General features: G+C 63.8%; 170 protein-coding genes and 1 tRNA gene (2 of these 171 only partly in view). 84 read left to right on the top strand and 87 right to left on the bottom strand.

The annotated features are described in order from the left end of the window. Positions 1 to 4,284: the 5' portion of a LamG-like jellyroll fold domain-containing protein gene (locus SALLO_RS0105205; RefSeq protein WP_022835263.1), read on the bottom strand. It extends 5,070 nt beyond the left edge of the window; only the first 4,284 of its 9,354 coding nucleotides appear in the window; it begins with the start codon at positions 4,282 to 4,284; the stop codon falls past the left edge of the window. 421 nt (positions 4,285 to 4,705) lie between these two features. Beyond that, a complete protein-coding gene (locus SALLO_RS0105200) occupies positions 4,706 to 8,752 on the bottom strand; it encodes a hybrid sensor histidine kinase/response regulator transcription factor (RefSeq protein ID WP_169577888.1) in 4,047 nt (1,348 codons plus the stop codon). Positions 8,753 to 9,323: 571 nt separating this feature from the next. Here SALLO_RS0105200 and SALLO_RS15370 point away from each other — a divergent pair. Then, positions 9,324 to 10,559: a glycosyltransferase family 4 protein gene (locus tag SALLO_RS15370; protein WP_228702775.1), complete on the top strand. Its 1,236-nt coding sequence runs from the start codon at positions 9,324 to 9,326 to the stop codon at positions 10,557 to 10,559. Between the two features lie 43 nt (positions 10,560 to 10,602). Then, a complete protein-coding gene (locus SALLO_RS15365; RefSeq protein WP_051141302.1) occupies positions 10,603 to 11,745 on the top strand; it encodes a glycosyltransferase family 4 protein in 1,143 nt (380 codons plus the stop codon). 60 nt (positions 11,746 to 11,805) lie between these two features. Here SALLO_RS15365 and SALLO_RS15360 read toward each other — a convergent pair whose 3' ends face one another. Together SALLO_RS15360 and lipA are read right to left on the bottom strand one after the other, a co-directional pair. Continuing rightward, on the bottom strand, positions 11,806 to 12,396 hold the full coding sequence (locus SALLO_RS15360; protein ID WP_022835260.1) for a Uma2 family endonuclease: 591 nt from the start codon (positions 12,394 to 12,396) through the stop codon (positions 11,806 to 11,808). A 32-nt stretch (positions 12,397 to 12,428) separates the two neighbouring features. Continuing rightward, on the bottom strand, positions 12,429 to 13,415 hold the full coding sequence (lipA, locus tag SALLO_RS0105180) for a lipoyl synthase (RefSeq protein WP_022835259.1): 987 nt from the start codon (positions 13,413 to 13,415) through the stop codon (positions 12,429 to 12,431). A gap of 154 nt (positions 13,416 to 13,569) precedes the next feature. Between lipA and lat the strand changes: the two genes are divergently transcribed. Next, on the top strand, positions 13,570 to 14,955 hold the full coding sequence (lat, locus tag SALLO_RS15355) for an L-lysine 6-transaminase (protein ID WP_022835258.1): 1,386 nt from the start codon (positions 13,570 to 13,572) through the stop codon (positions 14,953 to 14,955). Between the two features lie 99 nt (positions 14,956 to 15,054). On the opposite strand, the gene SALLO_RS0105170 is transcribed toward lat, so the two are convergent. The 6 genes from SALLO_RS0105170 to SALLO_RS0105145 form a co-directional block, all read right to left on the bottom strand. Then, on the bottom strand, positions 15,055 to 16,992 hold the full coding sequence (locus tag SALLO_RS0105170; protein WP_022835257.1) for a DNA gyrase/topoisomerase IV subunit B: 1,938 nt from the start codon (positions 16,990 to 16,992) through the stop codon (positions 15,055 to 15,057). Between the two features lie 56 nt (positions 16,993 to 17,048). Continuing rightward, complete coding sequence (locus SALLO_RS17675; protein WP_084696171.1) at positions 17,049 to 17,990, bottom strand: DUF2726 domain-containing protein; 942 nt, start codon at positions 17,988 to 17,990, stop codon at positions 17,049 to 17,051. Continuing rightward, positions 17,971 to 20,310: a DNA gyrase/topoisomerase IV subunit A gene (locus tag SALLO_RS0105160; protein ID WP_022835255.1), complete on the bottom strand. Its 2,340-nt coding sequence runs from the start codon at positions 20,308 to 20,310 to the stop codon at positions 17,971 to 17,973. The genes SALLO_RS17675 and SALLO_RS0105160 overlap by 20 nt, the downstream gene beginning before the upstream one ends. Before the next feature lie 107 nt (positions 20,311 to 20,417). Further along, positions 20,418 to 21,347 carry a DUF5996 family protein gene (locus SALLO_RS0105155; protein ID WP_211214079.1) on the bottom strand — a complete coding sequence of 310 codons (930 nt, stop codon included), beginning with the start codon at positions 21,345 to 21,347 and terminating at the stop codon, positions 20,418 to 20,420. 5 nt (positions 21,348 to 21,352) lie between these two features. Continuing rightward, entirely contained in the window at positions 21,353 to 24,496 is a 3,144-nt protein-coding gene (locus SALLO_RS15345; protein ID WP_022835253.1) for an efflux RND transporter permease subunit, read from the bottom strand. 42 nt (positions 24,497 to 24,538) lie between these two features. Further along, positions 24,539 to 25,606: an efflux RND transporter periplasmic adaptor subunit gene (locus tag SALLO_RS0105145; RefSeq protein WP_022835252.1), complete on the bottom strand. Its 1,068-nt coding sequence runs from the start codon at positions 25,604 to 25,606 to the stop codon at positions 24,539 to 24,541. A gap of 239 nt (positions 25,607 to 25,845) precedes the next feature. Here SALLO_RS0105145 and SALLO_RS15340 point away from each other — a divergent pair, with 239 nt between their 5' ends. Together SALLO_RS15340 and SALLO_RS0105135 are read left to right on the top strand one after the other, a co-directional pair. Next, the gene (locus tag SALLO_RS15340; RefSeq protein WP_022835251.1) at positions 25,846 to 27,117 is read left to right on the top strand and encodes an RNA-guided endonuclease InsQ/TnpB family protein; all 1,272 of its coding nucleotides are present in this window, start codon (positions 25,846 to 25,848) and stop codon (positions 27,115 to 27,117) included. 307 nt (positions 27,118 to 27,424) lie between these two features. Further along, positions 27,425 to 28,024, top strand: coding sequence for an AP2 domain-containing protein (locus SALLO_RS0105135; RefSeq protein WP_022835250.1), 600 nt, complete (start codon positions 27,425 to 27,427; stop codon positions 28,022 to 28,024). Positions 28,025 to 28,143: 119 nt separating this feature from the next. Here SALLO_RS0105135 and SALLO_RS15335 read toward each other — a convergent pair whose 3' ends face one another. Beyond that, the gene (locus SALLO_RS15335) at positions 28,144 to 28,599 is read right to left on the bottom strand and encodes a hypothetical protein (protein WP_051141301.1); all 456 of its coding nucleotides are present in this window, start codon (positions 28,597 to 28,599) and stop codon (positions 28,144 to 28,146) included. A gap of 185 nt (positions 28,600 to 28,784) precedes the next feature. Between SALLO_RS15335 and SALLO_RS18115 the strand changes: the two genes are divergently transcribed. The 5 genes from SALLO_RS18115 (at position 28,785) to SALLO_RS0105105 (ending at position 32,396) form a co-directional block, all read left to right on the top strand. Beyond that, a complete protein-coding gene (locus SALLO_RS18115; protein ID WP_022835248.1) occupies positions 28,785 to 29,063 on the top strand; it encodes a PLD nuclease N-terminal domain-containing protein in 279 nt (92 codons plus the stop codon). 72 nt (positions 29,064 to 29,135) lie between these two features. Continuing rightward, complete coding sequence (locus tag SALLO_RS0105120; RefSeq protein WP_022835247.1) at positions 29,136 to 29,846, top strand: hypothetical protein; 711 nt, start codon at positions 29,136 to 29,138, stop codon at positions 29,844 to 29,846. Then, a complete protein-coding gene (locus SALLO_RS0105115; protein WP_022835246.1) occupies positions 29,843 to 30,202 on the top strand; it encodes a CHY zinc finger protein in 360 nt (119 codons plus the stop codon). Before SALLO_RS0105120 ends, SALLO_RS0105115 begins: the two co-directional genes overlap by 4 nt. After that, positions 30,183 to 30,848, top strand: a complete 666-nt coding sequence (locus SALLO_RS0105110; protein ID WP_022835245.1) for a haloacid dehalogenase type II — start codon at positions 30,183 to 30,185, stop codon at positions 30,846 to 30,848. The genes SALLO_RS0105115 and SALLO_RS0105110 overlap by 20 nt, the downstream gene beginning before the upstream one ends. 99 nt (positions 30,849 to 30,947) lie before the next feature. Then, entirely contained in the window at positions 30,948 to 32,396 is a 1,449-nt protein-coding gene (locus tag SALLO_RS0105105; RefSeq protein WP_022835244.1) for a DASH family cryptochrome, read from the top strand. Positions 32,397 to 32,435: 39 nt separating this feature from the next. Here the strand turns inward: SALLO_RS0105105 and SALLO_RS0105100 are convergent, their stop codons facing one another. The 4 genes from SALLO_RS0105100 to SALLO_RS0105085 form a co-directional block, all read right to left on the bottom strand. Beyond that, positions 32,436 to 32,903 carry a redoxin domain-containing protein gene (locus tag SALLO_RS0105100; protein WP_022835243.1) on the bottom strand — a complete coding sequence of 156 codons (468 nt, stop codon included), beginning with the start codon at positions 32,901 to 32,903 and terminating at the stop codon, positions 32,436 to 32,438. Positions 32,904 to 32,922: 19 nt separating this feature from the next. Beyond that, a complete protein-coding gene (locus SALLO_RS0105095) occupies positions 32,923 to 34,161 on the bottom strand; it encodes an ABC transporter permease (protein ID WP_022835242.1) in 1,239 nt (412 codons plus the stop codon). A 63-nt stretch (positions 34,162 to 34,224) separates the two neighbouring features. Then, positions 34,225 to 35,139, bottom strand: coding sequence for a S66 peptidase family protein (locus SALLO_RS0105090; RefSeq protein WP_022835241.1), 915 nt, complete (start codon positions 35,137 to 35,139; stop codon positions 34,225 to 34,227). Between the two features lie 100 nt (positions 35,140 to 35,239). Continuing rightward, positions 35,240 to 35,542, bottom strand: coding sequence for a hypothetical protein (locus tag SALLO_RS0105085; RefSeq protein WP_028566926.1), 303 nt, complete (start codon positions 35,540 to 35,542; stop codon positions 35,240 to 35,242). Between the two features lie 411 nt (positions 35,543 to 35,953). Here SALLO_RS0105085 and SALLO_RS0105080 point away from each other — a divergent pair, with 411 nt between their 5' ends. The 6 genes from SALLO_RS0105080 to ppdK all read left to right on the top strand — a co-directional run bounded on the left by SALLO_RS0105080 (position 35,954) and on the right by ppdK (position 54,748). Beyond that, a complete protein-coding gene (locus SALLO_RS0105080) occupies positions 35,954 to 37,120 on the top strand; it encodes an FAD-dependent oxidoreductase (RefSeq protein ID WP_084696169.1) in 1,167 nt (388 codons plus the stop codon). A gap of 175 nt (positions 37,121 to 37,295) precedes the next feature. After that, entirely contained in the window at positions 37,296 to 37,667 is a 372-nt protein-coding gene (locus SALLO_RS0105075; protein ID WP_028566925.1) for a helix-turn-helix domain-containing protein, read from the top strand. A 124-nt stretch (positions 37,668 to 37,791) separates the two neighbouring features. Beyond that, positions 37,792 to 48,276, top strand: coding sequence for a LamG-like jellyroll fold domain-containing protein (locus SALLO_RS0105070; RefSeq protein ID WP_169577887.1), 10,485 nt, complete (start codon positions 37,792 to 37,794; stop codon positions 48,274 to 48,276). A 44-nt stretch (positions 48,277 to 48,320) separates the two neighbouring features. After that, a complete protein-coding gene (locus SALLO_RS0105065) occupies positions 48,321 to 48,740 on the top strand; it encodes a fibronectin type III domain-containing protein (RefSeq protein WP_022835236.1) in 420 nt (139 codons plus the stop codon). 48 nt (positions 48,741 to 48,788) lie between these two features. Next, positions 48,789 to 51,764: an FG-GAP-like repeat-containing protein gene (locus tag SALLO_RS0105060; RefSeq protein WP_022835235.1), complete on the top strand. Its 2,976-nt coding sequence runs from the start codon at positions 48,789 to 48,791 to the stop codon at positions 51,762 to 51,764. Between the two features lie 332 nt (positions 51,765 to 52,096). After that, positions 52,097 to 54,748: a pyruvate, phosphate dikinase gene (gene ppdK / locus SALLO_RS0105055; RefSeq protein ID WP_022835234.1), complete on the top strand. Its 2,652-nt coding sequence runs from the start codon at positions 52,097 to 52,099 to the stop codon at positions 54,746 to 54,748. 61 nt (positions 54,749 to 54,809) lie between these two features. Here ppdK and SALLO_RS18820 read toward each other — a convergent pair whose 3' ends face one another. The 4 genes from SALLO_RS18820 to SALLO_RS15325 all read right to left on the bottom strand — a co-directional run bounded on the left by SALLO_RS18820 (position 54,810) and on the right by SALLO_RS15325 (position 64,379). Next, positions 54,810 to 58,724 (bottom strand): ATP-binding protein, encoded by a 3,915-nt coding sequence (locus tag SALLO_RS18820; RefSeq protein ID WP_022835233.1) that lies wholly within the window; start codon positions 58,722 to 58,724, stop codon positions 54,810 to 54,812. An 815-nt stretch (positions 58,725 to 59,539) separates the two neighbouring features. Continuing rightward, the gene (locus tag SALLO_RS0105045; protein ID WP_022835232.1) at positions 59,540 to 60,451 is read right to left on the bottom strand and encodes a hydroxymethylglutaryl-CoA lyase; all 912 of its coding nucleotides are present in this window, start codon (positions 60,449 to 60,451) and stop codon (positions 59,540 to 59,542) included. A 176-nt stretch (positions 60,452 to 60,627) separates the two neighbouring features. Further along, complete coding sequence (locus tag SALLO_RS15330; protein ID WP_169577886.1) at positions 60,628 to 62,790, bottom strand: insulinase family protein; 2,163 nt, start codon at positions 62,788 to 62,790, stop codon at positions 60,628 to 60,630. 53 nt (positions 62,791 to 62,843) lie between these two features. Beyond that, positions 62,844 to 64,379 (bottom strand): M16 family metallopeptidase, encoded by a 1,536-nt coding sequence (locus tag SALLO_RS15325; protein ID WP_228702773.1) that lies wholly within the window; start codon positions 64,377 to 64,379, stop codon positions 62,844 to 62,846. 179 nt (positions 64,380 to 64,558) lie between these two features. Between SALLO_RS15325 and SALLO_RS0105030 the strand changes: the two genes are divergently transcribed. Both SALLO_RS0105030 and SALLO_RS0105025 read left to right on the top strand, forming a co-directional pair. Next, positions 64,559 to 64,852 (top strand): DUF493 domain-containing protein, encoded by a 294-nt coding sequence (locus tag SALLO_RS0105030; RefSeq protein WP_022835229.1) that lies wholly within the window; start codon positions 64,559 to 64,561, stop codon positions 64,850 to 64,852. Positions 64,853 to 64,891: 39 nt separating this feature from the next. Continuing rightward, positions 64,892 to 66,637, top strand: coding sequence for a sensor histidine kinase (locus SALLO_RS0105025; RefSeq protein ID WP_084696166.1), 1,746 nt, complete (start codon positions 64,892 to 64,894; stop codon positions 66,635 to 66,637). A 25-nt stretch (positions 66,638 to 66,662) separates the two neighbouring features. On the opposite strand, the gene SALLO_RS0105020 is transcribed toward SALLO_RS0105025, so the two are convergent. After that, positions 66,663 to 66,947 (bottom strand): hypothetical protein, encoded by a 285-nt coding sequence (locus SALLO_RS0105020; protein WP_022835227.1) that lies wholly within the window; start codon positions 66,945 to 66,947, stop codon positions 66,663 to 66,665. 277 nt (positions 66,948 to 67,224) lie between these two features. Here SALLO_RS0105020 and SALLO_RS0105015 point away from each other — a divergent pair, with 277 nt between their 5' ends. Continuing rightward, positions 67,225 to 67,434 (top strand): hypothetical protein, encoded by a 210-nt coding sequence (locus SALLO_RS0105015; protein WP_022835226.1) that lies wholly within the window; start codon positions 67,225 to 67,227, stop codon positions 67,432 to 67,434. 77 nt (positions 67,435 to 67,511) lie between these two features. Here the strand turns inward: SALLO_RS0105015 and SALLO_RS15320 are convergent, their stop codons facing one another. Further along, positions 67,512 to 69,566: a TonB-dependent receptor family protein gene (locus SALLO_RS15320; RefSeq protein ID WP_084696165.1), complete on the bottom strand. Its 2,055-nt coding sequence runs from the start codon at positions 69,564 to 69,566 to the stop codon at positions 67,512 to 67,514. Between the two features lie 497 nt (positions 69,567 to 70,063). On the opposite strand from SALLO_RS15320, the gene trpE reads away from it, so the two are divergent. From trpE to trpC, 6 genes are all read left to right on the top strand, one after another. Beyond that, positions 70,064 to 71,572 (top strand): anthranilate synthase component I, encoded by a 1,509-nt coding sequence (gene trpE, locus SALLO_RS0105000; RefSeq protein WP_022835223.1) that lies wholly within the window; start codon positions 70,064 to 70,066, stop codon positions 71,570 to 71,572. A gap of 90 nt (positions 71,573 to 71,662) precedes the next feature. Then, positions 71,663 to 72,130, top strand: a complete 468-nt coding sequence (locus SALLO_RS0104995; protein WP_022835222.1) for a hypothetical protein — start codon at positions 71,663 to 71,665, stop codon at positions 72,128 to 72,130. 41 nt (positions 72,131 to 72,171) lie between these two features. Next, positions 72,172 to 73,218, top strand: coding sequence for a tryptophan--tRNA ligase (trpS, locus tag SALLO_RS0104990; protein ID WP_022835221.1), 1,047 nt, complete (start codon positions 72,172 to 72,174; stop codon positions 73,216 to 73,218). A gap of 50 nt (positions 73,219 to 73,268) precedes the next feature. After that, positions 73,269 to 73,976 carry an anthranilate synthase component II gene (locus tag SALLO_RS15315; RefSeq protein WP_022835220.1) on the top strand — a complete coding sequence of 236 codons (708 nt, stop codon included), beginning with the start codon at positions 73,269 to 73,271 and terminating at the stop codon, positions 73,974 to 73,976. A gap of 24 nt (positions 73,977 to 74,000) precedes the next feature. Then, positions 74,001 to 75,035 (top strand): anthranilate phosphoribosyltransferase, encoded by a 1,035-nt coding sequence (gene trpD, locus SALLO_RS0104980; RefSeq protein ID WP_022835219.1) that lies wholly within the window; start codon positions 74,001 to 74,003, stop codon positions 75,033 to 75,035. Between the two features lie 47 nt (positions 75,036 to 75,082). After that, positions 75,083 to 75,895 (top strand): indole-3-glycerol phosphate synthase TrpC, encoded by an 813-nt coding sequence (gene trpC, locus SALLO_RS0104975; protein ID WP_022835218.1) that lies wholly within the window; start codon positions 75,083 to 75,085, stop codon positions 75,893 to 75,895. Positions 75,896 to 75,922: 27 nt separating this feature from the next. Here trpC and porD read toward each other — a convergent pair whose 3' ends face one another. The 4 genes from porD to SALLO_RS0104955 form a co-directional block, all read right to left on the bottom strand. Next, a complete protein-coding gene (porD, locus tag SALLO_RS0104970; protein ID WP_022835217.1) occupies positions 75,923 to 76,843 on the bottom strand; it encodes a type IX secretion system protein PorD in 921 nt (306 codons plus the stop codon). Between the two features lie 66 nt (positions 76,844 to 76,909). Further along, positions 76,910 to 77,884 (bottom strand): universal stress protein, encoded by a 975-nt coding sequence (locus tag SALLO_RS0104965; RefSeq protein ID WP_022835216.1) that lies wholly within the window; start codon positions 77,882 to 77,884, stop codon positions 76,910 to 76,912. Positions 77,885 to 78,019: 135 nt separating this feature from the next. Continuing rightward, on the bottom strand, positions 78,020 to 79,258 hold the full coding sequence (locus SALLO_RS0104960; protein WP_028566919.1) for a hypothetical protein: 1,239 nt from the start codon (positions 79,256 to 79,258) through the stop codon (positions 78,020 to 78,022). A 95-nt stretch (positions 79,259 to 79,353) separates the two neighbouring features. Continuing rightward, positions 79,354 to 80,289 (bottom strand): tetratricopeptide repeat protein, encoded by a 936-nt coding sequence (locus SALLO_RS0104955; RefSeq protein WP_022835214.1) that lies wholly within the window; start codon positions 80,287 to 80,289, stop codon positions 79,354 to 79,356. Between the two features lie 274 nt (positions 80,290 to 80,563). Here SALLO_RS0104955 and SALLO_RS17665 point away from each other — a divergent pair, with 274 nt between their 5' ends. From SALLO_RS17665 to SALLO_RS0104935, 4 genes are all read left to right on the top strand, one after another. Then, on the top strand, positions 80,564 to 81,142 hold the full coding sequence (locus SALLO_RS17665) for a DUF3177 family protein (RefSeq protein ID WP_022835213.1): 579 nt from the start codon (positions 80,564 to 80,566) through the stop codon (positions 81,140 to 81,142). A gap of 153 nt (positions 81,143 to 81,295) precedes the next feature. After that, positions 81,296 to 81,796 carry a MarR family winged helix-turn-helix transcriptional regulator gene (locus tag SALLO_RS0104945; protein WP_022835212.1) on the top strand — a complete coding sequence of 167 codons (501 nt, stop codon included), beginning with the start codon at positions 81,296 to 81,298 and terminating at the stop codon, positions 81,794 to 81,796. Between the two features lie 101 nt (positions 81,797 to 81,897). Next, positions 81,898 to 82,263: a nuclear transport factor 2 family protein gene (locus SALLO_RS0104940; RefSeq protein ID WP_022835211.1), complete on the top strand. Its 366-nt coding sequence runs from the start codon at positions 81,898 to 81,900 to the stop codon at positions 82,261 to 82,263. 250 nt (positions 82,264 to 82,513) lie between these two features. Continuing rightward, complete coding sequence (locus SALLO_RS0104935) at positions 82,514 to 85,033, top strand: heme lyase CcmF/NrfE family subunit (RefSeq protein ID WP_022835210.1); 2,520 nt, start codon at positions 82,514 to 82,516, stop codon at positions 85,031 to 85,033. A gap of 54 nt (positions 85,034 to 85,087) precedes the next feature. Here the strand turns inward: SALLO_RS0104935 and SALLO_RS0104930 are convergent, their stop codons facing one another. Next, complete coding sequence (locus SALLO_RS0104930) at positions 85,088 to 85,477, bottom strand: phage integrase N-terminal SAM-like domain-containing protein (RefSeq protein WP_022835209.1); 390 nt, start codon at positions 85,475 to 85,477, stop codon at positions 85,088 to 85,090. Positions 85,478 to 85,704: 227 nt separating this feature from the next. Between SALLO_RS0104930 and SALLO_RS15305 the strand changes: the two genes are divergently transcribed. Beyond that, positions 85,705 to 87,039 (top strand): dicarboxylate/amino acid:cation symporter, encoded by a 1,335-nt coding sequence (locus SALLO_RS15305; protein WP_022835208.1) that lies wholly within the window; start codon positions 85,705 to 85,707, stop codon positions 87,037 to 87,039. Positions 87,040 to 87,105: 66 nt separating this feature from the next. Here SALLO_RS15305 and aroA read toward each other — a convergent pair whose 3' ends face one another. The 10 genes from aroA to SALLO_RS0104875 form a co-directional block, all read right to left on the bottom strand. Next, positions 87,106 to 88,389: a 3-phosphoshikimate 1-carboxyvinyltransferase gene (gene aroA / locus SALLO_RS0104920; protein WP_022835207.1), complete on the bottom strand. Its 1,284-nt coding sequence runs from the start codon at positions 88,387 to 88,389 to the stop codon at positions 87,106 to 87,108. Positions 88,390 to 88,440: 51 nt separating this feature from the next. Further along, a complete protein-coding gene (gene glgB / locus SALLO_RS0104915; RefSeq protein WP_022835206.1) occupies positions 88,441 to 90,309 on the bottom strand; it encodes a 1,4-alpha-glucan branching protein GlgB in 1,869 nt (622 codons plus the stop codon). A 916-nt stretch (positions 90,310 to 91,225) separates the two neighbouring features. Further along, positions 91,226 to 92,590, bottom strand: coding sequence for a di-heme oxidoreductase family protein (locus tag SALLO_RS0104910; protein ID WP_051141299.1), 1,365 nt, complete (start codon positions 92,588 to 92,590; stop codon positions 91,226 to 91,228). A 95-nt stretch (positions 92,591 to 92,685) separates the two neighbouring features. Continuing rightward, positions 92,686 to 93,756, bottom strand: a complete 1,071-nt coding sequence (locus tag SALLO_RS15300; protein ID WP_051141298.1) for an imelysin family protein — start codon at positions 93,754 to 93,756, stop codon at positions 92,686 to 92,688. A 69-nt stretch (positions 93,757 to 93,825) separates the two neighbouring features. Continuing rightward, on the bottom strand, positions 93,826 to 95,085 hold the full coding sequence (locus tag SALLO_RS15295) for an autotransporter outer membrane beta-barrel domain-containing protein (protein WP_157621274.1): 1,260 nt from the start codon (positions 95,083 to 95,085) through the stop codon (positions 93,826 to 93,828). Between the two features lie 217 nt (positions 95,086 to 95,302). Beyond that, the gene (locus SALLO_RS0104895; protein ID WP_022835202.1) at positions 95,303 to 96,985 is read right to left on the bottom strand and encodes a sodium:solute symporter family protein; all 1,683 of its coding nucleotides are present in this window, start codon (positions 96,983 to 96,985) and stop codon (positions 95,303 to 95,305) included. 51 nt (positions 96,986 to 97,036) lie between these two features. Continuing rightward, positions 97,037 to 97,336 (bottom strand): DUF4212 domain-containing protein, encoded by a 300-nt coding sequence (locus tag SALLO_RS0104890; RefSeq protein WP_022835201.1) that lies wholly within the window; start codon positions 97,334 to 97,336, stop codon positions 97,037 to 97,039. A 108-nt stretch (positions 97,337 to 97,444) separates the two neighbouring features. Further along, entirely contained in the window at positions 97,445 to 98,632 is a 1,188-nt protein-coding gene (locus tag SALLO_RS0104885; protein ID WP_022835200.1) for a hypothetical protein, read from the bottom strand. Positions 98,633 to 98,831: 199 nt separating this feature from the next. Beyond that, the gene (gene acs / locus SALLO_RS0104880; protein WP_022835199.1) at positions 98,832 to 100,832 is read right to left on the bottom strand and encodes an acetate--CoA ligase; all 2,001 of its coding nucleotides are present in this window, start codon (positions 100,830 to 100,832) and stop codon (positions 98,832 to 98,834) included. Between the two features lie 351 nt (positions 100,833 to 101,183). Next, positions 101,184 to 102,221 carry a saccharopine dehydrogenase family protein gene (locus SALLO_RS0104875; protein ID WP_028566917.1) on the bottom strand — a complete coding sequence of 346 codons (1,038 nt, stop codon included), beginning with the start codon at positions 102,219 to 102,221 and terminating at the stop codon, positions 101,184 to 101,186. Between the two features lie 137 nt (positions 102,222 to 102,358). On the opposite strand from SALLO_RS0104875, the gene SALLO_RS0104870 reads away from it, so the two are divergent. Further along, positions 102,359 to 103,768, top strand: a complete 1,410-nt coding sequence (locus SALLO_RS0104870; protein ID WP_022835198.1) for an aminopeptidase P family protein — start codon at positions 102,359 to 102,361, stop codon at positions 103,766 to 103,768. A 2-nt stretch (positions 103,769 to 103,770) separates the two neighbouring features. Next, positions 103,771 to 104,433: a Dph6-related ATP pyrophosphatase gene (locus SALLO_RS0104865; protein WP_040605723.1), complete on the top strand. Its 663-nt coding sequence runs from the start codon at positions 103,771 to 103,773 to the stop codon at positions 104,431 to 104,433. A gap of 28 nt (positions 104,434 to 104,461) precedes the next feature. Here SALLO_RS0104865 and SALLO_RS0104860 read toward each other — a convergent pair whose 3' ends face one another. Then, positions 104,462 to 105,457, bottom strand: coding sequence for a TIGR00341 family protein (locus SALLO_RS0104860; RefSeq protein WP_022835196.1), 996 nt, complete (start codon positions 105,455 to 105,457; stop codon positions 104,462 to 104,464). A 27-nt stretch (positions 105,458 to 105,484) separates the two neighbouring features. Next, entirely contained in the window at positions 105,485 to 105,733 is a 249-nt protein-coding gene (locus tag SALLO_RS0104855) for a hypothetical protein (protein WP_022835195.1), read from the bottom strand. Between the two features lie 87 nt (positions 105,734 to 105,820). On the opposite strand from SALLO_RS0104855, the gene SALLO_RS0104850 reads away from it, so the two are divergent. After that, on the top strand, positions 105,821 to 106,342 hold the full coding sequence (locus tag SALLO_RS0104850; protein ID WP_022835194.1) for a class IV adenylate cyclase: 522 nt from the start codon (positions 105,821 to 105,823) through the stop codon (positions 106,340 to 106,342). A 67-nt stretch (positions 106,343 to 106,409) separates the two neighbouring features. Here the strand turns inward: SALLO_RS0104850 and fbp are convergent, their stop codons facing one another. Beyond that, positions 106,410 to 107,528 carry a class 1 fructose-bisphosphatase gene (gene fbp / locus SALLO_RS0104845; protein WP_022835193.1) on the bottom strand — a complete coding sequence of 373 codons (1,119 nt, stop codon included), beginning with the start codon at positions 107,526 to 107,528 and terminating at the stop codon, positions 106,410 to 106,412. A gap of 684 nt (positions 107,529 to 108,212) precedes the next feature. On the opposite strand from fbp, the gene pruA reads away from it, so the two are divergent. Further along, positions 108,213 to 109,853, top strand: coding sequence for an L-glutamate gamma-semialdehyde dehydrogenase (gene pruA / locus SALLO_RS0104840; protein WP_022835192.1), 1,641 nt, complete (start codon positions 108,213 to 108,215; stop codon positions 109,851 to 109,853). 38 nt (positions 109,854 to 109,891) lie between these two features. Next, positions 109,892 to 110,743, top strand: a complete 852-nt coding sequence (locus tag SALLO_RS0104835) for a SirB1 family protein (protein WP_022835191.1) — start codon at positions 109,892 to 109,894, stop codon at positions 110,741 to 110,743. A 50-nt stretch (positions 110,744 to 110,793) separates the two neighbouring features. Here SALLO_RS0104835 and SALLO_RS0104830 read toward each other — a convergent pair whose 3' ends face one another. The 3 genes from SALLO_RS0104830 to SALLO_RS0104820 all read right to left on the bottom strand — a co-directional run bounded on the left by SALLO_RS0104830 (position 110,794) and on the right by SALLO_RS0104820 (position 115,077). Then, complete coding sequence (locus SALLO_RS0104830) at positions 110,794 to 111,060, bottom strand: hypothetical protein (protein ID WP_022835190.1); 267 nt, start codon at positions 111,058 to 111,060, stop codon at positions 110,794 to 110,796. A gap of 118 nt (positions 111,061 to 111,178) precedes the next feature. After that, positions 111,179 to 113,416 (bottom strand): RelA/SpoT family protein, encoded by a 2,238-nt coding sequence (locus tag SALLO_RS0104825; protein WP_022835189.1) that lies wholly within the window; start codon positions 113,414 to 113,416, stop codon positions 111,179 to 111,181. Between the two features lie 176 nt (positions 113,417 to 113,592). Continuing rightward, complete coding sequence (locus SALLO_RS0104820) at positions 113,593 to 115,077, bottom strand: hypothetical protein (protein WP_157621271.1); 1,485 nt, start codon at positions 115,075 to 115,077, stop codon at positions 113,593 to 113,595. A gap of 216 nt (positions 115,078 to 115,293) precedes the next feature. Here SALLO_RS0104820 and proS point away from each other — a divergent pair, with 216 nt between their 5' ends. Further along, positions 115,294 to 116,766 (top strand): proline--tRNA ligase, encoded by a 1,473-nt coding sequence (proS, locus tag SALLO_RS0104815; protein ID WP_022835187.1) that lies wholly within the window; start codon positions 115,294 to 115,296, stop codon positions 116,764 to 116,766. A 52-nt stretch (positions 116,767 to 116,818) separates the two neighbouring features. Here proS and SALLO_RS0104810 read toward each other — a convergent pair whose 3' ends face one another. Both SALLO_RS0104810 and SALLO_RS0104805 read right to left on the bottom strand, forming a co-directional pair. Continuing rightward, positions 116,819 to 117,868, bottom strand: a complete 1,050-nt coding sequence (locus tag SALLO_RS0104810; protein WP_028566915.1) for an LLM class flavin-dependent oxidoreductase — start codon at positions 117,866 to 117,868, stop codon at positions 116,819 to 116,821. Between the two features lie 29 nt (positions 117,869 to 117,897). Beyond that, positions 117,898 to 118,674 (bottom strand): arylesterase, encoded by a 777-nt coding sequence (locus SALLO_RS0104805; protein WP_028566914.1) that lies wholly within the window; start codon positions 118,672 to 118,674, stop codon positions 117,898 to 117,900. Positions 118,675 to 118,750: 76 nt separating this feature from the next. Between SALLO_RS0104805 and SALLO_RS0104800 the strand changes: the two genes are divergently transcribed. After that, complete coding sequence (locus SALLO_RS0104800) at positions 118,751 to 119,443, top strand: ABC transporter ATP-binding protein (protein WP_022835184.1); 693 nt, start codon at positions 118,751 to 118,753, stop codon at positions 119,441 to 119,443. 1 nt (position 119,444) lies between these two features. On the opposite strand, the gene SALLO_RS0104795 is transcribed toward SALLO_RS0104800, so the two are convergent. The 6 genes from SALLO_RS0104795 to SALLO_RS17660 all read right to left on the bottom strand — a co-directional run bounded on the left by SALLO_RS0104795 (position 119,445) and on the right by SALLO_RS17660 (position 129,440). After that, complete coding sequence (locus SALLO_RS0104795) at positions 119,445 to 120,407, bottom strand: homoserine kinase (protein WP_022835183.1); 963 nt, start codon at positions 120,405 to 120,407, stop codon at positions 119,445 to 119,447. A 130-nt stretch (positions 120,408 to 120,537) separates the two neighbouring features. After that, complete coding sequence (locus SALLO_RS0104790; protein WP_157621268.1) at positions 120,538 to 121,497, bottom strand: hypothetical protein; 960 nt, start codon at positions 121,495 to 121,497, stop codon at positions 120,538 to 120,540. Positions 121,498 to 121,676: 179 nt separating this feature from the next. Then, positions 121,677 to 123,476, bottom strand: a complete 1,800-nt coding sequence (locus tag SALLO_RS0104785; RefSeq protein ID WP_022835181.1) for an AAA family ATPase — start codon at positions 123,474 to 123,476, stop codon at positions 121,677 to 121,679. 262 nt (positions 123,477 to 123,738) lie between these two features. Then, the gene (locus SALLO_RS18400; RefSeq protein ID WP_157621265.1) at positions 123,739 to 124,095 is read right to left on the bottom strand and encodes a hypothetical protein; all 357 of its coding nucleotides are present in this window, start codon (positions 124,093 to 124,095) and stop codon (positions 123,739 to 123,741) included. Between the two features lie 2 nt (positions 124,096 to 124,097). After that, on the bottom strand, positions 124,098 to 125,954 hold the full coding sequence (locus SALLO_RS0104780; protein ID WP_028566912.1) for a dynamin family protein: 1,857 nt from the start codon (positions 125,952 to 125,954) through the stop codon (positions 124,098 to 124,100). 39 nt (positions 125,955 to 125,993) lie between these two features. Further along, a complete protein-coding gene (locus SALLO_RS17660; protein WP_022835179.1) occupies positions 125,994 to 129,440 on the bottom strand; it encodes a beta-alanine-activating enzyme beta-propeller domain-containing protein in 3,447 nt (1,148 codons plus the stop codon). A gap of 188 nt (positions 129,441 to 129,628) precedes the next feature. On the opposite strand from SALLO_RS17660, the gene SALLO_RS0104770 reads away from it, so the two are divergent. After that, a complete protein-coding gene (locus tag SALLO_RS0104770) occupies positions 129,629 to 129,949 on the top strand; it encodes a hypothetical protein (protein ID WP_022835178.1) in 321 nt (106 codons plus the stop codon). Positions 129,950 to 130,129: 180 nt separating this feature from the next. On the opposite strand, the gene SALLO_RS0104765 is transcribed toward SALLO_RS0104770, so the two are convergent. Next, positions 130,130 to 130,202 (bottom strand) — tRNA-Lys (locus tag SALLO_RS0104765). A gap of 180 nt (positions 130,203 to 130,382) precedes the next feature. Between SALLO_RS0104765 and SALLO_RS15285 the strand changes: the two genes are divergently transcribed. Continuing rightward, entirely contained in the window at positions 130,383 to 131,681 is a 1,299-nt protein-coding gene (locus tag SALLO_RS15285) for an amidohydrolase (RefSeq protein WP_022835177.1), read from the top strand. 301 nt (positions 131,682 to 131,982) lie between these two features. On the opposite strand, the gene SALLO_RS0104755 is transcribed toward SALLO_RS15285, so the two are convergent. From SALLO_RS0104755 to SALLO_RS0104745, 3 genes are all read right to left on the bottom strand, one after another. Beyond that, positions 131,983 to 134,133, bottom strand: coding sequence for a vWA domain-containing protein (locus SALLO_RS0104755; protein WP_022835176.1), 2,151 nt, complete (start codon positions 134,131 to 134,133; stop codon positions 131,983 to 131,985). A gap of 98 nt (positions 134,134 to 134,231) precedes the next feature. Further along, the gene (locus tag SALLO_RS0104750) at positions 134,232 to 136,136 is read right to left on the bottom strand and encodes an AMP-dependent synthetase/ligase (RefSeq protein ID WP_022835175.1); all 1,905 of its coding nucleotides are present in this window, start codon (positions 136,134 to 136,136) and stop codon (positions 134,232 to 134,234) included. 48 nt (positions 136,137 to 136,184) lie between these two features. After that, positions 136,185 to 136,829 (bottom strand): TetR/AcrR family transcriptional regulator, encoded by a 645-nt coding sequence (locus tag SALLO_RS0104745; RefSeq protein ID WP_022835174.1) that lies wholly within the window; start codon positions 136,827 to 136,829, stop codon positions 136,185 to 136,187. Between the two features lie 282 nt (positions 136,830 to 137,111). Between SALLO_RS0104745 and SALLO_RS0104740 the strand changes: the two genes are divergently transcribed. Continuing rightward, entirely contained in the window at positions 137,112 to 138,056 is a 945-nt protein-coding gene (locus tag SALLO_RS0104740; protein WP_022835173.1) for a VWA domain-containing protein, read from the top strand. Between the two features lie 53 nt (positions 138,057 to 138,109). Beyond that, the gene (locus SALLO_RS18110) at positions 138,110 to 139,114 is read left to right on the top strand and encodes a VWA domain-containing protein (RefSeq protein WP_169577885.1); all 1,005 of its coding nucleotides are present in this window, start codon (positions 138,110 to 138,112) and stop codon (positions 139,112 to 139,114) included. Positions 139,115 to 140,203: 1,089 nt separating this feature from the next. On the opposite strand, the gene SALLO_RS15275 is transcribed toward SALLO_RS18110, so the two are convergent. The 8 genes from SALLO_RS15275 to SALLO_RS15260 all read right to left on the bottom strand — a co-directional run bounded on the left by SALLO_RS15275 (position 140,204) and on the right by SALLO_RS15260 (position 149,266). Then, positions 140,204 to 142,567, bottom strand: a complete 2,364-nt coding sequence (locus tag SALLO_RS15275) for a T9SS type A sorting domain-containing protein (RefSeq protein ID WP_022835170.1) — start codon at positions 142,565 to 142,567, stop codon at positions 140,204 to 140,206. Between the two features lie 22 nt (positions 142,568 to 142,589). Then, complete coding sequence (gene purE / locus SALLO_RS0104720; RefSeq protein ID WP_022835169.1) at positions 142,590 to 143,105, bottom strand: 5-(carboxyamino)imidazole ribonucleotide mutase; 516 nt, start codon at positions 143,103 to 143,105, stop codon at positions 142,590 to 142,592. Between the two features lie 15 nt (positions 143,106 to 143,120). Further along, positions 143,121 to 144,269: a 5-(carboxyamino)imidazole ribonucleotide synthase gene (locus SALLO_RS0104715; protein WP_022835168.1), complete on the bottom strand. Its 1,149-nt coding sequence runs from the start codon at positions 144,267 to 144,269 to the stop codon at positions 143,121 to 143,123. Continuing rightward, positions 144,266 to 145,033 (bottom strand): hypothetical protein, encoded by a 768-nt coding sequence (locus tag SALLO_RS0104710; protein WP_157621262.1) that lies wholly within the window; start codon positions 145,031 to 145,033, stop codon positions 144,266 to 144,268. The genes SALLO_RS0104715 and SALLO_RS0104710 overlap by 4 nt, the downstream gene beginning before the upstream one ends. Before the next feature lie 22 nt (positions 145,034 to 145,055). Next, entirely contained in the window at positions 145,056 to 145,847 is a 792-nt protein-coding gene (locus tag SALLO_RS15270) for a 2-phosphosulfolactate phosphatase (RefSeq protein ID WP_022835166.1), read from the bottom strand. 39 nt (positions 145,848 to 145,886) lie between these two features. Continuing rightward, the gene (gcvT, locus tag SALLO_RS0104700) at positions 145,887 to 147,002 is read right to left on the bottom strand and encodes a glycine cleavage system aminomethyltransferase GcvT (protein ID WP_028566908.1); all 1,116 of its coding nucleotides are present in this window, start codon (positions 147,000 to 147,002) and stop codon (positions 145,887 to 145,889) included. Positions 147,003 to 147,216: 214 nt separating this feature from the next. After that, positions 147,217 to 148,038 (bottom strand): mechanosensitive ion channel family protein, encoded by an 822-nt coding sequence (locus tag SALLO_RS15265; protein ID WP_040605721.1) that lies wholly within the window; start codon positions 148,036 to 148,038, stop codon positions 147,217 to 147,219. A 166-nt stretch (positions 148,039 to 148,204) separates the two neighbouring features. Then, positions 148,205 to 149,266 (bottom strand): metal-dependent hydrolase, encoded by a 1,062-nt coding sequence (locus SALLO_RS15260; RefSeq protein ID WP_022835163.1) that lies wholly within the window; start codon positions 149,264 to 149,266, stop codon positions 148,205 to 148,207. Positions 149,267 to 149,450: 184 nt separating this feature from the next. Here SALLO_RS15260 and SALLO_RS0104685 point away from each other — a divergent pair, with 184 nt between their 5' ends. Continuing rightward, on the top strand, positions 149,451 to 149,891 hold the full coding sequence (locus SALLO_RS0104685) for a hypothetical protein (RefSeq protein ID WP_022835162.1): 441 nt from the start codon (positions 149,451 to 149,453) through the stop codon (positions 149,889 to 149,891). A gap of 27 nt (positions 149,892 to 149,918) precedes the next feature. Here the strand turns inward: SALLO_RS0104685 and gpmI are convergent, their stop codons facing one another. Then, positions 149,919 to 151,454 carry a 2,3-bisphosphoglycerate-independent phosphoglycerate mutase gene (gene gpmI, locus SALLO_RS0104680; RefSeq protein ID WP_022835161.1) on the bottom strand — a complete coding sequence of 512 codons (1,536 nt, stop codon included), beginning with the start codon at positions 151,452 to 151,454 and terminating at the stop codon, positions 149,919 to 149,921. Between the two features lie 63 nt (positions 151,455 to 151,517). Beyond that, positions 151,518 to 151,862: a ferredoxin FdxA gene (gene fdxA, locus SALLO_RS0104675; protein ID WP_022835160.1), complete on the bottom strand. Its 345-nt coding sequence runs from the start codon at positions 151,860 to 151,862 to the stop codon at positions 151,518 to 151,520. A 136-nt stretch (positions 151,863 to 151,998) separates the two neighbouring features. Here fdxA and SALLO_RS0104670 point away from each other — a divergent pair, with 136 nt between their 5' ends. Then, on the top strand, positions 151,999 to 152,415 hold the full coding sequence (locus SALLO_RS0104670) for a methylglyoxal synthase (RefSeq protein WP_028566907.1): 417 nt from the start codon (positions 151,999 to 152,001) through the stop codon (positions 152,413 to 152,415). A gap of 47 nt (positions 152,416 to 152,462) precedes the next feature. Then, positions 152,463 to 153,656 (top strand): murein transglycosylase A, encoded by a 1,194-nt coding sequence (gene mltA, locus SALLO_RS15255; protein ID WP_022835159.1) that lies wholly within the window; start codon positions 152,463 to 152,465, stop codon positions 153,654 to 153,656. A gap of 117 nt (positions 153,657 to 153,773) precedes the next feature. On the opposite strand, the gene SALLO_RS0104660 is transcribed toward mltA, so the two are convergent. The 3 genes from SALLO_RS0104660 to SALLO_RS15250 form a co-directional block, all read right to left on the bottom strand. Further along, a complete protein-coding gene (locus tag SALLO_RS0104660; RefSeq protein ID WP_022835158.1) occupies positions 153,774 to 155,513 on the bottom strand; it encodes a molybdopterin-dependent oxidoreductase in 1,740 nt (579 codons plus the stop codon). A gap of 84 nt (positions 155,514 to 155,597) precedes the next feature. After that, entirely contained in the window at positions 155,598 to 156,632 is a 1,035-nt protein-coding gene (nuoH, locus tag SALLO_RS0104655; RefSeq protein ID WP_028566906.1) for an NADH-quinone oxidoreductase subunit NuoH, read from the bottom strand. Between the two features lie 170 nt (positions 156,633 to 156,802). After that, on the bottom strand, positions 156,803 to 158,074 hold the full coding sequence (locus SALLO_RS15250; protein WP_022835156.1) for a class II D-tagatose-bisphosphate aldolase non-catalytic subunit: 1,272 nt from the start codon (positions 158,072 to 158,074) through the stop codon (positions 156,803 to 156,805). A gap of 410 nt (positions 158,075 to 158,484) precedes the next feature. Between SALLO_RS15250 and SALLO_RS0104645 the strand changes: the two genes are divergently transcribed. The 3 genes from SALLO_RS0104645 to SALLO_RS17655 all read left to right on the top strand — a co-directional run bounded on the left by SALLO_RS0104645 (position 158,485) and on the right by SALLO_RS17655 (position 162,443). Then, positions 158,485 to 159,129 carry a CBS and ACT domain-containing protein gene (locus SALLO_RS0104645; RefSeq protein WP_267283236.1) on the top strand — a complete coding sequence of 215 codons (645 nt, stop codon included), beginning with the start codon at positions 158,485 to 158,487 and terminating at the stop codon, positions 159,127 to 159,129. A 54-nt stretch (positions 159,130 to 159,183) separates the two neighbouring features. Next, positions 159,184 to 160,311, top strand: a complete 1,128-nt coding sequence (locus tag SALLO_RS0104640) for an acetoin utilization protein AcuC (RefSeq protein ID WP_028566905.1) — start codon at positions 159,184 to 159,186, stop codon at positions 160,309 to 160,311. 191 nt (positions 160,312 to 160,502) lie between these two features. Next, positions 160,503 to 162,443 (top strand): sensor histidine kinase, encoded by a 1,941-nt coding sequence (locus SALLO_RS17655; protein ID WP_022835153.1) that lies wholly within the window; start codon positions 160,503 to 160,505, stop codon positions 162,441 to 162,443. A 37-nt stretch (positions 162,444 to 162,480) separates the two neighbouring features. Here the strand turns inward: SALLO_RS17655 and SALLO_RS0104630 are convergent, their stop codons facing one another. From SALLO_RS0104630 to SALLO_RS0104615, 3 genes are all read right to left on the bottom strand, one after another. Next, positions 162,481 to 163,116 (bottom strand): LexA family protein, encoded by a 636-nt coding sequence (locus SALLO_RS0104630; RefSeq protein ID WP_022835152.1) that lies wholly within the window; start codon positions 163,114 to 163,116, stop codon positions 162,481 to 162,483. Positions 163,117 to 164,098: 982 nt separating this feature from the next. Next, positions 164,099 to 166,627: a M14 family metallopeptidase gene (locus tag SALLO_RS0104620; RefSeq protein ID WP_022835151.1), complete on the bottom strand. Its 2,529-nt coding sequence runs from the start codon at positions 166,625 to 166,627 to the stop codon at positions 164,099 to 164,101. A gap of 78 nt (positions 166,628 to 166,705) precedes the next feature. After that, a complete protein-coding gene (locus SALLO_RS0104615) occupies positions 166,706 to 168,133 on the bottom strand; it encodes a hypothetical protein (protein WP_022835150.1) in 1,428 nt (475 codons plus the stop codon). A 251-nt stretch (positions 168,134 to 168,384) separates the two neighbouring features. Between SALLO_RS0104615 and SALLO_RS18600 the strand changes: the two genes are divergently transcribed. After that, complete coding sequence (locus SALLO_RS18600) at positions 168,385 to 168,666, top strand: polyhydroxyalkanoic acid system family protein (RefSeq protein ID WP_022835149.1); 282 nt, start codon at positions 168,385 to 168,387, stop codon at positions 168,664 to 168,666. Positions 168,667 to 169,301: 635 nt separating this feature from the next. On the opposite strand, the gene pckA is transcribed toward SALLO_RS18600, so the two are convergent. Then, complete coding sequence (gene pckA, locus SALLO_RS0104605; RefSeq protein ID WP_022835148.1) at positions 169,302 to 170,912, bottom strand: phosphoenolpyruvate carboxykinase (ATP); 1,611 nt, start codon at positions 170,910 to 170,912, stop codon at positions 169,302 to 169,304. Positions 170,913 to 171,186: 274 nt separating this feature from the next. Between pckA and SALLO_RS15240 the strand changes: the two genes are divergently transcribed. Further along, positions 171,187 to 172,068: a UbiA prenyltransferase family protein gene (locus tag SALLO_RS15240; RefSeq protein ID WP_022835147.1), complete on the top strand. Its 882-nt coding sequence runs from the start codon at positions 171,187 to 171,189 to the stop codon at positions 172,066 to 172,068. A 52-nt stretch (positions 172,069 to 172,120) separates the two neighbouring features. On the opposite strand, the gene SALLO_RS0104595 is transcribed toward SALLO_RS15240, so the two are convergent. Continuing rightward, positions 172,121 to 172,477, bottom strand: a complete 357-nt coding sequence (locus SALLO_RS0104595) for a hypothetical protein (protein WP_157621259.1) — start codon at positions 172,475 to 172,477, stop codon at positions 172,121 to 172,123. Between the two features lie 235 nt (positions 172,478 to 172,712). Between SALLO_RS0104595 and SALLO_RS0104590 the strand changes: the two genes are divergently transcribed. The 12 genes from SALLO_RS0104590 (at position 172,713) to SALLO_RS15230 (ending at position 189,284) form a co-directional block, all read left to right on the top strand. Then, a complete protein-coding gene (locus SALLO_RS0104590) occupies positions 172,713 to 174,233 on the top strand; it encodes an asparagine--tRNA ligase (RefSeq protein ID WP_022835145.1) in 1,521 nt (506 codons plus the stop codon). Between the two features lie 95 nt (positions 174,234 to 174,328). Beyond that, positions 174,329 to 175,336, top strand: a complete 1,008-nt coding sequence (locus SALLO_RS0104585) for an ROK family protein (RefSeq protein WP_022835144.1) — start codon at positions 174,329 to 174,331, stop codon at positions 175,334 to 175,336. Positions 175,337 to 175,484: 148 nt separating this feature from the next. Further along, positions 175,485 to 176,783: a ribosome biogenesis GTPase Der gene (gene der, locus SALLO_RS0104580; RefSeq protein WP_022835143.1), complete on the top strand. Its 1,299-nt coding sequence runs from the start codon at positions 175,485 to 175,487 to the stop codon at positions 176,781 to 176,783. Between the two features lie 236 nt (positions 176,784 to 177,019). Continuing rightward, on the top strand, positions 177,020 to 177,898 hold the full coding sequence (locus tag SALLO_RS15235; protein ID WP_169577884.1) for a glycosyltransferase: 879 nt from the start codon (positions 177,020 to 177,022) through the stop codon (positions 177,896 to 177,898). 490 nt (positions 177,899 to 178,388) lie between these two features. Next, positions 178,389 to 179,153, top strand: coding sequence for a glycogen/starch synthase (locus SALLO_RS0104570; protein WP_022835141.1), 765 nt, complete (start codon positions 178,389 to 178,391; stop codon positions 179,151 to 179,153). A gap of 304 nt (positions 179,154 to 179,457) precedes the next feature. Next, entirely contained in the window at positions 179,458 to 180,750 is a 1,293-nt protein-coding gene (locus tag SALLO_RS0104565; RefSeq protein ID WP_157621256.1) for a DUF4270 family protein, read from the top strand. 48 nt (positions 180,751 to 180,798) lie between these two features. Then, entirely contained in the window at positions 180,799 to 182,112 is a 1,314-nt protein-coding gene (locus SALLO_RS0104560) for a hypothetical protein (RefSeq protein ID WP_228702772.1), read from the top strand. A 70-nt stretch (positions 182,113 to 182,182) separates the two neighbouring features. Continuing rightward, complete coding sequence (locus SALLO_RS0104555; RefSeq protein ID WP_022835138.1) at positions 182,183 to 183,544, top strand: tetratricopeptide repeat protein; 1,362 nt, start codon at positions 182,183 to 182,185, stop codon at positions 183,542 to 183,544. Between the two features lie 183 nt (positions 183,545 to 183,727). After that, the gene (eno, locus tag SALLO_RS0104550; RefSeq protein WP_022835137.1) at positions 183,728 to 185,014 is read left to right on the top strand and encodes a phosphopyruvate hydratase; all 1,287 of its coding nucleotides are present in this window, start codon (positions 183,728 to 183,730) and stop codon (positions 185,012 to 185,014) included. Positions 185,015 to 185,043: 29 nt separating this feature from the next. Continuing rightward, positions 185,044 to 185,355, top strand: a complete 312-nt coding sequence (locus tag SALLO_RS0104545; protein ID WP_022835136.1) for an FtsB family cell division protein — start codon at positions 185,044 to 185,046, stop codon at positions 185,353 to 185,355. A gap of 27 nt (positions 185,356 to 185,382) precedes the next feature. Next, the gene (locus SALLO_RS0104540; RefSeq protein ID WP_022835135.1) at positions 185,383 to 186,354 is read left to right on the top strand and encodes an ROK family protein; all 972 of its coding nucleotides are present in this window, start codon (positions 185,383 to 185,385) and stop codon (positions 186,352 to 186,354) included. 8 nt (positions 186,355 to 186,362) lie between these two features. Next, positions 186,363 to 189,284, top strand: a complete 2,922-nt coding sequence (locus SALLO_RS15230; protein WP_157621253.1) for a putative LPS assembly protein LptD — start codon at positions 186,363 to 186,365, stop codon at positions 189,282 to 189,284. Here SALLO_RS15230 and SALLO_RS0104530 read toward each other — a convergent pair. Both SALLO_RS0104530 and SALLO_RS0104525 read right to left on the bottom strand, forming a co-directional pair. After that, entirely contained in the window at positions 189,281 to 190,582 is a 1,302-nt protein-coding gene (locus SALLO_RS0104530; RefSeq protein WP_022835133.1) for a glycerate kinase type-2 family protein, read from the bottom strand. The genes SALLO_RS15230 and SALLO_RS0104530 overlap by 4 nt on opposite strands. 27 nt (positions 190,583 to 190,609) lie before the next feature. Continuing rightward, positions 190,610 to 191,419, bottom strand: coding sequence for a tetratricopeptide repeat protein (locus tag SALLO_RS0104525; RefSeq protein WP_022835132.1), 810 nt, complete (start codon positions 191,417 to 191,419; stop codon positions 190,610 to 190,612). A 170-nt stretch (positions 191,420 to 191,589) separates the two neighbouring features. Between SALLO_RS0104525 and SALLO_RS15225 the strand changes: the two genes are divergently transcribed. The 12 genes from SALLO_RS15225 (at position 191,590) to SALLO_RS15205 (ending at position 203,765) form a co-directional block, all read left to right on the top strand. Next, positions 191,590 to 192,057, top strand: a complete 468-nt coding sequence (locus SALLO_RS15225; protein WP_022835131.1) for a hypothetical protein — start codon at positions 191,590 to 191,592, stop codon at positions 192,055 to 192,057. 110 nt (positions 192,058 to 192,167) lie between these two features. Continuing rightward, the gene (yihA, locus tag SALLO_RS0104515) at positions 192,168 to 192,758 is read left to right on the top strand and encodes a ribosome biogenesis GTP-binding protein YihA/YsxC (protein ID WP_028566901.1); all 591 of its coding nucleotides are present in this window, start codon (positions 192,168 to 192,170) and stop codon (positions 192,756 to 192,758) included. Further along, complete coding sequence (locus SALLO_RS15220; protein WP_084696158.1) at positions 192,751 to 194,631, top strand: Ig-like domain-containing protein; 1,881 nt, start codon at positions 192,751 to 192,753, stop codon at positions 194,629 to 194,631. The genes yihA and SALLO_RS15220 overlap by 8 nt, the downstream gene beginning before the upstream one ends. Beyond that, positions 194,585 to 196,195 (top strand): bifunctional ADP-dependent NAD(P)H-hydrate dehydratase/NAD(P)H-hydrate epimerase, encoded by a 1,611-nt coding sequence (locus tag SALLO_RS0104505; RefSeq protein WP_022835128.1) that lies wholly within the window; start codon positions 194,585 to 194,587, stop codon positions 196,193 to 196,195. The genes SALLO_RS15220 and SALLO_RS0104505 overlap by 47 nt, the downstream gene beginning before the upstream one ends. Further along, complete coding sequence (locus tag SALLO_RS18880; RefSeq protein WP_022835127.1) at positions 196,174 to 196,593, top strand: VanZ family protein; 420 nt, start codon at positions 196,174 to 196,176, stop codon at positions 196,591 to 196,593. Before SALLO_RS0104505 ends, SALLO_RS18880 begins: the two co-directional genes overlap by 22 nt. A gap of 104 nt (positions 196,594 to 196,697) precedes the next feature. After that, positions 196,698 to 197,360, top strand: a complete 663-nt coding sequence (locus SALLO_RS0104495) for an energy transducer TonB (protein WP_022835126.1) — start codon at positions 196,698 to 196,700, stop codon at positions 197,358 to 197,360. 336 nt (positions 197,361 to 197,696) lie between these two features. Beyond that, entirely contained in the window at positions 197,697 to 198,359 is a 663-nt protein-coding gene (locus SALLO_RS0104490) for an energy transducer TonB (protein WP_022835125.1), read from the top strand. A gap of 185 nt (positions 198,360 to 198,544) precedes the next feature. Continuing rightward, positions 198,545 to 198,928: an HU family DNA-binding protein gene (locus tag SALLO_RS0104485; RefSeq protein ID WP_022835124.1), complete on the top strand. Its 384-nt coding sequence runs from the start codon at positions 198,545 to 198,547 to the stop codon at positions 198,926 to 198,928. A gap of 26 nt (positions 198,929 to 198,954) precedes the next feature. Beyond that, positions 198,955 to 199,377, top strand: coding sequence for a Holliday junction resolvase RuvX (ruvX, locus tag SALLO_RS0104480; protein WP_022835123.1), 423 nt, complete (start codon positions 198,955 to 198,957; stop codon positions 199,375 to 199,377). A gap of 50 nt (positions 199,378 to 199,427) precedes the next feature. Next, positions 199,428 to 200,096: a 16S rRNA (cytidine(1402)-2'-O)-methyltransferase gene (gene rsmI, locus SALLO_RS0104475; protein WP_022835122.1), complete on the top strand. Its 669-nt coding sequence runs from the start codon at positions 199,428 to 199,430 to the stop codon at positions 200,094 to 200,096. Positions 200,097 to 200,125: 29 nt separating this feature from the next. Next, complete coding sequence (locus SALLO_RS15210) at positions 200,126 to 200,773, top strand: TlpA family protein disulfide reductase (RefSeq protein ID WP_157621250.1); 648 nt, start codon at positions 200,126 to 200,128, stop codon at positions 200,771 to 200,773. Positions 200,774 to 200,840: 67 nt separating this feature from the next. Beyond that, positions 200,841 to 203,765 carry a glycosyltransferase family 117 protein gene (locus tag SALLO_RS15205; RefSeq protein ID WP_022835120.1) on the top strand — a complete coding sequence of 975 codons (2,925 nt, stop codon included), beginning with the start codon at positions 200,841 to 200,843 and terminating at the stop codon, positions 203,763 to 203,765. 99 nt (positions 203,766 to 203,864) lie between these two features. Here SALLO_RS15205 and SALLO_RS0104460 read toward each other — a convergent pair whose 3' ends face one another. Continuing rightward, entirely contained in the window at positions 203,865 to 204,863 is a 999-nt protein-coding gene (locus tag SALLO_RS0104460; RefSeq protein WP_022835119.1) for a sugar phosphate nucleotidyltransferase, read from the bottom strand. A 252-nt stretch (positions 204,864 to 205,115) separates the two neighbouring features. Between SALLO_RS0104460 and SALLO_RS0104455 the strand changes: the two genes are divergently transcribed. From SALLO_RS0104455 to SALLO_RS15200, 3 genes are all read left to right on the top strand, one after another. Next, positions 205,116 to 205,799: an OmpA family protein gene (locus SALLO_RS0104455; RefSeq protein WP_022835118.1), complete on the top strand. Its 684-nt coding sequence runs from the start codon at positions 205,116 to 205,118 to the stop codon at positions 205,797 to 205,799. Between the two features lie 133 nt (positions 205,800 to 205,932). Next, positions 205,933 to 206,814 (top strand): tetratricopeptide repeat protein, encoded by an 882-nt coding sequence (locus tag SALLO_RS0104450; protein ID WP_169577883.1) that lies wholly within the window; start codon positions 205,933 to 205,935, stop codon positions 206,812 to 206,814. A gap of 298 nt (positions 206,815 to 207,112) precedes the next feature. After that, the gene (locus SALLO_RS15200) at positions 207,113 to 209,212 is read left to right on the top strand and encodes an acyl-CoA dehydrogenase family protein (RefSeq protein WP_022835116.1); all 2,100 of its coding nucleotides are present in this window, start codon (positions 207,113 to 207,115) and stop codon (positions 209,210 to 209,212) included. Positions 209,213 to 209,306: 94 nt separating this feature from the next. On the opposite strand, the gene ggt is transcribed toward SALLO_RS15200, so the two are convergent. Next, on the bottom strand, positions 209,307 to 211,058 hold the full coding sequence (ggt, locus tag SALLO_RS0104440) for a gamma-glutamyltransferase (protein ID WP_040605987.1): 1,752 nt from the start codon (positions 211,056 to 211,058) through the stop codon (positions 209,307 to 209,309). Positions 211,059 to 211,163: 105 nt separating this feature from the next. Then, positions 211,164 to 212,234: a M42 family metallopeptidase gene (locus SALLO_RS0104435; protein ID WP_022835114.1), complete on the bottom strand. Its 1,071-nt coding sequence runs from the start codon at positions 212,232 to 212,234 to the stop codon at positions 211,164 to 211,166. A gap of 245 nt (positions 212,235 to 212,479) precedes the next feature. Between SALLO_RS0104435 and SALLO_RS0104430 the strand changes: the two genes are divergently transcribed. Continuing rightward, positions 212,480 to 213,190, top strand: coding sequence for a response regulator transcription factor (locus SALLO_RS0104430; protein ID WP_022835113.1), 711 nt, complete (start codon positions 212,480 to 212,482; stop codon positions 213,188 to 213,190). Between the two features lie 67 nt (positions 213,191 to 213,257). Here the strand turns inward: SALLO_RS0104430 and SALLO_RS18875 are convergent, their stop codons facing one another. Both SALLO_RS18875 and SALLO_RS18095 read right to left on the bottom strand, forming a co-directional pair. Continuing rightward, the gene (locus SALLO_RS18875; RefSeq protein WP_407689957.1) at positions 213,258 to 213,449 is read right to left on the bottom strand and encodes a HepT-like ribonuclease domain-containing protein; all 192 of its coding nucleotides are present in this window, start codon (positions 213,447 to 213,449) and stop codon (positions 213,258 to 213,260) included. Positions 213,450 to 213,574: 125 nt separating this feature from the next. Then, positions 213,575 to 213,901 (bottom strand): nucleotidyltransferase family protein, encoded by a 327-nt coding sequence (locus SALLO_RS18095; RefSeq protein WP_169577882.1) that lies wholly within the window; start codon positions 213,899 to 213,901, stop codon positions 213,575 to 213,577. A 251-nt stretch (positions 213,902 to 214,152) separates the two neighbouring features. On the opposite strand from SALLO_RS18095, the gene murA reads away from it, so the two are divergent. From murA to SALLO_RS0104390, 6 genes are read left to right on the top strand one after another with little or no spacing between them, the layout of a single operon-like run. Then, entirely contained in the window at positions 214,153 to 215,469 is a 1,317-nt protein-coding gene (murA, locus tag SALLO_RS0104415; RefSeq protein WP_022835111.1) for a UDP-N-acetylglucosamine 1-carboxyvinyltransferase, read from the top strand. A gap of 41 nt (positions 215,470 to 215,510) precedes the next feature. Beyond that, positions 215,511 to 216,161, top strand: a complete 651-nt coding sequence (locus tag SALLO_RS0104410; RefSeq protein ID WP_022835110.1) for a phosphoribosylanthranilate isomerase — start codon at positions 215,511 to 215,513, stop codon at positions 216,159 to 216,161. Between the two features lie 29 nt (positions 216,162 to 216,190). After that, complete coding sequence (gene trpB / locus SALLO_RS0104405) at positions 216,191 to 217,399, top strand: tryptophan synthase subunit beta (RefSeq protein ID WP_022835109.1); 1,209 nt, start codon at positions 216,191 to 216,193, stop codon at positions 217,397 to 217,399. 23 nt (positions 217,400 to 217,422) lie between these two features. Further along, a complete protein-coding gene (gene trpA, locus SALLO_RS0104400; RefSeq protein ID WP_022835108.1) occupies positions 217,423 to 218,253 on the top strand; it encodes a tryptophan synthase subunit alpha in 831 nt (276 codons plus the stop codon). A gap of 32 nt (positions 218,254 to 218,285) precedes the next feature. Further along, positions 218,286 to 219,419 carry a DUF4837 family protein gene (locus SALLO_RS0104395; protein ID WP_022835107.1) on the top strand — a complete coding sequence of 378 codons (1,134 nt, stop codon included), beginning with the start codon at positions 218,286 to 218,288 and terminating at the stop codon, positions 219,417 to 219,419. Beyond that, positions 219,416 to 219,784: a DUF4296 domain-containing protein gene (locus SALLO_RS0104390; protein ID WP_084696155.1), complete on the top strand. Its 369-nt coding sequence runs from the start codon at positions 219,416 to 219,418 to the stop codon at positions 219,782 to 219,784. The genes SALLO_RS0104395 and SALLO_RS0104390 overlap by 4 nt, the downstream gene beginning before the upstream one ends. Before the next feature lie 28 nt (positions 219,785 to 219,812). Here SALLO_RS0104390 and surE read toward each other — a convergent pair whose 3' ends face one another. The 8 genes from surE to SALLO_RS0104350 all read right to left on the bottom strand — a co-directional run bounded on the left by surE (position 219,813) and on the right by SALLO_RS0104350 (position 229,314). Beyond that, on the bottom strand, positions 219,813 to 220,637 hold the full coding sequence (surE, locus tag SALLO_RS15190; protein ID WP_022835105.1) for a 5'/3'-nucleotidase SurE: 825 nt from the start codon (positions 220,635 to 220,637) through the stop codon (positions 219,813 to 219,815). A gap of 7 nt (positions 220,638 to 220,644) precedes the next feature. After that, positions 220,645 to 221,478 (bottom strand): 3-methyl-2-oxobutanoate hydroxymethyltransferase, encoded by an 834-nt coding sequence (gene panB / locus SALLO_RS0104380; RefSeq protein WP_022835104.1) that lies wholly within the window; start codon positions 221,476 to 221,478, stop codon positions 220,645 to 220,647. A 238-nt stretch (positions 221,479 to 221,716) separates the two neighbouring features. After that, positions 221,717 to 222,298 carry an OmpH family outer membrane protein gene (locus tag SALLO_RS15185; RefSeq protein ID WP_022835103.1) on the bottom strand — a complete coding sequence of 194 codons (582 nt, stop codon included), beginning with the start codon at positions 222,296 to 222,298 and terminating at the stop codon, positions 221,717 to 221,719. Positions 222,299 to 222,387: 89 nt separating this feature from the next. Then, positions 222,388 to 222,963: an OmpH family outer membrane protein gene (locus tag SALLO_RS15180; RefSeq protein WP_022835102.1), complete on the bottom strand. Its 576-nt coding sequence runs from the start codon at positions 222,961 to 222,963 to the stop codon at positions 222,388 to 222,390. A gap of 47 nt (positions 222,964 to 223,010) precedes the next feature. Next, on the bottom strand, positions 223,011 to 225,476 hold the full coding sequence (bamA, locus tag SALLO_RS0104365; RefSeq protein ID WP_028566896.1) for an outer membrane protein assembly factor BamA: 2,466 nt from the start codon (positions 225,474 to 225,476) through the stop codon (positions 223,011 to 223,013). Between the two features lie 197 nt (positions 225,477 to 225,673). Continuing rightward, entirely contained in the window at positions 225,674 to 226,483 is an 810-nt protein-coding gene (locus SALLO_RS0104360; RefSeq protein WP_022835100.1) for an isoprenyl transferase, read from the bottom strand. Positions 226,484 to 226,650: 167 nt separating this feature from the next. Continuing rightward, entirely contained in the window at positions 226,651 to 228,081 is a 1,431-nt protein-coding gene (gene rseP, locus SALLO_RS0104355) for an RIP metalloprotease RseP (protein ID WP_022835099.1), read from the bottom strand. Between the two features lie 60 nt (positions 228,082 to 228,141). Continuing rightward, positions 228,142 to 229,314, bottom strand: a complete 1,173-nt coding sequence (locus tag SALLO_RS0104350; protein WP_051141409.1) for a 1-deoxy-D-xylulose-5-phosphate reductoisomerase — start codon at positions 229,312 to 229,314, stop codon at positions 228,142 to 228,144. A gap of 424 nt (positions 229,315 to 229,738) precedes the next feature. Between SALLO_RS0104350 and SALLO_RS15175 the strand changes: the two genes are divergently transcribed. Continuing rightward, positions 229,739 to 230,686 carry the 5' portion of a tetratricopeptide repeat protein gene (locus SALLO_RS15175; RefSeq protein WP_022835097.1) on the top strand. It continues 903 nt past the right edge of the window, so only the first 948 of its 1,851 coding nucleotides appear in the window; the start codon lies at positions 229,739 to 229,741; the stop codon falls past the right edge of the window.

Below are 230,686 nucleotides of genomic sequence, written 5' to 3'. Positions count from 1 at the left end.
GAGGTCAACGGCGTCCGACGGGGGCGTGAGGGCAGCGCCAAGCACGGCGAGGTTGGTAGTGCCGTTGTATGTACTGGTGACCTCCAGCGTGGCGCTCGCGCCCGAGGCCAGCGCGCCCAGCGTCCAGGTGCCGTTCGCGGCGTCGTAGCTGCCGCTGGACGGGGCACTAACGGCGGACGGGTCGGCGAGGCCGGTGATGGCGGTGAGCGCAACGGCCGTCCCGGCGGGCGCGGCGTCGGGGCCGGTGTTGGTGACGGTGACGGTAAACGCGGCGTCATCGCCGATGCGCACGTCCTGCGAGGCGGGCGCGAGGCTCACGGCCAGGTCGGCTTTGGGAAATTCGGCCAGGGCGTACTGCCCGGTGGGCGCGGGGCCGGTGTGGGTGAAGGTCTGTGCGGCAGGGTCTTTCGTCCAGCCGGAGGCGATGTCCCACGGATCGCCCGGGCGCTCGCGGTGCAGCAGGTTCACGGGCGTGGTGAGTGGACCGGCAGTGCCCACGTGGCTGTAGTCGAGCGTGAGGGTGGCGCTGGGGCTTGCGTCCTTTGGCGCATCGACGCCCCACACCAGATCGGAGCGCTCGGAGATGAAGTCGGGCAGGGCGCTGAAGTCGTCGCCCGCGTCGCTGCCGTCGCGCACCGCACCGTCCTCGGCCCCGTAGCGGTAGAGCTGCACCGGATCGCCGGAGACGACCGACGCGGAAAGCGCGCTGCCGGACGGGCCCACGGTTGCGTCTGAGGACGGCGTGGCCAGGGCGCTCTGCTGGCCGAGGGGGGCGCTGCTGAAGGCAGGCCGCCCGGCACCACCCTGGAGCGTGCCCTGTGCCGTGCCAGCGTTTGAGGTCACGGTAGAGCCGCTGCCGTCGAAGCGGTAGCTGAGCGTGAGGTCCTCGCGCCCCGGATCCCCTTCTCCGATGGTCTGGTGCATGCGGGCGCGGATCTCGCGTTGCGTGAGCGCCGCCGACCAGATGCGGAGCTGGTCGATCTGCCCGCCGAAGTAGTGGGTGTTGTTGATCACCCCGGCGACTCCGTTGTCCGAATCCGCGCTTTTGCCAACCCACACCTCCCGGTTACTAGGCAGGCCGTCCGAGGCCGTTCCGTCCGGCGTCCCGTTCACGTAGTAGGTCCACTGTCCGCCTGAGTAGACGAAGGCCACGTGATACCACTGATTGGGTGTCAACTGCGTGTTTGCCGTAGCCCCGTAGGCACCCGCTTTTAATGCACCGCTATCATCGAGACCGATATATTCAGTAGCGGTGACTGCATCGTCTTCGTCGAAGTTGTTCAAACCCACAATTGGAACAGCGCCATCACTTGAGGCGGGTTCGTGGGCGGCCCCGTCCCACCGGATCCATGCTTCCACGGTGACGGGCTGCGAGGTGTCGAGGTCCAGCTCGCTGCTGGTTCGTCCGGTGGAAACGTGCTCGCTCTCCGCTGAACCGTTGAGCGTAAGGCTGCGCCCGCTGCCGTAGGAGAGCGCGGTCCCGGCGCTGTTGTTGGTCGCATCGGTGTCGGAGGCGTTGATTGCTCCCTGCAAAAAGTGAACGTCTGTTCCGGTGGCGGCGGTGCCCTCCAGCGTGAGTGTGGCCGAGGCGCCGCTGTTCAGGGCATCGAGCGTCCACGTGTCGTCGCTAAAGGGGCCGCCGGTGGCGCTGAGGCTGCCCAGCCCGGTGGGGGTAAACGAAACGGTGACGCCGGAAGGCACTGCGTCCGGGCCATTGTTGGTGACCGTGGCGGTAAACGTATCGGGCTGCCCCTCCGGCACGTCCTCCTGGTCGGCGGTGAGGGTGAGCGCAAGATCGGCGGTGGGGAACGAGGCCACGGCGTACTCGCCCGCCGGAGCGCTACTGGCGGTGAAGGTTTTGGCGGCGGCGTCGCGGGTCCAGCCGTCGGCCACCTCCCAGTCGTCGCCGGGACCGGTGCGGTAGAGCAGCCCCACGGGCGCGGAGACGCCCACGTTGCCGTAGTCGATGGTGGTCGATCCGGCGTCTTCGATCAGGCCCCACGTGAGGTTCGCCCGCTCGGTGGGCTCGGTCAGGATCTCCGTACTGAAGGCCTCGCCGGGGTCGCCGTCGGTGCGCGCCGGGCCGCCGAGGCGTCCGTAGCGGTACGCGGCGACATTGGAGACAAGCTGCGCGCCCGCCGGGCCCACCGTGGTGCCCTGCTCAATGCCGATGGGGGCTGTGCTGAAGGCCGTGGGGCCACCGCTCGTGTACGTGCCACTTCGCCGCCCGGCGTAGTCGTAGGCCGTGCCGCCCGCCGCGTCAAAGCGGTAGCTGGCCAGCAGGCCGTTGGCTTTCGATTCGGTGACGTCGAGGCGGCGGTGGCGGCGGGTAAGGTCCTGAATTTCGCCGTCGGAAAGCGCGCGGGTGTAGAAGCGCACGTTGTCCACGCTCCCCGGGATGCCTGCGACCAGGTTGGTTTCGATCGTGACGGGCTCATCGTTGAGGTCTGGCTCTCCAATCCCAGGTAAGGTTCCGGAAGCATCGCTCTGCTCGCCGTCTACGTAGACCCGTACCTCACCAGCCTGCTCGTCGTACACCCCGGTGATATGATGCCACGCTCCATCGGTGGCTGGATTATCTTCAAACTTCCAAGATGCCACTTCGCCATACACCTCAAACAGTCCCCCCCGTAATCGGAAAAGCGAAGGTTCAGTGCCTTTTCGAACAATAGCATCGCCTTTCATCCACGCCGAAATGGTAAAGCTGGAGGCAAAGTCGAAGGCCGACTCGTCGGGCAGCTCCACGGTAGCGAAGCCGCCCAGGGCGCGGCCCGGGCCGTAGGCGTCGATCACCGGTACGGGCTGGTCAGTGTCGCCGTCGGTGCCGTCGATGGTGAGGGTGACGGGGCCGGTGGTCGCGGCCTGCGGCACGGTGGCCTCCAGGCGCTGGGCGCTGACGCTGGTGAAGTCGGGCGCGTCCGTCCCATTGACGGCCACGGCGGTGACCTGGTCGAGGCGCTGGCCGGTGATGACGAGCGTTTCGCCGGGGGCTACGGCACCGGTGGCCGCGCTGAAGAACTGGTGGTCCGTCTCGAACGCCCCGGCATCCGGGAAGCTGCGCTGCACGCGGGCATCGGCCCCGGCATCCAGCGGAAGCGGTTCGGTGGTGTTGCCGTCGTCGTCGAGGTCCTCGCTGTCAGCCGGCAGAAAAGACGGGTCGCCCGCTCCGATGGCGCTGCTCTGCGGGCCGGGACGCAGGCCGCTCAGGTCCAGGTTACTGCTCACGGTGTTCTGGCAGGTGGCCCCGCTGGGGCAGCCGGAGGTGAGGATGCCGTTCTGTACGGTTACGCCGCTGCCGGAGAGCACGTCGCCCGCCCCGGTTTGCTCCTCATAATCGAAGCGATTAATCGAGTTCTGCAGAAACGTCACGTGAATGAGCGTGGCCGAACCGCTGTTGACGGACAGGCCACTGTTACCGTCGCCAACGATGTCATCTCGATGTAAACCCGAAGTGGGAGAATCGCCATCACTTGGGTCGGCACTGGGAGCAGAGCCGCCCGCGCTATTGCCCCAAAACACGGCGTTGATGAACGTGGGGCTACCCCCACCATCTACAGAAACCCCACCACCCTCGGCAAGAGCATGATTGCCCTTAATGGTAACCCCGCGAAACGTGGCACTGCAGCCGTCGCAGAACAGCCCTCCGCCCCTGCTATTCCGAGCGGCAGCATCGGTTGCCCGATAGTCCGGTACCGTGGCAAAGCCGCCGGTAATGGTCACCCCGTCGATGACCGTGGCCGCCGTAATGCCGCTGCCCAGCCGCACCACATTCTTGCTGTTCGCTCCATCAATGAACGTGTTTGGGGTCGTGGACGTGTTAACGATGTCTCTAAAATTGATGTGATCGGTGGCGGTGGCCGTTTCCGGGATGCCATCCGAGTCTTCGGTGGGGGCAAAGGCCCGGTCGCCTCTGCCGTCAATGTCGCCGGAGAGGACGACCTCGTGGGCGTCGGGGTCGCGGTCGGCCAGGCGGGTTTCGGTGGCCTCGCCCTCAAAGCCGCCGTAGAGCTTGAGGCCGTCTTTGGAGGCGGGGATGGTGAAGGAGGCGTCGCGGTTGAGCGGGTCGCCGGTGGGTTTGTAGATGCCTTCGGCGATCCAGATCTGGTCGCCCGCCGCGGCGTTGTCGATGGCCGTCTGCAGGTTGGTGTAGGCATCGGCCCAGGACGAGCCGTCGCCTGCGCCGCTTGCGCTGCCGTCCACGTAGATGACCTGCTGGGCGTGGGCGGGGGCACTGAGGCCCACAACGAGCAGCGCGAACAGCGCAGCGAAAATCCGTTTCAGCATATCGTTTAAAGAAGGGATGCGCATCATCCAAAAGTACTGATGAGAAATGTGCCGTTGGGTGCAAGCGAGCAGAGCGAAGGGTACCCGGTTATGTTGCCGGATTGTACGGCCTGCGATATGGGTACATCTAGGCACGCGTGGCAGTCCCGGTTCGCAATGCTCGTATACGGCGCACAACCTATAAGAGCGCTGCGTGAGCTGTTTGCATATTTGTGTCAGATGTTTGCATATTTGTGTCACGGCGTGCCAGGCAGCGTTTAGCGCCGATACGGAGGGGTGTTTGCTTTGTATTCACGTTTTTGTTACATTGCTGTGGTGCTGTTTCGGGCCGTTCGGCTGTCCGTTCGGTGAAATGCAGCAATCCCCAACGCTCGGAGCTGGGACTGAGGTGGCCGTTCCGAGCGAATCTGAGCCGGTTTTCTCATCCCTCTTCCACTGAAGGGGCGGCGTAGTCGGTGGGGGCCTGGTTGAAGTGATCGGTAAACTGCCGGGAGAAATGCGAGAGGCTACTGAAGCCCACGGCGTAGGCTACTTCCGAGACGCTTCCAGCGCCGTCTTGCAGAAGTGCAGCCCCGCGTTCCAGGCGCATCGTACGGATGAGCTCAGCAGGGGAGGGAGCCTCGGCGTTACGGGCACGGCGGTAGAGCGTAGAGCGACTAACGCCCAGTGCATCGGCCAGCGCGTTCGTACCGAAGGCGGGATCGGGCAGGCGCTGGGCGATTATGGCACGCATCTGGGCCTCAAACGATGCCGGTTCGTTGTCTTGTGCAGGGCGGGGGCCGTTTGACGTCGTGCTTGCATCATCCGTTGCGGGGGGCGCAGGTGCGCTTGTGCGGTTGTGCGGCGAGTCTTGAAGGTCCTGTAGCAATTGACGGCGCAGCCGCTCCTGGTAGGCGAGTGCGCCGCGTACGCGCATCTCCAGTACCTTCGGGTCGAATGGCTTTACGATATAGTCGGTGGCACCGGCGGCAAGGCCCTCTACCTCGTCGGCCACTTCGGCCCGTGCGGTGAGCATGATGATGGGGAGGGCGGCCGTGGCGGGGGCGTCGCGCAAGCGTTTGGTCATGGCCAACCCATCCATCGCGGGCATCATCACATCGGCCAGAATGACGTCGGGAAGGTGCTCGCGAGCGGCAGCGAGCCCTTCGGTGCCCGAGGTGGCTTCTTCGATGCGAAAGGATGGTTGCAAGACAGAGCGAACGTAGGCCCGCAGATCGGCGTTATCGTCGACGACCAGCACGAGGGGCGTGTCTGCCGGATGCTGCGTCGTGGATGCGGTAGAAGAAGACGTGGGCGCGGGGCTCTCCGCGGGTGCTTTGTCCTCTGCAGTGGCCTTGGGGCCGGGAGCCGACAGCGTGGGCGCGTCGGGCGACGCCTCTGCAGGTGCAGCAACTTGTTCTTCGGAAAGGTGGGCATCGCCCCGTGGCAGAACGACGGTGAAGGTGCTGCCCACGTGGGGTGTGCTGTCTACAGCAATGGTGCCGCCGTGCAGCTGCACCAATGTTTGGGTGAGGGCCAGCCCGATGCCCGCGCCTTCCTGGGGGCGGGTAGCTGCATCGTCGGCCTGCGTAAAACGGTCGAAGATGTGGGCTTGCTTGTCTGCTGGAATGCCGATGCCGGTGTCTTGCACGCGAAGCGTTACCGCCTCGGTGGTGTGGCCGACGTGCACGACAATGCGGCCGCCGGGTGGGGTAAACTTGATGGCGTTCGACAGCAGATTGCCCAAGAGCTGGTCGAACAAAGCCGGATCGAGGTACACAGGGGGCGCATCCGTTGGGGGCTGTGTGGCATCAACCGTGAGCGTTAGCTGTTGGCGTTCGGCGAGCGGCGCAAACGCCTGCGTGATGTCCGCTACGGTGGCATTTACGTCGGTAGGCTGGGCACGCAGCTGCAGCGTGCCAGCGTCGTGACGGGCAAGATCCAGAAGCTGCTGCACCATGTGGAGCAGCCGGTGGGCGTTGCGTTCGGCCATGGCGAGCTGCTCGGCGGCATCGGCCGGTGATAGCGCGGGCGCCTGCTCCAGCAGGTGCGCACGCACCCGTTCCACCGGCCCCAAGATGAGGGTGAGTGGCGTGCGGAACTCGTGGCTGAGGTTTGCAAAGAAGCGCGACTTTGCCTCATCGAGGGCACGTAGCGCGTCGGCCTGCTCGGCCAGTTGGCTGGTTTGCCGTTCCAGTTGTGCCTTTTGGGTGGACAGGGCATCGCGCTGCGCGCGCACTTCTGCCGTGCGCTCGCGGATGGTAGCCTCCAACACGCGCTGGCGCTGCTCCAGGTGCCGGGTGCGCCACATGACGAGTCCGCTCATCAGCAGCATCGCCAGCAGGGCGTAGCCGGCGTAGGCGCTCCACGTGCGGTACCAGGGCGGCGAAATGGTGAACGTGAGGCGTGCCGTGTGCCCAATTACGTTGTACAGGTTGCGGGCTTGCACCTGCAGGGTGAACGTGCCGGGCGGGAGGCTGGTGAAGTCGGCCCGGGGCTCGGCGGTCCAGGGCGTCCACGTGTCGTTTATGCCGGAGAGCTTCCACCGGTACTGGCGGGCGGCCGATCGGTTGAAGAGGACGCCGGTGATTTGCTCGTAGCTCGTGGCGCCAAAGAGGAAGCGTAGCCGCTGGTTAAACGGCAGTACCAAGCGGCGAGCGGGGGCTGGCGCGTCGCCCGCCCACACCAACGAGTCGCCAGGCAGCACGACGCCGCGCAACAGCGTGCGAAAGGGGGCGGCGTGATCGCCATAAGCGCGAAGGCGGCGGTCGTAGTGCATGAGGGTGTTGGCCGTGGCAAACCACACGGTATGTGCCGAGGTGGGGCTGATGCGGTGCACATCGCCGAGGTCTGCCATCCGCCGGAAGGCGCGCGCATGCCACGTTACGGCATTGGGCCATCCGCGGGCGACGCCCAGCTTGTGCCCGCCAAAGTCCATCCACACCTGCTGCTGCGGACCGGCGGCGACGGGCCAGCCCTGGCGTACGCTGTCGCGGTACACGGCCGCGAAGCGCCGGTCGGGTACGAAGCGGGTACCGGTGTAGCGGTACAGCCCGTCGCGCGTGATGAATCGCACCGAGTCGCCGATGGTGGTCGTGTAGTTGAACGTGGTGGCGGGGAGGCCGTTGGTCGTGTCGAAGGCTGCGTGGTAGGTGGCGCCGCTCGGGCGCATACGGAAGCGGTGAACGCCGCGATGTCCGGTGCCCACCCACACGTGGCCGCGGGCATCGGGGGAAAGCGTAAACGGAACCGCCGGTACCGTGCCGAGGGTGTCGGCGAGCTGCCAGCGTCCTTGGCGGTGGCGCAGGCGCAGCACCGTCCCGTCGCGGGCGCCGGCATAGGCAACGGTGGAGCGATGGGGGGCGGCCGCGAGCGAATACACGCTTGCACCCATCACGCGCCGCGTTGCGGAGCCTTCAATGACAAAGAGGCCGTTGGACTGTGCCGCAAGTACACCGTGGGCGGTAGGCAGCAGGTGATACGTGACACCGGCAGGCGTCAACCGCTTCGCCTGCGCCGACCATCCGTTCCATACGCCTTCGGTTGTGCCCACCCGGAGGCCCGTCGCCGTCTGCACCACGTCGCGGGGTTGCGCCTCGGGATGCGGCAGGCCGGCGGCTTTGGTGAGCGGGCTGGGCCATGCCACGCGTGCGAGTCCGTTGGTGGTGGCCACCCACAGCGCGCCGCGCGCGCTCATGTGCAGCGCTTCGATGCGTGCGCGGCCCTTTGGACCGAAGGCACGAAGGCGGTGCTGCCGGCCGCCGGGCCCGTGCAGGTACAGAACCTCGTCCGTCGCAACGGCCCAAACGCCGCCGGGCGCCTGCACCACATCCTGAATGGACGATGCGCCGGCCGCGTGGGGCGGTGTGCGGTGCGCGAGGGCGCTGCGCGTGAGGGTGTGCCACGTACCCGCTTCGGTTACGATCCAGCAGCCATCAGCACCGGCAGGACCTGCGGCAGCCACCGGGCTTGGCAACTGGGCCGTGGCCACCGAGGCGGCAGAGGGGGCGCGTGCGGCGGGGCGGAGCCGTCCCGCCGCGGTTTGCAGATAGGCCGTATCGCGGCAGCGAAAGAGGCGCTGCGTCGTTGAGTCGCCCACCACCTTCATCTGCTGGCCATCCCAGTGCAGCACCCCACGGGCCGTGCGGAACCACGCGCCGCGGGATGTAGCAACCACGTCGCGCACGTTGCCCACCGGCCGCTGCGCATCGGGGACGTGCGCGATGAGGGGTTGGTAGGTGCGCTTGCCTTTTGCATTGAGGCGGTAGGCCCCAAGCGTGTTGCGGGCGCCAGCGTACAGCGCGCCATCCGGGCCAAGGGCCAGATCCCAGGGCGTGGTCTGATTGCCGGTCGGTAGGTCGCGCCAGCGCGCGCCGTCGTACTGGCGCACCCCATAGCTTGTCGCCGCATACAGCAGACCGCGGCGGTCCTGCGCCATGTCCCATACCGCGCCGTTGCCGCCATACGCCGCCGGGGCAATCGTGCGCACGATGGGCTGGAGCGGGCCGCGGGCGGGGGCCGGTTGGGCCGCGGCTGCCAACCCCGCCCCCGAAAGCAAAACGGCCCCCAGTACGCAGCAAAATGCTGCCGCTTGGTGCGTCCAGCATGTCGCTTTACAACTCATCCCTGGGGGCTACTCAAGTCCTGTTCTCACGCATGCCCGAAAGGCCCAGCGCCTGCAAGCGCGTCACCAATGTAGAAAGACCTTGTAGAAATGAAAAGGGGCGTTAGGAGCTAAGAGGCGCGCAGCAAGGCAACAGCAGTGGACACTTCGCTCCGTACGACCCGCATGCGGTTCGGTTATGTCGCGTAACAGCAGTACGGGGCCCGTACGCCCTCCCCCGTCCTTCATGCGAAATGCACGCTAACTGTGTTACGTTCGAACGGTCGGATGCGACTTACACAGCAAGCACAAACACGCTTTTGTTTACTTACCGCACCACATTGGAAAAGCCCCGTAACCTTCTCATAAGATTGTGTGGGCTTCGGATCTATGATTCCGTCCAATGCTTCATCGCGTGAGTGCTAGGTTTTGCTACTTGCTGTAAAATAAGATGCCCATGGCCCGTGTCCACCCGCTTACATCTTCCTCCACGGCAACTTATCAGCCGCCCAAGCGCGTGGCTTTGTTTGCTGGCGCCTACAACCACATTGCCGATGGCGTCTCGCTCACGCTCAACCGGCTGGTGGATTACCTAGAGCGCCACGGAACGGAGGTGCGGGTTTTTGCGCCCACCTCGTCGAATCCTCAGATTACGGATCACGCCGGTACGCTCGTGCCGGTACGCTCGGTGCGCCTGCCGGGGCGCTCGGACTATCGCTTGTCCCTCGGCATTACCCCGTCGGTACGCGATGCCCTGCAGGACTTTGCGCCGACGCTGTTTCATGTGGCCACGCCCGACCTGCTGGGCCGCCACGCGCTTCACCTGGCCGATGCGTGGAATGTGCCGGTGGTGGGCTCGTACCACACGCACTTTAGCTCGTACCTCAAGTACTATCATCTGAACCTGCTGGAGGACGCCCTGTGGGGCTACTTGCGGCGTTTTTACGAGCGGTGCGAAGCCGTCTACGTCCCGTCGACCGCCATGATGAACATCTTGCGCTCGCACGGCATCACCAACAACCTGAAGCTGTGGCAGCGCGGCGTGGATACCGATCGCTTTACGCCGCAGAAGCGCTCGATGGAGTGGCGCCGCTCGCACGGCTTTGGCGATGACGAGGTGGTGGTTACGTTTGTGAGCCGTTTGGTGCTAGAGAAGGGCCTCGACGTGTACGCCGATGTCATTGAGCGCCTGGAGCAGCGCGGCATCTCGCACCGCAGTCTTATTGTGGGCGACGGGCCGGCCCGCGAGGCGCTCGAAGAACGCCTCGACAACACCGTCTTTACGGGGTATCTGGAGGGCGACGCGCTGGCAACGGCTTACGCGTCTTCCGATGTCTTCCTGTTTCCAAGCGATACGGAAACGTTTGGGAACGTCACCCTGGAGGCGATGGCTTCTGGTGTGCCCACGGTGTGCGCCAATGCGGTGGGAAGCCGCGACTTGGTAAAGGACGGCACGACTGGGCGCCTGTGCACGCCCGGCGATGTGGACGCATTCACCGAAGCGGTGGCCCGCCTCGCTGTGGATGACGACCTGCGGATGCGTTACGGCGCTGCTGCCCATGAGCGGGCGCAGGAGTTTCGCTGGGATGCCATCTTAGGACTTATGGATGCGTACTACGACGAGGTGCTGGGCCGTACGCCGGATGCCTCGCCCGAGCCCGCGGAGTACGCTGCGTCGCCGCTGGCTGCATAGCGGCACGGCGCTTCTCACCTCCTTCAACGCAAGTCGTTTGCCTGTGCGTCTCCTCTTTGTCTCGCACTCGCTGCCGCCCGCCGATCGCCCCTTGGCGAACCTGGGCGGGATGCAGCGTGTGGCGCTCAAGCTGCACGAAGCCCTCGACGCTCGTCCCGCTTCCGCAGCGTTTTCGTACGACCACTGCCTGCTGCGCTGCTCCTGGGATGTGATCCATCGCAAGGTGCCCTTCTTTTTGCTGCGCACGGCGTGGCGCATCGTTCGCAAGGCCCGCGCGGGGCAGGTCGATGTGGTGCTGTTTTCGTCGATGGTAACCGCCAGCTTAGCGGTGCTCCTGCAAGGGGTGCTGCGTCGCCACGGCGTGCAAAGCGCGGCCATCGTGCATGGGCTGGATGTCACCACGCCTTTTCCGCCGTACCAGTGGTTTGTGCCCAAGGTGTTCAACGCGCTGGATGCGGTCTTGCCGGTGAGCCGAGCCACCGGGGCGGCGTGCCTAGAGCGCGGACTGTCCGAGGAGAAGCTGCACGTGGTGCCCAACGGCATCGACCTGAACCGCTTCCCGCCACCGGCCCCGCCCGCCGAGATGCGTGCGCATCTTACGCAGGCCATGGGGCATGCAGCCCATCCGCTGCCCGACGATGCGCTCTTGCTTTGCAGCGTAGGGCGGCAGGTCAAGCGCAAAGGGACGGCGTGGTTTGTGCGCCACGTAATGCCGCGTTTGCCCAATAACGTACACTACTGGATCGCGGGCGACGGGCCGCAAGATGACGCCATCGACGCGGCTATTCAAGCCCACGACTTGCATCCGCAGGTTCGTCGTCTGGGGCGCATTTCCAACGAAAATCTGACCCGGCTCTACCGCGGCGCCGATCTGTTTGTGATGCCCAACGTGCCGGTGCCCGGCGACATGGAAGGTTTTGGCATTGTGATGCTGGAGGCCGGCCAAAACGGATGTCCGGTGGTGGCGGCGCGGCTGGAGGGCATCCAAGACGTTATCGCGGAAGACGTGAACGGCCATCTGGTGGCGCCGAAGGATGCCGAAGCGTTTGAGGCTGCCATCCTGCGGTACCATCGCCAGCCGGAGCGCCTGCGCGCCGCATCGGAGCGTGCGGTGCGCTATACCCGCGAGCACTTCGGGTGGGCGGCCGTCGCCGAACGCTACCTCAAGACGCTGCGCAGCCTCTGAGCCGGGCCCTGCACAACGTCACACGACGCCTGATGGGCGCATCGCGTGTCCAAGGCCGCCTCAACGACTCGTCGCCGCGCCCAAGATGTCAGCCGTAGGAAGGGCCTCGACCCATGGCCTGCACGACAGCACCGCTTGGTCGTCGTGTGTCGTATGGACGCGGTAGGTGCCGTCGTCGGCGGGCTGCTGATAGACGTGGACGACCGATGCTGTGAGATCGACGAGCCAATACGTTGGAAGGCCCGCGGCCGCGTACAGGGAGCCTTTTACGTCGCGATCAAACGCGAGCGTCGTGTCGGCCACCTCAACAACGAGCGGGACGTCGCCCGGCTGGGGGTGCTGCGTGGCGTATCCATCGGCGCGCGGACGGAGGAGGGCGAGGTCGGGTTCGGGCTCGGAGGTCTCATCGAGCTGAATCGGGCTTCGCACGCGCACGATGGCCCGGTCGCCCACGGCATCCAGGAGCAGACGGGTGAGCCGATCGACGCACGCAGCATGCTGGCTTCCAATGGGCGACATAACGTAAATCTGGCCATTGAGCAGCTCAATGGGGTCGTCCTCACCAAACAGCCCGGCGCGCGCCATCGCATGGTACTCTGCCACCGTAAAGCGGCGCGGACGCGGCGGGGCCTCTTGGCGTCTGCTGTTCATGGCCGAGGGGTAGGCGTCTTGTTCGATTCGGCTTACACGTGGCGCTCGGCGTGGTAGCTGGAGCGCGTGAGCGGGCTGCTCTCTACGTGATCAATCCCTTTGGCTTCGCCCACTTCTTTGTAGTGCGCAAAGGTATCGGGTGTCACCCACTTCTCCACGGGCAGGTGCATGTTGGTGGGCTGCATGTACTGCCCGATGGTCATCACGTCAAGGCCGATGTCCACAAAGTCGTCCATGAGGGCAAAGACTTCTTCTTCGGTTTCGCCCAGGCCCACCATGATGCCGCTTTTGGTGCGTAGGCCCTCGTCCTTGGCCCATTCCAGCACGTCGAGCGAGCGCTGGTAGTCGGCCTGCGGGCGCACGCGGCGGTACAAGCTGGGCACCGTTTCCATGTTGTGATTGAATACGTCGGGGCGGGCGTCAAACACGGTCTGGCACGCCTCGCGGCTTCCGCGGAAGTCGGGCGTGAGCACTTCTACCGTGCACCCAAGCGCGTGCAGCCGCTCGATGACGTCAGCAAAGATGGGCGCGCCGCCATCGGCCCGCTCGTCGCGGTTTACGCTGGTGATGACGGCATGGTCGATGCCCATCAGCTCCACCGCTTCCGCCACGCGCCGCGGCTCGTCCCAGTCCAACCCATCCTGCGGGCGTCCGGTCTTTACGGCGCAGAAGCCGCAGGAGCGGGTGCAGACGTTTCCTAGAATCATGAAGGTGGCCGTGCCGGCGGTCCAGCACTCGCCCATGTTGGGGCAGTTGGCACTCTCGCACACCGTGTGCAGGTCGTATTCCTCGACCAGCTCGCGGATGCGTTTGTACTTTTTGCCGTGCGGGAGCTTCACGCGCAGCCAGTCGGGGCGGTTGCCGCGCTGGTTCTGGTTCGTGTTCTCCACGACGGGCAGTTCAAAGAAACCGGGGTCTCCATCGCCCGTTGAGCCCAGCGCCTCTTGCTCGACACGCTTAAGCTGAAGATCGTCGGGCGTTTTTGGTTTCTGGTCTTGTACGGAAGGGGTAGTAGGCATACGCCAGCAAGGTGTGTGTACATCAGGACGTGACCGACATTCCGTCGGACATTTTCTGCGCTCCTAGCGTACGATACGACCGGACGGGCGTTCCTCCTGCGCGAGGCACCGCCCACGCGAAATTCTGCTCATTCAATGGTTTGGAAGCCCTTACATGCCGTCTCCATCTTCTGCCTCCATTGCCGATACCGTCACCCCCAACCGCGTGCGCGACGTGCTGTCGAAGCACCTGCTTACCAAAGGCATGATGCCGATGGTGCTTGACATGGATGAAAGCCAGGGCGTGCGCCTGCGCGATGCCGACTCGGGCCGCTCGTACGTGGATCTGTTTGGCTTTTACGCGTCGAATCCGCTGGGCATGAACCACCCGAAGCTCACGCAGGACGACGGCTTTAAGGCGCGCCTGATGGATGCGGCCCTCAACAAGGTGACGAACTCCGATGTGATGACGCAGCACATGGGACGCTTTGTGGAGACGTTCGACCGCGTGGGGATTCCGGAGTATCTGCCGTACACGTTCTTCATCTCGGGGGGCGCGCTGGCAATCGAGAACGCCCTGAAGGCGGCGTTCGATTGGAAGGTGCGCAAGAATTTTGCAAAGGGCTACCGGCGCGAAGTGGGCCACGAGGTGCTGCACCTCGACCAGGCGTTTCATGGACGCAGCGGCTACACGCTGTCGCTGACCAACACCGCCGATCCGCGCAAGACGATGCACTTTCCCACCTTCGACTGGCCGCGCATCACCAACCCCAAGGTGCGGTTTCCGCTCGACGAAGACGAGGTGGAGCGCGTGGGCGCCCACGAGGAGCGCGCGCTGCAGCAGGCCAAGCGCTTCTTCCACGAACGGAAAGACCGCATTGCGGCGGTCATCCTGGAGCCCATTCAGGGGGAAGGGGGCGACAACCACTTCCGTCCATCGTTCTTGCATCGCCTGAAGGCCCTGGCCCACGAGAACGATGCGCTGCTCGTCTTTGATGAGGTGCAAAGCGGCGTGGGCATCACCGGACAGTTTTGGGCCCACCAGGCGCTGGGCGTAAAGCCCGACATCCTGGCTTTTGGGAAAAAGACGCAGGTGTGCGGCATCCTGGCCGGGCGCAAGCTCGATGAGGTCGACGACCACGTGTTTCAGGTGCCCAGCCGCATCAATTCTACCTGGGGCGGCAATCTCGTGGATATGGTGCGCTTCGATCGCATCCTGGAGATCATAGAAGAAGACGATCTCGTTGCCCACGCGGGGGCGGCCGGCGATCATCTGCACGAGGCGTTGCACGAGCTAGCGGCGCAGTATCCGGCCGTAACAAACGTGCGCGGCCGTGGGCTGATGTGCGCGTTCGACCTGCCCTCGACGGAGCATCGCGATGCCGTGAAGCAGCACACCTTCAAGGCCGGGGCCATCGTGCTGGGTTGCGGGGAGCGCTCCATTCGGTTCCGCTCGCCGCTCACCATCACCCCCGAGGAAATTGACGAGGGCGTGGCGTGCATCAAGGAAGGCCTCGACGCGGCAGCTGAAGCGCACGATATGCGCGCGGCCCACGCGTAAGCCCAGCTGCATGCTACATACCGACATCCGCGCCGCGCCGTCCGCCGCTTCAGGGGACGGCGCGGTGCATATGTAGGCGTGAGGGCTCGCAGCGCGCCGCTATACGTCGAGGTCGTCGGCCTCGGTGGCGTGCTGCATGATGAAGTTGTAGCGCGCCGAGGTGTCGCGGCCCATCAGCTCGCTGATGGTTTGTTCGGTGACGAGGCGCTCAGTGTCGGGAATGGAGACTTCCAGCAGGCGGCGCGTGTCGGGGGCCAGGGTCGTCTCGTTCAAGGTTTTGGGCATCATCTCGCCCAGGCCCTTGAACCGCTGGATGTCGATCTTGAGGTTGCGGCCGTCGGCTTCCAGCTCCTCAACGATGCGCAGCTTGTCGGCATCGTCGAGGGCCCAGTACGTCTCTTTGGCCGCGTCGATGCGGTAGAGCGGCGGCTGCGCGATGTACACAAAGCCGCCGTCAATGAGCGGGCGCATGTAGCGGTAAAAGAAGGTAAGCAGCAGCGTGGCGATGTGGTGCCCGTCGCTGTCGGCATCCATGAGCAGGATGACCTTGTGATAGCGCAGGTGCGAGAGGTCGAGCGCATCGCCCAGGCCGCAGCCCAGGGCCTGCACGATGTTGGACAGTTCCTTGTTGTTTTGGACGCGCTTGAGGGTGGCCTGCTCGGCGTTGAGCACCTTGCCGCGCAGGGGCAACACCGCCTGCGTGGCGCGGTCGCGGCCCTGTTTGGCCGAGCCACCGGCCGAGTCGCCCTCCACGATGAACAGCTCGCACTCGCTGGGCGTGCTGCTGGAGCAGTCCGCAAGCTTGCCGGGCAGGTTGAGGCGGCGCGAGGCGCGGCTGCTGCTGCGGGCCCGGCTGGCGGCCGAGCGGCTGGCGCGGCGGGCCTTGGCGGCCTGAATCACGCGGGCCGCGATGGCCTCGCCCGTCGACGTGTGGGTGTTGAGGTGCTGCTCCAGCTCGGTGCGGAGTGCGCCCGACACCAGCCCGCGCGCCTCCGGGTTGTTCAGCTTGTCCTTCGTTTGCCCCTGAAACTGCGGGTCGACCAGAAACAGGTTCACGATGGCCACAAGGCCCTCGCGCGTATCGTCGGCCGTAATGTCGAGGCGGTGCGGCACCAGGTCGTGCGTATCCATGTAGCTTCGCACAACGGTACGGATGGCGCCGCGCAGCCCCTGCTCGTGCGTGCCACCGTCTTGTGTCGGAATACCGTTCACAAACGTGTGGATCTGCTCCTTGGGCGCGTCGGTCCACTGCAATGCGACCTCCAGGCGCCCCGCGCCGTCCAGGTCGTCGGTGCGCATCACGAACAGGTCGTCGTGGATGGCCGATACGTTGAGGCTCTCCACCATCGTCTCCAGGTACTCCGCGATGCCGCCTTCGTGGTGAAAGACGTGCCGGGCATCGTTCGTCTCATCGGTGAAGACGATCTTGAGGTCGCGGTTCAGGTAGGTCTTTACCTCCAGCGTCTCCTGAATGCGCGCCGGGTCGAACGTAACCGTCTCAAAGATGTCGGGATCGGGGCGGAAGAAAATCGTGGTGCCCGTACCGCGGGTGCTTTCTTTGATGACCTCCAGGTCGGTAATCGGCAGCCCGCGCTGGTACGTCTGCTGGTAGGTGGCGCCGTTGCGCTTCACGGTCGCAATCATCTCGGACGAAAGCGCATTGACCACCGAGGCGCCCACACCGTGTAGGCCGCCGGAGGTGATGTAGTTGCTGCCGTCAAACTTACCGCCGGCATGCAGCGTCGTCAGAATGACCTGAAGGGCGGGGATGTCTTTCTCCGGATGGTTGTCTACCGGAATGCCGCGGCCGTTATCTGTTACGCTAATGCTTTGGCCATCGGCATGGAGCGTGACGTCAATCTGCGAGGCGTAGCCGTTGGTGGCTTCGTCGACGGCGTTGTCCACGATTTCCCACAGCATGTGGTGCAGGCCGGGGCGGCCGGTGCCGCCGATGTACATGCCGGGGCGTTTGCGAACGGGTTCGAGGCCCTCAAGGACCTGAATGCTTTCGCCGGTATACGTGCTTGGATCGGGCATAAAGGGAAATTGGGTGCAGCGTTGGTGCAACAGACATTGGGGGGTACGGGGGCGCGCTACGGATCGGGGCGCGCGGGTGCAAAGGCGATGGGGGCGCCGTCGCTGTGCGCAAGGTAACGAAGCACGCGCGCAAAGTCATGCACCGTCGCCCGCGCGGTATGCGGGCGCAGCCGATAGAGTGCGTGACCCGCACACGCCACAATCCGATCCTTGACGCGGTCGTTCTGCCGGCGAGCGGGGGCATTGTGGCGCGGGCTGTCGAGCTCAAAGAACGCCACGGGGCGGTAATCGTCGGCCGGGTCGCACAGCACGCAGTCGACCAGTCCCTTAAAGAAGAACGCACGCTCGTCGTTCGTTAGTTGCGGACCGATGCGGTCGAGGTCGAGCACGCTGTGCAGCGCAACGTTGGGATACGGCGCAAATGTCGGAAAGACGCGGCGCAGGGCTTGGAAGAACGCGCGCTCCTGCCGCGAGCGAAACAGGCTGAGGGAGGCGTCGCGTCCGGAGTGCGGCGCAACAACCGTCACCGCCATCCGGTCGCTCCATGGATGCTGAAACGTTTCGGTAGGCGGCGGTTGGGCCGGCGGGGCCTCCGCGTGTGCGTCGTGCGCGACAGGGTCATTCAAAACCGCCGCGCACACGTCGGCTGTGGGGGCAAAGCGGGCGTAGTGCCGGGCCGCCTCGGGGCGGCCTTGGGCGCGGTGACGCTCCACCAGCGCCGCCACCGCCGTGGTAAAGCGGGCGTCGGAAAGGGCGATGCGGTGGCTGCTGTGCAGGAGCACGAGCAGCTCAAGGGCTTCGGCCGAGACGGATGCCCCGTTGCCGAGCGCCGTAAAGAAGGCATCGGTGGCGGTTTCTACGGCCCACGCCCAGCGGGCATCGGGCGCGTCATCACGCGCGTGCAGCAGCCGCCAGGCGTCCACCCAGCGGGCGGCCTGTGCGTACTGCACCAGCGTCTCGGGGGGCTCGGTGGCCGTGTTAGGCATCGGGGAAGGCATCCACCACGGGCGGTTGATGAACGGTAGCAAAGTAGCCCCGCTTGATGACGAGGGTGCCTTTCGTGCCGCGGTTGGTGACGTCGAACTTCGTGGTGCGCACAATCTCTTCGCGCCCGTTGTTGGTCTCTACGGTCAGTCCGTCGCGGGCGGCGTCGGAGAGCGTAACGCCCAGCACCCGGTCGCCCGCCTCCAGGCGAATTGCCATGACGCCCTTGGCGGGGCCCTTGTACACGCTCACCTGGTGCACCGGAAAGATGAGGGCACGGCCGTTGTGCGAGGCCATGCACACGTGTTCGTGGCCGCGGGCCATGCAGGCACGTAGCACGTCGTCGCCCTCTTCGAGGCGCATGTACATGCGGCCCGCCCGCGTCGACGGCTCCTTGAAGCCGTCCAGCGTAAAGCGCGTCGCCTGTCCCTGCTTGGTGAAGGCCACCACGTACGGCTCGTCGGGGGCGTCGTCGTGCTCCTCGGCGGCCGCGTCAAACAGCACGCCCTGCTCGGTGGGCGCGGGCGGCACGGGGTTGGGCAGCAGGCGGTCGTCGAAGCTCATCACGCCCACCACGCGCTCGCCGTCGTCGAACGAAAACAGCTTTTGCACCGGATCGCCGTAGCCGGTCGTGCTCGGAATATCGGCGATGCGGGTGGTGTAGCACGTGCCAAAGTTGGTAAAGAAGCCCACGGTGGCGCGGGTGGAGCCGGGCTGTACCCAGCCCACGGCGTCGCCGTCGCGCACGCGGATCGAGTCGACGCTCGTGTACGAGCCTTGGCGCTTCACCCAGCCGTCGCGCGTGACGATGACGAAGACGTCCTCGTCGATGATGTAGTCCTCTTCGGTGTATTCCACGCGGGCGTCGGGGCCGGCAATCTCGGTGCGGCGCGCGTCGGCGTATTGGTCGCGCACGGCGCGCAGCTCCTCCTTCACCAGGCGCCACCGTTCGTCCTCGTCGGCCAGGAGCCCGCGGATGCGCTCGGCCTCGGTGCGCTTCTCGTCGAGCTCGCCGCGGATGGAGGCAATTTCGAGTTGCGAGAGCCGGTACAGCTTGGTCTCCAGCACCGCCTCCACCTGTTCGTCATCCAGCGGAAAGCGGTCGGACAGGGCGCGGGCAGCGTCTTGCTTGTCTTGGGCGGAGCGCACAATTTCAACAGCGGCGTCGAGCGCATCAAAAATGGTCTCGAACCCTTCCAGCAGGTGAATGCGCGTCTCCAGCTTGTTCAGATCGTACGCCAGGCGGCGCGTGACGACCTTCAGGCGGAAGTCCAGAAAGTGCCGCAGGATCTGGTACAGATCCACCTGCTCGGGCTGCGGCGCATCGCTGTCCTCGGTAGGCACCAAGCACGTCAGGTTTACGTGGAAGCGGTGCTGCAGCTTCGTGTGCTTAAAGAGGTACGCCATGGCCGCCTCGCCGTCGGCGCCGCGCTTTAGCTCCAGCACGATGCGCACATCGTCGGTCGACTCGTCGCGGACGTTCGAAAGCTGGGGCACGTCCTCGGCCGCAATGTGCTCCGCAATCGACTCCACGATGCTGCTCTTGTCCACCCCGTACGGCACCGAGTCGATGATAATGCGCGACTTGCCCTTCGCGTGGTAGGCCCCGCGCATCTCGATGGTGCCGCGCCCGGTGGTGTAAATGTCCAGCAGCTCCTCTTCGGTGTTCAGGATGCGCCCGCCGGTTGGAAAATCGGGGCCCTGGATGTGGTTGCGCACCAGCGTGTCGACCCGCGCATTGGGCGAGTCGACCATGTAAAGCGCCGCGTTGATCACCTCACGCAGGTTGTGCGGCGGAATGTTGGTGGCCATGCCCACCGCAATACCGCTCGCGCCGTTCACCAGCAAGTTGGGGAACTTGGCCGGCAGCACCACGGGCTCAAAGAGCGTCCCGTCAAACGTGGGGCGGAAGTCGACCGTATCGCTGCGGATTTCGTCGAGGAGGTCTACCGCCAGCGGGCGCAGCTTGGCCTCGGTGTAGCGCATCGCCGCGGGGTTGTCGCCATCGAGCGAGCCAAAGTTGCCGTGCCCATCCACCAGCGGCGCGCGCAGGCTAAACGACTGCGCCATGCGCACCATCGCATCGTAGATGGCGCTGTCGCCGTGCGGGTGATATTTGCCCATAGTTTCACCCACGATGGTCGCGCTCTTGCGGTGCCGCTTCTCCGGGTAGAGCCGGAGGTTGTTGTACATGGCATACAAAATGCGGCGCTGCACGGGCTTCAGCCCGTCGCGGATGTCGGGCAGGGCACGGCTTGTAATGACCGACAGGGCGTAGTTAAGATACCGCTTGCGGGCGGTTTCGTGCAGCGGGATGCTCTTGGTTACGGGCATACGCGGGGCTCTTAAACTCGACAATTCACCGCACACAACATATGCACACGTGGGCGCCTTGTCAACGAGCATTCCGTCAAATGTGCACCGCGAGCGGCGTGTACTGCCTACGAGGCGTGGGGCGGAGGCGGTGCGGTGCGCTCTAGCGCGGCGCGGTTCCAGTCGCCCGTGTCGGCGGCCGCGGCATAGGTGCTGCGCAGAAATGCGATGAGCGTAGAATCGGGATCGGGCGCGGTGCGGACGGCCTCATACGGCAGGATGAACTCGCCCAGGTCTTCGTGATAGAACGCCGCGTCGGGCGTCACCGGGGCGTCGGCAAAGCCGTCGGGCGTGGGGTAGGCGTACGAATAGAACGCGGCTTCGCCCAGGCCGCTGCCGGGCCAGAAGCCCGCGCTGGAGAGCTCGTGCGAGTAGGCCTCTTCCATCACCCAGTCGGGGCAGTTGGGGATGCCGCCGGGATGCGTGGGCGCTGTACGGCCCGAGAAGCGTGTGACGGCCAAGTCAAATGCGCCCCAAAAGAAGTGCACGGGGCTCACTTTTCCGATGAAGGGGGCCCGAAAGGCCGTAAACACGCGCTGGGCGTGCACAAGGGCGTGCCAAAAGCGATGGATGGCGTCGGGGTCGTATGCGGCGTGGGTCGTATCGTCGGGAAATGGAATGACGTCCTCCATCTCGACGGGCCGCGGATGTATCGACACGTCGATGCCGGCGTCGTGCAGCAGCGCCATGGTTTGTTCGTAGAACGCCGCCACCGGCTGGGCCGTCAGCGCAAACGCGCGTTGCGTGCCGGTGCTCGTTTCCAGCCGCAGCGCATGGTCGACAAAATCGAAGTCGAGCGCAAACGTCGCGCCGTTGTGGGGAATGGGCGAGGTGGTCAGCCCGCGCGGGGTGACGTACAGCGCCACGCCCCATGAGTGGTTGATCCAGGGGGCGCAGGCGAGGCGCACCTTGCCCACCACCTGCGACCACAGGTGTACGGTGGTGCAGGTCGGTTCCCAGTCATCGTACGAAGGAAGGACCGGCCAGGAAGCAGGCATGGGCATCAGGAGTCTTGTTGCGCGGCGGCGGTCGACGGATGAAGCGATGCGGCCTCGTTGGAGGCGCCATCGCCGGTGGTGGCGAGCACGGGCCCCGCATCGGGGTGGGTAATGTACGTGTACAGGGCGGGAATCACAAAGAGCGTAAGGCCGGTGCCAATCAGCAAGCCGCCAATGACGGCCAGCCCCATCGGCACGCGGCTCTCGGCGCCCGCGCCCAGGGCCAGCGCAATCGGCAGCACGCCCAACACGGTCGATAGCACCGTCATCAGGATTGGACGAAAGCGGGCCACGGCGGCCTCTTCGATGGCCTCTCGGATGGAGCGGCCGGCGGCCTTCCGCTGGTTGGCAAACTCCACGATCAGGATGCCATTTTTTGCCACGAGGCCCACCAGCATCACGATGCCAATCTGGCTAAAGATGTTGATGGACTGGTTGAAGTACCAGAGGAACAGCAGCGCCCCGGTGAGCGCAAGCGGCACGGTAAGCAAGATGGTGAACGGGTCGCGGAAGCTCTCAAACTGCCCGGCCAGCACCAGGTAGATGAGCACGATGGCCAGGCCAAACACGTACAGAAGGCGGTTTGAGGTCTCCTGAAAGTCGCGTGAGGGGCCGTCAAGCGCCGTCGAGAACGAGTTGTCGAGCACATCCTGTGCGATTGCGTCCATCGCGTTGATGCCGTCGGCGATGGTGCGCCTCGGCGTCAGTTGGGCCGAGATGGTGGCCGACATGTAGCGGTTGAACCGGTAGAGCTGTGGGGGCGTGGAGCCTTCCGTGACGGTCACGAGGTTGTCGAGCAAGACGGGTTCCCCGCTCGCCGAGCGCACGTAGAGCGTCTTGAGGTCGAGCGGCTCGTTGCGGCTTTCGTCTTGCACCTGCGCGATGACCTCGCGCTGCTCGCCATTGCGGATGAAGTAGCCCACGCGCTGCTCGCTGAGCGCCAGTTGCAAGGTTTCGGCTACGTCGAGCGGCGAGACGCCGATGTTGTTGGCCCGGTTGCGGTCGATGCGCACTTGCAGTTCGGGCTTGTTGAACTTCAAGTTGGTTTGGACGAACGCAAACGCTGGATCTTCTTGTGCGCGGCGCAGAAAGGTGGGCAGCACCCGCCGCAGCGCTTCTACGTTGGGCGCTTGCAGCACGTATTGCACCGGCAAGCCGTCGCTGAAGCCCACCGAGATGGTTTGCTCCTGCGATATAAAGGTTTGCGAGCCCTCCAGCCGGCTCACCACTTGTTGGAGCCGATCGGCGTACTGCATCTGGGTGGAGTCGCGCTGTGCCGGCGGCACCAGTTGCACGCGCATGAATCCGGAGTTGACCGAGCTAGAGGCGCCGAAGCCCGGCGAGGTGACCGAGATAACCGCGTCGAGGTTCTCCGGGCCAATGACGTCTTGCAGCGTGCCATACAGCCGGCCCATAAACCGATCCATGTAGGCAAAGGTGGCCCCCTCGCGGGCCGTGGTAAACAGCCGCAGGCTGCTGCGGTCTTCCAGCGGGGCCAGCTGCTTCGGCAGCGTCACGTACAGCACGCCAATCAGCGCCACCGAGCCCGCCATGATGGCAAACGCCACCCACCGCCGCTCCATAAAGGCCTGCAGCCATCGCTTGTAGCCCTGCGTGAGCCACTGAAAGAACGGCTCGGTAACGCGGTACACCCACGACGACGATTCCTCATGGGGCTTCAGGAAGCGCGAGCAGAGCATGGGCGTTAGGGTGAGCGCCACAAACGTCGAGATGATCACCGCACCAGCAATCACCAGCCCAAACTCCTGAAAGAGTTGCCCGGTAAGGCCGCCCAAGAAGATGATCGGCAAAAAGACCGACACCAGGGCAATGGACGTGGCCAGCACCGCGAAGAAAATCTCGCGTGTGCCTTGAATGCCCGCTTCGATAGGGTCGAGGCCATCCTCAATTTTGGCGTAGATATTCTCCAGCACCACAATGGCGTCATCCACCACAAGGCCAATGCCCAGCACGATGGCCAACAGCGTGAGCACGTTGATGGAGAAGTCGAAGGCGTACATCACGAAGAACGCGCCCACCAGCGCCACGGGAATCGTGACCAGCGGGATGAGGGTGGAGCGCACGTCGCGCAGGAACGCAAAGATGATGAGCACCACCAGGATGAACGCGATCAGGATGGTTTGCTGCACCTCGTTGATGCTTTTGCGGATCTGCGAGGTGACGTCAAAGCCAATGCCCAGGCTGATGTCGGCTGGCAGGTCCTGCTTGATGTCCTCGACCCGCTGGTAAAACTCGTCGACGATGTCGATGTAGTTGGAGCCAGGAAGCGGGCGCAGCACCACGCCCACCATGGGCACGCCGTCGCGCTTGAGGACCGTACGCATGTTTTGCGGCCCAATCTCGGCGCGGCCCACGTCCTCCAGCCGTACAATCTGCCCGCTGGGGCTTTGCTTCAGGATGAGGTTGTTGAAGTCCTCCACCGTTTGCAGGCGGCTGAGCGTGCGCACCGTGAGCTCGATCGTTTCGCCCTCGATGCGGCCCGAGGGCAGCTCAACGTTGGCGGTTTGGAGCGCGCGGCGCACGTCGCCCGGTACCAGTCCGTAGCCCGCGAGGCGCTGCGGGTCGAGCCACAGGCGCATGGCGTAGGTTTTATCGCCCCAGATGTCGACACGGCTCACGCCCGCGATGGTCTGCAAGCGCTCTTTGAAGCGGTTGTCGGCAATCTCGGTGAGCTGCATGAGGTTGCGCTCGCCGCTCTTGATGTTCAGAAACACAATGGGCGGCGCGTCGGCATCCGACTTCGAGACGGTGGGCGGCTCCACGTCCTGCGGCAACTGGCCAAGCGCGCGCGACACCCGGTCGCGTACGTCGTTCGCCGCCCGCTCTAAGTCGGCCGACAGATCAAATTCCACCGTAATGGTAGAGCGCCCCTCGCGGCTCACCGACGTGATGGTGCGGATGCCATCGACGCCATTGATTTGCTCTTCGAGGGGTTCGGTAATCTGCGAGTCGATGACTTCGGCGTTGGCCCCGCGGTAGTTGGTAACGACGCTGATGATGGGCGGGTCGACGGCCGGGTACTCGCGGACGCCGAGGAAGTAAAACCCGACGGCGCCAAAGATGAGAATGACCAGCGAGAATACGGTGGAAAGCACCGGGCGCTCGATGCTGAGCTTGTAAAGCGTCATGACGGTTCGGGGCAGGAGGTGAGGGGCGAGGCGGCTGCGCAGTTACTCGACGCGCTCAACGCGCACGGGCAGGCCGCCGCGCAGGCGCTGCAGCCCCGAGGTAATGACGGTGTCGCCGGCGGCAAGGCCCTCCGTAATTTGCACGGCAGAGTCGCCCCGCACGCCCAGCGTTACGTTGCGCGGCTGCGCCACGCCCCGTTCAAGCACGAACACCTGCTGCGTACCCAGCTCCGGTAGCACGGCAAACGTGGGGACGGTGAGGGCGTCGCGCGTGGCTTGCAGGGGCACGGTGATGTCGGCAAACGCGCCGGGGCGGAGGCGGCGGGCCGGATTGGCGAGGCGGGCGCGCAAGGGCAGGGTGCGCGTTTCGGGGTCGATGGTGGAGGCCTGGGCGTAAATAGTGGCCGTATGCACCGTGTCGCCGCCCCGCACGCGAAACCGAATGGGCTGGCCCGGGGCCACGCGCCCGGCGTACTGCTCGGGCACCGAAAAGTCCAGCTTTAGCGGGTTGAGATCGTGCAGCATGGCCACCGTCGTTTGCGGGGTGAGGTAGCTGCCTTCACTTACGTATCGCAGACCCACCGTGCCGCCAAACGGCGCGCGCACCTTCGTTTTAGCAATTTGGGCATCCAGGAGCGCTTGCTCTGCCTCCAGCACCTGCACGCGGGTCAGCGTCTCGTCGTAGGTTTCCTGACTCACGCCGCCCTGCTGCAGCAACTGCGCTTGCCGCTGTGCTTGCTCGCGGGCCAGGGATAGCTCATGAGACAGGCGCTCACGCTGTGCTTCCAGCTCGGCGCTGTTGATGGTGAAGAGCAGCTGCCCGGCCGCCACGCGATCCCCCTCGGCAAAGCGGAGTGAAGTGATCTTCCCGCTTGTCTCGGCCGTTAGCGCCACGGATTCATTCGCGCGCAGCGTGCCGGTCGTTTCAATGCGCTCGGTTACCGTCGTCGGCGTTACAACGGTGACGTCGACGCCGAGGGGGGGCGCTGCGCCGCGGTTGCTCGATGCGGCGTCACCAGACGCGCTGATTTTAGGCCAAGCCAGCAGCCCCATCACGCCAAGTGCCACAACCCAGCCGGCGATCTGCTTGCCCGTCGAAGATGTCATCATGCGTACATCGTGATCAATTGCAAAGATACGGCTTGCTAACTCTCGGCCTTCCGCACAGTTCAGGCCGCAAACCCGCAAATGCACATTGTTACGTTCCCTTATAGTACTGGGAGAGCGCGAGAGGGCTGCAAAACGCCCGCTTTTAAGCGGGTGATACGCGGACCCTCTCGCTGTGAGTACGCGAGTTCGCATGCGAGCGCACGGAGCTTTACAGGCGTATCGTCATTTAGGCAAATACCATGCGATACAACACCGCCTACAAATTTCGATTCTATCCGACCGCCGAGCAGAAGGCGGCGCTGGCCGAGGTGTTCGGCCACACCCGCTACGTCTGGAACTGGGCGCTTGACCTCCGCACGCAGAGCTACTACGACGAAGGGAAATCGCTCACCTACACGGCGACCTCGAAGCGTCTGACTGCGCACAAGAAGGAAAAGGAGTGGCTTCGCAATGTGTCGAGCGTCGCCCTTCAACAGAAGCTCCGCGACCTGGAGCAAGCGTTTCAGAACTTCTTCGACGGCAGAGCGGGCTACCCCAACTTCAAGCGAAAGCACGGAAAGCAAACGGCCCGCTTCGCCTCGAATGCCTTCACGCTTGACGGCAAGCGCTTGAGCGTGTCGAAGGTGCCCGGCACGCTGAACGTGCGGTGGAGCCGGGATCTGTCCGACAGTTGCAACGTCACGTCGGTTACGCTCACCAAAGACCCGGCGGGGCGCTACTTCGTGAGTTTGACCTGCACCGAGGAAAAGAAGCCGCTGCCGGAGACGGATCGTACCGTCGGCATCGACCTCGGCATCACCGATGTGGTCGTCACCTCCGATGGCTTCAAGAGCGGCAATCCGAAGTATCTGGAGGACGACCTGTATCGCCTTCGCAAAGCACAACGCCGCCTCTCTCGTAAAGAGAAAGGCAGCCAGAACTGGAAGAAGCAGAAACGTAAAGTCGCGCGTCTGCACGCGAAGATTGCGGACAAACGAAACGACTTCCTTCACAAGCTCTCCCGCAAACTCGTTGACGAAAACCAAGTCATCGCGCTGGAGAGCCTGAACGTGAAGGGAATGCAGCGACGCGAAGCGAGTGCTGTTTCAGTGCAGAACCGATCCCTGAGCCGCAGTATTGCCGACACCGGGTGGTCTACGCTCGTTCGATACATTGAGTACAAAGCCGAATGGGCAGGCCGTACGGTCGTGAAGATTGACCGTTGGTTTCCATCCACGAAGCGGTGTTCCGCCTGCGGGCACGTCGGAGGGACCAAGCCGCTGTCGGTTCGGCATTGGCAATGTGAGGAGTGCGGCGCATGTCATGATCGGGACGTGAATGCTGCGAAAAACATTTGTACCGTCGGGCTGGCGGGAGCGCAGAAATTTCTGCGCGAGGACTGTGAAGGACGCGGTAAGCCCCACAAAGCCTTTGTGCGAAGTGGGCACGGTCCGGTGAAGCAGTACGTCTTTTGCGTGAGCAAGAATCCTCGCCCTTTAGGGCGGGGAGAAGTCAATTTGGTCTGTTGTTGAAGCGGACGAGCGGGTGCGCGCTTGCATTTCTGAAATGTTTCCCGCACATTAGGAGTGGTTCATTGCGCGTCCTTGTTTAAGCGCGCAACCGTACACCATTAACGGCCCGCGCCGCGCACAAACGTCTCTGCTGCTTGTCCAACGCACCGTTGCAACACGCGACTGAACGAAGGCCATAGCATTTCGCTAGATCTTCGGCAGATGATGGCCCTATCTTTTTGGACCACCACGCGGTGCACGCGCAGAATCGCCCGGCAAATGGCCGTTCCCCACCAAATCGAATCGATTGTTACAACATACAACCGCAATGCCTGACAAACCGAAGAACGTTTTCCGGATTGACATTGAGCCCACCGAGGAGGCCCCGGATCGTCATCCCACCCACGGGTGGCAAGTGCGCATCAAGCGCCAGAAGAAACAGCACACCAAGTACTTCTCGGACAAGCGCTTTGGCGGGACCGATGAGGCGCTGGAGGCGGCCGTGGCCTACCGCGATGAGTTGCTGGATGAACTGCCCGATCCGCTCGATCCGGTGAAGCGCTCGGCCGAGGCCCGCTCCAAAACAGGCGTTATCGGACTCAACTTTTGCTGGAAAGACGACGGCAGCGGCACACCCAAGCCCTACGTGCAACTGAGCTGGCTGGAAGAGGATGGCACGCGCCGTTCGGCGGCCTACTCCGTGCGCAAGTGGAACCTGCGCCGCGCCGTGTGGAAGGCGTGCGTCCGGCTCCACAAGGCGCGCCAGGAGCACAACACCGGCGAGCTGGAGGAAGTAAATGCGATGTTCCAGACGGCCTACCCCAACATCCGCGAGAGCTACATGGAGGGCCCGGACGGCAACGGGCTCGACGATAGCGCGGAAACGCCCGATGCCGATGTGGCTGATGCGGTGCCCGCAGGCGCGTAACGACCTGCGGTGTAGACGCTTTGCAGTGTGCAAGCGGGCCGCTCCATCAGGGCGGCCCGCTTTATTGTAGACCATTGTCGTTTAGGCGCTATCTGATGAGACAGCGTGTAGCGCCACACTCAGTTCTGGCGGGCGCGCACCAGCTCGAAGCACGTGCCCGGATCGGGCGACCCTTCGACGGTGTAGCCGCGCAAGGTGCCGTCGTCATCCGCCATGAGGGCCAGCGCCTCGGTGTTTGGGTCGTACGTTTGAAGCTTGGTGGTAAACCACGCGGCCAGAGGGCCCGTCACGCGGTCGTCGAGCCACGCCCCATGATCGGGCGCATACATCAGCTTGCGCGTGTCCATCGTATGCTCCACATCCGCGGTGGCCGGATCGGTGGCAGCCACGACCACCGCGCCAATGCCAATCTTCTTGAATCCGTAGAAGGACGCCGCCGCAATGTCCATCCAGTGCCCCGTGATGAAGTCGTGGTGGGCGCGCTCCAGGCGGTCCTCGGCCGGTTGATGGTCGGGCATGCCCACGGTAATGAACTGGCCCTGATCGTTGATGACGGTGCTGGTGCGGTCAGCCATGCGTACATGGTTTATTGTACGGGTGCGTTCAATCTGCCATACGCGCGGCGCGCCTTCTGGTGCAGCGCACGGGCGGCGCCTTCGTAACAAACCCGTGTCTTTGCGCGGCCCCCGGTTGTACCCATTTGGGGGGCGCGTGCGTATTGGTGGGTGAACGGTTGTCCAATCACTTGCTACAGAATATTATGAACCGCTTGTATCGCGTTGCACCTGCCCCCCTCATCGCCGCCTGCACCACCTTGCTCCTGCTGCTTACGGGCTGTGGGCCGAATCTCTTTCGGCGAATGGCGTCGCCGCGCTGGGGGTTCTTCGGAACGATCATCATCATCTTGGACATCATCGCCTTAATTGACTTGCTGGGCGACAAGAAGCGCGAGACGGGCGACAAGATTCTTTGGACGCTCCTCATCGTGTTCATGCCGCTGTTGGGCTGCCTGCTGTACTACTGGGTGGGCCGCGAGTAGGGCCATGCCCCGAACGATGACGGGCCTAAGGCGTGCGCTGGTAGACCTTCCGGTGCACGCCTCTTGTTTTGTATGCTGCTACGTCTCGGACTTCTTTGCCTTGCGGGATGGCTGGTGGGGTGCGGCACGGCCCGCCTGACGCCCGCGCAACAACAGGCCGCCTACGCGGCTGCGATTCGGGATGCCAAAACGGCCGCGTTTGCGGAGGTGACGACGCAGCTCACGCCCATCACCCCGGCGCATGCCCCGCTGCGGTGGCGCACCATCGACGGCGCGCGGCATGTGCAGGTGGTTACGTGGACCGATACGCTTGCCGGCCGCGGCCTCCTGCGCCTGCAGGAAACGGTGTGGGTGACGCCGGTGCCGGTTCTTCAGCAGATGTGCCGCGCGTTTGACCGAACGGGCCCGGCGCTCGCCGATCGGCTGCGGCAGGTGCTTGGCCTTCCGCCCCATGCGCCCTACACGCGCTTCGTAACCCTGTGGGTGCGCCCGCACGACCTGGTGCGCCCGTGCCCCGATCCTGAAATTAACGATCGGGAGTGCCTGCCCAATTCGCCGCGGCCGTCGTCTGTGCTCACGGTGTCGTCTGCGCACACGCAATGGATGGATGCCACCGCGCGTGCGTCATACCACTCGGACGGCTATCCGTGGACGCGCCTCGGCTACACGTACGATTGGCATCCGGGCACCGACGAGGTGGGCGTGAGCGAGTTTGTCATTCATCCGGGGGCCACCGTGCGTATTGCCAACCGCGTTTCCACTGCTCGCTACTGCATGCCATGACCCGATCCATTCACCGCCACACGGTGCACGGCGTCGCCGTCGATGCGGAGACCCGATGCGCGCACTACCACGCGGCCGTCGACCGGATTGCGATTCGCTTTCCGTGCTGCGGCCGGTTCTATCCCTGCCTTGCCTGCCACGCGGCCTGTGCCGATCATGCGGCTGAGCGCTGGCCGGCTGATGCGCGCGACACGCCCGCCGTACTGTGCGGCGCCTGCGGCACCGTACTCACCATTGCAGCGTACCTGCACACCAACCATCGCTGTCCCCATTGCCACGCGGCGTTCAACCCCGGCTGCGCGGCGCACTATGATCGCTACTTTGCCCCGCTGCCCAATGCCGACCGCCGTTTTTGATGTCAACGAAACACTGCTCGACCTGCGCGTGCTCGATGCTCCCTTTCAGGACGCGCTGGGGGCCGCCGATGCCCGCGCGCAGTGGTTTCAGCAGCTGCTGGAGCTGGCGTTCACCTGCGTAGCCACCGATGCCTACACCGACTTCGGCACGTTGGCCCGCGCGGCCCTGCGTATGTGTGCCGATCGTGAGCGGGTGACGCTCGACCGGGCGGCGATGGATCGGCTGCTGGGGCGCTTACGGCGCTTGCCGCCTCATGCCGAGGTGCCGGCGGCGCTCCAGAGCCTCCATGCGGCCGGGTGGCAGCTTCTTGCGCTGAGCAACGGCACGCCCGAGGCGCTGCAGGCACAGCTGCGCCATGCCGGCCTCGCCCCGCTCTTCGCGGGCATCGTGTCGGTGGATGAGGCGCGGCAGCTCAAGCCGGGGCCCAAGCCGTACCGGCTGGTTACGGAGCGTTACGCGATTGACCCGGCGGCCGCGTACTTTGTGGCGGCCCACGTGTGGGACCTGGCCGGTGCGCGGCGCGCGGGCTACCAAACGGTGTTCGTACAGCGCGCGGGGAAGGTGCCCAACCCGCTCGATGCATCGCACGCGCTGGCCGCGCCTTCGCTCATGTCCCTCGCGGAGGCGCTGCTCGACCGCTCCTGATGCTGTAACGCCGGTGTAAGGAAGCGGGCCGCGGGCGAACGGCTGCACGGGCCTCGCGTCGGAACTGTACACTGCTCCTGTCCACGCGCTCGCCTCGTCATGCCCACCACTGCCCTCGTCTGGTTTCGCAACGACCTTCGCCTTCGCGACCACGAGGCGCTTGCGTATGCGGCCCGGCGCCACGACCGCCTGCTGCCCGTCTACTGCCTGGCCCCCCGTCTCTTGGAAACCACGCGGTGGGGCGTTGCCAAAACCGGTGCCTTCCGCCTTCGCTTTTTGCTGGAAAGCCTCGCCGACTTGCGCGCCTCGCTGCGCGGGCGCGGTAGCGACCTCCTCGTGCGTCAGGGCGCGCCGGCAACCGTCATCAAGGACTTGGTTACGACGCACGCCGTGGACGAAGTGTGCTTCATTGAAGAAGTGGGCACCGAAGAGTCCGCCGCCGAACAGGCCGTTGAAGACGCCCTGAAGGATACCGACGCGTCGCCCGCGTTCTTCTGGGGCAAAACGCTCTACCACCTCGACGATCTGCCCATCGACGGCCCGGCAGATGTCGACGACGTGTTTACGCCCTTCCGCAAGCGCCTCGAAAAGCAGAGCAGCGTGCGGGCAACCTTCGCGGCCCCCGATGCGCTTCCGCCCCTGCCCGATGCGGCACAAGCCGGGCCACTGCCCACGCTGCCCGACCTGGGCGTCTCGCCCGACGCGGCAACGCCCGATCCGCGCGGCGTGCTCCCCTTCAAAGGCGGCGAAACGGCCGGACTTGAGCGCCTGCGCACGTACTTGTGGGCCAAGGATTGCTTGCGCTCGTACAAAAAGACGCGAAACGGTCTGCTGGGCGCCAACTACTCGTCCAAGTTTTCGGCCTGGCTGGCCCACGGCTGCCTCTCGCCGCGCACGATCTACGAGGAAGTCAAGCGGTACGAGGACGAGCGTACATCCAACAAGTCGACCTACTGGATGATCTTCGAGCTCATCTGGCGCGACTTCTTCACGTTTGTGGGGTGGAAATATGGCGAACGGCTGTTTTACCGCTCCGGCCCCATGGATCGTGCAATCGACTGGACGACCCACGAGCCGTCGTTTGAGCGCTGGGCCACCGGCACCACGGGCATTCCGTTCATCGATGCCAACATGCGCGAGCTCAACACCACGGGATTCATGTCGAACCGCGGGCGCCAAAACGTGGCCAGCATGCTTGCCAAAAGCCTGCGGCTGGATTGGCGGATGGGCGCAGCGTACTTCGAGTCGAAGCTGGTGGATTATGACGTGACCAGCAACTGGGGCAACTGGGCCTACAACGCCGGGGTGGGACACGACCCGCGCGACCGGTACTTCAACATCGTGAAGCAGGCGCATCGCTATGACGGCGACGGCGCGTACGTGCGCCACTGGCTACCGGAGCTGGCCGACGTGCCCGACGAGAAGATCCATGAGCCGCAAACTATGAACACCGACGAGCAAAAAGCCGCCGGGTGCATCATCGGCACCGACTACCCGAACCCGATGGTCGACCTGGAGCAAACGTACGAACGCCTCCGCTCCGCATAACCGGAGCGAAGGCGCCCGTTTTACGGGATGGACCGTGCGCTACAGGTCGCGCAGGGCGTCTTTAATCGCATCGAAGTCGGGCTGGTTGCCGGCATTATCGAGCACCTCGGCGTAGCGAATGACGCCATCGCCATCAATCACGTACGCCGCCCGCTTGCTGATGCGGTCGAGCTGCATGGGCGTGAAGTCGTTGTCGTACTTCGCATCGTACGACGCGCTCACGCTTCCGTCATGGTCGCTGAGCAGCGGATACGAGAGGTCGTTGACGCGCCGAAACTCATCCAAAACGAACGGCGAGTCGGTCGAGATGCCCAGCACCTGCGCGTCACCGAAGGCATCGAGGTCGTTGTTCACGGTGTTCAGTTCCGTGGTGCAGACGCTGGTAAACGCGCCGGGAAAGAACAGGAGCACGACGGGCTGTCCCTCAAAATCTGAGAGCTGCACCGGCTCCATCTCGGTGGAGTACAGGGTGAAGGTGGGGGCGGGGGTGCCAGTGGAAAGGGCCATAAGGACGCATGAAGAGGCATTAACGGAATCGGATGGCGCGTACCGGCTCGATGCGTGAGGCCACGCGCGCCGGTACGTAGGCCGCGAGCGCACACAGCGTGCACGCCACAACCGCAACGATAACAAAGTCCCACGGGTTGAGTTCGATGGGCGCGGTGGTCATGTAGTAGGCCTCGGCCGGGAGGGGAATGAGCTGAAAGTGCTTTTGCGCGAGGCCCAGCCCCAGCGCGATGAGCGCCCCCAGCGCGGTGCCCACGCCACCCATCAGCAAGCCCAACGACAGAAAGAGCCGCCGCACCATGCGCGCCGAGGCGCCCAGGCTTTGCAAGACGCCAATCTCGCGGGTTTTCTCCAGCATCATCATCAAGAGCGTACCCACGATGTTGAACGCCGCCACGATGACGATGACGCCAATCACCAGCGGGATGATGCCCTCTTGGAGGTTCACCCACGCGAAGAGTCCAGAGAAGCGCTCGAACACGGTGCGCGCCGCGATGGGAAAGCCGAGGTCGCGTTCGATGCGCGCGGCCACCGAGTCGGCCTGCATAGGATCGGTCAGCTCCAGGTCGAACCGCGAGACGGCCGTGGCGGGCAGCCGCGCCAGGTCGCGGGCGGCCGGTAGCGACGTAAAGGTGTACGTGTCGTCGATGGTAGTGAGCGACGTCTCGTAGATGCCAGTTACCTGAAATTGCTTCACGCGGGGCCGTCCCATGGTGCCCGCCGCGACGTTGCGCGGCAGGGCAAACGCCGTCACGGACCTCCCCACCCGAAGCCCCAGGCGCTCGGCGAGCGAAGCCCCCACCACAAGCCCCGGCGCGCCCGTTGCGGTATCGGTAGCAAAGCGCCCTCGCACGATGCGTTGGGTGAGATACGGCGGCGGTGCCTCCACGCCCAGCACAATCACGCCGTCAACGGCGGTTGACGATTTGCGGAGCAGCACGAACGTCTCTACCACGGGGCGCACGCGCGCAACAGCCGGGAGCGCCTTCAGCTGCGATTCGCGCTCGGGCGCACGGGTCAGGGGTTCGTTTTGGATGTAGTGCGCCACCTCGACGTCGGCCCCGATGCCCATAATCTTGGATCGAATCTCCTGGCTGAAGCCGCGCACCACCGAGAGGGCCAGTAGCAGCGCCGCGACGCCGACGGCGATGCCGCCAACGGCCACGTAGGTGATGAAGCGCAAGAAGCTGCGTCCTTCCGACCGGCCCTCCGCGCCCCACAGGTACCGAAGCGCAACAAATCGCTCAAAGCGTGCCATGCAGCCAAACCAACGAATGGGGAAAGCGAACAGAAGCGCCAACGAAGCGGCTGGGCGTTCGGTTCAGGCCGCCCGGAGCGTCACCGCGCGGTCGGTCACGCGAAGCGCCACCGGCAGGCCGATGGGCAGGACGGTGCGGGGCATCAGGTGGCCGTAGCGAAGGTGCGTGGCCACCGGGTACGGACGGGCCGCGAAGTAGTCGCGAAAGATAGCGGTGAGGGTTGCCCGCGCGGCCTCCGTGTCTGCATGCTCCGGCAGCCGGAAGCGCCCCAGCACGACGCCCGCCAGTCCATCGAGGAGCCCGGCCAGGGCACAATGCGCAAGCATACGATCGACCCGATAGGGCGCCTCGGCCACGTCTTCAAGGACGAGGATCGCACCATCGAGCGAGGGCAAGTAGGGCGTGCCGATGAGGCGCGAGAGCACCGAGAGGTTGCCGCCCAGTAGCGGACCGGTCGCCGCGCCGGTGCGCAGGGGCACCGGGCCATCGTCGCTCGTTGCGGCGGTCCAGTCATGTGGATCATTCAGCGTAGCGTCGAGCGCGGCCTGCATGGGGGCATCCACCAGCGGCCACTCGGTAACCACGGGGCCCGAGAGGCCCACCCACCCCAATCGCTGATAGAGCGCCAGGTGCAGCGCCGTGATGTCGCTGTAGCCAATCACCCACGTGGGCGTGGCCGCGTCGTACGCCAGGTGCGGAAGCAAGCGCATGGCACCGTAGCCGCCCCGGACGCAAAAGATGGCGCGAATCGACGGGTCGCACAGCGCCGCATTTACGGCCTCCGTGCGTTCCACATCGGCGGCCGCGAGAAAATCGAGCGGGGCCGGGGCAGCGTTGGGCCCGTAGGCGGTGCGCACGTCGTAGCGCGCGCGAAGGGCCCGCAGGCCGGTGCGGTAGCGGTCGACGTTGCGGGGCGGGCTCGCCGGGGCCACCACAGCCACCGGGTCGCCCGGACGAAGGGGCGGCGGAGTACGCACGTGCGAGGTTGCTTGGTAGGAGGAAGGAGGTAGAACACACGAAGCCCCTGGCAACACCAGCGGCTTCGCGGTAGACAGAGTCTAAATGACAGCGCCGCGTTTAGCTGTCGCGCTCCGGGTCGAGGAAGATCGCCACCTTGTACAGGCGCTCACCGGCCTCGTTGGTGTCGTACGACCGCGACCGGACGATGTAACGTCCTTCCATGTGGCGGTTCATGTAGGCGCGAATGCCTTGCACCTCAGTGGAGGTGAGCGGCTCGCCTTCAATCTCCTCTACAAGAACGGCATCGCTGTCGCCATCAATGTTTTCCTCGGCTAAATCGAGGATGGGCGAATACTTGCTTCTACGTCGGCTGTGTCGGTTGATGGTACGCAAAGCCTCGCTTTTGGATACAACTTTCATTACAAGTAGTTATTTATCAGTGGGAAAATATACAGCCCATGGAATTGTTGGGCTGGATGGGTGTTCCTCCGCTTTCTGTAAAAGTATAAACGGCGTATGACAAAGAACGAGTGACTACATGAAGCCGTGTAGCGCGTGCATAACATCTGCAACAGAAAGGCTGTCATGATTGGTCGAAGCGCTTTCGCGATACAACATCGAAGCTATCCGCTTAAAAATTCGTGTAGGCGCGCACGCAGCATCACGGCTCTTTGCACCAACATCGTCATGGATGCTGATAAAATGAAGATTGAATTGAGTCAATTCGGAATGCCTGTGCAGGTGCACTGTATCTTTGCATCCATAAAATCGTAGCATTGTTGGCGCACGTTAGAAAGTAAACAGGCGTATAAACAGGACAGCACGCGGCGCATGAGATCTGTTGCAATTTTAGGAGGAGGCGTCAGTGGCCTTACGACCGGTGTGTTGCTGCAAGCAATGGGCTACGCGACCACGATATACGCCCGTACCCGCGCTGACCGGCCGGGGGATGCGCGGCCGCCGCGGGTGGCTAGTCTGTACCCGGCGGCCTCCGTGATTCCGCATACCGTTGCCATCGACCACGTTGCGGCGCATCTACGCGTTGCACAGAAGTTTTTTGCAGCGTTGTGCACCGATCCGTCGTTTGGCGTGCGCGTGCAGGATCACTACGAGGTGTACGAGGCGCCGGTGGCGTTGCCCGCGTACGCTGAGGCGCTTCGGCACCTCCGGGCGTTTCCCCGCGACGGCCGCGGCCTCCCGGAAGCGCCGCGCCGTCCCGGAGCGGCGCACATCTTTGGGTGGGCCTTCCGGGTGTTCTTTGCGGAGGCACCGGTGTACGTCGCACGTCTTGGACGGCTCTACCAAACACTCGGCGGTCGCGTCGTCCCGCAAGACCTGACGCGCGCCTCCCTCGATGCCCTGCCGGCTGATATCATGGTGAACACGCTGGGCGCCGGGGCGCCGCAACTCTTTGACGATCCCGCTCCGCTGCAGCTCATCCGGGGCGTGCTGGTACGCGTGCCTCCGGGCACCGGGCGGCGCTGCTCGTACAACTACACTCCGTCGCCCGCGCAGTACCGCGGGGCCGATGGGGCCGCCGGCGGGCTGTACTTCTACCCGCGCGGCGATGCCTGGCTGCTGGGCGGCACCAAGACCGCTGCTCCGTGGACGCCCTCGGGGTGGAGCGGGCCGTCGTTGCCCCCACCCACGCGCATCGTTGATGGCCTGGAGGTGCCCGCGGCGGTGCTCGACCTCAACGCAACCCTGGTGGAGCAGCTCACCGGCCACCGGGTGGCGCTCCACGACGCCCGCACAACCGTCGGCTATCGGTTCCATCGGACGCCGCTGCGCCTGGCGCGCGACACGTGGACCGATGGGCGTCCCGTGCTTCACAACTACGGCCACGGCGGGGCAGGCGTCACGCTATCGTGGAGCTGCGCGCGGCAGCTGGCGCACTGGGTAGATGAGCTGCAGCCGCCTTCTGCCGAGCCGCCTGCGCATCCGTGGGCGCAGCGGCTGCGGACCTGCACGCGTCGCACCTCGCCTGTAGACGCATAAACCTAATCGGCCCACAGGCGCCCTGCGGGCGGTTGAAACGTGCCGTGACACGCTCACGCAAAAGATTGGGACGCTCACGCAACGCAAGACAAACGAGCGCACGCTATCCTTACAGCGACGTCATCCAATGGCGTCATGGATCGTTTGCTTGCTCACGTTTCCCACACCCTTCGTCATGACGACGTCGCGTCCCGCCCGTCAGCATCCCTCCCTTTTTCGCCAGCGCCTTGAACACGCCATTCAGCATCACCTCGATGTGCCCACCTTTGGCGTGCAAGAGCTTGCGCATCATCTCGCCATGAGTCGGAGCACACTGTATCGTCGCGTGCAGGCCTACTACGACGTGTCGCCCTGTGCGCTCATCCGCGCCCGCCGCATGCAGGCCGCACGGGCGTTGTTGCGCACCGAGCAGTCGGTTACGCAAATCGCCTTTGCCGTCGGATACAGCAGCGTGCAAAGCTTCAGCACGCAATTTCGCGACTACCACGACCGCGCGCCCACCGAGCATGCCGCCGCGTGCTCTTCCGAACGGGTGCTGGTAGCTTAAAAAAGTTGACACATCACTTGAAGTACCACCGCTTCGTGGTGGTTATGCTACACGAGCTGGCGGATCGGCCGATCCGCCAATCTTGAAGACAAAAGACGTAATCATGATTGCATCTACGAGTCGCATGCTATTTCGTCGTTTTGTTGCAGGTTTTTTGGTGGCGCTTGCCGTGTGGGGCGGTACCGCGCTTTCGGCGGCCGCACAGTCGGGAGCGCAGGCGCTTGTACTGGACGGCACCGACGATCAGGTCGTGCTGTCTCAGTCTGCTGCGTTTGACTTCACGGGTAGCTTTACCGTTGCGTTTTGGCTGAAAGCCGACGGTTTTGCCACGCCCAACGTGCCCATTGTGGCCAAAGGAAGTGGAAGTTGGGCGATCCGGCAGTCCGGAGCCGAAGGCACGCTCGTATTTGTGAGCACGCACGGCGGCTCAACGTCGCGCTTAGAAGGCCGCACGCCGGTAGACGACGGGCAGTGGCATCACATCGCCGTGGTGTACAACGCCGCGACGGGCGACAAGACGTTGTATGTGGATGGCAGGCGTGATGGCACGGCCACAGCTATGGGGCCGCTGGCGCAAAACACGGCCCCGGTGCGCCTTGGCGCCGCGGCAGCACCGCCCACCGCTACGCTCGCCGCCCAGCTTGACGACATCCGCTTTTGGTCGGCCGCCCGCTCGCGCGATCGCATCCGGCACAGCCTGTGGCACCCGCTGGAGGGTGACGAAGCAAACCTGCTTGCTTACTATCCGGCCAACACGCTGCCCACCGCCAGTGGAGCGACCGTGCTGGCCGACCGAGGCCCCAGCGGACTGGACGGCACCGTGCAGGGCGACGCCCGCGTGCAGCCCGCGCCAACGCCGCAGGCCCTTCAGCCCGTGGTGGCCAGCGACGCGCTGTACGAAGACCGGGTGGAGCTGCGGTGGCCCGATCCGGCAACGATTGTCCCTGCAGCCGCGCTGTTGCGTGTTACCCGAAACGGCACCGTATTGGCGTACCGCTCCACCGGCGATAGCACGTACGTCGACGACACGGGCGCCTCGGACGTAGCCTACGCGTATTGCCTGGACGTCACCATTGACGGCCAAACCTATACCTACGCTTGCGACGACGGCACACGCTCGTTTCGACCGGCAGCAAACGTGCGCGCCTCCGACGAGATGTTCACCGATCAGATTGCGCTGACGTGGCGCGATGCGTCGCAAGTGGAAGCGGGCTACCGGGTGTACCGCGACGGGCAGCAGGTGGCCGTGCTCGAGGCCAACGTGCAGCAGTACGCCGATACAAGCAGCGCGTTGGCGCCCCTGCGCGACCATCGCTACTGCGTGGCACCGTACGATGACGATGGCGAAGGACAGCGCGTCTGCGATGCCGGTCGGCTGGCCGAGGTGGTGCCGGTCGCTTCGGTGGAAGCCACTACGGGCACGTACAGCGACCGCGTCGTGGTGACGTGGCAGGATCCGGGGCCGGGCACGTCGGGCTACGTGATTACGCGCAACGACACGTCCATAGCCACGCTCAACGATCCGTCCCAGCAGCAATTTGTAGACCGAGCGAGCGTGCCCGGCGCAACGGCTACCTACTGCGTGCAGCGCGTGGAGGGGACGATCACCTCGCGGCCCCTCTGTGCTTCGGGCAGCGCCGGCACCCTGGCAGCGCCCACCGCGGTGCAGGCCACCGACGCGACCTACGACGACCGGGTGGCCCTGCAGTGGACCGACGCCGCCACCGCCGAGGCCCGCTATCTGATCTACCGGCAACCGGGCCTCCCCACCGCCACGCCCGACACCGCCGCCATGACGCGCGTCGCTACCCTTGCCTCCGACGCCGCTGCCTACACCGACCGCGCCGCCGTACCCGGACAGGTGTACACGTACTGTGCCGTAGCGGCCACCAACGGCAATGCTCGCACCCAGCTGACGGGCACCGATCCGGTCGGCCGCACCGTAGACGCCTGCGACACCGGCCGCCGGAGCGTGGTGCTGGCACCCACCAACGTGGCAGCCACCGACTCCGTGGCCGAAGACCGGGTCCGCATCACGTGGAACGATCCTGCCACGCGCTCCTCCTTCTATCGCATTTATCGCCGCAACGCCGGGGCGTCGACCCTTCAGGCCATTGCGACGCCCTCGAAGCAAACCCGCACGTACGTCGATGAGAACGCTCCGCCCAACGCGCGCCACGAATATTGCGTGTCGGCCTTTACCGAACAGGGCAACGAATCGGCGCGGACGTGTACGTTTGGCAGCCGCGAGGTGAACAAGCCCACCGGCGTAACGGCCACCGACAACGAGCGCGAAGACCGCGTGCGGGTGGAGTGGGCCGACAACTCGCGCGTGGAGGCGGGCTACGGCATCTACCGGCGGCCCATCACGGCCGAGGGGCAGCCCACAACGCCCGACTCGACGCTCGTGCATACCACGCTGCGCAACGAGCAGGTGCTCATCGACACCACCGGCGTGCCCGGCCAGCGGTACCGCTACAGCGTCGTGACGGCCATCGCCTTTGCCGGCGACACGCTCGCAACCAGCGCGGGCGCCGATGCCGGGATGCGGACGCTGCAGCCGCCCACGGCCGTCGAGGCCAGCGACGGCACCTCCGAGACCGAGGTGGTGGTTACGTGGACAGATCAGTCGGCGGCGGAGGACGGCTATCGCATCACGCGCATCGCGGCCGACGGGACGGAGGCCGTCGCGGGCCAGGTGCCCGACAACGTCACGGCCTTTTCCGACACCACCGGCCTGCTGGGCGTTACGTACACGTATCAGGTGGTTGCCTTCGATGACGACGGCACCTCCACCGCGGATAGCGACGAAGGCGCCACCATGATTCTGCCGCCGGGCTCGGTCACGGCCTCCACGAGCTACACCGATCGGGTGACCATCACCTGGGTCGACCAATCCACCCGGGAGGATGCATACCGCGTGCTGCGCGATGGCGAGGCGCTTACCACCCTGGCCGCCAACCAAACCACGTACACCGATGCCAGTCTTGCAGCGGGCGCCGTAGCATCCTATTGTGTTGAGACGCTGAGCGCCAGCGGCGAGGCCTCCGAGCGCATGTGTGATGAAGGGGAACGCCTAGGAAGTGGCAGCGGCATTACGCAAGCCCAAACCGTTGCGCTCGCCAATCAAATTCAAGGCGGCGACACCGACTTCAACGAGTATTTTGGCAACGACTTGGATGCCACCGATGAGTATCTGGGCATTGGCCATCGGGGGCAGCGTGAAGACTTGACCGGCACCGCGCACATCTACAAACGTACGGGCGGCACCTGGGAAGAGATGGGCGAGCTAGGCGCCGTGAGTCCCAATTCGTACGGACGCTTTGGCCTGGATCTTGGCATTGGTAATGGTGCGATCGTCGTGGGCGAATCAAAAGTGAACGAGATCGTGCAGTTCACGCCGACCGACGATGGGTGGGGCAACCCCGACCTCATCGTAGACGACGATTACGACAACGGCGTTGGAGACGAGATGGATATAGCCGTTGACGATAGCTTGGCCATTCTGGCGTATGGCGGCTTCAACGGAACGATTGTGATTCGTAATTTGAAAAGTGGAGACACTGTAGACCTATTTAATGGGACGCTTTTTCAGACCGAAGACACCGGTACCCCATGGGAGGAAACGGCCGTTGCCATTCTGGGGACCCGCGTGCTGATTGGCGACACCGACCGCAATTTTGTATATTATCACGAGCGCGCGCCGGATGGAACGTGGCCTCAACAGTTTTCGGTCTCTGGTAATGCACAGGGCTTCGATGAATCGTTTGGGGGCAGCGTAGCCCTCACGGAACGTCACGTCATTGTCGGTGCGCCCAACGCGAGCGGCGGCGACGGGCGGGTGTACATCTTTAACCGCCAAAGTGAACTCGTGCAGACGCTACAGCCGGCAGGGGACGGCACTAACAACGCACAATTTGGCACGGATCTCCACGCCGAGCCTAGCGGGTTGTTGCTTGTGGGCGCCCCGGGGCAGGCCGCGGGCGGCCGGGCCCATCTCTTTCAACTCGACGCCCGCGGCATCTACGGGCGGTCCATCATCTTTCAGGCCGAGGGCGACCCCGCAGGCGACGGCTTTGGGCGGACGGTAACCTTTGGGGCGGGCGATGTGATCATCGGCGCGCCCGATGCCAATTCCGAGACGGGGGCCGTGTACGTGTCGAGCCTCGCCGCCCCGCCCGAGGGCGTGGTGGCCTCCGACGGGGCCTACCGCAACCGCGTGAGCCTGTCGTGGAGCGACGCCTCGGCCGATGAAGACGGCTACCGCATCTACCGCGACGGCACGCTCATCGCGACCACCGGGCCGAACGAAACGAGTTACCGCGATACCGATGCCGCCCCGGGCAATACCTACGCGTACTGCGTAACGGCCTACGAGACGGAAGTGGGCTTCGAGACGGATCGCATTTGCAACCGCGGCTGGCGCGCCCCCGACGGGGCCATTTCGGGGCGTACCCAACTACAAGACGGCAGCGCCTTTGCCGGCGTTAACATATGCCTCTCGCCCAGTCCTAACGGGGCGCTCGTGCTGGACGGGGCCGGCGGGTATGTGGCCATCCAGGATCTTGCCGGCAACCTGCCTCCGGCCTTTACGCTGTCTGCCTGGGTGAAGCCTGCTTTGGGTGGATCCGCCAAAGATGCGGTGTGGGGCCTGAACACAAACGAGGGCGGAAACAAGTTCACCCTCCGGTACAACCACGACACGCAACGCTTTGAGCATTACGACACCGACAATCAAACGCAGGCCAGCGCTGACACGTTTGCGCCGAACGCCTGGCACCACGTAGCGCTTTCCGTTGCGGCCGACGGCACCGGACAGCTGATCGTCAATGGCACCCTGCAGGCATCGTTTATGATTTCGTCATCAGTGCGGCCGGACGCCAACGACCTATTCTCGCTGGGCCAAGAGTACGATGAAGCCGGCGGAGAGCGTCAGGCAAGCGACTTTTTTGCCGGGCAGATTGACGACGTGCGGCTGTGGCATACAAATCGTACGGCGGCGCAGGTAGAGGCCCACCGGTTTGAGCCGCTAGACGGCACCGAGGACGATCTAATGGCGTATTGGCCGCTCGACGAGCGCGGCGGTACGGCCGGGGCCAATGTGGCCAGCGACGACGGCGCGTTCTATGCCGTGTACCAAAACGGCGCCGGACCAGCCGAGCAGGGCGCGCCGCTCAACGCGTGCGTCCGCACCGGGGCCGACGGCACCTACAGCATCAGCGACTTGCGGTATGGCGACGGCATCACGTTCGCCGTCATTCCGCAGAAACCCCCGCACGTCTTTCAGCCCACGCGCACCAGCGTCACCCTCAGCCCGCAGACGCCGGTCCAAAACCAGGTCCGCTTCACTGACCAAACCAGCCTGCCGGTATCAGGCACCATCCAGTACGCCGGTACGCAGTGTCCGGCGACGGGCGTGAACATGCTTGTGGACGGCGAGCAGGAAGCATCCACCGACACGCAGGGCGCATTTACTGTGGGCGTCATTCCGGGCACGCACACGCTGCGGCCCGTGCTGGATGATAACGCCAGCGGAACGCACACCTTCACGCCCGAGCAGCAAACGCTCGACGTGACGGGCGCCCGCACCGACGTCAACTTTGAAGACACCACCACCCGCCGCTTGACGGTGGACGTGCACGGCGGCTGCGGTTTTTCGGTAGGCATCGCGGAGCTCAAGATTCGCTCCACCAACGGCTGTTACACGCGCACCGTAGAGACCAATGCGCAAGGCGTGTTCACGGCCGAGCTGCCGCCGCAGGAGTACACGGTGCAGGTGACGGGCGTGCGCGACGTGCCCGACCCCAGCCAGAAGGTGGCCATCGAGAAGTTCTTTGCCCAGCGTGGCGCCATCAACGTCGACCTTGCGCCGGCCGACACCACGGTGGAGCTCATCTACCGGGCGCCCATTCAGGTGGCCGTTAAGGAGTGGCCCGAGGCGGCTAGTTGCAGCAACGTGAGCGTGCCGGTGGTGAAGCGCAATCAGGAGCTGAACCTGCGCATCCAGGTGGCCGAAGACTACGGCAACGGCAACTTGTGCCCCGTAGAAGACGCATCGGTGACGGTTTACGACGAGCTGGCCGACCGCGGCGACGACCCCGTCACGGCCACCACCGATTCCACCGGTGCCATTTCGTACCACACCTTCGGACGCTCGCCCAACCTGATTGCCGGGCGCGTGGTGAACGGGATCGACCGCTCGTACCAGAAGTCGCTGTCGGTAACCGCTGAAGTGTCCACCCGCCGCGATGCCACCACCCGGTGGGCCATTGTGGAGGGCCTGCGGGCGCGCGAAGGCACGCAGTTCATCACGCGGGCTGTAGAGCTGCCGGTGGCTGTGCTGCGCGACCCGCCGGGCGATGGGTCGTACAGCTACCTCTCGGAAGGCACCGAGGTATGCAGCAGCACCTGGACGGAGTCGGGCCTAGCACTTTCAAACGCTACTGCTGTAACGGCGGGCGTAAACACCGAGGTGCAGGTGGGCTGGTGGGGCTTTTATGCCGACGTCGAGGTCCTTGCCGTGGGCGGTGTAGGCGTGACGGTGTCGCAGAGCAGCACCAACGGCGAACGCTTCTCAGTGTGTCAGACGACCACCGAGCGCCTGCAAACGTCTGCCGCGCCGGGCGCCACGGGCCGGTCGGCCGATGTGTTCATGGGGGCGGGCATCAACTTCGTATTTGCCACCTCCGATGTGCTCAAGGTGCTGGGCGAAGACAAGGCCGCATGCGAAATCAGAAAGTCGCAGACTGTCTCCTTCCAGCCCGACTCTATTTCAACGACCTATGCCTACACCCGCCAACACATTGAGGAGACGCTCATCCCCGAGCTGCAAGACCTGAAGACCGACGATCGTGAGGGTCGCCTCGATTACGACGATGTGATTGCGCTGTGGGAAAATATCCTGTACGAGAGCGATCGGCTGGCCAGCGAGGCCGAGCTTATCGAAAACAGAAGCTTTAGCAGCGGCAACAGCTTTCAGTACGAAGAAACGCGCACGCAGCGCAGCGCCACCTACTCGTCGGTGTTCACCTCGGTGGCTACGCGCATCTTTGCCGAAGTGGGGGTGCTGAAACCAGCTGTAGCGACTTTGGCCACCGAGACGGTGATTACGCCGTCGGATGCGTCCGGCAGCGAGCAGAGCAACCAGCAACAGCGCACGTGGGGCTACGTGCTGAGCGACGACGACGCGGGGGATTCGTACACCGTGGACATCAAGAAAGACCCGCGCTACGGAACGCCCGTCTTTCAGACGCGCTCGGGCACCAGCTCGTGTCCGTTTGAGCCGGCCCGCGAGCCGTTCGATACGTTCTCGTCCTTCGCAGCCGATCGGGCCGCATGGTCGGCGTTTGAGGGCGACGTGCTGACCACCCGCCGCGACAAGGTGGAGCTGAACGTAAGCAACGGCATCAGCCGGCAAGTGAGCGTGGCGCCAGACGAGGCGGCCACGTTTGGGCTGACGCTCGTCAACGACAGCCCGTCCGATGAAACGCGCTCCTACGCGGTGCGCCTCCTGAACGAATCGAATCCGAAGGGGGCCATCGTGAAGGCCAACGGCGCGGCCATCAGCGGCGGCAGCGGGTTGCCCTTTGAGGTGGGCCCCGGGAAGGCGCGCAACCTCACCTTGACCGTAGAGCGCGGCGCGCGCGGCTTCCGCTACGATTCGCTGGCCGTAATGGCGTATCCGCCGTGCGATCTGGCGGCCGGCGGCGAGGTGCCCAGCACCGACACCGTCTATGTCAGCGTCACCTTTCAGCCGCCCAGTTCGCCCATTGCGCTGGAGAGCCCCGCGCCGGGCTTTGCCATCAACCGGGCCACAAAAGACGCGCCCTTCGACGTGAGCTTCTCCGGCTTCTCCGTTGACACCACCGACACCGGCCATCGCCTCTCCGAGGTTGGCGTCTTCATTCGTCCGGCCATCGACCTGAACGGCGGGTTTCCGCCCCTGCAAACAACAGCCAACGGCGACAGCTCGGCCGCCGACAGCCTACGCGGGCCGCGCTATTTGAAAGGAGAAGCTGCTCGCGCGCTCTTCCGCCGCATCGAGAATGGAGCCGCCGCAAAGGCCACACAAGGCGTTGAAGCGCTGGAAGATTGGTCGCAGACGCTGCTTGTGGCGACGCGGCAAAACATTCTGCAGCTCAACGACTGCGCCAACGAAGCGTGCGACCTGAGCGACATTACGACCTACTTTGAGCGCACGCAATACCGCGGTCCGGATGGGGTGTACGAGATTGCGGCCTACACCAAAACGACCAACGCGGAAGGCACCGTGACCGGTGCGTACGTGGCCGAGCCGCGACGGATTATTGTGGACACGAAGCGCCCGCGGGTGCATGGCACGCCCGAGCCGGCCGATGGTCTGCTGACAGCCGGCGACGATATAGCCGTCACGTTCGACGAAACCGTGGCCTGCGCTACGGTGCGCGCCAACGAGAACGTGACCCTGGCCTACGCCGATTCGACGGTGGGCGGGCGCATTCCCATCACGCCCACCTGCGACGGCCGCGTGCTCTACCTGCAACCCCGCGATCCGGAAGCCCTCGCCCAGGCCGAAGACCAGCGCCTCGTTGCGACGGTGACGGCTGCGTTGACAGAGGACGGCGGCGTGCAGCGCGATTCCGCGGGTCCGCTGAGCCTGACCGATCGGGCGGGCAACCCCCTGCCGGCGTCGGTGGATTGGCGGTTTACCGTTCAGCAGCGCGGCCTTACGTGGACGCCCGCGGCCGATACGCTGCGCCTTGTGCGCGGGACGACGGGACAAGTAAGCACGCGCCTCACCAACTTCCGCACCCAGCTGGTTGATTACGGACTGACTGCCTCGGGGGACGCTCTGACAATCGAAGGGCCGACCGCAGCCCCCGATCCGCTGGCGCCTGGCGCGTCCCGGACCGTTACCATCAACGTAGCGGCCGACCGCCGACCCGGCACGTACATCGATACGGTGCGCGTAACCGGCGTAGGAGCCCGCGCCGCCTTGTATCGCCTCACGACAATCATTGAACGGCCCGAGCCCGCCGTGCGCACGCCGCAGCAGGTATGGGCGCAATCGACGCCTCAGCAGCACGTGGATCTGCGCTGGACGCCAGGGGACAAAGGCGCGGCGCGGTATCAGGTGTACCGCGGCTCGAATGCTCGCTTTGACACCACCGGCGCCCGCGTGGCGACGGTGCGGGGGCAGCGGTCGCAGTACGTCGACAGCACCGCACAGGTGGGCGCGACGCATTACTACCGCCTCGTGGCCCGCGCGGCCACCGGCGAGATGAGCGCGCCCTCCGAGGCGGCCTCCATCTTCCTCTACCCGCGCACCGTGGCGGCCCACACGCAGCGGTCGTTTGCGGGCGGCGACGATCCGCAGGACTTCCGCCTCGTCGCGCTGCCGGGCGCCGTACAACAGCGCCTCACCGAAGCCCTTAACGGAACGCCCGGCGACGACTGGACGGCCTACGCCGACCGTGGCACGTCCGAGGATCCGTTCGTCGAAATTGACGCTGCCTCCGATCGGGCGTTTACGCCCGGCCGCGGCTACTGGCTGCGCCAGCGCGAGGCCTGGACCGTCGACAAAACGGTGCAGACCGTTGACCTCCGGGGCGATACCGTCGCGGTCATTGATGTGCACGACGGATGGAATATCATCGCCAACCCGCTGGACAAAGACGTGGCGTGGGCGGCGGTGGAACAGGCCAACGCTGCCAACCTGCAGGCGCTCTGGCGCTTCGCGGGGCGCTACACACGAGCGCAAACCTTTGCCTCGGCAACCACCGGCGAGGCGTTCTACTTCCTGAATGACCGGGGACTGGATTCGCTGGTGGTGCCGTATCCCGGCGCGCCCTTTGTGCAGCAGACGTCCAGCGAAAAATCGACGTCCAAAGCCAGCGCCGCCCGCACGTTGACCCTGGCCACCTTTTACGACGGCACGCACACGGGGCAGGCCACCATTCAGCTGGCCCCCGACGCCCGCGTGGGCCGCGACGCGCTCGATCAGGTGGCGCCGCCCGCCCGGTTTGAGGGGCCGCGCCTGCGCCTGCCGGTGGCCGATCCGCCGTCGCCGCGGCAGCGCTGGTTGGCTCATGAGGCGCGCCCCGCGGGTACCGACGGGCAACGCGTAAACCTCACGCTTCACGCCCCGGCCGGATCGCACGTGCGCATCGACGCCCGCACGGTGAATGCCCTCGACGTACCCGCCGTGCGCCTCGTGGAGCGCGCCACCGGACGCATGATCGACCTGACGCAGCGCCAAAGCTTTACGCTGCAGGTGGAGCACGCCCAAACGCCGCTTGTGCTGCTGATGGGCACGACGGCATTTGTGGAAGAGGCCTGGTCGTCCATTGTGCCGCCTACGGTGCGCCTGCGCGCCAACTACCCGAATCCGTTTCGGACGCAGACGACCATCGAGTACGCCGTGCCCAAAGCGGGCCCCGTGCGGCTGGATGTGTACGATCTGCTTGGACGGCGCGTGGCGACGCTCGTCAATGCCACGCAGAAGGCGGGCTGGCACCGCGTGCGCTGGAACGCGACCGCCGGGCGCCAGCGCCTCGCGAGTGGCGTCTACTTTGGCCGCCTGCGCGTGGGCGGCGAGGTGCGCACGCACAAGATGGTCATCGTGCGCTAAACCGGGCCGCTCCGCTGCTTTCCAACCAACCGCCTACGCCTCGTATGTACCGACTATCTCGCCAGGTATCGCTGATCCTGAGCATCGTGCTCGTTGGTAGTCTTGCCGGATGCGATAACCAGACGCCGCGCGCGCCGCTGCCCGCCCCCCAACAACTTACGGCCACGCCCACCGACGGCACCATCGTGCTTCGGTGGACCGCCGGCGGCCCGGCCCCCGATCGGTACGGCTACATCGTGTACCGCGATACCGTGGCCATCGTCGCGCCACCGGCGGTTGCGCAGCGGCTGGATGGGATTCGCGCCGATTCGTTGGCGCCGGACACCCTCGCGTTTGTGGATCGCAGCCCGACGCCCGGTACGGTGTACCATTACCGCGTGACGGCGGTGCGGGCCTCGGGGGAGGAGAGTCCCCCGTCGTCGCAGGTGCGCGCCACCGTCTTTCCAGCGCCGGTGCGTCCGTAGTGCCGCTGCGCCCCCACGTTGTCCTCTGTCCCGATACGTCCTCGTCTCATGCGTCTTCGCATCTTGCTTTTCACCATCGCCGGGTTGCTCGCGTGCCTACCGAGCCGTGCGCAGGTGGCGTCGCGCACCGTCACGTCCTCCATTGAGGAACCGCGGGCCCTTGCCGCGGCCGACCTCACGGGCGACGGCCGCGCAGAGATCCTCACCGCGGCGCAAGGCACCGATACGGTTGCCTGGTACGAAGCCACGGCCGATAGCACCTTCACGCGGCACGTTTTATCCGATGCAATGCAAGGGGCGGCCTCGGTGACGACGCCCGACCTTGACGCCGACGGCGACCGCGACGTGCTGGCTACAGCGTACGATACCGGAACGGTTTATTGGTTTGAGAATCGAGGCGCGGGGGCGACGCCGCGCTTCACGGGCGCACAACCGGTAGGGACGGGGCTGCTTGGCGCGATCGATGCCCGCGCGGCGGATGTGGACGGCGACGGCGATCGGGACATGGTGGCCGCAGGCTTTTTGAGCGATCAGGTGGTGTGGTACCCGCAGCAGGCCGACGGGTCGTTTGGGGCGCCGGACACCCTCGCCACCGACCTTGACGGCGCGCGCCGCGTGCTTGCGCTGCACAACTCGGAAGCAGCGCGTCCGACGATTTTTGTGTTGGCGCAGCGTGCCCAAACGCTCGTGGCACTGCAGCCGACTGCTGCGGGCGGCGTTCAGCCGGTGCGTGTGACGACCTTCCCCGAGCGGCCGCGCGATGTGCACGCCGCAGATATCGACGGCGACGGCACGACCGACCTGCTGGTCGCGCACGACACGGCCATCGTGTGGCTACGGAACACCGTCCAGGGCTTTGAGGCTCCGCAGGCCATCATGCCTATTCAGGGCGGATATGCCGTGGCGGCTTCGGATTTGGATGCGGACGGCGATGCGGAGGTGCTGGCGGCTGCAAATACCGGCGATGTCATCTGGTGGGTCGAGAATCGGTTGCGCCAGGATGGCACCTTTGCGGCGCCCGATGCGGTGGGAGGCCCTGCCGATGGCGCCGTGGCGGTAACAACCGCACGGGTGAATGCCGATGCGGCCCCCGACGTGGTGTCGGCGGCGTGGTGGGCGCGTACCGTGCGCGTGGATTACAGCCAGGGGTTGGGCGTGCCGCGGCCGCCGCGGGACGTTACGGCGGCGCCGATACGCGAACAATCCGTGGAGGTCGCGTGGGCCCCGTCGCCCGCGCCTGACGTGCAGGCGTATGCGATCTACCGCTCCGCTACGCCTTTTGGGGATGCTGTAGCCAATGAGCCGGTGGGCACGGCACCGGCAGCGGCTACGTCGTACACCGACACAGGCCTGAGCGCCTCCACGACGTATCACTACCGCGTCGCCGCCATCGATCGCGAGGGACGCCTCGGGCCGCCCTCCGACACCGCCCAGGCCCGTCCCCGGCCGGTGGCGCCGCGCGCGCCCACCCTCACATCCGTCCGCGTGGCAGACGCCACGGCCACCGCGCGGTGGCGTGCGAGCACCGCGCCCGACGTGGTGGGCTATCACGTGTACCGCGCCCGTCAGCCGTTTGAGACGGCATCTGCGGCGCTTCGTGTGACCGAGGCACCGGTTGCGCAGCGTCAGTTTGCCGATGCGTCGTTGGAAACCGGCGGAACGCTCTACTACCGCGCGGCCGCCGTCGACACCGCCGGACTGCAAGGTCCGTTGTCAAACACTGTGCGTGCGTTCTACTACCCGGCGCGCGTCAGCATCAACGCCGTGCGCACCTTTGGCGAGGCGCGCGCAGTGACCGACTACCATCTCGTGGCGCTGCCGGGCCGCACCGACGTTCCGTTGCGCACCACCGTGCCGGGCACGCCCACCGTCGACTGGCAGGCGTACTGGGAGCCGGGGGCGCAGCGCGACTCGCTAGTTGCGTTTGATGAGGGCGCGGCCGACCGGTTTGTGTTTGCGCCGGGCCGCGGCTTCTGGCTGATTGGAACCGTGCCGTGGCGCGTGGAGGCGCAGGTGCCCACGGTGCCGCTGCGGGGCGATTCGGCGGCCGTCATTCCGGTGCACGCCGGGTGGAACATCATTTCAAATCCGTTGGAGAAAGATGTGCTGTGGGCCGATGTGGCGCGGGCCAATGGCGGCGCCCTGCAGCCGCTGTGGCGCTTCGACGCGGGCTTTCAGCAAGCATCGTTGTTTCAGTCGGCGCGGGGCGGGGAAGGCTACTACTTCTTGAATACCACCGGCCGCGATTCGCTGCGCATTCCCTACCCCGGCGCGCCGACTCCGCCCATCGCGAATGCCGAAGCTCCTACGCTGGCGCTGACCGTGCGCGACGGCGACGGGCACGCCTCAACGGTGCGCGTACGCTTCCGCCCCGACGCCCGCGCAGGCACCGACCGCTTCGATCAGTTTGCGCCGACAACGCGCTTCGAGGCCGTCAGCTTGCGCGTGCCGATGCCCGAGGCGCCGCATCCGGAGGCTACGGCCCTGGCCACAACGGTGCAGCCGACGCCCGACGAGGGAGGGCGCATTCCGCTCACGTTGCACGCGGCCCCCGGTACGCGCGTGCAGCTCACCCTCAGCGGTCCGTTGCGTCAAGCGACAACGCCCGCCGTGCTGCACCATCCGGCCACCGGCGCGCGCTACGCGCTGGGCAGCAAGCCACAGGCGATTTCGGTGACAAAGCCGCGCACCGCGCTCGCGTTGCTCTTGGGGCCTGCGGCAAAACAGACATCGACAGCCGCACCGCCCGCTACGGCAACGCTCCGTCCGCCGTATCCCAACCCGGTGCGCGAGCACACGACCCTCGCGTATGCCCTCCCCACGGCCCAGCGCGTGCAACTGCAGGTGTACGATGTGCTGGGCCGCCGCGTGGCCACGCTCGTCGACGCGCGTCAGGCGGCGGGACGACATGAGGTGCAGTGGGCGCCGGAAGCAGACGCTCAGGCGTTGCCTAGTGGGGTCTATTTCGTGCGGTTGCAAACCAACGGCGCCGCGTACACACGTAAGCTTGTGCTCGTGCGCTAAGGCCTGGTCTGTCAGGGAGCATGGCCATCATCGCGGGCTGCCGTCACGCAGATGTTGCCTGCGTGGCGGACGAGGGGCCGGTGATGAGTGGCCGTCGGGGTGTTGTTTATCAAGAAACCGCCGTTCGCTTCGATCCCCACGCGGTTGTCAGGGCAGCCCCCACCCGAGATGTCCGGACTACAGGACCAAACGTACGTTCGTGTAAGGCGTTATTAGTCCCACGGCGTTTGTGCTGCAATTCTCAAGGCTGTGTGGATGAGACGTTGCCTCCGTTGCGCGGCCAAACGACGTGTTTTGCATGGCCGGTCCTTCCGAACCAAGCGCTCCATGGTATGCCCCACGACTCAGATACGACGTTCGTTTACCGCTTTGGCGATGGCTCCGCTGAAGGCAGCAAAGAGATGAAAGCGCTGCTGGGCGGAAAAGGCGCCAACCTCAACGAGATGAGCGCCCTCGGCCTGCCCGTCCCGCCGGGCTTCACCATCACCACCGAGGCGTGCCACTACTACAACGACCACGACGGCGACTGGCCGCGTGGCATGCAGGACGAAGTGGAAGGCGGCATCGCGCACCTCGAAACGCTCATGGACCGCACGCTGGGCGACGCCGAGGCGCCGCTGCTCGTCTCCGTGCGGAGCGGCGCAGCCGTTTCGATGCCTGGCATGATGGATTCGGTGCTCAACCTGGGCCTGAACGATGACACCGTAGCGGGCCTCGCCCGCGCCACCGGCAATGCGCGCTTCGCCTACGACGCCTATCGTCGCCTCATCGACATGTTTGGCGACGTGGTGGCCGGCGTGCCGCACCGCCGGTTCGAAGACGTGATGACCGAGCTGAAAGACGAGCGCGGCGCCGCGAACGACCTCGACCTCACGGCCGATGACCTCCGCACACTCGTCGATCGCTACCGCGCCCTCTTCGAAGACGAGACGGGCGAACCATTTCCCAGCGACCCGCGCGAACAGCTGCGCCGCGCCATCGACGCGGTGTTCGACTCGTGGCGCAACGAGCGCGCCGTCAAGTACCGCAAGATCAACAACATCACAGGGCTGCGCGGCACGGCCGTCAACGTGCAGGCGATGGTGTACGGCAACATGGGCGAGCAGAGCGGCACGGGCGTCTGCTTCACCCGCAACCCTGCCACCGGCGAGAATAAGCTCTTCGGTGAGTTCCTGCCGAACGCACAGGGCGAAGACGTCGTGGCTGGCATTCGCACCCCGCGCGACATCCAGGAGCTGCAAGACCTCATGCCGGCGATATATGACGAGCTGCAGGAGGTCCGCCGCACGCTCGAAGCGCACTACGGCGATATGCAGGACCTGGAGTTCACCATTCAGGACGGCACGCTCTACATCCTCCAGACGCGCGACGGCAAACGCACCGGACCCGCCGCCATCAAAATTGCCGTGGATATGGTGGATGAAGAACTCATCGACCGCCGGCGCGCCGTGGCGCACCTCGTTGAGCCCCGCCATCTCGACCAGCTATTGCATCCGCACTTCGACGAGGACGCCGACTACGAGGACGACGTCCTGGGCACCGGGCTGCCCGCGTCCCCCGGCGCGGCCGTCGGCAGGGCCGTCTTCTCGGCTGACGATGCCGAAGCAGCAGCCAAGAATGGAGAAGACGTGATCCTCGTCCGCACCGAGACGAGCCCCGAGGACGTGGGCGGGATGGATGCGGCGCAGGGCATCATCACGTCGCGCGGCGGCATGACCTCCCACGCGGCCGTCGTGGCCCGCGGCTGGGGCAAGCCCTGCGTAGCCGGCTGCGACGCCCTCACCGTCTACGAAGACGAGAAGCGGTTCACGAACGGTTCGGTCACCATCCACGCGGGCGACTGGATCTCGATGGATGGCGCGACGGGCGCGGTCATCCGCGGCAAGGTGCCGCTCGTGGAGCCCGAGATGACGGGCGCCTTCTCCACCTTCATGGCCTGGGTCGATGAATTCCGCACGCTGGGCGTGCGCGCCAATGCCGACACGGCGGACGACGCCCAGCAGGCCCTCGACTTTGGCGCGGCGGGCATCGGGCTCTGCCGCACCGAGCACATGTTCTTCGGCGATGAACGCATCCTCGCCATGCGCGAGATGATCCTGGCCGACACGGAGGACGCCCGGCGCGACGCCCTCGACGCCCTGCGTCCCCACCAGCGCAGCGACTTCGCAGATATCTTCCGCGTGATGGACGGCCACCCCGTCACCATCCGCCTGCTCGATCCGCCGCTGCACGAATTCCTACCGAACGACGCCGCGGGCCAGAAGAAGCTGGCCGAGCGCGCCGGCGTCTCGGTCGATGCCGTGCGCGAAAAGGTCGAGGCGCTCGAAGAGTTCAACCCGATGCTGGGCCACCGCGGCTGCCGCCTCGGCATCACCGTGCCGGCGCTCACGGAGATGCAGACGCGCGCCATCATCGAGGCCGCGCTCGACGTGCAGGCCGACGGCATCTCGGTACATCCCGAAATTATGGTACCGCTCGTCAGCACGCGGGCCGAGTTTGACGACCAGCGCCGCGTCATCGAGCGCACCATCCAGACCGTCTTCGACGAGCGCGAGGCGTCTGTCGACGTGCACATCGGCACGATGATCGAGGTGCCGCGCGCCGCCCTTCAGGCCGAATCGATTGGCGCGGCCGCTGACTTCTTCTCGTTCGGCACGAACGACCTGACGCAGATGACATTCGGCTACAGCCGCGATGACGCCGGGTCCTTTCTGCCTTCTTACGTGGATGAAGGGCTGCTGCCGGAGGATCCGTTTCAGGCGCTCGACCAGGAGGGCGTGGGCGAACTCGTGCGGCTGGGGACAGAGCGTGGCCGCACGGCCAATCCCGAGCTTCCGGTCGGCATCTGCGGCGAGCACGGGGGCGAGCCCTCCTCGATTGCCTTCTGCTACGAGGCAGGCCTCGACTACGTCTCCTGTTCGCCCTTCCGCGTGCCCATTGCCCGATTGGCCGCCGCGCAGGCCGCGATTAAAGCGGACGCGTAACGCCGAGTACCCCGCGCCGACGGCTACTCAACCTCACGGAATCGACAGTGCAGCGGGGCCGCTACGACGCGGCATCTGTAGCGGCCGCCTGCAGCTCCGACGGCGGATAGCCGAAGCGTTCGCGGAATCGGTTGGTGAAGTGGGCGACGCTCTTAAAGCCCACGCCGTACGCCACCTCGCTGATGGTGCCCTCGTCGTTGCGTAACAAGGCGCGCGCCGCGTCGAGGCGCATCTCCCAGATGAGTGCGCTGGGCGACTGCTCGGTGTAATCCTTGAGCTCGCGGTACAGCTTCGAGCGGCTCACGCCCACCGCCTCGGCTAGGGCGCGCACGCCGAACGATTCGTCGCTGATGTGGTCGCGGATGGCCGCGCGCACCGTATCCAAAAAGTTGGGGGCTTGCGGAGGCGGGCCCGGGTGCCCGTCGGATGAAAAGAGATGCGCCGGTTGCTCTTGTTGAAAGCGGTTGCGCAGGCGCATGCGCTGGTCGATGAGGTTCTGAATGCGGGCGCGGAGCTCCTTGGGTTCAAAAGGCTTGGTGAGGTACGCGTCGGCGCCGGTGGCCAGTCCGTCTAGCTTGTCGGGTAGCGTAGCGCGGGCCGTGAGGAGAATGACCGGGATGAAGTCGAGGGCCGGGTCGTCGCGGAGCGTGGCGAGCAGTTCGGTACCGTCCATGGTGGGCATCATCACATCGGCCACGATGCAGTCGGGCGGCTGGGCACGGGCATGCGCCAGGGCCCGCGCGCCATCCGGTGCGGTCATCACGCGGTAGGCCGGCGTCAGCACGCGGCGCACATAGGTACGGATGTCGGCGTTGTCGTCGACGACCAGAACGAGCGGGCGCGCGTCGTCTGCGGCAGCGGCCGCGTCATCAGGGGCCGACGCAGCCGTGGCGTCGTGTGATGCGGCCGGAAGGGATTGGGGCGTGGTGCGCAGCGGGGCAGACGTGCGCGCGGCGGCCTCGGGGCGCCAGGTCACATCGGGGCGGCCAACCAGTGCGGTGGCATCGGCCGGGAGCGCCAGGGTAAACGTAGCGCCGTCGCCGGGTGTGCTCTCCACGGTGAGGGTACCCCCGTGGCGCTCGGCCAGGGCGCGGGCCAACGAGAGGCCCAGGCCGCTGCTTGCACCGGCCGAGCGCCCCTCAACCTGGTGGAAGCGCTCAAAGATGTGTTCCTGCGCTGCAGCCGGAATCCCGGGCCCGGTGTCGGCTACGGCTATGCAAACGGCGCCGTCGTGCACAGCGGTTGAGAGCGTAACGGTGCCACCGGCCGGGGTGTGCTTAAACGCATTGCTGAGCAGGTTCGTCACGATGGTTTCCAACTGCTCGGGGTCCGCCAGCACCGGGGCATCGACGAGGGTGCGGCGGAAGGTGAGGCTGCGCCGCTCGGCCAATCCCACAAACGACTGCGCCAGCGTAGACAAAAAGGGGTGCAGGCCGATGCGCTGCATGCGCAGATCGAGCGTGTTGGCTTCCAGCCGGGCAATATCGAGCAGCTGATTGACGAGCGTGAGGAGGCGGCGGTTGTGGTGGAGAATTTGCTGCAGGTCGCTCTGGAGTTGATCCGGCAGGTCGTCGGCCGCGCGCCACGTGTCGAGCAGCCCCAGCGTTACGGTGAGGGGCGTGCGAAACTCGTGGCTGATGTTGGTGAAGAAGCGCGATTGGGTCGTGTTGAGCGATGCGATGGCGTCTTTCTGCTCGGCCACGGCGGCAAGGGCATCGGCGGTGCGTTGCTTCTCGGCGCGTAGCGCTTCGGTTTGGGCGTCCACGGTGCGTTCCAGCGCGGCCTGCCGCTGCTGCAACCGGCGGGTGCGCCAGCGGACGGCGCCGTAGCCCAGGCCAACCGCGGCGCCCACAGCCCCCAGAAGCCAGGCGGCCCACGCAAGCGGCGTGCGGTACCAGGGCGTCTCCACGACGATGGGCAGGGTGGCAATGGCCGAGCGGCGGCCCGCGGCGGTGCGTGCCTGAATGGCTATCGCGTGGCGGCCCGGACGCAGCCGCGCATAGGTGACCGACGGCCGAGCCGACCACTCCGACCACCGGGCGGTGGGGCCAGGCCGCGTGCGGTATTCCACGCGGGCCGTGTGCGAAAAGAGCGGCAGCGCGAACGATACACGCACGTTTTGCGTGGCGGGTGCGAGTTGCGGCACCGGTCCCGCCGGGCCGCCATAAACCAGCGAGTCGTCGGGCGCTACAGTGATGCTGCGCACGATGGGAGGCGGCAGCGCGTCTGGTGCGGAGGTGGGCCACGGGAAGGCGCGAAAGCGGCGGCGGTTGACGTGAATAAGCGCGCCCGGTTCGTTCACGGCCACCCACAGCCCGCGCGCCCCGATGGCCAGATCGTAAACCACCGACGGACGCGTAGCAGCCACCGGACGCCCGGGCTGCCAGCCGGTCGCCGTACGGCGGAGGGGGCGCAAGATGGATGCATCACGGCGCGCGTTCATGTCGGCCGCGCGTCCCCACAACCAGTCCGTCGGACCCCGCTGCAGCGACGTGACAAACTGATCCGAACGGGCCCAGCGCGGAAGCAGCGTAGAATCGGGGCGGAAGCGTTGCGTGGCGGCGTCAAAGCGATAGAGGCCCTGGCGCGTGGCGAAATAGACGGTGTCGCGGATGCTGTGCAGCGTCAGATCGATAAGCACCGGCAAGCCGTCATCGAGCCCCCAGCGCGTCACGCGCGGATTTTCGCGTTCGGGGTGCTCGATGCGGAGGGCGCCGTTGGCAAAGGTGGACGCCCACAAGGTGCCGCCGGCTGTTTCGACCACGTGCGTGACAGACGCATCGTGGGTTCCGGGCAGCATGCGGTCGAGCGTCCAGCGTCCGTCGCGCACGACCAACCGCCCCACACCGCCATTCCGAAAGCCGACGTAGGCGTACCGTGCGGAGGGGGCCGGGAGCGTAAGCGTACGCACCACCTGTTCTGCTTTATCGGCTGTAGACAGCACGCGATACGATTCCTCAGGGGTATACACGTAAAGGCCGGTTTGCAGCGCGACGAGCAGCCCTTGCGGCGTAGGTTGTATATCACTACACGTGACAGTGGGCAACGGAAGCAGCTCAAACGTCGGGAAGGCGCCCGCCCGGGGGCGCATGCGGTATACGCCTGCATTGGTTCCTAACATGAGTTTCTCCTGGAACCACGCAACGGCATTGACGGACGTGTCGAAGCCCAAATGGTTGGTTACATAGGTGTAGGGCGAGGCCACGTCGATGCGCGCGATGCCCTGGTTGAGAGCGGCCCACAGGTTGCCCTCGCGGTCTGTCCGCAGGAAGTGTACTTTTTGATCCGGCAGCCCGTTTGACTCATCTAAGACGTACAGGCGCTCCCCGCGTGCCGTCATGCGGAGGATGCCGCCGCGCCGCGTGCCCAGGGCATAGGTACCGTCGGGCAGGCGCACGCCATGGTACAACTGGTTGCGCAGCAGCCACGGCTCCACGGGCCAGTCCACCGGCCGAATTGTGCGGCCCGTGTAGATGAACAGCCCCTGGGTGCGCGTGCCGATAAGCAGCTGATGATTCCGGTACGGCAGCAACGCGTAGATGCCATCGCGGCCGCCGAGCGAGAGCCCTCCCGGCAGCGGGCGCAGGGTATGGCCGTCGGCATACAGTAAGCCCACGCCGCGCATTTGCACGTAGAGGGTGTCACGCACCACAAACGAAAAGAAAAATTCGCGCGCCGCGGGAGGCGCCAGCTGCGAGGTATCGGCAGACGCCGGAAACTGGATATCGGTGGTGTGCCAGACGTGCAGCGTGTCGTTTTTCCACTGAAAGAGGCGTTGGGTGGTAAGGAAATAGGCTGCCCGCGACGTGGCACTGGTCTTCCACACCGTCCCAAACGGATCGGCCACGGCCTGCGAATCAGACAGCGCTTCGTACGTCATGCGCCCAAGCGAATCCGGGCGCAGCCAGCCGAACGTACCCTCGCTGCCCACAAGCACCCGGCCCGGCGTGGGATGCTCGGGGGGCGTCGTCGTCACAGATGCGACGCGTCGTCCCCGGTGCCCGGTAGCTTCTGAGGCGCCTACAGGAATCGCACCCCAGCGCGCCCCATCAAAGCTCAGTAGTCCTTCTTGGTTGCCGACATAGAGGATGCCGTTGGGGCCCTGCGTTATGGACCAGTTTTGGCGGTGGCCGACCTTAACGTCGCCGCGCCAGCTCGCGTAGGTGTCGGCGTCGTACGGTTCAATCCATGGAAGGCCGGTGGTGAGGCGCTGCTGGGCGGCTGCTACTGGTGGGCAGGAAGCGATACATGCACAAAGGAGAAAAGCAACGAAGCGTAGGCGACACATGAAGAGACCAACAGCAAATACCAGGCAGCAAGCAACCGTCCGGCGACCATTTCCAGGCCGCAGGTGAATGGACTGGCGTAAGCTAATGGAGCGCCTGATCAAAAACCAAAATCAATCGTAGCATTGAAGGTACAGATGTAAGCAATACAATCGCATGAGCAATCGTGAATCCGCCCTGTACGTTTCAAAGTTCAGCCCCCGCTTCCGGGGCATATCATTGTCATTGTACAAATTACTCCTGAACGGCACCAGGACGGACTCCCACTTGATGCGATTGCCCTGCAGATGCAAGCAACTGGTTGACGAACCGGCACCCGCTTGTTAACGTAACGTATAGAAACACACAAAAGCCCTTCCGGGCCATCCTCCCTGATAAAACCCAAGAGGCGTCATGAATCGTCGAGTAAAGCGTCAAATTATGATCGCTGTAGGCATCCTGGTCGGGTTTTTTGTCCTGATGGCCATTTTGGGACAGGTGGCGTAGGGTATGCAGCCGGTGCCGGTTACGCAGGCGTAGCCGCGCTGCGTTGCAAGAGGTGGTGCATGGTGCCGGGAAACGTCTTGTCCAAAAACGCCTCGATCTGGGTTGAGGCGCGGGCCACCGCACGGTAGTCGACGCCCGTGGTGATGTCCAGTTGTTCCAGCAGATAGGCCGTGTCTTCGGTTGCGATATTGCCGGTCGCGCCCTCAATGAAGGGGCAGCCGCCCATACCGGCCAGCGACGTATCGAACCAGGAGACGCCCACCTCCAGGGCAGCATACACGTTGGCCAGCCCCAGCCCGCGCGTGTCGTGAAGATGCAGCACCAGCGGCACGTCGCCGATAACCTGCTGCACCGCCTCCACCCGTTGCTGAATCATCCGGGGATTGGCCATGCCGGTCGAATCGGCGAGCGAGAGGGAGTCGAGGGGACGTTGCGCGAAATGAGCGGCCAGCTCGGTGATCTGCTCCAGCGGCGTATCGCCCGGCTCCTGATAGCCAAACACGGTCTGAAAGCCCATCTGGGCCGATAGGCCGTGGGCCGCGGCATAATCGAGCATGGCATCGGCCTGGGCCACCGCTTCGTCAACGCTCATGTTGGCATTGTCCTGGCTGTGGGCGTCGTGGGTGGCAATCGACAGGTCGACGTGCGAGAGTCCGGCCGCATGGGCACGCTCCAGCCCGCGCTGGTTCAGGGCCAGCCCGCTAAAGATGACGTCGTCGCGGTCCGGCAGCCCGGCGCATACCGCTTCGGCATCACGCATCTGCGGCACCCACTTCGGATGAACAAACGAGGCCGCCTGAATGCGCGGCAGGCCGGCGTCGGCAAGGGCGTTGATGATGGCGAGTTTGCGGTCGGTGGGAATAAACCGGTCCTCAAACTGAAAGCCGTCGCGCGGGCCAACGTCACACAGGGTTACGTGGTCGGGGAGCATAAGACGCCAAGTCGATGAAAGCGCTTTTTGGTGGATAGAGCGGACGGCAGGCACGGGGCGGACGTTCCCCGCGCAGGGCGCGAGTGGGGGGCACGGGCAATACAAACACAAACCGCCCGGCAGCGGGTGGCTGCCAGGCGGTTGCTTTCATGGTCGCAGAAGGAGAGCGAGCAGCGTCACTCTAGCGTGAAGGTGCCCTCCGCAATGTCGGGGTTCACCACAAACGCGGTGGTTTCGGTCGTGGCGGCCTTCGAGCCGTCGCGGAAAGTGACCAGCTTGGCGGGGACCATCACATCCCCGAACTGCTTGTAGCTGTCAATGACTGTGGTCGTCTCCATGGGGCCTTGTCGGGTCATGCCCGTGTAGGTGATACGCATGGGCCGGTTGGTGTCCGGGTCGAGGTACAGCGTCATGGGGTCGGCCTTGGGGGGCGTGACCTTCACAGCGCGGTACGTGGTGCCCTCAACGGTTTGCTCCCCGAGCGCCTCAGCCTTCAGGCCTTGCGCGTCGAGGTTGGCCATGAGGTACGGAATGCTGTACCATACCTGCTTGCGCCTTTGTTCGCGCATCGACGCGGGCATCTCGATCACGCCGCGGCCGGGTGCCTTGGCCTTCATGGTTTGTCCGTTGTCGACGGCCACTACGGTCATGCCGTTGGGCAAGACACGCTCGGCGCGCAGGGTGCCATCGGCCATGTTCAGCAGCAGCGACACCTCAATTTTCTGCTCGCCTGCAGGGCTCTGCACGGCCTGCGTCTGCTTGATGCGCATCGCCTGCAGGTTAGCATAGGCGGTGCCGCCCAGGGCCTTCTGGGCCGCCTGGAGCTGCGTCATGCCCGCTTTCATCGCGGCCGCTGAGGCGGGGGCGTCGGCCTTCGCAGTAGGCGGCTCGGTGGGGATCGACACGTCTACGGTGTCCACCGCTCCATCGGGAGCGAGCGTCGACAGGTCTTGCGAGAAGTCGGCCGTATTGCCCACCACAAGGATGTGGCTCTGCCCCGGGTACAGGTACTTCTGCGCCACGCGTTGCACGTCGTCGGCCGTTACCGCATCCAGCTTGTTCTTGGTCTGCTGGAGGAAGTCGGCCGGGTAGTCATAGTATGCATACGTCATGAGACGGGACAGCACCTCGCGCTCGGTGTCGAAGTTGAACACGAACGAGTTGAGGTAGCTGTCTTTCGCCAAGCTAATCTCCTCGGGCGTGGGCTTGTCTGTGCGCATGCCCTTCACCTCCTCCAAGACGGCATTGGCGGCCTGCACGGTCGTTCCGCTTTTGGTAAACACGCCCGCGTAAAAGCGCCCGGGCCGGTTGTACCCGGCAGTGTAGGCGCCAAAGACGGAATAGGCCAGTCCTTTGTCCTTCCGCACATTCTGGAACAGCCGTCCCGAGAAGCCGCCGCTCAGCACCTCATTCATGATGATGGTGGCGGGGTAGTCGGCGTCGTCGCGCTGCAGTTCCCCTACGTGCCCAATGAGCACCGTGCTTTGGTTGACATCAGATCGCGGCACGACACTCACCGAGGCCTTGCGGTTGGCCGTGGGCGTCGGTGGGGTGGGCTGCTCGAAGCCTGCCTTTGTGGGCCAATCGCCAAAGTGCTCACGTAGCTTGGCCACCATCGCTTCGGTTTCAAAGTCGCCCCACACGCTCAAAATGACGTTATTGGGGTGGAAGTACGTGTTGTAGAAATCGATGACATCCGCGCGGCTGATGCGGTCGATGGTGTAGTACTCCGGCGTGCGGGCGTACGGACTGTCTTCGCCGTACACAATCTTATCGAACACGCGGAAAGCCAGCTGCTGCGCGTTGTCGTTGCGGCGCGAGATCGCCGACTTTTGCTGTCTCTTGGCCAGTGATACCTTCTCCTCCGCAAAGGCCGGATCGATGAGCACGCTGGCAAACAGCGGCAGCACAGTGTCTATATGCTCGCTGAGGGTCGACATGAATGCAGATCCGGAGGTTTGACCGATGCCCGTCTCTACCGCGGCGCCCACATTTTCAAGCAACAGGTTCAGGGAATCGGGCGAGATCGTTTGCGTGCCGCCGGTACGCAGCACGGTGCCCGTGATGGAGGCGAGCCCGGCATGGTCGGCCGGCGCGTACACGCTCCCGGTGGCAATGCGCGCGGCGGCACTAATCGTGGGCAACTCGTGATCTTCGAGCAGCAGCACCGTGAGGCCGTTATCGAGCGTTACACGGGTAGGCTCGGGCGCTTGAAAGTCGCGGAGCGCTGGAAATTCAAGGTCGCGAACATCGTAGTCAACCGTTTCAATGGGTTGATCTTGGGCCGTTGCCACGGCAGGCAGCAACAGCGCAAGACAAACAAGAACGAAGCGTTTCATAGGATCCAAAAAGTCAGATGGAAAGAGTTGCGCGGGGTGCATGGCGCGGCGGCTTACTGGGCGCTCGCCGTGGGCGCGGCGTCATCGGCCGATTTAATCATGCCCACCGTGCGGTTGCTGCGCACAAAGGTATCCTGCGCGACGCGCTGTACATCCGCTGCGGTAACGGCTTGCAGGGCGTCGAGCCGGCGGAAGACGTTGCGCCAGTCGCCGGTGAGGGCTTCCATGCGCGAGAAGGCACGGGCGAGGCCGCTGTTGGAGTCGAGGCCCTGGATCAGGTTGGCGCGCGCCTTTGTCTTGGCGCGTTCAAGCTCTTCCTGCGTAATGCCTTCCGTCTTGATGCGCTCCAGCACGTCGTACACCATCTGCTCTACGCTATCGGGTGATACGCCGCGGTTGGGCACTGCAAAGAGCGCAAACAGCGACGGATACTTATCGCCGGGGAAGCTGGAGATAGCCTGAGCGTTCAGGGCTTTCCCGGTTTCTACGAGTTGCTTGTACAAGCGGCTTGTGCGTCCGTTGGAAAGCACCGAGGCGAGGATGTCGTACACCGGGTCGTCGGGGCTAAACATGCTGCCGCGATGATAGCCCATGATGATGAACGGCTGCGTCGACTCGCGGATGATAACGCGGCGTTCGCCAAGTTGCTTTGGCTCTTCGGTGGTTACCGGCAGGGGCGGCTTTTTGTCGGCCATGGGGCCAAAGTATTCCTGCGCCAGCGCTTTCACCTGCTCCGGATTCACGTCGCCGGCAATGCCAATGGTGAGGTTGCTGGCCACGTAGTACGTCTCGTAAAACTGCTTCGCCTGCGTCCGGGAAATCGTTTGCAGGTCCGACATGTGTCCAATGGTGGGCGCGCCATACGGATGCGCCTTGAAGGCCGCTGCGAGCGTTTCTTCGAGGAGCCGCCCGATAGGATTCGATTCGGTGCGCTGGCGGCGCTCCTCCATAACGACATTGCGCTCGGTGTAAAACTCACGCAGCACCGGATTCCGAAACCGATCGGCCTCCAGGGCAAAAAAGAGTTCGAGCTTGTTGGCGGGCAGGCTGTAGATGTAGCCGGTGGCGTCGGCGCTGGTGTACGCGTTGAGGCCCGCCACGCCATTGCGCTCCAGGAGGTTCTCGTACGCGCCGCCTGCCACGTAGCTCTGCGCCTCCTCGCGGGCCGCTTTGAATTTCTCCTCCAGGTTGCGCAAACGCGTCGAGTCGGCCAGGCGGCCCTTCGCGCGCTCAGCCATCAGCTCCTGGTAGATGTCGGCCTGGCGCTGCAGGGCGGCCATCTCCTTCTGGATATTCTTCGACCCAATCGACGTTGTCCCCTTAAACGCCATGTGCTCAAACATGTGCGCAATGCCGGTTTGCCCCTGCGGCTCATTGACCGAGCCCACGTCGGCGTAGGTATGGAAGGAGACCACCGGCGCGTCGTGCCGCTCGATGACGACAAACGTGAGGCCGTTGTCTAAGGTGAAGGTGGTGACATCGTCTGCGAACTGATCCATCATCGACTGCGCGTGGGCCGCGGGCGCGAGGCAAAGGATCAGCAGGAGCAGCCCGCAACAGCGAGCCATCTTTGAAAAACGAGAGAGCATATGTGTAGAGGGCGGTTGACGAGAAAGAAACCAAGCGGTTCGCGGTACCTATGCAGCATGCCGCACGTAACACACGGACACTGGTACACCGGTTGCCGTGTGTGCTATCACGCATACGAGACGGTGCTGGCCGCCAAAGTGTTACGTTTTCCCCTAATAATGAAGGATTCTCCACTGTTATGCAAATTATCGAACGAGAAAATGCGGACAATCCCGACGAGTGGTGGGACCGCTTTCGTGAACTTTTGGATGAGGAGAATGAATGGCCCACGCGGTACACGTTTAAGTTTATTGCGCCGGCGGCCCACGTCGACGAGCTGAAGTCGGTCTTTGGCGACCACTCGTTGAAAGTGCGGGCGTCGAGCAAGGGAAATTATTTGAGCGTAACCGCGCATTTGCGCGTGACATCCAGCGATGAGGTCGTTACTGTGTATCAAGAAGCAGGAGCAATTGAAGGCGTTATTGCGCTGTAAAAGACACCCGCCGCGTTTCATAACTCGTTAGATACTGCCTTGAGAGATGCGACCGGCCATTCGCGCAGTCGGCAGGCTGCCATTATAGGACTTTATCTGGTGCTGTTTGCAGCATCAGATACGCTGGCGTTTTTGTTTGAAGTGGCTCCTGGTGTTGGTACATGGTACCCTTCGGCCGGGTGGAACTTGGCGCTGGCTTTCTTGCTGGGGTGGACGGCCGTGCCTGTTCTCTTTTTGGCTCTGCTTGGCAGTGGGCTCTTTATCATGGAGCCGGGGTTGCCGCTACCGGTGCTGCTGGCGCCCGACGCGTGGATTGCGCTGTGCTACGGGGCGGCCGGCGCATGGCTGCAGCGCACGGCGCCGGGCGCTGATCTGTTGTCGGTGCGCGGCGTTCAGTGGTTGTGTCTGGTGGCGGTTGTCCTTCCGGTGCTGGCCGGTGGGGGCGCCATTGCTGGATATTTTGCGGCCGGCGTGCCGGGCTACACGGCGGCCACGCTCAACGAAACGTTTGTGCACTGGTGGCTGGGGGACGCCGCCGCCATCCTCACGTTTATGCCGCTTGCCGTGCTAGGAGCCGCGGCTACCCTTTGGCGGCCCACACGCCGTGTCCGCCTGCGGGTGCCATCCCTTCGAGCCACCGTATTTGGCATAGCCGAGGCTGCAGCTCTGGGCGTGGGTATCTACCTTGCGTTCTTTTCGGTCGCTACAGGGCGGTTTGTGCTCTTTTGGTGCGTGCTCCCGATGCTTTGGATCGCCGTACGGCACGGCTTAATGCATACCATCGCGGCCCTGTGTGTGTTGAATACGAGCGCGGCGCTTGTGCTGCATTACCAGCAGGCCATCGATCAGATGATGTCGGTGCAACTGTTTATGGTGGCCGTCTCGGGGACGATGCTCATCCTCGGCGCCGTCATTTCTGAGCGCACGCGTGCATCCCGTGCGCTACGCCGGGCGGTAGACGCGCTGCGCCAGCGGGTCAGCCCATCGTTTGCGCCAGATGTTGAGCGCCACAAGAGCACGGTCATCCGGGAGGCCGAGCGGCTCGTGGCGCTCAATGAACAGGTGATGGAGGCGGGGCAGGCACTGCAAGAGGCCAACGTCGAAAAAGACCGGCTCCTCTCGGTGCTGTCACACGACCTCAAAAACCCTCTCATCGGCATTAGTGGGCTTACGGAGGTGCTGATCGATGACGACATGCCGCGGGATGACGAGCTGCGAACGCTATCGCTGATGCACCAGTCGTCGCAGCAAGCCCTCGCGCTCATCGACAATTTATTGGCGTGGGCCCGCCTGCAAACGGGGCCCCTACAGCTTACCCCCGAGGTGCTCAACATGCGTAGCGTGGCGACACGTACAATTGGGTTGCTAGAGAGCCAGGCGTCGACGAAGCAACTGACCCTCACCAACCGCATTGCAGCCGACGTGCGCGTGCGTGGCGATCAGTTCGTGGTAAGCACCATACTGCGCAACATCCTGTCGAATGCGGTGAAGTACACGCCGCCGGGGGGCGACATCTTGCTCACGGCGGAATCGACCGAAGCGTGTGTTCGGATATGCGTAGAAGATACCGGCGTGGGCATTGCACCGAAACGGCTCGAAGCGCTGACAACAGCCACCGAACGTGCGCCTGCGTACGCCTCGGCCCGGGGCACGTCTGGCGAGCACGGCACAGGGCTAGGGCTGGCGCTCTGCCACCTGCTGGCCGAGCGGGCCGGCGGCACGGTGGACATCGAGAGCACGCCTGGGGTGGGCACAACGGTTACCATCGCGCTGCCGCGATCGTGAGCCCACAGGGCTGTTGAGGCGGCTCCTAAGCGAAGGTCTTCGGTCGCTGCAGCGGCTCCCAAACGCCCGCATTGAGCAGACGTGCAACTTCGTGCTTGGGCCAGGCACGGTACCGCAGCCGCGGCGGGTACACAACCGATGCATCATCCTCCGACAACCACTCGAAGTACACGTCGGTGGAGGTTTCAAACAGCACACCGAGCTGACAATTTTTGCCGTGCAGCACGTACTTGTATGCGTGCTGGCCCGGGCGCTTGTTGAACGTGAAGCCGGCCGGTGCTTCCTTGCGAAACGTTTCGAGGGTACACATGATGTGATGTTGGTTCCTTAAGTAGACAGGATCTAAACTAAGGGGGGCGTAGGTTTTGGTCCACGAACGATTGATGAAATGCGACGGCGCTGTAATCACTCAGGCGCTGATGCGTGCATGCGAGTTGTCCACGTGCAAAATCGTGGTATGGTGCCGTTTACGGGCATTCCGCGTGATTTAGACCGCCTATAAACTTGCACGCAAGTGGATCTGATGGGTAGTCGGCAGGTTGTGTACCCACAGCATTCATAGATCCTTAGCAACCCAAAGAATTGTTATGGCCCACGCGATTCAATCGATGTGCACGGCGTGCAAGCACCTGAACCGGAACGTGGACGAGCCGTCGTGCGAGGCGTTTCCCGAAGGCATTCCGGAGGACATCTGGAAGAACCATCACGACCACCATGAGCCGTACCCGGGCGACCAGGGCGTGCGCTTTGAGATTGCGCCGGTCCCCGAGACGAAAGAGCAGACGGTGTCCGCGTAACGTCTGACGTTCTCGGTCTGTCGGTGCCATGCAGCGGCCGATGCCTCTCCGGGCGTCGGCCGCGTGCCGTTTGGGGGTCATTGAAGCTGCAGGCTGAGGCCTGCGCGCCAGTGTCGTCCGGCCGCCGGTTCGTAGTACCGTCCGCCAAAGGCGTTCACGACCACGGCGTCGGTGTAGGTGGCGCCGAGCACGTTGTTGACTTCCACAAAGGGCTGGAGCAGCAGGGCATCGGTGAGCGGCAGGCCGGGATGACTGGCGCGCACGTCGAAGACGGTGTATCCGTCGTTAGCTGCGGTGTTGGCGCTGTTTACGGCATAGCGGTGTACCAGCCGGTAGTTGATGCTGAGATGCAGCGGGCGAGGGGGCGTCCACGCCAGGGCGCCGCTCCAGCGATGCGGCGGTACGCCGGGCACCTCGTTTCCGGTGATCGACGTTCCGTCGGCTAGCGTGCCCGATGTGAGGCGCGCCCGCACGTACGTGTAGCTGGTGCGCCAGCGGACGTTGTGCGGCAGGCGCCACCGCACGGCTGCTTCCACGCCCAGGTGCCGCGCGCGGCCCGCGTTGCGGAAAAACGTCTCATCGTTTGCGTTTTGAAACGGCAGCAAGAGGTTGCGCACCTGCATGCCAAACAGGGTAAGATCGTAGCGCAGGCGTTGGGGGGCGGCCCGCCCCTGGGCGCCCACTTCCAGTCCAACCGTGCGGGCCGGCTGAAGCGTCGGGTTAAATCCGCCGCCGCCATCGGGCCGGTTGCCCAGCTCGGTGGTGGTGGGCGTCTCAAGCGCCGTGCTCACGCTCGCATACAGCCGCGTTTGAGGCAGCATCAGCTGCACGCCTACCGAAGGGCTAAGCGCCTGAAAAGTGCGCGCGCCGGTATCTGCGCGGCCCGCGGTGCGGTCGGTGGCAGCAAAGCGGAGGCGATCGTAGCGCACGCCCGCGCTCCATTGCAAGCGCCCCATGGCGTAGGTGCCCCGCCCAAAGGCCGCAAGGGTGCGCACCGTCTCCAGCTGGTCCACCAAGCGCACATCCCGCAGCCGCTGTCCATCATCACCAATGCCGTACTCCACGCGGTCGTCGCGCTGGAGCTTAACCGCCGCGCCCAGTCCCCAGCCCACCGCGCCCAGGTCGCGCTCCCAGGTGAGGCGGCCTCCGCCGCCGCGGCGGTCGACCGTAATGTAAGCAAACGGCAGCGGGTTTTCGAGGTCCCGAAAGAGGCCGTAGCCGGTAGCGCGCACCGTGCCTAGGGCCGCATGATGCGTGTACGTGGCGCCCACCTGGCCTTGCATCGACGTCTTGCCGGCGTCCACCGCCGTAAACGCGTCACGCGCTTGCTGCGGATTTGCGCGCACGGCTTGTTGGCCAATCGATCCGGGCGACTCGGCCTCCGGCATGCTTGAAAAAGCGCCCATCACGCGAAGCGACTGCTGCGGACCCAACACGAAGCGCCCGGTAGCGCCCGCGCGGGCCAAACGGGCCGAGCTGTGGGAACGGTAGCCGTCTTGCGTCAGATAGGAGCCGTACGCCGAGAGCGTGTGCGGCCCCACATCGGGCGTGAGCTGCACGTCGGTCTTGGACAGGCCGTACGATCCTACGACCTGCCGGAAGCGAAGGGGCGCCGCATCGGCCGGCGGCTGGGTGGAGAGATAGACGACCCCGCCGCTGCTATTTCCCCAAAAGGTAGAGGCCGGTCCGCGGATCACCTCCATGCGCCGGATGAACGACGGATCGACGATGTTGAGCACCGACTGGCCATCGGCCGTGGTGAGGGGGATGCCGTCCATGACGATTTGCACCCCACGCACACCAAACTGCGAGCGCCAGCCCATGCCCCGCATGGTGATGCGATAGCCAAGGGCATAGTGCTCGCGGCTGCTGATCCACACGCCCGGTACGCCATATGCAAAATCCTCCAATGCCAGCGCGGCCCGCGTGTTGAGGTCGGCCGCCGAGCGCTCCACCACGCTCACCGCAAACGGCGCGGCCCGCGTCGTAAGGGCAAACGGCGTGCTGCGTACAATCACCGGACGGAGCCGCACCGTCTGTGTGTCGACGGGCGCCGGGGCGGTACCCTGCTGTGCGGAGGCATTGGCAGCGCAAAGGCCCAAGAAGCAAAGCGCAAAAACGAAAGGTCTCATGCTCACATCGTGTCGAAAAGAATAAACCGCTGTTTAGGCTGTATTTGAAAACCCCTCGCGGACTGCGCCCGGTTGGGTAGCCGCTGCCGCTGCGTGGTGCTGCATCGTTGTAGGCCCGCTACCCCTGCTTCGAACGCCGTGCAGCTACGGCTTCCCCCACGGGCTCGGGCTCACGTTGATTTTTCAAACACAGCCTACCCAACCTCTGGGCTGTCATGGTGATTCTGCGTTGCCAATGGGTTGCATCGTGCCGTAGCGCATGCAGTCTCTACAGGCTTTTCAAGGGCGAGCGTCTTGCGCCTTTTCGCTGTGGTGCGTAGCATACACCTGTTATGCGTCCTCAATTTGCGACATGGTGGCGTTGGCGGCCCTCATCCCTGAGGGGCAGCCGCTGCTGCGCATTTGCGACGTTTCGTTGAGCAATTTCGCGCATATCGTCTACCGCCTGCCCGCTGCCTCCCGCCGACGCAGTGGGTTTTTATTTTTCCTCCACGCCTATGACGTTTGACGACTTCCGAGACCACGCGACGCGCGCCTTCGAACAGGGCCATGAGCGGTGCATCGTGCCGGTGCACGTACGCCGCAGCGCCGACTTGCTTACGCCTGTAACCGCCGTGCTGGCGCTTCGTGAGGACGCCTCGCACACCTTTCTACTGGAAAGCGTGGAGGGCGGCAAAAAGCTGGCGCGCTACTCCTTCTTGGGGCGCAACCCGTACCGCCTCGTGTGGGCCACCGACAACGGCCACGACGTGCACGTTAAGGAATACCGCACGCCCGACGCGCCCCTGCCCGAGGACGCGACCGACGGTACCATCTTTGCCGTCATGCAGCGCCTTATCGACCGGTACCACGAAGTGGCGGTTGCCGAGCTGCCGCGCCTTACGGGCGGCGCCGTGGGCTACATGGGCTACGACACGGTGCGCTGCATTGAGCACCTGCCCGACGTGCCCACCGACGACCTGAAGCTTCCGGATGCCACCTGGGCGTTCTACGACACCGTGGCTGCGTTCGATCATGTGCGCAACCAGTTGATGCTTGTGGCGCAGACGTTCCTCACGCCCGAGAGCGACCTGCGCGCGGCTTACGACGATGCCCACGCGCGCCTCGAGCAACTGGAAGCCGACCTCAAGCGCACCCCGCCGCCCCCGGCACCGGTCGATCTGCCCGCCGAAGATCTCTCGTCGACCTTTGCGCAAGACGATTTTGAGTCGGCGGTGCGCGCGGCCAAGCAGCACATCACCGATGGCGACATCTTTCAGGTGGTTCTTTCGCAGCGGTTTAAAACGTCGTTCTCGGGCGACCGCATCAACCTGTACCGCGCGCTGCGGCAGGTCAACCCGTCGCCGTACCTGTTCTACATGGAATTTGGGCCGTTCGCGCTGGTCGGCTCGTCGCCCGAAGTGCTTGTGCGCGTCGAGGACGGGCAGGCCGAGGTGCTGCCCATTGCGGGGACGCGCCCGCGCGGCGAGACGTCGGAAGAAGACGTTGCCCTGGCAGAGGAGCTCCTGAACGATCCCAAAGAGCGGGCCGAGCACCTGATGCTTGTGGACCTGGGCCGCAACGACCTGGGGCGCGTGAGCCGGTTTGGGTCGGTGGAGGTGGACCGCTACGCCTACATCGAGCAGTACTCGCACGTCATGCACATTGTGTCGTCGGTGGTGGGGCAGGTTGACGCGGCGCACGGCGCGCTGGATGTGCTGGCGGCATGCTTTCCGGCCGGTACCGTAAGCGGTGCGCCCAAGGTGCGCGCCATGGAAATCATTGACGCGATGGAGCCGACCAAGCGGGGCATCTACGCCGGTGCGGTGGGCTATATCAACTTCGATGGATCGCTCGACACGTGCATTGCCATCCGCACGATGCTCACCCACAACCAGACGGCGTACATTCAGGCCGGCGCGGGCATCGTGGCCGATAGCGAGCCCACGGCCGAGTACGAAGAAACCCGCAACAAGGCCGCGGCGCTGCGTAAGGCGCTGCACGTGGCGGCCGAAGGACTCCTGTAGGCCGCTGCCGCCCCGCCCCGGCGTGAGGCACAATCGCGCCCCCTGCTCGTCACACCTTCGTGCATGCACCCTTTTCAACCTGCTTCTGTTATGGCGAATCCTATCAAGAGTGTTCTGCTAAACCGCGGATGGGCTGGCAAAACCATCACCCGCGAGGAGACGGTGGAGCGGCTGAATCCGATCATCGAGGCCCACATCCGCCTCAACCGGGCCTACGGCTACGTGGTGGCGGAGCACCCCAACGAGCACGTGACCGACGGCCTCGGGGCGCTGCAAAAGACCGCGCGCGCCGATGTGGGCAAGCTCTCGGAGACGGTGCTAAGCTGCGGCGGCGTGGCGTACAACGGCACCGACATTCCGCGGGGCAGCATCTCGCTGGGCGACGATCCGGCCGACATGCTCTTGCAGCTCAAAGACCAAGAGCAGGCGTTTCAGGAGCGGCTGCGCGACGAGCTCGACGACATCAACCATCAAATTCGCACCCGCGCCATCCTGGAGGTCGTAAAGCGCAACAGCGCCGAACGCCTGCAGGTGCTGCGTAAAATGACGAGCCGCTAACCGCCTCGTTTTCCATTCATTCGTTGCATTCCCCTGTTTGTATGTCTGACGCCTCCCCCGCTGCTTCCGCTGCCGCTGCTGACGACGCCCCGGCATTTCCGCCCGTGGTCGTCTCGGGCATTCAGCCCTCGGGCAAGCTCCACCTGGGCAACTACTTCGGCGCCATCCGCCAACACATCGATCTGCACACGCGGCACGATGCGTTCTACTTCATCGTGAACTACCACGCCATGACCTCGGTGCAGGATGCCGAGGCGCTGCGCCACAACACGTTCGATGTGGCGCTCGATTACCTGGCCCTCGGCTTCGATCCGGAGGAGGCGGCCCTTTTTGTGCAGAGCGACGTGCCGGAGGTGACCGAGCTGATGTGGATGTTCTTCAACCTGATCCCCACCAGCCGGCTGGAGAAGGGCGTGGCGTACAAAGACAAAGTGGCGCAGGGCCTAACGCCTAATGCGGGCTTGTTCAACTATCCGGTGCTGCAGGCGGCCGATATCCTCATCTACGGCGGTACGCTCGTGCCGGTGGGGGCCGATCAGAAGCAGCACATTGAAGTGACCCGCGACATTGCGCGCTGGTTTAACACCACCTACGCCCCGGCCGACGATCCGCTCTTTCCGGAGCCCGAGGCCCACATTTTGGACGACGTGGCGGTCATTCCCGGCACCGATGGCCAAAAGATGTCGAAGAGCTACGGCAACACCATCGGCATTTTTGACGAGGGCGCAACGCTAAAGGACAAGGTGTACAGCATCGTAACCGACTCGACGCCGCTCGACGAACCGAAAGATCCGACCACGTGTAACGTCTTTGCCCTCATCAAGCATGTGGCCGATCCGGAAACGGCGGCGAGCATTGCCCAGAAGTACCGGGCCGGCGGCTACGGCTATGGCCACGCCAAGGGCGAATTGCTGACGCTCATTGACGACTACTTCGCGGAGGCGCGCGCCCGCCGGAAGGAACTGGCGCAGCGTCCCGATTACGTGATGGATGTGCTGCGCGACGGCGCCCGCAAGGCCCGCGCGCAAATCGCGCCCATCATGGCCCGCGCCCGTGCCCTCACCGGCATTGCGTACGATGGGTCCTAACAGACAAAACCCCTTCCCACGGACGTCTTCCCCTAAGCCGCGCATGTGCTATGATTCTGGTCATCGACAATTACGACTCGTTTACGTACAATCTGGTGCACCTGGTGGGTGAGCACACCGACGAGGTAACGGTGGTGCGCAACGACGCCTTTACGCTGGCCGACGTCCGCGACCTGGCGCCCCGCGGCATCCTGATTTCGCCAGGGCCCGGCCGCCCGGCCGATGCGGGGCTCTCGGAGCCGGTCATCGAAACGTTTGGCGCGGCCATTCCCATTTTGGGCGTGTGCCTGGGCCACCAGGCCATTGGCGAGGTGTACGGCGCCACCGTCACGCAGGCGCCCGAGCTGATGCACGGCAAAACCTGCATGGTACATCACGACAACCAAAGCGTGTTTGCGGGCCTGCCGCAACCGTTTGAGGCCACCCGCTACCACTCGTTGGCGCTCGACCCGGACACCATCCCGCAGGCCCACCTGGAGGTCACCGCGCGCAGTGATGAAGGCACCATCATGGGCATTCGCCACCGCGCGTTTTTGGTGGAAGGGGTGCAGTTTCATCCCGAAAGCGTGATGACCAAGGTGGGCCGCCAGATGATTGGCAACTGGCTGGAACAGCTCAAGCCCCTGGGCGATCATGCGCTCGACGACATTGCACTGCCCGAGCCGTCGCCCGCGTCTGATACAACGCCCGCCGCCGCGTCCGATACCAAAGACTCGGGGCCCGCGACGCTCATCTTTGAGCCCGGCTCCCCTTCGTAGTTCTACCGATTTTTCCCTTCCGTTGTGACTGAGTACCTCGAAACGATTGCCAGCGGCCAAGCGCTCACCCGCGCCGAAGCCGAGGATGTGATGCGGCAGATGATGACGGGCGAGGCGTTGCCCGAGCACAGCGCGGCGCTCCTCATGGGGCTGCGCACGCGCGGCGAGACGCTGGACGAGCTGGTTGGCTTCACGTCGGTGATGCGCGCGTTTGCCGTGTCGGTTGACTGCGACGACCCGCACGCGGTGGACCTCTGCGGCACGGGCGGCGACGGGCCGAGCACCTTCAACATCTCCACCACCGCCTCGCTCATTGCTGCAGGCGCTGGGGTGACCGTGGCGAAGCACGGCAACCGCTCCGTCTCCTCAAAATCGGGCTCGGCCGACGTGCTCGAAGTCCTGGGGGTTAACATTGCCCTGGGGAAAGCGGGCGTCGAGCACTGCTTGCGCGAAGCGGGCATTGCCTTTCTGTTTGCCCCCTACTTCCACCCGGCCATGAAGCACGTGATGCCGGTGCGAAAGGCGCTGGGCCTGCGGACGTTCTTCAACATTTTGGGGCCGCTGTGCAACCCGGCCGGCGTGACGCGTCAGTTGGTGGGGGCGTTTAACGACGAGACCGCCCAGCGCATGGTGCGGATTTTGGGGCAGCTTGATGCCGAGCACGTGGTGACGCTGCACAGCCGCGACGGCCTCGACGAGCTGTCCATTGCCGATGCCACGACGCTCTACGAGTACGATGCGGCCGAGGAGGCCCCGGTGGCCCGCAGCCGCCAGGTAACCCCCGAAACGCACGACCTGAAGCGGGCGCCGCTGCAGGAGCTGAAGGGCGGCGATGCCCAGACAAATGCAAAAATCCTGCGGGCCATCCTAGCGGGTGAGGACCAGAGCGCGCGCCGCGACATCGCCGTGCTCAACGCCGGCTATGCGCTGCACGTAAGCGACCGGTTTGATACGCTTGACGAGGCCCTCGCCGCCGCCCGCGAAAGCATCGACAGCGGAGCGGCCCTCCAAACCCTGCACACGCTCATCGACGCCTCACAGGCGGCGCCCTCCGCGTAGCCGGCGCGCCAAGCGCATCCATCTGTTTTCTTTTGTGACCGCTCCCTATGAGCATCCTCGACCAAATCCTTGACGACACGCGCACGCTCATCGCGCAGCGCAAGAAAGACACGCCCATCGAGGCGCTAAAGCAGCGCCCGCTGTATGCCGACCGGGAGCCGCTCTCGCTTGTGGAGGCCCTGCAGCAGTCGGGCATGTCGTTCATTGCCGAGGTGAAAAAAGCATCGCCCTCGAAGGGCGTCATCCGGTCCGATTTCCGTCCGGCCCAGATCGCGCAGCAGTACGCCGCGCACGACGCGCATGCCATCAGCGTGCTCACCGAGCCGACGCACTTTCAGGGCTCGCTGCAAAACATGGCCTGGATTCGTGCGCACGTCACCGATGTACCGCTTCTGCGCAAGGACTTTATCGTCGACCGGTACCAGCTTCACGAGGCCCGCGCCGTTGGGGCCGATGCGGTGCTCCTCATCGCTACGGCTCTCAGCGCCGGGCAGCTCTACGACCTGCATGCAGAGGCTACCGAGCTGGGCCTGCAATGCCTCGTGGAGGCGTATACGTTCGATGATCTCGCGCGCATCGACTTTGATCAGATACAGCTGCTTGGGATTAATAACCGCGACCTGAAGACTTTTGACGTCGACATCGACCACTCGCTGCGCATGTTTGCAGAGGTGCCGCGCCACGTGGGCCGCGTGTCAGAGAGCGGGCTGAGCGACCCCGAGACGCTGGTGCGCTTGCGCCAGGCGGGCATCAACGCGGTGCTCATCGGCGAGCACTTCATGCGGGCGGCGCATCCGGGCGAGGCACTAAGCGACCTGCGAGACGAAGCCCGCGCCATTGCAATGGCGCAGCGCACCTGATGGGCCGTCGGCACCATCGGGCCGCGGTTAGCCACCAACCAGTGCGCTGTAGGTGGAGGTATGGGCCGGGTCGATCTGTGTGAGGATGCCGTACGCCGATTGCGCGAGCCCCGAGTCTCGAAAGACGGCGGTTAGCTCGTCGTACTTGGCGGCAAAAAAGAGATCGAGTGCATACGCCCTGGAGGTTTGCTGGCTGACCTGCTCGATGGCGCGCAGCGCGTTCAGGATGTCGGTGCGGGCCTGCTGCGTATCGGTCACAAAGCGGTCGAGGCCCTGCAGGTGGTAGCGGAACAGCGCCTGGCGCAGCGGCTCGAAGCGCGCACTCAGCAGCTCGTCGATGAGCTCCATGCGGCTCTGGGCGCCTGCAAGAGACGACCAGCCCGACGCCCCGGCCGACCGTGCCTCCTCGCCAATATCGCGGGCCTTCTCGAAAAATCGCGTGCCGCCGAGGGCGCTGAACGTGTCGTAGTCGTAGCCCAGCACGATGTACGCGTAGAAGCTCAAGATGGACGTGATGGGGTCGTACTGCCCGGGCGTGTCAATGAGCGGCGTGCCGCGCGTGTACTCGAAGGTCCACTGCGTATCGCTCACGCGCAACACCGGCGTCCGCTGGGCGGTGTTGTAGATGGGCCGGGTAGAAGCGACGGTGAGCCGCGCCCGAAACTCGGTCAAGCTCACGGCCTCCTGCATCAGAATCTGGAAGCTGCAGTCGATGCGCTCAAAGGGCTGAAAAGTATCCTCCGTCCAGCTGCGTTCGTTAAGAAAGCGCTGCACCCGGCGCTCCAGGTTGTCGAGGTACGTGTACTGCGAGCCGTCGAGCTGCGAGTAGTTAATGCTCACCGAGCAGTTCAGCTCCTGGGCCGCCGCGGGGGCCGTATCCCAAAAACTCCACAGGAGGAGCAGGACGGCCGGTAGGAAAGCGAGCGTGTCGGGCAAGCGGACGCGCATGGCGGTGGCGTCTCTGGTGGAGTGAAGCTCAGAGGTTGCCAACCGCCACACGCAGACGCATGTTTCTCAAGCTTCGGGTGCTTGCTGTGCGTCCTCATCTTCCGCGGGCGCTGCATCGGGCAGGTAGCGTTCGGGGAACGCGGGCACCGTGAGGACGGGCGCTTCTACGGTGCGCACCACCTGTTCGGTCACGCTGCCAAGCAGCAGGTGCTCCAGTCCGGTTAGGCCGTGGGTTGACATCACCACGAGGTCGCTGCCAAATTCGTTGGCGGCCTCGGCGATGCCCTTCGCGGCGCGTCCGGTGCGCACGTGGGCCTTTACGGGAACGCGCGGCCCCTTCGTCTCCGTGATAAACGTCTCAAGTTGTGCATCGGCCTTGTCGTCCAGATGCGGATCGATGTCGTACACCGAGCTCACGCCGCCCACATAAAAGGCGGGGTGCAACGGTTCCTCCATCACAAAAAGCACATCGAGCGTGGCGCCGTAGGTGTCGGCCCAGTGGCGGGCCGCGGTGAGGGCTGCGCGCGCGTGCTCGGAGAAGTCGACCGGAACGAGCAGCCGCTGAACGGACGGCAGTGCGTGCGGCGGCTCATCGGTATCGGTGGCCCGTACGGTTAACGTCTCGCACGGTGCGCGCCGCACCACTTCTTCCGCAACGCTCCCCAGCAGAACGTGGCGGAGGCCCCGGCGCCCGTGGGTACCCATCACAATCAGATCCATGTTCTGGGCATCCGCATACCGAAGGATGGCGGGCCCGGCGGCCACGTCACGTTCCACGGCTTCCACAACCTCTAGCGCGGCCAGCCGCTCGCCAAGGGAGGTGCCATCGGTGCGCTTCTGCAACTCCGTGCGTACTTGTTCGACTGTTGCCGCCGGATGCGGCTGGTTTTGGCTGGAGAATGGGTCCTCGTAGAGCACCTCGGCATACAACACGTGCAGGGTGGCCTCGAAGCGCTGGGCAATATCCAGCGCATACGGCAATGCACGATTGGCCGTAGTGGAGAAGTCGGTGGCAAAGAGAACGCGATGGATGGACGGCATAACGCATGACGGGTTGAGGAACGTAGGCTGCGAACACCACCAGTTTAATGACGAAAGGGGCCGGCGTGTGCCATCAAGCACAGGCCGGCCCCTCGCGGAAAATGCGCATCATGGTGTGGGGCCTTTCCCCACAAGCTACAACTCGAAGGCAAACCGCAGCGCGTGAATGTAGCTGCTCACCTGCCCGGGGGTGCGGCCTTGCTCCACGGCGTGCAACGCATAGTTGACGTGAAAGACGCCGAGGTGCAGCCCGGCGCCCACGGAGGGGTAGCCCTGGCTGATACCCGTGCGCAGGGCCAAGAAGCGGGTCAGATGGGCGCGGGCGCCGAGGTGGAGGTGCGCCAGGAAGGTTTGATCGACCTGCGGGCTTCCGTACCCGATGTAGTCGGCGCCAAAGGCAATGTCGGAAAAGGGCCCCAGCCGATCCAGCTGATAGCCCGCCCCGATGCGGTATGACTGTTCCAGGTTGAAGCGCGCCTGTGCGAGCGCTACCTCGGCCGCAACGCGTTCCGCGCTGATGCTGCCGGAGGCGTCGATGAAGCTTCCCACGATGGGAATGTCGGCCGGCGTACCATAGACGTCGTAGTTGTAGCCGGTGTGCAGGAGGTCGTACACGGTCATGCCAACGGTGAGGCGGCCCGGCAGCGGGAGGAAGTTGACCTCGTACAGCCCGCCTACATCAATGCCCAGGTTGGTGCCCTCTAAGAGCACGACCTGTTCATCGGACGTAAAGGTGTCAAGCGGTTTGTCTTTGAACGAGAGGTATCGCTTGGTGTATTTGACGGTGGCGCCGCCCGAGATTCCTGCAGGGAGTTGAACACCGGCCGAAGCGACAGCGATAAAGTCGTTGCGGTTGATGAGGCTCACCTGTGGAACGCCCAATCCGGCATTGTAGAGGCGAAAGCTCGCATCCGTTTGGGCGTACAGGCCGCCGCCAATGCCCACCACGCCGCCCAGATTGCGCGTAAAAGCCGGGAGCAAGAGCCCGACGCTGCCCTGGGAGGGCGTCCCGGTGATTGCGAGCGCATCGTTGTAGAGCGTTTCGAGCTGCTCGTCGGGAATGTTGTCCAGGCCCTGTTCTATCGCGGGCTCCAGGCGGTCGTCAAAAAACGAGGACTGTTCCCGCACCTGATCGCTGAGCGTGCCTTGCAGGCCCAGAACGCGCGTGGCCGACGGGGTGTGGGGAAGGTGGGCCGGGTTGTAGAAAAATCCGGACATGGGGTGGGGCAAGGCCACGCCCACGTCGCCCATGCCGAGGGCCGCGATCGACGAAACGAAGGCTCGTTCGGTGCGGCGCGGATTCTGGCTGTGGGCTGGAGCAACGCTCAGGAGGAAAAGGCAGGTCGCAAGGACCGTGGTCGTAAGAAAACGCATGAGATCGGGGCTGCAAGGGATACAAGGTGAGGGGGCCGCACGACCGGCAGTGCGCGCGTGGGGCCGCCGCCGGTCCTGCGCTTGCGGGCGCCGGGTCAGCGCACGCGGAAGGCCGACGTGTTGCCGGTGCATTCCTGACGATCTTCCGCGTCGATGTTCTCGATGATCGCCGTGATCATGCGTTGCAGCGATTCAGGAATGATGCCGGTGTCATCATTCGAGCCATAGAGCGTATTCTTGTCCTCGATGAAGCGAAGGGCCAGCGCGAGTTCACTCTCCGAGCCGATGAGGTTTTCCTGCTCGGCAATGCGGTACGCTTCGCATTCCAGCGCGTCCAGGTCGGTTTGCTCGGGCGCGCAGAAGACAATGCTGTCGTTTGCATCGCGGAAGAGCTTGCCGCCGCGGGCCACCGCCTCATTGTACACAAGCAAGACCGCTTCGCCGATGTTGCTGAACGCGGCGATGGTGTACCAGCTTGCTTTCAAATCGGCCGGTAGCTCGTTAAAGGCTTCCGTTTGTGCAAACGCCATTTCGATGATGTTTCCGGCGACGCGGTTAATTACGCCCTCGTTGTCGATGAAAGGGGCGAGCGCAGGGACGCCTTCCAGCGCGATGCGTTCGTATCCTTGAGCGGCCGGATCGGGCTCGGCGGCTTCGAGGCTGCATTGCAAACCGGCTTTCGGTGCAAACAGCGAGCGGGCGGCGTCGTCTTCAAGTCCCGAAATGTAATCGACAAGCTCCTTGAGGTCGATCACGTTCAGGCCTGCCTGGCCGTAGAGCGCTGTTGAAAGCTTGATGCGAACCTCGGGGTTCTCGGGCGCCTGCTCGTAGGCGGTCTCAAGAAGCTCAACGGCTTTGTCGTAGTTGCCCTGGCTAATGGCAACATTTGCATCGGCAACGAGCTCATCGACGGTATCGGCGCTGTCGAGCGAGCCTGATCCAAACAGGTTGCAGCCGCCAAGTAGGGCTGCGGCGCATATAAGGACAGCCAGCGTGCGGTGTGGGCGCAGTAATGAAAGCACGTATTTCATAATCTTCAATTGGGTTTATTGCGTCTGGTGGATGCTAGAGTGTTGGGTGCATAGGGTCGTGAGACGCACCCTGTCGCGGGATAGCTGCGTAGACTCCTCCCCGTGAGCCTGAAACGAAGCAGACGATCCAGAAGAATACCTCACGCAGTTGCTATAGGTTACGTGAGCAATCATGCTATAGATAAAAACGCACTGCGCCAAAAACAAAGAAAATGCGGCGCATCTTTTGCGCGACTGTGTATGCCCCCCGTTTCCTCCGTTGGTATGCCCCCTCATGACGCTTTACGAACTGCTCATCCGTGTCGATTTCGTGCTTGCCGTTGGGCTTTTGGTCATCGCGCCGCTCATACTGTTGGGCCTGTCGCTCCGCCAGCGGGGCCTTCGAGGCCGCATGCTGGTGTACTGGCGGGCATCTGCCCTGCTAGGCATTACGGTTTACTTCTGGGCCGATGCCGAGCCGATTGGGTTTGCAACGGGCTACTTGGCCCGGTTGCTCATTCCATTAGCCCTTTGGCGAGGCGACGTCTTTTTCGCGATACGCATGCACGGCCCGCTCACGGGCGACACAGCGCGGGTGCGTTCTTTTAAGGCATGGCAATACGTCGCCATCGTGTACAACCTCATGGGGCTTGTGTACATGCTTCCGCTGTGGCAATGCGTTGTGGGGGAGGATGGGTTGCGGCTGTGCCAGGCATGGTACGGTCCGGCGCAGCAGTACGCCGCCTGGGTGCACCCGACGCTTGATAGCATGTGGCTGGCCCGCTACGCGTGGTTTGCCCTGGGCCTCTACGCGCTGTATCTATTGGCCTCGGGCCTGCGATTTCAGCGACTCCGGGCCCGTCAGCGTGTGTGATGGAAGCCACGTATGTGGACTGTGGGAGGCTGTGATAAACTCGTAATAGGTGTGACAACATGGAACGGATTCCATCGGTGGATGTGCTCTATAGCGCGTGCGGATAGATTTGCACAAGCACCGAAAAAGCGCGGCCCTCGCGTACATACGTTCATGGATCTGGCACCGGGCAGCATGGGCACGACCCTAAAAGACCACATTCAGCAGGAGGCACCGTTCGAGAGCGACGCGCACGAGGCGCTGCTCAACCTGTTTGTGGCCGCTGGCGTGTCGCGTCGGCGGATAGAGCGCGTCTGCCGGTCTTACGACTTGCAGTTTAGTCACTACAACATTCTTCGCATTCTGCGCGGCGTGCATCCGCAGGGACACGCGCGCTGCGACATTAGCGAACGAATGGTAGACCCATCGCCCGATGTGACGCGGCTGATTGATAAACTGGTGGACCGTGGGCTCGTGCGCCGGTCTCAAAGCGAAGCCGATCGCCGCATGACCATCCACACCATCACCGATGAGGGGCTGGCGCTCCTCGACGAGATGCACCCCGACATTCAGGCGGTGCAGGAATGGTTCGCGGCCCGCGTTTCTCCGCGCGACTTGCGGCATCTTTCGCGCATTTGCGAAGGCATCTACACCGATTACACCGAAGACCTGTAGCCGCAAACCGCGTGTTGCAACGGCATTTGTGCATTGCACGGCCGAGGCGCACGTGCTGCCTACAGCCTCCACTATTCATCCATCAACATCCCTACCGAACCATGAGTGCATCCCTCCAGCAACTAGAAAGCGAACTCAACGACCGCATCTTGCAAGGCGACATCCTCGGCGCGTTTGAAGACTTTTACGCCGAAGACGTCGTAATGGAAGAAGGCGAAGACAAGCGGGTTGGCAAAGATGACAACCGCGAGTACGAAGAGCAATTCGTTGGCGCCCTCCAAGAGTTTCACAAGGGCGAAGTAACGGCTGCAGCCATCGACGAAGAGAAGAATGTGACCTTCTCGGAGTGGGACATGGAGTTCACCCTGGAAGGCGCGGGCCGCGTGCGGCAGCGGCAGGTGGCGGTGCGCACGTGGAACGATGATGGCAAAATCGTCAACGAGAAGTTTTACAGCATCGGCGGGTAACCGCTCGCGTACTGCTTTGTGTGCAACGAGGGGGCTGCGCCTAACGCGTGGCCCCTTCGGTTTGTGCATTCGGCAGACGGTTGAATGCGAAGGACTTACCGGGGGAGAGTCAGCGGGCGCGTGCTGTCCCAATTCCACATGAATCCGGTGAGCGGCGCTGCACGGGAGCTGCCCGCAGCGGAACTGAACCTTGCATTGCGGGATTTCCAACACATCACCGATCCATCCTGCCCACCACCCCGTTGTTGCTATGCTGGGGACCCTTGGCGAAGTTCTGATCCTTGTTGCATTCGTGGCCTGTGGCGCATCTGCCCTTCTCTTCTTCTGGGGCGCGCAATACAACGATCCCCGCTGGACGCGCCTGGGGCGCTGGAGCTGGGCCGGCATGTCGGCGGCCGTAGTTGCTGCCTCGGGCTTGCTGTGGTACTTCTTCTTTAGCCACGCCTACCAGTACGCGTACGTCTACCAGCACTCGTCGAACGACCTCCCGCTTCACTACCTCTTTTCAACGTTTTGGGCCGGACAGGAGGGCTCGTTCCTGCTCTGGATTCTGATGATGTGTGGCGTTGGCGGCCTTCTTATTGCGTATGTGCAGCGGGAGTACGCATCGCACGTCCTCGCGGTGGTCGCGCTTTGTCAGGCCTTTTTGCTGTCGATGGTGGTCGGGTTGCAAATTGGGCCGATCGAGATTGGCGCCTCGCCCTTTCTAACGCTGGCAGAGAAATTCAAGGATGCGCCCATCTTCCAGCAAAACCCCGGCTTTGTGCCGGCCGACGGGAAGGGCCTCAACGAGCTGCTGCAAAACCCGTGGATGACGATCCACCCGCCCATGCTGTTTGCGGGGTTCTCGTCGATGGTGGTGCCGTTCGCGTTTGCGATTGCCGCCCTGTGGCGCCGTACCTACACCGAATGGGTCCGCCCGGCGCTGCCCTGGACGCTCTTTGGCGTGACGGTGCTGGGCGTGGGCATTGCCATGGGCGGCTACTGGGCCTACGTGACCCTCTCCTTTGGCGGCTACTGGGCGTGGGATCCGGTGGAAAACTCGTCGCTTGTGCCGTGGCTTGTGGGCGTATCGGCCTTTCATACCATGCTGGTTCAAAAAAAGAGCAGCGTCAGCCAAAAGTCGTCACTCTTCTTTTGCATCCTGGCGTACCTGCTCGTCATCTACTCCACGTTCCTGACGCGCAGCGGCATCTTGGGCGATGTGTCGGTGCATTCGTTTGTGAGCCTGGGCCTGTACAACCAGCTGCTGCTTTGGATTGCGGCCCTGGGGGGCCTCGGGTTTGGACTGCTGGCGTACCGGTGGCGCCAGCTGCCCCGCCCCGACCGCGAGCCGACGATGCTCTCGCGTGAGTTTATGATCTTCTCGGGGGCCGCGCTCCTGGCCGTTACGGCACTGGTTATCATCCTGGGCACCAGCGCACCCATTCTGGGCCAAATCTTTCGCGACAATGCCTCTACGGTACCCATCGAGTTCTACAACAAGTGGACGCTTCCGCTGGCGATTGGCTTCGTTTTTCTGGCGGGCCTCGGGCAGTTGTTTTGGTGGAATAAGATGCGCGTTGACGCGCTCAATCGCATCCTGCTAAAGCCCATCGCGTTTGCGGTGGTGTGCACTATCGCCGTGCTCATCCTGACGCCGTTTGCGCAGCACGTGGCCGCGCCGCCCGCCGCGGCGCCTGCGGGCCCGACGCAAGCCGGGCTTGGGGCTGCATTAGAGCAGTTCTGGGCCAGCTATGGACAAGCGGTACAGCTGCTGCTGCTCATCTTTGCGGGCTTCTTTGCGCTCTTTGGCAATGGCATGGTGCTGTGGCGCGTGGGCAAGGGTAATCCGCGCATGGCGGGGGGCGCGCTGGCGCATGTCGGCTTTGCTGTGCTCATCTTGGGCGTGGTGGCGTCCAGCGGCTTTAGCGAGGCCTTGCCGCGCGTGGGCGACACGGTGCGCCCGGGCGGCGATCAGCCCCGCGAGAACTTTGTGCTGGCCAAGGGCGACACCCGCACGGTGGGGGGCTATCAGGTCACCTACCAAGGCACCGAGCCTGCACCGCGGGGCCGCACCCGCTACATCCTCGACGTGCGCGATCCGATGGGCCGCACCTACACCATGAAGCCGGTGGCGTATGAAAGCGACGATGGACAGTGGTTCTTGCACCCCGACGTGAAGTCGTTCGTCGAAAAAGATTTGTTTGCCGCCGTAACGCCCCGAGCGGCCACGGGCGTCGATAAGGAGAAAAAAGGACCGGGCGGCGAGTTGCAGCTGGCACAGGGCGACTCAACCATCATTGGCGATCGGCAGTTTGCGCTGGCCTTCGAACGGTTCGAAATCCTGAAGGCCCCGCGCGGCCTGCCCATGCAGGAAGGCAATGCACCGGCAGCGCTCAAGGAGAAGGTGCCCGCGAACGCGCAGATGGCGGTGGGGGCTCGGGTGCACGTTACCAACCTGAAGACGGGCGTGCGCCGGACGCTCATGCCCATCTACGTGATCATGCAAGACCGCTCGCAGCGCTACATCGAGAACCGCGTGGCGGACTGGAACTTCCGGATTGCGTTCACGCAGATGAACGTGAATGACGGCAAGGCGCAGTTTGCCATCAAGGGCGTCGATGTGATGCCCGAAGATTGGGTGGTGGTGCAGGCCTACACCAAACCGGCCATCAGCCTGGTGTGGGTTGGCATCATTGTGCTGACGATAGGCTTCATCATCGCGATGATACGGCGCGTGCAGGACCTGCGCGTGTTCGAGCGGCAGCGCATCAATCGCACCTCGTGAGCGCTCGTACGCGATGGTGCAGAGGTCCTTGCCCCGTTAAACCCATGTGCCCCGTTAAGCCGGTGCGTTGCCCGTTATGTCCCAGAGCGACGGCGGCGCGTCCGATACGCTTCGGTACGTGGGCAGCGGCTCGTCCAGCGGCTGCTCCAACACGCGGTCGTACAGAAAGAGGAGCGCCTCGCGGGCCTGCTCCTGATCGCTCGCGCTGATGCCCGGGCGCTCGGCAAGGTGCGAGAGGAAGCGGCTCACATCTGCGGTGGTGCGTTCGCCAAGCGGGCGGTCGGGGGCATGCCATACGTATGCCTCAATCCAGTGCACAACCATCGGTTCGTGCTGCGGCGGCCGCTGCTCGGCCCGGTAGATGCTGCGCACCGCCTGCCGGAGATAAAATAGCACTTCGTGCAGCGAGCGCGCGACGTGGGGCTTTGGGGATGTTAAGCTCATAGCAGGCCGAAAAAAGTCCGAAAACGAATGTCCGCACCCCAAGGGTACAACGTGCGCGGCTGACGAGGTATCACCTTTGGCGCACGTCCAACTAGGCAGATGGAGTCATGCTGCAGCCTCTTGCGGCGCGCCAACTTCCTGAATTTCGTTCAAACCGCTTGTGTCCTATCCATGGAACCCCTTTCTTAACATATCCATCATGGAAAACCCGGTCCAACTGACGTCCTATGCCCTGGTATAAAGAGCTGCACTGGCAAATTCTCATCGGTCTCGTCCTCGGTCTGCTGTATGGCCTGCTGGCCGCCGCGCAGGGCTGGACGGGGTTTACGAGCGACTGGATTGCGCCCTTCGGCACAATCTTCCTGAATTTGCTCAAGCTGATTGCCGTACCGCTGGTGCTGGCGTCGCTGGTGATGGGCGTGGCGTCGCTGTCTGATCTGAGCGACCTCTCGCGCATTGGCGGCAAGACGTTGGGGCTGTACATGCTTACCACGGTCATTGCCCTCACGATCGGCCTGACGTTCGTGAATGTGTTGCAGCCGGGAGCGGCTGTGCCCGATGCGATGCAGGAGCGGCTGGTCCAAACTTATGAGAGCGATGTGCAGGCGCGGCAAGAGTTTGCGCAGGGCGCGAAAGACCGCGGGCCGCTGCAGCCCATCGTGGATATGGTGCCGGCCAACTTCTTCAATGCCGCGTCGGACAACGGCAACATGCTGCAGGTCGTGTTCGTGGCGATCTTTGTGGGCATTGGGCTGATTCTCATTCCGAAGGAGAAGGCGCAGCCCCTGCTTGACGTGTTCGACAGCCTGAACGACCTGGTCATTCGGTTGGTGGAGGTGATCATGTACACGGCGCCCATTGGCGTTTTCGGCCTGTTGGCCGACGCCATCACGTCCATTGCCGGCAACAACCCGGGCGAGGTGGTCGAATTACTTTATGCACTGGGCTGGTACTGCCTCACGGTGGTGCTGGGGCTGGCCACCATGGTGTTTATCGTGTATCCCATTTTCCTGAAGCTCTTTACCAGCACGCCCATCGGTACCTTCTTTCGCGGGATGTTTCCGGCGCAGCTGGTGGCGTTTTCGAGTTCGTCGAGCGGGGCTACGCTGCCGGTAACCATGGAGTGTGCGGAGAAAAACTTGGGGGTCTCGGAGAAGATTTCCTCGTTCGTCTTGCCCCTGGGCGCTACGGTGAACATGGACGGCACGGCGCTCTATCAGGCGGTGGCGGCGGTGTTTATTGCACAGGTGCTGGGCATTGATTTGTCGTTGGCGGCGCAGCTCAACATCATCTTTATCGCGCTGCTGGCGTCCATTGGCACGGCGGCGGTCCCCAGCGCGGGCATCGTGATGCTAGTCGTCATTCTGGAGTCGGTGGGCGTGCCCAGTGCAGGCATCGCGCTGATTCTGGGCGTCGACCGTCCGCTCGACATGCTGCGTACCACCAACAACATTACGGGCGATGGCATGGTGGCTTCGGTCATCGCGGGCAGCGAGGACGAGCTGGATCTTGAGGGCGCCGATGGGCAGGTGCTGACGGCGGACGTACGGGCAACGGCCTGATGTCCGGGCAACGTGGATCGATTGCTTGGCAGCGTCCGCCGTTCACCAGGGCCTGGACGCTGCGGCTCACGCGGCGGCCGCGTCCAACACCTCCCAGAAGTTGGGAAACGAAACGGCCGCGCAGTCGGCATCGGTGACGGTGGTGGTGCCGTGCGCTACGAGGCCCGCTACGCCCATGGCCATGGCGATGCGATGATCGTCGAAGCTAGGCACGGTGCTTCCCAGGAGATTGGCGCCCTCGCCATGGATGGTAAGACCGTCCTCTTGCTCATCGACGGTGGCGCCAAGGGCCCGCAGGTTTTGCGTGATGGCGTGGAGGCGATCGGTCTCCTTTACGCGAAGCTCGCCGGCCTCGCGGATACGGGTCGTGCCTTCTGCGCACGCGGCGGCAACGGCCAAAATGGGAATCTCGTCGATTAGGTTGGGGATGAGCCGCCCGCCAACGTCTACCCCCTGCAGCGGAGCATGGCGCACGGTGAGGTCGCCCATGGGCTCGCCGCTCGCGGCGCGCTCGTTGCTCACGGTGATATCGGCCCCCATGCCTTCCAGGACGTCCAGGAGCGCCGTGCGCGACGGGTTGAGGCCCACGCCCGTGAGGTGCAGCTCGCTTTCGGGCACGAGGCTCGCAGCTACAAGAAAGAACGCAGCCGCTGAAAAGTCGCCCGGCACGTGCCACGTGCGTGCTTCAATGGGGGTGCCGCCGGTGACGTGAATGTGCCGCTCGCCGCCCACCTGGTCGATGGGAAGTCCCAGCATGCGCTCGGTATGATCGCGGGCAGGCGTGGTCTCGATGACGGTGGTGGTGCCGTGGGCGTAGCGCCCGGCCAGCAGCACGCACGACTTCACCTGCGCCGATGCGACGGGCAGCCGGTACTCCATGGCCTGTAGCCCGTCATGCGCCGGGCGCACCCGGATGGGCGCGGTGCCTTCGCTGAGCGTGACGCGGCCATGCATCGCCTGCAGCGGATCGGCAATGCGCTGCATGGGGCGCGCGCGCAGCGAGGCGTCGCCGGTGAGTTGCGAGCCAAACTGCTGCCCCGCCAGGATGCCGGCCAGCAGCCGCATCGTGGTGCCGGAGTTGCCGCAGTCGAGCGGCGCATCGGGTGGGGTAAGGCCGTGCAGGCCGCGTCCGTGCACCACGAGGCCGTCGTTCGTCTCCTCCACCCGAATGCCCAGCGCCCGCACGCAGTCGAGCGTAGACTGCGGATCGGCCGCGGTGGAGTAGTTGTGGATGCGCGAGGGCCCGCTGGCAATGGCGGAGAGGAGCGCCGTACGGTGCGCAATGGACTTGTCGGGGGGGAGGGCGATGCGGCCGGACAGGGCGGTCGCGTGTGCAATGGTCTGGTCCACAAAAACGGGGGATCGATGCAAAGAAAACGCTGTGGGTATGCAACACCCGTACTACCGCGGTTGCTCCAAAACCAGTGCGCCCAGTGGCGGGAGGGTGAGCTCTACCGAGTGCGTGCGCCCTAGCATGGGCACGGCATCGGCTGTAACGCCGCCGTCGTTGCCCACGTTGCTGCCGCCATACACGTTGGCGTCGCTGTTGAGGCGCTCGGCCCAGTAGCCGGCGCGCGGTACGCCCAGCCGGTACGGCTCGCGCACAATTGGCGTGAAGTTGAAAATGAAGAGCAGGTCGCGCGCGTCGCTCTTGCGGCGATAGGCCAGTACGCTGTTCTCGCGGTCGCCGTACGAGAGCCATTCAAACCCATCGGGCGTGTCGTCCCACAGGGCGGGGTGGTGCCGGTAGAGCGCGTTCAGGTCGCGCAGCCAGTGCATGACGCCCGCGTGGTGCGTATCGTCTGTCAGGTGCCAATCGAGCGATGCGTCGTGGCTCCATTCGCTGGGTTGCCCAAATTCCGACCCCATAAACAGCAGTTTTTTGCCGGGATGGCCAAACATGTGGGCATACAGCAGGCGCAAGTTGGCCGCCTTTTGCCACGCATCGCCGGGCATTTTGCCCCACAGGGAATCCTTGCCGTGCACCACCTCGTCGTGCGAGAGTGGCAGGGTGTATTGCTCCGAGAAGGCCCAGCTGAGGGTCCACGACAGCTCGCCGTGGTGGTATTTGCGATGCACGGGTTCTTTGCTCATGTAGGTGAGCGTGTCGTGCATCCAGCCCATGTTCCACTTGTAGAGGAAGCCCAGCCCGCCCTGGTCGACCGGCGTAGAGACGCCCGGCCAGGCCGTCGACTCTTCGGCCATCATCAGGGCTTCGGGAAAGTGGGCGTACACCTGCTTGTTGGTCTCCTGCAGCAAGCTAATCGCCTCCAGATTTTCGCGGCCGCCGTGTACGTTGGGCGTCCAGTCGTCGCCGCGCGAGTAATCCCGATACAGCATGGAAGCCACCGCATCGACGCGCAGGCCGTCCACGTGGTACTTCTCCATCCAGAACAGCGCATTGGCGATCAGGAAGCTGCGCACGCCGCCCCGTCCATAGTCAAACACGTACGTGCCCCAGTCGGGGTGGTGGCGCATCTTGGGGTCGTCGTAGGCAAAGAGGTGCGTGCCGTCGAAGTAGGTGAGGCCCTGCGGGTCGGGGGCAAAGTGGCCGGGCACCCAATCCATGATGACGCCAATGCCGCGCTGATGCAGGTAGTCGATCAGGTACATGAGGTCGTGTGGCGACCCGTAGCGGAAGGTTGGTGCATAGTAGCCCAGCACCTGGTAGCCCCATGAGCCGTAGTAGGGATGTTCGGCCAGCGGCAAAAACTCGACATGTGTGAAGCCCATGTCCTCCACGTGATCGGCGAGCGGCTCGGCGATTTCTCGATACGAGAACGACTCGCCGTGTTGTTTGTGGCGCCACGAGCCGAGGTGCACCTCGTAGACGGAGACCGGTCCGTTGAGCGTCGCGGGGCCCTGGCGGTTGTCCATCCAGGCGTCGTCGTTCCAGCTGTAATCGTCAAGATCGGTGACGATCGCCGAGAGGCCCTCGTAGGTGTTGGGGGCGGGCGGTTCCATCTGGAAGGCAAACGGATCGGTGCGGTCCAGCCGGTCGCCGTCTACGTTCAGGCGGTACTTGTAGCGGTCGCCGGGGCGGGCGCTGCGGAGGTAGCCTTCCCATAGGCCGCCTTCCATGCGGCGCAGCCCGTCGGCGTCGGGCGACCAGTCGTTGAAGTCGCCCATCACCGTCACCGAATCGGCGTTGGGCGCCCATACGGTAAACCACGTGCCGGCCTGGTTTGGGTGGGCGCCGAGGCGGTCGTAGCAGGTGTAGTGGGTGCCTTCGTTCCAGAGGTACGCATCGTCGTCGGTTAGACGCGGCATGGCAACAAGCAGATTGGTCGAGGATAAGCCGAGGCGGAGTCTACAAGGTGCGGAAGCGCACAACAAAAGTCCACACCCATCCGCTGGGTTGTTGCCTCAAGGACGTATGTTGCAACATGTTGCCGGCTTGCAAGGCGCGCGCGACAGGAGAGGAACCACGCGTCAATGGTTCAGATGGCTGTTCGGACGAGTTCGACCAACTGCACGCGCAACGCACAACGAAGCAGTACGCTCCTTGTCATTGCGAGGACTGAGGGGCTTTGGTCATGCCACTGGTGTGATCTCACGGGCAGGAGCGCCCTATTGCGGAGATTGCCGCGCTCCTTTCACAGTCGCTCGCAATGACATGAATGGTTGGTTGAAGGTCCAAGTGTTGATGGTTCAGATGGCTGTTCCGGCGGGTTTGGTCAACTGCACGCGCAACGCACGAAAATGCAAAAACGATGTGTCATCGCGAGGAATGAACGCACGCGAAGGACGCGGGGGCCGAAGGTTGTGCCTGTGGTACGATCTCCATGTAGGGGCAGGAGCGCCCCATTGCGGAGATTGCCGCGTCGCCTACGGCTCCTCGCAATGACAACAGTGGTTGATGATAGAAATGCAATGTTAGTGGTTCAGATGGCTGCTCGGACAGAATTGCGCAACTGCACGCCCAACGCACAAAAAAGCAACATGCTTCTTGTCATCGCGAGGACTGAGCGGACGCGAAGGACGCGGCGATCTCCATGTACGGGCAGGAGCGCCCCATTGCGGAGATTGCACCTTCGTCGTGACCTAAAGGCCTCACCTACGGCATGACCTAAAGGCCCCCGCGTCGCCTACTGCTCTTCGCAATGACATGAATGGTTGGTTGAAGGCCCAAGCGTCGATGGTTCAGGTGGCTGTTTGGGCCGGTTCAAACGATTGTTTCCAGTGGCTACAGCGAGCGCAGGAAGGCAAGCACTGCGTCGCGCTCGTCCTTGCTGAGACGGGTGTAGGCTTGCTGGGCAGCTCGCGCCTCGCCGCCGTGCCACAGAATGGCTTCTTGGAGGGTTTCAGCGCGGCCGTCGTGGAGGTACTCCGCCCGCCCGTTAACGAGGTCCGTGAGGCCAATGCCCCACAGCGGCGGGGTACGCCACTCTTGCCCGCTGGCATCGAAGACCGGGCGGCCATCGGCAAGGTCGGGCCCCATGTCGTGCAAGAGCATGTCGGTGAAAGGATGAATGGTTTGGTTGGAGACGCTGGGCACCCCTTCGAGCGTGCCGGTGCGCAGCGTAGGCCGGTGGCAGGTGGCACAGCCGATCTGCTCAAACAGGCGGGCGCCTTGCTGTACGGCAGGATCGTCGATGTTGCGACGCGCCGGCACGGCCAGCGTTTGCACGTAAAAGGTGACGTCGTCGAGCGTCTCATCGGTAATCTCGGGCTCGTCGCTGAGTCCGTCGTCAAAGCCGGGCTGGTCATCGGTGAGCTCGTTCGGAAAGAGGGAAGAGGTGACGCCCATGTCGTGGATGTAGGCATCGGCGCTTTGCTGGAGCAGCGTAGGCTGCGTGGCTTTCCACCCGAAGCGGCCGATGTCTTTGGTTTTGGTTTCCATGTTCCACACCATGTTCACCTCGCCGCTGATGCCGTTTGCGGCAGCCTGCTGGGTGGCGGCCAACTCGCGCAGGGTGGCGTCGGGCACGGCTTCGAGCAGGCCCAGGCCAAAGACGGGCCGCGGCGCGCGCACCGACGTGAGCAGGTTGGCGGGCAACGGGCCGTACGGCGATTCGATGGTGTACACCGGCTTGGTGAGGGTGTAGGGGGTGCCGTCGGCCATCTCGCCCCGGATGGTTTGTTGCTGCACCGCCAGGCGGCCCTCAACGGGGTAGCCGTACAACGCGCGGGTCTGAAGCTGCGTCCCAAACCCGTCGGCCGGCCGGGCACCGCCGTGCGGACCGGTGCCGGGCGTGCTCAGGCGCATGAGCACTTCGCCGGGCGTGCGCCCGTCACGGGCATGACACGCATCGCACGACGGCTGCACAAAGGCCGGTCCCAATCCGCCATTGACGGCCGCCGGCGCGGTTACAAAAACGTCCTCAAACGCGCGGTCGCCGGCGTCATGACGCCGCGTTGCGTCGGGGGAGAGGCCGGGGATGGGCTGTGCAAAGGACAACCGGCTTTCTTCAAACACGGTGGCGTCGCCGCCAAGCCGAGCGCCTACGTCAACGCCATTGGAATTGCGTTTGGGTGGCTGTTGGACGTCGCACGCCGCAAGGCTCAAGACCAAAAAGAGGAGGCCGATGTGTCTAATATCCTGTCGCATGATCGTCTCTGTTATCTAATCCGAAACTGCGACAAGGACGACCCGGAATGGGCCGCCCTTGCCAGCGCACACAAGCGATCGTAGGAACCCCTTCGCTACAGATCGCTGACCAGCGGACGCACCTGCGATTGGAGCGTCTCGCGGATTTGAAGCACGGCTTCTCGCGCATCTTCGACGGGCGCGGTTTGACCGCTCGCCACCGCATCACGGAAGCTCATGTCGATGCCCTGCAGCGACTGGATGGCCGCTTCAATCTCGCTGCGAATTTGGGCATCGAGCTCAGGATCAATCTGCTGCACCACGTCGGTGAGTCCTTGGCCGGCATGGTCGCCGTAGTCGCCCAGGTAAATGTGGCGCATGCTCTCCATGTTGTTGATGAAGTCCGTGAACGAGTTCTCGCTATACTTCGATTCGATCTTCTGGATCGAGTTCTCGTTCAGGGGCGTCCCAATTTTGCCGGTGCCCACTTCGTTCGCGATGGTTTCCATGCCGCTCACGAGCGCCTGCACGGCCGCTTTTTGGCTCTGGAAGGCCTCTGCATTGACGAAAGCACCGACGAAGTTGTCGCCGTCTGGGCTCCACGCGTTCACCAGTCGCTCGGTGTCGTTTTTCAGTACCACAGTGGCCGCTTGCAGGTACTGCTTGCCGCGGTCGGTGAAGTCGGCAGCCGTCTTGGTGCCGTCTTCGCCCCACAAGAAGTACTCGATGGTGTGAAAGCCGCGCTTCGTGGCGGCGAGGTTGGCAACCACCCCGGGCGTGATCTCCTGCGAGCCCTCCAGCACATCGTTGATGCCGGTTACATCGACGGGCCACGAGTCGAGCGAGGGGTCGATGTCATCTTCGGCGACCGGGCCAAACAGGAAGCTCTCGGACTGCTCCCACGGCGTGCGGGTGGCAATCCAGGCGGTGCGAGCGGCCTCAAGATTGGCGGCGGTGGGGTTGGTCGCCAGGGTGTTTACGGCTTCTTCGAGCAGGCCGGCTTTTTGGTCGAGGTCGGTGTAGGTGCTTAGGATGACACCTTCGGCCTCGCTTTGCAGAATGGCCTGCGCGTCGATTTCGTCAAAGGAGACGGTGTCTTCGATGGCGCTTCCGCTATCGCATGCGGTGCCCACGAGGGCAACGACGAGCAGCGTGAGAAGCGTTGTAAAGCGTTGTGCAGTGGTCATAAAAACTACCAAAGGTTCAAGATACATCAGAGGAATTACCGTTGGGCGTTTGTCTGTGCCGGCAGGCGGTCAGAACTGGAAGCCCAGGCCCAGGGAAAACGTGTTTTCGGTGTCGCCGGTGAGCGACCCGCTCACGCTACGGCCGCGGCCGCGCGTGCGGTGGCTGTACTCGGCTTTCAAGACCACCCCTTCGGTGGCGCGGAAGTTAAGGCCGCCGGTGTACACCGTGCGCTCCCACAGCGGATCGTCCGTCACCGAGCCGGTGGTCTCGTAATGGGTGTCGTAGAAGCTGTAGCGCCCAAAGATGTCGAGCCGCTGCGGTCCGGTAAGGGACGTGAAGGAGAGCAGATCGTAGCCGGCTTCGATGCGATATCCCAGCGCGGCGCTGCCTACAGGGGTGCCCTTGGCGTTGAGGTTGCTGGAAAGGGTCCGGTTGTTCGTGGTTACGACATCGGCGTTTTGCAGGCGGCCGTACAGCACCAGGCCGCGCAGCGTCACCGGACCGCTCAGGTATTGAGCATGGACATCGGCAACGGTTACGCGGGCGTTCACACGTTGTCCGTTGGCCGAAAGCGTGCTCTTGCGGCGGTTGTCGGCGCTATCGCCGGTGTACACCGAGGCCCCTATAAAACTCTCGTCGTTCAGGTAGTAGTCGGCGCGGGCCGTGAAGGCAAAGTTGTCGGCGGCTATCGTCTCAAACTTCGATTCGTTTCCGCGAACGATCCAGTTGGCCGCGCTGAATTCTGCCGAGTTCAATCCGTTCACGAGGGCAGCCGAGTAGGCCAGAGCGCCGGTGCGCCCTTCCACCTGCACGCCAATCTCGTACCAGTTGGTGGGAATGACCGCGGCCTCGGTTTCGGCGCGCGTCGTGGCAAAGTATTCCGTCGGCTCGTCGTTTACCGCGGCCAGGCCGATCGGGATTTTGAACTGTCCCACGCGGATGTTGGCGAGCGGGTGCAGCGCAAACCGGACGTTCAGTTGCTCCAGGACAACCTCGCCGCCGGACTCAATCTCGTTTTCGAACTCGCCAAACTCCTCAAACTTGTCGATTTCTTTGGTGACGCCCGTACCGCCGTGTTCAAACTCAATCTCGCCGAGCATCGAAATCCGCTCGCTGAATTGGTAGCTGGGGTAGAGCACGAAGCGCTCCAGGTCGACGGCGTTGTTGCGTGCGGGGTCGGTGGCCCAGTCGTAGGCAAAGTAGTTGACCGTGCCGTAAGCCTCTAACCCGAGGCGGTCCCACACCCCGGTGGAATCCGATGGTGGGTCGGCCTGGGCAACGGCTGGGGTGAGTAAGGCAAGCAAGAGAGCGAGCAACAGGGGGCGCATACAGCTATTTAGATTTAATCTGCATAACTACACCACCAACGTGTGAATATCGGCGGACAGATGCAAGTGGAGCCTGCATGAAGAACACGGGTGACGTGAATGTCGCCGTGTGAATGGCTGGGGGCAACGGTTTGGTGGCGCAAAAAAGCGGGACCTGCCGTGTGGCAGATCCCGCCGGTACAAGGAAGCAGTGCCTATGGAGCGGACCGGTCCCGCATTAAGCCACAGCTTCTTGCAGTTCTTCGTCGGTGAGTTCGCGTGGATAGCGAATCTGTTCCACGATGTCCTGGACGTCCTGGGGCGGCGCGGGCGTCGCGAGGGTGACGGCGTACGTCACGATGAAGTTGAGCAGCATGCCCACCATCCCGATGCCTTGCGCCTGGATGCCAAGGAACGACTCCAGGATGGGTTCGCCGACGCCGGGCACCACCACGTGGGCGCGCATCAGCACAATCATGAGGAAGGTAAACGCGAGGCCCACAATCATCCCGGCCACTGCGCCTTGCTGGTTGCACCGCTTCCAGAAGATGCCGAGCACCAAGATGGGGAAGAAGCTTGCCGCCGCAAGGCCAAAGGCAAACGCCACCACCTCGGCCACAAAGCCGGGCGGATAGATGCCAAACAGTCCGGCCACGATGACGCCGCCAAAGATGGCTACGCGGCCCCAGAACAGGCGCTTTTGCTCGGACGCCTCCGGGTTAATAATTTCGCCGTAGATGTCGTGCGCGAGCGACGAGCTGATGACGAGCATCAGTCCGGAGGCCGTGGAGAGCGCAGCGGCCAGCCCGCCCGCGGCCACGAGGCCCACCACCCAGGCGGAGAGGTTGGCTAGCTCGGGCGTAGCCAGCACGATGATGTCGCGGTCGATGGTGCCAAGCAGTTGCTCGACGCCCATGCCGGCCTGCCACTGCTGCGTCTTGATGAGGCCCGTTTCGGCCCAGTTTTGCACCCAGCCCAGGTTTTGCATGCCGCTCGCCCCCATGTCCGCAAACGATTGCAGGATTTCCAACTTCGAGAACATGGCGACGGCCGGGGCTACGGTGTACAGGATGCCAATGAAAAGGAGCGCCCAAAACGCCGACCACCGGGCATCGCGCACGGTTTTGACGGTGTAAAAGCGCACGATGACGTGCGGAAGCCCCGCGGTGCCCGTCATCAGGACAAACGTGATGCACAGCACATTGAGCATGTTCAGGTTGCTGAAGGGCCCCGTGTAGGGGTTGAGCCCCAGTTGCGTTTGGAGCTCGTTGAGGCGGGGCACCACTTCCCCAATGGCAATGTGCGGAATGGGGTTGCCGGTAAGCGTGTAGGCAATGGCCACGGCCGGGATAAGGTAGGCCACGATGAGCACGCAGTACTGCGCCACCTGCGTCCATGTGATGCCTTTCATGCCGCCCAGGGTGGCGTAGAGCGCCACGATGGTCATGCCAATGAGAATGCCAAGGTTGATGTCGACCTGCAGAAAGCGGCTAAAGACAACGCCCACGCCGCGCATTTGTCCGGCCACGTACGTGAATGACACAAAGATCGCCGCGATGGCCGCGACAACCCGCGCGGTATTGGAGTAGTACCGCGCGCCTACGAAGTCAGGCACGGTAAACTTCCCAAACTTGCGAAGGTACGGCGCAAGCAAGAGCGCAAGCAGCACGTAGCCGCCGGTCCAGCCCATCAGGTAGATGGAGCCGTCGAAGCCCATAAAGGAGATGAGCCCGGCCATCGAGATAAACGACGCGGCACTCATCCAGTCGGCCCCCACGGCCATGCCGTTGGCAATGGCGGGGATGCCTTGCCCGGCGACGTAAAAGCCCTTGGTGTCGGCGACGCGGCTCCACACCGCAATGCCGATGTAAATAGAGAAGGTGATGCCCACCCAAACGAAGGTCCAGCCAATGATACCCATAACGATGTGCGGTTAGTTGTGCATAGAAGTAAGAGGGTGACGGATGGTGTGCTAGTGTGCCGCACCGGGGTCGGACTGGGTGTCCTCGGTTTCGACGACGCCCGCCTCGCGGTCGAGCTGTCCGGCGGTGATGGCGTACATGAGAACTAGGCTGATAAACACGAAGATGCTGCCTTGCTGCGCCATCCAAAAGCCGAAGGGCACGCCGCCAAAGTTGATGCTGTTGAGCGGTTCGGCGAGCAGAATGCTCACAACGAATCCGGTGATGAACCACACGCTGAGGAGGATGAGCGTGCGCCGGATTTGTGTTTTCCAGTAGGTTTCGCGGTCGATGCTAGGTTCGGTAGCCATGAGACGTTGGGCGTTTAGGGTAGAAACATAGGATGCGGTGGAAGGACCACGCGCTGGTTGGGCGCTTGCGCGGCCTGCGCGGGGCCCGGCTGCGGGGTGAAGCAGTCCTTAGAAAAACAGGAAGACCGAAAAATTGCCGCGGATGTTGGTGACGGCGTCGTCGGTGTCCTGGGCGTCCGGGGCATAGCTGCTGTCGAATCCGCTGGCGTAGAGGGCGGAGGTGGCTTCCACCTCGAAAGCGAAGCGCATGGGGCCGTAATTCAGCGCGAGCCGCGGGGCGATGCGCCACAGGTAGTCGATGGACGCGCCGCGCGCGGCGACGTCAACCACCTGCACGTTGTCTTTGGAGGTACCGAGGTTGGCGAGGTAGCCGGCAAACAGTCCGGGCGAGACGGTGCCCGGCTGTTGGATGTCGACCCAGGCCGAGGCGGTTTGGAGCGGCTCGTACCCGCCGCCCTGCAGCTGCACGTAGCCGCCGGTCATGAGGTGGTCGCCCAGGTCGCCGCCGTAGGTGCCCTTGATGCGGAGCTCAGCGGCATCGCCGAGGAAGGTGGCATAGGCCTGCACGGCGCCCGCGCTAAATCGGTCGGCGGTCAGCTCCGGACGAATCCATTTGTAGTAGCCGCCCACGCCAATGGTGGTGCCGCCCTGCACGTACTGCAGGTGCCCGTGCCACATGGGCAGCGCGGCCCACTGCTGTTCGAGGAGCCCGTCGTCGCTCGTTTCCTGAAAGGCGTCGCGTTGCCAGGCGGCGATGCCAATGAAACGCACGCTACCGCCGCGGTAGGTGTAGCGGATTTGGGGCTGCCGGGCGAAGGGCTGAAACGGTACGCCCGTGGTGGTGGCCACGGTTCGTGGAAACGCGGCCAGCGTGAAGAGGGGCGACCACTCCTGCCCAAAGAGCACCGATCGGTTCTCCCAGGTCATCTTCACGAACGCGCGCCGCAGCCGAAACGTGCTGACGTTGGCGTTGCTGGCCCCAAAGAAGTCGGCCTCGACGTAGCCGGTAATGTCGGCGCCCAGGGCTTGCGGCAGGTCGCTGATGCCCAGCCCGAGGCGCGAGAAGAACGCAAACGACGAGAGATTGTCGGTGCCGGTGGCGTCGCTTTCGGGGGCCGGATAGAGATGGAACTCGGCGTCGCGCGCGGCCACCACCTGGCGCGTGTCGTAGAGGTACTCGGCCTTCACGAAGCCGCCGAGATCAAATTCTTGCGCGGATGATGGGGCGGCCGTGAGGAGCAGCAGCGCAAAGAAACTGCCGACCCACCGGGTCGTTCGGATGTATGTCTGATGCATGACAAGTCTGTCGTTTGGTGCGATAGCCTGTGTGTGTCAGTGGTGGCGCGTGCAGGGCGTGCGTCTCCCAACGTTGGCCTGCACCGCGCCGTGAACCATGAGCGCCCGATCGACGCAGTTGCCGCTGCGTCTGGTTGGGCGTTTTTGTGTGTGGTGGGCGCGCGCGTCGTACGAGCACGCCCCCACCCCACGGGGCGCACTAGGTGCCCGAGAGCTCTACTTGTTTGCGGTCGTCGATGAGGCTGTGCACCACTCCCGGATCGGCGAGCGTGGAGGTGTCGCCCAGGTCGTCGTACGAGCCGGCTGCAATCTTGCGGATGATGCGCCGCATGATCTTGCCCGAACGCGTTTTGGGGAGGGCGTCGGTGAACTGGATGTAGTCGGGTGTGGCGATGGGCCCGATGTGCTTGCGCACGTGTTGCACCAGCTCCTCGCGCAGGTCGGCCGACGCATCGACGTCTTTGATGAGCGTCACGTAGGCAAAGATGCCCTGGCCCTTCACCTTGTGCGGATAGCCCACCACGGCGGCTTCGGCCACGCCGTCGTGCGATACGAGGGCGCTTTCAAGCTCGGCCGTGCCAATGCGGTGCCCGCTCACGTTTAGGACGTCGTCCACGCGGCCGGTAATCCAGTAGTAGCCGTCTTCGTCGCGCCGGCAGCCGTCGCCCGTGTAGTACTTGTTGGGGTACTGCGAGAAGTACGTATTCTGGAAGCGCTCGTGGTTTTTGTAGACGGTGCGCATCTGGCCGGGCCACGAGTCGGCGATGGTGAGGATGCCTTCGGTGGCACCTTCTTGCACCGTGCCGGCGGCATCCACCACTTCCGGCTGAATGCCAAAGAACGGCTTGGCGGCCGATCCGGGCTTCTGTGCTACGGCGCCGGGCAGGCCCGTGAGCATGATGCCGCCGGTTTCCGTCTGCCACCAGGTGTCTACGATGGGGCAGCGGCCTTCGCCTACCACGTTGTAGTACCATTTCCAGGCCTCCGGATTGATCGGCTCGCCGACGGTGCCCAGCACGCGCAGCGACGAGCGATCGGTTTGGGTGACATAGTCGTCGCCTTGCCGCATGAGCGCCCGGATGGCCGTGGGCGCCGTGTAGAAGATGCTCACGTCGTGCTTGTCCACCACCTCCCACAGGCGCGAGGCATCGGGGTAGGTGGGCGTGCCTTCAAAGAAAACCTGCGTGCTTCCGTTGATGAGCGGGCCGTACACGATGTAGCTGTGGCCGGTAATCCATCCCACGTCGGCCGTGCACCAGAAGACATCGTCTTCGTGCAGGTCGAACACGTACTCGTGCGTCATGCTCGTGTACACGCAGTAGCCGCCCGTGGTGTGCAGCACACCCTTCGGCTTGCCGGTTGAGCCGGAGGTGTACAGGATAAAGAGCGGGTCTTCGGCGTCCATCGGTTCGCACGGGCACGTGTCGTCGGCGTCGGCGATGGCGTCGTGGTACCATACGTCGCGGCCCTCGTGCCAGTCGATGGCGCCGCCGGAGTTTTGGACGACGAGCACGGTGTCTACGTTGGGGCACTGCTCCAGCGCCTTATCGGCGTTTTTCTTGAGCGGCACGCGCTTGCCGCCGCGCTTGCCCTCATCCGCGGTAATCAGGAAGTCGGATTCGCAGTCGAGGATGCGATCGGCGAGGGCGTCGGGCGAGAAGCCCGCAAACACGACCGAGTGCGGCGCCCCGATGCGCGCGCAGGCGAGCATGGCATACGCGGCCTCCGGAATCATGGGGAGGTAGAGCGTGACGCGGTCGCCCTTTTCTACGCCGTGCGCCTTCAGGACGTTGGCCAGGCGCGACACCTCGCGGTGCAAGTCGTTGTAGGTGATGTGCTGGGCGGAATCGGTTGCGGGGTCGTCCGGCTCAAAGATGAGTGCGGTCTGGTCGCCGCGCGCGTCCAGGTGGCGGTCGACGGCGTTGTGGCACGCATTGGTGACGCCGCCTTCGTACCACGCAATGGAGACATCGCCCGGCGCATACGACACATTCTTGACCGTATCGTACGGTTCAAACCAGTCGATGCGGTCGGCCTGCTCGTCCCAAAATGCCTCGTTATCTTCGATCGAGCGGCGGTACAGGGCGTCGTATTCGGCTTCCGAACCAATGTGGGCGTCGGCGCGGAATGCGTCGGAAGGCGGGTAGCGGTCGTCACGTCCGGAATAGGCCGCGGTAACCTGTGCATCTTGATCAGCCATAACGTCAGGGGATCAGTCGGTACAATCGATTGATTACTATTCAGCAATACTTGCTGAGGAAGCACCACGTACGTGGTTGTATTTGCGTGCTGTGGACTGCTCAAGGCAAGTTGGCCTTGAATTGTCAACCAAAACGTAATAAATGAGGGGTGTGAAATGCAAGCGCTTCCAGAAAATAAACGAAGTGTGGATGTGTGACGGGCGTCGCAGGCGGATCTTGACCTCCTAGGCAAGTTACAGCCGACACGATGGGCGGGCGCTCTGCCGCAATGCACGATGTTGATAAGAGGCTCGCGGCTTCAGCCCCGGGTTCGCGCAGATGCCTGCATTTGAAGTAGCGTCTAGTAGCGTCTACACGTCCTCGCGCGTCACGCCTTCGATGCCAAGGACGAAGTCCGGGCCAAACGCCGTGGCGGGCGTGTGAAATCCTCGCAGCGTGTCCTCCACAACGCGTTGCGCAGCGGCAACGGCCGTCCGTGCGGTAAAGGCGTAGCCATCGGGCCCATGGAGCCGGGCCGTAACGGTACGCTCGCCCGCCGTGGCCTGGGCCCAGACGTGCACCGACCCCGCGGCGCGCTCGTCGGGTGTGGGCCCCGCGGGTAGTGCCTGCACCGCCCGGTCAAGCAGGTGTTGAACGGCGCTGCTCTGCAGGAGCGGTTCGAGTGGCTGGCTCCATTGCAGCAGCCGGCGTGCCAGGGCTGGAAGTTGGGTGTAGGCGGTAATGTTGGGGATGCCGGTGGTACGGTAGGCGGTGGCCAGGTCGCCCCACGGAATGGTGGTGACCGTACGCGGCCCGCGCCCAAAGTCGACCGTGCGGGTGCGCGACCCGGCGGGAATGGGCATCAGCGCCCCGTTGCGGCGGACCTGCCCCGGCGCCCCGAGCTGTCGCAGGGCCGTGCGTGCGGTGCCGCGCGAGATGCGCCCCAATCCGGCAAATGCAATATCCAGCGCCGTGGCCTCGGGCAGTTGATCCGACACGTACGCCGCGAGGCAGTCGGTGGGTACCACATCGAAGCCAACGGCCGGAAGCAACGCAATCCCTGCCGCGCGGGCCGCGTCGTCCTCGGCCGCCAACGCCTCCAGCACCGGAATCTCGCCGGTGATGTCGAGGTAATGCGTCCCGGTGGCGAGGCACGCGGCCACCATGGGCGGTGAGGTATCCTGGAAGGGGCCGGCGCAATGAATGACGCACTGCACATCCTCCAGCATGGCCCGCAGCCCTTCAGCGTCATCCAGCGCAACCGCCCGGTACGAGAGGTCCCAGCGGCCGGCCAGCGCCTGCACCTTGGCTGCGTTGCGCCCCGCGAGCACCGGGTGGAGGCCCTCCGCAACGGCCTGTTCTGTGATGAGTGTCCCCGTGTAGCCGTACGCGCCGTAGATAAGAATCATAACCCAAGCCCTATGCGATAAAGAAAAAAGTGGCAACGAGCGGAGCGCTTCACGGGCTCCGCGGATTTCATAGCGCGCCTATATCGGCGCCGGTATATTACCACGTCATTGCATGTTGCACTTATCGCCCGTCTGCTATGTTCGACGCTTCGGAATACACCGCCCGCCGCCGTACCCTTCTCGACACGCTAGACGAAGGCCTGGTGGTGCTGTTGGGCAACGGCCCAAGTCCGCAAAACTATGCCGACAACCTGTATCCCTTTTGGCAAGACAGCACCGTGATGTACTACGCGGGCGTCGATCGGCCCAAGGTGGCGGTGGCGCTGGATGTGGAGAGCGGTGCGGTGACGCTCTACGGCGACGATCCGAGCTTGGATGATGTGGTGTGGATGGGGCCGCAGCCCGCGCTGGAGGACCGCGCCGCCCGGGCTGGCATCGAGGCGACGGCGCCGTGGGCGCAGCTGGCCGCTGATGTGCAAACGGCACAGGCCGGCGGACGAACCGTGCACCTCCTTCCGCCCTACCGCGCCGCCCACCGCCAGACGTGGGCCAATCTGTTGGCCGTAGCGCCCGCGGCGGTCGACGAGCACGTCTCCGAGCCACTCATTCGGGCGGTCGTCGCGCAGCGCTCGGTGAAGTCTGCTGCCGAGGTGACCGAGATTGAGCGCGCCGTACGCACCACCGCACGCATGCACACCACCGCCATGCGCATGGCGGCCCCCGGCGTGCACGAGCGCACCATTGCCGGACGCCTGGAGGGCATCGCGCGCGCTTCGGGCGGACGCCTGGCGTTTTCGATGACGTGCTCGGTACACGGCGAGGTGCTGCACAATCATCACCAGACGGACACGCTGGCCGATGGCGACCTGCTGCTCGTGGATGCGGGCGCCACTGCGCCGTCGTACTACGCGGGCGACATCACCCGCACTATGCCCGTAAGCGGAGCGTTTACGACCAAGCAGCGCGCCATCTACGAGGCGGTGCTCGCGGCGCAACACACGGCGCTCGCACAGCTTCGTCCGGGCGTGCCCTTCCGCGACGTACACCTGGCTGCGGCCCGCACGCTCACCGAACACCTCCAATCCATTGGTCTCATGATGGGCGACGTAGAGGCCTCGGTGCAGGCCGGCGCGCACGCGCTGTTCTTTCCGCACGGATTGGGCCACATGATGGGCCTCGACGTGCACGACATGGAGGGCCTGGGCGAGGCATACGTGGGCTACACCGAGGCGTACACGCGCAGCGAGCAATTTGGCTTGAGCGCGCTACGCTTGGCGCGGCCCCTGGCCGAGGGTTTTGTGGTGACGGTGGAGCCCGGCTGTTACTTCATCCCGGCGCTCATCGACCGCTGGAAGGCCGACGACCGGCACACGTCGTTCATCAACTACGGCGCGGTGGAGGCCTTTCGCTCCCTGGGCGGCGTGCGCATCGAGGACGACGTGCTCATCACATCTGACGGCTACCGCGTGCTGGGCCCGCCCATCCCCAAGGCGCCGGAGGAGGTGCTGGCGGAAATGGAACGCGCCGTTGAACCCGCCACGGAGTGACCATGCCGCAGCCGATCGGATTGTTGTGGAGCGGCGGCAAGGATAGCGCCTGGATGCTGCGCGCGCTGCGGGCGGCCTCCGAGTGGATCCCCGCGGGATTACTAGTAACCGTAACGACGGACGATGCAGTGCAGGCGCACGGTACGCCGCTGCCGCTCATCCGGGCGCAGGCGTCGGCTGTGGGCCTGCCGCTGACGGTGATGCGCGTGCCCGATGCGCCTACGAACGCGCAATACGAACAGGCCCTTGATGCGGCGCTCGATGAATGGCGGGCGGCGGGGGTTGAAGATGTGGCCGTTGGCGATTTGTACCTGGAGGATGTGCGGCGCTATCGCGAGGCGCTGCTCACCCGCCTTGGCATGACGCCCCACGTTCCGCTGTGGGGCACCGACACGGAAGCGCTGGCCAAGGCCGTCGTCCAAACGCATCGCGCGGTTATCACCAGCGTCGATACCATACAGCTCGATGCGTCGTTTGCCGGACGTCCGTACGATGCGGCCCTGCTCGATGCCCTGCCGGACACCGTCGATCCGTGCGGCGAAGACGGGGCCTTCCACACGTTTGTGCTCGACGGGCCCGCGTTTCACCACCCGGTGCCCGTCATGGTTCGCAGCGCGCACGGCACCGGCCGGATGCGCTACGCCACCCTCCGTGCCCTCGGCTAAGCGCCCGCGGCCAAGCGGCTTGTGGAGGCTACAGCCAGCCGTTGGCCGCCAAGATGGCCACCACCAGAACGGCCAGCGCGGTCGTCCACAGCAGCAGCGCCCACCGCGTGGCTTGCCGGGCCTTTTGGGCTTCGTACCACGTGCCGGGCCGAATGCCCTGGGCCAAGAAAGTGCCTACCGCGGCAAGGTTAACCCCCACCACGTTCGTCGTGAGCAGGAGACCGGTGTGGCCCGCCAGCGTCCATTGCGCGCTGCCCAGCAGTAGCCCGAGCACCACCAGCGGCGGCATCAGCGCAACGGCGACCATCACGCCCACCAGGGCCGTCGAGAGGCCGCGCGTGGTAGAGAGCGCCCCGGCGATGCCCGCCGCCAGGGCCAAGAGCACATCGCTGAGGCCCACCTGCGTCCGCGCACTGATTTCCCCAATGGAAGCATCTACGGGGATGGCCATGCCCAACGCCCACGACAGCCCGAACGCAAGCAAAAGGCCCAGCAGGTTGACCTGCGTCGCCCGTTTCAGCAGCTCGCGGTCGGCGAGGGTGGTGCCCAGCGCCAGCGCGATGTTGGGACCGATGAGGGGCGCGATGACCATCGCGCCGATCACGACGGCTACGCTGTCACGTAAAATGCCCGCGGCGGCAACGATGGTAGAGAGGACGACGAGCGCGAAATGCACCGGCGTAACGGAGACCGCTTCGCTGAGGTCGGCATACAGCTCCTCGCGGTTGATGCGAGACGTGGCGGTGTCTTCATCCTCGGGGGCCTCATCCGCTAGCTCCGGACGCGGCAGCGTGGCATTCACGGTGCTCACCACGACGCGCACATCGGGACCCGCGTGGTGCTCCAGGTGGTCGAGGGCGGCTTCGCTGTAGCGCGCATCGACCAAGAGCCGTGCGAGCTGTCGATCGTCGCCTGTTAGGTTGAGCGTGCGGCGGTCGATGAGGTCCACGTCCGCGGGCCAGGTACGGGTGATGCGGTCGAGGGCATCGGGTGCGGCGTACACGTCGAGGAGGCGAAGGGCCACGGCAGCGGAGCGGAGGAGGCACGTTGGTTAGGAGCGCGTGCGCCGTGTACGCGTGGGTTGGCGTGGCGTTGCGCGGGGACGTGCGGTCCGGTCGCGGTGCTGGCGCGGCCGCCGGCCGGGCGATACCGGTACCCGCGGCAAGGGCGGAGGCGGATCGCGGCGTGGCGGGCCGTCATCGTCGGGCGGATCGTTGCGGCGCCGGTTGATGAGCTCCAGCACGTAGAGTCCCATCACAAACGGCAGCGCACTCAGGAACAGAACAGCAAGCTCCAGCATGGAGAACCTCTGCAAGCATTGAACAACCGTCAATCAACTATGCGGTAATGTACGTTCACCCGTCGTTAAAAGTCACGTCCCGCACCCATGCATCACATAAATGTTGAGATCAAGGCGCGCTGCAACGACCTTGCGCAGCCGCGGGCCTACCTGGAGCACGCCGGGGCGCGCTTCGTGGGCGAAGATCATCAGGTAGACACCTACTTCCGGAACGAAACGGGCCGCCTCAAACTGCGCGAGGGCACGATCGAGACGAACCTCATTTACTACCAGCGCGCCGATCGGGCCGGCCCGAAGTCCTCTGATGTTCACCGGATGCAGCCGGAAGATCCCGCGGCCCTGAAGGCTGTGCTGTCCGCTGCTTTGGGCGTGTGGGTGGTGGTCGATAAGCGGCGGGCCATCTACTTCATCGACAACGTCAAATTTCACTTGGATCGCGTGCACGGGCTGGGCACCTTCGTGGAGATCGAAGCAACCGCCGAGACGAGCACGGCCGATCCGGCCACCCTGCGGGCACAGTGCCAGCAGCACCTGGACGCCCTGGGCATCGCCGACGACCAACTCGTGGCCGCTTCATACAGCGACCTGGTTGCTTCCACGACCGAATAGGTAGAGGCCCAGGCGTGCGTAGCCGCGGCCCTGCCGGGAACGATCCGCGAAGGGCGGCGACCAGCGCCTAAGCAGCGCCCAGGTCGGGCCGCTCGATGGCATCGGGGCTGCCCTGCACAAACGCTTGCGCCCGTTCCACCATGTTGGCGCTGCCAATGAAAAGGGGCGTGCGCTCGTGCAGCGCCTCGGGCGTTTTCTCCAAGATGCGCTGGCGCCCATCCGACGCCTTGCCGCCGGCCTGCTCCACAATCATGGCCATCGGGTTGGCCTCGTACATGAGTCGGAGCTTACCGTCGGGGCTGCCCTTGGTGGCTGGGTACATGTAGATGCCGCCCTTCATCAGATTCCGGTGGAAGTCGGAAACGAACGAGCCGATGTAGCGCGTCTTGGCGGGGCGGCCGGTTTGCGGATCGTGCTCTTGCAGCCAGTCGAGGTACTGGCGCAGGCCCTCCTCAAAGGAATGGTAGTAGCCCGCGTTGATGGAGAAGATGCGTCCGCGTTTGGGGGTTTTGATGTTGGGGTGCGACAGCAAAAACTCGCCGATGGAGGGATCGAGTGTAAAGCCGTTCACGCCGTTGCCCGTGGTGTACACCAGCATGGTCGAAGAGCCATACACCACGTAGCCCGCCGCCACCTGCTCGGTGCCCGGCTGCAGGGCCGCGTCTACGCTTACGTCCGAGGGGCTCGTTTGGCGCGGGAGCCGGTAGATGCTGAAGATAGTGCCCACGGAGACGTTAACGTCGATGTTGGAAGACCCATCCAGCGGATCCATGAGGACGATGTAGTCGCCCGGCTCGTCGCCCGCCGGGTCGCGCGTGGTAAGCGGAATGGCCTCGGCGTGCTCCTCCGATCCAATCAGGCAGCACTCGCCCCCGCGCCGCAGCGCCTGTACAAACTCGCGGTGGGCCAGGGCATCCATCTTTTGCTGTACCTCGCCCTGCACGTTTTTCTTTCCGGTGTCGCCGTAGATGTCGAGCAACCCCGCCTTGCGCATATCGCGGTTTACGATCTTTGCGGCAAGGCTAATGTCGCGCAGCAGCCGCGAGAACGCGCCCGTGGAATGGGCAAAGCGATCCTGCTGATCCAGGATGAAATGCTCAAGGGTGCGAAATTCGTCTTGATCGGTGTGCACGTCGTGCGCTGTGGGGGCGCGGTTGTTCGAATCTGTGGATGAGGTGTCGGCCATGCAAGAAATCCCTCCGCCTGTGGGGCGTCTGACAAGTGTGCGGTTATGCCATCGGTGCACCTACAGCATCGGAACTACGGGGCATACTGTAAAGGCGTTCTTATGAAACCGCTTCCAAGGGTGCCGTTCCAATCGGGGGCTGTGCAGGGCAATTGCATGAGCAATCGTGAATCCGCCCTGAGCGCTCCGAAGGCGGCTCCTGCTTCTGAGGCATGCTGTCGTCGTTTTGCAAATCACTCCTGAACGGCGCCAGCACGAATAAGCAATTTTGATGCAGCGGCCCTGTACCTCTTGGAAGGGCCAAGATCCGCAGTCGTGCGTATGTCTTCGTACATGAAGATCGTACCACGGGTATGACCTCCGGCCCCACCAGTGGCATGACCTTCGGCCCCCGCGTCATTCACGTGCGTTCATTCCTCGCGATGACAAGGAGGATACTGCTTTTTTTGTGCGTTGAGCGTGCAGATGCGCAATTCCACCCAAACGCTCATTTGAACCATCGACGTTTAAGCCTTCAGCCAACCATTCGTGCCATTGCGAGCGAACGATGTGAGCGCGGGACGTTGAAATTGATGCGATTGCCTTGGGGGGCTGTGCACAGTATTCGACGAACAAGCGCTTCCAGCCAAAGTACATCGGTAATGGTTTCGTCATCCGTTCTCATTTCTATCCTTCCACCCTGTTATGACCAACGCCCGCCCCAGCACGCCGCCCCCCTCCAACGAACCGGTGCGCGCCTATGCGCCCGGTAGCGATGCGCGCGCCGCCTTACAGCAGCGCCTCCGCGAACTGCGCGGCCAACGCGTGGACGTGCCGGCCATCATTGGCGGCGAGGCGGTGTTTACCGGGGCCACGACCGAGATGGTGGTGCCGCATGAGCATAGCCACGTGCTGGGCGAATTTCACCACGCCGGTGCCGATGAGGTAGCGCAGGCCATTGACGCGGCCCAAGCCGCGAAAGGCGAGTGGGCGGCGATGGATTTTGCCGACCGGGCTGCGATCTTTTTGCGCGCGGCCGACCTGCTTGCGGGTCCGTGGCGCGACACGCTCAACGCGGCCACCATGCTGGGCCAAAGCAAAAACGCGCATCAGGCCGAGATAGACGCGGCGTGCGAGCTGATCGACTTTTTCCGCTTCAACGTGCACTATGCCGAGCAGCTCTACGCCGAGCAGCCCAACAGCCCCGGCGCAGCGTGGAACCAGATGCAGTATCGCCCGCTGGAGGGCTTCGTGCTGGCGGTTACGCCGTTCAACTTCACCTCCATCCAGGGCAACTTGCCCACGGCCCCCGCGCTGATGGGCAACACGGTGTTGTGGAAGCCCTCGGAGCGGGCAACCTACGCGGCGTACTTTCTCTACAAGTTGCTGGAGGAAGCGGGCCTGCCGGACGGTGTAATTAACTTTTTGCCGGCCGAAAACGGGGCCGATGTGGGCGATCCGGCCCTGGCGTCGGAGCACTTCGCGGGGCTTCACTTTACGGGGTCGGCCGGGACGTTCAACCACCTCTGGTCGTCCATCGGGGAGCGCCTTCCCACCTATCGCACCTATCCCACCATTGTGGGCGAGACGGGCGGCAAGGACTTCATCGTGGCGCATGCAAGCGCCGATGTGGATGCGGTGGCCACGGCCATCGTGCGGGGCAGCTTTGAATACCAGGGCCAAAAGTGCTCCGCCTCGTCGCGGCTGTACATGCCGGCGTCCATCTGGCCGGAGATTCGTGCGGAGGTGGCCGCGCAGCTCGACACCATCACCACCGGGCCGCCAGAGGACTTCACGAACTTCGTGAACGCCGTGATTGATCAGCGCGCGTTCGACGAGATCACGGCGTACATCGATGCGGCGGCGGCCAGCGACGATGCCGAGATTATCATGGGCGGCGCGTACGACGACAGTGACGGCTACTTCATCGAACCCACCGTCATTCAGGCGCACGATCCGCACTACGCCACGATGGAAGAAGAAATCTTCGGTCCGGTGACGACCGTCTACGTGTACCCGGACGACGATTTTGCGGGAACGCTTGATCTTGTGGACGAGACGTCGCCGTATGCACTCACGGGGGCCATTTTTGCACGCGACCGCGCGGTCATTCGTCAGGCGATGGACCGCCTGGAACAGGCCGCGGGCAACTTCTACATCAACGACAAGCCCACGGGCGCCGTGGTCGGGCAGCAGCCCTTTGGCGGGGCGCGCCGCTCGGGCACCAACGACAAGGCCGGCTCGTGGCTCAACCTGGTCCGCTGGGTCTCGCCGCGCGCGATCAAAGAGACGTTTACGCCGGCTACGCACTACAGCTATCCGTGGAACGCACCGGACGCTGCGTAGCCCCTTCCGGCATCATTCGACAGCCCCCACAGGCGGCTATGTCTGTTTCCTCCTCCGAACTTGAAGCCCTCATCGCCCTCCTCGACGACAGCGACCGGGCCGTGCAGGAGGCCGTAGAGGCGCGGTTCAACGAGCTGGGCCGCGCGGCGCTGCCGGCCCTGCGCGCCGCCCGCGAGCGTGTCGATGCCGGGTTGGCCGATCGGGTGGAGGCGCTGGCCCGGCGGCTGCACTGGCAGTCGGTGCGCGACGCCTGGCACGCGGTGATGGAGCAGGCGCCGGTGGACCTGGAGCGGGCGACGTTTTTGCTCGCGCTCTATCGCTTTCCCGACCTCGACATCGGCGCGTATCAGCAGCGCCTCGACCGTCTCGCCGAGGCGGTGCGGCCGCGGGTCGAGCAGGCGCAGGGCGTGCGGCGGGCCGCGATCATCGCACGGTTTCTGTTTGACGAGCAAGGCTTTCAGGGCAACCGGCGCCACTACTTCGACGCCAACAACAGCTACATCAACCGGGTGCTCGACCGCCAGCTCGGCATCCCCATCAGCCTGTCGGTGCTCTTCTTGCTCGTGGCGCAGCGGCTCAACGTACCGGTGTACGGCGTCAACCTCCCGGCGCACTTCCTCGTGAAGTACATGGGGCCGGGCGGCGATGCGTTTTTCGACCCCTTCAGCGAGGGCGAGCGCGTCACGCAGCAGGCGTGCATGCGCTTTTTGGTGCAAGCCGGCGTCGAGCCTACGGCCGAGCACTTCCAAGCGGCCGATCCGCAGGCTATTGTGCTGCGGATGGCGCGCAACCTGCTGATCATCGCGCAAGAGAACGATCAGCCGCGGATGACGCGCGACCTGCGGGCGCTGATGGCGCCGTACGATCCGGATGTGGCGCGGCTGGAATAGCGCTCGCGGCACATCTGTGATCCACGCCGGGCCCTTCAGCACCCGATGGGTTACCGTTTGGGCACCACCTGCCCTTGCGGCGTGATTTGCTCGTTGGGGCCGGGCGGGCTGGTGGGAAAGTCGCCGAGCGGGATGGCCGGATCACGATCCTTTGGCACGTAGTGCGTGTGGCCGCCGTGTGGCACCTCGGTGTACGGCTGGTTGGGGAACGGATTGACGACCTGGCTCAGCAAGAGCGCGAGAAAGATGACGAGCGCCGCGCCGAATACCCAGCGGCGCCACGAGCGGTCGACGTTGCCTGTGGCTTCTTCCGACATGAAGCGTCTTCGTTTTTCGAACAAACCCCGAAGCCTGTAGCGCACCGCTCAGGCCTCAATAACACCGTTCACAAGCCCCAATAGATCCCGCGCCAGCCGCGGCCGCCGCGGGGCTCCATTATTCTTCAAACCGGTACACGCCGTGGATGCCGTCGATGCGCTTTAGGCGCTCCATCAAGCGGCGCAGGTGCTCCAGGTCGCTCACGTGCAGCACCACCGTACCCGAGAAGATGCCATCCTCCGAGTCGATCGTGATGGAACGGATGTTCGTCTTCAAGTTCTTGGAGATGACGGTGGTGATGTCGTTCACCATCGCCACCCGATCCTCGCCCATGATGCGCAGCGCAGAGATGAACTGCACATCCTTTTGGCGGCTCCAATCCACATCCAGGATGCGGTCGGGGTGGTTGGAGAGCAGGTCGGGCGCGTTGCCACAGTTGGACCGATGGATGTTGATGGTGCCGCTTTTGCTCACAAAGCCGAACACCTCGTCGCCGGGAATGGGGTTGCAGCACGACGCATAATTGACGGCGATGTCGGTCTGCAGCTCCCCATCGATGAGCAACGCCTGCTGGCCGGTGGTTTTGGCAGCATCCAGAAATTTCTCGTAGCGCTCGCGCAGCGATTGCTCGTCGGGGATGCCATCATCGGTGGGCGTCTCGCCGCCCGGACCGTTTTTGATGCGGTCGATGAGCTCCTCGGGATCGTAGAGGCCGCTTCCAATTTCGTAGAAGAGCTGCTGCAGGTCCGGAAATTTGAGTTCGTGGGCCACGTCCTGCAGGTCTTGGTCGCTAATTTCGATGCGCGCGCGGCTGGCCTTTTTCTCCCAGATCTCGCGGCCCAGGTCGGCGGTTTTGCGGCGCTCCTCGTTGGCCCAGTGCCGCACCTGGCTGCGCGCCTTGTGCGTCACCACGAAGTTGATCCAGTCGGGGTTGGGCCGCTGCTTCTTCGATGTGATGACCTCCACCTGATCGCCGCTTTGCAGCTCGTGCGAGAGGGGCACCATCTTGCCATTCACCTTGGCCCCAATGCACTGCATGCCCACTTCGGTATGCACCTTAAAGGCAAAATCGACGGGCGTCGCGCCGCGCGGCAGCGTCATGAGGTCGCCCTTTGGGGTAAAGACGTAAATTTCCTCGTCGTAGAGGTTGAGCCGAAATTCCTTTACAAACTCGGTGGCTTGCTCCGGCTTCGGATTTTCGAGGAGGTCGCGCACCCATTCCAGGAATTGCTCCATCTCCTCATCCACATTCTTTTTGCCCTCCTTGTACTTCCAGTGGGCCGCCACGCCCTTCTCGGCAACCTCGTGCATCTCGCGGGTTCGAATTTGAACCTCCACGCGTCGTCCGCCGGGCCCCAGCACGGTCGTGTGCAGGCTCTGGTAGCCGTTGCCCTTGGGCACCGAGATGAAGTCGCGAAAGCGCTCCGGCAGCGGCTTGTACAGGTCCGTTACGATGGAGTACACCCGCCAGCAGTCTTCCTTGCCGGCGTCGCCGTCGAGCACGATGCGGATGGCAAAGATGTCGTAGATTTCGTCGAGCGGCTTGTTTTGCCGCTTCATCTTGCGATGGATGGACGTGATGTTTTTCACCCGCCCGTAGATTTCTGCGGTGAAGCCGTCGCTGGTCAGTTGGTCGCGCAGCGGCTCGATGAAGCGGTGGATGTAGGCCTCGCGTTCCTCGGCCATGCGCTCCAGGTAGGCCGTAATGTGGTGGTACGCATCGGGGTCAAGCACCTTCAGCGAAAGGTCTTCCATCTCGCTTTTTACCGGATAGAGCCCGAACCGGTGCGCCAGCGGCGCGAACAGCTCCATGGTTTCGCTGGCTTTGCGGAGCTGCTTCTCGCGGGGGAGCGCCTCGATGGTGCGCATGTTGTGCAGGCGGTCGGCAAACTTCACAAGGATGACGCGCAGGTCGGCGGCCATCGACAGCATGAGCTTGCGCACGTTCTCGGCCTGGCCCAGCTCGCGACTAGAAAAAACGCCACTGATTTTGGTGAGCCCGTCGATGATGGTTTCCATCGTCTCGCCAAACTCCTCGCGGATGAAGTCGAGGGACACCTCGGTGTCTTCAACCACGTCGTGCAGGAGCGCCGCCGCCACGCTCATGTCGTCCAGCCCAATGTCTTCGGCCACGATGCGTGCGACAGCGAGCGGGTGGCTGACGTAGCGCTCGCCCGACGCCCGCCAGTCGTTGCGGTGGGCCCAGTAGCTAATGGCGAACGCCCGGCGGATGCGATCCTCGTCGACCACCGGGAGATGCGTACGACAGGCCACGAGCAAATCTTGGAGCGCATCCTCGTAGGTCGGGTCGACATCCAGGTCGTCGCGCTCGAGGATAGAAGAAGCGTGGATCATGGGGAAGCGGACGGTTCACAAAGCGCCAGTGGATAGCCATGAACGCCGCCAGTGGTGGAGGGTTCACGCCAGCACCACATAGCAGCGCCCCGGTCAAAGCCAAACGGCCGACCGGGGCGCGCGGGTTGCACGGACGTTGTTGTTAGGCGTGCATTGTTGTTGGGCGCGCATTCGCGCTAGCCGTCATCGCGGCCGGTGCGCCCGCGTGAGGACGTATCGCGTCGGCTGCCGCCGCGCGAGGCGTTATTGTCATCACGCTGTACGGTGCGCCGTCCGCTGCTGCGTGATGACCGCTGCGAAGAGCGGTTGCGAGAGTAATCGTAATCGCGTCCAGACGAGCGCCGCGCGCGATCTGTTCGTGCGCTTCGGGAGCCGTCATAGCCGCGGTAGCGGCCGTTGGCGTGCCGGAAGAAGGAGGGGCGTCGCCGCTCATAGCGATCGTAATGCCTCCGGTCGTACTGCCGGTAGTAGTAGCGCTCGGCCGCGTCGACGGAGTTGAAGTCCGGAACGCGTACCTGGACTCGTGAGAAGTCGATGGTACGCTCGCGGTCGGGCAAGCGAATCGTGCGCGTGTCGTCGTCGGAGCGGTGGCCGGTGTCGCCGGCGGCCCCGCGCCCGGTGCGGTCGCGGCCCGTGCGCGGATCATCATTGGTGGGCGGCTGCGGACGCGGGCGCTCCAGGGGCTTGCGGCGGGCAGGCGCTTCGCCCCGGCCCGTACGCGGCGCAGTGCCCCGGCCGGTGCGTGGATTGTCGTTGTCGTCGCGTCGGCCTACGGGAGACCGCTGCGGCACGTCGCGGCGCGCCGGCGCACGGCCCACGCGGCCCCGATTATCGTCTCCATCGCGGCGCCCACTATCCATGCGGCGGTCAATGTCGCGGTCTGCAATCGGTCGGCGCACCGGGTCGTCGGTCGCCCGGCGCCCGTCCAAGTTCTGGCGCCCAATGTCCGTGCGCGGCTGATACGTCCGATCGTCGTAGGAGCGGCGGGCATAGTAGCGCGTCCGGTACCGATCGCTATACGGCGCGTAGTAGCCTCCATAGTAGGAGTCGTAATAGTTGCCGTAGTAGCCGTCATAGAACCCATCGTAGTAGCCATCGGCATACCCAATGCCGTACAGGCCCCGGTCGTAGTACCAGGGCGAGCTGTATCCATACGCAAAGCCAAACGAGAAGGGGCGTGTGTAGAGGCTTATGCCGTAGCGCACGTTCCAAAAGTTATGAACGCGGGCATCGTGAAACGCCATGTAGAACGTGGAGCGCGGAACGTACGGATCCCAGTACGGATCGACAAACCACGGGTCTCCAAACCACGCGTAGAAGAACTCCGAGTCGGCGTAGTAGTAGCGGCCCAGGAAGCGGATCTGTTCGCGATACTCCGCCTCCGAGATTGCACCCATCGATCGGCTAAAGTACACGTCGTAGGCATCCGTGGCCGGGTCGCCGGTGACGAGCGGGTCGGTCATCGGAGCAGATTGACGCGGGCGCTGGTTGTTGCGATCGGTGGCCCCCCTATCACCGCTCGGAGGCACGGCGCTGCGGTCGCTGTATGTAGGCGACGACGGCGCCCGATCCACGCTCGACAGCTGCGTGTAGCATCCGGTAAGCGCTACAGAAACGACAAGGAACGCGACAACACGTAGGTACTGCGGCATGGACGTCATGGCTTGCCCCGGGTCTATTAATTTATTCTTTGCAGCTATAACAGGCTGCTTCGCTAAATGTTCGGAAAGAACATCGGCCACCGCGAGTGGCGAGCGCGTGCCCGTTGCAATCGTAGCTGCAGCGCCCCTATACTTTGGGGTGGCTCACGTCTTTAGCCGAAAGAAGTCGGCAAAGCGTAACATTCTCCGTTCTCATGACCCACCTTGTTCAAACGCATGGCCAACGCCGTAACCCCCCGCGCCGATGACTACTCGCAATGGTACAACGACGTCGTTCGTAAAGGAAAGCTAGCGGACAACTCGCCTGCGCGCGGCTGCATGATTATTCGTCCCAACGGCATGGCGCTGTGGGAAAACATGCGAGATGCGCTCGACGGTATGTTTAAAGACACGGGCCACGAAAACTTCTACTTCCCAATCTTTATCCCCGAGCGCTTCATGGCGCGCGAAGCGGAGCACGTGGAAGGCTTTGCCAAGGAGTGCGCGGTGGTCACTCACTCGCGGCTCACCACCGATGACGACGGCAATCTGATCCCCGATCCGGCGTCGAAGCTCGGCGAAAACTATATCGTGCGCCCTACCTCCGAGACGATCATTTGGGACACGTACGGCGACTGGATTCAGTCGTACCGCGACCTGCCGCTCCTGTACAACCAGTGGGCCAACGTGGTGCGGTGGGAGATGCGTCCGCGTCTGTTCTTGCGCACGGCCGAGTTTCTCTGGCAGGAGGGCCACACCGCGCACGCCACCCGCGAGGAGGCGGTGGAAGAGGCCGAACGCATGCTCGATGTGTATGCCACGTTTGCCGAAGAGTACATGGCGATGCCGGTGATCCGCGGGCACAAGACGGAGAGCGAGCGCTTTCCTGGGGCCGTGGATACGCTGTGCATCGAGGCGCTCATGCAAGACGGCAAGGCGCTGCAGGCCGGCACCAGTCACTTCCTGGGGCAAAACTTTGCCAGGGCGTTCGACTGCACGTTCACCAACGAAAACAACGAGCAGGAATATGTGTGGGCCACGTCGTGGGGCGTCTCTACCCGGCTGATCGGCGGGCTCATCATGACGCACTCCGACGACCAGGGCCTCGTGCTACCGCCGAAGCTTGCGCCGCGTCAAGTCGTGATCGTGCCTATCTACTTCAACGACGCGCAGCGCGCGAAGGTGCTGGAGGCTTGTGAGCGCATCGAGCAGGAGCTCTCCGACGCGGGCATTTCCGTAAAGCTGGATGCCAGCGATGCCCAGAAGCCGGGGTGGAAGTTTGCCGAATACGAGCTGCAGGGCGTGCCGGTGCGGCTAGGAATTGGGCCGCGCGACCTGGAAAACAACAACGTGGAGCTGGCCCGCCGCGATACGCGCACGAAAGACATTGTGCCGCAGGACGGCCTGGCGCAGCGCATCAAGGATCTCCTGGAGACGATCCAGGACGATCTGCTGGCCGACGCGCGGGAGCGGCAGGCGGAGCAGACGACGACCGTGGACGACTACGAGACGTTCCAGGCGGTTATTGAAGACGAGGGCGGTTTTGTGTGGGCGCCGTGGGATGGCACGCCCGAAACCGAGGCCCGCATTCAGGACGAGACGGGGGCGACCATTCGCTGCATCCCGTTCGACCGTGATGAGACGCCGGGCACCGACATGGTCACGGGCAAGCCATCCGAGGGCCGCGTGCTGTTTGCGAAGGCCTACTAACGCCCAGCAGGTGTGCGATTTCATCATGCCGCAGGCCCTAAGCGGGCGCCCGTTAACTGGCGGGCGCCGCCTGCTGGAGCCGCGGGATGACGTCGCGCCCGATGCGCTGCACCTCTTCCAGCATGGGGCTGCACTGCACCAGCACCAAATCGAGGCCCACGTCGGCATACGCGCGGAGCTTTTCTTCGATTTGCGCCGGCGTGCCTACCAGGTCCGGGCGCAGCCCGCGATTGGACACCGAGTAATCTTTGAGGTCGACCGCGCTGTCGAGCTCCGAGTTGGCGATGAACTCCTCGTAGCTGTCGTAGCCTTCGGCGGCCGGGTCGATGGTGGTGATGCGCTCCACCTCGGCGCGGGCGTCGGCCTCGGTGTCGCGGCAAATCATGTAGGCCGCCATGCCAAAGCGCATGTCGTCCGGATCGTGGCCCGCGTCGGCCCGGCGGGCGCGCATGTCTTCGATGGCGGCGGCAATCTTCTCCACCGAGCCGCCGTGCATGAGGTAGTGGTCGCAGTTTTGGGCAATCATAGTGCGCCCCTTTTCCGACCCGCCGCCCGCGTAAATCGGCGGGCCTCCGGTTTGCACGGGCTTCGGCTCCAGCACCAGCCCCTCCGTCGTATAAAACTCGCCGTCAAGGGAGAAGCCGTCGCGGGTCCAGCCGCCTTTCATGATCTCCAGAAACTCGGATGACCGCTGATAGCGCGTGTCGTGGCCCAGCCACTGTCCGGCGTACATCTTCATCTCCTCCTCCCACCAGCCCGAGACGAGGTTGATTTCGAAGCGGCCGCCGGACATCCGGTCGATATTGGCGGCCATCTTGGCGACCACGGCCGGTTGGCGAAAGCCGGGCCGCAGCGCCGCCATGATGCGGATGCGTTGGGTTAGGGGGGCGAGCGCAGCCGCGGTGGTCCAGCACTCCAGGCTCGGCGCGTCGATCCCCTTGATGTCGTTCAGGTTCAGCTCGGCGATGAGCATGGTCGAGAAGCCCGCCGCGTCGGCAGCTTCGGCCACCCGGCGGTTGTAGGCGAAGGTCGGCTCCATGGCTTCGTCGGGGACGTTGCGGAGCCAGCCGCCAAAGATGGGAAGCCAGATGCCAAGATCAATCATGGACAAGAAAGAAGCAGATCAGAAGGTTAGGCAGGGGTGGGTTGGGCACGCAGCTCTTGCAGCACGGGGCGCAGGTAGGGCCACACGGTGTTGGCAATGCGGCGGTGCCCGGCCGCGTTGGGGTGGATGCCATCCGGCTGCATGTAGGCATCGACGCCGCCCACGCCTTTCAGGATGAACGGAATGAGCGTGACGCCCTTTCGAGAGGCGGCTACCTCGGGGTAAAGCGCCTTAAAGCGCTGCGTGTAGGAGGGGCCCAGGTTCGGCGGAATTTGCATGCCGGCCAGGAGGACGCGCGCGTCGGGGTAGGCCGCGCGGGTGGTGTCGATGATGGCCCGCAAGTTTTCCTTCGTGCTTGTTAGGTCAACCCCGCGGAGGCCGTCGTTGCCGCCCAGCTCCAGGAGAAGCACGTCCACAGGTTTTTTCAGCAGCCACCCGATGCGCCGCAGCCCGCCGGCGGTGGTTTCGCCGCTGAGGCCCGCGTTCCGAATCGTGACGTCCCAGCCCAGCGAGTCGACGCGCTGCTGCAGGCGTGCCGGAAAGGACTGCTCGGAGGGGCGCGGAAGGCCGTAGCCGGCAGCGATGCTGTTGCCTAGCACCAGCACCTGCAGGGCGCTGCTGTCGGCCGGCGGGCGCGGCTGTTGCACAGGGGATGACGCGGCGGTGCTAGGCGACGATGGAGCGCCCTCCGTTGCGCGTGTCGTTGTGTCGTTAGTCGACGACGGATTGGAACGATCCAGTCCGCAGCCCGCGAGGGCAAGAACCGTAACCGCAATACACAGGTATAGGGCGCGTGGAATCATAGACACCGGCTGCTTGAGCAAAACGCACAGAGGAGCCCAACCGCTGATTGTTTTCCGAAGTTTCCCCATACGCGGCATGGCCGAGTCCCCCGTCCTTCACGTAGCGCATCTCACGAAATCGTTTCAGAGTGCCGGGCGCACGCTCACGGTGCTTGATGATGTAACCTTCGATGTGGCCGCGGGCGAGACGTGCGCCATCGTGGGGCCATCGGGCAGCGGAAAGACAACCCTGCTGGGATTGTGCGCGGGCCTCGATGCGCCCACCGCGGGGCGCGTGGCCATCAACGGCATCGACCTGGGACCGCTGGATGAGGACGAGCGGGCGGCGGTGCGCAACGAGCACGTGGGGTTTGTCTTCCAAACGTTTCGGCTGTTGCCCACGCTTACCGCCCTGGAGAACGTGATGGTGCCGGCCGAGCTGCGCGGTACCACGGGCATCAAGGCGCGGGCCACGGAGCTGCTCGATCAGGTAGGTTTGGGCGACCGGCTCGATCACTACCCCAGCCAGCTGTCGGGCGGCGAGCGTCAGCGGGTGTCGATGGCGCGGGCGTTCATCAACGAACCTCGGCTTCTCTTTGCCGACGAGCCCACCGGCAACCTCGACGTGGAGACCGCCGAGACGATTGAGGGGTTGCTGTTCGACCTAAACCGGAACGCAGGCACCACGCTCGTGCTGGTGACGCACAACCTCGACCTCGCCGCCCGCACGCAGCGCACGCTCAAGCTGCGCGGCGGAACGTTGGTCTCCAACGAGGCCCTGGCTGCATAGATCAATCGGCAGGCGACGCGACGCAGCGCACGCCGGGCCCGTCCACCGCTGAGGTCCACGTCGACACCGCGTAGCCTGCGGCCGTCATGGCACCTTGCAACGCCGCAGCAACATCCGCGGCCGCCGCGGCCGGGCACCACATAAACATCGTGGGGCCCGCTCCAGCAAACGACCCGCCCAGCGCGCCCGCCTGTAGCGCCGCCTGCTTGATGGCGGCAAATCCGGGGAGCAGGCGCTCCCGGTGCGGTTCGGCGAGCCCGTCGCGCAGTGCGCGGCCCACGAGCGGTAGATCGTTGGTGTAGCAGCCCGCCACAAGGCCGCCCAGGTCGGCCATTTGTTGCGTCGCCGTGCGAATGGGCACGGTAGGCGGCACGCAGGCGCGGGCATCGCGGGTGTTAATGGTTAGGGTGGGATGGGCCACCACGCAGCTCAGCCCGTCGGGCACCGGCAAGCGCAGCACATCAGGACGCTCCATGTCGCGCGTCAAGACGAGGCCGCCGTAGAGCGCCGGCGCCACGTTGTCCGGGTGCCAGTCGCCGCTCGCCACCGCTTCGCCGGCCAGGGCGTAGCGAAACGCCTCGTCGCGAGACAGCGGCGGATCGAGGAGCGCGCCCGCAGCCCAGACCCCCGCCACCGCCGAGGCCGCCGACCCGCCCAGGCCGGCACTCAGGGGAATGCCTTTATCGATGGAGACGGCGAGCCCGTGCGGCAGGTCGCGGGCCGCGCAGAGATCAAGCAAGCCTGCCGTCGCCGTGTTGTGTGCTGGATCGGTGGGCAGGCCCGTGGCGCCGGTAATAGCCTCGATGCGCACGCCGGGGCGCTCCGTGCGCCGGACGGTCACGCGGTCGTGCACGCCAATGGCGAGCACCTGCCCCAACACATCGTAGCCCACCGCCACATTGCCGATGGACGCCGGCGCGGCGGCGGTGGCTTGCAGCGGACGGGTGGGAGCACGAGCGGGCATCGGGGCGGGGGCGGTGGGGCAGGCAGACGAAAGCATAAATGCCCACCCGACAGTCCGGCCGACGTTCCGCTAAGACTACTGTTTCAAAAACCTTGTGGATGAGGCGTCTATGACATCCATCTGCCGGTTTTTAAGACGATGAGGCGACCGTATCCAACAGCCGATTGATTCCAAATCCACTACCCAAGAGCAACGGCTGGTCTCGGTCGGCCCGCGGATATTGGGGCGGATCACTGCTGATGGCTGCAAGACGCTCCAGTCGCCGCTGGGCTTTCGAACCGTTTACGCTTAAGGGCAGATGGTGGAGGAACGTTTCTTTGTTGAGGGTTCCGTTTCGAAAAAATGCAAAGGAGTCGTTGCTAGAAAACAGCGCATAGTTGGTGATGATGAATCGATCCTTGTGTCCGGTTCCGTGCTCATACCCTGATACGGTCACTTTTGCGTCGAGCTGCGGGCGGGCGGTGTGGAGATGGTGTTCGATGCGGTCGTAGATCTCATTGGGACTGATGCTCTTTTGCTCATACGCAGTCCACAAGTCGGTGATGAGCGTAATATGAACAGGATCGCTAATTTGCTCGGGCAAGAGGGCCAGCAGTAGCGCCCCAAGGTTCTCTTCGAACGTGTCGTCGGTAAACTGGCTGTAAGCGTATTTGTCGGCTACAACCAGTGCATTCAGCGGGCACCCGTGCTGCTGAAGGTGGGCCCATTGGAAGCGGTTGTTAGCTTCTGGCCCAACATCGATGTTGTGATGCTGGAACAGCCGGAGCCAGTTTTGTCCCAGATCATCGTACCGAAGAAACAAGAGCCCCGTTTGCTCGCGGAGATCTTCCACAGGAATCTCTTGGTTTTCGAACAGAAAGAGCGTGTATGGATCATCCACAGGAAGATTCGCAGGATCGGTAAATGTTTGCGTCACTCCAGGGCGTGCCTCGACGTGCCGCACCTGCCCGGTTTGAAATAAAAACCCCTGAAGGGGCGGGCGGCGCTGTAAGGTCTCTTGATCGACATCCACAACGAGCCGCGCGTTGCGCTGAAGAAAGCGAAACACGCTCTGCCAGACCTCCGGCTCGTCATCGAGCGGATCGGCCATGGGCTCGGGTTTGTTTTGCATCAGCTTCTCGATGAATGGGAGATCGACATACGCAGTTAGAAAGCGAGAGGGACGCATGTGCACGGATAGAAGTGGTGAATGGCCAGTGAACGATGCACGTCTGTAGACAATGCGGGCTGTTTGCGTTTGATGTCTTGAGGCAAAAAGCCGAGAGGCGTTTAGTTTTCTTGTCCGTACTTGAAAAGATCCATCATCAAGTCGGTGGCTTTGTCGAAAAAGCCCGGTCCCAACGGCTGACTTAGTTGCCCGTGGGTATCGATGGTAATCTCTTTAATCTTCGGTGTTTCTTCAATGTTATCGGTTTCTCCATCTTGTTCGCCGCGAAGGTAGAGAATGCCTGTGTGCTCGGGCGGGCACGCGCCGCGTGCCACAAGGTATTGGAGGCGGCGTGTCAGGTACTCACTGTGGGTTTCGACGACGACCTGAATGCCGCGGTCTACCATTTCGACGAAGAAGTCTGCGAGCTGCGCCTGCAAGTTGGGATGGAGGTTGGCTTCAGGTTCCTCGACAATGACGAGCGACGCCTGTTGAGTCGCAAAATTGATGATGAGGGGCAAAAGCTGTGCTGATCCAGCGCCAAGGTCTGCAAGATAACGCTTTTCGCCGTCGCGTATGACGTATGCTTCATACAAATCGGGGCCAACGGTATCGACGTGAAAAGACGAGCCAAGCTCGAAAGCTGCAAGCCACTTGTCGATGTATTCCGCTTTCGCATCGCCTTCCATTTCCTCTGCCTTGATCTCAAACGTTTGGAAGCGTTGCAGTAGTGGCGTTAGGGCATCGTTGGGGCCGTAAAATCGCTTCGGGCGGCCCCTATAGGTGGGAATATGCAGCGCATTCAAGGTCAGTCCCAAATCAATTTGCTCGATCAGCGGACCGATAACTTCCTCAAAGGCGCTCGCCCATGCGTCACGATGATGAGGCGAGACCCAATCAGGCACTTCATTGCGATCGATAACCTTCGCTACCGTGTCGTCGCCAATGTAGGGGAGAATAGAACGCACCGGGAAGGCACGGCGGCCGCGTGCGGGAACGTAAAAAGGAGCTGGAATACTCGAAGGACGTTCGCAAACGCCTTGTATTTCGTCGCTTGAGAAGCGCGCAGAGCCTTCTGGTTTGATGATCGAGCAATGATTGAGAACCGCCAAGGCCATTTCAAAAAGTGCAGGCTCAATCTCCCAGGTGGTGGTGCGGTCCTTGTGATGATAATGGTTTCGTAGAATGTTGGGCGCCGCTGCACCATGGGCTTTTCGTGCCATGGTCCGGTTTAGCCCGGGCGGTTTCATGCCCTCTCGAATAAACCCTTCGCCCTGATCGACGCCAAAGCTTACGGTAGCAAACGTAGGGGGCGGCGGAAAATGTTCGGAAAGGTCGGACATGGCTTCGGCAGATTCACGGTCGCTCGGAGCCTCTGGATCTGTCGTAGCGCTGCGGTCAGCCCGAGAGTTGCCGGTAGGCTTCGTGGGAGGAGGATTGGGGTCGGTCAACGCATGAGTTTCGCGAAAGACGCGCTGTGATGCTGAAGCCTCAGGCGGGTGCAAAGAAATGGTTCGATGCTTCAAAAAGGCGCGTTCCTCAACGTTCTCAAACCGTGAACGCACCTGAACATCATCGGACAACGCAAAACTGAAGTAACGGTCTGTTTCGCCACGTCCATCGCAATATTGAAGATCGTCCAGCGATGCCCTCACGAAAGCCTTGAGGCCAACCTCCAGCGCCGCATCGGGATCGTTTAAAAGCTCAGGGAACGTCCGCAGGCGGTGGTCGCCCGAGCCAAAGTTAAGGCTGTACAGAAGACGGCCCTCATGTGCCTCGTCGGTATCGAGAAGGCGGAACAGGTCGATGATGGTGCTCTTGCCCGAATTGTTCGGTCCAGTCACCACCGTGAGCCGATGAAGCGGCACCGTTGTGGCTGTGCGAAAGATCTTGAAGTTCTTGCAGTAGAGCTCTTGAATCATGAGCACCCTCGTAGCGGAGATGAGAACAGAATGTATGCGTAAATCTCAACAGATAACGTACGCCTTAACCGTGCGACCTGCAACCTGTGTTCGTGTGGATGGCTGTCGTATCGAAGGCATCGATGCCGGCGATTTTCAGTCTCCAGCTACAGGTCCGTTCGTGTTATAACTTAACATTGAATCGATCCCCAATCGACAGCGCGGTGCTGGCTCCGAGAAATCGAGTTTTCAGACGCCGCTTAGTGTTGCGAGTGTGAGTTGGTCAGAGAATACTCTTTGCGGTTTGTACATCGGTCGCATTTAGATATCCTTCATATTGCAATTGATGCAATCCTTGCATGATTGCTTCATCATCGTCGTTAGATTTCTCTGCAAAGTTCGCAAGGGCTCGCTGCTTGCTTCGCTTTATTTGTTTCTCTGAAAGTACACCATTTTCCCGCATTTCTTTGAGGTTTTGAAGCACCTCTCGAAGCTGTTCGATGCTCGGAAGAACAGCAGGCGATTGGTCGCTGCGTGAAAACGTTGGCGAGCTTTGCGTTCTGCCAGCCGAACTGCCAATGTGATCTTCAGACGCAGATGTACTGAGCGATGCGTCTTGATATGTCTTGAAAATATTCAATCTTATGCTGCCATCGCCTCAATTTCCTCCATTAGACGTTTGTATCGCGACTGCAGGGCTGCGGCCTGTTCGTCCTGCTCGGCCAGCGTGTCGCGGAGGGCCTGCTGATCGGCGGCGGTTTGCTGGAGGTCCTCGCGGATCTGGCGGATCAACTGCCGCTGCTGGGCCATGCTTTGGTCGATGGGCGCGAGAATCGTTTCCTTTGCCGATGCCACAATGCCCTGGCTCACCGAGTCGGTCGTGGAGCGCAGCCGGTCGACGAACGCATCCAGGGCGTTGAGGGCCTGCCGGTTGCTGGCAATCGTGCCGGCGTCGATGTAACGCGAGTCGGGTTCTGATCGCCCGCCGTCGCTGAGCAGCGCCGCGGCTCCGGCTCCGATGAGGAGGCCAATGCCGCCGGTGAGAATTCCTGCGCCGATGGCTCCGAGCACGCCCCCGGTTGCTCCCGCGATGCCTGCGAGTGCGCCCAGTCCGCCCCCGACGGCGGCTCCGGCGCGGCGATCTTCCAGTTCTTGTCGCGTCGGCCCACGCCGCGTCTGTTCCACCTGGAGCGTTTGTGCGCGGTTGGCGGCTTCGCGGCTCAGGTTCTGCAGCACGTCGCGCACCTCGCCTGCCAGTTCGGCGGAGGTGGCGTCGTAGGTATCCAGCAAGTCCTCAAAAGCGTTCTCCGTGGCGTCGCGCAGGGCCGAAACGCTGTCGCGCTGAAACCGCAGCGCCCGTTCGCGCAGGGCCGATGTGCTTGCTTCGTTGGCAATGGCCGACTTCAGCGAGCCGTTCAGGTAGTCGGCGCGCTCGCGGATGACGCCGTTGAGCCGCCGGGCAATCTGCTTCTGGCGCGTGCCCAGTTCGGCTTCGAGGTCGTTGCGCTTCTGCTGCAAGGCGTCCAACTGACTCTGGGCCGTTTGGAGGCGCTGTTCCACCACGCCTTTCTCTTCATCCAGCGCCGCCCGACGCTGCTGGATGGTGTCTTGAATGTGCCCAAGGTGCCGCTGGCCTTTCTGAACTTTGGTTTGAAGGAGCATGCCGCCGCGTCCTTTGGCCAGAAACTCCAGCAGTCCCTCCTCGAACGCGGGCAGACCGGTGCCTTTCAGATCCGCCGTGCGGCCCGACTGCTTTGCTTGGAGCGCGGGCTTGGCGGCCACGGGGTAGATGGTGGGGTTGGGCACGTGCTCTGCCAGCATCGACTCGATCCGCCGCAGCGCGTCTTCGCGGTCCGACGCGGGCACGTCGTCGATCTTGTTCACCACAAAGATCAGGTTGGCGATGCTGCGTTCCAGGATCTTGGTGTCCAGAAACTCGACCTCCGAGGCCGAGAGCGGCTGCATGGGGTCGAGCAGCATGATGACCGCATCGGCTTCCGCAAGGTACGAGTACGTGATGTCCTCGCGCCAGTGGTCGGGGTCGTTCACGCCGGGCGTGTCGACCAGCACGATGCCGTTGCCGGTAAACGGGTTGGGGTACCACACGCGCGTGACCTCGATGTCTTGCACGTCTTTGTTGGAACGCGACACGACGGCTTTGAGGGCCTTCGCTGGAGCGGTGTCCGAGAGGTCCATTTCATCGGACGCCCCGTCGCGGTAGAGCACCTCGGCCCGTGGCGTCTCGCCGTGGTCGAGCACGGTGACGCCCGCTGTGCAGATCATGGCACGGGAGGGGAAGACCGTCTCGCCCATGAGCGCGTTCAGGAAGGTGGACTTCCCCCGGTTGATTTCCCCAACGACGGCGACGCTGAGCTCTCCGTGACGGAGTTGCTCCTGAAGGGCTTCAACCGATTTTGTGGAAACGCCAGCCGACTCGGCAAAAGCGTGGTGGTCAGTGAGGAGGGACTGAAGGGTGGTACGGTATGTTGTGAGTTGCATACAGATAAAGCAACTGATTCAAAAAACACGAAAAAATAGTTAGGGCCCACCGAGCGCGTACACCGAGCCGTCGTTGCACTCGACAAACACGGTTCCCCCGGCGACTGCAGGCGACGAAAAGACCCAACTCCCTATCTCATATCGCCACTGCAGTTCGCCCGTGGGCGCCTCCAGGGCGTACACCGAGCCGTCATCACTCCCGACGAACACGGTTCCCCCGGCGACTGCAGGCGACGAACGGACCCAACTCCCTGTCTCATATCGCCACTGCAGTTCCCCCGTGAGCGCCTCCAGGGCGTACACTGAGCCGTCATTGCACCCGACGAACACGGTTCCCCCGGCGACTGCAGGCGACGAAAAGACCGAATCCTCTGTCTCATACCGCCACCGCAGTTCCCCCGTGAGCGCCTCCAGGGCGTACACTGAGCCGTCATTGCACCCGACGAACATGGTTTCCCCGGCGACTGCAGGCGACGAACGGACCCAACTCCCTGTCTCATATCGCCACTGCAGTTCCCCCGTTCGTGCCTCCAGGGCGTACACCGAGCCGTCGTCACTTCCGACGAACACGGTTCCCCCAGCGACTGCAGGCGACGAAAAGACCGAATCCTCTGTCTCATATCGCCACTGCAGTTCCCCCGTGAGCGCCTCCAGGGCGTACACTGAGCCGTCATTGCACCCGACGAACACGGTTCCCCCGGCGACTGCAGGCGACGAAAAGACCGAATCCTCTGTCTCATACCGCCACCGCAGTTCCCCCGTGAGCGCCTCCAGGGCGTACACTGAGCCGTCATTGCACCCGACGAACATGGTTTCCCCGGCGACTGCAGGCGACGAACGGACCCAACTCCCTGTCTCATATCGCCACTGCAGTTCCCCCGTTCGTGCCTCCAGGGCGTACACCGAGCCGTCGTCACTTCCGACGAACACGGTTCCCCCAGCGACTGCAGGCGACGAACGGACCTTGTCCTCTGTCTCATATCGCCATTGTATGTAGGGAGACGCAGCCAGCGTATTTAAACAATATTCATCAGTATACCCTGTCCTATTTCTAAATGAGTGTACGCCCGCGTAGATTAGTGAGTCGAGATCGGTAAGCTCCTGCCATGTCTTCGCCTGTTTATCCAGGGCTATGCTTTGGTGGTAGTGATTCGCCGCTTCAGCAAGATTTCCTTGCTCCCGGGCACGGTCTCCACGTTCAATATGGCGCTTTGCAGACCAGGCGTGTTTGATATCCAGCCCGTTGAGTGAATATATTGCGATGCCGAGCAAAACCAGCGCGATGGCAAGAGGCTCAAAAGGAGCCAATATGAGCCCTATGGCGCTCGGCACCGTGCCCGCGTAAAATACCACGGACATAGCTTTCCTATTCGCAAGGTGTGCTCCCCGTGCATCAAGCAGGCCGTCCTCAATATGGTCGCTGAAGGAATCAAGAGCATCATGGATTGCATGGATCCTCCAGAACGGCGTCCAGAAGGAGATATCGGCTTCCATCAGGTGATGAATGGTTTCCTCCACGGCCGGATGGTCCGGGTGCTGCTGCGCCAGATCCGGCGGTACGCGTCCCGCGTCGTCTACGTGAATCGCGTCAACGGCGGCCTTCCGCTCTTGAACCGCCTCCAAAATCGCTTCACTGCGGCGTGCCGAGGCATAAGCCCCCAGTGCGTGTAGCCGTGTCGCCAGCGCAAGCTTCTGATTGATCGTCAGCGCCGGGGCCGTGGCCGTGATTTCAGGCGATTCGAGAAGGGTCTGCTTCCCATAGAGCGAGCGGTACAGCGGTAGGATCGCATCAATCTGCTCGGCAATCTCTTGCCCACGCTCGGGAGAGATGCGCTTTTTCGTGAGGTCCCCTGCGGCGGCGGTCGCATCCTGAACCGCCTTTCGGTAGGCACGCTCCGTGTCTGCTTGTTCGGTCACCGTCTGCACGAGCGCATCGGTCTTGTCCCCAAACGGCGTGTAAGGTGCGACATACTGAAGAGCCGCCAGGTGCTGTTCGGCGTCAATGTAGCGATCGGCCTCAAGGCACGCCTCGATGTCTGCTTTCACCTCTTTCCATTCACGTGTTGCCCAGGCGTCGCGTTCGTCTTTCTGCTTCGCGACATAGGAACGGACCGACTCCGCCTTTTTTGCCGATAGTTCGGCTGGTTCAATGAGTGTGGGTAGCTTCTCAGAAATTTTTGCTGCATCAATCCACGCCTCGTTGTCTCGGTGCTGCTCCACCTGCGTGCAAAGCCGCGAGATCTCGGCACGCGCCTCATCCCGCCGGTCGATGCGTGCCGCCAGCGCTTCAATCGACGCATCGAGGTCGCCATCGTCCAGGGCCAGGCCCGACTTTTCGGCGCGAATGGCTTTTAACTGCTCCAATGCGGCATCGGGATCGTCTTCCGCACGTGCCATTGCCGCGTTGTATTGCGCGTTGAGCTCGTCTAGTGTATCGACTTGCGAGGAGAGATGCGTCTCGCACCGGCGAATGCCTTCCTCGGCAGGCGTTGGGTCGAGACCAGCGGCCTCTAGGATATCGAGCAGGTCGAAGTAGATGCGGTGGGCGCGGTCGTAGCGATTGTTGCCTTCCAAGGTGCGGGCCTCTGCAAACAAGGCTTTCTCGGGGTTGTCCTTTCGGGACAACAGGAGCTTGCCCCGCTCTTCTTCCGCCATGTGCTCCAGGCGCGTAGTGAGATCTTCAAAAGCCGCCTGCAAGTCAGGCTCGTCATGCGCCTGCGGGTGCAGCGACGCCAACGCAGAGATGCCGATCACCGGCGGCACCACAGCGCCGTCCCAGTGCTGCGGCAGGGCGATATCTTGGATGTACTCGATGAACTCCTCGCGCTCATCGGCCTCCACAAGGTCCATCTTGTTTGGGGCAACAATGCAGCGTTGCACCTGCTTCTGCACCTCGTTCATGAACTCGAACTCGGTGCGCTTGCCGCCGCCCTGCCGTGCGTCCATCAAGAGCAGCGCGATGTCGGCGGTGCGGGCTTCCTGCTCGGTAAAGCCCTGGTGGCGCGTAAACTCGTTGTTGACGCCGGGCGTGTCGACCAGTTCGATGCCCTGTTTGAGCCAATCGAGTGGAATCTCGATGATGACGCGCTCTACCTCGTTCGCACGTTCGCCTTCTTTCGTCCACATGCGAAGGAAGTCCTGAATCGTGCCCTTCTGCTTTTGAAGCGTGTTGAGCGTATCGCGGCGGCCCACGAACCGCGTCCAGAACGGCGGGTCATCTTCAAACAGCACAAGTTGCTCGCCGCCCGTCCGGTCGATGAAAATGTTGAACTCTCGTCCAAAGCGGATGCGTGTGGGGACGGCCGTCGTGGGGTCGACGGCAACGGACAAGATTTCTTCCCCAATGAGCGCGTTGAGCACCGTCGTTTTTCCTGCGCTGAACTCTCCGAAAACAGCTAAGCGTACCGGCGCCGTATGCAGATAGTCCAGGAGCGCATCAGTATCGAGGGTGTCAGAGCGGCGGGGAGATGAGTTGGACGTGGGCATGCAAAGATTTGCTAACTCAGAGAATAGACTTCAGTGTAGAATGTAAAGCACAGAGTAAGGGTTGTCAACTTTTGGAACGTTGTACTTACATCCATGACAAGAATGACCGATCATCGATCAGTTGCTAAACCTACGCAGTTCATGGCTGTGTGTAGTCAAATTCGCTTCAGCCGCTCCCATAATGACCGATGGCATACGCTTTCTCCTTTGGGGCCTCGCCGGCCGTGCGGTCTCTGGGCATTATCGCCGTGGACGTAGGCTTTACGCTGCACACGGGCACAGTGGCTTCGGCTGCCGGTACCCAGCGTATCGCGTTTGCGCCTGAAGGCGAGGGTATCGTCGGGTGGATGGCGCGCTCCTACGCGCTGGTGCGTGCGCTCCTGTTGTGCTGCCGGGCCGTGGGCCTCTCCTACTACGCCGGGTCGGTCCTCTTCTTCGTGATCCTGCTGCCGGTCGTTGCGCTGGGCTGTGGCGCAATAGCCGTCCGCCGCTCCGCGGATGCTCCCTGAGCGCTTTACGGTTGAGGGCAGGGATTGGCAGCCCGGGGTAGAAAAGCCCTCGCTCATCAGGTGTGCCAACAGTGCGGCATCAACCGTTACAACAGAGGAGATCGTGCACGAAGAGAACTGCCGATAGGACAAAGAAAAAGCCCGCTGGGTTGTCATTCAAGACACCTAGCAGGCTTCCTGTAGGCCCGGAGGGGTTCGAACCCCCGACCCGCTGATTAAGAGTCAGCTGCTCTACCAACTGAGCTACGGGCCTTTGTTTGCTTCTGCCGATTGGAATGCCGAGGCCTGAAAATGGTTCGATGGGGCCCAGGCCTTCGCTACTTTTTCGCATCGCTTCCCCCGCTGTCCTTGACAAACTGGCAACGCCGGGAATCAGCCACCCGCGGGATCGGTACCATGGGGTCCGATGGCTTCTCATGCATCTTGTCTCCTCATGCTCGATCACGTTTCGCCGGTTGATGCGGCCCACCTGCCCGACGCCCTCACGGATATCCTGGATGACGAACCGACCTTTGAGCGTCTGCTGCGGGCGCTCCGGCGGCATCTGCACATGCATCCCGAGGTGGGGATGAAGGAGGAGCAGACGTCCGCCTTCATCCGGAAAACGCTGGAGGGGTACGGGCTCGACGTGCAGGGGCCGGTGGCGAGCACGGGCTTGTTTGTTGACATTGTGGGCGCCGAGGACGGGCCGAAGGTGGGCTACCGGGCCGATATCGACGCGCTGCCCGCGCATGATCAGAAGCAGGTGCCGTATCGGTCGCAGGTGCCCAATGCGGCGCACCTGTGCGGGCACGATGCGCACACCACGGTTGCTATTGGCGTAGCGCTTCTGCTGCACGCGCGCCGCGACGAGCTGGCGGGCACCGTGCGGGTCTTCTTTCAGCCCAACGAGGAGGGCTTGCCCAGCGGGGCGCCGCTCATGATCCGCTCGGGCGTGCTGAATGGACTCAGTGCGGTGTACGGCATCCACGTGGAGCCGAAGCTGGACGTGGGCTGCTATGGATTGCGCGTGGGGCCCATCACGGCGGCTTCGGATCGCTTCGACGTGCAGGTGCGGCAAGAGGGCACGGGCCACTCGGCGCGTCCGCACGAAGGGGCCGATACCGTGTGGATCGCTACGCAAATCATGCAACAGTTTTACCAGCTCGTGGGCCGCGTCACCGACGCGCGCAATCCGGCGGTGCTCACGATTTGCAAGATGAACGGCAGCGAGGCGCACAACGTCATTCCCGAGATTGCCACGTTTGGCGGCACGCTGCGAACGGTCGACGCGACGGATCGCGAGATCATTCGGCGGCACATGCGGCAGACGGCGCAAGAGCTCGGGGCGCTCTACGGCGCGCGCGTCGAGCTGCACATCGAGGACGGCGCGCCTGCGGTGGTGAACGATGAGGCGCTGATCGAAAACATCGAGGACACGGTCGATGCGATGTTTGGGGCCGAGGCCATCCACTGGATTCCGGACACGAGCATGGGCGGCGAGGACTTTGCGCACTACCTGAAGCACGTGCCGGGGGCCTTTTTGCGGGTGGGCACGCGCTCGGGCCCCGAGACGCGCTATCCGCTCCACCACCATCACTTCAACATCGACGAGCGGGCCCTCGCGCCCACCGCGCGCTTGATGGCGCAGGTGCTGGCCAATCACACGGCGCATCGCGTCACGGGGGCGGCGGCTGTGTCTGACGGTCGGCCCGGTGCGAAGGCCCATACGCAGCGCGCAGCCCGGGCCTAGCGCTGTCTCCAGCGTGATGCGGTCTTCTTCGGACATGGAGATCGCCACGTCGCTCGCATACGCTCGCTCCTCGCGATGACACATTGGATTTGTTTGTTTTGTGCGTCGAGCGTGCAGTTGCGGATATGAATCCGAGCAGCCACCTGAGCCATTACAAACAGTTTCTCACTTTCTAGCCTACCTTGCAGTTCTTGCAGTGTCATTGCGAAGGACAGGGCGAGGTCCGAAGGTATGTGGCAAATTCCGTAGCTGAGCAATCTCCAGAACCGGATAAAGGCCCCAAACCGGCAGCTGCGAGGCATTAAATAAGACCGCTGCGCTTGCGCAGGGCCCACTCGGTGGCAAGGAGGGCGACGATGACGGCGAGAAACGGCCACAGGTGCCACAGCTCGTACGTCGTACTGGCTTCCACGACGCGCGGCTGCAGCTCAGCGCGGGCCTGCAAGGTATCATCTACCTGCGCGGCCGTCGCGGCGGTGAAGGCGGCCCCGCCCGACTGCGCCGCGAGCTGTCGCATTTGGGCGATGTCGGCCCATGGCGCGCGAAATTCTTCCTGAACGGCGCCCACAGCAAACGTCCCACGGTCGCGGCCCAGCACGGTGGTGCCTTGCCGGGCGGTGGCCTCGTACCGGTACGCGCCGGCCGGCAGGGTGCCCGCAGCCAGCCGATAGCGTCCGTTGCCAACCGGCTGCATGGTGAAGGGCAGCGTGGCGCCGTCGGGGCCGGTCACGTCAACGCGCACCGTAGCGTCGCGCACAGGCGTCATCGCGCCGTCATACACCTGTCCGGTGAAGGTCACGGGTGTGCTGCCGGCAAACGTGGCTTGGGTCGGTTGCACCCGCACCGGCTGCTCCACCCCACGGGCCGCGGCCCACCGCACCAGGTTGTTCACCAGCCCGGGCCACAGCGGCGCTGCGCGCGACAGATCGGACGGCAGGTTGGCCCATTGCCACGTATCGACGCCCAGAAAGGCGGCGGTGCGCTGTCCGCTGCGTTCACGCAGCACCAGCAGTGGGGCATCGGCGGAAGCGGTGCGGGCGAGTACCTGGGCATCGGGGGCCGGCTGCCACGTGAGCGGTGCGTACGCAATCGGCGGGAGCAGCGACCAAGCATCGGCGGGGGCGTCTTCAATGGCAAATACCGGATGCGAACGGGCGCGGGCCGCGCGGGTCATCTGGACGCTGGCAAAGGAAAGCTGAACGCGTTGAGGCGCCACCGGAAGCGCATCGCCGAAGGCTTCCATGGCACGCCGGAGGTCGGCGGCGCGCGTCAGGAAAAAGAGGGCGGGCGTATCGTTGCGTAGCGCGTCTGCGAGGCGCTGCAGGTCGGCCGCGGGCGCCACGGGGCCGGGGTAACCGGCCAGGACGATCGCGTCGAAGGAGGAGAGGCTATCGGGCAAGGGGCCGCCCACCGTTGCGTTCTGCGTCACCGGAATGTGCACCGTGAGGGCGATGTTGGTGTTGGCGGAGAGGATGCGCCGAAGCGCGGCCACATCAGGGCTCGGCGCGCCGCCCACCAGGAGAACCTGCCGCTTGCTTTCCAACACGCGCACCGCCACGGTCTGGGTGTTGTTGCGCGTTGTTGCTTCGCCGTCCACCGGCGCAAGCTCCACCGTGTAGCGCTGCACGCCCGCCGCTTGGGGCGTTACGGTGAGGTTGACCGTCGGACTCACGGCCCCCTCGGGCAGCGTGAGCTGCTGTGTGTCGTGCACGGTGGTGCCCGAGCGCAGGCGAACGGTCACGCGGGTGCCGCCAAATCCTTCGCTCTGCAGGGTCGCCTGCACGGGCAGGGCCGTGCCTTTGTAGGCCAGGTCGTTGGTGAGCACCGCCTGCACGCGCACGTCGCGCGGCCGCGTCGTGTCGCCCAGCGTGACGGGGTACAGCGGCGCCGGGTAGCGAGCCGCGGTGTAGATGGGGTTGGCGCCGGTGGTGTACTGGCCGTCGGAGAGCAGGACGACGCCTGCGAGGTGATCGTTGGCAAGACGGTCGCGGAGCCCTTGCAGCGCTGCGGTCATGTCGGTCTGCGCGCCGTCGAACGCGAGCGAGTCGAGCGGCCGCTCGTTTGGTAACGGCTGCACGGCGTCATCGAATGCAAAGTAGCGCACGTCGACGGCTGCGGGCCACTGCAGGGCCTGCAGCGCCTTATCCACCGCCGCCCGCGCAGCGTCGGGCGATGAAGCTCTGCCCCCCGCAGCCACACGCAGGCTTTGCGTGTCGTCAACCAGCACGGCAAGCACCGGGGGCTGCTCAACGGATGTCACGCTGCGCCAAATGGGGGCCGCGAGCAAGAACAGGATGAGCGCAAGCGCCACAAAGCGGAGGCTGCCCAGCAGCCACGTGCGACCCTGCGACAGCGCCGGGGTGGTGCGGCGATACGTCACGTACGTGAGCGCGCCCGCCGCGGCAAGGCATAGGAAAAGAAGCAGCGGCGACCAGTCCAGCGAGAGCGGCATGCAAAGCGTCCATTACCAAACAGCAGAAGCGATGCACTCAACCGCGACCGTCGCTGTGGGATCCATGCCGTGGCCGTAAATGCCCGCGTGCGTGCCGCTTATGCCACAATGACGGCCTGCTTGGCGGTAGTGCGCGGCGTGTCGGCATCGTCGGCGTACAGCGCCTCGATTTCTTCGGCGTACGTCTCCCGCATCTGCGGGCGTTTTACCTTGAGCGTTGGCGTGAGCAGCCCCGACTCGATGGTGAGTTCGTCGGGAATGAGGGCGAAGCGCTTTACGGTCGACCAGTGGTCCATGCCCTCGTTCGCGTTGTCGACGAGCTGCTGGAACTGTTCAATCATGGCCGGCTCTTCCAGCAAATCGGCAAACGGCTGGCTGCTGTCGAGGTCCATCTCTTTGGCGTAGGCACGTACCTGGTCTTCGGTGGGAAAGATGAGCGCCGCGCAAAACTTCCGGCTGTTGCCCACCACCACGGCCTTGTCGACCAGCGGCTCGCTGCCCAGCTTGTTCTCGATGGGCTGTGGCATGACGTACTTTCCGGTCGAGAGTTTGAACAGGTCTTTTTTGCGGTCGGTGATCTTGAGGTTGCCGTTGGCATCAAATTCGCCGACATCGCCGGTGTGGAACCAGTCGTCGCCAGACATTACCGCGGCGGTTTTGTCTTCGGCCTTGTAGTAGCCCTGCATGACATGTGGGCCGCGAGTGAGGATCTCGCCGTCGTCGGCAATCATCACCTCCACGCCGGGCAGCGGCTTGCCCACGGTGCCCGGTACGTTGTCCTCGGGCCGTGTAAACGAAATCACCGGACTCGTTTCGGTGAGGCCGTAGCCCTGCAGTGTGGTGATGCCCGCTGCTGCGAGCGTGTTGGCCAGGCTGGGTTGCAGCGCGGCGCCGCCAATGACGATGTACTTCACGCGTCCGCCCAGCGCGGCCCGCCACTTCTTGAACACCAACTGATCGGCCACTGTCCGCTGCAGGTTGTACACCAGCGATTGCTGTTCGCCAATGGCATACTGGCGCGCCAGACCCATGGCCCACGTGCCAATGGACTTCTGGAGGCCTTCCATCCCCATAATTTTCTTCTGGATGCCGGCGTACACCTTCTCCAGCACGCGCGGCACCGAGGCAAAGGCGGTCGGCTGCACCTTGGGCAAGGCATCCACGAGGTCGTCTGGGTTGGTGAAGTGGATGCTCACCCCCATGGCCATGAAGGCGTACTGCAGCGTACGAGCAAAGATGTGCGTGAGCGGCAGAAACGACAGAACGACTTCCCCCGAAGGCCCCGGCTTAAAGTTCGTCAGCTCGCTGAGCGACGTCATCGCATTGAACGAGATGTTTTCGTGCGTCAGCATCACGCCCTTGGGCTGGCCGGTGGTGCCGCTGGTGTAAATGAGGGTGGCGAGGTCGTCGGTCGCAATTGCCTGGCGGAGATCGGCGATGGCCGCGTCCTGGTCGTCGGTGCTGTCGCGGCCCATTGCGCGCACCGCATCCATCGTGTACAACTCGACGCCCTCAGGCAGCGACGCCCGCTCTGTTTCGGGGCCGGGATCGGGCACCACCACCGCGCGGATGCGCTCCAGCTCGGGCAGCAGGTTCTGCGCAACGGCAAGCTGTTCGTCGTTGGCCACAATCAGCGCCTCGGCCTCGGCGTGGTCGATCACGTAAGCCATCTGCTCGGGCGCGGTCGACAGGTACACCGGCACGTCGACGAGGCCCGCGAGGAGACAGCCCATGTCGGCCCGACAGAAGTGCACGTCGCTTTCCAGCAAGAAGGCGATGCGGGCACCCCGCGTGAAGCCCAAATCCAGCAGCCCAAGCGCAATCTCCTCAGCCTGTATCCGGAAATCCTCCAGCGCCGTGGGCGTCCATGAGCCGTTGGTGGGCTGGTTCAGGGCCGTTGGGTTCTCGTACTGCGCGCAAGCATCGTAGAGAAGATCGGGGATCGTTTTGCCCAGGATGGGCGGACCCGACGTGGCTGGCGCGGTATGAATGGAGCTAGGCATAGAGGATTCGCGAAGCGATTGGCTAAATGAACAAGCGGAAGGTGGCGACTACGCGGAGCGCGGAAGGGCTGCGTAGCTGCGGAGCGTCTGCTGAATGGCCGATTCGATGAAGTCGGTGCGGTCGATGCGTACGTCCACCCGCTGGGCGAGCAAGAGCGACACGGTGCCGTGCAGCGAGGCCCACACCGTGCTCGCAGACACCCGCGGGTTGTCTACCGACAGGTCCCCGCAGGCCGCGCCACCACCCAGCGTCTCAGCAATAATGTCCAGGTTGCGGCGCGCGCGCCGGTACTTTTCGGCCGGATACCGCTCCATATGCTCAGGATGCAGTTGAAACATGATCTCGTAGTACTCCGGATTGCTCAGGCCGAAGTCGATGAATGTGCGGCAAAGCGCTTCCAAACGGTTCAGCGGTTGGTGCGGGTGCGCCGCAGCGGCCGCTTCCAGCCGATCGTACAGGTGCTGCATGCCCTCGTCAATCAGCGTGTGCAGCAGGGCATCCTTACTCTCAAAATGCAGATAAATGCTCGTTGCACTGTAGCCGATTGAGCGTGCAATCTTGCGCATCGAAAGATTCGAGAACCCGTCGCGCACAAGCAGGTGGCGCGTCGTATCTAAAATCTGCCGTCGCAAGTCGCCGTCGCCCGGCGTACCATTCGCGGTGGATGGACCGGTGGAGGAAGCATTAGGCATACACGATTAACGGTGTTAAGCAACGAGAAAGTCAAGAAAATGTCAAGAGCGGCTGGGGGTTCGTCAGCCGTCGTGGGTGTGTGAGCAAAGAACAACCGGATGCACGTACACAAACCTGCACAAGCAGAGGATCAATTAAAACTATTCGCCTCTCTTAATCTACGCTTCACAGATAGGTGTTCCCCAAACGCCTCGCGTAGGCAGGCCCTGGCGTGATGAAAACGAAGCGCGGCGCGCGGCGTATGCGGAACGTCCACAGCTGTTCATGCAACGGAGTATGCTATGACGTTTGCCGATCCGCAGTGGCTGGGGCTGCTTGCGCTGGTGCCGCTGTTGGCCGGATGGGAGTGGTGGCGCGGCGGCGCGCGGCTGCAATGGAGCAGCACACAGCTCGCCGCCGATGTGCCGCGTACCTGGCGGGTGCGCGTGCGCTGGGTGCCGCGCGCGCTGCGGTACGCCGCGCTTGCGCTGGCCGTGGTGGCCCTGGCGCGGCCGCAGGTGGAAAACGTCCGCCGCACGCGCACCACCGAGGGCATCAACATCATGCTTGTGCTGGATACGTCCACCTCGATGCGGGCAGACGACTTTTCGCCTACGCGCTTCGCGGTGGCCCAGCAAGTGGCCGCCGATTTTATCCGCGGGCGCACGTCCGACCGCATCGGGCTCGTGGTGTTTGCCGCCAAGGCGTTTACGCAGGCGCCCCTCACACTCGACTACGCCTTTTTGCAGCGGATGCTTACGGAGACAAACACCGGCATGATTGAAGATGGCACCGCTATGGGCGCGGCCCTCGCAACGGCCGTCAACCGGTTGCAGGATGCCGAGGGCCCCAGCAACATCGTCATTCTGCTGACGGATGGCGAGAGCAACCGCGGGCAAATTGATCCGCTAACGGCTGCGCAGATTGCCGAGGCGCTGGGCGTGCGCGTGTACACCATCGACATGGGCGGCGGGGCCTCGTCCTCCGATGAACCGGCGGAGGAGCGAGCGGCCTCCCGTACGATGCAGGCCATCGCGCAGCGCACCGGGGGGCGCTACTATCAGGCCTCCAATCAGCAGGCCTTGCGGCGCATCTACGAAACCATCGGCGCGTTGGAGCAGGGCCCCATCGACGCCCGCGTGTACACCGACGTCGATGAGCGCTACCCCACGTTCCTGGGCGCTGCCCTGGCGCTCCTCGCGGGCGCCGTGGTGCTGCAGGCGGCCCCCTTCCGATCCTTTCCCTGACGCGTGTTTGTATGGAGTGGCTGCATCCCACGTACGGTTGGGCTGGATTAAGCGTGGCGGTTGCTGCCGGCATGCTGGGGTGGGCGCTATGGCGGCGCCACCGGGCGGAGGAAGCCTTCGGACAGCGCGCATTGCTGCGCCGGCTATCCACGGCCTGGCGCGGCGGCCGCGTGCTTACCGCCGCCCTGCTGCTGGGCACCCTGGCGTGCTGGACGGTTGCGCTGATGGGGCCACGGGTGGGCACGGCCACCCGCACCGTCGAGCGCAAGGGCCTGGACCTCGTCATCGCCCTCGATGTCTCGTCGTCGATGTACGTACAAGACGTACCGCCTCACCGGCTGGCGCTCGCCAAGGAGTCCATTCGCGGCTTGCTCAACGACCTTAGCGGCGACCGCGTGGGGCTCGTGGTGTTTGCAGGCGATGGGTTTGTGCAGTGTCCCCTCACCACCGATTACAATGCGTTGCGGCTCTTTTTGGACGTGGCCGATCCCTCGTTGATGCCCACGCCGGGCACGAACATGCGCGCCATGCAGCAGGCGGTGCTGCAGGCGTTTGATACGCAGGCCCCGCCCGATTCGGCGTCGGCCCCTGGACGTGCAAAGGTGTTGTTGGTGGTCGGCGATGGCGAGTACCATCAGGGGAACGCGTCGTCCGCTGCCGAGGCGCTGCAAGACGCCGGCATTCAGGTATACGCGGCCGGGGTGGGCACGCGCGCCGGGGGCAAGGTTCCGGCCTACGAGAACGAGCGCCGGGTGGGCTTTAAGCGAACGAGCAGCGGACAGGTGGCCCTCTCGCGATTACAGCCCGAGCCCTTGCGTACGTTAGCGCAATCGGGCGCGTACCTTCGCCTGTCGGCCGCGCAGAATCCGCTGCGTGCGTTGCCAGATGCGCTCGCCCGCCTGCAGCGCACCACCCTGGGCACGGAGCAGTTTACAAGCTACCGCGAGCTTTTTCAGTGGCCGCTGGCGCTGGGGCTGGCGCTGCTGCTTGTGGCACTGGCGCTGCCGGAGCGGAAAGGGCCCAGTCGTACACCGCAAGACGCGCCACCGGATCGGTAAAGGCAACAGCAAAGCGGTAGCCGGTGGGCGTGCGCCGCACGGCCATGTCGCGCGGGTAGAAATTTTTGTTGTCGTCGGGGCGCGCTTCCACCAGGCGGTGTTGCAGGCGCCCGGCGCGATCGTACGCGTCGACGCGCAGCCAGCCGGGGCGTAGGTTGAGCACAAACAAGTACGGCCCAGCCGCGTCGGCGGCCGCCACGAGCAGCGGCGGCTTGTCGGCGTCGCCCTTCATAAAGTTGTAGCTGCGCTCCAGCATGGGCGAGTCGAAGCCTATCAGCCGCATGGTATCGGGGCGCGCGGCCCTGGCAAACGCGCGCGGCCACACCCGCACCGTCGGCCGAAAGCCAGAGAGGCTCAGCAGCGAATCGCCCCACAGGAGTAGGTAGCCTGCGGTGCGCCAGTGCGGCCCCTCGATGGCAGCTGTGGCACGCACAGCTCCGTTGCGGCCCATGCGCACGAGGCGGTCGGGAGCGTCCTCAGCTAAAATTTTTGCGTACAGGGCGGTGTCAGCGGCCGTTGTGTAAATCAGGGCCTCCGTTGGCGCCTGTAGCGGCGTAGCGTCGGGCAGCACGCGGCCGTCGGTTACGTAGCGGAAAGCGCGAGCGCCGGCGCTGTAAACCACCAGCGTATCGCCGCGCCGTCCGGCCAGATAGGGAATGTCGAGCGCCGCAGAGTGCACGCGTTGCTGCAACGTGCCCCCCGCCGAAAACGTGTACAGCGCGTTGCGTTCGGCATCCGAGAGTACCACCGCACCGTCGGGCCGAAAGCGAACGGTGCGCGGAAACCCCAGCCGCTGATCGTCCACCGCATCAACATGCCACTGCGCACGCAATGTATCCATCGGCACCGAAGCCGCAACGGTTCGCGACAGCGAGTCGGTGGGCGTGACGGCGTCGCTGAGCGAGCGGCGGCAGCCGTGCGGGAGGCAACCGGTGGCCACTAGAAGCAGGGCGATGACGCCCCAGCGAAGCGCTGGCCGTAGCAGATGATGCATAGCCGAAGGGGTTGTGCAAACGTAAACGAAAACGGCGGCACACCGAACCTGTCGCAGGAATCCGAGGTCGGTGCAGCGGGGGGCAACGCAGGATCTCAGTGCACGATGGCCACCGTGCGCGTGCGGGCCGTCTGCTCGGTGGTGTAGCGGATGAAGTAGGTACCAGCGGCCAGATCGCCCACCGGCACCGTTACCCGGCGCTCCTGGTTGGCCGGCACGGGGCCGTCAAAGATGCGGCGCACCAGGCGGCCCAACGTATCGTAGAGGCGCACCTGCACGCGCTGCTCGGTGCGCACGGCAAAGCGCAGGCGCATCTGCTGTGTGGCGGGGTTGGGCGCCGGCACGCTGGCCAGCACGTCGCCGTCCACCAAGATCCGGTTTTCATTGCTTGTGGTAAGGGCCGACGTGTTGCCGACGTTGTCAATCACGCGCACGGCAAAGTAGTACGGCACGCCCTGCGCTAGGCCGTCTACGGTGGCGCGGTCGGTGGCGCCCGGCGTGCTGGGCTGCGGCGGATTGGTAAGCGGCGTAGCAGCGGCAAAGTCGGCCGTCGACTGGATGGGGCGCGTGGCGTAGCGCACGTCGTAGGCGCTGGCGCGGCGCTCCTGCCCATCGTCGCCCGCGGCGGTCCACGAGACAGCAATGGCCTGCCCATCGTTGGTCACCGAGAGGGCCAGGTCGTTTACTGCGCCCGGCGGGATGTTGTCGGGCAGCGTAAGGGGCGTCGTGGTGTAGACGCGCTCTGAGCGGTTGTTGCCGTCATCGTACGCCACAAGGGCAAAGTAGTAGGCCTGCTCGGGCGCCAGATTATCGACAACCACCGATTGCTCGGTGCCCGGGGGCGCTGGGGGCGGTACGTTCGATACGCGGGTGGCCGCAATGAACTCCTCGGGCGTGTCGATGGGGCCGCCGGTGCTGTACCGAAGGTCGTAGGAGCGGGCTTGGCCCTGCATGCCGTCGTCGCCGGGGGCCGTCCAGCGGAGGCGCACGGCGACCTCAGCATCAAGCGCGATGGCCTCTAGCGGAGCGGGGGAACTCGGCGCCACAAGGTCGCTCGGGTCGCCTTGCGGGCGGCCGTCCAGCACCTCGATGCCGGTGTTGTTCGGATCGAGCCAGTCGCGCAGCCGCGTGTCGGGTGTAGGGCCCGCTGCCCATGCCTCGGCGATGCGGCCGTACCAGTCCGGAAGGTTGTTGCCGCACGCCGCCGATCCGCCCGAGAGGACGCCCACCACGCGCTTGTTGGTGTCGTAGAGGGGCGAGCCCGAGGAGCCGCCCTCCGTGGTGCCGAGGTCCCAGTCTGCAATGCGCAGGTGCGTGGTGCTCGATCCACTAGACGGCGCCTCGCCGTAGCCCGCGATGGCTGTGGGGTCGTATTCAAAGCTGATGCGTTTTGCGTCGCCGCTGGGGTGATGGATGGTGACGGCCTCAACCGGCGCGGCGCCCGCCACGCTCCAGCCGTTGAAGAAGAGATCGTAGGACACGGGAAGCGATTCGGCCACCTCCAGCAACGTCACGTCGGGCCGTCCGGCAATGCCGCCGGTAGATTCGACGTTGCCGTACGACATGCGCAGAAAGGCCCCGGTGGACGTTTGCTCCAGCGGATCGTCGTTGGGGGAGGAGCCGCTCGCTACGCTACCGGGCGCGCGGCAGGTAGGGTTCTCGTAGTTCCAGTAGAACACCACCGTAGCGGCGGTGGCCTGCGTGGTGACGCAGTGCTCGGCCGTCAGAACGTACGGCGTCTGGTTGCCGGTGGCGTTGTTGACGAGCGAGCCGCTGCATACGAAGGTGCCAGTACCCGACTCGAAGGAGTACAGCCCCACGCTGCTCACTTGGTCGCGCCAGGGATCGGCCGCGTCGCAGGCCACATCCACGTTGCAGGCCCCAGACTTGGCGCGCACGCCGCCTGTGGCAGGGTTCAGCGCGCGAAAGCCGTGACTGATGCGGTCGAGGTGCAGCGTGACGTCGTTCCTTGCGGCCGTGGGAACGACCAGCTCTAGCGTGAGCACGTCGGCGCGCACAATGGGCGTCCAGAACGGTCCGCCGTCGGCGTTGTCGCGGCGGGTGTAGGGCCCGCGCATGGTGGCGTAGTTGGGGCCGTAGAGGTACAGCTGGGCGCCGGGGGGCAGGTCAAACCGCGAGAACGCTGCGCTCAGCGAGCGAGCGCCGGGGGAGGCGATGCGTGCGCGCCACACCGACGTGCCGCCGGACAGGTCGGTCCAGGTGCCGTTGGCCTGCGTGGTGATGCGCACCGGACGGACGGTGCCGTACTGGTACGGGACGCCGGGGGCCGGCGCGGCGGTCTGTGCGGCAAGGCGGTCGTTGTCGAGGGCCGCGAGCGTGCGCGTGGGCGGCGTCGGGAGGGTACGCTCGGCCGAGGGCACGTGGAGGCGCTGCGCCTGCGCGGGCAACGCGGCGCCACTCCATCCAACAAGCACCAGCAGCAACAGAAGACGACGCATAGGCATGGGAAAACCGAGGAAACTAGTGGTGGGAAGCAGAGGAGTGCTGGCGCACGCGGTCGTCCATCGCCTCAACCTTGGCGATCAGGTCTTGCTTGTACGCCTGCATCTGCTGCAGAAGGTTCGGGTCGGCCGTAGCCAGGATCTGCACGGCCAGCAAGGCCGCGTTTTGGGCGCCGTTGATGGCGAGCGAGCCGACGGGCACGCCGCCGGGCATTTGGACGATGGACAAGAGCGAGTCGAGGCCGTTGAGCTTGCTCGTCTTTACGGGCACGCCCAGCACGGGCAGCGGGGTGGAGGCCGCGAGCATGCCGGGCAAGTGGGCGGCGCCGCCGGCACCAGCAATGAGCACCTTGAGGCCGCGTTCGTGCGCGTGCGCCGCGTAATCGTGCATGACGGCCGGAGTGCGGTGGGCCGAGAGGACGCGCATCTCGTACGGCACTTCGAAGCGGTCGAGCAGGTCGGCCGCGTCTTCCATCACCGGAAGATCGGATTCGCTGCCCATCGTGATGCCAACGAGCGGAGTGGACGTAGACATAAGCAGGCAAAAGGGTTAAAGCTGAATAGCGGTGGCGGATGCTTCGGCAGCCGTGCGCAGGGCCTCCACGTCGGCGCCCACAGCTGTTACGTGGCCCATTTTGCGTCCGGGGCGCACATCGGGCTTGCCGTAGATGTGCACCGAGACGTTTGGCTGCTGGAGCGCATCGGGGAGGCCGGTGGTGCGAGGCGGCGTGCCTTGGCGGTCGCCCAGCACGTTCACCATAACCGCTGCGTTGGCCCGCAACGACGGATCGCCCAGGGGCCAGTCGAGCACGGCGCGCACGTGGTTGGCAAACTGCGAGGTGTGGCAGCCCTCGATGCTGTAGTGGCCGGTGTTGTGGGGCCGCGGGGCCAGCTCGTTAATCAGCACCGAGCCGTCCGCGCAGGCAAAAAGCTCAACAGCCGTAAGGCCCACGCCATCAACCGCATCGACGGCTGCATGGGCCACGCGCTGCGCCTCGGCAGCCACATCGGGGGCAACGGGTGCGGGCACGTGGACGGCGTGGCACTTGTGGTTGCGCTGGATGGTGTGCGCCACGGGGTAGGTTACCGATGCGCCGCCGGGCCGCCGGGCCACTTGTACCGCCAGCTCATGGCTAAAGTCGACAAAGGCTTCCACCTGCAACCCGTCGTCGGCGGCGAGGTCCGGCCAAGCCGCCCGCAAGTCTTCAGGCGTGTGCGCGGTGGCGTTGCCGTAGCCGTCGTAGGCCCCGCGAAATTGCTTCAGCATGACGGGGTAGCCAAAGGCCTGCGCTGCGTCGAGGGCGTCGTTGAGGGTGGGGCAGTTGGCAAAATCGGGGACGGGGAGGCCGGCCTTGGCAAGGTGTTGCTTCTGCACGCCCTTGTCTTTGATGAGCGCAAGCGTTTCGGGCGCCGGCCACAGGGCACACGTGTCGGGGCGCACCGCATCGAGCGCACCCGCCGGGGCCCACTCGCTTTCCACCGTCACCGCCGTGCAGTCCGCAGCGAACGCACGCAAAACGTCGGGATCGGTCCAGTCGGCCGTTTGGGCGTGGGCGTAGTACTGCATGGGGCCGGCAGGCTTGGGGGAAAGGAGCCGCACCGCCACGCCCATCTGCACCGCGGCGGCAGCCATCATTTTGCCCAGTTGTCCCCCACCCAGGATGCCGAGCACGGGAAAGGCGTCGTCGGGGGTGCTCATGTGGAAGAAGCGTCTACAGGGGGAGGCAAAGCGGAGGAGGCGTCGGCCGAGGCCGCGTCGGGGCGGGCCGGCAGGCGGTTGGTGTCGGGCGGCGGGTTGGAGGAGGGCGCGGGCGACGATGCGGGCTCCGCAGGCTGCGCGCGGCGCACCGTGGCAAGCCGAAAAGGCTGCACGCCGCGGGCCGTCCAGAGGGCCAGGCCGCTCAGCAGGACGATGCCCAAGACGGCCGACAGCCAAAGGCCCGCCCAGCCGAGAGAGTGGTCGATCCATTGGGCCGTTTGCCAGCCCCAGCGGCCGGCCCATATCCACGCCGGCGCGCCAAGCGCGGCAAGCGCACAGCCAAGAGTGGCCGCGCCAAGGGGTGCCGCAACGAACGCAGCCACGCCGCTCCGCCACAACACGTGTTGGTGTGAAGCCGCGCGCCCCCAGGCCAGGAGGCCGCCCCACACGCCCATCCACACTACCGGAAGCACGGCCCCGTAGCCCACGCCCTGCCGCATCAGCGCGTACGCAATTTTGGCGCCGACGAGGCCGAGCCGGTTTTGCAGCACAGCCAGCTCGGGGTGTTCGGGCACGCCGGTCGCGAAGAAGGTGGTGGTCACGGAAAGCGCGCGGGCGACGTGGTTGTCCCCTGTGTGGTAGCTGAGGAGCGCCAGCAGAAGCAGCGCGCTCACGCCCGTCACGAGCCCACCCGCCAGGCGTAGGCGGGCCGGGCGGGCCCGGACCAACCGGCGGGCGGCAGAACGTAGAGCGTGAAGCGTCATGGCGGCACAGCAAAGCCCATCGTTACAGCGACGGCGCGTCGGCCGAATCGTCGGACGCCGCGAGGGGCGCCGGCGAGAGCGAATCGGCCAGCACCAAGCGGTTGTCTCTATAGTACGGAAGCACAGGCACGGCGTCAATGGCAAAGCAGTAGGCTACGTCCTCGGTGTAGCCGTTGCGCATGAGGCGCTGGGCGTGATTGGCACGCTTGAGCGCGTCTTCGACGTCGTCGCGGTCGTGATGATACAGCGTAACGGCCGTGTGGGCGGCATCGGAGACAAGGCCGGGGTCGTCGTTTTCCCAGAGACGGTCGAGGAGCACGCCCGCGCAGATGGTGTCTTCCAACGAGAGGCGGTTTTGGCGCCCGGCGCAGATGATCACGATCGGCGTCTCCACCTGTTTGAGGAAGTCGACCACGCGGCTGGCGTTGAGGAACGAGCCGGCCAGCAGGTGCTTGGCGGTTTTTGCGCGCGAGAGGGCCCGCGTGCCGTTGGTGGTGTTGAGGATGACGTCGCGGCCTTCCACCTCGTCTTGGGTGTACTCAAGCGGCGAGTTGCCCAGGTGGTAGCCTTCAATTTTTTCCGCGTTACGCTCGCCGCCCAGCCGGTACATGTCGGGGTCGAGGTTGGCGGCAATTTTTCCGGCTTCGGCCATGTCGGCCACCGGGAGGACCGCGCGGGCCCCGTGGTGCAGGGCCGTGGCGATGGTAGAGCAGGCGCGTAGCACGTCAATCACCACCACGGTGGCGCCCCGGACGTCGTCTTCGGTAACACTGGAGTAGGTGAGAAAAACTTCGACGTTTGAAGCATCAGCCATGTGAGGAGGAGGTACGGTACAGGGGAAAACGAAAGGACGTTACTGCTCGTGGAGCGGCGGTTTGGCAACCGTTACGTCCATGGGGCGCTTGCGACGCATCACCTGCAGGTGCGTGCCGGGCGCGGTGTACGCATCGTCGTTGGGCACGTAGCCCATCCCGATGCCCGCGCTCAACAGGGGCGATTGCGTGCCGCTCGTCACGGTGCCCAGGGCCGTGCCGTCGGGCGCTTGGATGGCATAGCCCGCCCGCGGAATGCCGCGGCCGTCGGCGATGAAGGCCACGAGCGCGCGCTCGGGCCCCTGTTCCTTGATGGTGCGCAGCGCCGCGCGGCCCACAAAGTCACCGGCGTCGAGCTTCACAACCCACCCGAGCCCGGCCTCGTAGGGGGTGGTTTCGGTGGTGATGTCGTTGCCGTACAGGCAGTAGCCGGCTTCCAGGCGCAAGGTGTCGCGGGCGCCCAGGCCGGCCGGCTGCAAGCCCTGCGCGCGGCCCGCATCCAACAACGTATTCCACACGCGTTGCGCATCGCCGGGCGACAGGTACAGCTCCAGCCCCGGCTCGCCGGTGTAGCCGGTGCGCGAGACGATGGCGCGGTCGCAGTCCATAAACGCGCCGTCCGTCGTGTCCAGGAAGTGATAAAAGGAGAGGTCGTCGAGCGGCTGATCCAAAAACGGCTGCGCGATAGCAAACGCCTCGGGGCCTTGCAGGGCAAGCAGCGCAACGTCTGCTGAGATGTTTTCGATGGCTGCGTCCATCGGATTGTGATCGCGCATCCACGCCACGTCCTTGGCAATATTGGCCGCGTTGATCACCAGCAGATACGCATCGTCGGCGCGCCGGTACACCAGCAGGTCGTCGACAATGCCCCCGTCGGGCGTGCACATCACCGTGTACATGGCGCGGCCGTCGTAGAGCTTCGAGGCGTCGTTGGTTACGAGGTGCTGCACGAAAGCGAACGCCTCGGGGCCGGTGACCATCACCTCGCCCATGTGGCTCACGTCAAAGAGCCCGGCGGCGGTGCGTACGGCCTTGTGCTCGTCGATGATGCTGGTATACTGCACCGGCATCTCGAAGCCGCCAAACGGCATCATGCGGGCCCCCAGCGCTTCGTGGGCGGCATAGAGCGGCGTGCGCTTGTGAGTATCTGAAGCCATGCGGATACGGAAAGTCTTGCGATACGGGGAAGCGAGGGCCGCGCGCATTTCGGACATGCGCAGCACGGCTGAATGATAGGCGGCGCTTCGGGCGAAGTCAACGAACAAGCCGTGATTTATGGAAGCACGCAAACGACACCGCCACCCCAAAACCGCCGCCCGTGGAGCGGGCGACGGCGGGTGGTGCGACGGAGAGACGGCAATGCTATGACTGTCAGCCGTCGAGCTTGTCGAGGTGCACATCCATCTGCGGATACGGAATGCCGATGCCCGCGTCGTCAAGGGCGTACTTCACGGCGCGCGTTAGGGCCTGCTTCTTCTGGAAATAGTCCTCGCTGCGCACCCAAATCCGCACCTTCCAGTTGATGGACGAGCCGCCGAGCTCGGTGAGCGCTACGCTGACGTTCTTGTCTTCTACGCGGCCGTCTACGCTTTCCGCCGCGCGCGTCAGCACGGCCCGCGTCTCGTCGAGGTCGGCCGGGTAGTCGGTGCCCACCGCGCACTCGGCCCACCGGATGTCGTAGGCAAACTCGTTGCGGATGACCGACCCGAAGACGGCACTGTTCGGAATGATGACGAGCTCGTTGGCCCGCGTATCGATCTTGGTGTAGAACAACTGCAGCTCCCGCACGAAGCCCGTCTCGCCCCCCACGGTTACGTAGTCGCCCACGCTAAAGGGGCGAAAGATGAGCAGCATGATGCCCGCCGCAAAGTTGGAGAGCGAGCCCTGCAGCGCGAGGCCCACAGCAAAGCCGGCGGCGGCGAGGGCGGCCGCGAGACTCGCCGCGGCCACGCCCACGGTGTTGAGGGCCACTACGATGCCCAGCAAAAAGACCGCGTAGTACGAGAACGTCCCCAAAAACTTGGACAACGTTTTGTCAAACTCGGGCCGCTCCAACGCACGCCGAATGAGCTTGCGCACCCAGCCGGCAATGATGCGTGCGGCAATCAGGATGGCAATAAACGCGACAATGTTCAGCGTGTACTGCACGAAAAGATCAACATTCTCGGGCGTAACGAATGGTATCGACTCCATAGAAGCAGAAGATGCGTGGCAGGAACGAGCGCAAGTAAACGACGAGGCTGCGTTTGAAAGCAACGTGAGCGCGAGCCCGTGGTGGACGAAGTGGCTGACCAACCGGGCGCAGTCCGCGAGGGATTTTCAAACACAGCTTAAAAAGAACAGCATATGGCGGCCATTATCAACTGCCGCCCGGCGCATTTCCGGTAGAGGGCAGAAACGGATACGGGGGCTTGCGTCCTACGATGCGCGCCGCAAAGGCCCGCAGGAGCGGTGCAGAGAGGCTCAACGGGGGCGATAGCTGATGAAAGCCCGTAACCCGGCGGGCATCGTTGTAGCGCAGGCGAAACGTGAAAATGTAGCGGCCGTGGGCGGTGAGCCCCACGTCGTTGCGGCCAAAGCGCAGGTCGTGCACGAGCGTGCGGCCGTCGCGTTGCGATACCGCAAAGTATCCGCGGGAGAACCAGCGCAGGCGCTGCACGGCGGGCGCGTCCCATTCCTGCTTCAGCAGGTGGTGACGCTTCGGCACAAACCGGAAGCGCGTGGGCGGGCCGGCATCCCAAAGCGAGTAGTAGCCCACCCAGTAGCCCGTGCGGCCTTCCACCAGGCCCATCCACAGCAGGTTGTTAAACGGCGTGGGCCGCGTAAATACCTGGGTCGACGGCTTCCCCTGCGCGGACAGGGCACGCGCAAAGACCGACTCGACATGTGCCTTGTGGACGATGGTGAGCAGCAGGTAGCCGGTGCTCAGCGCGAGCCCCGCGGCGTTCCACCATCGGCGCGCGGGCGCTGTTGAGCGCCGCACCATCGCCATCACCAGCCCGCCGCCCAAAAGCAGCGTGTACACCGGATCGATCACGAAAATCGTCCCAAAGATCACCGGATACCGGCTGAAGGGATAAAAGACCTGCGTGCCGTAGGCGGTAAAGCAGTCCAGCAACACATGTGTGGAGAGGGCCGCAAACACCAGCGCTGCCCAGCTTTTCCACGAAGCATCGTCGTGCAGCCGTTGCAGCGCGGCCCCCGCCAGTGGGGCCACAAGCACCATAAACAGCAGGGAATGCGTGATGCTGCGATGAAAGCCCAACGCCTGCACCTCCGTCAGAAAGGGGTTCGCCAGCACGTCGAGGTCGGGCAGCGTGCCAAAGAAAGCGCCCCACAGCGGGGCTTTGGTGCCGGCCTTCCGGCCGAGGACAGCCTCGCCCACGGCGGCGCCAAGCGTGAGTTGCGTAACAGAATCCATGCGTGCCGAACGATACGAGCAGACCAGTTGAGCGAGCGGACGCCTTCTGCACCCGAGGCCCGCGCAAGGGTTCGGACGCAAACGTCATTTCCGCGGAAAGAGCACAGCGTGCCCGGCGAAACGTCGCCGTGGCCCGGTGGGTAGATACGCGTCCATCGCTTTGCATCCATCCCATCGTTGCGCCATGGCCGCCCGCATGCACCTGTCCCTTCACGACGCCCGCGTGCGCCCTGACCGTGCCGACGACCTGCAGGCGCTCATCGACACGCTCTTTGCCCGCCGTCATTTCGACCGCGCCCAGGCGCAACAGGGCGCCGGGCAGATGTGGCTGAAGGCAGAGCTCGTGCAGGTGCAGCGCGCCCGCAGCAGCGTCTACCAAACGCTTAGCAGCCGCATGGACGGCCCATTGCTTTTTCCGATGGGCTTTCTGCGCATCCAGGACGGCCGCGTCGACGTCATCAGCGATGCCGTACCGGCGGTCGACCCCACGGCCCTGGCGCGCGTGCTGAGTGAGTTCTTACAGCCCGGCGCCCGCATCACGTGCACCGCAGACGACACCACGCACCGCTGGCGGGTCGCCGGCGTCGACGACCTGCACGCGCTGCGCACCGCCGATCAGTCGTGAAGACGGCCAAGGCAGGCACGCCGGGGCCTAATCGGTGGAAACGAGCACGTCGCCCGTCATAGCTTCGGGGATGTCGAGGCCCAACAGGGCCAGGATGGTAGGCGCCACGTCGCCCAGTTTGCCGTCGGCGATGGGCCCGTCGAAGCCGTCCTTGATGATGACGTGCGGGACGAGCGCGGTGGTGTGGGCGGTGTGGGCGTCGCCGTCGGGCGTGCGCATCTTGTCGGCGTTGCCGTGGTCGGCGATGATGCTGAGCGAGTAGCCGTTGGCGCGGGCCGCCGTCACCACGCGCTTGGCAGCGGCGTCTACGGCTTCCACGGCCTGCACGGCCGCCTCAAAGTCGCCGGTGTGGCCCACCATGTCGGGATTGGCAAAGTTGAGCACAACCAGGGCGTACGCGTTTTCGTTGAGGGCCGCTGCCGTGCGGCGGGCCACCTCGGGCGCACTCATCTCCGGCTGCAGGTCGTAGGTGGCCACCTTGGGCGAGGGCACCACGATGCGATCCTCGCCGTCGAACGGTTTCTCGCGGCCCCCGCTGAAGAAGTAGGTCACGTGCGCGTACTTCTCCGTCTCGGCCACGCGCAGCTGCGGGCGCCCGGCTGCGCTGATAACCTCGCCGATGGTGTCGGTAAGGTCGACCTTCTCAAACGCCACCGGTACGTCGAACGTCTTGTCGTACGGCGTCATGGTGGCAAAGTAGAGGTCATCGAGGGGCGGCCGGTTGAACGGATCGAACGAGGCAGCGGTGAAGGCCTCGGTGAGCTGGCGGCCGCGGTCGGAGCGGAAGTTGAAGAACACCACCGCGTCGCCCGCGCCAATGCGGGCGTCATCGTCAGTGGCGATGCGCCGCGGCTTTACAAACTCGTCGGTCACATCGTTGCCATAGCTGGCTTCCAGCGCTTCAACGGGCCCGTCAAACACGTCGCCGGTGCCTTCGGTGAGCAGGTGAAACGCCTTTTCGGTGCGTTCCCAGCGCTCGTCGCGGTCCATGGCGTAGTACCGGCCCACAATCGAGACGATGCGCCCCACCCCGATGGCGTCGGCCTCGTCCTGAAACTGCCGCACGTAGTCGACGCCGCCGTGCGGATCGGTGTCGCGGCCGTCGGTGAAGGCGTGCACATTCACCTGGTGGGGCGCCAAGCCCTGCTGCTCGGCCAGCTTGAGCAAACCGTACAGGTGGTCGAGGTGGCTGTGCACCCCGCCATCCGAAAAGCAGCCCATCAGATGCAGCGCGCCGTCGTTGTCTTTGGCGTGCTGCGCAGCGGCAACGAGCGTTTCGTTTTCAAAGAAGGCGCCGTCGCGGATGGCCTTCGAGATGCGCGTGATGTCCTGGTACACCACGCGGCCCGCGCCCAGGTTCATGTGGCCCACTTCGGAGTTCCCCATCTGGCCGTCGGGCAGCCCCACGGCCTCGCCCGAGGCCCGAAGCGTTGCCCGCGGGTGATTGGCAAAAAGATCGTCGAGAAAAGGCGTATCGGCGGCATCTACGGCGCTAACCGCAGGATCCTCGGCAATGCCGTAGCCGTCGAGGATCATGAGGAGGTGCCGATCAGAGGAATCCATAGATGTTGGCGCTTGAGCAAAGAAAAAAGATGCAGATGGGCCCAGCGGGCGGGCGCCCCGGGGTTACACGTCCCACGTGAGGATGTCTTCCTCCGACTTCTCGCGGGTCTCCCATTCGGCGGCGTCTTCGGAGGGCTCCTTCTTCTCGGTGATGTTGTATCCTAGCTCGCGCCACTGGTTGGCCAGGTACTCGTTCCACTGCGTGTAGTGGGCGTACTCCTCGGGCAACTCGTCGTCGGGGTAGATGGCTTCTACCGGGCACACCGGCACGCAGGCGTTGCAGTCGATGCACTCCTCGGGCTGAATGGCAAGGAAGTTGGGCCCTTCGTAAAAGCAATCGACGGGGCACACCTCAACGCAGTCGGTGTACTTGCAGTTGATGCAGGGTTCGGTAACAACGTAGGGCATGAAACGTGGAAGTCGGACAAACAAAGGGGCGATGTGTTGACTCGTAATGGTGGTAGCCTGTATGTTTTCACCGGTTCCAACGCGAACGTCCTCGTAACGACGCGCCCGCCTGCTTTTCACGCAACCCTGCTCTACCATGGCTTCTGCTCCGTATCGCCTTGCCCTCATCGCGCACGACGGCAAAAAGGCGGATCTGATCTCGTTTGCGCACAAGCACGTGGATGTGCTGCGCCGGTTTGAACTGGCTGGCACCGGCACCACCGGCAAGATGATTGAGGACCAGTTGGGCCTGGAGGTGCACCGCTACCTCTCCGGTCCGCTGGGCGGCGACGTGCAGATTGCCGCGGCCATCGTGGAGGGCGACATCCACGCGGTCATCTTCTTTGTGGATCCGCTCGACAAGCACCCGCACGAGCCGGACATCCAGACGCTGCTGCGCGCCTGCAACATGCACAACGTGCCGCTGGCCACCAACGAAGCGACGGCCCGCTACATGATGAACCACGGCGGCGTGCGCGATGCCTCCGAGGATGCCCCGGACGACGCTGCGTAATCGACCAAACGGCAGGCTTTGAAGTCAACACAGGCATAGCCATACACATGCGTCGCCTCGGGGTCTTTCTTGCGCTTGTTGTTATCGGAAGTGGGGTGATGGGCTGCTCGTCATCGGACGATGCGCAAAAAAAGCCCGCGCCGGTAGCCTGGCCGCGCGCGTCGTTTGCGGACCTACGCGGCTGGCGCACGGCAGCGCTACAGCCGGCGCTTGCGGCCTTTCTGCGGTCGTGCACGCAGTGGAGCGATTGGGATGCGACGGCGTGGATGCACCCGCGCTATCCGGTGTTTGGCCGGATGGATCGTTGGCAGGACGCTTGCGCGAAGGCCCGCGCCGTTCCAAGGGACCGCCCGGGGGCGGCGCGCCGCTTCTTCGAGGCCCACTTTCGTCCGCACTACATAAAACACAATGGCACGCGCCGCGGCCTGTTTACCGGCTACTTCGAGCCGCAGCTGTCCGGTGCCCGCACGCGCCAGCCCGGCTTTGCGCAGCCGCTGTACCGCCCGCCCCGCGATTTGGTGGAGGTTGTGGTGGGGCGCTTTGTGCCCGGCGTTGACGAGACGATCTTTGGCCGCGTGGTGGAAGGGCAGCTCGTGCCGCACTTCTCGCGGGCCGCGATCGACCGGGGCGCGCTCAAGGGGCGCAACCTGGAGCTCCTGTGGGTCGACAGCGCCGTCGACGCGTTTTTCTTGCACATCCAGGGCTCGGGGCGCGTGCTCCTGCGCGACAGCACCGTGGTGCGCGTGGGCTATGCGGCCGAGAACGGCCATCCGTACCGCGCCATCGGCCGCGACCTGATTGCGATGGGTGCGCTCACACAGGCCAACGTGTCGCTGCAAACCATCCGGGCCTGGCTCCTGAGCCACCCCGCCCGTGCCGACGACGTGATGCACCAGAACGCGTCGTACGTCTTTTTCCGCGTCCTGAAGCAGCTGGGCCCCAACGAGGGCCCCCTCGGGGCGCAGGGCGTGCCGCTGACGCCGCGCCACTCGTTGGCGGTCGACCCGGACTACCTCCCGTACGGGGCGCCGCTGTGGCTCGACACGCGCGTGCCACGTGCGGACACCAGCGGGCAACGGGCGTTTCGGCAGCTTCTGATTGCACAGGATACGGGCGGCGCCATCCAGGGGCCCATCCGCGGCGACGTGTTTTGGGGCGCGGGCAAACGGGCCCGGGCCATCGCGGGCCGCATGAACAGCACGGGGCGCTACACGGTGCTCATCCCCATAGACACGCCGTAGGAACGACCGGCCGGTCGTTCCTACGGCGGTGTGGGTCGCCAATTCTAGAGGATCGGCCATCCCAAGTGGACCTCGGTTTACCCAAAGACCCACAGGGAATGATCCGGTCACATGGCGCTACGCCGCCTCAACGGCTTCAACCTCCTCCAGTGCAACGCCTTGCAGGCCCATGGCATCGTAGGTGGCGCCGCTGAAGGCCGGATGCGTCTCCGCAAGTTCGTCCATGATGGAATGTGGGCCTTTCGCGTAATCCATCGAAGCGCCGAGGCGTTCGGCAATCGCGGGCAGCGCGGCCCAGCCGGGCTTGCAGTTGATGCGGTGCGCGTCGTTGTGCCACTTGTCAAACGGCGTGCCGTGCGTGTCGGGGCGGCTCTTGCCCATCTCCATCATCAGCGTGCGGTTGACGCCCTGGATGGCTTTGGCGGGGCGCACGCGCTGGGCGCGGCCGTCCTGGTTGACGAACGTCCCCACCGTCTCCACAATCATGGCCGCCGGGAGGGCCACATCGGCCACGGGCAGCGTTTGGTTGGTGGTGTTGTAGTAGTGGAGGATGACCGTTACATCTTCGAGCGCCTCGCGCGTGAGGAGCTCAGCCGCCACGGGGTCGTCTTCCATCACGTAGAGCGTGTCAATCTCGCCCGCTTCAATCTTAGCGCGCAGCAGCTCCACGTCGACCGGGCGGATGCCCAGGCGCTCGCAGCCCTGGGCGTTGGGGGTCTTGTCGTCGGTGATGAGCCAGTCGTCGCCCGCGCCGGGCTCAACGTGCGGGATGTACCGCGGCGCCTCCGCGCCTACGGCGTCGGCAAGCTGCGTGAGCAAGTAGTTGTCCTCTACGGTGGCGTGCGCCGAGCCCAGGAAAAGCGTCTTCTCGGGGGATGCCGAGCCGAGCTTGGCCGCCGCCTGCGCAAAGGCCTGTTCCCACGAGCTGTGGGCCAGCGTTCCTTCGGTGCGCACCTGCGGGCCCTCCGGACGGTCTTCGTTGAAGCGCTCGTACCCCAGGCGGTCCTCGTCGGGCAGCCAGTATTCGTTTACGGCCATGTTTTGCCGGGGCGTGATGCGCAGGACGAGGTTGTCGCGCGTCCAGTAGTGGCAGTTGGCGCCGGTGGCATTGGTGCCCACGATGGACGGGGCGGAGTTCATCTCCCAGATGCGCGCTTTAAAGCGGAAGTCGGTGGCGGTAAGCGCGCCCACCGGGCAGAGGTCAATCACGTTCATCGAGTAGTCCTCGTCGAACGACTCGCCCGGTGCGGTGATCGGGTAATTCTTAACGCCGCGGTTGTTGATGGTGAGCTGCTTGCTGCCCGATACCTCATCGGTGAAGCGCGTGCAGCGCGTGCAGTTGATGCACCGTTCGGCGTCGAGGGTGACGCGCGGACCCAGCTTCACGCGCTTGGGCTTGTGCACCTTCCGAAACTCGAAGCGCGAGCCTTCGGGGCCGTACTTGTAGGCTTGAATCTGCAGGGGGCAGTGGCCGGCCTGGTCGCAGATCGGGCAGTCGAGCGGGTGGTTGATGAGCAGAAACTCAAGGGTGTCCTGCTGTGCGCCGCGCACCTCCTCGCTGGAGCGATGCGTTTCCACCACCATACCGTCTTGCAGGTCGATGGTGCAGCTGGCCTGCATCTTGGGGAAAAACTGGATGACGGGCTCGCCGTTTTCGTCGGTTTCCACCTCGCCGGTGCTGCGGTCTTTTTTGGGCATGCCCACCTTTACGAGGCACTGGCGGCAGTTGGCCGGAATGCTCATCGACGGGTGGTAACAAAAATGCGGTAGCTCGATGCCCTGGTCGAGGCAAAACTGAAGCAGCTTGTGCGAGCCTTCGTACTCGTACGTTGTATCGTCAATCGTGACGGTTGGCATAGGAATCGTAGGGGTCCGTCGTAGAACAAAAACGTATGCAGCGGCGGGTAGCGGGTGTACGCGCCGCGGGGCGGGCCGATCCGCCTACAGGAACGTGCGGAAGAGCGCGACGCCCACAGCAATGAGGAGCGTATTCGCCAGCGCAATGGGCAGCAGCTGCTTCCAGCCCAACTGCATCAGCTGGTTGTACTTGAAGCGCGGGAACGTCCACCGCACCCAGATGAACAGGAAGGCAAAGAACGCCACCTTGAGCATCAGCGCGCCGAATTGCAGGAAGCCCAACAGGATGGAGCCGTCGAGCGCGGGAAAGGCTTGCAGGAGCAGCGGCTGAAACGGAATGAGGTAGCCGCCAAAGAACAGCGTGACGATCATGAAAGAGGCAATGAACCAGTTGACGTACTCGGCCAGGAAGAACATGCCGAACTTCATGCCGCTGTATTCGGTGTGGAAGCCGCCCACGAGCTCCTGCTCGGCCTCGGGCAGGTCAAACGGTGCGCGGTTCGTTTCGGCGAAGGCCGTCACGATGAAGATGAGTGCCCCCACCGGATTTCGAAATACATTCCAGCCCAAAATGGCCCAGCCCGACGACTGATTTTCGACGATGCCCGGCAGGCTGAGGGTGCCGGCGATGAGCACGACCGAGATGACGGCCAGGCCCATCGACAGCTCGTACGAGATCATCTGCGCGGCCGAGCGCAATCCGCCCAGCAGCGAGAACTTGCTGTTGGAGCTCCAGCCCGCCAGCGTGATGCCGTACACCGTCACGGAGGTGAGGGCCAGCAGCATCAGCACGCCCACGTTGATGTCGGCGACCACCACGCCTTCGGCAAACGGAATGAGCGAGGCGGTGGTCATGGCAATCACCACCGTAAGCACCGGGGCCATGGCGTGCAAAAAGCCGTTGGAGGCGGCGGGGCGCACGTCCTCCTTCAAAACGAACTTGAGCACGTCGGCAAACGGCTGCAGCAGCCCCGCGGGGCCCACACGGTTTGGACCGGGTCGGTTTTGGATGAAGCCCGATACGCGCCGCTCGGCATAGACGAGCACCGAGGCCGAGAGGAGCATCCCGTTAACAACCAGGAAGGCAAAAAGAGCTGTAAGGAGCAGCGAAAAATCCATATCCGCGGGCAAAGGGGTTTGTGGAGCAATCCGGGACCGTGTTGCTGGACGGGCGCCAACATACAGGTCAGCCGTGTAAGCTATGGCGTGGGGCGGTGGGGTGCAACCGTCGGGCGGCGTTCGGGGGTGTCTGGCGGTCTTTTTGGATAGAGTTCACGCATGCGTGATGGCTACGAGCGCGCAGCGGCAAGCCATGTGGGGAGGGCGTCGCACCAGCCCACAAGGTTGAAGGCGTGCAGGTACCGGAGGAGGGCGGTGCGCAGCCGCCAGTGCACGTACGCCGGACCGTTGCGGTAGGGCTGCACGCGATCGTAGAGTGCGCGGCGCGCCTCCTGCACGGCGGCGGTGCTCCACACGTAGCGGCTCCCGGTGCGCACGAGCCAGGCTTGGGTCGACGCGGGGAGCGCATCGAAGGCGGGCGCCGGGTCGTCGACCCACTTCGTCCAGCGCTCGCTCGCCACAACGGCATGACGCACGACCGATGGAATCTCCGACGGCGCGCCGATCCGCTCGGCGAGGGCCGCGAGTTCACAGAGGGCGTCGTACTCTACGGCGGCCAGGCCGGGCCCCACGTTGGCGCCGCCCACCCCATGAAGCGGATACGCCGGCAGGTCATCGACGTCGTCGGTGTAATGGGCCTTGAGGAGCGCGCCCAGGCGCTCGTGGGCCAGCGTGGCAAACCGGCGCGCCCGCGACGCATCAAACGCCTGGGTGTTGAGCTGCGTGCCTAGGTCGCCCACGACAAAGACGGGCGGCCCCACGTCGGCGCGGTGCTGTGCGTTCTGCCAGCCGGTCACAAATGCTTCAAACCGCGCGGCGGCGTCTTTGGCATGCGCTTCTTCGGGGCCCACCTCGTACCCGATGGGCGGGGCCTTGTGCGCCCGGCGCGCCCGTTCGGCATATTGCTGTAGGTGCACCGTGCGATCAACGAGCGCCTCCACAGGAAGCGGGCCGTCGTGGTGGGGGTCGGTGGTGGCATCGAGGTGCAGCACCTCGTATCCGGCGGCTAGGCAGGCGTCGATGGAGGCCTCGGTGGCCGCGAGGGCATCAGGCAGGGGCGGTTGCGCGTCGTGCTGTGCGTCTTTCTTGTACGGCCCGCCATGATCCAGCCCCAGCAGCACCGGCACGGTGGCCTCGTACGAAGCGCGGGCGTCGTCGACCGCGCTGCGCAGGGCCGCCGGCGTCCAGCCCGTATAGCCGCCGTCGCGGTCCACTTGGTTCAGGGTGGCCACCACGAGCAGCGGGGCGCGGGCATGTTCTGCAGCGTCGATGGCGGCTTCTACCACGGCCGGCGAGGTGGGGCACACCGCGAGCAGGGTGTGCCGCGTGACGCCGCGGGCTTCGGCTGCACACGGCCCCGTGAGGAGGGTGGCCAGGAGGCGGGCCGGCGAACTGTTGGCGGCCGCCGCCGCGCGGCGTACAAGGGCATCGGGAGAAGGCATCAAGAGCGACCGGAGCAGGGAGGGTGTTGGCGTGCAAGGGCGCGGGCCGCGGCTGTGGCGGCGGTTTGCCCTGCTGCATAGAGGCACGAAGGGGCGGGGCGAATGATTCTGGCGGACGACGATTTGACCATGCGCCGTGGTCCAATGCCGGACGTTAAGCGTGCAGGTGGCCAAATCCGTCCGAACAGCCATCTGAACCATTCACGTATCGTTTCTACATTTCACTTCTTTCGCCATTGCGAGTGAACGCGGTGCGCGCGCCCCCCCGAGATTGCTGCGATTGCCCTGAAGCGTACCATTGATTATCGCGGTATTGCTCATTGTTGCGGTATTGCGATCACATCGGTATCTTAAAGAAATCGTCGTTCAAGCCCCCTAAAGCCGCACAGGCTATGCTGGTTCAAGACATTATGCAACATCCGGTAGTCACCACGGCGCCGGGTCGGTCGATTGTCTCGGCGTATCGCTACATGCATGAGCATGATCTGCGGCACCTGCCGGTGATGGACGGGCGGCGGCTGGTGGGCGTTGTGACCGATCGCGATCTGCGGTTCGCAACCAGCGCTCTGCATCCGCGCCCCTCGGAGGCCGAGGCATCCGTCGAACAGGTCATGACGCCCGATCCCATCACGGCGGGCCCGCTCGACCCGGTGGAAGAGGCCGCCCGCCTGTTGCAAACGAAGCGCATTGGGTGCCTGCCGGTACTGGATGGCGCCGACCTGCGCGGCATCGTGACGGTGACGAACGTCATGGAGGCCGTGCTGCGGCTTACCGGCATCGAAAAGCCCGGCGGCCGCCTCGCCGTGGCGCTCGTCGACGAACCTGGGCAACTGGCGCGCCTCACGCAGCGCGTGGCCGAGGCGGGCCTGGACATTCGCTCGGTGCTCAGCTATTACCGCCCGCACCAGCACGAGGGCCCGGAAGCAGCGCCCGAGGCATCCGAAGACCGGCTGCACGTCATCCTGCGGGTGGATACCCTCAACGTGCGGCCCATCGCGGAAGCCCTTCGCTCTGAAGGCTTCGATGTGGTGTGGCCCGTCGCAAAGCCGAGCTGAGGCGCAGCTACGACCCCGGTTCCTTTCACAATCCACGACTCTTTGGTGTCTCCTCTGTTTGTCTACCATTCCCGCTACGATCGCTACGACTTTGGCGCCGACCATCCGTTCAGTCCGAAGCGCCAGGCGATGCTTTTCTCCCTGCTGGAGGCGCTGGGGCATCCCGTGGACCTTACGGCACCTTCCGTGGCGACGCGAGCGGACGTGGCCCGCGTGCATGACGCGGCGTTCATCGACGCCGTGGCGGCGGCCTCGCGGGGCGAGGCGACCCCGCAGGCCAAAGCGTATGGCCTCGACACGATGGACGTGCCGCTGTTTGAAGGGATGGATGCAGCGGCCCGCGGGCTGGTGGGCGGCACCCTCTTCGGCGCGCGATGCATCTTGGAAGGCCGCGCGGCCCGCGTGCTTCAGTGCGGCGGCGGCCTCCATCATGCCCAGCGGGCGATGGCATCGGGGTTTTGCGTGTACAGCGACCTGTCGGTGGCCATTCACGCGCTTCGGGACGCCGGAGAGCGGGTGGCGTACATCGACATCGACGTGCATCATGGCGACGGCGTGCAAGCCCTTCACTACGAGGATCCGGGCGTGCTGGCTCTGAGCTTGCATGAGTCGGGGCGGTACCTCTTTCCCGGCACGGGGGGCGTGCATGAAGTGGGCGTCGGGGCGGGCGAAGGCACCACGCTGAACGTTCCGTTAGAGCCGTTTACCGAAGACGAAAGCTACATCGAGACGTTCGAGCGCGTCGTACCCTTTGCCCTTGAGCGCTTTCAACCCGATGTGCTGGTGGTGCAATGCGGCGCCGATGCGCACTTCAGCGATCCGCTAGCCGATATGCTGCTCACCACCCGCGCGTACGAGACAATCTTTGCGCAGCTGGTGGATCTGGCCGACGAGCACACGCAGGGACGGGCGCTGTTTACACTAGGCGGCGGGTATCAGCCGGAGGCCACCGCGCGGATCTGGGCGCTGCTTGTTGGGGCGCTGTGTGCCGTGGAGCTCCCCAACGACATCCCGGGCGTATGGCGGCAGCAGTGGAGTAGCGACACGCACGGCTTGCCGTCCGAGACGCTGCGCGATCCCGCAGACAAAACGTTCGATGTCCCCCGGCGCGCGTCCATCAACGAGCAAAATGCGCGGGCGAGCAAGCGCGTGCTCGAGCTGGTGGCGCCCTACTGGTATTGAACGGCGTGCTTGTGGCTGGTGGCGGTAACGAACGACCGTCGAAAGGCTTGCAAGACCGTAACGCCAACCATACCAAATCATGCAACGCCCGCTTGGTGAAGGCCTTTAATCACATGCAGTAATCCATCTTCCCTTACCTGCAGGTGCGGTGCGCGCATCCTCGACGTGGGAAGGACCACAGGGCCGACCATATGATTGATGTAGACAACGCATCGAAGCAGCAGTTGCGTGGCGAAGTAGAGCGGCTGCACGAGGCGTTACAAGCGTCGCGCGATGCGAACGACGAATTGCGGAAGCGCCTCACGGCAGCTCCGGTGTCACCGGCGGTGCTGCACGCAGTGCCCGATGGCCTGTTGTTGCTCGACGCCCACGCGGGCACCATCCGGTTTGCGAACGCGAGGGCCGGGCGCCTGCTGGGGCGCAGCGACCCGTCGGAGCTGCAGGGGGCCACCCTCTCGCAGGTTGTGGCCGACGACGAGCGCTCCCGCCTCATGCAGCAGTGGGCGGCGGATGGGGCCGAGGAGACGCCTGCGTTCTCCGAATATCGGTTCCCCGCAGCGCCGGCGCAGCGGCTCGCCCTTGCGTTTGTGCACCTGCCTAACGACCCGTCGCAGACGCTCGCGGTGTTGCGCGATCGGGCAACGCAGCATCAGCTTGCCGAAACGCTTGCCGAAACGCTCAACCTCTTCGACACCGCCTTCCACTTAGGGCCGGCGGCGCTCATGATCGTGGAGATGAAGACGGGAGCCATCATGGAAGTGAGCGATCGGCTCACGGAGCTTACGGGCTACACGGCGCATCAGTTGGTGGGGCAGCGCATTGCCGACGTTGAGGGCGGGCTACCGGCGACGGAGCGCCTGCGCCTTGTAGCGCACCTGCAACAGGAAGGCAGCTTCCAGGATTACGAGCTCGTGCTCCCGTGCAAGACGGGCGCGCCGCGGACGGTGCTGTGCAGCGCTCGTCAGGCAGAGCTAAACGGCGTGTCGTGCGCGCTGATTGGGTTTGCGGATGTGACCGCACGCAAGGAGGCCACCGCGGCGCTCCGCGAAAGCCGCGACCTGTTCCAAAAGGTGTTTCGAACCAGCCCCGCCCCGGTGGGCATCTGCCGCCTGGCAGACGGGCAGTACCTCGACGTGAACGACGCGATGTGCACGGCGCTCGGCTACAGCCGCTCGGAGCTTACCCACACGCCGGCCGATGAATTGGGGCTGTGGGCCGATCCGTCCCGCCGCGAAACCCTCAAAAATCGTCTCGCTGAGGAGTCGGCGGTGCGAGACTTTGAGGCACAGTTTCGGACAGCAGCCGGCGACACGGTGACCATGCTCTGCTCCTTTCAGCGGATTCGCCTGCGCGATGAGCCGTGCGTGCTTACGGTGATGACGGACATCACGCGCCGCACCGAAGCCCGCGCGGCCCTCGTGGAGGCAAAGGAAAAGGCCGAGGAGGTGGCGCGGTTTCGCTCGGCGGTGCTCTCAAACATGACCCACGAAATGCGCACGCCGCTCACGGTCATCCTCGGGTTTACGTCGATGCTGCGCGAGGGCGTGCCCGACAAGTACCGGCGCTTCATCCGGCTCATTGAGCGCAGCGGGCGGCGCCTGCACCTCACCCTCGATTCGCTGCTCGACCTGGCGCAACTGGAAGCGGATGCGCTGGATCTGTCGCTGAAGACGCATGCTGTATCCGAAGCCGTGCACGGCCTCACCGAGAGCCTCGTGCACATGGTCGAGGCGCAAGGCCTCGACTTCACGCTCGAAACGCCCGACGAGCGCGTCTATGCGCGCCTCGATTATGAGCTGTTCGGGCGGGTGTTGCATCACCTCGTCGACAACGCAGTCAAGTTTACGTCCGAGGGCGAGGTGGCCATTTGTGTAGACGCGACCGCCGACACGGTGTCCATTGAGGTGACCGATACGGGCTGCGGCATCGACGCGTCGTTCTTGCCGCGTATCTTCGATGCCTTCTCGCAAGAAAGCGAGGGCCTCGCGCGCACCCACCAGGGTAGCGGACTGGGCCTTACGGTGTCAAAGCGCCTCGTCGAGAAGATGAACGGGACGCTAGAAATTGACAGCGTGCAGGGCCGGGGCACCACCATTCGTGTGCTGCTGCCGCGCGTGGCCCGCGTGACGTGAGAGGAGGCGAGCGGTGCCCCGAGGCGTACTTCCGGCATCACGCCGATCGCTTGAAGATGCCCCGGTCGCTTACGTGGCCCACGTAGCGGCCCAAGACGCGCACCTCCTCAAACACATCCGGGCAGATGTGAATGTCGTCATAGTCGGGATTGGCCGGTTCGAGCCGCAGGCCATCCACATCGTCATGGTACACGCGCTTGAGTGACGTTTCGCCGTCATACAACACGGCCCCAATGCCGCCGTTGGGGATGTCATCGTCAATGAGCAGCACGTAGTCGCCATCGTGGATGTCGGCGCCTTTCATGGATTGCCCCGAGACGCGGATGGCGAACATGCGGTCAAGATGCGGGAAGAGGACGTCCAGCGTGATGGTGCCTAGGTCGGCCTCGACGGCTTCTTGCAACGTGCCCGCCGAGATGATGCCGCGGATGGGAATGCCGGGTTCAGCGGAACCCTGGTAGCGCGGCGCCAGCTGGTAGCCGTGCTGCTCGTCGCGGATAAGATGCCCCTTGCGGTGCAGGGCTTTCAGGTTTTGCGTGACGCTGTTCGGCGACCGGTACTGAAAGTGGTCGATGATGGCTTGGTAGGTCGGCCACACCTCGTGGTCGTCCACGAAGTCGATGAGGTACTGCAGAAACTCATGTTGCTTGGCCGTGAGCTTTTTGCGTCCCATAAGCGCCGTCGGTCCCGAGGGATAAACATATGTTCCACATCTGTATCATACATCTCACATAGGGCAAGATCAAGCGGTGCCCGGCGCGGCCATGACATTAGCATGAGTAAACGTGCACACGACCCGTTCGCTTTGAAGACGGCTTGTGCTTCCAAGGCATTCACCATCTTTTTGAAAATCATTCCTGAACGGCGTCAGAATGAATAAGCAAGATTGTTGCAACGGTCTTGGACATCTTCCAAAGAGCGATATCCGCAATGGGTCACTCCTGCCCGTACATGGAGATCGCATCACGGGCATCCCCGTGTCCTTCGCATCTGCTCAGTTCTCGCGATGACAAGCAGCGTGCTCCTTTTTTGTGCGTTGATCGTGCAGCTGGTCGAATCCGTTCGAACAGTCATCTGAACCATTCACGTATCGTTTCTACATTTCATTCCTATTGTCATTGCGAGCGAACGGAGTGAGCGCGGCAATCTCCGCAATGGGCCGCTCCTGCTCGTACATGGAGATCGCCGCGTCGCTCGCATGCGCACCAGTGGCATGACCAAGGCCCCTCACTCCTCGCGATGACAAGAAGCATACTGCTTTTTCATGCGTTGAGCGTGCAGATGCGCAAATCCACCCGAACGTTCATTTGAAGCCTCGACGTTTGAGCCTTCAGCCAACCATTCATTTCGTCGCGAGCGAATGCAGAGAGCGTAGGGGCCTCCAGGTCATGCCTGTGGCGGGGCCTTTAGGTCATCCTGAAAGGGCAATCTCCACAAACGAGCAAAAACCTGCCGCACATTGCAATAAGCGAGATGTACTGATAGAGCCACCGCATGAGTCATCGTGAATCCGCACTGAGCATTTCAAAGTCAGCCCATGCTTCAAAGGCATATCATCATCATTTTGCAAATCACTCCTGATTGGCGTTAGTACGAATCCAAATTGATGCGATTGCCTTGCCAGTCCGTTTCTTCAGCTTGCAACGTGTCGCACGTTACGGCACGCTGAGCTGGAAGACCGCGTTGCTAAACGCCATTTGCCCGCCATACCAGAAGCCGCGGAAGAGCGGGTTGTCGGCAAAGTAAACAACCGTGCCCTCGCCCAGGGGCTGCGTCCCAAAGACGAGCGTTTCGGCGATGCGCTGCTGCGCCGTTGTGCCAATAAAGCCAGCCAGGGGCGTTCCGGTGGGCAGGGTAGCCACGTTCCAGCCGTCGCTGAGGTAGCTAAAGGCCAAGCCGCTCGTTTTGAGGCTGTAGTAGCGCGCCCCGAGGCCCGCGGCCAGGGGATGGGTGGTGTCGAGCTGCGCCAGGTGGATGCTGCCGGGCGTGCCGCGCATGGCGGCCGTGCGTTCGGCCGTGCCGTACGTATCGAGGGCCGAGGTGTCGGGCAGCGGGGGCTTCGCCTTCAGCGCAAACGGCTTGTGCCCGGCCAGGGCGTGGTTGGCGCGCCCGAGGGCGATCAGCTGACCGCCATTGCGCACCCATTCCACGAGCGCCGCGCGCCGCGCACTCGTCATCCAGTCGGCATAGCCGTAGCCGCCCGGCAGAATGAGAACATCCACGTCGTCGAGCATCGATGCCGCAAAGTCATCGGGCGGAAGGAGGGTGAGCGGGTAGGCGATGGTCTGGTCGAAGAAGTGCCACACCTCGCCCACGTCGTAGGAAGATGCTGGCGGGCCGCCGAGCGTGGCCACCGTAGGACGATCCATCACCGGCACATTGGCCGACCCGAAGTCGGGGCCCTGGTCGACGAGTCCCGTGGCCGCTGCAACAATTGGTTGATCGTGGGTGTCGGCCAGCCGGCGCATGCGGCGGTCGAAGGCCTCGCCCAGCGCCTTGTTGTCGGCGCGGGTGAAGATGAGCGTGCCGCGGGCGTAGGTGGTGCCGCGCAAGGCGAAGCCCTGCCGGGCGATGCGCGCCTGAAGGCCCTGCTCCAGCAGGTCGCCCACAAAGGCGACGTCGGCCAGGCTCTTCCAGGCCACCACGTAGGCGTAGGGCGCCCCCTCGGCGGGCGCGCTAGGACCGGTGGGCGCCCGCGCCTCCGCCACCTGGGGCGCACGCGACAGGCCGTACGCTTCGAGCCCGTAGGCGTAGGGCAGCGTCCAGGCGGTGATGTCGTACGTCACCGAATCGATGATCGTGGGCCGCGGCTCCATCAGCACCTTGGTGAGGCGCGCCTTGGGCTGCTGCGCCGGCACCACAAGGTCGCCCGCTGCAATCTGCACGTCGGTGCGCAGGCCGTCGTGGTAGCGGGTGCCCTGCACGCGTCCGGCCGCAGCGCGCGCCACCGTTGCCACGATGCCTTGGCGGGTGAGGTGGTCGTGAAGCGCCGCGATCCGATCCCGGTCGGCGGTGGTTGCTTTTACGAGGTAGGCGGCGTAGTGCCCGGGCGGGTCGTCTTGCCCCGAGCGGTAGTAGTCGATGAACTCCTGAACGAGTGTGCCCCGATGGGTGGCCGCGGTTTCGATGGTGGCCAGGCTGCTGGCGCGATGGTGCGCAATGCGCTCGTCGAGCGTCAGCGTATCGCCCGCTGCGGTGCGCACGGCCAGCCCCGCGCCAATGCCGCCCTGCTCGTAGGTCATGCCAATCGCGCCGTTGAAGAGCGGCCACGTGTCGCCGTAGCCGGGATAGAACAGGTCGAACACCTCGCCGGTGAAGTACAGCCAGCCGTTGCGGTCGAAGTACCGAGCGTTGTTCAGGCCCACCGTCTCCTGAAAGCGGCGCTGAAACGCCGTCACGTTTTCGTGGATGGGCTCGGCCGCCGGGGCGAAATAGTAGGGTTCGTTGTATCCCTGCTCGTGAAAATCGACGTGGATGTGCGGCATCCAGGTGTTGTACAGCGCCAGGCGCTGGCGCGTCTCCTGCTGCACCGCCCAGGCCCAATCGCGGTTCAGGTCGAAGTAGTAGTGGTTGGAGCGCCCCGCGTGCCACGGCTCGTGGTGACTGCGGGCCTGCGGCGAGGCGTTGGGCTGCATGCCGCGCGTGCGCTCGTACCAGTGCACGTACCGCTCGCGGCCGTCGGGATTGAGGCAGGGGTCGAGCACCACAATCACGTTCTGCAGCCATTCCTGTACGTCGCCCGTGCGGGTGGCCAACCGGTGCAGCACGCTCATGGCTGCTTCGGTGGAGACCGACTCGTTGCCATGCACGTTGTAGCTGAGCCACACGATGGCGGGTGTGTTGGCGTTGGGCGGCGCCGCGGCGCCCGCGGTTAATCCGATGCGCTGCAGGTGCGCCGTGCGCAGCTCCTTGAGCCGCGCGAGGTTCTCGGGCGTTGAGATGTACGTGGCAAGCAGCGGCCGCCCTTCGTACGACTGCCCGTAGCGTTCAAGCTGCACACGATCGGACTGCGCGGCAACGTGCGTCACGTAGTCAACCACCCGGTGGTGGTGCGTAAACTGCTCGCCCAGGCGGTGGCCTAAGAAATCGCCGGGTGCTTGCACCGACTGGCCGGACGCGGCGGCAACACTGAAAAGCAGAACGACAATGCTGCAGGCGAAGCGACGAATCGTAGCGTGGGACATAAGCGGGAGCGTGCGTGCTGGAAACGGGTGGTTCTCCAACAAAACGGTTTCCGCTTCAAAAGGCAAGTGGCGTGTCGTCTACCACACGATGGTGAGGCGGCTGTACGCATTATCGAAACGACCGGGCGAATCGGGGATGCCGGGCGGGAGGTCGTCGTTATCGGTGTCGTAGCCCACGCCAAACACGAACGAGCCGCGCCGAAAGCGGTAGCCCAGCAGAAGGTTGACGCGGTAGTTGCTGGGCCCTTCGGTGTAGTATTCGCTTGTCCAGTTGCGCGTGAGGACAGTTTTGTCGCCGTTGAGGTTGCGCACGACGGCGGCATATTCGAGGCCCACATACGGCCACGCGCCCCCGGCAATATCGTAGGTGCCCTGGATGCGCGTTACGTGACGCCGTTCATTGTATCGGAAGGCGCGGCCCACGGTGGAGAGCTCGAAGTTGCGTCCGCTCTGCCGGTCGGTGTAGTCTTCGATGGCATATGTGGCTTCGGTACGCCAACGGCCCCAGTGGGCGGCGGCAAACGCGCCGTAATGCCAAAACGTCTGCTCCGTTGCGTAGGCGCTTTGCACGGCCGGCCCCAAGCCGGTGCGCTGCAAGGCGCTGCGATCGTAGCGCGCCTCAACGCCTACCGTCCACCAGGCCCGTTCATACGCAAGCAGCGCCCCACCAAAGGCCGCCTCCCGCACATCGGTGTACGCGTATCCAGCCTCGCGCTGCGACCGAAGGGTGGCCGCGCTCTGCGTTTGCACGTGGGCAACAAGTTCTGCGCGAAGCGGATAGCGTGCGGGGCTGTTCCACTCCAGCCCCAAAAGAAAGGGACGGTGCCCGTAGGTGCGCACGATATCTTCCTGATTGGCCTCAACACCCAGCCCTTCGTAAATAAAATCGTTGTAGACGTCGAGCGCCGTTACGGTGGCCCGCACGGCGCCAATTGACGGGTGGCGGTAGACGTAGAACAGCGTCGCGTCGAGGCTGGGCTTGTAATCGGCAAAAGTATGCTGAATGCCCACCCGGTGCCCCTTGGCAGGCGACCAGCCGTAGCCCAGTTCCACGAAGGCGCGGCTGGCGCGGGCGTCTTGCTGCAGCCAAGCGTTCACAGAAAGGCCGTGCGTCTTGCCAAACGCGGTTTGTTCTTTCAGTTGGGTAACCACCGCCCAGTCGGGCCGCTGGATGCTGCCAAAGCGAAGCCGCATGCCATCGGGCGTTTGCTGCCAGGCATGGTTGGCCATCATCGAGAACTGGTACGAGACCATGTCGAGCGCATACTCGCGATCCATCCCTGGGGTGATGTGCCGAAAGACGCCCCGGTCGTACGTCCGGTTGTCGGTGGCGTGGATGCGGTCGAGCAGCTGAATGCGCCGGTCGGTCGCCCAAAAGTTGAGGGTCGCGCGGGGCGGCTCCTCGTAGCGGAGCGTGGTGTCGGCGGGGGCGTCCTGTGCGTGGGTGTCAGCGGGCCATGCAAAAACACCTAGAGCAAGGCACAGCACAGCGGCAAAGCGGGACATCCGGTTGGGGCGTCATTTTGTTGATCGGTCGATGGGCCAACGTACAGGGAAGGCAGCAGAGGCTCCATCAAAACGAAGGCGTGGGCACGTATTCCACACAAAATGCGCACGAAGACATGCGTGAGCAGAGGGCTTGGCGGGTCGTGCTTCGTTGGGCCGTCGGTTTCCTGCGGCCAGGTCGCCTGCTGCAACATCGCCCTTTCGGGGCGCGTTGTGCATCGTCCGTTGTTGCTTGCACACACCGCATCCCTATGGCCGATATCGAACTCACGCAGTCGCACGCACTCACCAAGGCGCAAGCCCGCACCGCCGTCGAAAAAGTGGCCCAGAAATTGTCGGATCGGCTGGGCGTTAGCCACCACTGGGCGACCGACACGCTTCACTTTGAGGGAAGCGGGGCGGAAGGCCAGATTCGTGTGGCGGCGCAAGAGGTAACGGTGCAGGTGGATCTCGGCTTTATGCTGAAGCCCATGCAAAGCATGGTGCGCCAGGAGGCCGAGCGCTACCTCAAAAAGTATCTTATGGCCGCATAGCACCGCTGGTCACAGGGCGCAAAAACACAAGGCAGTCTCCGCAATGGAGCGTTCCTTCCCGTACCTGGAGATCGCATCATAGATATGACCTCCGGCCCCACCACGGGCATGACCTCCGGCCCCATCATAGATATGACCTTCGGCCCCCACGTCACTCCCTACGGTCGCTCCTCGCGATGACAAGGAGGGTACTGGTTTTTTGTGCGTTGCGCGTGCAGTTGGTCAAACCCGCCGGAACAGCCCTCTGAACCATTCACGTATCGCTTCGGCATTTCACTCCTCTTGTCATTGCGAGCAAACGTAGTGAGCGTGGGGACTGAAGATCATGCCTGTGGTGGGGCCGCAAGGTCATCCTGGAAGGGCAATCTCCGCGGATGAGCAGGAACGCACCATGCAATCAGCGGGGGATACTGACAGCGCCATTGCATGAGTCATCGTGCATCCGCCCTGAGCGCTTCAACGGCGGTTCCTGCTTGCGGGGCATGTATCGCCACTTTGCACATCCCTCCTGAGTGGCGTCAGCGCGAACCGGCACGATTGATGCGATGGCCCTGCATAAAAACACAGGGACATCCCCTGTGGGGCATGTCCCTGCGCGTTGGTTGTTGCGATGTGGTACGGCGACCGTCGTGGGCTTACGCGTCGACGGCCGATGCTTGCACCGTGGGCGCCGCGTCGCGCACGGCCTCCGAGACGTAATCCTCGTACTGCGCAAAGTTGTTGACGAACATTTCCGCGAGGGTGCGGGCCTGATCGTCGTAGGCCGCGGGGTCCTCCCACGTATTGCGCGGGTTGAGGATGTCGCTGGGCACGCCGTCTACGCTGTGCGGAATGCCGACGCCAAAGAACGGATGGGGCGTCGTGTCGGTAGCGTCGAGGGCTCCGCGCAAGGCCGCGTCGACCATGCGGCGGGTGTGCGCCAGCGCCACGCGGTGGCCGGTGCCGTACGGGCCGCCGGTGATGCCGGTGTTTACCAGCCAGCACTGTGCGTCGTGCTCGCGGATACGATCGCCCAACATCTCGGCGTACACCGACGGGTGGCGCACCATGAACGGCTCGCCGAAGCACGTGCTAAAGGTGGCCTTGGGGGCCGAGACGCCGCGCTCGGTACCGGCGACCTTGGCGGTGTATCCGCTCAGGAAGTGGTACATGGCTTGTTCGGGGGTGAGCCGCGCGATGGGCGGCAGCACGCCAAACGCATCGTACGTCAAAAAGATCACCGTTTGCGGATGGCCGCCCTGCCCGGTGTCCGAGGCGTTGGGGATGTAGTGGAGCGGATAGGAGCCGCGCGTGTTGCGCGTGATCGCGTCGTCGGTGAAGTCGGGTTCGCGCGTTTCCTCATCGATGATCACGTTCTCCAGGATCGTCCCGAAGCGTTCGGTGGTGCTGTAGATTTCGGGCTCGCCCTCGCGCGTCAGGTCGATCATCTTGGCATAGCAGCCGCCCTCGAAGTTGAAGACGCCGTCGGTGCTCCATCCGTGTTCGTCATCGCCAATCAGCGTGCGGCTGGCATCCGCCGAGAGCGTCGTCTTGCCGGTACCCGAGAGTCCGAAGAAGACCGCCGTGTCGTCGCTGTCGCCCTTGTTGGCCGAGCAGTGCATCGGCAGCACGTCGTGCTCGGTGAGGCGGTAGTTGAGCACCGAAAAGATCGACTTCTTAATTTCGCCGGCATAGTGCGTGCCGCCAATGAGCACCAGCTCGTCGGCCATGTTCACGAAGATGGCCGCTTCGGAGTTGGTGTTGTCGCGGGCGGGATCGGCGGTAAAGCCGCAGAGGTCGAGGACGGTAAAGCCCGGCTCGAAGTCGGCGGGCGGCCCCTCGGGGCGCACAAACATGTTGTAGGCAAACAAGCTGTGCCAGGCCTTCTCGGTGATAATGCGCACCGGCAGGCGGTAGGTGTCATCCCAGCCGGCATACAGGTCCTGCACAAAGAGGTCGCGCTGCGCGGCGTAGTCGACCATGCGCGCCTGCAGGGCCTCAAAGGTGGCCGCGTCGGTTGGCTGATTCACCGTGCCCCAGTGAATCGAGTCGGCGTTGCGGGCATCCTTCACGATAAACCGATCCTTGGGGCTACGCCCGGTGTATGGATCGGTGCGGGTCACCAGCGGCCCATTGGCGGCCAGTCGGCCCTCCGTGCGCGCCAATGCGTGCTCGTACAGCGCGGGCGGCGTGAGGTTGTAGTGGACCGTTGCGGGACGGAGTCCTAGAGCTTCCAGATGATTCGTGACGTGCGTGGGTGCTTTCATAGCGAAAGACAGCTCGTTTGGTGCGTGCGCCTGCATCGGACGCTCCGATGCGTGCATACAAAACGTGTATGTGTTAGAAAGGCTCCGATACAGGTTCGGAAGCGCTTCCTGCTGGACTTGTCAACGTAGGGCGGCGCGCATGCACTTGCTATGAGTTGTCGATGAAAGCAGGTGCGCGCTGGGCGTCGATGCAGGCTCTAATGGGCGCATGCGAAGCACTGCTAACGGCCGCGCGTTAGGTGTGTACCGATGTCTCGAAGCAGGCTGCTTGCTCATGGCCGTTACGCGCCCATCCACGTTTTCGCCCGCCCAGGCCACCGGCGCGTCTCGCGTGCTTCAGTGGGCAGCGCACGATCCGCTGCTTATGGGGTTGGTGGCGGTGGCGCTTCTGCTGGGCACCTCGGCCTGGCTGGGCGTGGCGCCGTCGGGTCCGCTGCTGGTGATGGGCGGCGCGGGCACGACGCTCGTGTATCTCGCGGACCGCGTGTTGGGGTTTGCGGCCGAGGATGTGTACAACCGCCCGCGGCGCGTGCGCTGGGTGACGCGGCATCGGCGCTACCTGTGGCTGGAAACGGCCGTGGCGTCGGCGCTTGTGGGCGGTACGGTGGCGCTGGTGCGCCCCGAGACGCTCGTGGCGGCGGGCGGTGTCGCGGTCGCGGGCGTGGTGCACGTGGTGCCGCTCGTTCCGCGGGCCGGTCGCCTCAAGGCGCGGTGGAGCGCGGGCAAGACGGGCCTCGTCGTATTCACCTGGGCGGCTGCGGCGGTGGTGCTGCCTGTGGTGGAGGCTACGGGGACGCTGTCGGTCGATGCGCTTGCGCTTGGGGCCTATCGCGTCGCCTTCCTGCTGCCCAACGTCATCGTGGCCGATTGGCTCGATCGGGCGGGCGATGCTTCGGCGGGGCTCCGCCCGTGGGCCGCGCAGTGGACGCCGCGGCGCGTGATGTACAGCAGCGGGGGAAGTGTGATGGTGGGCCTCGCGCTCCTCGCGGTGCTCCGGCCGCCCCTCCCGGTCGTTGTCGCCGAAGGGGGTGTGCTGCTCCTCATGGGCGCGATGGCCCGTCGCGCGTGCCAACGGCGCGGCGGACCCTATGCTATGCTGTGGTTGGACGTGCTGGTTGCGGGGCCGGCCCTGGGCTATCTGCTGCTGCAGCTATGAGCGGGCCGCGCGGATGGGCACGTCGTGCGTGGATGAGCATCCCGTAGATGCTTCAGGCCGCGCCGGTCGTCTCCTCAATGCGGCTGTTGTAGTCGCTCAGCACACGCTGAATCTGTCCCGTGTCTGAATCGTCATCGGCCTCGTCGCTCGCCGATCCGTTGCCGGCGGATGCGCCATTGCTGAACGAAAAGATAGAATCGGCGGTTGGCTGCTCCGAAGTAGTTTCGGGCGCTTCCTCACGCTCGCGGTACGCATCCACAATCTGTTCAAGGAGCTCACCCGGCGTCATCTCCTCTTGCACCGCGTTTTGCAGCAACCACCGGTGCTGATCGATGCGCAGCCCGCGGGCCAACCCCATCAGGTAGCCATAAGCCTGCTCCTTCGAAATCTCTGATGTTGGGAGACTCATTATGTTGCGTACTTCATGGTTTGGTAACTAGGGATGATCTGGAATGTGGACCGCACAGATCGGTTCGATGAAGGAATAAGCAATCGCGGCCTCGTTACAAGGTTGCAGGGCGCGTCATATCCCTGTCGAATTTCGGTTATAGTCTGCTGCATGAGTGGTATAAAATGGAACCTGAAATATACTGCCGGTATCAGGAGGCACTGTCAACTGCCTCACATCCATTCCCCAACGCCGCATGGCCGACGCACCGATTGAAGATTTTACGCGCATCGACGCCCTGTCTGAACATGAGGACGAGACGGTTACGCTGAAAGGCTGGCTGCACAACAAGCGCGGGTCGAAGAATCTCTACTTCCTCATCTTGCGCGACGGTTCGGGGTTTGTGCAATGCGTGGTGAGCAACGACGCCGTGTCGGACGACGCCTGGGCCGTGGCCGACGACGCGAGTCAGGAGGCGGCGCTGGCGGTTACGGGCACCGTAGCGGCCGATGAGCGGGCGCCGGGCGGGTACGAGATGCAGGTGAGCGACCTGTCGTTGATCGGGGCGTCGGGCGATTATCCGATCACGCCGAAGGAGCACGGCATCGGCTTTTTGATGGAGCGCCGGCACCTGTGGCTGCGCAGCGAGAGCCAGTGGGCCGTGCTGCGCATCCGCAACCACATCATCCAGTCGATCCACCGGTTTTACCAGGACCGCGGGTTTATCCAGACCGACGCGCCCATCCTGACGGGCAACGCGGTGGAGGGTACGTCGACCTTGTTTGAGCTGGATTACTTCGAAGACGAGAAGGCGTACCTCACGCAAAGCGGCCAGTTGCACGGGGAGGCGATGGCCATGGCCTTCGGCAAGATCTACACCTTTGGCCCCACCTTCCGCGCAGAGAAATCGAAGACGCGACGCCACCTCAGCGAGTTCTGGATGATTGAGCCCGAGATGGCGTTCTACGATCTGGACATGAACATGCGATTGGCCGAAGACTTCGTCTCGCACATCGTTCAGGATGTGCTGGCCCACTGCACGACGGAGCTGGAGGCGCTGGAGCGCGACACCACCGCGCTGGAACAGGTGAAGGCTCCCTTCCCGCGGCTCAGCTACGACGAGGCGGTGGAGCTGCTACGCAGCGAGAAGACGGCAGCGCTCATCGACGACCGGATGGCCGCCCTCAAAGAGGAAAAAGCGACGCTCGAAGAGGAAAAGGCGGCGAACGCCAGCGAGCGCGGACAAGCCAAGAAGTGGCGCAAGCGGCAGATTGACGCCCGCGAAATTGAAATCAACAAGCGCGTGGACGAGATCGAGGAGGCGCTGCGTAACCTGCCCGACTGGAAGACCTCGGCGCAGACCTTCGAGTGGGGGGCAGACTTTGGCGGGTCGGACGAAACGGTGCTGACGTGGCACTTCGACCGCCCGATCATCGTCCACCGCTTCCCTGCGAAGATCAAGGCCTTCTACATGAAGCGTGACCCCGCAGATGATCGGTTGGCGCTGGGGCTGGACGTGTTGGCGCCAGAAGGCTACGGAGAGATTGTGGGCGGCGGCGAGCGGGCCACCGACCTGGACTACCTCAAGGAGCAGATTGCGGCCCACGACCTGCCGGAAGACGTGTTTGACTGGTACTTGGACCTCCGTACGTTTGGCTCGGTGCCCCACAGCGGCTTTGGGTTGGGTCTGGAGCGCACCGTGGCGTGGATTACCGGTCGTGAGCACGTGCGCGAGACGATTCCCTTCCCACGGACGATGGGGCGCCTGCATCCGTAAGCCACGGTTGAAAATGTTGGAGCGCTGGTGCGTTGGCGTTTGCCTTCGTGCGGCGTGTGTGGTTCATTGAATAGCACACCCTTTTCTCCTCACGCATGCCCGCGCTTTCCATGGAAACGAATGATCCGCTAATCGTAGGCGTCGACCTTGGCGGCACCAACATTGAGGCCGCGGTCGTCCGTGGCGGGACGGTGCTCGCGTCCAAAAAGAAAAAGACGAAGGCCAAGCGCGGCGTCGACACCGTCCTCGACCGCATCGCCGAAACGGTGACGAAAGCCATCGACCGGCTGGACGGCGACGCGTCGGCCATTGAGGCGTTGTGCATTGGCGCGCCGGGGGCCGTCGATCCGCAAACGGGGGTCGTGCTCTCGGCGCCCAACCTGGACTGGCACGAGGTGCCGCTGGGCGAGGCGCTGCACGAGCGGCTGGACATGCCCGTGATGGTGTCTAACGACGTAAACATCGGCGTGGTGGGCGAGCACGTGTACGGTGCCGGCAAAGGCGCGCTGCACATGGTCGGGATTTTTGTGGGCAGCGGCATTGGCGGGGGCGTCGTCATCGACGGCACCTTGCACAGCGGATGGCGGGGCGCGGCCGGCGAGATTGGGCATATGGTGGTGAAGCCGCACGGGCGCGTGTGCGGCTGTGGGCGCGAGGGCTGCGTGGAGGCCTACGCGAGCAAAACGGCGATGGAGAAGATCATTCGCGAGGAGCAAGCGCGGGGGCGCGCCACCGAGGTGTTCGACATCATGGACGCGAAGGGGAAGGAAAAGCTCACGAGCAGCGTCATTGAGGCCGCGCTCGACGCTGAAGATCCGCTCATGGAAGAGGCCATGCAGCAAGCGCAGTACTACCTGGGGCTGCTAACGGCCAACCTGGTCAACGTGCTCGACCCCGAGGTAGTCGTCTACGGCGGAGGCGTGGTGGAGCGCCTCGGCGCGCCCTTCTTGGAGCCGATTGCGCGCACCGCGCGGGCGCATTACCTCCAGCGGCGCGGGGCCGAAGACATCCGCATCGTTCCGGCGGCCCTTGGCGACGACGCAGGTCCGGTGGGCGCCGCGGTCCTTGCGCAGCGGCGGATGCAAGCGGCCATCGGGTCGTGACCGGTGCGGCCATGCCCCGATTCATCAAACCCTGACGAATCGGGGCCCGCCAGGGGCCGCACGGCCACGCGGCGGGAAACCTGAACGGAGCTTCGTGCAATAAGGCGACCTGTATCGCTCATCCCCGCTCCGATTTCCCCTGGATGCCATGCTCGTTGCTATCGTCGGACGCCCCAACGTGGGCAAGTCGACCCTCTTCAACCGGCTCACCGGCCAGCGGCAATCCATTGTGGAGGACACCCCAGGCGTAACGCGCGACCGGGTGTACGGAGAAATTGAATGGAACGGCCGCGTCATCCCGCTGGTGGATACCGGCGGCTACGTCCCCCACTCGTCCGAGCGCTTCGAGGCCGCCATCCGCGAGCAGGTGGAGATTGCGCTCGACGACGCCGACGTGATTTTGCTGGTAGGCGATGCGGAGACCGGCGTCACGGATATCGAGCAGGAGATGGCCGATCGCCTCCGCGCCACCGACACGCCGGTGCTAATGGTTGCCAACAAAGCCGACAATCAGGAGCGGCGGTGGGCGGCCAGTGAGTTTTACGAGCTGGGGCTCGGCGAGGTGTATCCGGTGAGCGCGACCAACGGCATTGGCACGGGCGAGGTGCTCGACGCCCTGGTGGAGGCGTTGCCCGCGCCCCCCGAGGAGACGCCGCACGACCGCACGCGCATCGCCCTGATTGGCACGCCCAACGTGGGCAAGTCGTCGCTCGTCAACGCCTTGCTGGGGTTCGACCGGTCGATTGTAACGGAAGTGAGTGGCACCACCCGCGAGGCGGTGCACTCGGTGGTGCAGTACGGCGACCGCGAGATTGAGCTCGTGGACACTGCGGGCCTGCGCAAGCGCGCGAAGATCAAGGAGAACGTTGAGTTTTACGCGGCCCTGCGCACCGAGCGGGCCATCCGCACCGGCGACGTGAGCGTCCTCATCATCGATGCCACCGTGGGCCTGCGCAACCAAGACATCCGTGTGCTGAAGCAGGCCGAGCAGCACAAAAACGGGTTGGTGCTGGCGGTGAACAAGTGGGATTTGGTGGAGAAGGACACCAAGACAGCCCAGCGCTACACCGACTACTTCCACCAGATTTTGCAGACGATGACGTACGTGCCCATTGTGTTTGTGTCGGCCGTCACCAAGCAGCGCGTCTACAAGATGATGGACACCGCGTTAGACGTGGCCGACGAGCGGGCCAAGCGCATTCCGACCAGCGACCTGAACGATGTGCTGCAAGCAGCCGTCGAGGAAAATCACCCGCCCACCTACCGCAATGCCTACGTCCAAATCAAGTACATGACGCAGGTGCGCACCAACCCGCCCGTCTTTGCCTTTTTCTGCAATCATCCCAAAGGCATTCGCGACAGCTACAAGCGCTACCTGGAGCGGAAGATACGAGAAGCGTTTGGCTTTCAGGGCGTACCGATTACGCTGGCCTTTAAGCAGAAGTAGCGTGCAGGCAGGCGGCTGTATGACACCAGCGAGCGCCAGAGGTGCGGCGAAGACGCGCTGAAGCGCGAATGCGCAGAAACCGTTGTGTGAGGATATACAACATCCCACGCACAGCCAGAAGATCAAGGCGCGGCGCATTGCAGCGCAACGCGTTTAATCGCTGCACGACGGGCTGGCGTGCACCCTTGGCCCCAAGAGCCAGCGCCTACAACAGCCCGCCTGGCCAGCCCATGATCATGCCTCCACCTGATGTCTCCATCATCATACCGTGTTACAACGGAGCCGCCACGCTGCCCGCTCAACTCCAGGCGTTGCAGCAGCAGGTTGGCGCGCAGCCCTTCGAAGTGATCGTTGCCGACAACGGATCTACCGATCACACCGCGGCGGTCGTCCGGCGGTTTCAGACGTCGGTGCCCGTCCGCCGCGTGGATGCATCGGCGAAGCGCGGCGCCGCGTATGCGCGCAACGCCGCCGCCCGCAGCACCCAGGCCCCCTATCTGCTGTTCTGTGATGCCGACGACGTCGCCGGTAAAGACTGGGTGGCATCGATGCATGCAGCGCTCCGGTCGGGGGCGTCGTTTGTGGCCGGAGCCCTCGACTTTGAGCGGCTCAACCCGTCATGGGTGATCGGCGATCGTGCGCAAACGCAGCGCAACAGCCTGCAAGGAAAACAACCGTTCGTGTTTGCTGCAAGCAGCAACATGGGCATCACGCGGGCCGCCTTCGATGCGGTGCACGGCTTCCAAGAGGCATTGCAGGCGCTTGAGGATGTCGACTTTTGCTGGCGTTTGCAACAGCACGGCATTCCGTTGACGTTCGTGCCAGGTGCCACCATGCACATGCGGTGCCGAACCACGCTCTGGTCTACCTTCCAGCAGGCCCATCGGTATGCCAAGCACTACAAGCAACTGCGGGTTCAGTATGGTATTGAGGATGCAGCGCGCCAGCCGGCGTATCGGGATAAGTTCCGAAAAAGCGTGCGCTGGTACGCACGGAAGCTCCTCAAAGAGGTGCGATCGCGCGCCGCGCTGCATCGGTGGATGTGGCGTGTGGGGTGGTCGATGGGCACCGTGCGCGGACTGCGCGCCATTCAGCGACGCGGCGCCACGGGTTGACACCAGGGCAATCGCATCAATGTATGGTCCAGATGGCTGTTCGGGCGGGTTTGGCCAACTGCACGTGCAACGCATAAAAAAGCAGTGCCCTCCTTGTCATCGCGAGGAGTGAGGGGCCTTGGTCATGCCACTGGTGCGCATGCGAGCGACGCGGGGGCCGAAGGTCATGCCCGTGGTGGGGCCGAAGGTCATGCCATTGGTGCGATCTCCATGTATGAAAGAATACGCACCCTTCCAAGATGTCCAGGGCCGTTGCATCAATCGTGCTTATTCGTTCTGACGTTGTTCAGGACTGATTTGCAAAAAGACGACAACAAGCCTCGGAGGCAGGGGCCGTCTTTGAAGCGTACGTGTCGTGTGCACGGTTACTCATGCGATTGCCCTGGCCCTGGTGCCACGGGTTGACGTTGGGTGAAGGTATTGTTACCTTGATGGTGCAAGTACACCTTGCGTTGTCTCTTTTGCCCTCCACCAGCTGCAGTGCCCCCTTATGGCCCAATCCCGTCGTCTGCTGTTTGCCGTCAGTGCGATCACGCCGTTTGCCCCCGACGCCCCGCATGCCGATTGGATACGGATGTTGGCGGAAGGGCTGCAGGCGCGTGACGGCTACGATGTGCGGGTGATGATGCCGCGCTATGGTATGATCACAGAGCGCGCCTACCGTATTCATGAGGTCATTCGGCTGTCGGGCACAGACGTTCATATGCCCGATGGCGTGGAAACGCTTACCGTGAAAGTAGCATCGATTGAAGATACGTCGCTGCAGGTCTACTTCATGGATCACGAGGCGTACTTTGGACGCACTGCGCACGCGGTCGACGATGACGGTGCGCCGTTTGACGACAACCCGCAGCGCGCGCTCTTCTTTGCACGGGCAGCGGCCGCAACCCTCGAAAAGCTCCGCTGGAAGCCCGATATGCTCCACAGCGCCGGATGGGCCGCTGCCCTTCTGCCCGCTGTGCTGCAGGAAGACTATGCCGACAGCGACGTCCTCGCTGACACGCTGACGTGCTTTACGCCCGACCGGTTTGCACACCAGAGCGAGACCACCGCTGACGCGTTGGCATTGCCTGGCCTCGAAACAAACGACCCGGCGACGCTCGCGCAGCTCGGCAGGTTACATGCCACTGCAACCATCTACGACCATGCATCCGACGCGCCGGATGATGAAGGCGCTACGGTGCTTCCGGCCGATGCCCCCGACGACGCGCTCCATGCACTGTACGATCAAATGCTAAGTGAAGTCCCCGCATAGGCATTGCGCGCCCAGAAACACCCGGTTTTATCTGGCATAGGCTGCAACGGCTTTACGCTCTGTTCCAAAAGTGATCGTGTGAGCGGCCCTACGACTCGTTCGCCGGGCACGCCATCCACGGAAAGCTTTCCATCAGAGCTTCGTGAGCCCCATCGACAATCCGTCTGGTGGGGCTTCAGACTGTCGACAGGCGCGGTGCACGAACGGCTTACGGTCGCGGTGCATCATGCGCAATAAACGTGCAGGCCACACGTTGTCGCTAGTACCTACGGTTTTGTTTTCTATGGACCCGGTTGCCTCTTCTATGGCTACTTCTGTGCTCCGCCGCTCGGTTGCGCGAGCCCTTTGGACTGTCGTCGCGTGCGCTACGTTACTGCTCGCCGCTAATGCATGCGACTCCTCGTCAACGATTGGCCTGGGCGTGGGGCCCGATTCTTTGCGCGGCGGCGACCCGGTGGAGCTCACGGTGCCGGTGCGCAACATGCAAGACACCACCTTGCAGCCGGCTGTAACGAGCGGGCTTACGCTCCCAATTGGCACCTCTATCAACAGGGTGGTGGCCGGGCGCGTGGACGACCCGGTGATAGGCATTACGACGGCCCAGGGATATGTGGACTTCAGTGCGCCGCGGGTGTATCCGCCGGGCTATGCCAGCGATGTCACCGAGATCCAAAGCGTGACACTGGAGCTGGAGCCGAACTACGTGTACGGCGACACCACGCAGCCGGTGGAGCTGACGGTGTTTGATACTGCGGCGGAGTGGTCGGCCGACAGCCTGCGTGCCGACACGACGCTTGGGCGCCTTGGAGAAATCACGACGCTCACCTACAACCCGTCGGACACGCTCGTCACCGTCGACTTCCCGCAGTCGTGGATTGACGCCAACGAGCCGGTGCTTACCGATACGTCCGATAGTTTTGCAAACCGCTTCAACGGCATTGCGCTTACGCACGCTTCTGGAAATGCGGTGGTTGGATTCCAGCGGGCGACGGCTGTGCTGCGCGTACGCACACAGGTCGACACGCTGGCGTTTACAGGGCGGAAGGTGTTTTCAGGCGTTTCCTACGCCGAAGACGGTACGTTGCCCCAAGGGCGCGCACTGCTGCAGCAAACGACCGGGCAAGCGGCGGTTTTTTCGTTGCCCAAGGATGAAGCGCCGCTCGATACGTTAGGCCAGGCCCCCGTGAACCGGGCGCGCATCGTGCTGCCGGTTGACACGTTAACCTTTGATCGAAACACGCCGATGGGCTTTGTGCGGCCCGCCCCGAACGCGTTTGTGCTCGTCGCGCGCTTGGCCGAGGGGGCGCCGCTGTGCACCGAGCTGGGGCTCTCCTTTTTCGACGCCAACAGCTGCGCCATTCCGCTTGTACGCCTCGACGAAGGGCTCGTGGCCGGAACGATTCAGGCCACGGGGGGGCTGCCCACCGCGACCCTCGAAAACCTCTTCGAGCGTATCGCGCAGGATGGGCCCCTCTTTACGCGGTACCGCGTGCAGGTGGCGTCTAGCCAGGTGGCGCCCAACGTGCTGCTGCTTACAACCCCCCAGTCCACCAATGCTCCGGTACCACGGGCTGAGCTGGTGGTGACGCCGCTGTAGGCAGCATTCTCAGTTCCCTGAGTGTTTTCTTGTTAGCTTTGTTTGATGATGATGCGCACCTTTCTGTATCTCGCCGCTACCCTTTTGCTTTGGGGAAGTTACGCCGCACCGGCCCGCGCACAATCGGCGGGCAGCGGGACGATCTACTCCCGGTACGGCATCGGATCGCTTCAGGACTTTTCGTCGTCGCAGAGCGATGCCATGGGCGGGGGCGGGTATGCGCTGCGCTCGCTTAACTACACCAACTTTGCCAACCCGGCGCTGTGGAGCGATCAGGTGTACGTGCGGGCGGCGGCGGGCATCACCTACCGTGCGGTGCGCGCCCGCGACGGCCGCGGCGGCATCAATACGTTGCAGACGGGCAACATCCGCGGCCTGCAGTTTAGCCTGCCGCTCATTACGCGCGAGCTCGGCTTTGGCTTGGCCTACCGGCCGTACAGCCAATACAACTATGCCGCAGGCCGCACCGGCGCGTTGACGCTCGATCGATCCGGCGAGACGGTGCCGTACCAGGTGCAGTTTGAGGGGCAAGGCGGCTTGCACCAAATCCGGACGGGGCTCGGCTGGCGCGTGAGCGAATGGCTGAGCCTTGGCGCAACGGTGGATGGTCTCTTTGGCATCCTGGAGAGCCAGCGCATCACCACGTTTCAGGATGCGAGGTTCAACCGGAGCGTGGTCACCAACGCGACCCGTCTGTGGGGGCTTTCGGGCACCGCCGGCGTCCACATCACCCTGGCCGATGTGCTGGCCGCCAACGACGCGCTCTCCATTGGAACCTCGGTCACGCTGCCTACCGCGTTGAGCGGTCGCCAGGAGCGCTCGACGGGCCAGAGCCTCAGCCGTGAGCCGGTGGGAGGCTCCGTCAAGAGCGACGTCACCCTGCCGTGGAAGGCGCGCCTCGGCGTATCGTACCAGCCCGACGCGCGCTGGACGATTGTGGCGGATGGCTCGTTTGCGCCCTGGTCGAATGTGGGCAACCCGTTCCCGGCGCGCGTGGCCTCTGGCTTCCCGGTCGGCGGGGCCGACACCTTCACCAATCGCTGGCGCGCCTCGGCCGGGGCCGAGATTTTGCCCGCTGGCGAAGACAACCTCGCGGGCTACTTCGCGCGGACGGCCTATCGCTTTGGCATGTACGCCGAACGCCTGTACGTCTCGCCGGCGCCCTCCGTTAACCTCAACGAATACGCGCTCACAGCCGGCATCAGTCTGCCAACCGGCGGGTCTGGCACGCGGATTGATATTAATACCATCGTAGGAACGCGCGGCACAACACAGCAAAATCTTGTGCGCGATACGTTCTACGGAGTGAGCCTGAACGTGAGTATTGGGGAGCGCTGGTTCTTGGAACGCAAATTCCGCTGACCGAAGCGAAAGCCACGGCCCCCTTGCGCATGTCCAGGAAAGTAAACACTTGCATAACATTGGAAACAGCATGAACATGCTTCAAGCCACGCATTCTTTCGTTCGGCGCCCTTCGCTGCTCGGCCTCCTGGGGACCCTGTTGTTTCTGGTTAGCGTCGCGCCGGCCCAAGCGCAACAGACGGGCACGGCAAGCGAGCCGACGAAGCAGCAAAAGATGACGCACTACAGCCTCTACTACGAGGACTTCAAGAACGAGAACTATGCAAGTGCTGTCAACGACTTGCGGTGGATTCTGAACAATGCGCCGCTCTTCCCGCGCGACGACGCCCGCAACTACCGCCGGGCCGTTACGCTCTACGCAGAGCTGGCAAAGAAAGCCACGGATGAAGCCAAGCGGGCCGCGTATCTCGATACGGCCACTACAATCCTGAAAAGCACTCCCGAAAAGATAAAGGCGCAGGGTGGCTCAATTTCGGGGTATGAGTGGACCATGACCAAGGGGCGCTTCATGCAACAGTACAGCGATCTGCTAGCCCAAAACCCTCGCGGCTTGAAGTCGGCGGCGGAATACTACCGCAGTGCCTTCGAGCAAGCGCCCAAAGAGATCAACCCGTACTACATCAGTTTCGTGCTGGATCAGTATCTGGCCAATAGCGAAACGCAAAAGGCACTGGCGTTCATCAACACGGTGGAAGAGAAGCGCACCGTGGAGGGCTCGCTGAAAGAGAAGTTTGCGAGCGTGCGTGAGCAAATCTTCGGACGCAACCCGCAGGCGCGCGTGGCCTACCTGGAGTCGCAGCTCAAGAAGTCGCCCGATAACGCGCAGGTGATGAGCGATCTGTTCTCGGCGTATATCCAGCAGGGCAATGTTGAAGCCGCTGCGCAGTTGGCCGACAGCCTCATGGCAACCAACCCGCCGGCGGACATCTTGCTCGACGTGGCAAAACTGCGCCTGGAAAATGGACAGCCGAAGGCGGCCTTCGAAACGTACCAGAAAGCCCAAGCCCAAGGCGCTACGCTGACGGCAGAGGATTTCTTCAACATGGGCATCGCGCAGCAACGCATGGGTCAGCTTTCGAAAGCCCGCACCTACTTCCGAAAAGCACTGGAGAAAAACAGCGACTTCGGGCGGGCCTATCTCGCAATTGGCGACCTGTACGTACGCGCCGTCTCTGAATGCGGCGGGAGCAACATGGGCCGCGACGATCGGGCGGTGTACTGGGCGGCGGTTGATGCCTATCAGGAAGCCAAATCGGCCGACCCGAACGTGGCATCTTCGGCAAACAGCAAGATCCAAACGTACCGGCAGTACTTCCCTACGACGGAGGACATCTTTTACCGGAGCGATTGGGAGAAGGGCAAGTCCTTTACCATCGACTACGGCTGCTACGCCTGGATCAACGAAACCACGACGGTGCGCCCGGCGCCCTGATGCGGAGACGCATTATGAACGCACTATGCATGATTGAACGCAAAAAGCCTCGCCTGTCCGGCGGGGCTTTTTGTATTGCACGAAACTACAGCCAAACGCGGGATGAGCCTTGTTTTTGCATGGGCCATTCCCGACCTTATAAAGCAGTCATCCGCTCGCCCTTTCAGCATAATCCTTTGCCTTATGGCTTCCATTCAGCATATTACAGCCCGCGAAATTCTGGACAGTCGCGGCAACCCCACCGTTGAAGTGGACGTAACGACCACGGCTGGCCCCACCGGCCGCGCGGCGGTGCCAAGCGGCGCCTCGACCGGCGCATACGAGGCGGTTGAACTGCGCGACGGGGCCGCTGACCGGTACAACGGCAAGGGCGTAACGCAGGCCGTGGCAAACGTAAATACGACCATTGCCGATGCGTTGGTTGGGCACGACGTGTATGATCAGGCGGGCCTCGATGCGGCGCTGATTGCACTGGATGGCACCGAGAACAAGTCGGCCCTGGGGGCCAATGCGCTGTTGGGCGTGTCGCTGGCCACCGCCAAGGCCGCTGCGGCAGTATCGGGACAGCCGCTGTATCGCTACCTGGGCGGTGCCACGGCGCGCCGCTTGCCCGTTCCGCTGATGAACATCTTGAACGGCGGGCGCCACGCGGACAATAGCGTAGACATGCAAGAATTTATGATCGCTCCGGTGGGCGCGCCGTCGTTTCCCGAAGCCCTACGCATGGGCGCCGAGGTCTTCCACAAGCTGAAGGCCGTGCTGGGCAACAAGGGCTACAGCACTGCCGTGGGCGACGAGGGCGGCTTTGCCCCCAACCTGAGCTCCAACGAGGAGGCCATCGAGCGCATCCTTGAAGCCATCGAGCAAGCCGGCTACACCGCCGGGACGGATATCTACATCACGCTCGACCCGGCCACGGCCGAAATGTACGACGATGGGCAGTATCACTTCTGGAAGAGCGACCCCGACAACCCGCGCTCCTCGGAAGACATGGTGGCGTACTGGGCCGACTGGGTCGCGCAGTATCCCATCTTGTCCATCGAGGATGCCATGGACGAGGATGACTGGACGGGGTGGCGGATGCTGACCGATGCCATCGGCGACGATGTGCAGTTGGTGGGCGACGATTTGTTTGTGACGAATGTGGAGCGGCTTACGCGGGGCATTGAAGAGGGCTGCGCGAACTCCATTCTCATCAAGCCCAATCAGATCGGTACGCTCACCGAGACGATGGATGCGATTGAACAGGCCCATCAGAACGGCTTTACCTCCGTTGTGAGCCATCGCTCGGGCGAAACGGAAGACACCACCATCGCCGACCTTGCGGTGGCCGCGGGCACGGGGCAGATCAAGACGGGATCGGCCAGCCGGAGCGACCGTGTGGCCAAATACAACCAGTTGCTTCGGATTGCCGAAGATCTGGGCGCCGCTGCGCAGTACCCCGGCCTTGATGCGTTCTCGCGTTCGTAACTCACCGTGCAAGCGCACAAGACTTGGGCATGGAAGGATCAATATTTACGTCTCGTCGGGTGCGTGGCCGCTGGCTCGTTGGGGGCGCGTTGCTGCTGGTGTTGCTCTGGGTGGGCTTCTTCGATAGCCACAGCCTGTGGCAGCGTTGGCAGTGGGCGCAGGCGTACGAGCGCGTACAAGCCGAGAACAAGCAGTTGAAGGCGCGCATCCAGCGGCTGCAAGCCGAACTCGACCGCCCGCTCCCGGACTCGACCGTTGAGCGCATTGCGCGCGAGGTGTACGGCATGCGGAAGCCCAACGAAACGGTGTACCGCGTTGTGGACGCGCCGCCAACCCCATAGCGCTATTCGTCTGTTAACCCCCCACTTATGAGTACCTACGCAATTGGCATTGACCTGGGCGGCACGAACCTGAAGGCTGCGCTTGTAGAGCAGGAACGGGGCGTGCGCGAGCATATCGAGCGGCCTACCGAGGCCGACGAGGGCCCCGAGCATGTGGTAGAGCGCCTCATCGACGCGGCCCGCGAGATGAAGCGGCAGGCGCCCGACGGCGTCGCGGGCATAGGCATCGGGTCGCCCGGCGCCATCAACTGGGACCGTACCACCGTGAGCGATCCGCCCAACCTGCCGGGCTGGACGTCGGTAAACCTGCACGATGCGTTGCAGTCGGCGCTCAACGTGCCGGTTGTGGTGGTCGAAAACGATGCGAACGTGGCGGGCCTCGGGTCGGCGCACTACGGCGCCGGTACGCCCTACGACGACTTCATCATGATTACGTTGGGGACGGGCGTGGGCGGCGCCATCATCTACCAGAACCAGATCTTTCGCGGCAGCAGCGGGGGCGCTGGGGAAATTGGCCACCTAACAATTGATTACGAGGGGGCGTACGCCAACTCGGGGGTGGCCGGTGCGCTGGAAGGCTACCTGGGCCAGTCGTTTCTGTCGGAGCACGCCCGCGCGCGGCTCGTCAACTATCCCGACAGCTGCATCTACGACCTGGTCGATGGCGACTTGTCGGCCCTCACGCCGCGCACACTCTACGAGGCGGCCACGCGAGACGACGAGGCGGGCATCGACCTGCTGGCGTGGGCCGGGCACAAGCTGGGCTGCGGGCTGGGCGCTGCGGTCAACTTGCTCGACATCCGCACCGTAGTGGTGGGCGGCGGTGTCTCCGCCGCGGGCGATTACATCCTGGAGCCGGCCCGCAAGGCCCTGGCGCATTACGTGGTGCCGGCGCTGCGCGACGACCTCGTGATTGCCCGCGAAACGATGGGCAACGAGGTGAGTCTGCTCGGCGCGGCCCGGCTGGCCTTCGACGCCGATGAACCAAGTCCGTCATGAGGGGTGGAGTGCGTACAAGGCTGAGGGACCTGCTGCTTGGCGTGGGCATCGTGGGTGTGCTCCTGGGGCTTTGGCCGGCCGTCGTGCATGCGCAGCAGGCTCCAGACACGACGCGCGCTGCGGCGCGTGACACGTTGCAGGCACCGCCCGACAGCGCGGCCGTGGGGCCCGACAGCCTGCGCCCTACGCAAGTGCGCCCCGATAGCCTGCGGCCCGACAGCTTACAGCCCGGCGGCCCTTCCGCGGCCGATCGGCGGCGCCAGGCCGCACAGCAAGCCATGAGCGGCGGCGGGATGCCGGCCGATACGTCGCAAGGCGGCATGCAGCCGGTCGATCTCACGGCCCGCGACTCGCTCGTCCTCCGCTTCAATCAGCCATCGGGCGACACCGGAACGCTCTACGGCAACGCGCAGATGAAGCACGCCGATGCCTCGCTCAAGGCGCGACGCATCACCATGGACTTCTCCAGCGACGTCGTGACGGCCACCGGCGCGCCCTCCGACTCTACCGGGCCGGGCAGCGGCCGAGGCCCCGTCTTTCAGCAGGACGGCCGGCAGGGGCAAACCTTCACCGGAACGGGGCTCTCGTTTAACCTACAGACCCGGCGCGGCCGCGTCACCGACGCCCGCACCCAAAAACAGGGCGGCTTTGTGCAGGGCCGCGTGGTGAAGGCCTACGAAGACAGCACCGTCTTTGTGCGCGATGGGAGCTACACCACCTGCGACTGCGGCCCCAATGAAACGCCGTCGTACTCGCTGCGCTCGTCGCGGATGAAGGTGAAAGGCAAATGGGTGTACACCGGCCCCATTCAGCTGTATCTGTTCAACGTGCCGACGCCGCTGTGGCTGCCGTTCGGGTTTCTGCCGGCCATTCCCGGCCGCCGCAGTGGCCCGCTGCCGCCGCAGTACGGCGAAGACAACAAAGGATTGTACCTGCGCGATTGGGGCTGGTACTTTGCCATTAGCGACTACATGGATCTCCAGCTTCGGTTTGGCATCTGGTCGCAGGGCAGTTGGGAGGTGAACCCCATCTATCGCTACGCCAAGCGCTATCGCTACAATGGAGGGGTTGATCTGAACGTAGTGCGCACAAAAATTGGCGAACCGCAAGATCCAGGATTTCGGAAAACGCTGCGCGGGGGCTTGCGATGGAATCACAACCAGGAGCTTAGTCCTACGGCCAGCCTGGGGGCCAACGTGAACCTCGTAACGTCCGAGCAATTCCTGCGACAGGATCAGCAAGACTACGGAGACGTCATCAGCCGGGAGATTTCGTCGAGCATCAATTACAACAAAAACTGGCGCGGCTCCAATCAAAGCCTTAGCATCAACGCAAGCCAGCAGCAAAATCTGAACACGGGGACGGCTTCGCTGTCGTTTCCCAACGTGCGATTCTCGCAGGGAAGCTTTCGCCCGTTCAAGCGCGAAGACGCTGTAGGCGAGGAGCGCTGGTACGAGAAGATCCGCACGAGCTATTCCGGCGATCTGAGCAACCGGTACCAGTTTACACCGACCGATTCGACGGATATTCAGTGGTATGAGGCGCTGGTTTCTCCCACCAAATACCGGCGCGCAACCGGTAACAGCGAGCCCTTCGATTTTGAAGCCACGCATCGCATTCCGATAAACGCATCCTTCCGCGTCAACAAGTACAATCTGAATATCACGCCACAATTTAGCTACAACTCTACGTGGCTCATTCGTACCACGCGGCGCGCACTCCGGCTCGATACCACGCGCGTTGGCCCCGACTCCATCCGCGTGGAGCAGAACGTCGTGGAGCGCTCGGTGCCCGGCTTCTTCGCCGATCGGCAATTCTCCACCGGCTTAAGCGTGAGTACCGAAGCTTTTGGACTCTTTCCCATTGCCGTGGGCGCTTTCGAAGGGCTACGCCACCGGGTGCAGCCGTCGCTCTCGTTCAACTTTCAGCCGAACTTCAACGATCCCTTTTGGGGAAGCACCCGCACGGCGGTTGTAGATACGCAGGGAACGGTACGGCGGTACGACATTGCAACAGGTCGTTTTGTGGCGGGCTCTACCGAGCAGCGTAGCCTCGGGTTCTCATTGGGCAACGACTTTGAAACGAAGCGCATCCGGATCGACTCGACCGGGCAGCGCCGCGAGGAAACGATCAAGCTACTGGATGCGGATCTGAACACGGGATACAACTTTGCGGCCGATTCGCTCAAGCTTAGCGATATCCGCCTGAACCTGCGCACCGGGTTTCTAGACGAGTTTAACGTGAGAAGCTCGCTCTCCTTTTCGCCGTACGCCATCAGCCCCGACAGCTCCACGATCATCAACACGTATCTGGCAGCGCGGAATCCGTTGAAGCCGCTTCGGTTGACCCGCGCCACCGTAAGCTTTGGCGGATCGTTTGGCGGTGGAGGGAACCGAGGCAGCCAGCAGATGGCAGGCGGCCCGGGCGCGTCGTTTGGAAGGCAAGGCGGACGTGGGAGGCAGGGCGGAGGCCGTGGCGGTTCAACTTCAGATGCAGCTTCTTCCTACGCGAATAACCGCTCCGGCTATCCCTCCTTTCGCATCCCCTGGCAGGCGCAGGTGAACTTTAGTTATCGGTACAACCGGCGGCTGTACGATGTGAATCAGAACGCGGAAGTGAGTGGATCGGTGCGGCTTTCGCCGACGCCGCTATGGGACGTAAACATCACAACGGGCTTCGATTTCGTGCAGCAGGAGCTGGCCCTTACGCGCATCAACATCAACCGAGACCTCGGGTGTTGGAACATGAGCTTCAACTGGACGCCGTTCGGGCGCTTCCAGTCGTTCGGGTTTACGCTGCAGGTGAATGGTGGGCAGCTCTCCAACCTGTTGCGCCTGAACCTGCCGCGCGCCGGCAATCCGCTAAGCGGCTTTGGGTCGCAGCTTCGCCAATCGGCGGGCGGGTTTGGCGGAGGGGGCGGCTACTATTAGGTGCCCACGAGTCCGATGTGTAGATCCATGACGTTGGTGTGGGTGGGGCCGGTGCGCAGGAGCGCATCGATGGCGTCGAGCAGCGGATAAGCGTCGTTGCGCGCGAGAGCATCGGCCACCGAACGGTTCTTCGTGCGGGCCGCGGCGCAGGTGGCAGGTGTTGCCACGCCGCCGGCCGCGTCCGTTGGGCCGTCGATGCCGTCGGTTCCGGCCGCCAGGAGGCAGACAGGTTGGTCGGCGCCGTCGAGGCGCTGGGCGGCCCCCAGGGCCACCTCCTGGTTGCGTCCGCCGGTGCCGGTGCCGGTGACCGTGACGGTCGTTTCGCCGCCCCACAACAGGCACGCGGGGCCCGCGGTGCGAAGGAGCCGCTCGGCGTGCGCGCGGCCCACGGATCGGGCCTCGCCGGTGCACGCGGCATCCACGATGGTTGGCGGAAAGCCTGCCAGCCGGGCGGCCTGTGCGGCGGCTGCGAGCGCGGTATCGTTGGTGGCCAGGAGGCGTGTGGATGCGTTCTGAAAACAGGGCGCGCCAGGGCCGGGCGTCTCGGGCCGTTGGCCGTTGCATCCGCGCTGCAGGTGAACGCGCGCCGCGTGGGGAAAGGGATTCCAAGCATCATGCGCGCGCAGGGCGGCGCACGCATCGGCATACGTCGACGGATCGGGCACGGTGGGGCCGCTGGCGATGGTGGACAGGTCGTTGCCCACCACATCCGAGAGGGCGCCGGCTACAACCGGAGCGGGGTGCGCCGCCTGCGCGAGGTGGCCCCCGCCGAGGCGCGTCAGGTGTTTGCGAACCACGTTGGTGGGGCCAATGGGCATGCCGGCATCCATCATGCACCGGAACGCATCCTGCAGGTCACGGATCGAAAGGTCGCCCGCAGGAGCAGCCGTAAGCGCCGTCCCGCCGCCCGAAATGAGGACCAACAGCACGTGGCCCGCGCGGGCTGCGGCCGTGGCCTGCGTGCGGAGCGCATCGGCGGCCGCCATGCTCTGACGGGTGGGCAGCGGGTGCCCGCCGACGAGCACGCGGATTGTAGGCGGAGGGTCGTACCGCGCCGGCACGGTCTCCGGATAGCCGTCGGGCACCACCGCACATCCACCGTGAAGCCGCTGGCCAAGGCGCCTGCCCGCCACCGCAGCTAGCGGCAACGCGGCCTTGCCAATCGTGAGCAGGCGTACGGCCCGGCCATTCGGCAGTTGGTCCCACAGGTCGGCCTGGGCAAGCACCGCCTCGGCCTGCACCTGCTGTACGGCCTTCTCAAAAATACGAATGCTTGCGTGGCGGAGTGATGCCGGCATAGCACAGCAGGGAATCAGGGCGTTGGTTTAGTACAAGGCCATGTCGAAGGTGCGGCGGTATTGCTGGGTTGCCTCATGCTCGGGGCCCAACAGGGTAAAGAGCGCCACGCAGGCCTTGCGGGCGCCGTCGTCGGCATAATCCCTGTCGAGGCGCACGACATCAATGAAGCGTTGCAGCGCCGTGTCGAAGTAGTGGTCGCGCAGCGCCTGGATGCCCTCGTAGTACGGCCGCTGCGGCGCGCCCTCGGGCAGCTCAGCCAGTGACGTCGTCTGCAACAACTGGGCGATCGTCTCGATGCTGTCCTGGCGCAGGCGCGCCTCGGGCTCTGCCACATCCAGCGGTTCGATCAGCGTCAGAGCGCGTGCCGGATCGTCAAAAACCACCAGTTGAGCGAGCAAGAGCCGCGCCTCCACGTGGTCGGGGGCGGACTCGATCAACGCCGCGAGCTGCTGGCGGGCGGCGTCCTCGTCCCCATCGTCCAGCGCCGCCTTCGCGTCGGCAAACGCATCATCGGCCGGACTCGGCAGGTGCTCCTGCAGCCACTGCTGAACGGCGTGTTTGGGGCGGGCGCCGGTGAATTCGGCCGTTACCTCGCCGTCTATGAAAAGCTTGACGGCTGGAATGCCGCGGACGCCGTACTGCTGAGCGGGCGCCGGGTGGGTATCTGTGTTTACCTTAACCAGCGTCCAGTCGTTGGTGGCCGCCGCTAGCGACTCAAGCACGGGGCTTAGCTGCTGGCAGGGGCCGCACCACGGCGCCCAAAAGTCGACCACCACGGGGTGCTCATGGCTCGCATCTATAACGTCGGTCGCGAAATCGGATACGTCGTATGACATGATTGGTAGCGGATGGTTGGAGAATGGCTGTGCGTCTCACCTACTTTCTGAACCGCGTCCGGCTTCGTCAATGATTGGTGAAGCATTGGCACGGCGCATAGGTAGCGATCGGATCACAGGCATAGGATCAACGGTTGGATCGTTCCAATTTCCCCAATAAGCTGCTTGTTATGCGATCGCTACTCAACTGGTATTGGAAGCGACGGCGTGCCCAGCGGGTGCAACGCATTTCTGCCAATTTTGCTCGTGCGCGCGTGAAGCGCGGGGCGTCGTTCCTGGATGCAATGCAGCCCGGATGGCACCGGGACGTTGACCTTGACCGGCTGGAGCTTGCAAGCGGCGAACAGTGCGTGCTGGGGCAGCTGCATGGCGAATTTCGGATGGGCCTCGGGCGGTCGCTGCTGTGGTCGATGGACAGCGCGCCGCTATCGAGCGCGTCGCCGGTCGACTACGGGTTCCAGTGCGTCCGCGATGTGCCGGAGGAGGCGCAGGCCCGCGACTATCGCTTGCTGAATATTGCGTGGCATGCAGCGGTGCATGCGCGGCAGTGCGAAGATCAGGCGGCGCCCGATGCTCCAGCCACCCGTTCGGAAGCTCCGGAGCGGCAAGCGAAGCAGCCCGCCGAAGCTTTCGGGTGATAGCTTGTTGGCTCACGAAGGCTTCACGGGGGCTTTCCGTTCGCCGCGGATACCTGCATGGCAGGCGTCGTTAAAGCGGCTCCGTTACTTATCGGATGGCCCGTTTCCTCATGACGATTAACACCGCACGATTTATCATCGGCGCTGCGCAGTGGCAGCAGCTCCCCACCGACGGACGTCCTGAAATGGCGTTCATTGGTCGCTCGAACGTGGGCAAGAGCTCGCTCCTCAACGCGCTTACGGGCCAAAAAAATCTGGCATATACCAGCAAGCGCCCCGGCAAGACGCAGGAGTTCAACTACTTTCTGGTCAACGATCGCTTCTACATGGTCGACGTGCCGGGATACGGCTACGCGCGGGTGTCCAAAAAGAAGCGCAAAGCGTGGGCGGCGTTCATCGAACGCTACCTAACCGAGCGCGTACCGCTGCGTGCGGTGTTTCACCTGATGGACAGCCGGCATCCGTTAACGGATTTAGACCGTGAGCTGATCGACTTCATGCGCGGCGGTCCGGTGCCGTACGTCCTGGCCCTCACCAAGGTGGACAAGTTGTCGGGGAATCAGCGCACCAAGGCCGAGCAGACCGTACGCCGCGCGCTCGATGATGTGGGCCTGGAGGTGCCGCTCGTGCTGACGTCGTCGAAGTCGAAGCGCGGCCATCACGATTTGCGAACTTGGATGGATCGGCTGCTGAATGCGTGACGAGTCGGTGCGAGACGTAACGGCAAGGAGGATGTGGGTGCAGCGGCTCGTGCTTGTGGGCACGGCGCTCGGAATAGCAGTGCTGATGGTGCGCTGCGCCAATCCGGTACCGCCAAGCGGCGGGCCGCGGGATAGAACGCCGCCCCGCATCACGGCGAGCGATCCGGCCCAAGGGGCCGTGAACGTGTCGGGGCGCACCCTCCGCCTAGCGTTCAACGAATATGTCAATCGGTCGTCGCTTCGGGAGGCGCTCACCATCACGCCGTTTGTGCCGGGCGAGCTGGCGTTCTCGTGGGACGCGCGCGAGGTGACCATCACGTTTCCGGAGCCCTTCCGCGATAGCACCACCTACATCGTGGAGCTCAGCACCGACTTTTCGGACGTGCAGGGCGTTTCGCTGGAATCGCCGCTCACCTTTGCGTTTGCCACGGGTGCAAAAATTAACAGCGGCACGCTGGCCGGGCGCGTTGTGGATGGATACTCGGGCGCTCCACAGGCGGGCGTCGACGTGCTCGCCTATGCGCAAACCAGCGCCCCCGCCGCGATGGCCGCGTGGCCCGAGCGTCCCGACTATCAGACGCAAACGGGCGAGGACGGCACCTTTCGGTTCGAATACCTCCGCGAGACGACCTATTACGTGGTGGCGTTGCGCGACAACAATCGCAATCGCCGCCCCGATCCGCTGGAGCCCATGGCGGTGCCGCCGCGCGTGCAGCTACCGGCCGACAGCACGCAGCCGCCGGTGCCGGTGCCCTGGCTCTTGGCCCGCGTAGACACGCTAGCGCCTACGCTGCAGCGCGCGCGCGCCGAGTCGCGAGCGCGCACCGCGTTTGTGTTCAACGAGCCCATGCAGGTTCATCGGGCCACGCTGGATGAGTGGACGCTCATCGACTCGATCGCGCAAGATACCGTTGCCATCCGCGGGGTGTATCAGCAGGCCGAGGCGCCCGCTACGGTCTGGCTTCACACGGCCCGCATGCAAGCCACGCCGCATGTTTTGCGCGTGCCGCGCGGGGGCCTGACCGACACGCTCGGTACGCCTATCGACCGCGAGCGGCTCCGTTTTACAGCGAGCGCCGCGCCGGATACCGTGCGCGGCGCCCTGCAAGCCTTGCTGCCGGAGCCTACATCGACCGATACGCTGGGGTATGGCGCCCTGCCGCCGCGCGCTAGGCCACGGGCGCGGTTCGACCATCCGGTCGATTCGACGGTCGTGCGGCGCGTGGTGTCCGTGCAGGACACGGCCGGAGCAGCGGTGCCCTACCACCTGACGACCGTTGATGGCACCGAGCACGCGCTGCACATCCAGTGGCCGCCCGGTGGGCGTGTGCGCATCGTGGGAAATCCCCGAAATCGCCCCGACACGTTGCAGGTGCGGGTGCGCCGGCTGCCCGCATCCGCGTTGGGCGCGCTCGAAGGCCGCGTGATGGTCGTCGATACGACGTGGACGACCTCTGGTGATAGCACGACCGCGGCTGCTCCACGCCGTGCGGATTCGCTTAACACAGCGTCTGACAAACGGTCGCTCAGGGGCCGCCGCTGGGTGCAGATGGAGCCGACGCGCCCCCAGGTGCCTGTGCGTCCGCGCATGCAGCCGGTCGGATCCGACAGCACATTTCGCTTTGAGCAGCTGCCCGAGGGGGAGTTTTCGTTTCGTGCGTTTTGGGACGTTGATGGCAACAAGCGGTGGAATCCGGGGCGCCTAGCGCCCTATCGCCCGGCAGAGGCCGCGGCCTGGAGCGCACAACCCACGGCCAGTCGGCCGCGTTGGACGAATGTAATCAGCGCGCCGCTTCGTATCGTTACGCTTTCAAGCTCCGCTCTCTATGACACCGTCTACGTTCCCCAACGGACGCCCCCTGCTCACCGCTGAGGCCATGCGCCGCGCCGATGCGCATGCCATTGACACGCTGGGGCTGGGCGGGCGCGTGCTGATGGAAAGCGCGGGCCGCGCGGTTGCGTCCGTTATTGCAAAAAAATACCCGATCACGGACGACACCCGCCTGCTGGTGTGGTGTGGCAAAGGCAACAACGGCGGCGATGGCTTCGTGATTGCGCGGTGCTTGCTCGACCGCGGCGCGCGCGTCCACGTGGTGCACATGGCCGCCCCAAGCGACCAGTCGGAAGACGCGGCCCAGGCCTTTGCAGCGCTCCAGCAGTGGGCGCGTGAGAGTCCGGAGGGGCATCGCCTTGTGGTGGAGCACTACGGCCCCGACACCGTGCCGCGGGTGCTCTCGAATCGCTGGACGCTTCACGTGGATGCGCTGCTGGGCACCGGCCTCACGAGCGACCTGCGGGATCCCATCGACCGCATCGTTGACGCCATCAATCAGGACCCGGCGCCGGCCCTGGCGGTCGACGTGCCGACGGGCTTGAACAGCGACACCGGGGCCCGCATGGGCGATGCGGTGCAGGCCGACACCACGGTTGCGGTTGCGACGCCGAACATTGGGCTGCAGATGGGCGACGGTCCGCTGTGCGCGGGGGCTGTCGCGACGGTCGAGATTGGCATTCCGCCGTATGCTCTGGCGCGCGCCGCGGACGACACCGGGTGTGCGTTTGCGACGACGGATGATGCCGTGCGGCGTTGGCTGCCCGAGCGGCCGCGGCATGCCCACAAGTACAGCGCCGGCATGGCGCTCGTCATTGGCGGGGCGCCCGTGTACAGCGGTGCGCCTACGCTCGCCGCGCGCGCCGCCGCGCGGATCGGGGCCGGCTACGTGCAGTGCGCCGTGCCGCAGTCGGTGCAAGGCGTGGCCAGCACACACCTCCAGACGATTCCCGTGCTCGGGCTTCCCGAGGCGCCGGACGGCGGCGTGCAGCCCGAGGCCGCGCTCGAACAGCTCCACCCAGCGCTCGACAAGGCCGATGGTGTGCTCATCGGCCCGGGCCTGGGGCGGGCCGCCTCCACCCAGCGCTTCGTGCATAAGCTGCTGGAAGGCCTCGAAACGCCGGCCGTGCTCGACGCCGACGCCCTCTATGCCCTGGCGCAGGCCGAGGCATCGCCCCTCGACGATAGCGCGCGCCGCGACTGGCTGCTTACGCCACATGAAGGCGAGCTGCGCCGCCTCGTAGCCGCCGATGCACCGCCTCCCGAAGGCTCACGTGTTGCGCAGACCCAGACGTGGGCCGCGCGATGGGGCGTGCACCTCCTACGCAAAGGCATGCCTAGCATCGTGGCCCCGCCGCACGGGCCGGCCTACGTGGGGAGTACCGGATCGCCCGTGTTGGCGAGCGCGGGCACCGGCGACGTGCTCGCCGGGTGCTGTGTCGGACTCCTGGCGCAGGGGCTGTCGTTGCCGAAAGCCGCTGCCGCCGCGTTGCACATCAGCGGACGAGCCGCCCAGCGATACGCCGCCGCCCACGACGGTCGTGCGCTCGTTGCGGACGACATCATCCACGAACTTCCCCACGCATGGCACACCTCCCAATGCTAACCACACGTCAGTACCGGTGGCTCACCGGCCTTGCAGTGCTTGGTATAGCCGTTGCATGTGCCCTTCCCGCTGAGCGGATCCCAAAATTCTCACCAGTCCTGAGCCTCGATAAAATCGCCCACGTGCTTATGTTCGCGGGCCTCGGGTGGGTGAGCTTGCGTGGATTCGTGCAGGTGAATGTCCCCGAGCAATGGGCTGTTTGGAAGCAAGCGCTCAAGGTGACGGCACTCGGCGTATTGTTTGCCGTGGGTACCGAAGTTTTTCAACACGTCATGCCAATCCGCCGGCGGGGCGACCCGTACGATGCCCTGGCGGATCTTCTGGGGCTTGCCCTCGCCGTTGGGCTTTGGCAGTGGCGGCTTCGTCGCCGCCGAGTCCTTCGCGAAACATCCACATGAGCAAGCAGGTTATCGCTTTACTTCGATGCCTCTTCCGTGTATGTTGCAACGGTGAACTTTGCCGATGTAGCGCTCGTGCCGCTTGAACTAACGACGTACGTGTCATGGCTATTCGTAAAACCGAGGATGCAAACCTGCGCAACGAGTACCCAATCTGGGTGCAAGTGGGTCTTGTGGTTACACTAGCTATCCTCATCACCGCCTTCCGGCTGAACTACCAGACGCAGGGCGACTTCAATGTGCAAATGGAGCAGCAAGAAGTCGTGCAAATGGAAGAGGTGAAGCAGACGAAGCAAAAGATTAAGCCCCCGCCCCCGCCCAAGCCGCCGGTACCGGTGGCCGTGCCCAACGACCAGATCATCAAGGAAAATAAGGTCGACTTTGATGCCTCGCTCGATCTAGGCGAGTCGCTCGATCAGCCGACGCAGCCCCCGCCCCCTCCGCCCAAGAAAGAAAAGGAGGAAGAAATCTTTATGGTGGTGGAGCAACAGCCGAAGCCGGTTGGCGGCATGCAATCCATCTACGAAAACCTTGGCGAGTATCCGGATTTCGCCCGGAAAGCGGGCATTGAAGGACGTGTAATTATCCAATTTATTGTCAACGAGCAAGGCCAAGCGACCAATCTCACGGTGCTGCAGGGCGTGCATCCCCTGCTGAACGAGGCGGCCATGAAGGCCATTCGTGCGACTCGGTTTACGCCCGGAAAGCAGCGTGGACGTGCCGTGAAAGTTCGGATGTCGCTCCCGGTGATGTTCCAGCTCAAGTAATCTGCGAAGGAGCATACTCCAGCTGAATAGAGGAAGCGCGCCGTTCCGGCTATCCGGAGCGGCGCGTTTCTTTGTTTGGGCATGCTGTTCCTACCAGGTGGCGTTCCGATCTCCTACGAAACGCAGTGATTGCGGCCGGGCGACTCGCCTGTTTTGGGAGGCTTGCCGTAGCCGTTGAAAGGGGAAGAAGCAACGTCGCCCGCTGTGCCTCTTCTCGAAACATTCATGTCGTTAGTGTAGTTTTTATCCCGCATCGATAATTCTTCTGAATGTAACGGAACAGTTGAGTGGGTCGATGTAGTGTTCGCAACGGCTTGAATCAACCCCAACGTCCTCATGGCTATTCGAAAAACCGAGGATGCTGATTTGCGCAACGAGTATCCGATCTGGATAGAGGTCGGTCTCGTGGTCACGTTGGGCATCCTCATCACGGCTTTCCGACTGAATTTTCAGCCCCAGGGCGACTTCAAGGTGCAGATGGAGCAGCAAGAAGTCGTAAAGATCGAAGAGGTGCAGCAGACGAAGCAAAAGATGAAGCCCCCGCCCCCGCCCAAGCCGCCGGTGCCGGTGGCCGTGCCCAACGACCAGATCATCAAGGAAAATAAGGTCGACTTTGATGCCTCGCTCGATCTAGGCGAGTCGCTCGATCAGCCGACGCAGCCCCCGCCGCCTCCGCCCAAGAAAGAAGAGGAGGAAGAAATCTTCATGGTGGTGGAGCAGCAGCCGAAGCCGGTTGGTGGCATGCAAGCCATCTACGACAACCTTGGCGAGTATCCGGATTTCGCCCGGAAAGCGGGCATTGAAGGCCGCGTAATTATCCAGTTTGTTGTCAACGAGCAAGGCCAAGCGACCAATCTCACGGTGCTGCAGGGCGTGCATCCGCTGCTGAACGAAGCCGCTATGGACGCCATCCGCAAGACGGAGTTTACGCCTGGAAAGCAGCGTGGGCGTGCCGTGAAAGTTCGGATGTCGCTCCCGGTGATGTTCCAGCTCAAGTAGCGTATGTAAAAGCACATGCTATCCCAATGAGGACGCGCGTCGTTCCGGTCATTCGGGGCGGCGCGTTTCTTCTTTCGGCAAGCGTTGATCTTTGTCGGCGTGTGCCCTTTCTTTACGGTAGTATGGGGCGCGTTTAGAACGCTGCGTGCGGGCCGCTTCGACCGTTGAATGATACCTTGCATTGCATGTCTGATCGACCGGAGACGTTAACGAAGCGCGATGTGGCCCGGCGTGTAGCACAAGAAATGGATGAGCCCATCTACAAAGCCAAGCCATGGGTTTCGGCTGTCATCCAGGTGCTGGGCGACTTGATGATTGAGGCCGATCCGGAGTGCCGCATCGAACTGCGCGACTTTGGCGTATTTGAGGTCAAGAAGACCAAAGCAAAGCCGAAAGCGCGCAACCCACAAACCAACGAGCCGGTATTCATCCACAGTCGCCGCAAGACACACTTTCGCGCGGGCAAGCGCATTCGTGAGGTGCTGCAAACGCCGCTGCACGAGCTGGATTACACCATTCCGGAAGGTAGTGCCGATAAACACTTGGACGATGAGGCGGGCGACGCGTAAGAACCGAAGGCCGAACGGATCACGATATGCTAGACCCTACGCCCCGGGTAGTGGGCATCGACTGCGGAACGAAGCGCGTGGGGATTGCAGTGGCCGACCCGCTGCAGCTCTTTGCGCGTGTTGAAGGAACCTACGCGCCCGATGAGGCCCTTGCGGTGCTTGAGCGCCTGAAGGTAACGGACGGCCTTGAGGCGTTGGTCATTGGATGGCCGCTTACGCTAGCAGGCGAAGAGGGTGCGGCGACGGACGTGGTGGCGGCCTACATTGCGCGTATCCGCGAGCGCCTTCCGGCGGTGCCCATCCACAAACGGGATGAGCGGTTTACCTCTGAACTTGCGAAACAAGCGCTGCAGGAAGCCGGCGTGCGTCAGCCGGGGCGGCGCGACAAGGGCCGTGTAGACGCAGCCGCCGCTGCAATCATCCTGCAGGACTACCTGGACGCGGGGTAGCGGTTGAAGCGTGGCCCCCTTTGTTGCTTTCCGATAATCCTCTGCTGTGTGTGCTCTACCTCGTTCCAACGCCTATTGGGAATCTTGAAGACATCACCTACCGCGCGGTGCGCACATTAAAAGAGGCCGATTGGATTGCATGCGAGGATACGCGCACCTCGGGCGTTTTGCTGCAGCACTACGATATTGACACGCCCACGACGAGCTATCACGACCACAACGCCCGCGAGAAGACGCCGCAGCTGGTGGCGCGATTGCGCGCTGGGCATACCATCGCGCTCATCACTGATGCTGGCACGCCGGGGATCTCGGACCCCGGCTTTTATCTTGTGCGGGCGTGCCGCGAAGCGGGCCTCGACGTTACGCCGTTGCCCGGTGCTACGGCCTTCGTTCCGGCGCTGGTTGCTAGCGGGCTGCCCACCGATCGGTTTGTCTTTGAGGGATTTCTGCCGCGAAAGAAAGGCCGCCAGACGCGGCTAAAAACGCTGGCGCGCGAGCCGCGGACGCTGGTGCTGTACGAGTCGCCCTACCGGATGGTAAAAACCCTGGACGACTTGATGGCTCATTTTGGCTCCGATCGCCAAGCGAGCTTCGGGCGGGAGCTCACCAAGGCCTATGAAGAGATGCGCCATGGAACGCTGCAAGAACTGCGCTCGTACCTTGCGGCGCAGTCAAAAGTGCGAGGCGAGTTTGTGCTCGTCGTGCACGGCGATTCGTGAACGCTTGCTCGACACGACCCTCACCCATCATGCGATTTTTGCTTGCCTGCGCATGGTTCGTATGGCTCACCGTTCCCGTGCACGCCCAGTCGGCGGCCGACGACGAAACGTGTGTTGCCGAAGCCTGGGAGGCAGCGCCCACCGCAGCGGTTGACACTGCGGCTACCTCTGCAGCAGCACCTACACCAACCACAACTGAATCCGTGGCGCTAAACGATTCCCGCCCGGCCTTGTCTGCCAATGCAGCTACAGCGGCCGAGCAAGCCGTGCAACAGCAAATTCGGCAGGACGGCGTGCACGTGGTGCACTTCTGGGCGCCCTGGTGTGGCAACTCGCTCCGTGAGCTGAAAAGCGGTTGGGCCGATCTGGTGGAAGCACACCCCAACGTCACGTTTACGTTTGTGACCGTCTGGAATAACGGACAGTCCGGCGCCGACACCCTCGCCGCCCACAACATTCCGGGGCGCGTGACCGAACGCACGCTCGCCGATCTTGGGCCCAACAGCATCACCACCAACGAACATCGCCGCCGCCAGTTCTTGGGGCTTCCGGTCACCTGGATTCCCACCACCTGGATCTTTCATAACAACGGCGAGCTCGCGTTTGCACTGAACTACGGCGAGCTGCCGATGGACACCCTGGCGCGCCTGATTGGCATGACGCAGCAGGAATGGTAGCATGTAACACTTCGCTCCCCGCGGGCGGATTCGACTCTGTCTCTACTGGTTGCATCAATCGTTGCGAATGAACTGGAAAACGACTGATCGCATTGTCGCTGCCTGCGTTACGCTGTGGGCGCTTGTGCTGTATGGCCTGACGGTGGCGCCCACCGTTTCGTTTTGGGATGCGGGCGAGTTTATCGCCAGTGTCTACAAGCTGCAGGTCATGCACCCGCCCGGGGCGCCGTTCTACATGCTCGTGGGGCGGCTTTTTGCTATGCTGGCGCCTTCCAAGGAAACCGTGGCCCTCGCGGTTAACCTGATCTCGGTGCTGTCGAGCGTGGGCACCGTGGCGCTTACGCATCTTATCATTGTGCGCCTCGTGCGCCGGTGGCAAGGCGAGCCGTCCGACTGGTCGGCTGGGGATCTCTTTACGGCGCGCACGGCTGGCGTCGTAGGGGCGCTCACCTATGCAGCTACCGATTCCTTTTGGTTCAACGCCGTAGAGGCCGAGGTGTACGCCTTCTCGATGTTTTTTACGGCCCTGGTGGTGTGGCTGACCTTGCGGTGGAGCGAAGCCGCGCGGGCCGAAGAGCGAATGCTGTCGGGCGGGGCACAGGTCTCGTCGCTGGATGCCAACCGCTACCTCATCGTGATTGCGTACCTCTTTGGATTGGCCATTGGGGTGCACCTGCTCAACCTGCTGACGTTCTTCTTCGTCGCGCTCATTGTCTTCTTTACCGAGTTCGACCAATCGTCGTGGAGCACTGCGCAGCGCTGGAAAGGCATTGTGCTAACAGGCGTCCTTTCCGCGGGGCTGTTCTTCTTGGTGTATCCGGGTATCATCTTGGGCTTGCCGGGCCTTTTGGGGAGCACGGGGGCGCCCTTTCTCACGATCGCCGTGATCGCGGCCGTGGTGGGGTACGGCGTCTATTACACCCATAAGCAGAAAATGGCGCTCGGGAATCTTGCCTTCATGGCGCTTACGGTCATTCTGATTGGGTATTCCTCGTACGCTCTCATCTTCATCCGCAGCCAAACGGAGCCCAACATTGACCTGAACGACCCCGACACCGCCGCCCGCTTTGTGTCGTACCTCGAGCGCGAGCAGTACGGGAGCACCCCGCTGCTTCAGGGCACTACCTTCGATGACGCCACCGGCCAGGTGCCCGCGCAAGGCAACGAGACCTGGTTTCCGCGGCGCTACTCGCCGCAGCCCATGCACTGGCGGGTGTACCAACGCTACGACTCGGACCTGGAGTTCTTCCTGAAGTACCAGATTGGGCACATGTACGTGCGGTACTTCCTGTGGAATTTCGCGGGCCGCGCGAGCGACAAAAAAGACGCCCCCGCAATGACCGGGCTGTCGTTTATCGATCCGGCATCGCTCACTGACGACTACCTTGGCACGCCAAGCGAGAAGTCGAGCCGCAACGTGTACTTTGCCCTGCCGCTCTTGCTTGGGTTGTTTGGGGCCTTCTACCATTTCAATGAAGACTGGCGCCGTGCCTTTGCTGTGTTCATACTGTTCTTTGTAACAGGTATCGGCATCATCATCTACTTAAACCAGACGCCGATGCAGCCGCGCGAACGCGACTACTCGTACGTGGCGAGCTTCTTTGCATTCAGCTTGTGGGTGGGGATTGGAGCGGCCGGCCTCTTGCAGATGGCCCGTGAGGCCCTCGCGCAGCAGGCCGCCACGCTCCGGCGCATAGGCCTGTGGGGTGTAGCCGCGCTTGTACTTTTCGCTGTACCGGGCTGGATGACCTACCAGAATTACGACGATCACGACCGCTCGGGCAACTACGTGGCGCACGATTACGCCTACAACATGCTGCAGAGCCTTGAGGAGGACGCCATCCTGTTTACGAATGGCGACAATGACACGTACCCCTTGTGGTACTTGCAGGAAGTGGAGGGCGTGCGTACCGATGTGCGCGTCGTGAACCTTTCGCTTCTGAATACCTCGTGGTACGTGAAGCAGCTCAAGAACGAGCCGCTCTATGCCTCCGAGCCGCTGCCCATTTCGATGACGAATCAGCAGATTGAGCAGCTGCGGCCGCAGGCGTTTCAGCCGCGTACGATGAGACTGCCGGTGCCGGGCGGCTCCTTTGCGAAGGCGACGCTCCGCGCCTACACCTCCGACTCGATGCGCGTGCAGCGGCCCATGCAATGGACGCTGAAGGGCCGGCCGCTCGATCAGCAGTACAACATGCTGCGCGCGGCCGACGTGGCGGCCTACAACATCCTGCGGACCAACGCGGCCAACGGGTGGAAGCGGCCCATCTACTTTGCCGTCACCGTAAGTCCAAGCGGCCAGCTCGACCTGCAAAACTACTTCCACCTAGAGGGGCAAGCGTACCGCGTGATGCCCATCAAACACAGCCAGCGGCTGGGGCGTGTGGTGCCAGGGGTTACCGAGCAGGCCATGGAAGGCTTCCGCTTTACCAACCTGCGCGACTCGACGGTGTACTTCAATGAGAACGCTCGCCGCCTGCTTGACGGCTACCGGTTGTACGTGAGCCAGGCCACCGAGCGACTCGCGGCCAAAGGCTACGCCACCCGTGCCGACTCGCTCTTATCCGATTTTGTGTACGAGATGCCATTCGGCACGGTGGCCGCGTCCATGCAAACGTATCTGCTTACGGCGCGCGCCTTCGAGTCGGTGCAGAACTACCAGATGATGGCCCAGGTGATGCAGCAGGCCGAGCCTGTCGTCTTCTACGAGCTTCGCAACGCCAACGACCGTCGGAGCTTCAGCTATGCCCTGCAATACGCGAGCATGGTGCGCCTTGCGTACCAGAGCGCGGGGAAGCAAGACGCCCTGCAGCGCTTCGATAAGCGCCTGAACGCGCTGCTAGCCGAGGCCCCTTACCGCGTACCGCCCGAGGTGCGTCAGGCGTACGGGCTGTCAACGGGCGACAGCAGCATGGCCGCGCCGTTTGGCGGCCCGCCGCCCGCCGGTGGATCAGGCGCTGCGGCCCCGCTGCCGCCTGCACCACAGCAATAGTGCGGCCCCGGGCGTATCCATCCCACAAAGCGCGCTGACCGCTTCAAACGGCCAGCGCGCTTTGGTATGGCATTTCCGGTGGACGGGCGCAACCGTTGGCTAGCCCACAGACGAGTGGTCGCCGATATTCACGCGTCCGGTGGTGTTCTTGGCCGTGGCATGGCGCCCCACGATGGAGTCATGCAGCACGGCGTTTTCAACACGCCCTTTCCGGAAGACGATGCTGTCCTGCACGATGCTGTCTTTGATGGTGGCACCTGCCTCCACAGAAACGTTGGGCCCCACAACGGCGCCATCGATGGTTGCGCCCGGCCCGATGTATACCGGGTCGTGGATGATGCTATTGTGCACCGTGCCCTGGTGCAGGTCGTCGGTCTCACGCTCTAGGATGCGCCCGGTGGTTTCAAGCAGCGCCGGGATCGTGCCGCAATCCATCCAGGCATCGACCGAAGCCGTGTGAAAGACCTTCCCGTCTTGCAGCAGGCGGTCGAAGGCATCGGTGAGTTGGAACTCGTCGCCTTTGCCGCGCACGTCGTGGTCGATAAGGTATTGAATTTCGCGCTGCAGGCCCGACAGGTCGTTCACGTAGTAGATGCCAATGATGGCTTCGTTGGAGATGGGCTCGTCGGGCTTCTCCACGAGGCGAACCACTTCTTCGCCCTCGCGCACGGCCACACCAAACCGGCTGGGGTCCTCCACGTGCTTCACCCACACCACCACGTCGGCCGCGCCGAGCGACACGTCGTCGGTAATGCCAAAGAGGGTGTCGGCAAACACCACGATGCCCTCGCCGCTCAGGTGGTCGCCTGCGCAGCCCACCGCGTGGGCCGTACCTAGGGCCTCCTTCTGAACAGCAAAATGGGCGGACATGTCGCGGGCCTCGCAAATCTGCGTGAGCTGGTCGCGGATCTCTTGGCCAAAGTCGGGGCCAAGGACGAACACGCCCTCGTCGGGCGGACTGGGCAGCACCTCGGCAAATGTATCCACGATGCGCTCAACGATGGAGCGCCCCTTGACCTTGAGAAGCGGTTTGGGCGTCACGTGCGAGTGTGGGCGCACGCGCGTGCCGCGGCCCGCCATGGGAACGATAAGCTTCATAAATGTCGGAACAGGATAAAAACAAGTAGACGGATGCTCTCGATAGAATAGGGCACAAACCGGGCGATTGTCAATCCCGAGCCGATCTGTCGCCAATGGACGGACAAGGTGGCAGGTCGTCCACAAAAGTAAACACCTGAGAGCGTGAACCGCACACCAAATCTCCACATGCAACCCGTTCGGCGCTTGGCACGTGCATTGTTCAGGATACAGGTAGAGTCTCGCATTCCTTCCTTTCGCGCACAGACCTTTATGGAAACGCTTCGTGTTAGACGATTTTCGGTTACGGCCCTTCTGGCGCTCGGATTGCTCCTGAGCGGATGCAAGAGTTTGAGCAACACCGAAAAAGGAGCGATCATTGGATCGGGCGGAGGAGCCGCTGCAGGTGCAGCTATTGGCAAAGCCACCGGCGACAACGCAGCCGAGGGTGCTATCATTGGGGCCATTGTGGGCGGCGCTGCAGGCGCTATCATTGGCAATCGAATGGATAGGAAGGCCGAAGAGCTTGATCAGAAGCTTGCAGATGCCAAAGTAGAGCGCGTTGGCGAAGGCATTAAGGTAACCTTTGATAGCGGTATTCTGTTCGACCTGAACTCGGCCGCCCTGCGCCCCGAAGCCCGCGAGAACCTGCGGAAGTTGCAGCAGAGCCTGAGCGATTTCCCCGAGACCGAGCTGCTGGTGGTGGGCCATACCGACGCCACCGGCCCGGCATCGTACAACCAAACGCTCTCGGAGCGCCGCGCGCAGTCCGCAGCCGAGTATTTGATGTCGCTGGGCATCGACCCCGGCCGCATCAACACCATGGGCAAGGGCGAGAGCCAGCCTGTGGCAACGAACGAGACCGCAGCGGGGCGCCAGCAGAACCGGCGCGTCGAGATTGCGATTTATGCGAGCGAGGAATATAGAGAAGAGGTGAAGCAGCGTGTAAGCAACTAGCCCCTGTCGTTGCAAACGAAACATGAAACGGCGCAAGGGGCTATGTGGTGCAGGAAACATTCCCGCAACACTCCATGCGCCGGTCACGGCACCAACCCATAAGTCTGTACCCAAACTGATGAATAATCAAACCATGCAGCATCGTACGACGGCCTCTTGGGGCCACGTTCTTCTTGCCAGCGTCTTCTTTCTGTTTGCCGCAAGCGTACCGGCGTTCGGGCAAGGCAGCTCGGCCAACAGCAGCCAGCTGAAGCAAAACCTGAAGGCGGCCTACGCGGAGGGGGCCAAACTGGCGAACCAAGGTAATTTTGAACAGGCGGTCCCTAAGTTTGAGCAGGCCCTCGAAATTGCGCGGCAGCTCGACCTGGGCGCTGGCATCCAGAATAAGATCCAGGGCTACTTGGTCACGTCGCTGAAGAACGTGGGCAACAGCGCCATCCAGGCAAAGAATTATGCGAAGGCCTTGGGCGCGTTCAAGCAGGGGGCTTCGTACGAGACGCAGGACGCCTACATGCACTACGGCAAAGGCCTTGCGCTTGTCAATATGGACAGCACACAGGCGGCGATGCAGGCCCTCTCGAAAGCCGTAGAGGTGGGCGAGCAAACCGGCAATCAGCGGGTGGCCGGCCTGGCGCTGGATCGCATCCGTGGCGAGTTCGTCGCGCGTGCTTCGAAAGCGCTGAGCGCAGCAAACCCGACCATAGCAAACGCCGACACCGCCCTAGCGGCGCTGGATGCCATGCGCACATATGCCGATCCCAACGCACAGGCATACTTTTACCGCGCGACGGCGTACTATGTGAAGGGCCAGTACCAAGAGGCCATTGCCGCTGCTAATCAGGGACTGGAGCTGCATCAAGGCAGCCGGTCGGACGCAGCGAAGTACCACTTTGTCATCGGCGAATCGCAGCTCAAGCTGGGCAAGAAGGAGCCGGCCTGCCAGCAATTTGAACAAGCCGCCGTTGGGGATTACCGTGCCCGGGCGCAGCATTACCTGGAGAACACCTGCAAGTAGGGGCGCATCGGCTTGAAAGAACGCCGTTGGCGTGAGGGCCTGTCCTGGTTAAAACGGGGCAGGCCTTTTTGTGTGGGGGGCTGCCGGTGTATGCGCTGCATAGGCGAGTGGGCGCCGAGGCGAAGAACGATTGAGAACCCTCATCGGCACGCGTCCAGAGGAACCGCAAAGGGCCTTAACGTTACCATTTGCTACAATCTCCTGGAAGCACTTCCATACTGCCTCAGGGGTTGTGTGCGCTGCAAAGGCACCTGTAGGTGCTTGCTTCACCATGGATTGTCACGAATGAGGATTTATTATGCCGAGCAAAGGGCTAAGCAACATCAAGGGCGTCTCGAAGGCCGATCAGGAAATGATCGAGAACATTGAGACGATGATGGGGCCAGAGCCGGAAGACATGGGCCTGGTCAAAAATATGTTCTGGGGCCGCTTCCGCGAGGATCTGGCATTTCCGTACCCCCATGAAAGCGCCGAGGAGCGCGAAACGTGCGATGCGCTGCTAGAAGAATTGGAAGCGTATCTGGAGAATGAGCATCCGCGCGTTGAGATTGACCAAGAGCAGTACATCCCGGAGTGGGTCATTGAGCGCCTGTTTGAGATGGGCGTGATGGGGATGATTATCCCTGAGGAGTACGGCGGCCTGGGTCTTGGCGTTACGAGCTACAACCGCGTGCTGGAGCTCATTGGCCGGTACTGCGCCTCGACGGCCGTGATGGTGTCGGCGCATCAGTCGATTGGCTGCAAGGCGCTGGTCATGTTTGGCAACGAGGAGCAGAAGAGCGACTACCTGCACATGGTCGCCCGCGAAAAGCTCTCGGCCTTTTGCCTCTCCGAGCCCAACGTCGGCAGCGATGCCGCCGGGCAGGAGTCGTTCTCGGTTAAGACCGAAGACGGGTACTACGTGCTCAACGGCGAGAAGAAATGGTCGACCTCGGGCGCCTTGGCGGGGCTGATGACCGTGATGTGCAAGAACATGGTGCGCGACCCAGAATCTGGGGAGCTAGTGCAGAAGGGCGTGAATGCGCTCATCGTGACGCCCGACATGGACGGCGTGGAGGTCTTTGAAAACAACCGGGCCAAAACAGGCATCCGTGGCACGTGGCAGGCGCGCTTTCGCTTCAACGACGTAAAGGTGCCGGAGGAGAATCTGCTACACAAAGAAGGTGCGGGGTTGAAGGTAGCCCTCAACTGCCTGAACTACGGCCGTTGCACCCTCAGCGCCGGCGTTACGGGCGCCGCGAAGGCCGCGATGGACCAGGGCATCAAGTGGGCCCAAACGCGCTACCAGTTCAAGCGCCCGCTGGCCGACTTTGAGCTCGTACAGGAAAAGATTGCGCAGATGTCGGCGCTGACTTATGCCATGGACGCCATGCTCTACATGATGACGGGCATGCTGGACCGCGGCGACGAAGACATCATGGTGGAGACGGCCATCTGTAAGGTGTTTTGCTCCCACTACGGCTGGGAGGTCATCGATGACGTCCTGCAGGTGATGGGCGGCGAAGGCTACATGGAGGAGCTTGAGCTGGAGCGTGCGTGGCGCGATAACCGCATTCACGCCATTGTGGAGGGTTCGAACGAGGTCATGCAGTCGTTCATCTTTGCCTATGGCGGCAAGCAGCTGGCCGAGCAGATGATTAGCGTGCAGGACGCCCTCCTATGGGACACCGACGAGTCGATTGGGCAAAACCTCTCGCGCATTGCGCGGGCGGCGACCAATCCGACCGTGCTGAGCAAAGCCATCCCGCTGGGGGCGCAGCTGTTTGCCGGCCTCAAGCCCGCCCCGCCGCAGATCCGGAGCGTGCACCCCGCGCTGCAGCCGCAAGCCGACCAGCTCGCGCGGCTCATCCAGAAGCACTCGCACTACTTCAAGCTCGCGAGCAAGTGGGAACGCGAGAAGATCGTGGAGCATCAGGCGCAGCAAGCCCGTGTGGCTGACAACGCCATCTACCTCCATGCGCTGACCGCGTCGCTATCGAAGATGGACGACCAGCTGCGGAACGGCGAGTACGGCCCCGCCTTCGAGCGCGACCGTGCGGCGTTCGAGTACCTGTTCGATTGGTTCGAGAACAAGATCCATCAGAACTGCGGCGCAATGCGGCGCAACGCCGACGATGCGATGCGCACGGCGGCCGAAGCGGCACGCCGGTACAACGACACGCTGCCGGACGAAGACTTCTACATCCACGAAGGGAGTCCGCTAGGACGCGATGCTGGCAAGACGACGCCCACGGAGTTCATCAAACAGTTCCCGGGCGAGGGCACCGATCCGCGCACGCTTGACCGCGCGCCGGGCGAGACGGCCGACCTCGACGTTGAAGCGTTAGAGGAGCAAGCGGCCGGCGGCGACGGCGCCCGCGAAGAACCGAAGCCGGCTGCCGAAGACGGCGTCGCCTAAGCGCCTATTCCACAGCACATACACAACAGAAACGCCCGGCCCCTCGAAAAGAGGCCGGGCGTTTGTTGTTGGCTACGAAACGTCAGCGCATCGCCTAATAGCCAATCGCCGCGCCGTCTTTGCGCATCTCGGAGGCCCCCCAAAACGTCTGATGTACGGGGTCCCACTGGATGGCCTGGTAGCCGCCGTAGCTGCCGGTTGACACGCGCACCTCGTGGCCGCGGCTGCGCAGGTCGTCGATAATCTGAAAGGGCACGCCACTCTCCACGGTCAGCGTCCCGCCATCATCCATCGTGCCGCCGGTGGGCTGGCTGCTGCCGTAGTGCCGGTAGCGGGCCGCATCGCCGGCCTCCTGCACGTTCATCCCAAAGTCGATCATGTTGCTGATGATCTGTACATGGCCCTGCGGTTGCATGGCGCCGCCCATCACGCCAAAGCTGAGAAACGGCGCGCCGTCTTTCATGACGAAGGCGGGAATGATGGTGTGAAAGGGCCGCTTGCCCGGGGCGTACACGTTGGGATGGCCTTTCTCGAACGTAAAGAGTGCGCCGCGGTCCTGCAGCATAAAGCCCAGCCCGTCAGGCACGAGGCCACTGCCCATGCCGGCATAATTGCTTTGGATGAGCGACACCATCATGCCGGTCGAGTCGGCCACGGTCAGGTAAATCGTATCGCCCGACTGCAGACGCTGTAGCATGGCCGGATCGCCGTGTTTGGGACGCTCCATGTCGTCGGTCATGGAGATGAGCGCGCGGCGCTTGGCCGCGTACTCCTCGGAGATGAGCGCTTGCACGGGAATGTCGGCAAACGCGGGATCGGCGTAGAAGCGGGCCCGGTCCTCGAAGGCCAGCTTCTTGGCCTCCGTCATCACATGCAGGTAGTCGGCCGAGTTGTGGCCCATCGCCTGTAGATCGTAGCCCTCAAGGATTTGGAGCATCTGCAGCGCTGCAATGCCCTGTCCGTTGGGCGGCAGCTCGTACACGTCGTAGCCCCGGTAGTTGACGGACACCGGCTGCACCCAGTTGGCGGTGTGTTCTTGGAAGTCCTTCAGGCGCAAGTGGCCGCCGATGCGCTTCATGTACGCGTCGATGGTTTGAGCGATTTCGCCTTTGTAGAAGGCCGAGCGACCCTCTTCAGCGATCAGCGCGTAGGTGTCGGCGAGGTCGGGGTTGCGGAAGATCTCGCCCTGATTCGGCGCGCGCATCGTGTCGCCGTCGGCGATGAGGTAGGTCGAGCGCCAGTTATCATCAATGGATTCGGCGGAAGCAAACGCGTCGGTGTTGGCTTCCCAGTAGTACGCGATGAGCTGCGAGACGGGAAAGCCGTTGCGGGCATACCGGATGGCCGGAGCCAAATTCTCTTCCATCGAGAGGGAGCCGAAGCGCTCGTGCAGCTTGAACCAGCCGCTCACCGTTCCTGGCACGCTAACGGGCAGCGGGCCCAGCAGCGGGATGCGCTCACGATCGCCCAGTTCGTTTTTCATCTCATCGTAGCTGAGGCCCAGCGGCGACCGCCCGCTCGCGTTCAGGCCGTACAGCGAGTCGGTGGCGGGGTCATACACGATCGCAAAGAGGTCGCCGCCGATGCCCGAGCCCACAGGCTCTACGAGGCCAAGCATGGCGTTGGCAGCAATGGCCGCGTCCACGGCGCTGCCGCCCTGCTGCAAGACGTTGATGGCAACCTGCGAGGCGAGCGGTTGGCTGGTGGCGGCCATGCCGTGCTCGGCAATCACCGGACTACGAGTGGCAATTTGGCGCCCTACAATGCGGTCGCCGCCCTGTTGTGCGTGCGCGGGCATGGCGAGACAGAGGAGCACAAGGGCGCTCCACAAAGAAAAGCGTTGCATGATGGATTGGCGGTTGGTGGCGAGTACAGTACACACAAACATAACGCGGCGGCCGGTGCAAATGCACACCCGCCGCCGCGCGTTACAGCACTATCATGTGGACTGTTACAAACCGCTATCGAAGGTGTCGGTAGGCGTAAGAGCGCGTGCAAAAGCCGTGAGAAGATCGATGCACCGGTCGATGTCTTCCGTGTCCACCACCTCAACGGTGGAGTGCATGTACCGCAGCGGAACGGACACGAGCGCGCTGGGCACGCCGGCGCGTACCCGAAAGATGCTGTCGGTGTCGGTGCCGGTGCGGCGTGAGGACGGCTCATGTTGCAGCGGAATATCGGCCGCTTCGGCGGCGGCAATCAAGCGTTGCACCACCTGCGGGTGGTTGCTGGTGCCGTGCGTAACGGTAGGCCCCTCGCCCATCTTAATTTGGCCATGCTCAGTTTCGCTGATGCCGGGCGAGTCGGTCGCGTGGGTGACGTCGAAGGCCACGGCCACATCAGGCTGCAGGCGATGCGTGATCATCTTGGCGCCGTGCCCGCCAATCTCCTCTTGCACCGAGTTGGCCGCCGTCACCGTCCACGCCGCCCGCTCCTCATGCAGCCGCTTCAGCACCTGCGCAATGATGAAGCCGCCCAGCCGGTTGTCGATGGCGCGCGCGGTGATGCGCGTATCGGTAAGCATGGTGGGCGACACGTCGAACACCATGGGGTGGCCCACCCGCAGGCCGCGCGCGGCAACCGCTTCCGCCGAGTCCGCCCCGATGTCGATAAACAGCTCGTGGACCTCCGGAATTGACGTGTCGTCACGATCGCGCAGGTGGATGGCCGTATTCCCCACCACCCCGGTAACTGCGCCCTCATCGCCCAAGATGCGCACGCGCTGGCCACGCGCAATGGCCCGGTCGGAGCCGCCAATGCGGTTGACGTACAGCATGCCCTCGTCGGTGATGTGGCGCACCATAAACCCGATCTCGTCCACGTGGGCATCAAGCATCAGGTGCGGCGCCTCCGGGGCGCTGCCGTTCACCGTTGCCCACGCCGTGCCATAGGCATCCGTCTCCACCGTATCGGCATGCGGGCGCAGGTAGTCGGTCCATACGCGCTGGCCGGCGGTCTCGAAGCCGGTGGGGCTTGGGGTGTCGAGTAATGCAAAGAAAAAATCGCGAGCGGAGTCTGTCATGAATCGAAGGGGCTTGGTGAAAACCGTTGGTGCGAACGCCTGTACCCGAGGATCCGGCGAATCGTTGCAGCGCGCACGCGATGGCCGCGCAAACAGTCGTAACCTTGCTGTAAGTGTTTCCCACGGAAAAGCGCAGGTCCTTGGATCCTCGTGCGGGCTTTGTATATTAAGCATCCTACAGTGCTGCAGGATCTATACGTGTGTCGCACGCCGCTACGGCTCTTTTCCAACTGAATGCTGCTGGTATGCCGAAGACGACCAACCGAACCTACAACATGCTCATCGTGGAGGACGACCCGGACATCCTGATGGGCCTGCGCGAGTATTTTGAGATTGAAGATTACGAGGTGGAGACCGCTGCCGACGGTGAGGCGGCGCTTGAACAGATAAAGGCCATGGACGACTGCGACGTGGTGCTTTTGGACGTGATGCTGCCGAAGAAAGACGGCTTCGAGGTGCTGCGCGAGTCGCAAGAGATGGGCTTTAGCGCGCCCATCATCATGATCACGGCGCGCGGCGAGCAAGAGTCGAAGCTCAAGGGCTTTGGCTTGGGCGCCGATGATTACATCACGAAGCCGTTTAACGTGGAAGAACTCGCGGCCCGCGTGAAGGCGATCCTGCAGCGCACCATGCCGCCGTCAGAGGCCCCGATGGATGTGTACACCATTGGCGACGTGGAGATCAACTTCACCACCCACGAGGCCTTTCGCGACGACGAGGAAATCAGCTTTACGGCACTGGAGTTCGACATCTTGCGGTACCTCATCCAGCACAAGGGCCGTACGGTAACGCGTAAGCAGCTCCTGCGGGACGTGTGGGGCATCGACGAAAACATCATCACGCGCACCATCGACCGGCACATGGCGTCGGTGCGGAAAAAGATCGAACCCGATCCGTCGTCGCCCACGTACATCGAAACCGTATACGGCATCGGCTACCGCTTCGACGATACCTGATCGCCGCGACACAGGTCCCCCAGCCGCTCCCACGCGTTGAGCGGCTGGAGGAGCGTCAAATATGGTCCTACTCGAGGAGGCGACCAATCTGTGTCTTGAGCGTGGGAAGGTCATGCTGAACCACCTCCCAAGTCATATCTAGGTTGATATTGAGGTATTCGTGTGCGATGCGGTTGCGCATTCCAATCATGGCATGCGATGGAATGTGATTGTGCTGCGTCCGAAACGAATTGGAGCGTTGACGGCTGGCCTCGCCAATGGCTCTAGTCGCCGTACAGTCGCATCTTGATCATTCGTTCTGCGAAGAACGCTTCGCGTGAGGCTCCAGCGCTGTATGATTCGATCTGACTGATCGCATCGAGAATATGACGCAGGTATACGGCTTCATTCTTCATATAGCACCACGCGGTCCACGCCGATGTAGGGGGGCACGTGCGGGCTCCGTGCATCCTCGGTAACAAGCTCCACAGGCGGGCCGAGGTGTTTGCTGAGCGTCTGCGCTAACTCGAACCACCGCAGCCCCGGGGGAGGACGATCGTCAGGGGCCTTTAACGTGACCAGTACATCGATGTCACTGCCTGGATGATCTTGCCCACGCGCCGTCAAACCGAAAAGGGTAATGCGATTCACGTACGGCATGAGAAGCGGAACCAATTGATCGCGGATCTCACGAAATCGTTTGGGTAACGTGTCGGAGGAAGATGCAGGCATGAGTCGCGGAGGGTTGGTCCTTATCGCGGATGCGAACCGCATTATGATCCACACGGCATTGATTACCAAGTGCCATGCTGCGGCAGGGCAGGCTACCCTCATAGCATTATAGGGTGCGTGCATCTGCAGTTTGCGAATCAGCCATAAAGTGCCTTAAACAACCACGGCGACGAACATCCGCCGGGCACGGGCTTACACAATTGTACCCGCTCGTACTCTTATTCCCACCGTTTTGAAGCCTCTGTATCCTCATGGATAAATTTGTTGTTCGTGGCGGCGCTCCGCTGCACGGTCCGTTGCCGGTTGGCGGCTCAAAGAACACCGCGCTCCCGCTGATGGCCGCCGCACTGCTGGCCGATGGCACCACCACGCTCACCAATGTGCCAAATTTGCGTGACGTGCTCACGTTCTCCAATGTGCTGCGCGTGTCGGGGCCGGCGGTCACGTTTGAGCCCGAGGCGCACCGCCTAACGATTGATGCGTCGGGCGTTAACCACCCGGTGGCGCCGTACGAGCTGGTGAAAAAGATGCGGGCCTCGTTTTATATGCTGGGCGCGCTCATTGGACGCTGCGGGAAGGCCAAGGTGTCGCTGCCGGGCGGCTGTGCTTGGGGGCCGCGTCCGGTCGATCTGCACATCGAGGGTATGAAGGCGTTCGGGGCCTCCATCGACCTGGAGGAGGGGTACGTCATCGCCTCGACGCCCAACGGGCGGCTCGACGGCGGCACGTTCCGGATGGAGCCCTCTAGCGTGGGGGCGACGATCAACCTCTTGCTGGGGGCGGTAACGGCACGCGGCGGCTCGCGCATCGAGAACGCGGCGCAGGAGCCCGACGTGGTGGCGTTTGGCGAGGCGCTGCAGCACATGGGCGCGCAGATTGACGGCCTCGGGACGCGGACGATTGAGGTGCAGGGCGTTGATGCGCTGGAACCTGTCACGTTTGCCAACACGCCCGACCGCATCGAGCTGGGCACGTTCATGATCTGGGCTGCCATTGCGGGCCCGCCGGGTACGCCTGTGCGCATCCCGGGGGGCAACCACAAGCACCTGGGTGAGGCGTTCAAAACATATTTTGAGGCGACGGGCGCGGGCGTCACCTACACCGACGACCTGGTGACCGTTACGCCGCCGGAGCACCTCACGCCGGTGTCTATCGAAACGGGCACCTATCCGGGCTTCCCAACCGATTTGCAGGCGCAGTGGACGGTGCTGCTGGCCTGTGCGGACGGTACCGGCACCGTTACCGATACGGTGTACGACGATCGCTTTAAGCATATCCCCGAGCTGCAGCGCCTGGGCATCGACGCGACGGTGAATGGCAACACGGCGACGGTGCATGGCGGGGGGGCGATTAAGGGAGCCAAGGTGATGAGCACGGATCTGCGGGCCAGCGTGTCGCTCGTGATGGCCGCCTCGGTGGCCGAGGGCCGCACCGACGTGCTGCGCGTCTATCATCTGGATCGCGGATACGAGCAGCTCGAAGAAAAACTGCAAGCGGCCGGGCTGTCCATTGAACGGGCCACATACGACGAGTTTGAAACGCCCGAAACGCTGGCCGACCCTGCGTAGTTTTCCATATCCTTCGCTCCACGCGCTCATTTATCTGTTGTATGGCTGTTCAACTAAAGGTTTGTGGCATCACCCAGCTCGAAGACGCTCGGTACCTCGCGCCCCTCGGTGTGGACTACTTCGGGTTTATCCAGCACGAAGAGAGTCCGCGGTACGTAAGCCCGCGCCTGGTGCGCGACATCACCGATTGGGTGCACGGCGTGCAGTCGGTGGGCGTGTTTGTGAATGATTCAGCCGAGGCGGTGCGCGCGACAGCTGAGGCGGCGGGCTTTGACCTGGTGCAGCTGCATGGCGACGAGTCGCCCGACGTGTGCGCTGCTATCGACCGGCCCGTCATCAAGGCCATTCGCGTGCGGCACGACGCGTCTCCCGAGCAGCTCCACGCCGTGATGCGTCCGTACGAAGACGTGGTCGACTATTTTCTGCTCGATACACACAACTCAAGCGTGTGGGGCGGCACCGGCGAGTCGTTCAACTGGCGGCTGGCCCGCGAGCTCTCCGACACGTATCCGCTGTTTTTGGCCGGCGGCATCGACGCGTCGAATGTCGAGCGCGCTATGCTCACCATGCGCCCCTTTGCCATCGACCTCTCCAGCGGCCTTGAAGAGGCACCCGGCCAAAAGAGCTTTGAAAAAATCGACGCCTTCATGGAGGCCTTTCGGGCCGCAAACCACGAACTCGCCAGCGCCTAATTTCCCTTTTTGCTGTATCGACCAGTCCTATGCTACAAAAAACGACAGCGCCCAAAACGTACAACGCCCCCGACGCCGACGGCCACTTTGGGTCGTACGGCGGCGCCTTTGTCCCGGAGATTCTGCATCCCGTACTGGCCGACCTGAAGGCGGCCTACGCCACCTACAAGGACGATCCTGACTTTCAGGCGGAGTACCGCGCGTTGTTGCGCGACTACGTGGGGCGGCCCACGCCGCTCACGCTGTGCAACCGTCTCACCGAGGCCTTGGGCGGCGCTACCATCTACGCCAAGCGCGAGGACCTTTGCCACACCGGCGCGCACAAGATCAACAACACGATTGGCCAGATTCTGCTGGCCCGCCGCATGGGCAAGACCCGCATCATTGCGGAGACGGGCGCCGGGCAGCATGGCGTGGCCACGGCTACGGTGTGCGCCAAATTTGGCATGCCCTGCATCGTGTACATGGGATCGGAAGACATGGAGCGGCAGCGGCTGAACGTGGAGCGCATGCGCCTGCTGGGCGCCGAGGTGCGGCCGGCAACCAGCGGCAGCCAAACGCTCAAAGACGCGACCAATGAGGCGATCCGCGACTGGGTTTCGAACCCGGAAGATACGTTCTATATCATCGGATCGGTCGTGGGGCCGCATCCCTACCCGATGATGGTGCGCGACTTCCACCGCGTGATTGGCGAGGAGACGCGCGCGCAGCTCCAAGATGAGATCGGTCGCTCCACGCCCGACGCCGTGGTGGCTTGCGTGGGCGGCGGATCGAACGCGATGGGCATCTACTATCCCTTCATTGACGATGCCACGGTGCAGCTTGTTGGCGCCGAAGCGGCCGGCGAGGGCCTGAACGGCCGCCACGCCGCGACGCTCGCCAAAGGAACGCGCGGTGTGCTGCATGGCGCCATGAGCGTGCTTCTGCAAGACGACGCCGGGCAGGTGCAGCTCCCACACTCCATTTCCGCGGGCCTCGACTACCCGGGCATCGGCCCAGAGCATGCGTACCTTCATGAAACCGGCCGCGTGGACTACCGCCCGGTGACCGACACCGAGGCCATGGAGGGCGTGAAGCTGCTGTCGCGCACGGAGGGCATCATCCCCGCATTGGAAACGGCCCATGCCGTGTCGCTCCTGCCAGACCTGGCCCACACCCTGGGCGAAGACGGCGTCATCGTCTTCAACTGCTCGGGCCGGGGCGATAAGGACATGGAGACCATCACGCATCATCTGTAAACTGCTCACACATCCACGCTGCCGTGTCGAACCGACTTGCAACCACATTTGAAGCCCTGCGGGCCCGTAACGAGAAGGCCATGGGCCTCTTTCTGACCAACGGCTTTCCCGAGCCGTCTGCTACGGTGCCGCTGCTGCGGGCCATTGACCGGGGCGGGGCCGACTTCATTGAGCTCGGCATGCCGTTCAGCGATCCGCTTGCCGAGGGGCTGCCCATTCAACGGTCGAGTGCGCGCGCGCTGTCGCATGGCGTGACCATGGACGATGCGTTTGAGACCGCTGCTGCCTTCCGTGCAGAGAGCGAGACGCCGCTTCTGCTCATGGGTTACATCAACCCCATTTTGCGCTACGGGCCGGCCGACTTTTGCCGCCGCGCGGCTGCCGCGGGCGTCGATGGTCTCATCCTGCCCGACCTGCCGCCGGAGGAGGCGGCGCTCATTGCCGAGCCCGCTGCGGCCCAAAACCTTGACCTCGTGTTGCTCATTGCCCCTAACACCTCCGACGCGCGCATCCAGCAGATCGATGCACAGGCGACGGGCTTCGTGTATGCGGTGAGCGTTACCGGCCTCACCGGCAGCACCCTCGATGGCAACAGCGCCGTGCAGGACTATCTGCAGCGCGCCCGTCAATTGGTGACGCAGAATCCGCTCTTGGTGGGCTTTGGCATCAAAACGCATGAGGATGCCATGCAAATGGCCGCTGCAACGGACGGATTTATCGTCGGATCGGCGCTCATCAACCGGATAGCTGAGGTGTGGGACGATGACGCCCACTCCAGGGATGAGGCGCTGGATGCCGCTGCGTCGTTTGCCCATGCACTCAAGCACGGGGAAGCGGCACCGCAACGCGCGTAAAAGCCGCCCTTTTTCCACGATCGTTCCTGCCTATGTCTGCTCGCTACACGCTGGCTGCTACCGCCGCGCTCTGGATAGTTCTTCTGCTTGGAGGATGCATCGACGGGGACTATCGCCCGCGGGCTACGGGGCCGGAGGGGCAGATCACCGTGGTGATGGATAGCGCGCGGTGGAAGGGGCCCGTTGGCGAGGCCTTCCGGAAGTACGTCACGCCGTATCGCGAGACGCTGCCGCTGCCCGAACGGATGTTCACACCGTACCAGATAGACCTTAGCAGCGAGCAAACGTACGAGCGGATCACCGAGCAAAAAAACATCGTCATCATCGCGCCGCTGAGCGACTCGACCAACGAAGCCAACTTTCTGCGGCGGCGGCTGTCGGAGGACGTACGGCAAGCGGTGATGAACGGCCAGACGGTGGTGGTGCCCAAGCCCAACCTGTGGCGCCGGAGCCAGCGTGTGTATTTTATCACGGCGGCTACGCAAGAGGGCCTCATCAACGCGCTGCAAAACAACGGGAAACAAATCCGGCAGACGTTTCGGCAGATTACGCTCGAACGGATGCAAAACGAAATGTTTGAGCGGGCCCGTCAGTACGACATTGAAGACTCGCTCATGCAAAAGCACGGGTTTGCGGTACACGTGCAGCATGACTACGTCATTGCCGTGGACACGATGACCGACTCTACGGGCTTCATTTGGCTACGCCGCTTGCTCACGGAGACGCGCCGCGACCTGCTGCTGTACTACAAGGAAAACGCCGATCCGAGTGTGCTCTCGCCGCAGTGGGTGTACGACACGCGCGACTCGCTCACCCGAAAATACATGCGCGGCAGTGTCCGGGGCTTTGTGAAGATCGACTACCGCCGCCCGCTCGAAACCGACCAAACCAGCTTCCTCGGCCGCTATGCCTACCTCACGGAGGGCCTGTGGCACATGGTGGCGCCCATGCCCGAAACCGGCGAACTGATGCCGGTAGGGGGCGGTGGGCCGTTCGTAAACTACACGTTTTACGACCAAGCCACCGACCGCATCTACATGATCGACGGATCCGTCTTTGCGCCGAAGTACGACAAGCTGCGGTTCATTCGCCAGATGGAAGTGATTGCGCAGACCTTTCGGACCAAGGCTGAAGTGAGTGATGCACCGGCCACGGCTGCGCAATGAGAACACTCCTTGGCGCGCTCCTTCTTGGCGTGTTGATTGGACCGTGGAGCGGCTGCCAGCCGTCGCGGCCACAGCCTCGCGTGCCGGATAGCACCATGGTGCACGTGCTCACGGCGTTGCATCTGGCGGCCGTGGCTCCGGCCGATAGCGTGTCGTACGAGGCCCGGCGCGCCGCGGTGCTCCAGCGCCACAACCTCACCGAGGCGGCTTTTCAGCGAGCGGTTGCTGCATACACCGCGCATCCCGATTCGCTCAACAACGTGTATAACGCCGTCATCGACTCGCTCGTCTCCGTACAGCAGCGCATTGCCGAGACCCAACGGTTGATGCTTACGCCGGAGGCCAACGCACCGGCGGCTCCGTAGGCCCGCGAGGAACTGTCGCGATGCTGTTTTACGCGTCGTTGGGCGTTGGGGCCGATGGCATCTCCTCTGTCCACGCCCAGTCCTTGAGCATCTCGATGTGCTGATACGCCGTCATATCGAACTGAATGGGCGTTACGGAGACGTAGCCCGCGTCGACGGCCGCCAGGTCGGTGTCGTGCCCTTCGTCGAGGTCTACAAACGTGCCGGCGAGCCAGTAGTACATGCGGTCGAGCGGATCGCGCCGGGCCTCGAAGCTCTCCTCCCAGCGGGCGCGGGCCTGCCGGGTGATGGTGATGCCTTTGATGTCCTCCGGGGCGCGCTCTGGAATGTTGACGTTGAGGAGCATACCGGCCGGCAACGACTGTTCGAGCACCGTTTGCACGATGCGCCGGGCGTACGGCTGCGCCACCCGAAAGTCGTCGCTCGTCCACGAGCAGTACGAAAAGGCAATGGCTGGGATGCCCAGCACGGCGCCCTCGGTGGCCGCGCTCACCGTGCCGGAGTACAGCACGTTAACGGCCGTGTTGGGGCCGCTGTTGATGCCGCTGACAACGAGGGACGGCCGCCGGTCGAGCAGCTCGTGCACGGCCATCTTGATGCAGTCGGCCGGCGTGCCGCTCACGGCCCATGCACTAATCGTTCCGGACGGCACCTCAAACTCGTGCCGATGCACGCGCACCGGGTCGCGCACAGTGATGGCATGCCCCACCGCGCTCTGTTCGCTTTCGGGGGCCACGACGCATAAGTCGGCGATGCCGTCGAGGGCGGCGGCAAGGGCCTGAATGCCGGGCGCGTCGATGCCGTCGTCGTTGCAAATGAGAATGAGCGGTCGGTCGTTTGAAACAGGAGCCATGAAGGCGCTAATAGCTTTCGTCGGATGAAGGAAAGGCGCGGGTGCGCACATCGTCAATGTACGCCCCAACGGCCTCGGTGATGCGCTCGTCGAGCCGTGCGTAGCGACGTACGAAGCGCGGGTTGAAGTCGGTGGTGAGGCCAAGCGCATCGTGCGACACGAGCACCTGTCCGCTGCACCCGACGCCCGCGCCAATGCCAATGGTAGGAATAGAGAGCGCTGCGGTGACTTCTTCGGCAAGTGTCGCCGGAATTTTTTCGAGCACCAGCGCAAAGCATCCGGCCGCTTGCAAGGCCTGCGCATCTTTGCGGAGCTGTTCGGCTTCCGCCTCGGCGCGGGCGCGCACCTTGTAGGTGCCAAAGTTGTAGATGCTCTGCGGCGTGAGGCCGAGGTGCCCCATCACCGGAATGCCGGCCGATACGAGCCGCTCCACGGTATCTACGACCGGCGCGCCACCTTCCAGCTTAACCCCGTGGGCGCCGGTCTCCTTCATCACGCGAATCGCCGACTGCAAGGCTTCCTTGCTGCTGCCTTGATACGACCCAAACGGCAGGTCGACAATGACGAGGGCGCGTTCAATGGCGCGCACCACGCACTGGGCGTGGTACACCATCTGGTCGAGCGTCATGGGGAGCGTGGTTTCGTTGCCTGCCATCACATTGGAGGCCGAGTCGCCCACAAGGAGCACGTCGATGCCGGCCTGGTCGAACAGCCGGGCGGAGGTGTAATCGTACGCCGTGAGCATGGCGATGGGCACGTCCGAGGCGCGCATCTCTTGCAAGGTTTGCGTCGTGACGCGGGCAACGTTGGCGGCGTCGGGGCGGACGGTTTCGGTACTCATGGGCGGACGGGGAATAACGGCACAGAATGAACACCGGCAGTATACAAAAGACGCAATTACTTTGCAGAGCAGGCGGCGGGCGTTGCGGGCTACGAGACAACAAAAAAAGCGGGCCCCGGCGTGGGACCCGCTCTGCGCTTCCGTCAAAAGAGGCGCTACGCGTTGTTTGGGACGTCGGCGTAGGATCAGGCCTGCGTAATGCGTCGCAGCGCCCGGTCTTCGCGGCCGGCGCACCCGTTTAGTTGCCGCCCGAGGTTGGCGTATCCTCCACAGTAGGCGCGGGCGCCGTTTGGGCACCGCTTATGTCAATACCCAGCTTTTGGGCCACCGGCTCGGTGATGTCCACCACATTACTGCTCGACGGCTGAACATACAGCAGCGCCTGTGTCCGCATCACAAGGTCAATGCTGCGGCTTTGCGCTACTTCCTCAATGGCCGTCTGCAACTCTTCAAGCAGCGGTTGCATCAGCTCGCGCTGCCGCTGTTGAAACGCCTGATCGGAGGCTTGCGCTTGCTGCTGCAGATTTTGCTGCATTTGCTGCAGCTCGCGTCGCCGCTGCGCGCGGCTCGAATCGGAGAGGAGCGACTGTTGCCGCTGATACCGCTGGAACTGTTGCTGAAGCGTCTGCTGCTGTTGCTGCAACTCTTGGCGCTGTTGCATCGCAAACTCCTGGAGCTGCTGCTGTACCTGCTCCATCTCTGGCATGTTGGCCAGGATGGCTTCCTGATTGGTGTAGCCGATTTTCTGCGCCTGTGCGGGAGCATACAGCCCCGCCATCAGGAACAGAGCAGCTATCCATGGTGCGTAAAGCTTTTTCATTGTGGGTTGGGTGTCGTTCGTATCATTGTCGATCGCTACTATAGAGGCGCACGCAACGCGTGGCCGGTATCAAGCGGGCGTGCGTCCTGTTACGGACGGCGCGCGCCGCGTTGCTGCTGGTTGGGCGTTACACCCATCACCCGCAGCACCTGATCGTTCAGATTGTATTGCGGGCGTGCAAACATGAAGAGGTAGTCGCCGCTCTTGTCAAATACGTAATCGTATCCTTCGATGCGGGCGACCTCTTCTACAGCCGAGAGGATGCGCTCTTGTATGGGACGCATCAGCTCTTGCTGTCGTTGGTAAAAACGGCCGTTGGGTCCAAAGTATTGCCGCCGCTTTTCTTCTACGGCCTTGCGGGCCTGGGCAATGGCTTCGCGGCGGGCTTTTCGTTCCTCGGGCGTGTACAACAGGGCCCGCGCTTCAAACTCCGATTCCATCTCCTCAACCTTCGCGCGCTGCTTCTCTAGCTCGGCCCGCCACTCCTGCTCCAGCTGCTGCAGCTTCTGCTGCACGGTGGCATACTCGGGCAGCTGCTGCAGGATGTCCTTCGAGTTGATGTACCCGATGGTTTGCTGTGCGTACCCGGCGCGCGCGCCGCAGCACAGGGCTACGACGAACACACCAAGCCAGGCAAGGCGCCAAGGGAAACGGGCGTTGCGCATGAGTGAAGCAATCGGTCGCTGGCGAGAGCGGGCAACGAGTGGTGGCGCTAGAAGCCCTGGCCAATGGTAAACTGGAAGCCCCAGTCGCGCGCGCCGCTGTCGCCCGACTCCACCGGAACGTAGCGGTCGAAGTTGTACCCGTAGTTGAATTCGAGCATGCCCACAATGGGCAGGTACAAGCGCACGCCTACACCAGCCGAGCGGTACAGCTGGCCGGGATTGAACGTCTTGAAGCTGTTCCAGCTATTGGCGGCATCGAAGAACAGATAGGGCGCGGCTTGCAACTGCTGATTTTGCAGCGCCATGAACCGAAACTCCGTGGTGTATTTGTTCAGGATGCGGCCCCCAACAGGCGTAATTTGTCCGTTAGGCAGCGTCCGCTTCGGACCAATCGCGCGCACCGGGTAGCCCCGCATAAAGATGGGCTCGGTGCCGTACGAGTAGCCGCTGTAGTCGAACGGCGTGCCGCCTACTTCGAAGCGCTCGAAGTTGACGTCTTCACCCGTGAGCGAGCCGATGTACCCGAAGTCGCTCCCGATGCTCAAGGAGAACTTCTCGCCCATGGGGATGTGCCAGTCGGTTTTGAAGCGCCACTTGTGGTACTGAATCAAATCGCCAACCGGCGGCGCAACTTCCAGCGAGAGCTCAAACTTCGAGCCGCTGCGGGGGAAACGCGGATTGCCGATCGAGCTGCGGCTGAGCGATTGTTGCACCGTCACCGTCTGGCTTACGCCGTCCGGAACGCTCGGGAAGAGTCCGCCCCGGTTGTTGTAAAACTGATAGCCCAGCGCGGTGGAGGTCATGAACTTGTCGTCGGGCCAGTCGAGGCGCCGCGACAGGAAGAGCCGCGTGTTGATGTTTGTGAATGAGCCATCGCTGGCGGTGGTACCGAATAGGGCGCGTGTGTAGCGCGAGTACGACACCGAGCCGCCGATGGGCGTAGGTTCGCCTCGGAACCAGGGCTCGGTGAAAGAGACCGAGTAGTTTTGGTAGAAGCTGCCGTTGGTGCGGATGTTCAGCGAGAGCTTTTGCCCATCCCCCGACGGAAGCGGGCGCCACGCATCCCAGTTGAAGAGGTTTTGTGCCGAGAAATTGTTGAACTGAAAGCCCAGCTGCAGCACCACGCCAAACTGCCCCCACGTCCCCGAAAGTTGCAGCTGATCGCTGCCCGTTTCCTTCACGGCATACGTCAGGTCGACTTCTTTCTTCTTCTCGTCGATGCTGATGTTGGGGCCCTGCGTGAGCGACTTCTGGCTGAAGTACTTCAGCTGCATCAGGCGCCGGATCGATTCCTGAATGGCCGACCGGCTGAAGGTACGGCCGGGGACGGTGTACAGCTCGCGGCGCACCACGTAGTCCTTGGTTTTCGTGTTGCCGGTAATCTGGATGTCGCCAAAGGAATACACGTCGCCCTCCCGCACGGCAATGGTAATGTCGAGCGAATCGCCCTCGACCACGCGGATGGTGGGCACCGGCTGGAATTTCATGTAGCCGCGATCCATGTACAGCCCGGCGATGTCGGTGCCGCGCTTGTTGCCGTACAAGTTCTTTTCAAGCTGTACGCCATCGTACGGAGCGCCTTCTTCAAGCCCCAGGCGTTGCGTAAGGAGGCGGTCAGGAAAGATGGTGTTGCCGGTCCACTCGATGTTGCGTACGAAGTACCGGTCGCCCTCGGCCACCGTAATGCGCAGATTTACATCCTCGTTGGAGGTGTAATACACCGAATCGGACACAATGCGGGCGTCGTAGTAGCCCTTCGACCGGTAGAGGTCGATGACCTTCTGTTTGTCCTCGTCCAGCTTTTCCGGCTTAAACTTTTCGCCTTTCCAAAAGCGCCACCACCGGTTCTCGATGTTGGTCTCCATGGCATCGCGCAGGTCACCGTCATCAATGACGCTGTTGCCGCTAAAGATGATTTCGTCGACTTCAACTTTCTCACCGCGGTCGACATTGAACGTGAGCTCGATGTTGCCGTTGAGCCGCTCTTCCTGTTCCGCGGAGACCGTGGTTTTCAGGTAGCCCTTGTCCTCGTAGAACGACTTGATGATCTGCTTGGAGCGCTCCACGTCGGAGGGGCGCAGCGGCCGGCCCAGGATAAGCGGAAGCTTCTCCTTCAGGTCGTCGCGGTGGCGGTCGCGGATGCCGGTCATGCGGTACAGCGCCAGCGTCGGCTCGGGCTGCACGCTGATGATGAGCGTGATGCCCTGTGCGGTTTGCGCACCTTTGTGGATCTGGACGTCGGAAAACAGCCCGAGGTCGTAGATCGATCGTATGGCCTCGGGAATTGCGCGGCTTCCCGTAAGCTGAATCTGTTCGCCCACTTGAAGGCCACTCGTCTGCACGACAAATTCGCGTGTGCGAGCGTCTTCAATGCCTTCCACCGTAATGCTACTGATCGTGTAGGTGGGCGGAGCAGCAGAAGACACCGAGCCGGAGCCCTCCATGGGGGCTTGCGCGCTTGCAGCAAGAGGAGAAAGCACAAGCAGCAGCCCGAAAAGAACGAGGCGGTGCATACAGCGGGGACAATCAATGGGAAGAAGCATGCGACAGATCGAGGGTCGTTCGATCCTGATCATGAGCTAAACCTACGGTGTACAGGCGGGTTTCGCACCAGCACGTGCAAGATGAACGAAGAGCCGGGGCCGATTATTGTGCGGGCCTGCCTTCACGCAGGCGAGCAGGCGGGCGCGTCAACGAATATCGAAGGGGGCTAGGCCGTCGACGACTCCAGGCTGACGCGGCCGTAGCGGCGGTCACGATCCTGAAAGCTCCGCACGGCGTCGTACAGGGCCGCCCGCCGAAAGTCGGGCCAGTAGCGCTCGGTGATGTACAGCTCGGTGTACGCGCCTTGCCACAGCAGGAAATTGGACAGCCGGTACTCGCCGCCGGTGCGAATCAGAAGGTCGGGGTCGGGGAGCGCGGCGGTGGAGAGGTGCTGCTCGATGGTCGACTCGTCGATGGCATCGGGCGATAGGGTGCCGTCCTGCACGGCGCGCGCGATGGAGCGCGTGGCCTGCGTGAGGTCCCACCGGCCGCTGTACGACAGCGCCAGCGTAAGCGTCATGCGGGCATTGCCAGCCGTTGCGGCTTTGGTTTCGTCGAGCGCCTCCTGGCAGGCCGGCGGGAGCTGCGAGAGGTCGCCAATGGTGCGCAGCCGGATGTCGTTGCGCATCAGCGTCTCTTGTTCGCGCTGCACCGTATGCACGAGCAGCTCCATGAGCGCATTGACCTCGCGCTGCGGGCGTTCCCAGTTTTCGGTGCTAAAGGTGTACAAGGTGAGGTAGTCGATGCCGAGCTCGGCGGCCGCCTCGGCAATGTCGCGCACCGATTCGACACCCTCATGATGCCCCATAAAGCGGGCTTGGTCGCGCTGTTGGGCCCACCGGCCGTTGCCGTCCATGATGGCGGCCACGTGCGAGGGGAGCGGGCCGCGCTGTTGAATCTGTTGTTGCTGTTGCGCATCGTTGCGGGCGGCGTCTGCCGAGGCCCCGTTCGATTCAGGAGACGACACGGTGTCCATAGAAACTGTTGGTGCAAAACCAAGAAGCAACGGTAACAGGCACGATGGCAGGTTGCACCATCGTTAAGATGTATCCACGCAGCCCGCGGCTCATCGTTTCCTGCAGGGGGCATGGTAACTGCTGGGCTACATACGGCCACGGGGCGCCGCGTGGTGCACAGCAAGACTCACAGCCGCAGGATGTCGTTGAAGATGAGGAACGCCATGAAGCATAGCAGCAGCACCATGCCAATCTGCTGCGCCACCAGGCGCACGCGCGTCGAAGGGCGCCGCCGCGTGATGCCTTCGTAAATCAAAAACATGAGTTGGCCGCCGTCAAGCGCCGGAATCGGCAGGAGGTTCATGACGGCGAGCGTGACCGAAAGAATGGCAACTATCCGCCAGAAGGGCCCCCACCCGGCTTCTGCGGCCTGGCTCGTCACCTGCGCAATGCGCACCGGACCGCCCAAGTTTTGGCGCAGATCATCGCGGCCGGTCGCGATGCGCTTCAAGCTGGTAACGATGTTGCTGGCGTAGGCCCACGCGTCTTTCGTGCCCACCACGATAGCCTCGGTGGGGCCATACGCGACAGACTTGACGCCGTAGAGCGATTCGAGCATGGGGCGCGTGGCCGGCCCGATGCCCACAAGGTACCGACCGCTGGCTTGCTCCCGCGCGCGCAACGTGTCGGCATACAGGGTGCCGGTGGCCAGGTGCTGCACAACGGGCGCAGCCGTACTATCGGGGGGAGTCCCGTCACGTAGCGAATCGGGGCGCACCCAGGCAATGGCGAGCGGTGCGCCCTTCGAGGCTTCGATGCGTGCGGCCATGGCCTGCCAGAAGCGCACGCTGTCGCTGCCCACGCGCACGATGCGGTCGCCGGGGCGCAGCCCGATGGAGTCGGCCGGCATGCCAGATTGTACCCGCCCCACAACCGACGGCAAAAACGAGATGCCGAGCGGGCCATCCATCGGCGTTTTGTCTTGGCTGGCGCGGGTCATCACATTGGGCGGACCCACAAAGGTGCGTTGCGTATCGCCGCGCGCCACGGTGATGGTGAGGGTGTCGGCAAGCAGCGCGTCCAGGTCCGAGAGCGCGCTAAACCGCTGCGGCCGTGTTCCGTTCACCTGAAAAATGCGGTCGCCGGTGCGCAGGCCCATGTCGTAGGCAATGGAGCTGTCGGCCACATACACCGACTGGATGTTGTCCATCGGAATGTACGTGTCGCCCTCGGCCCACTTCAATCCGCCAAAGATAAAACCGGCCAGTAGCATGTTAAACGCGACGCCCGCGGTAATCACGATGATGCGCTGCCACACCGGCTTGGCCCGAAACTCCCACGGCTCGGGCGCATCGTCCATCTGCTCGGTATCGAGGCTCTCGTCAATCATGCCGCTGATTTTGACGTATCCGCCCAGCGGGGTGGCCCCAACAACGTACTCGGTTTCGCCCTTCTGAACCCCAAACAGCTTGGGCGGAAAGCCAATCGAGAAGCGCTCAACGCGCATCCCAAACCATTTGGCGGTGAGAAAGTGGCCCAGCTCGTGGATGAAGATGAGGACGCCAAGGGCAAGGATGACCCAGAGCGCGGAGGTGAGGAAATCAATCAGCCAGCTCATGCATGATCAACTACGGAGACAATAGCGCGAGCAGCCTGCAAAGACTGCCGGGGTTCAATCTTAGGCAGGCAACAGGAGTTCCTTTACGTGGCGGCGCGCAGCAGCATCGGCGGCGCGCAGGGTGTCAAGGTCGCGGGGCGTTTCGGGCGCCGCCAGGGCCTGAAGCGCCTCCTCGACGGCGCGCGGAATATCCATAAAGCCAATGGCTTCGTCCAGGAAGAGCGCGACGGCCACTTCGTTGGCGGCGTTGAGCACCGCGGGGGCCGTGCCGCCGGCCCGCAAGGCATCGTAGGCCAGGCGCAGGCACGGAAAGGCGTCGGTGTTGGGCGGCTCAAAGTCGAGGGCGGCGATGGTCGTCCAGTCGAGGCGCTCGTGGGGCGCGGGCCACCGCTCGGGGTAGCTGAGGGCGTACTGGATGGGCACCTTCATGTCGGGGACGCCCAGCTGCGCTTTCATCGAGCCATCGCTGAACGCGACCATCGAGTGGATGATGGACTGCGGGTGCACGAGTACGTCGATGGCGTCGGGCGCGAGGTCGAACAGCCAGCGGGCCTCAATCACTTCAAGCCCTTTGTTCATGAGCGTGGCCGAGTCGATGGTGATTTTAGATCCCATCGACCAGTTCGGGTGGTCGAGCGCTTCGGCCGGTGTGATGGCGCTGAACGTTTTGGGGTCGCGCGTGCGAAACGGACCGCCCGAGGCGGTGAGCACGATGCGCTCCACGGTGGCATCGTCTTCGCCGGTGAGGCACTGAAAGATGGCCGAGTGTTCGCTGTCGACCGGCAGCACGTGGGCGCCGTGCGCTCGTTGGGCCTCCGTGACGAGCGCGCCGGCAACAACCAGCGTCTCCTTGTTGGCGAGGGCCACATCCTTGCCCGCCCGCAGGGCTGCGAGCACCGGCGGGAGGCCGGCGAATCCAACCACCGCGCCCATCACCAGGTCGGCAGCATCGAGGGTGGCAACTTCCCGAAGGCCGTCAGCGCCTGCAAGCACCTCCACCGCCGTGTCGGCCAGGCGGTCGCGGAGCGTCGCGGCCTTCGAGGCATCGGCGATGGCCACGCATTGCGGCCGCACCCGGCGCGCCTGTTCAGCGAGCAGGTCGACGTTCGATCCGGCAGTGAGGCCGTGAATGACAAAGCGCTCCGGAAAAAGCGCCGCCACCTCCAGCGTTTGCGTACCCACCGATCCGGTGGAGCCGAGAATGGAAAGGCCGCGAGGGGAAGAGGCAGGCATAGAACCAAGCATGGTGGTAAACGACGCGGACACGGGTGCGGGATGCGCTGCGCCAACCGGCGGAGTGCGCGGGCCGCGTGTGAACAATGATGCGCGGGCGCCGATGGATCCCACGCGTTCCATCGAATAAAGAAATCGGGCCGCAAGCGGGACGCGTGGACTAGCGAAGCATGGCTTGTTGTCCGTTATTGCAAAAAATGCCACACAGGACGTTTTGACAAGCATGCAGAATGTGTGACCTCCGAAATGCACCGTTCCGGTGCTCTGTTTGTCTGACGCGCAACAGGCTAGTGGGAAGACATTGGCCCGGCCGGGAGCGCAAAAGGTTTCAAACAGCACCTCGTGCCCCGCAGCCCGCGCCGAGATGAAACGTCTGTGCAGGGCCCGTCGTGGAAGCAGAAACGCACCATCATCTCACAACCGGTTGGAGCTGTTGATTGTCCGAACGACACAGCGCGCCCTGCTCCTGAGCGTCTCGTTGCTCGTGCTTGTGGCTGCGCCCTTGGGCCCCTCCGCGCAGGCGCAGTCGACCGAAGGCGCCCAGACGCGCCGCCTGAACGCGGCCCGCGCGCACATGCAAGCCGGACGGTACGAGGCGGCCGTGGATGCCCTCAAGCCGCTGTACGACGCGCAGCCGTCCAACTACATCTACTACAGCAAGCTGAAGGAGGCCTACGAGCAGCTGAAGCGGTACGACGCGGCCATCGCGCTGGTGGATGCGCGCATCGACGGAGCGCCTGCGCCGCACCTGATCGCCGAAAAAGCGCGCCTCGTCTATCAGAAGGGAAATGTGGAGCGGGCCTTTGCGTTGTGGGACGAGGCCATTGCCGCCGCACCGCAATCGGCCGGTAGCTACCGGGTGGTGTACCAGTCGCTGTTGCAGGTGCGGCGCTTTCGCAAGGCTATTGACGTGGTGCAGCAGGCGCGCAAGGCGCTTGACGATTCAACGGCCTTTCGCATGCAGTTGCCTTACCTGTACGCGCTCACCGGGCAGCACGGCAAGGCGATGGAAGAGTACGTGGCGCTGCTCGCGGAGAACGAACAGCAGCTCGGGTTTGTGCGGAGCCGGCTGCAGGCGTTCGTCTCACAGGGCGAGGGCATCGACGCCAGCCTGTCGGTGCTGAAAAACGCCGTCCGCCAGATGCCGCGCAACACCGCGTACCGCGAATTGATGGCGTGGCTCTACATGAGACAGCGCCGGTACACGCCCGCGTTCGATGTGTACCGCGCCCTCGACCGCTTGCAGCAGACGCAAGGGCGCGCCTTGCTCCGGTTTGCGCAACGGGCGGTGGAGGCCGATTCGTTCGCCGTGGCCAGCAAGGCCCTCGACGCGGTGCTCGCGCGGTATGACGAGACGCCCATTCGTCCGCAG

Source organism: Salisaeta longa DSM 21114, assembly GCF_000419585.1.
Taxonomy (GTDB): Bacteria; Bacteroidota; Rhodothermia; order Rhodothermales; family Salinibacteraceae; genus Salisaeta; species Salisaeta longa.
Note: the sequence above shows the minus strand (reverse complement) of the source record. Positions and strands in the feature narration are given on the sequence as shown.

Bases quoted from the DNA above. Each gene is read 5' to 3' on its own strand.
- SALLO_RS0105120 (WP_022835247.1), top strand. From the start codon at position 29,136: ATGCTGCTACGTCTCGGACTTCTTTGCCTTGCGGGATGGCTGGTGGGG.
- SALLO_RS0105045 (WP_022835232.1), bottom strand. From the start codon at position 60,451: ATGCTCCCCGACCACGTAACCCTGTGTGACGTTGGCCCGCGCGACGGC.
- SALLO_RS0104540 (WP_022835135.1), top strand. From the start codon at position 185,383: ATGAGTACCTACGCAATTGGCATTGACCTGGGCGGCACGAACCTGAAG.
- SALLO_RS0104390 (WP_084696155.1), top strand. From the start codon at position 219,416: ATGAGAACACTCCTTGGCGCGCTCCTTCTTGGCGTGTTGATTGGACCG.
- porD (WP_022835217.1), bottom strand. From the start codon at position 76,843: ATGCGCGTCCGCTTGCCCGACACGCTCGCTTTCCTACCGGCCGTCCTG.
- SALLO_RS0105085 (WP_028566926.1), bottom strand. From the start codon at position 35,542: ATGAAAGTTGTATCCAAAAGCGAGGCTTTGCGTACCATCAACCGACAC.
- SALLO_RS0104965 (WP_022835216.1), bottom strand. From the start codon at position 77,884: ATGCCGTCCATCCATCGCGTTCTCTTTGCCACCGACTTCTCCACTACG.
- SALLO_RS15345 (WP_022835253.1), bottom strand. From the start codon at position 24,496: ATGACGCTTTACAAGCTCAGCATCGAGCGCCCGGTGCTTTCCACCGTA.
- trpC (WP_022835218.1), top strand. From the start codon at position 75,083: ATGAGCATCCTCGACCAAATCCTTGACGACACGCGCACGCTCATCGCG.
- SALLO_RS0104940 (WP_022835211.1), top strand. From the start codon at position 81,898: ATGAGTGCATCCCTCCAGCAACTAGAAAGCGAACTCAACGACCGCATC.
- SALLO_RS0104555 (WP_022835138.1), top strand. From the start codon at position 182,183: ATGAACATGCTTCAAGCCACGCATTCTTTCGTTCGGCGCCCTTCGCTG.
- SALLO_RS0104800 (WP_022835184.1), top strand. From the start codon at position 118,751: ATGGCCGAGTCCCCCGTCCTTCACGTAGCGCATCTCACGAAATCGTTT.
- SALLO_RS0104910 (WP_051141299.1), bottom strand. From the start codon at position 92,590: ATGCGACAGGATATTAGACACATCGGCCTCCTCTTTTTGGTCTTGAGC.
- SALLO_RS0105015 (WP_022835226.1), top strand. From the start codon at position 67,225: ATGGCCCACGCGATTCAATCGATGTGCACGGCGTGCAAGCACCTGAAC.
- SALLO_RS0105110 (WP_022835245.1), top strand. From the start codon at position 30,183: ATGCCGACCGCCGTTTTTGATGTCAACGAAACACTGCTCGACCTGCGC.
- SALLO_RS0105135 (WP_022835250.1), top strand. From the start codon at position 27,425: ATGCCTGACAAACCGAAGAACGTTTTCCGGATTGACATTGAGCCCACC.
- SALLO_RS15270 (WP_022835166.1), bottom strand. From the start codon at position 145,847: ATGGCTGATGCTTCAAACGTCGAAGTTTTTCTCACCTACTCCAGTGTT.
- SALLO_RS15180 (WP_022835102.1), bottom strand. From the start codon at position 222,963: ATGCGCAACGCCCGTTTCCCTTGGCGCCTTGCCTGGCTTGGTGTGTTC.
- SALLO_RS15325 (WP_228702773.1), bottom strand. From the start codon at position 64,379: ATGCTCTCTCGTTTTTCAAAGATGGCTCGCTGTTGCGGGCTGCTCCTG.
- trpB (WP_022835109.1), top strand. From the start codon at position 216,191: ATGCTACAAAAAACGACAGCGCCCAAAACGTACAACGCCCCCGACGCC.
- SALLO_RS0104360 (WP_022835100.1), bottom strand. From the start codon at position 226,483: ATGGACACCGTGTCGTCTCCTGAATCGAACGGGGCCTCGGCAGACGCC.
- SALLO_RS0104590 (WP_022835145.1), top strand. From the start codon at position 172,713: ATGGCCGACGCACCGATTGAAGATTTTACGCGCATCGACGCCCTGTCT.
- SALLO_RS0105030 (WP_022835229.1), top strand. From the start codon at position 64,559: ATGCAAATTATCGAACGAGAAAATGCGGACAATCCCGACGAGTGGTGG.
- SALLO_RS0105160 (WP_022835255.1), bottom strand. From the start codon at position 20,310: ATGCCCGTAACCAAGAGCATCCCGCTGCACGAAACCGCCCGCAAGCGG.
- SALLO_RS0104435 (WP_022835114.1), bottom strand. From the start codon at position 212,234: ATGACAGACTCCGCTCGCGATTTTTTCTTTGCATTACTCGACACCCCA.
- gcvT (WP_028566908.1), bottom strand. From the start codon at position 147,002: ATGGCTTCAGATACTCACAAGCGCACGCCGCTCTATGCCGCCCACGAA.
- SALLO_RS15320 (WP_084696165.1), bottom strand. From the start codon at position 69,566: ATGAGACCTTTCGTTTTTGCGCTTTGCTTCTTGGGCCTTTGCGCTGCC.
- fdxA (WP_022835160.1), bottom strand. From the start codon at position 151,862: ATGCCCTACGTTGTTACCGAACCCTGCATCAACTGCAAGTACACCGAC.
- fbp (WP_022835193.1), bottom strand. From the start codon at position 107,528: ATGGCCGACACCTCATCCACAGATTCGAACAACCGCGCCCCCACAGCG.
- SALLO_RS0104430 (WP_022835113.1), top strand. From the start codon at position 212,480: ATGCCGAAGACGACCAACCGAACCTACAACATGCTCATCGTGGAGGAC.
- SALLO_RS0104485 (WP_022835124.1), top strand. From the start codon at position 198,545: ATGTCTGATCGACCGGAGACGTTAACGAAGCGCGATGTGGCCCGGCGT.
- SALLO_RS0104505 (WP_022835128.1), top strand. From the start codon at position 194,585: ATGACACCGTCTACGTTCCCCAACGGACGCCCCCTGCTCACCGCTGAG.
- SALLO_RS0104895 (WP_022835202.1), bottom strand. From the start codon at position 96,985: ATGGGTATCATTGGCTGGACCTTCGTTTGGGTGGGCATCACCTTCTCT.
- SALLO_RS0104850 (WP_022835194.1), top strand. From the start codon at position 105,821: ATGCATCACATAAATGTTGAGATCAAGGCGCGCTGCAACGACCTTGCG.
- SALLO_RS0104955 (WP_022835214.1), bottom strand. From the start codon at position 80,289: ATGAAATACGTGCTTTCATTACTGCGCCCACACCGCACGCTGGCTGTC.
- SALLO_RS0104565 (WP_157621256.1), top strand. From the start codon at position 179,458: ATGGCTACTTCTGTGCTCCGCCGCTCGGTTGCGCGAGCCCTTTGGACT.
- panB (WP_022835104.1), bottom strand. From the start codon at position 221,478: ATGAGTACCGAAACCGTCCGCCCCGACGCCGCCAACGTTGCCCGCGTC.
- SALLO_RS0104410 (WP_022835110.1), top strand. From the start codon at position 215,511: ATGGCTGTTCAACTAAAGGTTTGTGGCATCACCCAGCTCGAAGACGCT.
- SALLO_RS0104820 (WP_157621271.1), bottom strand. From the start codon at position 115,077: ATGACGTCCATGCCGCAGTACCTACGTGTTGTCGCGTTCCTTGTCGTT.
- SALLO_RS0104865 (WP_040605723.1), top strand. From the start codon at position 103,771: ATGCCGCAGCCGATCGGATTGTTGTGGAGCGGCGGCAAGGATAGCGCC.
- SALLO_RS15240 (WP_022835147.1), top strand. From the start codon at position 171,187: ATGGCCGTTACGCGCCCATCCACGTTTTCGCCCGCCCAGGCCACCGGC.
- SALLO_RS15260 (WP_022835163.1), bottom strand. From the start codon at position 149,266: ATGGATTCTGTTACGCAACTCACGCTTGGCGCCGCCGTGGGCGAGGCT.
- SALLO_RS15360 (WP_022835260.1), bottom strand. From the start codon at position 12,396: ATGAACAGCAGACGCCAAGAGGCCCCGCCGCGTCCGCGCCGCTTTACG.
- SALLO_RS15285 (WP_022835177.1), top strand. From the start codon at position 130,383: ATGCTCGATCACGTTTCGCCGGTTGATGCGGCCCACCTGCCCGACGCC.
- SALLO_RS0104560 (WP_228702772.1), top strand. From the start codon at position 180,799: ATGATGCGCACCTTTCTGTATCTCGCCGCTACCCTTTTGCTTTGGGGA.
- SALLO_RS15370 (WP_228702775.1), top strand. From the start codon at position 9,324: ATGGCCCGTGTCCACCCGCTTACATCTTCCTCCACGGCAACTTATCAG.
- SALLO_RS17660 (WP_022835179.1), bottom strand. From the start codon at position 129,440: ATGCCCACGTCCAACTCATCTCCCCGCCGCTCTGACACCCTCGATACT.
- SALLO_RS15205 (WP_022835120.1), top strand. From the start codon at position 200,841: ATGAACTGGAAAACGACTGATCGCATTGTCGCTGCCTGCGTTACGCTG.
- SALLO_RS0104830 (WP_022835190.1), bottom strand. From the start codon at position 111,060: ATGTCGGAAGAAGCCACAGGCAACGTCGACCGCTCGTGGCGCCGCTGG.
- SALLO_RS0104715 (WP_022835168.1), bottom strand. From the start codon at position 144,269: ATGAGCACCCCCGACGACGCCTTTCCCGTGCTCGGCATCCTGGGTGGG.
- SALLO_RS0104870 (WP_022835198.1), top strand. From the start codon at position 102,359: ATGTTCGACGCTTCGGAATACACCGCCCGCCGCCGTACCCTTCTCGAC.
- SALLO_RS0105060 (WP_022835235.1), top strand. From the start codon at position 48,789: ATGCGTCTTCGCATCTTGCTTTTCACCATCGCCGGGTTGCTCGCGTGC.
- SALLO_RS0104630 (WP_022835152.1), bottom strand. From the start codon at position 163,116: ATGGGACGCAAAAAGCTCACGGCCAAGCAACATGAGTTTCTGCAGTAC.
- SALLO_RS0104835 (WP_022835191.1), top strand. From the start codon at position 109,892: ATGTCTGTTTCCTCCTCCGAACTTGAAGCCCTCATCGCCCTCCTCGAC.
- yihA (WP_028566901.1), top strand. From the start codon at position 192,168: ATGACGATTAACACCGCACGATTTATCATCGGCGCTGCGCAGTGGCAG.
- SALLO_RS0105170 (WP_022835257.1), bottom strand. From the start codon at position 16,992: ATGCCCGATCCAAGCACGTATACCGGCGAAAGCATTCAGGTCCTTGAG.
- SALLO_RS0104785 (WP_022835181.1), bottom strand. From the start codon at position 123,476: ATGATTCAAGAGCTCTACTGCAAGAACTTCAAGATCTTTCGCACAGCC.
- SALLO_RS0104930 (WP_022835209.1), bottom strand. From the start codon at position 85,477: ATGAGCTTAACATCCCCAAAGCCCCACGTCGCGCGCTCGCTGCACGAA.
- SALLO_RS15210 (WP_157621250.1), top strand. From the start codon at position 200,126: ATGCGATTTTTGCTTGCCTGCGCATGGTTCGTATGGCTCACCGTTCCC.
- SALLO_RS15315 (WP_022835220.1), top strand. From the start codon at position 73,269: ATGATTCTGGTCATCGACAATTACGACTCGTTTACGTACAATCTGGTG.
- SALLO_RS0104455 (WP_022835118.1), top strand. From the start codon at position 205,116: ATGGAAACGCTTCGTGTTAGACGATTTTCGGTTACGGCCCTTCTGGCG.
- SALLO_RS0104890 (WP_022835201.1), bottom strand. From the start codon at position 97,336: ATGGCTACCGAACCTAGCATCGACCGCGAAACCTACTGGAAAACACAA.
- SALLO_RS0105105 (WP_022835244.1), top strand. From the start codon at position 30,948: ATGCCCACCACTGCCCTCGTCTGGTTTCGCAACGACCTTCGCCTTCGC.
- lipA (WP_022835259.1), bottom strand. From the start codon at position 13,415: ATGCCTACTACCCCTTCCGTACAAGACCAGAAACCAAAAACGCCCGAC.
- SALLO_RS0104595 (WP_157621259.1), bottom strand. From the start codon at position 172,477: ATGAGTCTCCCAACATCAGAGATTTCGAAGGAGCAGGCTTATGGCTAC.
- SALLO_RS0104745 (WP_022835174.1), bottom strand. From the start codon at position 136,829: ATGCCTAATGCTTCCTCCACCGGTCCATCCACCGCGAATGGTACGCCG.
- SALLO_RS15335 (WP_051141301.1), bottom strand. From the start codon at position 28,599: ATGGCTGACCGCACCAGCACCGTCATCAACGATCAGGGCCAGTTCATT.
- SALLO_RS0104805 (WP_028566914.1), bottom strand. From the start codon at position 118,674: ATGATTCCACGCGCCCTATACCTGTGTATTGCGGTTACGGTTCTTGCC.
- SALLO_RS0104935 (WP_022835210.1), top strand. From the start codon at position 82,514: ATGCTGGGGACCCTTGGCGAAGTTCTGATCCTTGTTGCATTCGTGGCC.
- SALLO_RS15185 (WP_022835103.1), bottom strand. From the start codon at position 222,298: ATGAAAAAGCTTTACGCACCATGGATAGCTGCTCTGTTCCTGATGGCG.
- SALLO_RS0104585 (WP_022835144.1), top strand. From the start codon at position 174,329: ATGCCCGCGCTTTCCATGGAAACGAATGATCCGCTAATCGTAGGCGTC.
- murA (WP_022835111.1), top strand. From the start codon at position 214,153: ATGGATAAATTTGTTGTTCGTGGCGGCGCTCCGCTGCACGGTCCGTTG.
- SALLO_RS15235 (WP_169577884.1), top strand. From the start codon at position 177,020: ATGCCTCCACCTGATGTCTCCATCATCATACCGTGTTACAACGGAGCC.
- SALLO_RS0104825 (WP_022835189.1), bottom strand. From the start codon at position 113,416: ATGATCCACGCTTCTTCTATCCTCGAGCGCGACGACCTGGATGTCGAC.
- SALLO_RS0104750 (WP_022835175.1), bottom strand. From the start codon at position 136,136: ATGCCTAGCTCCATTCATACCGCGCCAGCCACGTCGGGTCCGCCCATC.
- SALLO_RS0105155 (WP_211214079.1), bottom strand. From the start codon at position 21,347: ATGCCTGCTTCCTGGCCGGTCCTTCCTTCGTACGATGACTGGGAACCG.
- lat (WP_022835258.1), top strand. From the start codon at position 13,570: ATGCCGTCTCCATCTTCTGCCTCCATTGCCGATACCGTCACCCCCAAC.
- SALLO_RS0104710 (WP_157621262.1), bottom strand. From the start codon at position 145,033: ATGACGCTTCACGCTCTACGTTCTGCCGCCCGCCGGTTGGTCCGGGCC.
- SALLO_RS0104995 (WP_022835222.1), top strand. From the start codon at position 71,663: ATGGCGAATCCTATCAAGAGTGTTCTGCTAAACCGCGGATGGGCTGGC.
- SALLO_RS0105115 (WP_022835246.1), top strand. From the start codon at position 29,843: ATGACCCGATCCATTCACCGCCACACGGTGCACGGCGTCGCCGTCGAT.
- SALLO_RS0104570 (WP_022835141.1), top strand. From the start codon at position 178,389: ATGGCCCAATCCCGTCGTCTGCTGTTTGCCGTCAGTGCGATCACGCCG.
- SALLO_RS15300 (WP_051141298.1), bottom strand. From the start codon at position 93,756: ATGACCACTGCACAACGCTTTACAACGCTTCTCACGCTGCTCGTCGTT.
- SALLO_RS18600 (WP_022835149.1), top strand. From the start codon at position 168,385: ATGGCCGATATCGAACTCACGCAGTCGCACGCACTCACCAAGGCGCAA.
- glgB (WP_022835206.1), bottom strand. From the start codon at position 90,309: ATGCCGCGTCTAACCGACGACGATGCGTACCTCTGGAACGAAGGCACC.
- der (WP_022835143.1), top strand. From the start codon at position 175,485: ATGCTCGTTGCTATCGTCGGACGCCCCAACGTGGGCAAGTCGACCCTC.
- SALLO_RS0105080 (WP_084696169.1), top strand. From the start codon at position 35,954: ATGAGATCTGTTGCAATTTTAGGAGGAGGCGTCAGTGGCCTTACGACC.
- trpS (WP_022835221.1), top strand. From the start codon at position 72,172: ATGTCTGACGCCTCCCCCGCTGCTTCCGCTGCCGCTGCTGACGACGCC.
- SALLO_RS0104525 (WP_022835132.1), bottom strand. From the start codon at position 191,419: ATGTCATACGACGTATCCGATTTCGCGACCGACGTTATAGATGCGAGC.
- SALLO_RS17665 (WP_022835213.1), top strand. From the start codon at position 80,564: ATGACGCTTTACGAACTGCTCATCCGTGTCGATTTCGTGCTTGCCGTT.
- SALLO_RS0104670 (WP_028566907.1), top strand. From the start codon at position 151,999: ATGGCTTCTGCTCCGTATCGCCTTGCCCTCATCGCGCACGACGGCAAA.
- trpE (WP_022835223.1), top strand. From the start codon at position 70,064: ATGACGTTTGACGACTTCCGAGACCACGCGACGCGCGCCTTCGAACAG.
- SALLO_RS0105145 (WP_022835252.1), bottom strand. From the start codon at position 25,606: ATGATGACATCTTCGACGGGCAAGCAGATCGCCGGCTGGGTTGTGGCA.
- SALLO_RS0104660 (WP_022835158.1), bottom strand. From the start codon at position 155,513: ATGCCAACCGTCACGATTGACGATACAACGTACGAGTACGAAGGCTCG.
- SALLO_RS0104795 (WP_022835183.1), bottom strand. From the start codon at position 120,407: ATGCCCGCTCGTGCTCCCACCCGTCCGCTGCAAGCCACCGCCGCCGCG.
- bamA (WP_028566896.1), bottom strand. From the start codon at position 225,476: ATGCACCGCCTCGTTCTTTTCGGGCTGCTGCTTGTGCTTTCTCCTCTT.
- SALLO_RS17675 (WP_084696171.1), bottom strand. From the start codon at position 17,990: ATGCCTTCCCCGATGCCTAACACGGCCACCGAGCCCCCCGAGACGCTG.
- SALLO_RS0104960 (WP_028566919.1), bottom strand. From the start codon at position 79,258: ATGCGTTTTCTTACGACCACGGTCCTTGCGACCTGCCTTTTCCTCCTG.
- SALLO_RS0105070 (WP_169577887.1), top strand. From the start codon at position 37,792: ATGCTATTTCGTCGTTTTGTTGCAGGTTTTTTGGTGGCGCTTGCCGTG.
- rseP (WP_022835099.1), bottom strand. From the start codon at position 228,081: ATGAGCTGGCTGATTGATTTCCTCACCTCCGCGCTCTGGGTCATCCTT.
- mltA (WP_022835159.1), top strand. From the start codon at position 152,463: ATGCGTCGCCTCGGGGTCTTTCTTGCGCTTGTTGTTATCGGAAGTGGG.
- SALLO_RS0104685 (WP_022835162.1), top strand. From the start codon at position 149,451: ATGGCCGCCCGCATGCACCTGTCCCTTCACGACGCCCGCGTGCGCCCT.
- SALLO_RS0104790 (WP_157621268.1), bottom strand. From the start codon at position 121,497: ATGGCCGATCCGCTCGATGACGAGCCGGAGGTCTGGCAGAGCGTGTTT.
- SALLO_RS15265 (WP_040605721.1), bottom strand. From the start codon at position 148,038: ATGGAGTCGATACCATTCGTTACGCCCGAGAATGTTGATCTTTTCGTG.
- SALLO_RS18115 (WP_022835248.1), top strand. From the start codon at position 28,785: ATGAACCGCTTGTATCGCGTTGCACCTGCCCCCCTCATCGCCGCCTGC.
- ggt (WP_040605987.1), bottom strand. From the start codon at position 211,058: ATGCAACGCTTTTCTTTGTGGAGCGCCCTTGTGCTCCTCTGTCTCGCC.
- SALLO_RS0104740 (WP_022835173.1), top strand. From the start codon at position 137,112: ATGACGTTTGCCGATCCGCAGTGGCTGGGGCTGCTTGCGCTGGTGCCG.
- SALLO_RS0104615 (WP_022835150.1), bottom strand. From the start codon at position 168,133: ATGTCCCGCTTTGCCGCTGTGCTGTGCCTTGCTCTAGGTGTTTTTGCA.
- SALLO_RS17655 (WP_022835153.1), top strand. From the start codon at position 160,503: ATGATTGATGTAGACAACGCATCGAAGCAGCAGTTGCGTGGCGAAGTA.
- SALLO_RS15305 (WP_022835208.1), top strand. From the start codon at position 85,705: ATGCCCTGGTATAAAGAGCTGCACTGGCAAATTCTCATCGGTCTCGTC.
- SALLO_RS0104755 (WP_022835176.1), bottom strand. From the start codon at position 134,133: ATGCCGCTCTCGCTGGACTGGTCGCCGCTGCTTCTTTTCCTATGCCTT.
- proS (WP_022835187.1), top strand. From the start codon at position 115,294: ATGGCCAACGCCGTAACCCCCCGCGCCGATGACTACTCGCAATGGTAC.
- SALLO_RS0104620 (WP_022835151.1), bottom strand. From the start codon at position 166,627: ATGTCCCACGCTACGATTCGTCGCTTCGCCTGCAGCATTGTCGTTCTG.
- acs (WP_022835199.1), bottom strand. From the start codon at position 100,832: ATGGCTGATCAAGATGCACAGGTTACCGCGGCCTATTCCGGACGTGAC.
- SALLO_RS0104530 (WP_022835133.1), bottom strand. From the start codon at position 190,582: ATGCCGGCATCACTCCGCCACGCAAGCATTCGTATTTTTGAGAAGGCC.
- SALLO_RS0104885 (WP_022835200.1), bottom strand. From the start codon at position 98,632: ATGCATCAGACATACATCCGAACGACCCGGTGGGTCGGCAGTTTCTTT.
- eno (WP_022835137.1), top strand. From the start codon at position 183,728: ATGGCTTCCATTCAGCATATTACAGCCCGCGAAATTCTGGACAGTCGC.
- SALLO_RS0104875 (WP_028566917.1), bottom strand. From the start codon at position 102,221: ATGATTCTTATCTACGGCGCGTACGGCTACACGGGGACACTCATCACA.
- SALLO_RS0105065 (WP_022835236.1), top strand. From the start codon at position 48,321: ATGTACCGACTATCTCGCCAGGTATCGCTGATCCTGAGCATCGTGCTC.
- SALLO_RS0104395 (WP_022835107.1), top strand. From the start codon at position 218,286: ATGTCTGCTCGCTACACGCTGGCTGCTACCGCCGCGCTCTGGATAGTT.
- ppdK (WP_022835234.1), top strand. From the start codon at position 52,097: ATGCCCCACGACTCAGATACGACGTTCGTTTACCGCTTTGGCGATGGC.
- SALLO_RS0104780 (WP_028566912.1), bottom strand. From the start codon at position 125,954: ATGCAACTCACAACATACCGTACCACCCTTCAGTCCCTCCTCACTGAC.
- SALLO_RS0104495 (WP_022835126.1), top strand. From the start codon at position 196,698: ATGGCTATTCGTAAAACCGAGGATGCAAACCTGCGCAACGAGTACCCA.
- SALLO_RS15340 (WP_022835251.1), top strand. From the start codon at position 25,846: ATGCGATACAACACCGCCTACAAATTTCGATTCTATCCGACCGCCGAG.
- SALLO_RS0104350 (WP_051141409.1), bottom strand. From the start codon at position 229,314: ATGCCTGCCTCTTCCCCTCGCGGCCTTTCCATTCTCGGCTCCACCGGA.
- SALLO_RS0104545 (WP_022835136.1), top strand. From the start codon at position 185,044: ATGGAAGGATCAATATTTACGTCTCGTCGGGTGCGTGGCCGCTGGCTC.
- SALLO_RS0105095 (WP_022835242.1), bottom strand. From the start codon at position 34,161: ATGGCACGCTTTGAGCGATTTGTTGCGCTTCGGTACCTGTGGGGCGCG.
- SALLO_RS15295 (WP_157621274.1), bottom strand. From the start codon at position 95,085: ATGCGCCCCCTGTTGCTCGCTCTCTTGCTTGCCTTACTCACCCCAGCC.
- SALLO_RS0104645 (WP_267283236.1), top strand. From the start codon at position 158,485: ATGCAACATCCGGTAGTCACCACGGCGCCGGGTCGGTCGATTGTCTCG.
- ruvX (WP_022835123.1), top strand. From the start codon at position 198,955: ATGCTAGACCCTACGCCCCGGGTAGTGGGCATCGACTGCGGAACGAAG.
- SALLO_RS0104450 (WP_169577883.1), top strand. From the start codon at position 205,933: ATGCAGCATCGTACGACGGCCTCTTGGGGCCACGTTCTTCTTGCCAGC.
- SALLO_RS0105075 (WP_028566925.1), top strand. From the start codon at position 37,296: ATGACGACGTCGCGTCCCGCCCGTCAGCATCCCTCCCTTTTTCGCCAG.
- SALLO_RS15330 (WP_169577886.1), bottom strand. From the start codon at position 62,790: ATGAAACGCTTCGTTCTTGTTTGTCTTGCGCTGTTGCTGCCTGCCGTG.
- SALLO_RS15220 (WP_084696158.1), top strand. From the start codon at position 192,751: ATGCGTGACGAGTCGGTGCGAGACGTAACGGCAAGGAGGATGTGGGTG.
- gpmI (WP_022835161.1), bottom strand. From the start codon at position 151,454: ATGGATTCCTCTGATCGGCACCTCCTCATGATCCTCGACGGCTACGGC.
- SALLO_RS0105020 (WP_022835227.1), bottom strand. From the start codon at position 66,947: ATGTGTACCCTCGAAACGTTTCGCAAGGAAGCACCGGCCGGCTTCACG.
- SALLO_RS15250 (WP_022835156.1), bottom strand. From the start codon at position 158,074: ATGCCTTCTCCCGATGCCCTTGTACGCCGCGCGGCGGCGGCCGCCAAC.
- pruA (WP_022835192.1), top strand. From the start codon at position 108,213: ATGACCAACGCCCGCCCCAGCACGCCGCCCCCCTCCAACGAACCGGTG.
- SALLO_RS15200 (WP_022835116.1), top strand. From the start codon at position 207,113: ATGCCGAGCAAAGGGCTAAGCAACATCAAGGGCGTCTCGAAGGCCGAT.
- SALLO_RS0104460 (WP_022835119.1), bottom strand. From the start codon at position 204,863: ATGAAGCTTATCGTTCCCATGGCGGGCCGCGGCACGCGCGTGCGCCCA.
- SALLO_RS0104855 (WP_022835195.1), bottom strand. From the start codon at position 105,733: ATGCTGGAGCTTGCTGTTCTGTTCCTGAGTGCGCTGCCGTTTGTGATG.
- SALLO_RS0104770 (WP_022835178.1), top strand. From the start codon at position 129,629: ATGGCATACGCTTTCTCCTTTGGGGCCTCGCCGGCCGTGCGGTCTCTG.
- SALLO_RS18880 (WP_022835127.1), top strand. From the start codon at position 196,174: ATGGCACACCTCCCAATGCTAACCACACGTCAGTACCGGTGGCTCACC.
- surE (WP_022835105.1), bottom strand. From the start codon at position 220,637: ATGGCTCCTGTTTCAAACGACCGACCGCTCATTCTCATTTGCAACGAC.
- pckA (WP_022835148.1), bottom strand. From the start codon at position 170,912: ATGAAAGCACCCACGCACGTCACGAATCATCTGGAAGCTCTAGGACTC.
- SALLO_RS15275 (WP_022835170.1), bottom strand. From the start codon at position 142,567: ATGCGTCGTCTTCTGTTGCTGCTGGTGCTTGTTGGATGGAGTGGCGCC.
- SALLO_RS0104945 (WP_022835212.1), top strand. From the start codon at position 81,296: ATGGATCTGGCACCGGGCAGCATGGGCACGACCCTAAAAGACCACATT.
- SALLO_RS18095 (WP_169577882.1), bottom strand. From the start codon at position 213,901: ATGCCTGCATCTTCCTCCGACACGTTACCCAAACGATTTCGTGAGATC.
- SALLO_RS15225 (WP_022835131.1), top strand. From the start codon at position 191,590: ATGCGATCGCTACTCAACTGGTATTGGAAGCGACGGCGTGCCCAGCGG.
- SALLO_RS0104490 (WP_022835125.1), top strand. From the start codon at position 197,697: ATGGCTATTCGAAAAACCGAGGATGCTGATTTGCGCAACGAGTATCCG.
- purE (WP_022835169.1), bottom strand. From the start codon at position 143,105: ATGTCTACGTCCACTCCGCTCGTTGGCATCACGATGGGCAGCGAATCC.
- SALLO_RS0105100 (WP_022835243.1), bottom strand. From the start codon at position 32,903: ATGGCCCTTTCCACTGGCACCCCCGCCCCCACCTTCACCCTGTACTCC.
- nuoH (WP_028566906.1), bottom strand. From the start codon at position 156,632: ATGGATTTTTCGCTGCTCCTTACAGCTCTTTTTGCCTTCCTGGTTGTT.